This is a genomic window from Ruegeria sp. YTSC004, from assembly GCF_059609805.1.
Genome location: NZ_JBXWMJ010000001.1, coordinates 113533 through 339919 on the forward strand (window position 1 = coordinate 113533; position 226387 = coordinate 339919).

General features: G+C 57.9%; 225 protein-coding genes, 3 tRNA genes and 1 other RNA gene (2 of these 229 running past the window's edge). 89 read left to right on the forward strand and 140 right to left on the reverse strand.

The annotated features are described in order from the left end of the window. Positions 1-118: the final stretch of a DUF983 domain-containing protein gene (locus tag AC2FFP_RS00560; protein ID WP_113788484.1), read on the forward strand. 281 nt of this gene lie to the left of the window's left edge; 118 of the gene's 399 nt are visible here — the last part of the coding sequence; the start codon falls outside the window, past its left edge; it ends in the stop codon at positions 116-118. A 25-nt stretch (positions 119-143) separates the two neighbouring features. Further along, positions 144-845 (forward strand): NUDIX hydrolase, encoded by a 702-nt coding sequence (locus AC2FFP_RS00565; protein WP_496768067.1) that lies wholly within the window; start codon positions 144-146, stop codon positions 843-845. 22 nt (positions 846-867) lie between these two features. Here the strand turns inward: AC2FFP_RS00565 and AC2FFP_RS00570 are convergent, their stop codons facing one another. From AC2FFP_RS00570 to AC2FFP_RS00735, 34 genes are all read right to left on the reverse strand, one after another. Beyond that, positions 868-2535, reverse strand: coding sequence for a ribonuclease J (locus tag AC2FFP_RS00570; RefSeq protein WP_496768065.1), 1668 nt, complete (start codon positions 2533-2535; stop codon positions 868-870). Continuing rightward, positions 2532-3311 (reverse strand): type III pantothenate kinase, encoded by a 780-nt coding sequence (locus AC2FFP_RS00575; protein WP_058274409.1) that lies wholly within the window; start codon positions 3309-3311, stop codon positions 2532-2534. Before AC2FFP_RS00575 ends, AC2FFP_RS00570 begins: the two co-directional genes overlap by 4 nt. Before the next feature lie 11 nt (positions 3312-3322). After that, a complete protein-coding gene (locus tag AC2FFP_RS00580; protein ID WP_496768063.1) occupies positions 3323-4072 on the reverse strand; it encodes a biotin--[acetyl-CoA-carboxylase] ligase in 750 nt (249 codons plus the stop codon). 54 nt (positions 4073-4126) lie between these two features. Beyond that, entirely contained in the window at positions 4127-5569 is a 1443-nt protein-coding gene (nuoN, locus tag AC2FFP_RS00585) for an NADH-quinone oxidoreductase subunit NuoN (protein WP_496778115.1), read from the reverse strand. Between the two features lie 15 nt (positions 5570-5584). Beyond that, positions 5585-7129, reverse strand: a complete 1545-nt coding sequence (locus AC2FFP_RS00590) for an NADH-quinone oxidoreductase subunit M (protein WP_496768061.1) — start codon at positions 7127-7129, stop codon at positions 5585-5587. Beyond that, positions 7129-9267: an NADH-quinone oxidoreductase subunit L gene (nuoL, locus tag AC2FFP_RS00595; RefSeq protein WP_496880620.1), complete on the reverse strand. Its 2139-nt coding sequence runs from the start codon at positions 9265-9267 to the stop codon at positions 7129-7131. The genes AC2FFP_RS00590 and nuoL overlap by 1 nt, the downstream gene beginning before the upstream one ends. A 6-nt stretch (positions 9268-9273) precedes the next feature. Then, complete coding sequence (gene nuoK, locus AC2FFP_RS00600) at positions 9274-9579, reverse strand: NADH-quinone oxidoreductase subunit NuoK (RefSeq protein ID WP_005984024.1); 306 nt, start codon at positions 9577-9579, stop codon at positions 9274-9276. Positions 9580-10120: 541 nt separating this feature from the next. Further along, the gene (locus AC2FFP_RS00605; RefSeq protein WP_281994868.1) at positions 10121-10723 is read right to left on the reverse strand and encodes an NADH-quinone oxidoreductase subunit J; all 603 of its coding nucleotides are present in this window, start codon (positions 10721-10723) and stop codon (positions 10121-10123) included. Beyond that, positions 10720-11130 carry a carboxymuconolactone decarboxylase family protein gene (locus AC2FFP_RS00610; protein ID WP_281994869.1) on the reverse strand — a complete coding sequence of 137 codons (411 nt, stop codon included), beginning with the start codon at positions 11128-11130 and terminating at the stop codon, positions 10720-10722. Before AC2FFP_RS00610 ends, AC2FFP_RS00605 begins: the two co-directional genes overlap by 4 nt. Further along, positions 11127-11621, reverse strand: a complete 495-nt coding sequence (gene nuoI, locus AC2FFP_RS00615) for an NADH-quinone oxidoreductase subunit NuoI (protein WP_496843522.1) — start codon at positions 11619-11621, stop codon at positions 11127-11129. The genes AC2FFP_RS00610 and nuoI overlap by 4 nt, the downstream gene beginning before the upstream one ends. 3 nt (positions 11622-11624) lie before the next feature. Beyond that, positions 11625-12248, reverse strand: coding sequence for a hypothetical protein (locus AC2FFP_RS00620; RefSeq protein WP_496768056.1), 624 nt, complete (start codon positions 12246-12248; stop codon positions 11625-11627). Then, positions 12245-13282 (reverse strand): NADH-quinone oxidoreductase subunit NuoH, encoded by a 1038-nt coding sequence (gene nuoH / locus AC2FFP_RS00625; RefSeq protein ID WP_496768054.1) that lies wholly within the window; start codon positions 13280-13282, stop codon positions 12245-12247. Before nuoH ends, AC2FFP_RS00620 begins: the two co-directional genes overlap by 4 nt. Next, positions 13275-13493 carry a hypothetical protein gene (locus tag AC2FFP_RS00630; RefSeq protein ID WP_496880621.1) on the reverse strand — a complete coding sequence of 73 codons (219 nt, stop codon included), beginning with the start codon at positions 13491-13493 and terminating at the stop codon, positions 13275-13277. Before AC2FFP_RS00630 ends, nuoH begins: the two co-directional genes overlap by 8 nt. Next, positions 13490-15511, reverse strand: a complete 2022-nt coding sequence (gene nuoG, locus AC2FFP_RS00635) for an NADH-quinone oxidoreductase subunit NuoG (protein ID WP_496768051.1) — start codon at positions 15509-15511, stop codon at positions 13490-13492. The genes AC2FFP_RS00630 and nuoG overlap by 4 nt, the downstream gene beginning before the upstream one ends. Before the next feature lie 3 nt (positions 15512-15514). Beyond that, positions 15515-16021, reverse strand: coding sequence for a DUF5333 domain-containing protein (locus AC2FFP_RS00640; protein WP_496778105.1), 507 nt, complete (start codon positions 16019-16021; stop codon positions 15515-15517). Next, on the reverse strand, positions 16018-16407 hold the full coding sequence (locus AC2FFP_RS00645) for a hypothetical protein (RefSeq protein ID WP_496843524.1): 390 nt from the start codon (positions 16405-16407) through the stop codon (positions 16018-16020). Before AC2FFP_RS00645 ends, AC2FFP_RS00640 begins: the two co-directional genes overlap by 4 nt. Further along, on the reverse strand, positions 16407-16823 hold the full coding sequence (locus AC2FFP_RS00650; protein WP_496843525.1) for an MAPEG family protein: 417 nt from the start codon (positions 16821-16823) through the stop codon (positions 16407-16409). The genes AC2FFP_RS00645 and AC2FFP_RS00650 overlap by 1 nt, the downstream gene beginning before the upstream one ends. Positions 16824-16881: 58 nt before the next feature. Next, positions 16882-18180, reverse strand: coding sequence for an NADH-quinone oxidoreductase subunit NuoF (gene nuoF / locus AC2FFP_RS00655; RefSeq protein ID WP_496880727.1), 1299 nt, complete (start codon positions 18178-18180; stop codon positions 16882-16884). A 12-nt stretch (positions 18181-18192) separates the two neighbouring features. Next, positions 18193-18414, reverse strand: a complete 222-nt coding sequence (locus tag AC2FFP_RS00660) for a DUF5337 domain-containing protein (protein ID WP_496843526.1) — start codon at positions 18412-18414, stop codon at positions 18193-18195. A gap of 34 nt (positions 18415-18448) precedes the next feature. After that, on the reverse strand, positions 18449-19555 hold the full coding sequence (nuoE, locus tag AC2FFP_RS00665) for an NADH-quinone oxidoreductase subunit NuoE (RefSeq protein ID WP_496843527.1): 1107 nt from the start codon (positions 19553-19555) through the stop codon (positions 18449-18451). After that, positions 19555-20031, reverse strand: a complete 477-nt coding sequence (locus tag AC2FFP_RS00670; RefSeq protein WP_496768039.1) for a hypothetical protein — start codon at positions 20029-20031, stop codon at positions 19555-19557. Before AC2FFP_RS00670 ends, nuoE begins: the two co-directional genes overlap by 1 nt. Next, the gene (locus AC2FFP_RS00675) at positions 20028-21251 is read right to left on the reverse strand and encodes an NADH-quinone oxidoreductase subunit D (protein WP_496768037.1); all 1224 of its coding nucleotides are present in this window, start codon (positions 21249-21251) and stop codon (positions 20028-20030) included. Before AC2FFP_RS00675 ends, AC2FFP_RS00670 begins: the two co-directional genes overlap by 4 nt. Beyond that, the gene (locus AC2FFP_RS00680) at positions 21251-21382 is read right to left on the reverse strand and encodes a hypothetical protein (RefSeq protein ID WP_255415356.1); all 132 of its coding nucleotides are present in this window, start codon (positions 21380-21382) and stop codon (positions 21251-21253) included. Before AC2FFP_RS00680 ends, AC2FFP_RS00675 begins: the two co-directional genes overlap by 1 nt. Position 21383: 1 nt before the next feature. Further along, the gene (locus AC2FFP_RS00685; protein ID WP_058274391.1) at positions 21384-21557 is read right to left on the reverse strand and encodes a hypothetical protein; all 174 of its coding nucleotides are present in this window, start codon (positions 21555-21557) and stop codon (positions 21384-21386) included. Further along, the gene (locus AC2FFP_RS00690; RefSeq protein ID WP_496843529.1) at positions 21557-22162 is read right to left on the reverse strand and encodes an NADH-quinone oxidoreductase subunit C; all 606 of its coding nucleotides are present in this window, start codon (positions 22160-22162) and stop codon (positions 21557-21559) included. The genes AC2FFP_RS00685 and AC2FFP_RS00690 overlap by 1 nt, the downstream gene beginning before the upstream one ends. Positions 22163-22173: 11 nt before the next feature. Continuing rightward, complete coding sequence (locus tag AC2FFP_RS00695) at positions 22174-22707, reverse strand: NuoB/complex I 20 kDa subunit family protein (RefSeq protein ID WP_037307875.1); 534 nt, start codon at positions 22705-22707, stop codon at positions 22174-22176. Continuing rightward, a complete protein-coding gene (locus tag AC2FFP_RS00700; protein ID WP_058274389.1) occupies positions 22698-23063 on the reverse strand; it encodes an NADH-quinone oxidoreductase subunit A in 366 nt (121 codons plus the stop codon). Before AC2FFP_RS00700 ends, AC2FFP_RS00695 begins: the two co-directional genes overlap by 10 nt. 188 nt (positions 23064-23251) lie before the next feature. Continuing rightward, a complete protein-coding gene (locus tag AC2FFP_RS00705) occupies positions 23252-24040 on the reverse strand; it encodes a crotonase/enoyl-CoA hydratase family protein (RefSeq protein ID WP_496768033.1) in 789 nt (262 codons plus the stop codon). A 9-nt stretch (positions 24041-24049) separates the two neighbouring features. Then, positions 24050-24904 (reverse strand): hydroxymethylglutaryl-CoA lyase, encoded by an 855-nt coding sequence (locus AC2FFP_RS00710; protein ID WP_496768031.1) that lies wholly within the window; start codon positions 24902-24904, stop codon positions 24050-24052. 66 nt (positions 24905-24970) lie between these two features. Next, positions 24971-26899, reverse strand: a complete 1929-nt coding sequence (locus tag AC2FFP_RS00715; RefSeq protein ID WP_496843530.1) for an acetyl/propionyl/methylcrotonyl-CoA carboxylase subunit alpha — start codon at positions 26897-26899, stop codon at positions 24971-24973. 3 nt (positions 26900-26902) lie between these two features. Continuing rightward, complete coding sequence (locus tag AC2FFP_RS00720; protein WP_496768027.1) at positions 26903-27328, reverse strand: ASCH domain-containing protein; 426 nt, start codon at positions 27326-27328, stop codon at positions 26903-26905. A 1-nt stretch (position 27329) separates the two neighbouring features. Beyond that, a complete protein-coding gene (locus tag AC2FFP_RS00725; RefSeq protein WP_496738001.1) occupies positions 27330-28934 on the reverse strand; it encodes a carboxyl transferase domain-containing protein in 1605 nt (534 codons plus the stop codon). Further along, positions 28931-29731: a hypothetical protein gene (locus tag AC2FFP_RS00730; protein WP_496768025.1), complete on the reverse strand. Its 801-nt coding sequence runs from the start codon at positions 29729-29731 to the stop codon at positions 28931-28933. The genes AC2FFP_RS00725 and AC2FFP_RS00730 overlap by 4 nt, the downstream gene beginning before the upstream one ends. Next, positions 29721-31184: an AMP-binding protein gene (locus tag AC2FFP_RS00735; protein WP_496778170.1), complete on the reverse strand. Its 1464-nt coding sequence runs from the start codon at positions 31182-31184 to the stop codon at positions 29721-29723. The genes AC2FFP_RS00730 and AC2FFP_RS00735 overlap by 11 nt, the downstream gene beginning before the upstream one ends. A 205-nt stretch (positions 31185-31389) precedes the next feature. Between AC2FFP_RS00735 and AC2FFP_RS00740 the strand changes: the two genes are divergently transcribed. Further along, positions 31390-31995 (forward strand): OmpW/AlkL family protein, encoded by a 606-nt coding sequence (locus AC2FFP_RS00740; protein WP_496768024.1) that lies wholly within the window; start codon positions 31390-31392, stop codon positions 31993-31995. A 54-nt stretch (positions 31996-32049) separates the two neighbouring features. Here the strand turns inward: AC2FFP_RS00740 and AC2FFP_RS00745 are convergent, their stop codons facing one another. From AC2FFP_RS00745 to AC2FFP_RS00755, 3 genes are all read right to left on the reverse strand, one after another. Beyond that, positions 32050-33213 carry an isovaleryl-CoA dehydrogenase gene (locus AC2FFP_RS00745; protein WP_496768021.1) on the reverse strand — a complete coding sequence of 388 codons (1164 nt, stop codon included), beginning with the start codon at positions 33211-33213 and terminating at the stop codon, positions 32050-32052. A 156-nt stretch (positions 33214-33369) separates the two neighbouring features. Continuing rightward, positions 33370-34560 carry a DegT/DnrJ/EryC1/StrS family aminotransferase gene (locus tag AC2FFP_RS00750; RefSeq protein ID WP_496768020.1) on the reverse strand — a complete coding sequence of 397 codons (1191 nt, stop codon included), beginning with the start codon at positions 34558-34560 and terminating at the stop codon, positions 33370-33372. A 39-nt stretch (positions 34561-34599) separates the two neighbouring features. Further along, the gene (locus AC2FFP_RS00755; protein WP_109310446.1) at positions 34600-35271 is read right to left on the reverse strand and encodes an HAD-IA family hydrolase; all 672 of its coding nucleotides are present in this window, start codon (positions 35269-35271) and stop codon (positions 34600-34602) included. Positions 35272-35404: 133 nt separating this feature from the next. On the opposite strand from AC2FFP_RS00755, the gene glmU reads away from it, so the two are divergent. The 4 genes from glmU to AC2FFP_RS00775 are packed head-to-tail and all read left to right on the forward strand — an operon-like array spanning position 35405 to position 39828. Next, the gene (glmU, locus tag AC2FFP_RS00760) at positions 35405-36760 is read left to right on the forward strand and encodes a bifunctional UDP-N-acetylglucosamine diphosphorylase/glucosamine-1-phosphate N-acetyltransferase GlmU (protein WP_496768018.1); all 1356 of its coding nucleotides are present in this window, start codon (positions 35405-35407) and stop codon (positions 36758-36760) included. Positions 36761-36763: 3 nt separating this feature from the next. Continuing rightward, positions 36764-38587: a glutamine--fructose-6-phosphate transaminase (isomerizing) gene (gene glmS, locus AC2FFP_RS00765; protein WP_496754938.1), complete on the forward strand. Its 1824-nt coding sequence runs from the start codon at positions 36764-36766 to the stop codon at positions 38585-38587. 3 nt (positions 38588-38590) lie between these two features. Next, positions 38591-39133, forward strand: a complete 543-nt coding sequence (locus AC2FFP_RS00770; protein ID WP_496724457.1) for a pyridoxamine 5'-phosphate oxidase family protein — start codon at positions 38591-38593, stop codon at positions 39131-39133. Positions 39134-39141: 8 nt separating this feature from the next. Next, entirely contained in the window at positions 39142-39828 is a 687-nt protein-coding gene (locus tag AC2FFP_RS00775) for a DNA alkylation repair protein (protein WP_496768015.1), read from the forward strand. Here the strand turns inward: AC2FFP_RS00775 and AC2FFP_RS00780 are convergent. Continuing rightward, on the reverse strand, positions 39816-40232 hold the full coding sequence (locus AC2FFP_RS00780) for a hypothetical protein (RefSeq protein WP_496738010.1): 417 nt from the start codon (positions 40230-40232) through the stop codon (positions 39816-39818). The genes AC2FFP_RS00775 and AC2FFP_RS00780 overlap by 13 nt on opposite strands. Before the next feature lie 90 nt (positions 40233-40322). Between AC2FFP_RS00780 and moaA the strand changes: the two genes are divergently transcribed. Both moaA and AC2FFP_RS00790 read left to right on the forward strand, forming a co-directional pair. After that, a complete protein-coding gene (moaA, locus tag AC2FFP_RS00785; protein ID WP_109310462.1) occupies positions 40323-41330 on the forward strand; it encodes a GTP 3',8-cyclase MoaA in 1008 nt (335 codons plus the stop codon). A 1-nt stretch (position 41331) separates the two neighbouring features. After that, positions 41332-42630: a 3-deoxy-D-manno-octulosonic acid transferase gene (locus tag AC2FFP_RS00790; RefSeq protein WP_496768013.1), complete on the forward strand. Its 1299-nt coding sequence runs from the start codon at positions 41332-41334 to the stop codon at positions 42628-42630. Positions 42631-42709: 79 nt separating this feature from the next. Here the strand turns inward: AC2FFP_RS00790 and AC2FFP_RS00795 are convergent, their stop codons facing one another. The 7 genes from AC2FFP_RS00795 to AC2FFP_RS00825 all read right to left on the reverse strand — a co-directional run bounded on the left by AC2FFP_RS00795 (position 42710) and on the right by AC2FFP_RS00825 (position 50590). After that, positions 42710-43873 (reverse strand): M20 aminoacylase family protein, encoded by a 1164-nt coding sequence (locus AC2FFP_RS00795; RefSeq protein WP_496768011.1) that lies wholly within the window; start codon positions 43871-43873, stop codon positions 42710-42712. 59 nt (positions 43874-43932) lie between these two features. Further along, a complete protein-coding gene (locus AC2FFP_RS00800) occupies positions 43933-45036 on the reverse strand; it encodes an MFS transporter (protein ID WP_496843532.1) in 1104 nt (367 codons plus the stop codon). A 109-nt stretch (positions 45037-45145) separates the two neighbouring features. Then, positions 45146-46423: a DUF3422 family protein gene (locus AC2FFP_RS00805; protein WP_496768006.1), complete on the reverse strand. Its 1278-nt coding sequence runs from the start codon at positions 46421-46423 to the stop codon at positions 45146-45148. 107 nt (positions 46424-46530) lie between these two features. Then, positions 46531-46887: a VOC family protein gene (locus AC2FFP_RS00810; RefSeq protein ID WP_496768004.1), complete on the reverse strand. Its 357-nt coding sequence runs from the start codon at positions 46885-46887 to the stop codon at positions 46531-46533. An 86-nt stretch (positions 46888-46973) separates the two neighbouring features. Then, positions 46974-48428, reverse strand: coding sequence for an NAD(P)(+) transhydrogenase (Re/Si-specific) subunit beta (locus AC2FFP_RS00815; protein WP_108862192.1), 1455 nt, complete (start codon positions 48426-48428; stop codon positions 46974-46976). A 13-nt stretch (positions 48429-48441) separates the two neighbouring features. Further along, entirely contained in the window at positions 48442-50013 is a 1572-nt protein-coding gene (locus AC2FFP_RS00820; RefSeq protein WP_496768002.1) for a Re/Si-specific NAD(P)(+) transhydrogenase subunit alpha, read from the reverse strand. A gap of 127 nt (positions 50014-50140) precedes the next feature. After that, positions 50141-50590: a methyltransferase family protein gene (locus AC2FFP_RS00825; protein ID WP_496768000.1), complete on the reverse strand. Its 450-nt coding sequence runs from the start codon at positions 50588-50590 to the stop codon at positions 50141-50143. Positions 50591-50807: 217 nt separating this feature from the next. Here AC2FFP_RS00825 and kynU point away from each other — a divergent pair, with 217 nt between their 5' ends. Beyond that, the gene (kynU, locus tag AC2FFP_RS00830; RefSeq protein WP_496767998.1) at positions 50808-52001 is read left to right on the forward strand and encodes a kynureninase; all 1194 of its coding nucleotides are present in this window, start codon (positions 50808-50810) and stop codon (positions 51999-52001) included. Here kynU and AC2FFP_RS00835 read toward each other — a convergent pair. Then, positions 51994-52572 carry a TetR/AcrR family transcriptional regulator gene (locus tag AC2FFP_RS00835; protein WP_496767996.1) on the reverse strand — a complete coding sequence of 193 codons (579 nt, stop codon included), beginning with the start codon at positions 52570-52572 and terminating at the stop codon, positions 51994-51996. The genes kynU and AC2FFP_RS00835 overlap by 8 nt on opposite strands. Positions 52573-52671: 99 nt before the next feature. Here AC2FFP_RS00835 and AC2FFP_RS00840 point away from each other — a divergent pair, with 99 nt between their 5' ends. Beyond that, positions 52672-53136: a (2Fe-2S)-binding protein gene (locus AC2FFP_RS00840; protein WP_480793332.1), complete on the forward strand. Its 465-nt coding sequence runs from the start codon at positions 52672-52674 to the stop codon at positions 53134-53136. A 3-nt stretch (positions 53137-53139) separates the two neighbouring features. Next, the gene (locus tag AC2FFP_RS00845; RefSeq protein ID WP_496880622.1) at positions 53140-55380 is read left to right on the forward strand and encodes a xanthine dehydrogenase family protein molybdopterin-binding subunit; all 2241 of its coding nucleotides are present in this window, start codon (positions 53140-53142) and stop codon (positions 55378-55380) included. 46 nt (positions 55381-55426) lie between these two features. Here AC2FFP_RS00845 and AC2FFP_RS00850 read toward each other — a convergent pair whose 3' ends face one another. The 3 genes from AC2FFP_RS00850 to AC2FFP_RS00860 all read right to left on the reverse strand — a co-directional run bounded on the left by AC2FFP_RS00850 (position 55427) and on the right by AC2FFP_RS00860 (position 59015). Beyond that, positions 55427-56206 (reverse strand): gamma-glutamyl-gamma-aminobutyrate hydrolase family protein, encoded by a 780-nt coding sequence (locus AC2FFP_RS00850; RefSeq protein ID WP_496704586.1) that lies wholly within the window; start codon positions 56204-56206, stop codon positions 55427-55429. Between the two features lie 225 nt (positions 56207-56431). Beyond that, positions 56432-56857, reverse strand: a complete 426-nt coding sequence (locus tag AC2FFP_RS00855; RefSeq protein ID WP_496778072.1) for a GlcG/HbpS family heme-binding protein — start codon at positions 56855-56857, stop codon at positions 56432-56434. Between the two features lie 25 nt (positions 56858-56882). Continuing rightward, positions 56883-59015 carry a malate synthase G gene (locus tag AC2FFP_RS00860; RefSeq protein ID WP_496767989.1) on the reverse strand — a complete coding sequence of 711 codons (2133 nt, stop codon included), beginning with the start codon at positions 59013-59015 and terminating at the stop codon, positions 56883-56885. Positions 59016-59220: 205 nt separating this feature from the next. Between AC2FFP_RS00860 and pepN the strand changes: the two genes are divergently transcribed. The 5 genes from pepN to AC2FFP_RS00885 all read left to right on the forward strand — a co-directional run bounded on the left by pepN (position 59221) and on the right by AC2FFP_RS00885 (position 65756). Continuing rightward, positions 59221-61773: an aminopeptidase N gene (gene pepN / locus AC2FFP_RS00865; RefSeq protein ID WP_496843534.1), complete on the forward strand. Its 2553-nt coding sequence runs from the start codon at positions 59221-59223 to the stop codon at positions 61771-61773. Further along, positions 61770-62198, forward strand: coding sequence for a hypothetical protein (locus tag AC2FFP_RS00870; protein WP_496778067.1), 429 nt, complete (start codon positions 61770-61772; stop codon positions 62196-62198). Before pepN ends, AC2FFP_RS00870 begins: the two co-directional genes overlap by 4 nt. 130 nt (positions 62199-62328) lie before the next feature. Next, positions 62329-63591, forward strand: coding sequence for a hypothetical protein (locus AC2FFP_RS00875; RefSeq protein ID WP_496738025.1), 1263 nt, complete (start codon positions 62329-62331; stop codon positions 63589-63591). Positions 63592-63661: 70 nt separating this feature from the next. Then, positions 63662-65173: an Asp-tRNA(Asn)/Glu-tRNA(Gln) amidotransferase subunit GatB gene (gatB, locus tag AC2FFP_RS00880; RefSeq protein ID WP_496738026.1), complete on the forward strand. Its 1512-nt coding sequence runs from the start codon at positions 63662-63664 to the stop codon at positions 65171-65173. Between the two features lie 172 nt (positions 65174-65345). Continuing rightward, entirely contained in the window at positions 65346-65756 is a 411-nt protein-coding gene (locus AC2FFP_RS00885; RefSeq protein WP_496767983.1) for a DUF4177 domain-containing protein, read from the forward strand. A 37-nt stretch (positions 65757-65793) separates the two neighbouring features. Here AC2FFP_RS00885 and AC2FFP_RS00890 read toward each other — a convergent pair whose 3' ends face one another. Next, complete coding sequence (locus tag AC2FFP_RS00890; RefSeq protein WP_058274355.1) at positions 65794-66183, reverse strand: VOC family protein; 390 nt, start codon at positions 66181-66183, stop codon at positions 65794-65796. Between the two features lie 40 nt (positions 66184-66223). Here AC2FFP_RS00890 and AC2FFP_RS00895 point away from each other — a divergent pair, with 40 nt between their 5' ends. Continuing rightward, positions 66224-66760 carry a winged helix-turn-helix transcriptional regulator gene (locus AC2FFP_RS00895; RefSeq protein ID WP_496880623.1) on the forward strand — a complete coding sequence of 179 codons (537 nt, stop codon included), beginning with the start codon at positions 66224-66226 and terminating at the stop codon, positions 66758-66760. A 20-nt stretch (positions 66761-66780) separates the two neighbouring features. Here the strand turns inward: AC2FFP_RS00895 and AC2FFP_RS00900 are convergent, their stop codons facing one another. Beyond that, complete coding sequence (locus tag AC2FFP_RS00900; protein ID WP_058279592.1) at positions 66781-67035, reverse strand: BolA family protein; 255 nt, start codon at positions 67033-67035, stop codon at positions 66781-66783. Positions 67036-67143: 108 nt separating this feature from the next. Between AC2FFP_RS00900 and AC2FFP_RS00905 the strand changes: the two genes are divergently transcribed. Next, a complete protein-coding gene (locus AC2FFP_RS00905; protein WP_058274352.1) occupies positions 67144-67770 on the forward strand; it encodes a J domain-containing protein in 627 nt (208 codons plus the stop codon). Between the two features lie 5 nt (positions 67771-67775). Here the strand turns inward: AC2FFP_RS00905 and AC2FFP_RS00910 are convergent, their stop codons facing one another. Then, the gene (locus AC2FFP_RS00910) at positions 67776-68684 is read right to left on the reverse strand and encodes a Hint domain-containing protein (RefSeq protein ID WP_496767979.1); all 909 of its coding nucleotides are present in this window, start codon (positions 68682-68684) and stop codon (positions 67776-67778) included. Positions 68685-69003: 319 nt separating this feature from the next. On the opposite strand from AC2FFP_RS00910, the gene cobS reads away from it, so the two are divergent. The 4 genes from cobS to AC2FFP_RS00930 all read left to right on the forward strand — a co-directional run bounded on the left by cobS (position 69004) and on the right by AC2FFP_RS00930 (position 74319). Continuing rightward, entirely contained in the window at positions 69004-69990 is a 987-nt protein-coding gene (gene cobS, locus AC2FFP_RS00915) for a cobaltochelatase subunit CobS (protein WP_058274350.1), read from the forward strand. Positions 69991-70170: 180 nt separating this feature from the next. Next, positions 70171-72048: a cobaltochelatase subunit CobT gene (cobT, locus tag AC2FFP_RS00920; RefSeq protein ID WP_496767977.1), complete on the forward strand. Its 1878-nt coding sequence runs from the start codon at positions 70171-70173 to the stop codon at positions 72046-72048. A 73-nt stretch (positions 72049-72121) separates the two neighbouring features. Further along, on the forward strand, positions 72122-73912 hold the full coding sequence (locus AC2FFP_RS00925) for an aminopeptidase P family protein (RefSeq protein WP_496767976.1): 1791 nt from the start codon (positions 72122-72124) through the stop codon (positions 73910-73912). A gap of 65 nt (positions 73913-73977) precedes the next feature. Continuing rightward, positions 73978-74319, forward strand: coding sequence for a DUF427 domain-containing protein (locus AC2FFP_RS00930; protein ID WP_058274347.1), 342 nt, complete (start codon positions 73978-73980; stop codon positions 74317-74319). 5 nt (positions 74320-74324) lie between these two features. On the opposite strand, the gene AC2FFP_RS00935 is transcribed toward AC2FFP_RS00930, so the two are convergent. Continuing rightward, positions 74325-74468: a hypothetical protein gene (locus tag AC2FFP_RS00935; protein ID WP_496767974.1), complete on the reverse strand. Its 144-nt coding sequence runs from the start codon at positions 74466-74468 to the stop codon at positions 74325-74327. Positions 74469-74715: 247 nt separating this feature from the next. Between AC2FFP_RS00935 and AC2FFP_RS00940 the strand changes: the two genes are divergently transcribed. Then, positions 74716-76083, forward strand: coding sequence for a DUF3179 domain-containing protein (locus tag AC2FFP_RS00940; RefSeq protein WP_496767972.1), 1368 nt, complete (start codon positions 74716-74718; stop codon positions 76081-76083). On the opposite strand, the gene AC2FFP_RS00945 is transcribed toward AC2FFP_RS00940, so the two are convergent. From AC2FFP_RS00945 to AC2FFP_RS01020, 16 genes are all read right to left on the reverse strand, one after another. Next, entirely contained in the window at positions 76080-77765 is a 1686-nt protein-coding gene (locus AC2FFP_RS00945) for a chloride channel protein (RefSeq protein WP_496767970.1), read from the reverse strand. The genes AC2FFP_RS00940 and AC2FFP_RS00945 overlap by 4 nt on opposite strands. Before the next feature lie 100 nt (positions 77766-77865). Further along, positions 77866-79515 (reverse strand): DNA repair protein RecN, encoded by a 1650-nt coding sequence (recN, locus tag AC2FFP_RS00950; protein ID WP_496724416.1) that lies wholly within the window; start codon positions 79513-79515, stop codon positions 77866-77868. Between the two features lie 35 nt (positions 79516-79550). Beyond that, entirely contained in the window at positions 79551-80393 is an 843-nt protein-coding gene (locus AC2FFP_RS00955) for an outer membrane protein assembly factor BamD (RefSeq protein ID WP_496724414.1), read from the reverse strand. Positions 80394-80520: 127 nt separating this feature from the next. After that, positions 80521-81441 (reverse strand): UDP-3-O-acyl-N-acetylglucosamine deacetylase, encoded by a 921-nt coding sequence (gene lpxC, locus AC2FFP_RS00960; RefSeq protein ID WP_496724412.1) that lies wholly within the window; start codon positions 81439-81441, stop codon positions 80521-80523. Positions 81442-81654: 213 nt separating this feature from the next. Continuing rightward, on the reverse strand, positions 81655-83274 hold the full coding sequence (gene ftsZ, locus AC2FFP_RS00965; RefSeq protein ID WP_496880624.1) for a cell division protein FtsZ: 1620 nt from the start codon (positions 83272-83274) through the stop codon (positions 81655-81657). Between the two features lie 349 nt (positions 83275-83623). Beyond that, positions 83624-84037 carry a hypothetical protein gene (locus AC2FFP_RS00970; protein ID WP_496880625.1) on the reverse strand — a complete coding sequence of 138 codons (414 nt, stop codon included), beginning with the start codon at positions 84035-84037 and terminating at the stop codon, positions 83624-83626. Then, positions 84024-85358 (reverse strand): cell division protein FtsA, encoded by a 1335-nt coding sequence (gene ftsA / locus AC2FFP_RS00975; protein WP_058279582.1) that lies wholly within the window; start codon positions 85356-85358, stop codon positions 84024-84026. The genes AC2FFP_RS00970 and ftsA overlap by 14 nt, the downstream gene beginning before the upstream one ends. Before the next feature lie 8 nt (positions 85359-85366). Next, positions 85367-86362, reverse strand: coding sequence for a cell division protein FtsQ/DivIB (locus AC2FFP_RS00980; protein WP_496767966.1), 996 nt, complete (start codon positions 86360-86362; stop codon positions 85367-85369). Beyond that, on the reverse strand, positions 86350-87273 hold the full coding sequence (locus tag AC2FFP_RS00985; RefSeq protein ID WP_496734171.1) for a D-alanine--D-alanine ligase: 924 nt from the start codon (positions 87271-87273) through the stop codon (positions 86350-86352). Before AC2FFP_RS00985 ends, AC2FFP_RS00980 begins: the two co-directional genes overlap by 13 nt. 102 nt (positions 87274-87375) lie before the next feature. Next, the gene (murB, locus tag AC2FFP_RS00990) at positions 87376-88305 is read right to left on the reverse strand and encodes a UDP-N-acetylmuramate dehydrogenase (protein WP_496843541.1); all 930 of its coding nucleotides are present in this window, start codon (positions 88303-88305) and stop codon (positions 87376-87378) included. Between the two features lie 368 nt (positions 88306-88673). Further along, positions 88674-88922, reverse strand: a complete 249-nt coding sequence (locus AC2FFP_RS00995) for a DUF2484 family protein (RefSeq protein WP_496724400.1) — start codon at positions 88920-88922, stop codon at positions 88674-88676. Further along, entirely contained in the window at positions 88919-89155 is a 237-nt protein-coding gene (locus AC2FFP_RS01000) for a DUF2484 family protein (protein ID WP_496880728.1), read from the reverse strand. The genes AC2FFP_RS00995 and AC2FFP_RS01000 overlap by 4 nt, the downstream gene beginning before the upstream one ends. A gap of 88 nt (positions 89156-89243) precedes the next feature. Next, on the reverse strand, positions 89244-90653 hold the full coding sequence (gene murC, locus AC2FFP_RS01005) for a UDP-N-acetylmuramate--L-alanine ligase (RefSeq protein WP_496724396.1): 1410 nt from the start codon (positions 90651-90653) through the stop codon (positions 89244-89246). Further along, positions 90650-91747: a UDP-N-acetylglucosamine--N-acetylmuramyl-(pentapeptide) pyrophosphoryl-undecaprenol N-acetylglucosamine transferase gene (locus AC2FFP_RS01010; RefSeq protein WP_496767964.1), complete on the reverse strand. Its 1098-nt coding sequence runs from the start codon at positions 91745-91747 to the stop codon at positions 90650-90652. Before AC2FFP_RS01010 ends, murC begins: the two co-directional genes overlap by 4 nt. After that, positions 91747-92910 (reverse strand): putative lipid II flippase FtsW, encoded by a 1164-nt coding sequence (gene ftsW, locus AC2FFP_RS01015; RefSeq protein ID WP_058279575.1) that lies wholly within the window; start codon positions 92908-92910, stop codon positions 91747-91749. The genes AC2FFP_RS01010 and ftsW overlap by 1 nt, the downstream gene beginning before the upstream one ends. A 169-nt stretch (positions 92911-93079) precedes the next feature. After that, positions 93080-93373, reverse strand: coding sequence for an antibiotic biosynthesis monooxygenase family protein (locus AC2FFP_RS01020; RefSeq protein ID WP_496767962.1), 294 nt, complete (start codon positions 93371-93373; stop codon positions 93080-93082). 219 nt (positions 93374-93592) lie between these two features. Between AC2FFP_RS01020 and AC2FFP_RS01025 the strand changes: the two genes are divergently transcribed. Then, positions 93593-94774, forward strand: a complete 1182-nt coding sequence (locus tag AC2FFP_RS01025) for a BaiN/RdsA family NAD(P)/FAD-dependent oxidoreductase (RefSeq protein WP_496880626.1) — start codon at positions 93593-93595, stop codon at positions 94772-94774. On the opposite strand, the gene AC2FFP_RS01030 is transcribed toward AC2FFP_RS01025, so the two are convergent. The 9 genes from AC2FFP_RS01030 to mraZ form a co-directional block, all read right to left on the reverse strand. Then, positions 94771-95151 (reverse strand): glycine zipper family protein, encoded by a 381-nt coding sequence (locus tag AC2FFP_RS01030; protein WP_058274332.1) that lies wholly within the window; start codon positions 95149-95151, stop codon positions 94771-94773. The genes AC2FFP_RS01025 and AC2FFP_RS01030 overlap by 4 nt on opposite strands. Positions 95152-95250: 99 nt before the next feature. Continuing rightward, positions 95251-96651 (reverse strand): UDP-N-acetylmuramoyl-L-alanine--D-glutamate ligase, encoded by a 1401-nt coding sequence (gene murD / locus AC2FFP_RS01035; protein WP_496880627.1) that lies wholly within the window; start codon positions 96649-96651, stop codon positions 95251-95253. A 149-nt stretch (positions 96652-96800) separates the two neighbouring features. Further along, entirely contained in the window at positions 96801-97883 is a 1083-nt protein-coding gene (mraY, locus tag AC2FFP_RS01040) for a phospho-N-acetylmuramoyl-pentapeptide-transferase (protein WP_108859445.1), read from the reverse strand. 39 nt (positions 97884-97922) lie between these two features. Then, a complete protein-coding gene (locus AC2FFP_RS01045; RefSeq protein WP_496767956.1) occupies positions 97923-99314 on the reverse strand; it encodes a UDP-N-acetylmuramoyl-tripeptide--D-alanyl-D-alanine ligase in 1392 nt (463 codons plus the stop codon). Then, positions 99311-100792: a UDP-N-acetylmuramoyl-L-alanyl-D-glutamate--2,6-diaminopimelate ligase gene (locus AC2FFP_RS01050; protein ID WP_496767955.1), complete on the reverse strand. Its 1482-nt coding sequence runs from the start codon at positions 100790-100792 to the stop codon at positions 99311-99313. The genes AC2FFP_RS01045 and AC2FFP_RS01050 overlap by 4 nt, the downstream gene beginning before the upstream one ends. Before the next feature lie 21 nt (positions 100793-100813). Beyond that, the gene (locus tag AC2FFP_RS01055; protein WP_058274327.1) at positions 100814-102601 is read right to left on the reverse strand and encodes a peptidoglycan D,D-transpeptidase FtsI family protein; all 1788 of its coding nucleotides are present in this window, start codon (positions 102599-102601) and stop codon (positions 100814-100816) included. Continuing rightward, positions 102598-102966 (reverse strand): cell division protein FtsL, encoded by a 369-nt coding sequence (ftsL, locus tag AC2FFP_RS01060; protein ID WP_058274326.1) that lies wholly within the window; start codon positions 102964-102966, stop codon positions 102598-102600. The genes AC2FFP_RS01055 and ftsL overlap by 4 nt, the downstream gene beginning before the upstream one ends. Beyond that, positions 102963-103955: a 16S rRNA (cytosine(1402)-N(4))-methyltransferase RsmH gene (gene rsmH / locus AC2FFP_RS01065; RefSeq protein WP_496767953.1), complete on the reverse strand. Its 993-nt coding sequence runs from the start codon at positions 103953-103955 to the stop codon at positions 102963-102965. Before rsmH ends, ftsL begins: the two co-directional genes overlap by 4 nt. 4 nt (positions 103956-103959) lie before the next feature. Beyond that, positions 103960-104427 (reverse strand): division/cell wall cluster transcriptional repressor MraZ, encoded by a 468-nt coding sequence (gene mraZ / locus AC2FFP_RS01070; RefSeq protein ID WP_496843545.1) that lies wholly within the window; start codon positions 104425-104427, stop codon positions 103960-103962. A gap of 944 nt (positions 104428-105371) precedes the next feature. On the opposite strand from mraZ, the gene AC2FFP_RS01075 reads away from it, so the two are divergent. Together AC2FFP_RS01075 and AC2FFP_RS01080 are read left to right on the forward strand one after the other, a co-directional pair. After that, positions 105372-105596: a DUF1127 domain-containing protein gene (locus tag AC2FFP_RS01075; RefSeq protein ID WP_108859440.1), complete on the forward strand. Its 225-nt coding sequence runs from the start codon at positions 105372-105374 to the stop codon at positions 105594-105596. 374 nt (positions 105597-105970) lie between these two features. Then, on the forward strand, positions 105971-106261 hold the full coding sequence (locus tag AC2FFP_RS01080) for a DUF1330 domain-containing protein (RefSeq protein WP_496734148.1): 291 nt from the start codon (positions 105971-105973) through the stop codon (positions 106259-106261). Positions 106262-106264: 3 nt separating this feature from the next. On the opposite strand, the gene AC2FFP_RS01085 is transcribed toward AC2FFP_RS01080, so the two are convergent. Further along, entirely contained in the window at positions 106265-108661 is a 2397-nt protein-coding gene (locus tag AC2FFP_RS01085) for an ATP-dependent helicase (RefSeq protein ID WP_496843546.1), read from the reverse strand. A 181-nt stretch (positions 108662-108842) separates the two neighbouring features. On the opposite strand from AC2FFP_RS01085, the gene AC2FFP_RS01090 reads away from it, so the two are divergent. The 4 genes from AC2FFP_RS01090 (at position 108843) to AC2FFP_RS01105 (ending at position 115846) form a co-directional block, all read left to right on the forward strand. Then, positions 108843-110627: a sensor domain-containing diguanylate cyclase gene (locus AC2FFP_RS01090; protein WP_496880729.1), complete on the forward strand. Its 1785-nt coding sequence runs from the start codon at positions 108843-108845 to the stop codon at positions 110625-110627. A 39-nt stretch (positions 110628-110666) separates the two neighbouring features. Next, on the forward strand, positions 110667-111824 hold the full coding sequence (locus AC2FFP_RS01095) for an alpha-hydroxy acid oxidase (protein ID WP_496843547.1): 1158 nt from the start codon (positions 110667-110669) through the stop codon (positions 111822-111824). A gap of 124 nt (positions 111825-111948) precedes the next feature. Further along, the gene (locus tag AC2FFP_RS01100) at positions 111949-115386 is read left to right on the forward strand and encodes a pyruvate carboxylase (protein WP_496880628.1); all 3438 of its coding nucleotides are present in this window, start codon (positions 111949-111951) and stop codon (positions 115384-115386) included. Positions 115387-115462: 76 nt separating this feature from the next. Beyond that, positions 115463-115846 carry an MAPEG family protein gene (locus AC2FFP_RS01105; RefSeq protein ID WP_496724367.1) on the forward strand — a complete coding sequence of 128 codons (384 nt, stop codon included), beginning with the start codon at positions 115463-115465 and terminating at the stop codon, positions 115844-115846. Positions 115847-115861: 15 nt separating this feature from the next. Here the strand turns inward: AC2FFP_RS01105 and AC2FFP_RS01110 are convergent, their stop codons facing one another. Further along, the gene (locus AC2FFP_RS01110) at positions 115862-116014 is read right to left on the reverse strand and encodes a hypothetical protein (protein ID WP_496767942.1); all 153 of its coding nucleotides are present in this window, start codon (positions 116012-116014) and stop codon (positions 115862-115864) included. Between the two features lie 149 nt (positions 116015-116163). Here AC2FFP_RS01110 and AC2FFP_RS01115 point away from each other — a divergent pair. The 4 genes from AC2FFP_RS01115 to AC2FFP_RS01130 all read left to right on the forward strand — a co-directional run bounded on the left by AC2FFP_RS01115 (position 116164) and on the right by AC2FFP_RS01130 (position 117958). After that, positions 116164-116238, forward strand: a tRNA-Gly gene (locus AC2FFP_RS01115). Positions 116239-116273: 35 nt separating this feature from the next. Continuing rightward, positions 116274-116348 (forward strand) — tRNA-Gly (locus tag AC2FFP_RS01120). Positions 116349-116433: 85 nt separating this feature from the next. Then, on the forward strand, positions 116434-117300 hold the full coding sequence (locus AC2FFP_RS01125) for a GNAT family N-acetyltransferase (protein ID WP_496738051.1): 867 nt from the start codon (positions 116434-116436) through the stop codon (positions 117298-117300). A gap of 55 nt (positions 117301-117355) precedes the next feature. Further along, the gene (locus AC2FFP_RS01130) at positions 117356-117958 is read left to right on the forward strand and encodes a hypothetical protein (RefSeq protein WP_496767941.1); all 603 of its coding nucleotides are present in this window, start codon (positions 117356-117358) and stop codon (positions 117956-117958) included. Between the two features lies 1 nt (position 117959). Here AC2FFP_RS01130 and AC2FFP_RS01135 read toward each other — a convergent pair whose 3' ends face one another. Continuing rightward, positions 117960-118199, reverse strand: a complete 240-nt coding sequence (locus AC2FFP_RS01135; RefSeq protein ID WP_496767940.1) for an Lrp/AsnC family transcriptional regulator — start codon at positions 118197-118199, stop codon at positions 117960-117962. A 153-nt stretch (positions 118200-118352) separates the two neighbouring features. Between AC2FFP_RS01135 and hisB the strand changes: the two genes are divergently transcribed. Together hisB and hisH are read left to right on the forward strand one after the other, a co-directional pair. Then, the gene (gene hisB / locus AC2FFP_RS01140) at positions 118353-118940 is read left to right on the forward strand and encodes an imidazoleglycerol-phosphate dehydratase HisB (RefSeq protein WP_496738054.1); all 588 of its coding nucleotides are present in this window, start codon (positions 118353-118355) and stop codon (positions 118938-118940) included. Beyond that, entirely contained in the window at positions 118941-119579 is a 639-nt protein-coding gene (gene hisH / locus AC2FFP_RS01145; protein ID WP_496767938.1) for an imidazole glycerol phosphate synthase subunit HisH, read from the forward strand. A gap of 4 nt (positions 119580-119583) precedes the next feature. Here hisH and AC2FFP_RS01150 read toward each other — a convergent pair whose 3' ends face one another. Then, a complete protein-coding gene (locus tag AC2FFP_RS01150; RefSeq protein ID WP_058274317.1) occupies positions 119584-119985 on the reverse strand; it encodes a DUF2147 domain-containing protein in 402 nt (133 codons plus the stop codon). 134 nt (positions 119986-120119) lie between these two features. Here AC2FFP_RS01150 and hisA point away from each other — a divergent pair, with 134 nt between their 5' ends. Further along, positions 120120-120839, forward strand: coding sequence for a 1-(5-phosphoribosyl)-5-[(5-phosphoribosylamino)methylideneamino]imidazole-4-carboxamide isomerase (gene hisA, locus AC2FFP_RS01155; RefSeq protein ID WP_496880629.1), 720 nt, complete (start codon positions 120120-120122; stop codon positions 120837-120839). Here the strand turns inward: hisA and AC2FFP_RS01160 are convergent, their stop codons facing one another. Beyond that, positions 120840-121286, reverse strand: coding sequence for a DUF302 domain-containing protein (locus tag AC2FFP_RS01160; protein WP_496724353.1), 447 nt, complete (start codon positions 121284-121286; stop codon positions 120840-120842). A 417-nt stretch (positions 121287-121703) separates the two neighbouring features. Here AC2FFP_RS01160 and AC2FFP_RS01165 point away from each other — a divergent pair, with 417 nt between their 5' ends. From AC2FFP_RS01165 to AC2FFP_RS01180, 4 genes are all read left to right on the forward strand, one after another. Next, entirely contained in the window at positions 121704-123743 is a 2040-nt protein-coding gene (locus tag AC2FFP_RS01165) for a spermidine synthase (protein ID WP_496880630.1), read from the forward strand. A 156-nt stretch (positions 123744-123899) separates the two neighbouring features. Continuing rightward, a complete protein-coding gene (hisF, locus tag AC2FFP_RS01170) occupies positions 123900-124661 on the forward strand; it encodes an imidazole glycerol phosphate synthase subunit HisF (protein ID WP_170383233.1) in 762 nt (253 codons plus the stop codon). Continuing rightward, a complete protein-coding gene (locus AC2FFP_RS01175) occupies positions 124658-124975 on the forward strand; it encodes a phosphoribosyl-ATP diphosphatase (RefSeq protein ID WP_496767932.1) in 318 nt (105 codons plus the stop codon). Before hisF ends, AC2FFP_RS01175 begins: the two co-directional genes overlap by 4 nt. Before the next feature lie 72 nt (positions 124976-125047). Then, complete coding sequence (locus AC2FFP_RS01180; RefSeq protein WP_496767930.1) at positions 125048-125623, forward strand: hypothetical protein; 576 nt, start codon at positions 125048-125050, stop codon at positions 125621-125623. 3 nt (positions 125624-125626) lie between these two features. Here the strand turns inward: AC2FFP_RS01180 and AC2FFP_RS01185 are convergent, their stop codons facing one another. The 4 genes from AC2FFP_RS01185 to rlmB all read right to left on the reverse strand — a co-directional run bounded on the left by AC2FFP_RS01185 (position 125627) and on the right by rlmB (position 127921). Continuing rightward, the gene (locus AC2FFP_RS01185; RefSeq protein WP_496767929.1) at positions 125627-126097 is read right to left on the reverse strand and encodes a CoA-binding protein; all 471 of its coding nucleotides are present in this window, start codon (positions 126095-126097) and stop codon (positions 125627-125629) included. 198 nt (positions 126098-126295) lie between these two features. Continuing rightward, positions 126296-126748: a YHS domain-containing (seleno)protein gene (locus tag AC2FFP_RS01190; RefSeq protein ID WP_282151636.1), complete on the reverse strand. Its 453-nt coding sequence runs from the start codon at positions 126746-126748 to the stop codon at positions 126296-126298. A gap of 104 nt (positions 126749-126852) precedes the next feature. After that, positions 126853-127167, reverse strand: a complete 315-nt coding sequence (locus AC2FFP_RS01195) for a hypothetical protein (RefSeq protein ID WP_496768104.1) — start codon at positions 127165-127167, stop codon at positions 126853-126855. Beyond that, positions 127148-127921, reverse strand: coding sequence for a 23S rRNA (guanosine(2251)-2'-O)-methyltransferase RlmB (rlmB, locus tag AC2FFP_RS01200; RefSeq protein WP_496767927.1), 774 nt, complete (start codon positions 127919-127921; stop codon positions 127148-127150). Before rlmB ends, AC2FFP_RS01195 begins: the two co-directional genes overlap by 20 nt. A gap of 116 nt (positions 127922-128037) precedes the next feature. On the opposite strand from rlmB, the gene AC2FFP_RS01205 reads away from it, so the two are divergent. Both AC2FFP_RS01205 and AC2FFP_RS01210 read left to right on the forward strand, forming a co-directional pair. Continuing rightward, positions 128038-128121: transfer RNA gene (locus AC2FFP_RS01205), tRNA-Tyr, on the forward strand. A 227-nt stretch (positions 128122-128348) separates the two neighbouring features. After that, complete coding sequence (locus AC2FFP_RS01210; RefSeq protein WP_496880631.1) at positions 128349-129830, forward strand: hypothetical protein; 1482 nt, start codon at positions 128349-128351, stop codon at positions 129828-129830. 7 nt (positions 129831-129837) lie between these two features. Here AC2FFP_RS01210 and AC2FFP_RS01215 read toward each other — a convergent pair whose 3' ends face one another. From AC2FFP_RS01215 to AC2FFP_RS01245, 7 genes are all read right to left on the reverse strand, one after another. Then, positions 129838-130959 (reverse strand): alanine racemase, encoded by a 1122-nt coding sequence (locus tag AC2FFP_RS01215; RefSeq protein WP_496880632.1) that lies wholly within the window; start codon positions 130957-130959, stop codon positions 129838-129840. Continuing rightward, the gene (locus AC2FFP_RS01220) at positions 130956-132203 is read right to left on the reverse strand and encodes a D-arabinono-1,4-lactone oxidase (RefSeq protein ID WP_496843556.1); all 1248 of its coding nucleotides are present in this window, start codon (positions 132201-132203) and stop codon (positions 130956-130958) included. The genes AC2FFP_RS01215 and AC2FFP_RS01220 overlap by 4 nt, the downstream gene beginning before the upstream one ends. Before the next feature lie 86 nt (positions 132204-132289). Continuing rightward, on the reverse strand, positions 132290-132811 hold the full coding sequence (locus AC2FFP_RS01225; protein ID WP_496767920.1) for a DUF2478 domain-containing protein: 522 nt from the start codon (positions 132809-132811) through the stop codon (positions 132290-132292). Between the two features lie 72 nt (positions 132812-132883). Then, the gene (locus AC2FFP_RS01230) at positions 132884-133549 is read right to left on the reverse strand and encodes an NnrU family protein (protein ID WP_496724334.1); all 666 of its coding nucleotides are present in this window, start codon (positions 133547-133549) and stop codon (positions 132884-132886) included. Positions 133550-133657: 108 nt separating this feature from the next. Continuing rightward, positions 133658-135724 (reverse strand): ABC transporter permease, encoded by a 2067-nt coding sequence (locus AC2FFP_RS01235; RefSeq protein WP_496880633.1) that lies wholly within the window; start codon positions 135722-135724, stop codon positions 133658-133660. Continuing rightward, positions 135721-136770 (reverse strand): quaternary amine ABC transporter ATP-binding protein, encoded by a 1050-nt coding sequence (locus AC2FFP_RS01240; RefSeq protein ID WP_496880634.1) that lies wholly within the window; start codon positions 136768-136770, stop codon positions 135721-135723. The genes AC2FFP_RS01235 and AC2FFP_RS01240 overlap by 4 nt, the downstream gene beginning before the upstream one ends. Positions 136771-136780: 10 nt before the next feature. Further along, on the reverse strand, positions 136781-137731 hold the full coding sequence (locus AC2FFP_RS01245) for an ABC transporter substrate-binding protein (RefSeq protein WP_058275748.1): 951 nt from the start codon (positions 137729-137731) through the stop codon (positions 136781-136783). Positions 137732-138146: 415 nt separating this feature from the next. Between AC2FFP_RS01245 and AC2FFP_RS01250 the strand changes: the two genes are divergently transcribed. Then, positions 138147-138809, forward strand: coding sequence for a DNA-3-methyladenine glycosylase I (locus tag AC2FFP_RS01250; protein ID WP_496880635.1), 663 nt, complete (start codon positions 138147-138149; stop codon positions 138807-138809). A gap of 59 nt (positions 138810-138868) precedes the next feature. After that, positions 138869-139543 carry a hypothetical protein gene (locus tag AC2FFP_RS01255; RefSeq protein ID WP_496880636.1) on the forward strand — a complete coding sequence of 225 codons (675 nt, stop codon included), beginning with the start codon at positions 138869-138871 and terminating at the stop codon, positions 139541-139543. Positions 139544-139546: 3 nt separating this feature from the next. Here AC2FFP_RS01255 and AC2FFP_RS01260 read toward each other — a convergent pair whose 3' ends face one another. Further along, positions 139547-139945 carry a c-type cytochrome gene (locus AC2FFP_RS01260; RefSeq protein ID WP_496767907.1) on the reverse strand — a complete coding sequence of 133 codons (399 nt, stop codon included), beginning with the start codon at positions 139943-139945 and terminating at the stop codon, positions 139547-139549. Between the two features lie 92 nt (positions 139946-140037). Here AC2FFP_RS01260 and AC2FFP_RS01265 point away from each other — a divergent pair, with 92 nt between their 5' ends. Continuing rightward, positions 140038-140475: a DMT family transporter gene (locus tag AC2FFP_RS01265; protein WP_496880637.1), complete on the forward strand. Its 438-nt coding sequence runs from the start codon at positions 140038-140040 to the stop codon at positions 140473-140475. Here AC2FFP_RS01265 and AC2FFP_RS01270 read toward each other — a convergent pair. The 3 genes from AC2FFP_RS01270 to AC2FFP_RS01280 form a co-directional block, all read right to left on the reverse strand. Then, positions 140459-141145 carry an ABC transporter ATP-binding protein gene (locus AC2FFP_RS01270; RefSeq protein WP_496767904.1) on the reverse strand — a complete coding sequence of 229 codons (687 nt, stop codon included), beginning with the start codon at positions 141143-141145 and terminating at the stop codon, positions 140459-140461. The two genes, AC2FFP_RS01265 and AC2FFP_RS01270, sit on opposite strands and share 17 nt — an antisense overlap. Further along, positions 141138-142433: a lipoprotein-releasing ABC transporter permease subunit gene (locus AC2FFP_RS01275; protein ID WP_496767902.1), complete on the reverse strand. Its 1296-nt coding sequence runs from the start codon at positions 142431-142433 to the stop codon at positions 141138-141140. Before AC2FFP_RS01275 ends, AC2FFP_RS01270 begins: the two co-directional genes overlap by 8 nt. A 64-nt stretch (positions 142434-142497) precedes the next feature. Next, positions 142498-143484, reverse strand: coding sequence for a DUF6492 family protein (locus tag AC2FFP_RS01280; protein ID WP_496767899.1), 987 nt, complete (start codon positions 143482-143484; stop codon positions 142498-142500). A gap of 337 nt (positions 143485-143821) precedes the next feature. On the opposite strand from AC2FFP_RS01280, the gene AC2FFP_RS01285 reads away from it, so the two are divergent. After that, entirely contained in the window at positions 143822-144172 is a 351-nt protein-coding gene (locus tag AC2FFP_RS01285) for a hypothetical protein (RefSeq protein WP_496767896.1), read from the forward strand. 5 nt (positions 144173-144177) lie between these two features. Here the strand turns inward: AC2FFP_RS01285 and AC2FFP_RS01290 are convergent, their stop codons facing one another. Beyond that, positions 144178-145071, reverse strand: coding sequence for a glycosyltransferase family 2 protein (locus AC2FFP_RS01290; RefSeq protein ID WP_496767894.1), 894 nt, complete (start codon positions 145069-145071; stop codon positions 144178-144180). Further along, entirely contained in the window at positions 145055-146395 is a 1341-nt protein-coding gene (gene proS, locus AC2FFP_RS01295) for a proline--tRNA ligase (RefSeq protein ID WP_496767892.1), read from the reverse strand. Before proS ends, AC2FFP_RS01290 begins: the two co-directional genes overlap by 17 nt. 167 nt (positions 146396-146562) lie before the next feature. Between proS and AC2FFP_RS01300 the strand changes: the two genes are divergently transcribed. The 5 genes from AC2FFP_RS01300 to AC2FFP_RS01320 all read left to right on the forward strand — a co-directional run bounded on the left by AC2FFP_RS01300 (position 146563) and on the right by AC2FFP_RS01320 (position 152350). Further along, complete coding sequence (locus AC2FFP_RS01300) at positions 146563-147927, forward strand: FAD-dependent oxidoreductase (protein WP_496767889.1); 1365 nt, start codon at positions 146563-146565, stop codon at positions 147925-147927. After that, entirely contained in the window at positions 147927-148901 is a 975-nt protein-coding gene (locus tag AC2FFP_RS01305) for an isopenicillin N synthase family dioxygenase (RefSeq protein WP_496767887.1), read from the forward strand. Before AC2FFP_RS01300 ends, AC2FFP_RS01305 begins: the two co-directional genes overlap by 1 nt. 90 nt (positions 148902-148991) lie before the next feature. Next, positions 148992-150065: an AI-2E family transporter gene (locus tag AC2FFP_RS01310; RefSeq protein WP_496767885.1), complete on the forward strand. Its 1074-nt coding sequence runs from the start codon at positions 148992-148994 to the stop codon at positions 150063-150065. A gap of 1 nt (position 150066) precedes the next feature. Further along, on the forward strand, positions 150067-150756 hold the full coding sequence (locus AC2FFP_RS01315; protein ID WP_496767883.1) for an HdaA/DnaA family protein: 690 nt from the start codon (positions 150067-150069) through the stop codon (positions 150754-150756). 49 nt (positions 150757-150805) lie between these two features. Beyond that, a complete protein-coding gene (locus tag AC2FFP_RS01320) occupies positions 150806-152350 on the forward strand; it encodes a Ppx/GppA family phosphatase (RefSeq protein ID WP_058276844.1) in 1545 nt (514 codons plus the stop codon). Positions 152351-152353: 3 nt separating this feature from the next. Here AC2FFP_RS01320 and AC2FFP_RS01325 read toward each other — a convergent pair whose 3' ends face one another. From AC2FFP_RS01325 to scpA, 6 genes are all read right to left on the reverse strand, one after another. Beyond that, on the reverse strand, positions 152354-152728 hold the full coding sequence (locus AC2FFP_RS01325; RefSeq protein ID WP_496724303.1) for a hypothetical protein: 375 nt from the start codon (positions 152726-152728) through the stop codon (positions 152354-152356). Positions 152729-152765: 37 nt separating this feature from the next. After that, the gene (locus AC2FFP_RS01330) at positions 152766-153761 is read right to left on the reverse strand and encodes an endonuclease/exonuclease/phosphatase family protein (RefSeq protein ID WP_496724301.1); all 996 of its coding nucleotides are present in this window, start codon (positions 153759-153761) and stop codon (positions 152766-152768) included. Positions 153762-153764: 3 nt separating this feature from the next. After that, a complete protein-coding gene (locus AC2FFP_RS01335; RefSeq protein ID WP_496724299.1) occupies positions 153765-154445 on the reverse strand; it encodes a TerB family tellurite resistance protein in 681 nt (226 codons plus the stop codon). Positions 154446-154454: 9 nt separating this feature from the next. Further along, positions 154455-154979 (reverse strand): GNAT family N-acetyltransferase, encoded by a 525-nt coding sequence (locus tag AC2FFP_RS01340; protein ID WP_496767870.1) that lies wholly within the window; start codon positions 154977-154979, stop codon positions 154455-154457. Next, positions 154976-155578: a VOC family protein gene (locus tag AC2FFP_RS01345; protein WP_496767868.1), complete on the reverse strand. Its 603-nt coding sequence runs from the start codon at positions 155576-155578 to the stop codon at positions 154976-154978. Before AC2FFP_RS01345 ends, AC2FFP_RS01340 begins: the two co-directional genes overlap by 4 nt. A gap of 104 nt (positions 155579-155682) precedes the next feature. Continuing rightward, complete coding sequence (gene scpA, locus AC2FFP_RS01350; RefSeq protein ID WP_496843564.1) at positions 155683-157809, reverse strand: methylmalonyl-CoA mutase; 2127 nt, start codon at positions 157807-157809, stop codon at positions 155683-155685. A gap of 168 nt (positions 157810-157977) precedes the next feature. Here scpA and AC2FFP_RS01355 point away from each other — a divergent pair, with 168 nt between their 5' ends. Beyond that, positions 157978-158424: a DUF4174 domain-containing protein gene (locus AC2FFP_RS01355; protein WP_496767865.1), complete on the forward strand. Its 447-nt coding sequence runs from the start codon at positions 157978-157980 to the stop codon at positions 158422-158424. A gap of 76 nt (positions 158425-158500) precedes the next feature. Here AC2FFP_RS01355 and AC2FFP_RS01360 read toward each other — a convergent pair whose 3' ends face one another. Further along, positions 158501-160546, reverse strand: a complete 2046-nt coding sequence (locus tag AC2FFP_RS01360; protein WP_496843565.1) for an ATP-binding protein — start codon at positions 160544-160546, stop codon at positions 158501-158503. 117 nt (positions 160547-160663) lie between these two features. Beyond that, positions 160664-160867 carry a hypothetical protein gene (locus tag AC2FFP_RS01365; RefSeq protein ID WP_058275656.1) on the reverse strand — a complete coding sequence of 68 codons (204 nt, stop codon included), beginning with the start codon at positions 160865-160867 and terminating at the stop codon, positions 160664-160666. 650 nt (positions 160868-161517) lie between these two features. Between AC2FFP_RS01365 and AC2FFP_RS01370 the strand changes: the two genes are divergently transcribed. Beyond that, positions 161518-162675 (forward strand): DcaP family trimeric outer membrane transporter, encoded by a 1158-nt coding sequence (locus tag AC2FFP_RS01370; protein ID WP_496767860.1) that lies wholly within the window; start codon positions 161518-161520, stop codon positions 162673-162675. A gap of 86 nt (positions 162676-162761) precedes the next feature. Here AC2FFP_RS01370 and AC2FFP_RS01375 read toward each other — a convergent pair whose 3' ends face one another. The 3 genes from AC2FFP_RS01375 to AC2FFP_RS01385 all read right to left on the reverse strand — a co-directional run bounded on the left by AC2FFP_RS01375 (position 162762) and on the right by AC2FFP_RS01385 (position 165380). Then, positions 162762-163115, reverse strand: a complete 354-nt coding sequence (locus tag AC2FFP_RS01375) for a hypothetical protein (RefSeq protein ID WP_058276835.1) — start codon at positions 163113-163115, stop codon at positions 162762-162764. A 136-nt stretch (positions 163116-163251) separates the two neighbouring features. After that, on the reverse strand, positions 163252-163737 hold the full coding sequence (locus tag AC2FFP_RS01380) for a DUF6497 family protein (RefSeq protein ID WP_496880638.1): 486 nt from the start codon (positions 163735-163737) through the stop codon (positions 163252-163254). 110 nt (positions 163738-163847) lie between these two features. Further along, positions 163848-165380 carry an acyl-CoA carboxylase subunit beta gene (locus AC2FFP_RS01385; RefSeq protein WP_109313344.1) on the reverse strand — a complete coding sequence of 511 codons (1533 nt, stop codon included), beginning with the start codon at positions 165378-165380 and terminating at the stop codon, positions 163848-163850. A 183-nt stretch (positions 165381-165563) separates the two neighbouring features. On the opposite strand from AC2FFP_RS01385, the gene AC2FFP_RS01390 reads away from it, so the two are divergent. Beyond that, on the forward strand, positions 165564-166769 hold the full coding sequence (locus AC2FFP_RS01390) for a multidrug effflux MFS transporter (RefSeq protein ID WP_496843567.1): 1206 nt from the start codon (positions 165564-165566) through the stop codon (positions 166767-166769). A gap of 65 nt (positions 166770-166834) precedes the next feature. Then, the gene (locus tag AC2FFP_RS01395; RefSeq protein ID WP_496843568.1) at positions 166835-168235 is read left to right on the forward strand and encodes a helix-turn-helix domain-containing protein; all 1401 of its coding nucleotides are present in this window, start codon (positions 166835-166837) and stop codon (positions 168233-168235) included. A 66-nt stretch (positions 168236-168301) separates the two neighbouring features. Here AC2FFP_RS01395 and AC2FFP_RS01400 read toward each other — a convergent pair whose 3' ends face one another. The 6 genes from AC2FFP_RS01400 to AC2FFP_RS01425 form a co-directional block, all read right to left on the reverse strand. After that, on the reverse strand, positions 168302-168541 hold the full coding sequence (locus tag AC2FFP_RS01400) for an HP1242/YdcH family protein (RefSeq protein WP_496724279.1): 240 nt from the start codon (positions 168539-168541) through the stop codon (positions 168302-168304). 91 nt (positions 168542-168632) lie between these two features. Beyond that, entirely contained in the window at positions 168633-170291 is a 1659-nt protein-coding gene (betA, locus tag AC2FFP_RS01405) for a choline dehydrogenase (protein WP_496777953.1), read from the reverse strand. Between the two features lie 73 nt (positions 170292-170364). Beyond that, positions 170365-171873: a choline-sulfatase gene (betC, locus tag AC2FFP_RS01410; RefSeq protein WP_496777949.1), complete on the reverse strand. Its 1509-nt coding sequence runs from the start codon at positions 171871-171873 to the stop codon at positions 170365-170367. Then, a complete protein-coding gene (betI, locus tag AC2FFP_RS01415; RefSeq protein WP_496777947.1) occupies positions 171870-172442 on the reverse strand; it encodes a choline-binding transcriptional repressor BetI in 573 nt (190 codons plus the stop codon). The genes betC and betI overlap by 4 nt, the downstream gene beginning before the upstream one ends. A gap of 87 nt (positions 172443-172529) precedes the next feature. After that, positions 172530-173438 (reverse strand): DMT family transporter, encoded by a 909-nt coding sequence (locus AC2FFP_RS01420; RefSeq protein WP_496843569.1) that lies wholly within the window; start codon positions 173436-173438, stop codon positions 172530-172532. A 40-nt stretch (positions 173439-173478) separates the two neighbouring features. After that, positions 173479-174078: a LysE/ArgO family amino acid transporter gene (locus AC2FFP_RS01425; RefSeq protein ID WP_496843570.1), complete on the reverse strand. Its 600-nt coding sequence runs from the start codon at positions 174076-174078 to the stop codon at positions 173479-173481. A gap of 86 nt (positions 174079-174164) precedes the next feature. Between AC2FFP_RS01425 and AC2FFP_RS01430 the strand changes: the two genes are divergently transcribed. Beyond that, positions 174165-175061, forward strand: a complete 897-nt coding sequence (locus AC2FFP_RS01430; RefSeq protein ID WP_496843571.1) for a LysR family transcriptional regulator ArgP — start codon at positions 174165-174167, stop codon at positions 175059-175061. Here the strand turns inward: AC2FFP_RS01430 and AC2FFP_RS01435 are convergent. Together AC2FFP_RS01435 and AC2FFP_RS01440 are read right to left on the reverse strand one after the other, a co-directional pair. After that, positions 175058-176329 (reverse strand): MFS transporter, encoded by a 1272-nt coding sequence (locus AC2FFP_RS01435; protein WP_496843572.1) that lies wholly within the window; start codon positions 176327-176329, stop codon positions 175058-175060. The genes AC2FFP_RS01430 and AC2FFP_RS01435 overlap by 4 nt on opposite strands. A 156-nt stretch (positions 176330-176485) precedes the next feature. Continuing rightward, the gene (locus AC2FFP_RS01440) at positions 176486-177226 is read right to left on the reverse strand and encodes a YebC/PmpR family DNA-binding transcriptional regulator (RefSeq protein ID WP_496777937.1); all 741 of its coding nucleotides are present in this window, start codon (positions 177224-177226) and stop codon (positions 176486-176488) included. Positions 177227-177336: 110 nt separating this feature from the next. Here AC2FFP_RS01440 and AC2FFP_RS01445 point away from each other — a divergent pair, with 110 nt between their 5' ends. The 4 genes from AC2FFP_RS01445 to AC2FFP_RS01460 all read left to right on the forward strand — a co-directional run bounded on the left by AC2FFP_RS01445 (position 177337) and on the right by AC2FFP_RS01460 (position 182463). Continuing rightward, a complete protein-coding gene (locus tag AC2FFP_RS01445) occupies positions 177337-179109 on the forward strand; it encodes an SLC13 family permease (RefSeq protein WP_496843573.1) in 1773 nt (590 codons plus the stop codon). A 16-nt stretch (positions 179110-179125) separates the two neighbouring features. Beyond that, entirely contained in the window at positions 179126-179860 is a 735-nt protein-coding gene (locus tag AC2FFP_RS01450) for a glutamine amidotransferase (RefSeq protein ID WP_496843575.1), read from the forward strand. 72 nt (positions 179861-179932) lie between these two features. Continuing rightward, positions 179933-180790, forward strand: a complete 858-nt coding sequence (locus tag AC2FFP_RS01455) for a bile acid:sodium symporter family protein (protein ID WP_496767837.1) — start codon at positions 179933-179935, stop codon at positions 180788-180790. An 11-nt stretch (positions 180791-180801) separates the two neighbouring features. After that, positions 180802-182463, forward strand: a complete 1662-nt coding sequence (locus AC2FFP_RS01460) for an FAD-binding dehydrogenase (protein ID WP_496880639.1) — start codon at positions 180802-180804, stop codon at positions 182461-182463. A 14-nt stretch (positions 182464-182477) separates the two neighbouring features. Here the strand turns inward: AC2FFP_RS01460 and AC2FFP_RS01465 are convergent, their stop codons facing one another. The 3 genes from AC2FFP_RS01465 to AC2FFP_RS01475 all read right to left on the reverse strand — a co-directional run bounded on the left by AC2FFP_RS01465 (position 182478) and on the right by AC2FFP_RS01475 (position 186001). After that, a complete protein-coding gene (locus tag AC2FFP_RS01465; protein ID WP_496767833.1) occupies positions 182478-183218 on the reverse strand; it encodes a YbaY family lipoprotein in 741 nt (246 codons plus the stop codon). Between the two features lie 98 nt (positions 183219-183316). Beyond that, positions 183317-185095, reverse strand: a complete 1779-nt coding sequence (locus tag AC2FFP_RS01470) for an SLC13 family permease (protein WP_496767831.1) — start codon at positions 185093-185095, stop codon at positions 183317-183319. A gap of 90 nt (positions 185096-185185) precedes the next feature. Further along, positions 185186-186001, reverse strand: coding sequence for a TIGR00282 family metallophosphoesterase (locus AC2FFP_RS01475; protein WP_496767829.1), 816 nt, complete (start codon positions 185999-186001; stop codon positions 185186-185188). Positions 186002-186090: 89 nt separating this feature from the next. Between AC2FFP_RS01475 and AC2FFP_RS01480 the strand changes: the two genes are divergently transcribed. After that, entirely contained in the window at positions 186091-186324 is a 234-nt protein-coding gene (locus AC2FFP_RS01480; protein ID WP_058275635.1) for a putative hemolysin, read from the forward strand. A 5-nt stretch (positions 186325-186329) separates the two neighbouring features. On the opposite strand, the gene AC2FFP_RS01485 is transcribed toward AC2FFP_RS01480, so the two are convergent. Both AC2FFP_RS01485 and mgtE read right to left on the reverse strand, forming a co-directional pair. After that, positions 186330-186893 carry a 5-formyltetrahydrofolate cyclo-ligase gene (locus AC2FFP_RS01485; protein ID WP_496767827.1) on the reverse strand — a complete coding sequence of 188 codons (564 nt, stop codon included), beginning with the start codon at positions 186891-186893 and terminating at the stop codon, positions 186330-186332. Continuing rightward, a complete protein-coding gene (mgtE, locus tag AC2FFP_RS01490) occupies positions 186890-188284 on the reverse strand; it encodes a magnesium transporter (RefSeq protein WP_496767825.1) in 1395 nt (464 codons plus the stop codon). The genes AC2FFP_RS01485 and mgtE overlap by 4 nt, the downstream gene beginning before the upstream one ends. A 140-nt stretch (positions 188285-188424) precedes the next feature. Between mgtE and guaD the strand changes: the two genes are divergently transcribed. Next, positions 188425-189714 (forward strand): guanine deaminase, encoded by a 1290-nt coding sequence (gene guaD / locus AC2FFP_RS01495; RefSeq protein ID WP_496767822.1) that lies wholly within the window; start codon positions 188425-188427, stop codon positions 189712-189714. Here guaD and AC2FFP_RS01500 read toward each other — a convergent pair. The 3 genes from AC2FFP_RS01500 to AC2FFP_RS01510 all read right to left on the reverse strand — a co-directional run bounded on the left by AC2FFP_RS01500 (position 189711) and on the right by AC2FFP_RS01510 (position 192367). Further along, a complete protein-coding gene (locus AC2FFP_RS01500) occupies positions 189711-191045 on the reverse strand; it encodes an 8-oxoguanine deaminase (RefSeq protein ID WP_496767820.1) in 1335 nt (444 codons plus the stop codon). The genes guaD and AC2FFP_RS01500 overlap by 4 nt on opposite strands. Positions 191046-191159: 114 nt before the next feature. Further along, a complete protein-coding gene (gene hisN / locus AC2FFP_RS01505; protein WP_496767818.1) occupies positions 191160-191951 on the reverse strand; it encodes a histidinol-phosphatase in 792 nt (263 codons plus the stop codon). 44 nt (positions 191952-191995) lie between these two features. Further along, positions 191996-192367, reverse strand: a complete 372-nt coding sequence (locus AC2FFP_RS01510) for a helix-turn-helix domain-containing protein (protein ID WP_109313179.1) — start codon at positions 192365-192367, stop codon at positions 191996-191998. A 310-nt stretch (positions 192368-192677) separates the two neighbouring features. Here AC2FFP_RS01510 and AC2FFP_RS01515 point away from each other — a divergent pair, with 310 nt between their 5' ends. Continuing rightward, a complete protein-coding gene (locus tag AC2FFP_RS01515) occupies positions 192678-193634 on the forward strand; it encodes an NADPH:quinone oxidoreductase family protein (protein WP_496724243.1) in 957 nt (318 codons plus the stop codon). 7 nt (positions 193635-193641) lie between these two features. Here AC2FFP_RS01515 and AC2FFP_RS01520 read toward each other — a convergent pair whose 3' ends face one another. Continuing rightward, positions 193642-194523, reverse strand: coding sequence for a LysR family transcriptional regulator (locus AC2FFP_RS01520; protein ID WP_496738107.1), 882 nt, complete (start codon positions 194521-194523; stop codon positions 193642-193644). A 127-nt stretch (positions 194524-194650) separates the two neighbouring features. Between AC2FFP_RS01520 and AC2FFP_RS01525 the strand changes: the two genes are divergently transcribed. Together AC2FFP_RS01525 and AC2FFP_RS01530 are read left to right on the forward strand one after the other, a co-directional pair. Next, the gene (locus tag AC2FFP_RS01525) at positions 194651-194860 is read left to right on the forward strand and encodes a DUF1127 domain-containing protein (RefSeq protein ID WP_496880640.1); all 210 of its coding nucleotides are present in this window, start codon (positions 194651-194653) and stop codon (positions 194858-194860) included. A gap of 181 nt (positions 194861-195041) precedes the next feature. Further along, positions 195042-195818: a Bax inhibitor-1/YccA family protein gene (locus AC2FFP_RS01530; protein ID WP_058275627.1), complete on the forward strand. Its 777-nt coding sequence runs from the start codon at positions 195042-195044 to the stop codon at positions 195816-195818. Between the two features lie 173 nt (positions 195819-195991). Here the strand turns inward: AC2FFP_RS01530 and AC2FFP_RS01535 are convergent, their stop codons facing one another. The 3 genes from AC2FFP_RS01535 to AC2FFP_RS01545 all read right to left on the reverse strand — a co-directional run bounded on the left by AC2FFP_RS01535 (position 195992) and on the right by AC2FFP_RS01545 (position 197706). Continuing rightward, positions 195992-196498 carry a hypothetical protein gene (locus tag AC2FFP_RS01535; protein ID WP_496767814.1) on the reverse strand — a complete coding sequence of 169 codons (507 nt, stop codon included), beginning with the start codon at positions 196496-196498 and terminating at the stop codon, positions 195992-195994. Positions 196499-196707: 209 nt separating this feature from the next. Beyond that, positions 196708-196875 (reverse strand): 50S ribosomal protein L33, encoded by a 168-nt coding sequence (gene rpmG, locus AC2FFP_RS01540; RefSeq protein WP_007799108.1) that lies wholly within the window; start codon positions 196873-196875, stop codon positions 196708-196710. A 126-nt stretch (positions 196876-197001) separates the two neighbouring features. Further along, positions 197002-197706 (reverse strand): DUF533 domain-containing protein, encoded by a 705-nt coding sequence (locus AC2FFP_RS01545; RefSeq protein ID WP_496767812.1) that lies wholly within the window; start codon positions 197704-197706, stop codon positions 197002-197004. A 316-nt stretch (positions 197707-198022) separates the two neighbouring features. Between AC2FFP_RS01545 and AC2FFP_RS01550 the strand changes: the two genes are divergently transcribed. From AC2FFP_RS01550 to AC2FFP_RS01560, 3 genes are all read left to right on the forward strand, one after another. Beyond that, positions 198023-198658 carry a DUF1326 domain-containing protein gene (locus AC2FFP_RS01550; protein ID WP_108859367.1) on the forward strand — a complete coding sequence of 212 codons (636 nt, stop codon included), beginning with the start codon at positions 198023-198025 and terminating at the stop codon, positions 198656-198658. A gap of 13 nt (positions 198659-198671) precedes the next feature. Continuing rightward, on the forward strand, positions 198672-199514 hold the full coding sequence (locus AC2FFP_RS01555; protein WP_496767810.1) for a DUF2182 domain-containing protein: 843 nt from the start codon (positions 198672-198674) through the stop codon (positions 199512-199514). 68 nt (positions 199515-199582) lie between these two features. Beyond that, positions 199583-199915, forward strand: a complete 333-nt coding sequence (locus AC2FFP_RS01560; protein ID WP_058275623.1) for a GYD domain-containing protein — start codon at positions 199583-199585, stop codon at positions 199913-199915. 8 nt (positions 199916-199923) lie between these two features. Here AC2FFP_RS01560 and rnpB read toward each other — a convergent pair. The 5 genes from rnpB to gatC all read right to left on the reverse strand — a co-directional run bounded on the left by rnpB (position 199924) and on the right by gatC (position 203624). Beyond that, positions 199924-200323: RNase P RNA component class A (gene rnpB / locus AC2FFP_RS01565), an RNA gene on the reverse strand. A 122-nt stretch (positions 200324-200445) separates the two neighbouring features. Further along, complete coding sequence (locus tag AC2FFP_RS01570) at positions 200446-201150, reverse strand: N-acetylmuramoyl-L-alanine amidase (protein ID WP_496767808.1); 705 nt, start codon at positions 201148-201150, stop codon at positions 200446-200448. Next, positions 201107-201805 (reverse strand): hypothetical protein, encoded by a 699-nt coding sequence (locus tag AC2FFP_RS01575; protein ID WP_496767806.1) that lies wholly within the window; start codon positions 201803-201805, stop codon positions 201107-201109. The genes AC2FFP_RS01570 and AC2FFP_RS01575 overlap by 44 nt, the downstream gene beginning before the upstream one ends. A gap of 40 nt (positions 201806-201845) precedes the next feature. After that, a complete protein-coding gene (gene gatA / locus AC2FFP_RS01580; RefSeq protein ID WP_496767804.1) occupies positions 201846-203333 on the reverse strand; it encodes an Asp-tRNA(Asn)/Glu-tRNA(Gln) amidotransferase subunit GatA in 1488 nt (495 codons plus the stop codon). 3 nt (positions 203334-203336) lie between these two features. Continuing rightward, complete coding sequence (gene gatC, locus AC2FFP_RS01585) at positions 203337-203624, reverse strand: Asp-tRNA(Asn)/Glu-tRNA(Gln) amidotransferase subunit GatC (protein WP_058275619.1); 288 nt, start codon at positions 203622-203624, stop codon at positions 203337-203339. Positions 203625-203861: 237 nt separating this feature from the next. Between gatC and AC2FFP_RS01590 the strand changes: the two genes are divergently transcribed. Further along, positions 203862-204026 carry a hypothetical protein gene (locus AC2FFP_RS01590; RefSeq protein WP_186437502.1) on the forward strand — a complete coding sequence of 55 codons (165 nt, stop codon included), beginning with the start codon at positions 203862-203864 and terminating at the stop codon, positions 204024-204026. Between the two features lie 139 nt (positions 204027-204165). Continuing rightward, on the forward strand, positions 204166-204729 hold the full coding sequence (locus AC2FFP_RS01595) for a DUF4202 domain-containing protein (protein ID WP_496880641.1): 564 nt from the start codon (positions 204166-204168) through the stop codon (positions 204727-204729). Here the strand turns inward: AC2FFP_RS01595 and AC2FFP_RS01600 are convergent. Beyond that, positions 204720-205376, reverse strand: a complete 657-nt coding sequence (locus AC2FFP_RS01600; protein ID WP_496880642.1) for a ceramidase domain-containing protein — start codon at positions 205374-205376, stop codon at positions 204720-204722. The two genes, AC2FFP_RS01595 and AC2FFP_RS01600, sit on opposite strands and share 10 nt — an antisense overlap. A gap of 60 nt (positions 205377-205436) precedes the next feature. Between AC2FFP_RS01600 and AC2FFP_RS01605 the strand changes: the two genes are divergently transcribed. Continuing rightward, a complete protein-coding gene (locus AC2FFP_RS01605) occupies positions 205437-206129 on the forward strand; it encodes a metal-dependent hydrolase (RefSeq protein WP_496843582.1) in 693 nt (230 codons plus the stop codon). A 2-nt stretch (positions 206130-206131) separates the two neighbouring features. Here AC2FFP_RS01605 and AC2FFP_RS01610 read toward each other — a convergent pair whose 3' ends face one another. Beyond that, complete coding sequence (locus tag AC2FFP_RS01610; protein WP_496880643.1) at positions 206132-206581, reverse strand: nucleoside deaminase; 450 nt, start codon at positions 206579-206581, stop codon at positions 206132-206134. Between the two features lie 61 nt (positions 206582-206642). On the opposite strand from AC2FFP_RS01610, the gene AC2FFP_RS01615 reads away from it, so the two are divergent. The 16 genes from AC2FFP_RS01615 (at position 206643) to AC2FFP_RS01690 (ending at position 224041) form a co-directional block, all read left to right on the forward strand. Further along, entirely contained in the window at positions 206643-207452 is an 810-nt protein-coding gene (locus AC2FFP_RS01615) for a pseudouridine synthase (protein WP_496843584.1), read from the forward strand. A 174-nt stretch (positions 207453-207626) separates the two neighbouring features. Further along, positions 207627-208541 carry a 5-bromo-4-chloroindolyl phosphate hydrolysis family protein gene (locus tag AC2FFP_RS01620; RefSeq protein ID WP_496880644.1) on the forward strand — a complete coding sequence of 305 codons (915 nt, stop codon included), beginning with the start codon at positions 207627-207629 and terminating at the stop codon, positions 208539-208541. Between the two features lie 30 nt (positions 208542-208571). Next, on the forward strand, positions 208572-209762 hold the full coding sequence (locus AC2FFP_RS01625) for a toxic anion resistance protein (protein WP_058275612.1): 1191 nt from the start codon (positions 208572-208574) through the stop codon (positions 209760-209762). 49 nt (positions 209763-209811) lie between these two features. After that, on the forward strand, positions 209812-210732 hold the full coding sequence (locus tag AC2FFP_RS01630) for a DUF2927 domain-containing protein (RefSeq protein WP_282119213.1): 921 nt from the start codon (positions 209812-209814) through the stop codon (positions 210730-210732). A 21-nt stretch (positions 210733-210753) separates the two neighbouring features. Then, complete coding sequence (locus AC2FFP_RS01635; RefSeq protein WP_496767790.1) at positions 210754-211902, forward strand: SPFH domain-containing protein; 1149 nt, start codon at positions 210754-210756, stop codon at positions 211900-211902. A gap of 64 nt (positions 211903-211966) precedes the next feature. Continuing rightward, positions 211967-212449, forward strand: coding sequence for a hypothetical protein (locus tag AC2FFP_RS01640; protein WP_496767788.1), 483 nt, complete (start codon positions 211967-211969; stop codon positions 212447-212449). Beyond that, a complete protein-coding gene (locus tag AC2FFP_RS01645) occupies positions 212446-213534 on the forward strand; it encodes a TFIIB-type zinc finger domain-containing protein (protein ID WP_496767786.1) in 1089 nt (362 codons plus the stop codon). Before AC2FFP_RS01640 ends, AC2FFP_RS01645 begins: the two co-directional genes overlap by 4 nt. Before the next feature lie 100 nt (positions 213535-213634). Further along, positions 213635-214303 (forward strand): nitroreductase, encoded by a 669-nt coding sequence (locus AC2FFP_RS01650; RefSeq protein ID WP_496843586.1) that lies wholly within the window; start codon positions 213635-213637, stop codon positions 214301-214303. 25 nt (positions 214304-214328) lie between these two features. Further along, entirely contained in the window at positions 214329-214766 is a 438-nt protein-coding gene (gene dtd / locus AC2FFP_RS01655) for a D-aminoacyl-tRNA deacylase (RefSeq protein ID WP_496738122.1), read from the forward strand. Continuing rightward, entirely contained in the window at positions 214766-215869 is a 1104-nt protein-coding gene (locus AC2FFP_RS01660; protein ID WP_496843588.1) for a glycerate kinase type-2 family protein, read from the forward strand. Before dtd ends, AC2FFP_RS01660 begins: the two co-directional genes overlap by 1 nt. A 51-nt stretch (positions 215870-215920) precedes the next feature. After that, positions 215921-217915, forward strand: coding sequence for a CocE/NonD family hydrolase (locus AC2FFP_RS01665; RefSeq protein ID WP_496767777.1), 1995 nt, complete (start codon positions 215921-215923; stop codon positions 217913-217915). Between the two features lie 124 nt (positions 217916-218039). Next, positions 218040-219626: an ABC transporter substrate-binding protein gene (locus AC2FFP_RS01670; protein WP_108859350.1), complete on the forward strand. Its 1587-nt coding sequence runs from the start codon at positions 218040-218042 to the stop codon at positions 219624-219626. A 15-nt stretch (positions 219627-219641) separates the two neighbouring features. Then, positions 219642-220598 (forward strand): ABC transporter permease, encoded by a 957-nt coding sequence (locus AC2FFP_RS01675; protein WP_058276793.1) that lies wholly within the window; start codon positions 219642-219644, stop codon positions 220596-220598. Continuing rightward, entirely contained in the window at positions 220598-221413 is an 816-nt protein-coding gene (locus tag AC2FFP_RS01680; protein ID WP_108859503.1) for an ABC transporter permease, read from the forward strand. Before AC2FFP_RS01675 ends, AC2FFP_RS01680 begins: the two co-directional genes overlap by 1 nt. Further along, entirely contained in the window at positions 221410-223047 is a 1638-nt protein-coding gene (locus AC2FFP_RS01685) for an ABC transporter ATP-binding protein (RefSeq protein ID WP_496767775.1), read from the forward strand. The genes AC2FFP_RS01680 and AC2FFP_RS01685 overlap by 4 nt, the downstream gene beginning before the upstream one ends. 157 nt (positions 223048-223204) lie before the next feature. Further along, a complete protein-coding gene (locus tag AC2FFP_RS01690) occupies positions 223205-224041 on the forward strand; it encodes an alkaline phosphatase family protein (protein ID WP_496880645.1) in 837 nt (278 codons plus the stop codon). A gap of 4 nt (positions 224042-224045) precedes the next feature. Here the strand turns inward: AC2FFP_RS01690 and AC2FFP_RS01695 are convergent, their stop codons facing one another. Further along, on the reverse strand, positions 224046-224969 hold the full coding sequence (locus AC2FFP_RS01695) for an alpha/beta hydrolase (protein WP_496880646.1): 924 nt from the start codon (positions 224967-224969) through the stop codon (positions 224046-224048). Between the two features lie 12 nt (positions 224970-224981). Next, positions 224982-226387: the 3' portion of an acyl-CoA synthetase gene (locus tag AC2FFP_RS01700; protein ID WP_496880647.1), read on the reverse strand. Its footprint extends 484 nt past the window's final position; the window shows 1406 of its 1890 coding nt (coding positions 485-1890); its start codon lies beyond the right edge, outside the window — the gene reads right to left on this strand; it ends in the stop codon at positions 224982-224984.

Below are 226387 nucleotides of genomic sequence, written 5' to 3' on the forward strand. Positions count from 1 at the left end.
CTTGGTTTTAGCATTTGGCTGTACTGCCCTGTCACTATTCCTGCTGCCACGATTGAAAGGGGCCGTTGTCGCCTATCAATGGGCTCGTCGCATGCACGGCTTTGGCCAGTCCGCGTGATCTTGGACCACAAGTTGAGCGACGGATGACGGTGGACAAAACAGCCATACGCGACGCGGCGACAGTCATTGTCCTACGGGATCGTCTGACCAATCCATCCATCCTGATGGGGCAACGCGGCGCAAAAGCCGCGTTCATGCCCAACAAGTTTGTCTTCCCAGGCGGCGCTGTCGATACATCTGATGCAGATGTTGCACTGTCAACAGATCTGCCCGCTGTGTGCTGTGATCGCCTTGCGGAGCGGTCACAAGCCGGGCTGCAAAATGCCTTGGCGGCGGCGGCGATCCGAGAGCTTTGGGAAGAAACCGGACTGATTTTGGGCCAACCAGGTGATTGGGCGGGCCCGCGGACCGAAGATTGGGCGACATTTGCGCAGATGGGATACCGCCCATCGGCACAAGCACTTCAGTTCGTTTTTCGTGCCGTCACCCCGCCTGGGCGACCCCGCCGGTTCGATGCACGCTTTTTCCTGGTGGACGCCGCCGCAATACAGGGCGATCTGGATGATTTCAGCCACGCCTCGGACGAGCTGTCACATCTGCAATGGGTGCCGCTGGATCGGGCGCGCGAATTCGACCTGCCGTTCATTACAGAAGTCGTGCTGGCCGAAATCGCTGCTCGGGTGACAGACCCAACGCCCCCTGAAACTGTTCCGTTCTTTCTGAACAGTGAGGAGGAAAGCCTTTTCCTCAAGCTTCGCGGTTATCCCATGCCAGAAGCAGACTGAGGGCCGGTGGCCCTCAGACACGTTATTTCATGCGGCTGATTACCGTGGTGACTTCGGGCTTTTTCCCAATCTCGGTCTTTGCTGTTTGGCGAACGATCCGGCGTATTGCCTCTTCCAGTTTGTCATCATCGCGCAGGGTCTTGGCATCGGCCCGCATCAGGAACTGATTCAGGTCTTCTTCTAGAACTTCAACCAATGCAGCCCGGGACGATCCAATCTCGGACAGACCCATCGTATCGCACCACGGCTCGCCCAGTGGTTCGTCCTCTTCGTCCAGAATGACCGTGACAGTGACGTGCCCGTTCAGCGCCATGCGAATCCGGTCACGCACCACCCCATCCAGGGCGCCAACTTTGACCGTGCCGTCCAGGTAGGTCCGACCGGTTTCGACATAGTCGACAACTCGCGGCGCATTCCCTGTCAGATCCAGCATGGTTCCGTTTACGGCCAGAATACCAGTACGCCCACCAGCTTCCGCCAGTTTGGCATGCTCGCGCAGGTGACGATGTTCACCGTGCATCGGAATAATCATCTGCGGATCGACCAGCCCGTGTACTTTCTCAAGATCCGGACGGTTGGCGTGACCGGACACATGGTACAGGCCCGCACTGTCATCGACCACATCCACGCCCTTTTCACTGAGCTGGTTCATGATGAAAATCACGCCGCGCTCGTTGCCTGGGATGGTTTTGGACGAGAAGAGAAACAGATCGCCCTCTTTCAGTTCCAAACCGCGGTATTTGCCCCGCGCAAGCTGCGCGCTGGCCGCGCGGCGTTCTCCCTGGCTGCCGGTGACGATCAGCATCAGGTTCTGGCGCGGCATCTCCACAGCCTCTTCGGCGCTGACGACGCGTGGAAAGCTGGTCAGAATGCCCGTTTCGGTCGCGGCTTCGATCATCCGGCGCATCGCGCGACCCAGCAGAACGACCGAGCGCCCCGCCCGTTCACCCGCCTCGGCCAGCGTCTTAACCCGTGCGACATTCGACGCAAATGTGGTGGCGACAACCATACCGCTAGCTTCTTCAACCAGCCTGGTGATCTCGGGACCGACCTCGGACTCCGAGCGGCCCGCATGGGGGGAAAACACGTTCGTGCTGTCACACACCAGCGCTTTGACGCCAGACTTGGCAACCTCAGCCCAGAGATTGGGGTCAAAAGGTTCACCAACGATCGGATTTTCATCCAGCTTGAAGTCGCCGGTATGGACGATCCGCCCCTCGGGCGTGTCGATCACCAGGGCAGCGCTTTCGGGGATCGAATGCGAGACCGGCAGGAAACCTACCTTGAACGGACCAACGGAAATCTGTTCGGGCCAGGCCGATGCAGTATGTACGGCATCCTCGGGGTGTCCGTGCTCTTCCATCTTGCGGCGCGCGATGTTGGCGGTGAAGGCCCGTGCGTAGACAGGCGCACCCAGCGCCTCATAGCAATGCGCCACAGCGCCCACGTGGTCCTCGTGTGCGTGGGTGACGAACACGGCCTCCAGCCTGTCGGCACGTTCGCGCAGCCACGAGATGTCGGCATGAATCAGGTCAACGCCTGGGGTGGTGTCCATGTCGGGAAATGTCACGCCCAGATCCACAAGGATCAGCCGTTCCTGTCCGGGCTTGCCATAGCCGTAGACATAGGCATTCATGCCAATTTCGCCGGCACCACCCAGCGGTAGGTAGATCAATCTTTCGCTGCTCATGTCGAGCCATTGTCCTTGTTATAGCGATGAATCACGGTAAGCCCGTGCATCGTCAGATCATCTTCGATTGCGTCAAACCCCACGTCCGCCTGATCGAACAGCGGCGCGAGCCCACCGGTTCCAACGACTTTCATCGGCATTCCGTATTCCGCCTTGATCCGGGAAATCAGCCCCTCGATCAATCCGGAATAGCCCCAATACACGCCGGATTGGATACAGCCAACCGTATTCGTGCCAATCACATTTTCAGGGCGGGTGATATCAATATGCGGCAGGGCAGCCGCGCCCTGGTGCAACGCCTCGAGGCTGAGGTTTACGCCCGGCGCAATGATCCCGCCGACATAGGCCCCATCCGCCGCAACCACATCAAAGTTCGTCGCCGTGCCAAAATCCACAACAACCACGTTGCCGCCATGCCGGTCAAACGCAGCCACCGCGTTGGCCAGTCGATCCGGGCCGGGTACTGTCCCCTCGTCAACACGCGGATTCATCGGCAACAGACAATCGGGCTTGCCCACGACAAGCGGCCGACATCCAAAGAACCGATCAGCAAAGACCCGCAGGTTGAACACAACCCGAGGCACGGTCGAGGCGATGATCACATCAGTAATTTCAGCCTCGATCCCATAGTGTTTCACCAGCGTCGAATACCACGTGAAATAGGCATCCGCCGTGCGCGCATGGTGGGTCGATGTGCGCAGGGTGCAAAGAAACCTTTCACCGTCCCAGATCGAGAACACAGTATTCGTGTTACCGCAGTCGATAGCCAGAAGCATCTGAGCCTCCTTCAGAAAAACACATCCGCCGCCGGAATACTGACGCGGCCTTTGGCGGTGTTTAGGACAAGGTTGCCCCTTGCGTCCACCGTTTCAAAGGTTCCAACCGTTTCCGACGCTGCGGTACGGGCGGTGATGACCTCACCCAACTTGGCGGCCCGGGCCAACCACGCGGTCCGAATCGGTTCAAACCCGTAAGTCACGAATTGGTTCTCGTATCTGGCATAGGCGACAGCAAGTTCTGTCAGGAAATCCTCAGGCGTTACGTTGGCTCCGGCCTCCGATAATAGGGAAACCGGTCGGACGGCGCCGGGTTCTACCTGATCTGCTCCGGGTGCCTCTGACAGGTTCACGCCGATGCCGATGGACAAGTGCGAGACGCCGTGCCCCTGCCCTGTGCTTTCCAGCAGGATACCAGCCAGTTTGCCGCCGTTCAGCAATACATCGTTGGGCCATTTTAGGGACAAACCCGTCGCCCGTCCGGTCACTGCAACGCAGGCGTCAAACAGCGCCAGCGCAGCCACAAAGCTGCGCAGTGCGGCCTGTTCCGGATTTCCCTGTGGCCGCATCAAAAGGGTCGCGGCCAGATTTCCCTTGGGATTGGCCCACGCCCGACCCCGTCGCCCACGCGCCGCCGTCTGGTGATGCGCCATGATCCAAACCGGACCGGTCGTGGTCGGGGCCATGCGGGTGGCCTCGTTCAATGTGCTGTCGACCTCTTGCAGCACATGCAGGCCGTATCCCTGTGGCCAGTCTGTCATGTCAAAAAGGCCCGGTCCGCTGACCGAGCCCCCAAATTTGATGTGTTAAGTGGATCAATTGACAAGAGTAGCCGCCGCAGCTGCAGCCGCGCCTTCAATACCGAACTGATAGAACACACCCACCAGCATCAACGCGGCCGAGCCCATTAGAGCAACCCACAGAACCGGCGAAGAATGCGTTTCGATCGGGTCGTCGTTTTCAGCTCCGAAATACATGTAGAACACGATCCGCAGATAGTAAAAGGCACCAATAACAGACGCGATGGCTGAGGCGATCACCAGCCCGGTCAGGCCCGCGCTTACGCCGGCCTGCCAGACACCGAATTTGGCGAAAAAGCCCAGCATTGGTGGGACGCCCGCCAGGCTGAACATCAGGATCAGCACCGCCAGCGCCTTGCCCGGTTCGCGTTTGGAATATTGGCGCAGGGCGTCGATGTCCGTGACCGGTTTACCGTCCCGCTCCATCATCAGAATGAAAGCGAAAGTGCCGATATTCATCGTCACATAGATGGCCAGATACATCAGCATAGCCTTGATGCCCAACTCGGTCCCCGCAGCCAGTCCGATCAGCGCATAGCCCATATGGGCAATCGACGAAAACGCCATCAGCCGCTTGATGTCACGCTGGCCAATCGCTGCAACCGCACCCAGCAGCATCGACAGAACAGAAAGCAAGACAATCACCTGTTGCCAGTCCTTGATCACGCCTCCAAAAGCGTCGTGCATAACGCGTGCGAACAGAGCCATGGCAGCCACTTTCGGCGCTGTGGCAAAGAATGCGGTGATAGGCGTGGGCGAGCCTTCGTACACATCCGGCGTCCACATGTGGAATGGCACGGCGGACACTTTGAACGCCAGTCCCGAGATCAGGAACACCAGACCAAACAGCAGGCCAACCGAAATCTCACCATCCTGAACCGTTTGGATGATACCCGAGAACAGCGTGGTGCCTGTAAACCCATAAACCAGCGAGGCACCGTACAGCAGCAAGCCCGAGCTCAGCGCACCAAGCACGAAGTACTTCAAACCGGCCTCGGTCGATTTGGCACTATCCCGGCGCAGCGCGGCCACGACGTACAGCGACAGTGACTGCAGTTCCAGCCCCATATAAAGCGACATCAGATCGCCCGCGCTGACCATCATCATCATACCGACAGCGGCCAGCGCAACCAACAGAGGGAATTCGAACCGCAACAGATCGCGACGCGCCATATATTCTTGGCTCATCACCAGAATGGCCGCCGCGGACAGCAGGATCGCCACCTTCGAGAACCTGGCAAACCCGTCATCGACAAACATGCCATTGAACGCGACATTGGTACCATCGCCGTTGGTCGCGATCCAAATCGCCAGTAGTGCCATCAACCCAGCGGTTGTCCAGACCAGCAAAGGTGCCACCCCGTCTTTCGTCGTGTAGACAGCCGCCAACAGCGCCGCCATCGCATATACGGCCAGAACAATCTCTGGCAGGATTATCGTCAGATCAGCCTGGATCATGTCTCCAAAGCCCCCTTAATGCGATGCGGCTGACTGGGTCGCGGCCTCAGCCGCGGCCAGAGCCATGTCATAGTTCGAAATCAACGCGGCGGTCGAGTTGCCGATCACATCGGTCACCAGCGACGGGTAGACGCCCAGCAGGATGGTCATCACGATCAGCGGCGCAAAGATCAGCCGCTCGCGCGAGCTCATATCCGTCATCGCCTTGAGGCTTTCCTTGATCAAATCGCCAAAGACCACTCGGCGATACAGCCATAGCGCATAAGCTGCCGAGAAGATCACGCCAGAAGCCGCCAAAGCCGTCACCCATGTGTTGACCTGGAAGGTTCCCATCAGTGTCAGGAATTCTCCGATGAATCCACTGGTGCCCGGCAGACCTACATTGGCCATGGTGAACAACATGAAGACCAATGCATAGGCTGGCATGCGAATGACCAAACCACCATAAGCCTCGATGTCACGAGTATGCATACGGTCATAGATCACGCCAACACACAGGAAGAGCGCGGCTGAGATGAACCCGTGGCTGAGCATCTGGAAGATCGCACCGTCAATGCCTTGCTGGTTCGCAGCAAAGATGCCCATGGTCACAAAGCCCATATGCGCGACCGAAGAATACGCGATTAGCTTTTTCATATCTTCCTGCACCAGCGCCACCAGCGAGGTGTAGACAACGGCAATCGCTGACATCCACAACACCAGATCGGTCATTACTGCCGAACCCACCGGGAACATCGGCAGGCTGAACCGCAAGAAGCCATAGCCGCCCATCTTCAACAGGATCGCCGCAAGAACGACCGACCCGGCGGTCGGCGCCTGAACGTGCGCATCCGGCAGCCAGGTGTGTACCGGCCACATTGGCATCTTCACCGCGAAGGATGCAAAGAACGCCAGGAACATCAGTGTCTGCATACCGCCGACAACATAGATGCCCAGCACGCTGAACCCTTCGGACGAGAAGTGATGGCTCATCAGTGCTTCGATATCGGTAGTGCCCGCGTCCGCATACATCGCGACCATTGCCACCAGCATCAGCACTGATCCAAGGAAGGTATAGAGGAAGAACTTGAAGCTGGCGTAGATGCGTTCTTTGCCGCCCCAGATGCCGATGATCAGGAACATCGGGATCAGACCTGCCTCGAAGAAAAGATAGAACAGGACCAGATCCAGCGCCATGAACACGCCCAGCATCAGCGTCTCCAGAAGCAGGAAGGCGATCATGTATTCCTTGACGCGGTCCGTGACGTGCCAGCTGGCCAGAATGGTCAGGGGCATGATGAAGGTGGTCAACAAGACAAACAGAACGCTGATACCGTCCACGCCCATCTTGTATTTCAGACCCAGCAGCCATTCGCCTTCTTCCACCATCTGGAAGCCGGTGTTGGACGGATCAAACCCCGTATAGATGCCGATCGAGACCAGGAACGTCACCGTGGTTGCCACCAGTGCGACCCATTTGGCATTGCGCTGTGCGGCCGCGTCCTCGCCATGCAGGAACAGGGCCAGAATGCCTGCTGCCACAGCGGGGATGAAGGTGACGATGGAGAGGATATTATCCATTAGTGTGCGCCTCCGCCGATCGAAATCCAAGTGACAAGGGCAGCGATACCCAGAACCATCCAGAAGGCGTAAGTAAAGATGTAGCCCGTCTGCGCCTTGCCAGCGAGGCGGGTAAAGAAGGGTACAACACCCATGGCCACGCCGTTGAGGAAACCGTCAATGGTGTTGCCGTCACCCCGTTTCCACAGGAATCGGCCAAGGGCGACGGTGGGTTTGACGAAGACCGCATCGTAGATTTCGTCAAAGTACCACTTGTTCAGAAGGAACAGGTACAGAGGACGTTGGTTCTGCGCCAAACGCGCCGGCAGCGACGTGTTCACGATGTAGAACCAATAGGCCACGATAAAGCCCAAAGCCATAGCAACAAAGGGCGAAACCTTGACCCACTTGGGGGCAGCATGCGCATCGTCCAGAACATGGTTGTCCGGCGCGATGTAAATCGCGCCCTCGCCCGGCTCACCCGCGAAGACGTAATGGTGGTCGTCACCGTGAGCCGCTTTTTCTTCGTGTCCGGCGTCATCACCATGGCTTTCATCCGCATGCGTATCGTCACCATGGGTTGTATCGGTTGTACCGTGATCACTGGCCTCGGCATGCTCGGACGCCTCAGCCACCGGTATACCGTAGAACTTGCCGACCTTGTCTGTGTGACCAAAGAAGTTGCCATACCAGATCATCCCGGCAAACACCGCGCCCAAGGACAGAACACCCAGCGGCACCAGCATGGTCATCGGACTTTCATGCGCGTGCTCATGCGTATGCTTGTCGCCACGCTCTTCGCCATAAAAGGTCAGGAAAATCAGACGCCAGCTGTAGAATGACGTGAACGCCGCCGCGATCACCAGCATCCAGAAGGCATATCCGGTGCCGCCGGCAAAAGCGCTTTCGATGATGGCATCCTTGGACAGGAACCCGGCGAACCCAATTTGGGTCAGCGGGATGCCGACGCCTGTAATCGCAAGGGTGCCGATCATCATCGCCCAGAATGTATAGGGGATCTTCTTCCGCAGGCCGCCGTATTCGGTCATTTCCTGCTCGTGATGCATCGCGTGGATCACCGAACCTGCGCCAAGGAACAACAGCGCCTTGAAGAAGGCGTGCGTCAGCAAGTGGAACATCGCTGCCGAATACATACCAACACCCGCGGCCACGAACATGTAGCCCAACTGAGAACAGGTCGAGTAGGCAATGACGCGCTTGATGTCGGTCTGAACCAGGCCAACGGTCGCGGCGAAAAACGCGGTCGAGGCCCCAAGGAAGGTGATGAACCCGGTGGCACCCGGCGCAAATTCCATCAATGGCGACATTCGGCAGATCAGGAACACACCCGCCGTCACCATGGTTGCAGCGTGGATCAGCGCCGACACAGGTGTCGGGCCTTCCATCGCGTCCGGCAACCAGGTGTGCAGGATCAGCTGCGCCGATTTGCCCATCGCGCCGATAAACAGCAGGACGCAGATCACCTCGATTGCGGTCCACTCACCCCACAGGAAGTGCAACTTCTCTTCGGCCAGCGCAGGGGCCGAGGCAAAAATATCCGAGAAGTTGATGCTGTCCGTCAGGAAGAACAGCGCAAAAATACCCAGTGCAAAGCCAAAATCCCCGACCCGGTTTACAACAAAGGCCTTGATCGCCGCCGCGTTAGCCGAAGGCTTGCGATAATAAAACCCGATCAACAGGTAGGACGCGACCCCCACGCCTTCCCAGCCAAAGAACATCTGTACAAGATTGTCCGCTGTCACCAGCATCAGCATGGCGAAGGTGAAAAAGGACAGATAGGCAAAGAAACGCGGCTTATAGCTCTCGCCCTCGCGCCACTGTGGATCGTGATCCATGTAGCCGAAGGAATAGAGGTGCACGAGCGCCGAGACGGTCGTCACCACGATCAGCATGATCGCGGTCAGACGATCCAGTCGAACGGCCCAGCTTGTCGACAGCGAACCGCTTTCGATCCAGCGCATGATCTCGATCTGCTGGGTCACACCGTCGAACGAGAAGAACACGATCCAGGACAGCAGACAGGCCAGGAACAGCAGGCCAGTGGCGGTCCACATGGCGGCTTTCTCGCCAATGAACTTCCAGCCGAACCCGCAGAGCAGCGCGCCCACCAGCGGGGCAAAGAGGATGGTGGTTTCCATATTCTCTTACCCCTTCATCATATTGACGTCTTCAACCGCGATGGTGCCACGGTTGCGGAAGAAGCAAACCAAAATGGCCAGCCCGATCGCCGCCTCGGCCGCCGCCACGGTCAGTACAAACAGCGTGAACACCTGCCCGACCAGATCGCCGAGGAAACTGGAAAACGCCACGAGGTTGATATTCACCGCCAGCAGCATCAGTTCGATGCTCATCAGCAGGATGATGACGTTCTTGCGGTTCAGGAAGAGACCGAAGATGCCGATGACGAACAGCGTCGCCGCGACCGTAAGATAGTGTTCAAGTCCGATCATAGCTTCGCTCCTGGCGAGTCGGGGTAGTAGAGTTTGCAGCCGCAATTTGCTTTTGGTCTGCGATTAATGGGGAAATCCTCGAACTGCTCAGAAATAGTCTCAGATCTGAATTGAACTCCATTTCGTTCAGCAGATTCAGCCAATTGTGACAAAGTCGAAGACTGAGACATTTGCAGTAGGCCATCCGTACGATCAAAACACTCGACGGTGCTGAAAGGGATTGTCAGAATCGGGCCACCACAAGTCGTTCCAAAAAAAGTAACTAATTCCCCTGTCTCACAATCAGAGACCCGAATTTCCTCATCTTTGCCACACCCGAAGGTGGTAAGCTTTTGGGCAACGAGTGAACCCCCAAACGCGGTAACTGGCCCGCCTTCCGTAGTCCATCTCCAATTGCCCGCATTTTCGAACCGGCATTGATCGCCGGTTGTCATAGGAGCGCGGCCTAACGCGTCTCTAAACCAGTTTGGAAGTCCGCACTCAGCTATTGCGCTTCCGGTCCAAAGCATCAACGCAAACCCAGATATTAAAGATCTTCTGATCACAACCCCTGCCCCGGTTTCACGTCCTTCAACTCCATCGCCTTGGCCGGGTCGCGCATCATCTGGCCGACGATGTCCTGACGCTTGATGTCCTTTCGGTGGCGCAACGTCAAAACAATGGCGCCTATCATGGCCACCAGCAGGATCAGGCCCGCCAGTTGGAACAGAAGGAAGTATTGATCATAAAGGATAACACCTAGGGCCTCGGTGTTGTGCCGGTCCACCGGGATCGGCTGTGCCAGATTGGCCGCTGCACCCTGCGCGCTGTCCCATGCCCCAAAGGCCATGACGAACTGCATCAGGATGACCAGACCGATCAACAGGGCCAGCGGCATATAGCGCGCCATCTCGGCCTTGAGCTCGGCAAAGTCCACGTCCAGCATCATCACCACGAACAGGAACAGCACCGCGACCGCGCCGACATAGACGATGATCAGCAGCATCGCTACGAACTCGGCACCCAGCAACACAAACAGCCCCGCCGAAGACAGGAAGGACAGGATCAGCCACAGCACCGAATGCACCGGCTGACGGCTGATCACCGTAAACAGCCCGCCGGTGATGGCGCTGATGGCAAACAGGTAGAAGGCAAAGACGGTCATTGATCCTCATCCTCGTTGTCGCCCAGGACCTCTTGCGCCAATTCCAGCGCGCGGGTCATGGCCGGGATGCCGGCAAAGACCGACATCTGACCGATCGTTTCCACGATCTCTTGTTTCTTGGCACCGGCCTCCAGCGCATGGCGCACGGTCTGACGCACCGCCGCATCCGCCTGCGCGCCCTGACAAGTCAGTCCGGCCAGCGTCAGCAGCAGGCGGGTCTTGGCATCCAGTCCGTCCTTGTTGACGGTGTTGCCGAACATCATTTCCATGACCTCTTTGGGCATGGTCGGCCACAGCGCCTCGAACCCCTTGGGCGAGAAATTCTCCATCGCCGGGTTCATCGCCTTGGCCATGTCCTGCGCCTGCTTCATCATCAGGTCGAACGGATTTTGGGGCGTGTCACTCATCTGTACGGCGCGTCCATTTCCAGATTGCGGGCAATCTCGGCTTCCCAGCGTTCGCCGTTATCCAGCAGTTTTTCCTTGTCGTAGAACAACTCTTCGCGGGTTTCTGTCGCGAATTCAAAGTTCGGACCTTCGACGATGGCATCGACCGGACAGGCCTCCTGGCAAAAACCGCAATAGATGCACTTGGTCATGTCGATGTCATACCGCGTGGTACGGCGGCTGCCGTCTTCGCGCGGTTCGGCGTCGATGGTGATGGCTTGCGCCGGGCAGATCGCCTCGCAGAGTTTGCAGGCGATGCAGCGTTCCTCGCCGTTCGAGTAACGTCTCAGGGCATGCTCACCACGAAAGCGTGGGGAGAGAGGGCCTTTTTCGTGCGGGTAGTTGATGGTGGCTTTGGGGGCGAAGAAATACTTCAGTCCCAGTTTCATGCCGACCCAGAAGTCTTGCAGAAGGAAGTATTTGGCGGCACGAGTGTAATCGATTTGGGTCATGGCTTAGGAATCCTTCTCGCAGCGTCCAATTGTGTCTTCTGCAATCGCCGACATCTGATCCACGATATCTGGCGTATCAGGATCGAGCGCTAATGTGCGACGGTCAAACTCTCTCATACGCGTGCATTCCGACATATCTGTCGCGCTCAGCAACTGATCCACCTTCATATCGCTCGGAAACTCACCGTTTTCGATTCCCCAATTGACGAACTCTTCCAAGTGAGCACGGTCTTCCTGTGTGATCCAAAGGCAATCAACCAGACCCAACAAAGCGATAGATTTGTTGTGCATCCCCTCTGAAATCGGATCACCATTGGCTAGGTGGCTCCGATAAACCGCCATGTCGCCAACCTGGATCGCGTTAACAAGGGCACCAATGGCAAACTTATCGAAGGCAGAATGCTGGTCCACATCAACCCTCGGGTCCAACCCACCTGTGTTATTTGCGAGAATGCCTAGAACCTTATCGTCGATAGCGGATACAGCGTCAATTTCGGATCCACAGAACCCGCGTGCCAAATCAAGCATGTTCCGCAGCTCCAATGGCTCAGCTTTATCAGCCGCGACAGGACCGCTTCCAGCAGCCACCGTGCAAGCCACCAACAGATTTAGAAGACTTATCCTCATCCGCCTACGCTCCAACGGGCAAACGCGCCCCAGAACCAGTCGAACCTCGCCGCGAAGGCCACAAAGACCACCCAGGCTAGCGAGAACGGCAGGAAGACTTTCCAGCCCAACCGCATCAGCTGGTCATAGCGGTAGCGGGGCGTGATCGCCTTGACCATCGCGAAGAGGAAGAAGAAGAACGCCATTTTGGCTACCATCCACAGCACGCCGTCCGGTAGACCTGGGATCGGGGACAGCCAGCCGCCGAAGAACAGCAGCGTGGTCAGCGCACACATCAGGAAGATAGCGATGTATTCACCCGCCATGAACAGCAGGAAGGGTGTCGCCGAGTACTCGACCTGGTAACCGGCGACCAGTTCCGATTCCGCTTCGGGCAGGTCGAAAGGTGGCCGGTTGGTTTCGGCCAACGCCGAGATGAAGAACAGAAAGACCATCGGGAAATGCGGCAGCCAGTACCAGCTGAAGAAACCGAACCGACCGTCCTGCGCCTCGACAATGTGGCCGAAATTCATCGAACCGGTCGAGATGATTACGCCGATAATGATCAAACCGATGGAGACTTCATAAGAAATCATCTGCGCGGCAGAGCGCAGTGATCCGAGGAACGGGTACTTTGAGTTCGATGCCCAACCACCCATAATTACGCCATAAACTTCCAACGAGGATACGGCGAAGACGTACAGGATGGCGACGTTGATATCCGACAGCACCCAACCATCGTTGAACGGGATCACAGCCCAGGCGATCATCGCCAATACGAATGAGGTCAGCGGAGCAAGTATGAACACTGTGCGGTCGGCCCCGGCGGGAATGACCACCTCCTTGACCACGTATTTCAGAGCGTCGGCCACAGATTGCAGCAGGCCATAGACACCAACCACGTTAGGGCCGCGGCGCATCTGAACAGCCGCCCATATCTTGCGGTCGCCGTAGACAAGGAACAACAGCGAGATCATCACAAAGGCAACAACGGCAATCACTTGCGCCAGAATGGTGATGGCTATTCCGCCTGGGGTGTTAAAGAAATCAGCCATTGGTCCTCACACCGTGGGTATTCCGTTTTCCGCGCGTGATGTTCAGGCCAAGTGCCTGCGCATATTGCGGTTTGGTCGGCGCGTAGGTGTAAATAGCATCTACAGTCTTCGCGCTACCTTTTTCATTGCGTTTCATGCGCAATTCCCTGATCCCCACACCGCAGGCGGCGGTGTTGGCTTCTGAAAGCGATATGAAACGTGCTGTATTCATTCCGCCGCGATCTTCCCGGCGTTCCGTGCCTGCGCCTGAGCGGACAGCTCGGCCATCAGTTGCGACGCCCGTGCAATCGGGTTGGTCAGGTAGAAGTCTCTAACCGCAGCGCGGAACGTAGCCTGACCCAGAGGACCGACATCCAGTGGCTGGACCTCATTCTCAATCACTTGGTCGATCTGGGCCAGATGTGGAACGGCTTCGATCAAAGCAGTACGCAGTTGCGCAAGTGAGTCGAAGGGCAGTGTTGCGCCCAATTCCGCTGACAAAGCCCGCAGGATGGCCCAGTTTTCCTTGGCCTCACCGGGGGCAAATCCAGCCCGCATCGCCAGTTGTGGTCGGCCTTCGGTATTCACGAACAGCCCGTTTTCCTCGGTGTATGCGGCACCCGGCAGGATCACGTCGGCACGATGCGCGCCGCGATCACCGTGGCTGCCCTGATAGATCACAAAGGCCCCTTCGCCGATTTCGATCTCATCCGCGCCGAGGTTGTAGATCACGTCAGCCGCACTTACGGCATCCATGCCATTTTCGTTGGTGGCATCCACATCCATCGCACCCACGCGAGAGGCCGCGGTATGCAGAACAAGCAGTCCACTTTCGGTATTGGCCGCAATGGCTTGCGCTGCGGCCAGGACAGCTGCACCATCCGCCTCAAGCAAAGCACCCTGCCCGACGATGACCAGCGAGGCTTTGCCCTTGATCTCATCATCGCCGCCCATGTCGAGGACCTTCTGCAATGCTGCGCGGTCTTCTCCCATATGGTGATACGCGTAAGTCAGATCGGCTGCAGGCCCGACCAAAGCCACCTCGGCGCCATGTGCCCAGGCCTTGCGGATACGCGCGTTCAGAACCGGAGCTTCGTCGCGTGGGTTCGTTCCGATCAGTAGAATACGTTCTGCCGCATCGATATCCTCGATCGTTGCCGTCCCGGCATAGGCCCCGCGATTGCCTGCAGGCAGTTTGGCCCCATCAGTCCGGCATTCAACAACACCGCCCTGCCCTTCGATCACCTGCTTCAGCGCAAAAGCAGCCTCGACCGGAGCCAGATCACCGATAAGTCCGGCCGGCTTTTTAGCCCCTTTCAGCGCCTCGGCCGCCTTGGTCAACGCCTCGGGCCACGAAGCCGGTCGCAGCTTGCCGTTTTCACGTACGTAAGGCTTATCCAAACGCTGGCGACGCAGGCCATCCCAGACAAACCGGGTCTTGTCGCTGATCCATTCCTCGTTCACGCCGTCATGGTTGCGCGGCAGAAAACGCATCACTTCGCGCCCTTTGGTATCGACCCGGATGTTCGAACCCACGGCGTCCATGACATCGATGCTCTCGGTCTTGGTCAGTTCCCACGGGCGCGCTGTGAACGCATAAGGCTTCGAGGTCAGAGCTCCAACTGGGCACAGGTCAATTATGTTTCCCTGCAAGTTCGAATCCAGCGTCTGGTTCAGGTACGAGGTGATCTCGGCATCTTCCCCGCGCCCGGTCTGACCCATCTGTGTGATCCCGGCGACCTCGGTCGTAAAGCGCACGCAACGGGTGCAGCTGATGCAGCGGGTCATCGCGGTTCCGACCAGCGGCCCCAGATCCAGATCGTCTACGGCGCGCTTGGCTTCCTTGAAGCGCGAGCCCGACACACCATACGCCATCGCCTGATCCTGCAGATCGCACTCGCCACCCTGATCGCAGATCGGGCAGTCCAGCGGGTGGTTGATTAGCAGGAACTCCATCACCCCTTCACGGGCTTTCTTGACCATGGGCGAGTTCGTCTTGACCTCGGGCGCCTGTCCTTCCGGCCCTGGGCGTAGATCGCGTACCTGCATCGCACACGACGCTGCAGGTTTGGGCGGGCCGCCGACAACTTCGACCAGACACATCCGGCAATTCCCGGCAATCGACAGACGCTCGTGATAGCAAAAGCGCGGCACCTCGACCCCGGCCTGTTCACAGGCCTGGATCAGCGTCATCGCACCATCGACTTCGATTTCCTGCCCGTCGATATTCACTTTGCGGAGGTCAGACATGGTCTAGTTCGCCCTCAAATACACGCCAATGGCGCTGTTTCTTTCAATCTCTGACTGCCCCAGCGTGCAGAAAGATTTGGGATTGTCATAAGACACACCGTTCGCGGCCAGATACGTCTCGCCTTTGGCACGCATCCGGTCCTTTTCGGCATCCGATTCCACGTAAGCGCGGATTTCGCCGTCCGAATACCCCAGACTGTTCGCTTTGGACTTGAGCCCCCACATCACGCCAATCGCCTTCAACCTGCGCCCGCTGATCGACGGGCAGTAATCCGAAATCTCGTTTGCGATAGCGATGTAATAGAGTTCGTCGTCAATCTCTTTGACTTCGCGCAAGGGCGGTTTGGCCTCGACCGCGACAGGGAACGTCAGAACAGACAACGCAATAAGCAGTTTCACACCAGACATGACAAATCCTTTTGTTTTGGACAGGCCAAAACGATCCGGTGCCGGAGTGCTATTCAATAACACGTCCTGCGTCATGGGCTGATATGCAAAAAACCGCATCATGGTCGCTGGCAGGTTCCTGCAAAGGTCAATTTATTGTCGGTAATGCGCAGGTTTTGCGGCTCGGTGTCGGGTCCGACTTTCCAGTTGATTTTTGAAGTCCCAAAGGCGTCGATACAGAATTTGGTTCCTTCATGCCTTCCCGCTTCGCGCGCGCCATCCAAAGACGCGGACACGCCGTTCACCACAACAGTGAAATCCGTGGGCGCGTTCTTCTTGTCGACAGCTTTCGCTTTGGCCCGGAAGGCTTTGCCATCAAAGAGGATTCGGTCACTGGACGACGTGCCGCAGGCCGCGACAAAAACTGCAGCACCCAAGGCGGCGGTCAGCACCACACGTCCCATCCTGAATTTTGATCCAGTCAACGGATAAGTACCTTTCTTTTCCATTAGAACGCCGCCACCAATGCCATGAAGCCCATCACAACCATGCAGGCCCATCCGACAACGTAGGATACGGACCGAACGCCGCTGTGCGGTTGTCCAATACCATGCATGTGAATAACCAGCATGACGATGCGCGCAATCAGAGCGACCGATGCCAATAGGTTCACCCAAAACGGGCTGACCCCAAGCAACATGGCCGCGACCGTGACAGCGACATAGGCCGGCAACGTCTCGGTCCCGTTCAGATACGCCCGGTTCAGACGATACGCCTTGTCGGAATAGTCCTGTTCAGGCGTCGCCCCGGGAGCCAAGCCCTTGCTCTGTTTGGCCAGCGCTGAAAAAGGCGCAAGCGCCAGAATGATCAACGTAAAGACCACGAGGGATGCGATTGCATGTGAATACTCAGCAAAAGTTTCCATTAGTTCAACTCCCTGATCTCAACTTGGTTTGGGTTTGATCCGATATCCCGCAACTTGATCACTCCGCCGCCATCGCGCCCATACGGCCCGATTTCTGGGCCTTGATACGGTCTTCAATCTCTTCGCGGAAGTTGCGGATCAGGCCCTGGATCGGCCAGGCTGCCGCATCGCCCAAAGCACAGATTGTGTGGCCTTCGACCTGCTTGGTCACGTCAAACAACATGTCGATCTCTTCCAGTTCGGCCTCACCCCGCACCAGACGGTCCATCACGCGCATCATCCAGCCGGTGCCTTCGCGGCAAGGAGTACACTGACCACAGCTTTCATGTTTGTAGAACTTCGACAGCCGCCAGATCGCTTTGATGATGTCCGTGGATTTGTCCATCACGATCACCGCCGCCGTCCCAAGGCCCGAGCCCAGATCATTGCGCAGGTGGTCGAAATCCATGATGGCGTCGCGCATGTCTTCACCGCGCACACAAGGCACTGAAGAACCACCGGGGATCACCGCCAGCAGGTTGTCCCATCCACCGCGAATGCCGCCGCAATGCGTTTCGATCAGTTGCTCAAACGGGATCGACATCGCCTCTTCTACTACGCAGGGATTGTTTACGTGGCCCGATATTGCAAACAGTTTGGTGCCCGCGTTGTTTTGGCGGCCAAAACCGGCAAACCAGTCGGCACCACGCCGTAAGATGGTCGGCACAACGGCGATAGACTCCACATTGTTCACGGTGGTCGGACAGCCATAGAGGCCCGCCCCCGCCGGGAACGGAGGTTTCATACGCGGCATGCCCTTCTTGCCCTCAAGGCTTTCGATCAGGGCTGTTTCCTCACCGCATATATACGCCCCGGCCCCGTGATGCAGAAACAGGTCGAAATCCCAACCCGACCCAGCAGCGTTCTTGCCCAGCAATCCCGCATCATATGCCTCATCAATTGCGGCCTGCAGCGCCTCCCGCTCGCGGATGTATTCACCGCGAAGATAGATGTAGCAGGTATGCGCATTCATCGCGAAAGACGCGATCAAACAACCTTCGATCAACGTATGCGGATCGTGGCGCATGATCTCACGGTCCTTGCAGGTACCGGGCTCGGATTCGTCCGCGTTCACAACCAGATAGGCTGGGCGACCGTCGCTTTCTTTGGGCATGAACGACCATTTCAAGCCGGTGGGAAAACCAGCACCGCCGCGACCGCGAAGCCCTGAGTCCTTCATCTTCTGGATGATCCAGTCACGCCCGTTTCCGATCAGGCCAGCTGTGCCGTCCCAATGCCCGCGGGTCTGCGCGCCTTTCAGCGTACGCTCATGCATCCCGTAGATATTGGTAAAGATCCTGTCCTGATCCTTCAGCATCATGTCTTACCTTCAGCTGTCCTGACGCATGCGCCAGAGTTGAAAAATGTTCACGCCCGCATAGATAAAAGCCGCCAAAGCGGCGAAATCAAACAGCAGCGCATAGCGCCCGGGCAATCCCAGTGCCGGGCCGATGAACAACGAAATGGCAAGCCACAACAGCATGGTCACCGCGATGACCACCCCGATATGTCGGCCCTTGCGGGCCATGGCCTGTTCTTTTTCTTTGTCCATCTCACCTTGATGCCCTGAACGGGCACCGTCCTATTCAGTCTTTGTAGGTGCCGTCTTCTTTGGCACGTTTTGCAAATTCGGTTTCTTCGCCTGTCGCCAGTTGGGCTGCTTGTTCGATCCAACCGTCCCGCTCGATCCGACCCTTGAATTTTAGCCGCGCATCTACCCAGGCCACCTGTTCCGGCGTCCATGCTGCGATCTGGTCAAAGTGGAAAAAGCCAAGTTCGTTCAGCGTCTGTTCAAGCTTGGGGCCAACACCTTTCAGCATCTTGAGGTCATCCGCTTTCCCCTCCCGCGCGGCGGTCAAAGTTTCGGGCTGATCCTCTTTGATCAGCGCCTTCTTTGCCTCTTCCGCCTGCTTCACGGCGGGTTTGGCGGGTGCCGGCGCCTTTGGTGGCTTTGGAGCGGCCTTGGTCGCCGCAGCCTTGCCGTCTTTGCCCAGCCATGGCGTCAGGATCGGAACCTCGGTCCCGTCGATGCGCTTGACCGTATCACCAAGTTCTTCGGCCAGTTCAACACTGGCATTGTACTGCGGTTTTCCGGCATCGTAGTCCGTGAGGCTGGTCAGACCGCTCAGCGGTTCTGCCGCGTATCTGCCATTCTGCGGACCCGGTGTCGGCACCTTGCCTGCGGCCAGATCGTCAATGATCTTGCCAAAACTGTCAGCGGTCAGATCTTCGTAATAGTCCTTGCCGATCTGCGCCATCGGCGCATTGGTGCAGGACCCAAGGCATTCCACCTCTTCCCAACTCAATTTACCATCAACTGAAAGCTCATGCGGTTTGGCGGCGATCTTTTCCTGGCAGACCGCGATCAGGTCTTCGGACCCGCAGATCAAGCAGGAGGTCGTTCCGCAGACCTGAATATGCGCGACAGATCCAACCGGTTGCAACTGAAACATGAAGTAGAACGACGCAACCTCGAGCACCCGGATGTAGGCCATGCCCAGCATGTCGGCAACGGATTCAATCGCCGGACGGCTAAGCCAACCCTCTTGTTCCTGCGCGCGCCACAAAAGCGGAATGACCGCGCTGGCCTGACGGCCATCGGGGTATTTAGTGATCTGTGCTGTGGCCCACTGCTGGTTGGCTGCGGTGAAGGCAAAGCTTTCAGGTTGTTCGGGGTGCAGACGGCGCAGCATTAGCAGGCATCTCCGATAACGATAATATAGGGGTCTTCCTGATGCGCGCGACCTTGATCGACAAGGCGGGCAATCAGGTCAGACGTTTCGGCCTGTGTGAAACCAGCGGGGCGCAATTTGATCTGGGCCTCTTCTTCGACCATGCGGCACCCGTTCAGACGTACAAAATCATAAAGCGCATCGGCACGGCCCGCCGCATCCTCGGAAGCCAGCCCGTGCGCACCGCAAATCGCAGGCGCGATCTCGAATACAGAACCGTCCAGCCCGGCCAACCCCTGTTCAGCCCAGGAGTTTATCACAGCGCTGACATCTTCTGGTCGCAAGTCATGGGCAGAAAAGGCTTCCTCGGCGCGCGATACATCCAGCCGGCAGCCGTTTTCGCGCATCACTTCAAGCACTTTTGCCGTCGAATGGGTCGAGGCGGCCTGCAACGGTGTGGCGGCTGCAAGCGCCAGGATCAAAACAAGGCGTCTCACCGGTCAATCTCTCCGAACACGACATCCATGGTGCCGATGATCGCGGCGACGTCGGCTAGTTGGTGCCCCCCGGCAATATGGTCCATGGCTTGCAGGTGCAAGAAGCCTGGCGCGCGCAGCTTGGCGCGGTAGGGTTTGTTGGTGCCGTCTGCAACCAGATAGACTCCGAACTCACCCTTTGGGGCTTCGACGGCGGCATAAACCTCACCTGCAGGGACGTGGAAACCTTCGGTGTAAAGCTTGAAGTGGTGGATCAGGCTTTCCATCGAGGTTTTCATGTCCGAACGTTTCGGCGGAGTGATCTTGCCGCGTGCCAGGACGTCACCGGGGCAGTCACGGATTTTGACAATGGCCTGCTGGATGATCGACAGCGATTGACGCATCTCTTCCATTCGGACCAGGTAACGGTCATAGCAGTCACCGTTTTTGCCGACGGGGATCTGAAACTCGAACTCGTCATAGCATTCATAGGGCTGCGCGCGTCGCAGGTCCCATGCCAGACCCGATCCACGCACCATCACGCCCGAGAAGCCGTATTTCTGGATGTCATCCTCGGTCACGACACCAATATCGGCATTGCGCTGCTTGAAGATGCGGTTTTCGGTCAACAGACCATCGATATCATTCAGAACAGAGGGGAACTCGTGGCTCCACGTCTCGATATCGTCCAGCAGTTCCGGCGGCAGGTCCTGATGGACACCGCCGGGTCGGAAATAGGCCGCGTGCAGGCGGGCACCGCAGGCACGCTCGTAGAACACCATCAGCTTTTCACGCTCTTCAAAGCCCCACAGCGGCGGAGTCAACGCGCCAACGTCCATCGCCTGTGTCGTCACGTTCAGGAGGTGGTTCAGAATACGCCCGATCTCGGAATACAAAACCCGGATCAACGAGCCGCGACGCGGCACCTCGACGCCGGTCAGCTTTTCGATGGCCAGACACCAGGCGTGCTCCTGGTTCATTGGCGCCACATAATCCAGACGGTCGAAATACGGCAGGTTTTGCAGATACGTTCGGCTTTCCATCAGCTTTTCGGTGCCACGGTGAAGCAGGCCGATATGCGGGTCACAGCGTTCAACGATCTCGCCGTCCAGCTCGAGCACAAGACGCAAAACCCCGTGCGCCGCAGGGTGTTGCGGGCCGAAGTTGATGTTGAAATTGCGGATCTTCTGTTCTCCGCTCAGCGCGTCAGTGCTGCCGTCATCGTATCTTGAGCCGTCCATCAACGCCCCCGTTTCTTTTTCGCATCAGCCCGAACCCGGACCTTTTCCGCTTCGACAGCCTTGGCCGCAGCCCCTGCCAGCAAGACCCCCAGCGCACCCAAAGCGATCAGTTCCCCCAGCAGCATCAGCATCTTATCGGCGCTCCAACTCTTGTAGTTTCAGCCCGACCCACCACAGCAACGCGATCGTGCCGAATGGAACCAGACAAAGAAGGCACCAGAATTTATTGATCCCGAAAAACGGCAATATCTTCACCATCGGGATGATGGTCAGCGCAGACAGGATCAGCCACCAAATGCCACCCATTATTCAGCATCCTGCTTTTCATCACCCGGCAGTATGTAATTCGCGCCCTCCCACGGGGACATGAAATCGAACTGACGGTATTCCTGGACTAGCGACACCGGCTCATACACAACCCGCTTTTGGGCCTCGTCATATCGAACTTCGGTGTATCCTGTGGTTGGGAAATCCTTGCGCAGCGGATAGCCACGGAATCCATAGTCGGTCAGGATGCGCCGCAGATCCGGGTGGCCTGAGAACAAGATGCCGAACATGTCGAACACTTCGCGCTCAAACCAGTTGGCCGATGGATGTACGTCCACGATTGAGGGCACCATGTCCTCTTCGCGGATCGAGACCCGCAGGCGGATGCGCTGGTTCTGATACATCGACAGGAAGTGATAAACCACGTCAAAACGCTTGGCCCGTTCCGGGTAGTCGACGCCGGTGATATCGACGAGCGTGGAAAACTGGCAGCTGCGGTCAGACTTCAGGAATTCAATGAACTCCACAACGTTCGACAGCGCCACATCTACAGTCAACTCACCATGGGTTACGTCCCAGGACAGAACACAATCAGTTCGCTTCAACTCCAGCTGGGTGCCGAGTTCTTTGAGTGCTTCGCTCATCAACCCCCTCCTCAGCGCACGATGGTGCCGGTACGGCGGATTTTGCGTTGCAACTGCATCAGACCGTACAACAGCGCCTCAGCGGTCGGTGGGCAGCCGGGGACGTAGATGTCCACTGGAACAATACGGTCGCAGCCACGCACGACTGAATAGGAGTAGTGGTAATAGCCGCCGCCATTGGCGCATGAGCCCATTGAGATCACATAGCGCGGCTCGGGCATCTGGTCATAGACCTTGCGCAGTGCCGGTGCCATTTTGTTGGTCAGGGTGCCTGCCACGATCATCACGTCTGACTGACGGGGGGAAGCACGGGGCGCGATGCCAAACCGTTCCGCGTCGTAACGCGGCATCGAGGTGTGCATCATCTCAACCGCGCAGCAGGCCAGACCGAAAGTCATCCAGTGCAACGATCCGGTGCGGGCCCAGTTGATGATGTCCTCGGTCGAGGTCAGCAGAAACCCTTTGTCCTGCAGCTCGGCATTCAGGGCCTGGGTGGCGACTTCTTTGTCGACGCCGGCGGTGTTTGCACCCGTCATCACTCCCATTCCAGGGCCCCCTTCTTCCATTCATAGGCAAAGCCGATGGTCAGAACGCCCAGGAACACGATCATGGACCAGAAGCCAACATCGCTGATGTCCTTGAAGCCGACAGCCCAGGGGAACAGAAACGCGATTTCCAGGTCGAATATGATGAACAGAATCGCGACCAGATAGAACCGGACGTCAAACTTCATCCGCGCATCATCGAACGCGTTGAAACCACATTCATATGCGCTGACTTTCTCGGGGTCGGGATTGCGGACCGCCAGAACGACTGCCGCCAGAATCAAAACGATTCCAAGGCCCACAGCTACGGCCAGAAACACCAGAATCGGGAGATACTCCCGCAATAGGTCTTCCACGTACAGCTCCTTTCCTGCGCATACCCTTAAAGGGAGCGCCGTCAATTGGCGTGTTGACTGGACATTCTCTATCCCTGCGGGGTCAGAGGGTCAACCGAACACAAACGCACAGGGGGTTAATATTCGACTTATCGAAGCTCTGTCACGGAAGGCCACCCACACAATCGCGTCCACTTCACAAGTGGCGCCTAAACCTTACTAATCCATGCAGGTTTTCTTTTTTCAAAGAATGCGCCGATTCCCTCCTTGGCCTCTTCGGTTTCCCACCTGTCAACCAGCTCGCGGATCGTGTGGTCGATCACGGCATCGTCAATGCGCGGCCCCAGCTGGCGAACCAATTGCTTGGCCGATGCCACCGCGCCGGGTGCACAGGTAAGATAGGGCAGGACTTCGGCCTCAACCGCATCATTCAGATCGGCAGCGGGCACAATTCTGGCCAGCAGGCCCAGCTCTACAGCTTCTGCGGCTTCGAAGACCCGGGCCGACATGAACACGCGCCGCGCGCGGGCTTCGCCCATGCGGGCGATGACATAGGGGCCAATCGTGGCCGGGATCAGCCCCAGCTTGGTCTCTGTCAGCCCCATTTTGACCGTTTCCACTCCGATCGCTACGTCACAAACCGACGCCAATCCCACACCGCCGCCAAAGGCATTGCCGTGGATCGCGCCGATTAGCGGTTTGGGCAACGTGTTCAGCGCCTGCAACATTTCGGCCAGCTTACGCGCCTCGACAAACCGGGTCTCGGATTCTGCCGCCATCTGAGATTGCATCCACCCAAGATCACCGCCAGCACAAAAGCTTTTGCCCGCACCGGTCAGTACAACAACACGCACGGCGTCGTCGGTTCCAAGCTGGTGCGCGGCTTGCGTAAGATCGGTGATCATCTGGGCCGACATGGCGTTGTGCTTGTCGGCACGGTTCAGGGTCAGAGTGGCCACACCACGCGCGTCCGTGGTCACCGCAATCGTTTCAAACATGTCTGCTCCTTACTGGGATCGCATGGCGCGTGCCATCTGCGCGGCCTCTTCGATGACCGCAAGGTCGAGGCCAGTCTGATATCCAAGCCGCTCCAAATGAGCCACAACAGCTTCGGTGGCGACGTTTCCGGCAGCGCCCGGCGCGTAAGGACACCCACCCAAACCTCCAACGGCGCTGTCGAACACCCGAACGCCCAGCGCCAGCGCAGCGTCGATATTGTCGATGGCCCGTCCGTTGGTGTCGTGGAAATGCCCCGCCAGCCGCGTCATCGGAACGCGTTCGCGCACGGCCAGCAGCATATGGGCAATGGTGTCGGGCGTGCCCTGCCCGATCGTGTCCCCCAGCGATACTTCGTAACATCCCAACGAGAACAGCCGGTCCGCAACTTCAGCCACTTTCTCAGGCGGCGTTGGTCCGTCATAGGGGCAATCAGTCACGCAGGACACATACCCACGTACCGGCAGGTCGATGTGGCGCGCAGCTTCAAGAATCGGGGCAAAGCGGTCGATGGATTCTTCAATAGTCGCGTTGATATTGGCTTTTGAGAACCCTTCCGAAGCCGAAGCGAATACCGCGATCTCATCCGCCTTTGCGGCCAAAGCGTCTTCGTATCCCTGCATATTTGGTGTCAGCGCTCCATACCGGACGCCGTCGGCCCGTTTGATCCCGGCCAACACGTCCGCGCTGCCCGCCATTTGCGGCACCCATTTTGGCGAGACAAAACTGGCCACTTCGATGCGGTTGAAACCAGCCTTGCTCAGGCAATCGACCAGCGCCACTTTTTCCGCCACGGCAATTTCGCGCTTTTCGTTTTGCAGACCGTCGCGCGGACCCACTTCGAAGATTTCGACCCGTTCACCCATTGCTGTGTCCTTCTCTTATTGCCGCATTCGATCCGACTGTGCCACGTTGTTCGAAAAGGGGACAGTTCATTCCTCCTCCAGCCGGACCAACGCGGCCCCAGCCTCGACCTGCGCCCCGGCATCCGCCAGCACTTCGGCAACGATACCGTCACGGGCGGCCAGCAGGGAATGTTCCATTTTCATGGCCTCAAGGATTGCCAGCCGGTCGCCTTCCTGCACGGCTTGACCCACCTGCGCAAAGACTGCTTTGACCAGACCCGGCATCGGGGCCTCAATCACATTGGTGTCGCCAGCGGCATCAGCATCGCGGTCCAATGGATCAACAATTTCCAGGACTTGACCATAGTTTTCAAAAACTGTGATCTGCGAACCCGAGACAGACACGCGCGGCATAGGGGCTCCGCCGATCATCCAACCGCCCGGACCGCGCTGGGCAAGGATCGTGTGTTCTCCGACCTGCCAGACCTGACGGTTCTGACCTTCTACCTGAACGTCCAGATCAATATCATCACCTGCCCGCAACTGGACCGCGCGATGCAATGGGGCCCATAGCGAAAACCCGGTTTCCTCATCGGTATCCACCAGCTCCAAAGCTGTCATCGCGGCCGCGACGATCGAAGACGCCGGGATCGGCACTGCACCGGCCAGCGCGTCCAGATCGCGACCAATCAGGCCAGTATCAACATCACCGGCCGCAAAGCCAGGATGCCGTGTCAGTGCGCCCAGAAAGCCAAGGTTCGTGACCGTCCCAGCAACCTCGGTGCCTTTAAGGGCGCGGTGCAGCTGTTCCAATGCGACAGCGCGTGTGGGGCCGTGCACGATCACCTTCGCGATCATCGGATCGTACCAGGGGCTGATTGTGTCACCCGCGCGCACGCCGCTATCGGCGCGGCATGCTGCCGGGAAGCGCAGATGGGTCAGTGTACCGGTCGCCGGCAGAAAGCCCTTTGGCACGTCCTCAGCGTACAGCCGTGCCTCGAATGCGTGGCCCAGGATCGACAGGTCACTCTGTTTCTTAGGCAAGCTCTCGCCCGCTGCAACACGCAACTGCCATTCGACGAGGTCGACGCCGGTGATCGCCTCGGTCACCGGGTGTTCAACCTGCAAACGCGTGTTCATCTCCATGAACCAGAACCGGTCCGGACGCAGCCCGTCCGAGGCATCCACGATGAATTCAACCGTCCCCGCGCCTTTGTAACCGATGGCCTCGGCGGCACGCACGCCCGCCTGGCCCATCGCGTCGCGCATCTCAACGGTCATGCCCGGGGCCGGCGCTTCTTCAATCACTTTCTGGTGCCGCCGTTGCAGCGAGCAGTCGCGTTCAAACAGATGCACCGCATGGGTACCGTCGCCAAACACCTGAACCTCGATATGGCGGGGCTTGGAGACGAATTTCTCGACCAGAACAGCATCATTGCCAAAGGCGGTGCGGGCCTCACCCCGGGCGCTGTCCAATGCCTCGGTAAAATCTGCGGGCCGCTCGACCAGCCGCATACCTTTGCCACCGCCACCTGCGACGGCCTTGATCAGGACCGGATAGCCAATCGTGTCGGCCGCACCCGCCAGATGCTCGGGGTCCTGATTGTCGCCGTGATACCCCGGAACAACCGGCACGCCCGCCTGCTCCATCAATACCTTGGCCGCGTCTTTGAGACCCATCTTGCGGATCGCATCCGCCGAAGGGCCAATGAAGGTCAGGCCAGCCGCCGCGACCGCATCCACGAAATCGGGGTTTTCCGAGAGAAATCCATAACCCGGATGGATCGCCTGCGCCCCGGTATCGAGCGCGGCTTGAATGATCACGTCGCCCTTGAGATAGCTCTCAGCCGGCGCCGCACCACCAATATGAACAGCCTCGTCCGCCATCTGCACATGCCTGGCCGACGCATCGGCATCAGAATACACAGACACGCAAGTTACGCCCATTTTCTGAGCGGTTTCCATCACCCGGCAAGCAATCTCGCCCCGGTTGGCAATCAGGATTTTATTGAACATAGTTTAGCCCTTATCCACCAGGTCTTCGATCAGGCGGAACCGTTCGCAAAGCAATTCCATCTCGGGATCAAACCCGCCGTTACGCTCAAAGTAACGCCGGTGATCCTCGCGCCACCCGTCTAACGTTTCGTTTTCACCTTCGGCCAAGGCGAAGTCTTCGGTCATGTCGCAATAGCGGCAGATCGAAACCTCGATCGTCTCAATCACCAACGCTGGGCGATCATCCCATTCAAGAGCAATGTCGCGCCGCCCAACAACCGGGGTATCAAGGCTGCCTTCGGGATAATCGCGCAGAGCGCCGCAGGTTGCCGTTTTTTGCCCTGCCCGAACCAGCGCTAAAAGCTCGGCACTCAGGATTGCACTGTCGCCGAATTTGAACGTCTGTGCATCGGGGTAACGCGCTTTTATTATTTCCAGGTCGGTGCTCATCTTACATCCTGAACACGCCAAAGCGTGTCTCCTCAATCGGCGCATTCAGTGCCGCGTTCAACGACAAGGCCAGCACGTCCCGGCTTTTGCGCGGGTCGATAATTCCGTCGTCCCACAGTCGAGCCGAGGCATAGAGCGGGTGGGATTGTTCTTCGAACATCTCCAGCGTGGGGCGCTTGAATTCGGCCTCTTCTTCCGCCGACCAAGTTCCGCCCTGACGTTCAATCCCGTCGCGTTTTACAGTGGCCAGAACACCTGCCGCCTGCTCTCCACCCATCACGGAAATGCGCGAGTTTGGCCATGTCCACAGGAACCGCGGTTGGTAGGCGCGGCCTGACATGCCGTAATTCCCTGCTCCGAACGAGCCACCCACGAGCATCGTAATTTTGGGCACATTGGTCGTCGCGACCGCAGTCACCATCTTGGCCCCGTGCCGCGCAATACCTTCGTTTTCGTATTTGCGACCCACCATGAATCCGGTGATGTTCTGTAGGAATACCAACGGGATTTTGCGCTGCGAACACAGCTCGACAAAATGCGCGCCCTTCTGTGCGGCCTCGGAAAACAGCACGCCGTTATTGGCGATGATCCCGACCGGGCAGCCTTTGACATGAGCGAAACCGGTCACCAGCGTTTCACCAAAGCGCGGCTTGAATTCGTCAAAGCGCGAGCCATCGACCAACCGCGCGATCACCTCGCGAATGTCATAGGGCGTGCGCAGATCGGCGGGGACGACGCCCAGAATTTCTTCGGGGTCATAGGCCGGATCCTCGGGGTTGGCCCAATCCACCGTCTGTGGCTTGCGCCGGTTCAGCGATCCGACAGCCCGCCGCGCCAAAGCCAGCGCGTGGGCGTCATCCTCGGCCAGATAATCAGCCACCCCGGACAGGCGCGTATGGACATCTCCGCCCCCCAGATCTTCGGCGCTGACCACCTCACCCGTCGCGGCCTTAACCAAAGGTGGTCCGGCCAAAAAGATGGTGCCCTGTTCCCGGACAATTATCGTTACATCCGACATCGCGGGCACATAAGCTCCACCTGCCGTACACGACCCCATCACCACAGCGATTTGCGGGATGCCCTTCGCGCTCATCCGCGCCTGATTATAGAAGATGCGGCCAAAGTGATCGCGATCGGGGAACACCTCATCCTGATTGGGCAGGTTCGCGCCGCCACTGTCGACCAGATAAATGCACGGCAGTTGGTTTTCTTCAGCAATCTCTTGCGCGCGCAGGTGCTTTTTGACTGACATCGGATAATAGGTGCCGCCCTTCACGGTGGCATCGTTGCACACCACCATGACCTCTTGCCCCTGCACCCGGCCAATCCCTGCAATGACCCCGGCACAGGGCGCAGCGTCGCCATACATCCCGTGCGCCGCCGTCGCGCCGATCTCAAGGAACGGCGACCCCGGGTCCAGCAAGTTCGCCACCCTACGCCGCGGCAGCATCTTGCCCCGCGATTCATGCCGTGCGCGGGATTTCTCGCCTCCGCCCATGCGTGCGACGTCGGCGGCGTCGGCGATTTGCGCCAACGCGTCGAGATGAGCCGCGCGGTTTTGTTGAAAACCTTGAGACGAAGGCAGAGCAGCAGATTGCAGCTTCATTCAGAGTACTCTCTTATCAAGTCGCGAAATGGATTCTCACCCGAGCCAAGTTCCTGCAAAAGCTCGCCATAGCCTCGGGATACGTTTTGAGGGCAGACAGCGTTCAGCTTTTCGATCTCTGGATCCTCAGAAATCGTGTCAACGCCCATCAGCGGGTAAATCAGGTAATAGTCGAACGGCAGCATCTCAGCAGCACGTTCAATAGAGGCTTGCGCACTTGCCTGGTCACCGCGACACAAATAGGCAAGCGCAAGAGTATGGAACGCACTTTCCAGCCCCTCAAAGTCGCTCTCGACTTCGTACTGATGCACCGCGAGGTTAAGCCGCCCGATGACCTGGGCATCAAAGAATGCATCGTCTCCGCGGGCCTCCGGCAGGAACATCGAGACGTATGCGAGGTATTCATCATGCCAACCGTCGGTCTGCATTTCGGTACTGAATACATCTTTAAGCAACCGGATTTCCGGTTCGTATTTCAAGGTGTTATCTGACTGTGCAACCGCGTCCAAATAGTTGTCATAAAATGCAATTTTGCGTTTGTTGCCGCCTTCAAGACCGGAAATTCTATCGCTGATCAGCTTGAGTTCTGAGATGGCCTCGTCCGGATAGCCATAATAAACCAGAAGGTCAGCCAGTTGCAGTTGCTCAAGTATGACAACCTTGTTTTCGACCGCGTTATCGATCGTGTCCTGCATCCAGTTTTCGAAATACGCCTTGCCTGCCCATACAGCGCCAATGACCGCAATTGCGGTGGCGCTAAATTCAATTCCCGTTCTGACGCTGGATTTATCCGGCATGACATTCCTCCTCAGACGCGCGACGTTTCAATTCCTTTCGGATTACTTTTCCGGTCACGGTCAAAGGCAACTCTTGCACAAAAGCCACTTCACGAGGGTAAGAATAATGCGCAAGGCGAGATTTAACCCAGTCTTGCAACTCTCGTTCCTCAGCCTCAGCATTCGGTTTCAACACCACATATGCCTTGACGATCTCGGTCCGCAGCTTGTCAGGTTTTCCGACCACACCGACCGTCGCCACCGCCGGGTGGGTCAGCAGGCAATCCTCGATCTCTGCCGGGCCGATACGATAACCGGACGAGGTGATGACATCATCGTCGCGCCCTACGAAACGCAGGTACTCACCCTCCCAAACGCCACGGTCGCCGGTGATCAGCCAGTCGCCACGAAACTTCTCAGCCGTTGCCTCGGGTCGGTTCCAATATTCCAAAAGCATTGAGGCCGAGCCTCGCCGGATGGCCACGTCACCCTCATCAGCGGTCCGGTTACCGTCCTCGTCGATCACCGCAATTTCGTGGCCCGGGACCGGTTTGCCTATGCAGCCGGGCCGCACCGGGAAGTCATCTGAGCAGGAAGAGACAACCATGTTGCATTCGGTCTGCCCGTAGAATTCGTTGATCGTCAGACCAAACGCCTGTTGCCCCCAGGCTAACATCTCGGCCCCCAGCGGCTCCCCTCCCGACGCTACAGAGCGTAGCCCGGAAATCGCCTGATCTGAGGCCTTGAGCATCCGAAGGGCCGTTGGGGGAAAGAACACGTTCCGCACACTGCCGCGCGCGATCACATTGGTGCAGGCTTCGGGGGTGAACTTGTCCAGCCGGGCCGCCACAACCGGAACGCCCAGCGCAAGACCAGGCATCAGCACATCGAACAACCCACCGATCCAGGCCCAATCGGCCGGTGTCCAGAGGCAGTCGCCCTCTTGCAGGTTGTTATGGCTAATCGAAACCCCCGGCAGGTGGCCGGTCAGCACCCGGTGGCCATGCAACGCGCCTTTCGGGCTGCCCGTGGTCCCGGACGTGTAGATCAACACCGCCGGATCCTCTGGCCCGGTGTCGGCAAAAGGCACAACGCCCCCGTCTTCACCAATCTGGTCCGCCATGAGCGGTTCTGCCAAGTTGCCTACCAGCGTCGCGCCGTCCGGGTCGGTCAGCACAACCTGCGCCCCGGCATCACCCACTCGGGATCGCAAAGCATCCTGCTTGAACAGTTTGAACAAGGGAACCGAGATGGCGCCGATCTTCCAGATCGCCAGATGCGCCGCCGCACACCACGGTGACTGGCTGAGCAGCACGCCCACGCGATCCCCCGGCTGCACTTTCTTCGACAGTGCGCGCGCGATGCCGTCTGTCATTTCAGCAAGCTGCCCGTAGGTGACGCGCCGCTCTTCGATTCCGGTCAAGTCGATCACTGCAACCTGATCCGGTGCGTGATCAAGACACTGGCGCGCCATGTTCAAACGAGATGGCACGTCCCAGCCCCCCGCTGAACGCAAACCCGGTATGCGATTAGCTTCTGGCACGCTGCAATTCCCTTATTTTCAAGGGCCTTACCGGAGAAGCCTCCGATGACCCCGTCACACAAACTTGATGCAGATCAGAGTGCGCGGACCGCGCGGCTGTCAATTCGATCTCATCAACTGAACCAAAGGCAAGACCATGACCAACAAACTCGCCGCTTTGACACTTTCCACCGCGCTGGTGGCGCTTGCCGCCCCCGCCTTTGCCCAATCGCAGGGGGATTGGACCGTCGGTGTCGGTGTCGGTTACCTCAACCCCAAATCCGACAATGGCACGTTGGCCGGACAAAAGGCCGAGATCGACTCGGACACCCGCCCGATCTTCACCGCCGAGTATTTCATCCGTGACAATCTGGGCATCGAACTGCTGGCCGCGACACCGTTCAAGCACACTGTGACCTTGGGCGGAAGCGCCGAGGCCGGAACCGTCAAGCACCTGCCGCCCACCTTGTCGCTGAACTATCACTTCCCGACCAACAGCGCATGGAAGCCCTATGTCGGCGCCGGTCTGAACTACACCATCTTCTTCGACGAGAAATCCGCACTGGGCGATCTGAAGGTTGATGACTCTTTCGGTGTCTCGCTGCAGGCCGGTCTGGACTACATGGTCTCGGACAATGGTGCTGTCCGTCTGAACGTACGTTGGTTTGATATCGATACTGACGTCAAACTGAACGGAACCAAGATCGGCAAAGCCGATATCGATCCCTTCCTTGTCGGTGTATCCTACGTTCATAAGTTCTGATCCTTACAAGGAAAGCGCTTCGCAGTTCACTCGTCTGCGAAGCGTTTTCTTCTCTCAGCGCATCTCGTTCATCAGTTCACGCCCGATCAACATCCGGCGGATTTCGCTGGTGCCCGCGCCAATCTCCATCAGCTTTGCGTCGCGGAAGATTCGGCTGACCGCCGAGTCGGACAGAAAGCCCGCCCCGCCCATCGCCTGAACGGCCTGGTGCGCCTGCGACATGCCCTGTTCTGAAGCATAAAGACAGCACGCCGCCGCATCCTGACGGGTTACATCCCCCCGGTCACAAGCCTTGGCAACCTCATAGACATAGGCCCGCGCCGAGTTCATCGCGGTGTACATATCGGCGATCTTGCCCTGCATCAGTTGAAAGCTGCCGATCGGTTTGCCGAACTGCTTACGCTCGGCCAAGTAGGGCATGATCTCATCCAGACAGGCCGCCATGATGCCGGTCCCGATCCCGGCCAGAACCACACGTTCGTAGTCCAGCCCGGACATCAAAACCGCAACGCCTTTGCCCTCTTCGCCCAAAACGTTTTCGAACGGCACCTCGACATCTTCAAAGATCAGCTCGGCCGTGTTCGACCCGCGCATCCCCAGCTTGTCGAAATGAGGCGAGGTCGAGAAGCCCTTCATCTCTTTTTCAATCAGAAACGCGGTGATGCCCTTCGATCCGGCCTCCGGGTTGGTCTTGGCATATACGACCAGCGTATCCGCGTCCGGCCCGTTGGTGATCCAGTATTTGTTGCCGTTCAACCGGTAGTGATCATTGCGTTTTTCAGCACGCAACTTCATCGACACAACGTCGGATCCGGCGGAAGCCTCGGACATGGCCAACGCACCAACATGTTCGCCCGAGATCAGGCGCGGCAGGTATTTCGCCTTTTGCTCGTCACTACCGTTCAGCTTGATCTGATTGACGCACAGGTTCGAATGCGCGCCGTAAGACAGAGAGACCGAGGCTGACGCACGCGCAACCTCTTCCACCGCAACGGTGTGGGCCAGATAGGACATCCCTGCCCCACCGTATTCCTCGGACACAGTGATGCCGAGCAAACCCAGATCGCCCATCTCTTTCCAAAGCTCGTTTGGAAATGCGTTCGCGGCATCGATGTCAGCCGCCATCGGCTTGACCCGCTCCTGCGCCCAACGGTGCACCATTTCGCGCAGGGCATTCACGTCCTCGCCCAGATCAAATTGCATGGCCGCCGTGAACATAAGCGATCTCCTCTTTCGCATTAATGAACAGTTGTTCAATAAATAGCAGCGAATCTGAATTGGGTCAACGACGGCGTCCCAAAAACAAACCGCCGCCCTGATCGGGGCGGCGGTTTCATACAAATAAAGCGTGCGCGTCGCGCGCACTCGATTGGATTACGACTGAAAGACAGCGCTGACTTCGGACCGAATAATCCGTGCGATCAGCACACAATCCTCAAGCGAAAAGGTCAGCGGAACACGCATGTCGACGATCCCGGCGAGGATTCGATCACTTTTGGGCATAGGCGCGCTGTCGGCATATCGCCAGCTGTCATAGCGCGACGTAAAACCGCTCGGCTCAGCCCCGCCGAACCACTTAAGTTCGACCCCGCGTGCCGCGCATCGCTGGATAACCTCGTTTACCCGCTCTGCCGACCAATCGAGCAGCAGGAACTGGATCGAGGAACCGACAAACGTCTCGGCCTCTGGCCGGTCAACAACGCTCAGACCCGGCGTATCGCGCAGGCCTTTTTCGATTTCAAAATAGCGCTCGTTCCAGCGTTCGATCTGCCGATCCAGATCGCGCAATTGCGGGCGAAGGATTGCGGCCCGCAGATTGTCCATCCGACCCGAGACATTCGGGGTGTGATATTTGATCCGCTCGAACACCTCGGGGTCTGGTGCCGCCAAGTGCCGTTCGTAGAGCATATATGACCCTGATAACATCGTCGCCTTCGCCGCCAGCTCCTCGTCATCGGTGACCAGCAATCCGCCCTCGCCCGAGTTGACGTGTTTGTAAGTCTGGCAGGAATAGCAGCCAATCGCGCCTTGCCGGCCCGAAACCTGCCCACGCCATGCAGCGCCCATTGTGTGGGCGCAATCCTCGATCACCGTGACACCTGCGGCATCGCACATCTGCATCAGCCGATCCATGTCACACAGATGGCCACGCATATGGCTCAGCATCAAAACGCGGGCCTGATCCAGTTTGGTTTCGAGATCGTCCAGATCAATCGTAAGGTCTTCGGTCACGCCCACAAAAACCGGGCGCGCACTGACCGAAGCAATAGATCCGGGCACAGGTGCCAGAGTGAACGTGTTCGTCAGCACCGGGTCCCCCGGTTTGACCCCCACGGCCCGCAGCGCCGTTGCCATCGCATAGCCGCCCGAGGACACGGCCAGACAGTATTTGGCACCTGTCTGGCCGGCAAATTCCTGTTCCAGCAAGGCGGTTTCGCCCAATTCGCCAGGTACGACGTTATAACGATGCAGACGCCCGTGGCGCAGTACGGCCAGAGCGGCCTCAACCGCCTCTTCTGGGATGGGTTCCTGCTGGGTGAAACTGCCAGTGAATATCTCGGTCATAAGAGTGTTCTGGTCCTGCAAAACGTTCGGGTCAAGGGATTACGCGGCCAAGCCAATCAACTCTGCAACCAATTCTGGCAAATCATGGAAATGGTGCAGCAGAGCTTCGGGTTCCAGCGCGGCCATATCATCGCCGGACGGGCCGAAGGTAACCAATACCGACGGCACACCCGCGGCACGGGCCGTGTTTCGGTCAGTGTCGGAATCGCCTATCAGAACACATAAATCAGGATGACCACCCGCCCGGCGTGCAGCTTCGCGCAACGGCTCCGGATCAGGCTTGCGCACCGACAGCGTGTCTGCACCAACTAAAGAGGCAAACAGGTCACGCACTCCCATCTGCGTGAGCAACTGATGGGCCAAGGCTTCAGGCTTATTGGTACAGATGCCAACCCCGTAACCTGCGGACTTCAACTTTTCCACTGCGTCCAGCGCGCCAGGGTAGAAATGGGTATGCGTGTCGATATCGTCGGAATACGCTTCAAGCAGCATCGGGTAGTAGTCTTGAACCGTTGCATCGTCATAAGCGCCCACCCGTTTCAACCCATGGGTCAGCATCATTCGGCCACCGCGCAGCGCAACGCCCGCATCTTCGCCGTGAACCAACACATCCCCATGCCCCATATGCCGAAAACAGTGGTTGGCGGCGGCCAGCAAATCGCCCGATGTATCGGCCAAGGTCCCGTCCAGATCGAAGATAACCGTACGCATTTTGCCCCCTAATTCGGCGAGACTTCGCCATAAGTGTTGCAAACGGCAATCTTGTTTGATGCCCGAACCGCTTGCGACTTTGAACTCAGCGGATAAAACGGGCCGCAACAAAACACAAAGAGAAATCGTTTTTATGACCATCGCCCTTGTTATCCTTGCCGCCGGAAAAGGCACCAGGATGAATTCGGATACCCCGAAAGTTTTGCACCCGATTGCCCAAACGCCGATGTTGGTGCACGCGATGCGCGCCGGTGCGGTGCTGTCACCCGAACGAACCGTTATTGTCACTGGTCACGGCTCTGAGGAGGTTGCTAGGACCGCCACTTCCGAGGATGAAGCCGCGCAGATTGTCGTTCAGAAAGAACAGCTTGGAACAGCGCATGCAGTTGCGCAGGCGCGGGATGCACTGGCCGATTTCGATGGCGATGTGATCATCCTTTACGGCGACACGCCCTTTATCGACCCCAGAACACTGGAGCGTATGATTGAGGCGCGCGCATCCTTTGATCTGGTCATGCTGGGCTTTGATATTGCCGAAGTTCAGCCCCGCTATGGCCGATTAATCATGGATGGCGAAAAACTGGTCGAAATCGTCGAGTACAAAGACGCAACCGAAGAACAGCGCACCATACGCTTTACCAACAGTGGATTACTGGCCTGCAACGCAAAAGTACTGTTCGAATTGATTGACGCGGTCGGCAACGATAACGCCTCGGGTGAATACTACCTGACCGAAATCGTGGCACTGGCAAATGCGCGCGGTCTGTCGGCAACTGCCATCAAATGCGATGAGGCTGAAACGCTGGGCGTGGACTCTCGTGCTGATCTGGCTGCGGCCGATGCCGAGTTTCAGACCCGTGCGCGCAATGAGTTGTTGGCTTTGGGCGTGACGCTGATGGCCCCCGAAACGGTTTATCTGTCCGCTGACACGATCGTAGGTCGAGACACGGTGATCGAACCCAACGTCGTCTTCGGCCCCGGCGTTACCGTCGAAAGCGGCGCGACGATCCGTGCATTCTCACATCTGGAAGGCTGCCATGTTAGCCGCGGCGCCATCGTCGGCCCCTACGCGCGCCTGCGCCCAGGTACAGAACTGGCCGAAAACACCCGTATCGGCAATTTCGTTGAGACAAAGAATGCCCAGATCGCTGAAGGCGCTAAGGTCAACCACCTCAGCTATGTCGGCGACGCCTCTGTTGGAGCGTCGACCAATATCGGCGCGGGGACGATCACCTGTAACTATGACGGCGTGATGAAGCACCAGACGACCATCGGAGAGAACGTCTTTATCGGCTCCAACACTATGCTAGTTGCCCCCGTTTCTGTCGGTGACGGCGCGATGACCGCAACAGGTACAGTCGTCACGCGGGATGTAGAACCCGACGCGCTGGCCGTGGCACGTGCCAAGCAGGACAACAAGCCCGGCTATGCGCGCAAATTGATTGAGATGTTGAAGGCGAAGAAGGCTCGCCGCAACAAGGGAGCCTGAGTTATGTGTGGAATTGTAGGTGTACTGGGTGAGCATGAGGCCGCGCCAACTTTGGTCGAGGCGCTAAAACGTCTTGAATATCGTGGCTATGACAGCGCCGGAATTGCCACGGTCAATGGTGGTACGCTTGGACGTCGTCGGGCGGTCGGCAAGCTGGTCAACCTAAGCGATCTGCTGGTGCACGACCCGCTGCCCGGTAAATCCGGTATTGGTCATACCCGTTGGGCTACCCATGGCGTACCGTCGGTGACCAACGCGCACCCGCATCAGGCCGGCCCTGTGGCGGTTGTTCATAATGGTATCGTCGAAAACTATCGTGAGTTGCGGGCAGAACTGGCCGAACATGGCATCGGTTTCGCGACCGAGACGGACACCGAAACCGTCGCCCTGATGACGGAGTATTACCTGAAGACAGGCCTGTCGCCGGTTGAGGCCGCCTTCAAGACCATCGATCAGCTCGTTGGTGCGTTTGCGCTGGCCTTTCTGTTCGACGGTCAGGACGATCTGATCGTCGCCGCGCGCAAGGGATCACCTTTGGCTATCGGTCACGGAGATGGTGAGATGTACGTGGGCTCAGACGCCATTGCGCTGGCCCCGCTTACGGATCGCATCACCTATCTTGAGGAAGGCGACCGGGCTGTTCTGACCCGAACCTCTCTGGAAATCCGCAACGAAGCCGGTGAATTGGCTAATCGCGAGACTCGCCAGATCAAACTGGACCACACACAGACCGAAAAGAACGGCCATAAACACTTCATGGCCAAGGAAATTGCCGAACAACCCATCGTGATTGCCGACGCGATCCGGTCATACCTGCCAAGTGGTGGTGATCAGGTAGTTCTGCCTGGCGCCGATCTGGATTTCACCAAACTGGATCGTTTGACCATGGTGGCCTGCGGTACCGCATTTTACGCCTGCCTGACGGCGAAGTACTGGTTCGAGCAATTGGCCCAAATGCCCGTCGAGGTCGATATCGCCAGCGAGTTCCGCTATCGCGAACCTCCGATCACGGGGCGCACGATGGCGCTGTTCGTCAGTCAGTCGGGTGAAACTGCCGACACTCTGGCGGCACTGCGCTATTGCGAAGGCAAGGCGGACAAAATCGTCTCGGTCGTCAACGTCCCCGAAAGTTCGATCGCCCGCGAAAGCGATATCGCCCTGCCCATCCATGCAGGCGTTGAGATCGGCGTGGCTTCGACCAAGGCGTTCACGTGTCAACTGAGCGTTCTGCTGATGATGGCGCTCAAGGCGGCTGCGGATCGTGGTACGCTGACCGACGACGAGCTGGCCGACCACTATGCTGCGCTACGCGGCCTGCCAACGGTGATGAATGCAGCGCTGGATCAGAATCCGGCCATCAAGACGTCCGCACAACGCCTGTCCGAAGCCCGCGACGTTCTGTTCCTGGGTCGCGGCCTGATGTATCCGCTGGCGATGGAGGGGGCGCTGAAGCTCAAGGAAATCAGCTATATCCACGCCGAAGGTTATGCTTCGGGTGAGCTGAAGCACGGACCGATCGCCCTGATCGACAAGAATATGCCTGTGGTGGTCATGGCCCCGCGCGACGCCGTGTTCGACAAAACGGTGTCGAACATGCAAGAGGTGATGGCGCGCAAGGGCAAGGTCATTCTGGTCTCGGACGATGACGGGATTGCCGAGGCTGAAGATGGCGTCTGGAGCATCATCCGGATGCCGCATGTCCACCCCAGCCTGGCGCCGATCCTCTACTCGGTCCCGGCGCAACTGCTGGCCTATCACACGGCGGTGGCCAAAGGCACGGATGTAGACCAGCCGCGCAACCTGGCAAAATCGGTTACAGTGGAGTGAGACATGGCCAAGCAATTTCCGGAACTGGACGACGGGCAGCGTAAATTCATCGAAGAACAGCACATGTTCTTCGTCGGCACTGCGGCACCCAACGGACGGGTCAACATCTCGCCCAAGGGCATGGATTCGCTGCGCGTTCTTGGCCCGAACCGGATTGCCTGGATGAACCTGACCGGCAGCGGCAACGAAACCGCCGGTCATCTGCTTGAAGCGAACCGCATGACGCTGATGTGGTGTTCGTTCACGACCCGCCCCATGATCCTGAGAACGTATGGCACCGCGCGCACGCTGCATGTGGGGGATGAGGGCTGGGATGAATTGGCTGGCCTGTTCCCCGATCACCGTAGTGCGCGTCAGATCTATGATCTGGATATCGATGTGGTCCAGACTTCGTGCGGCTATGCCGTGCCGTTCATGGAATATCAGTCCGAACGCGACACGATGCAGAAATGGGTCGATGGCAAGTCCGACGAGCAGATCCAATCCTACTGGGTTGAAAAGAACCATCAGACCATTGATGGCAAACCCACGCGCACCCGACCCTGAGTTTATTGATGATTGAAGCCTATCTGGACCAGATCAAAGCCCATTCCGATCCCGAGCGCGCCGAACAAATGGCGGCCTACCACAAGGCCGACCGCCCCCATCTGGGCGTGGCAAACCCGATCCTGAATGATCTGACCAAAACCTGGCGACAGGAGTTGGATTTGGCAGCGCGCGTCGAACTCGCAGATGCGCTGTGGCAAACCAATATTCACGAAGGACGTCTTGCCGCCGCAAAACTGCTGACACAGGCGCGCATCCGACCGGATGATACCGTTTGGGACCTGCTGCAAAGCTGGTTGCCGGATTTTGATGCCTGGGCCGTGGCGGATCACGCCTGCATGGCGATGCAAAAGCGCCTGTCAGCCGACCCTTCGCGGCTGGATCAGGTGGAAAGCTGGACAAAATCGGACCACATGTGGACCAGGCGCGCGGCGCTGGTGGCGACCCTGCCCTGGACCAAACAGAACCACCCCAAACCGGAAGACCTGCAACGCCGAGACCGCATTCTGGGCTGGGCTGCAGGCTATGTGCCCGACCGCGACTGGTTCATCCAAAAAGCCGTCGCTTGGTGGCTGCGCGAATTGTCCAAGCACGACCCGGACCGGGTCATCGCCTTTTTGAAAACACGCGGCGACGCGATGAAGCCATTTGCGCGAAAAGAGGCCGGCAAGTATTTGAAAGGTCAGTTGGAATAAACTTCCAGCTCAACCAGTTCATCAAATGGCAGCAGCAGGGCCCGCATCGCATCCAGCGAAAGGCGGCTGCCGCCCCCGGTTGGCCCGGATGCCGGAATCAGCGTGATATAGGCCTGCGCGCCCGTCCGCGGTACAACCACGCGCCCGGTGAATTCAGTCTCCACTAAAGACGTTTCCAGCCAACGGCCGGGTGTTGTGGGGTCTCCCAGACCGGCAATCGTGGTTTTTGGACCAACCCAACCAGTGGCGGCTACCGCGACAGGCTGCGGCTCGACCACCTCTTCTACAACGGCGGGTTCTGCCTCTTCAGGGGGCTTGTCACCACCAAAGACACGATCGGTGGTCGACCGCACGGTGTCACATCCCGCTACCAGAACACAAAAAGCCAAAAGCGCATATCTCATGACGCAAACCTAACCCCCTGCGTGCATCTGTTCCAGCGCAAAGCGCAGTTCGCCCTTGTCGGAGGGCGGTTGCAGCTTTACCTATGTCGCATGACAGCTCCGCTTATCGACCCGTTCGCACGTGCCATCACCTATCTCCGCGTTTCCGTTACGGATCGCTGCGATTTCCGCTGTGTCTATTGCATGTCCGAGGACATGACCTTTCTGCCAAAGAAAGACCTGCTGACACTGGAAGAACTTGACCGCATGTGCTCGACCTTTGTGAACATGGGCGTGGAAAAGCTGCGCATTACTGGCGGCGAGCCACTGGTGCGCCGCAATATCATGACGTTTTTCAATTCGATGACCCGTCATCTAGACAGCGGCGCCCTGAAAGAGCTGACGCTGACCACCAATGGCTCGCAACTGCACAGATTTGCCGATGATCTCTACGCTGCCGGTGTTCGTCGCGTGAACGTATCGCTGGATACGCTGGACGAAGACAAATTTGCCAAGGTCACCCGTTGGGGACGCCTCAAGCAGGTGCTGAACGGGATCGACGCCGCGCAGAAAGCGGGTCTGCGGGTAAAGATCAATGCGGTCGCCTTGAAAGGGTTCAATGAACCCGAATTGCCAAAGATCACCGAATGGTGTGCCGAGCGTGACATGGATCTGACCTGGATTGAGGTCATGCCCATGGGTGATATAGGAAACGAAGACCGCCTGGACCAATACTGGTCTCTCGAAGATGTGCGCAAGGAATATGAAAACCACTATTCCGTGACGGATCTGGCCGAACGTACCGGTGGACCTGCGCGTTATGTACGGCTTGAGGATACGGGCCAGAAAATCGGCTTTATCACACCGCTGTCGCATAACTTCTGCGAAAGCTGCAACCGCGTGCGCCTGACCTGCACCGGTGAGCTGTACATGTGCCTTGGGCAAGAGGATATGGCCGACCTGCGCGCGCCGCTGCGCGATCATCCCGACAGTGATAAATCATTGGAAGAGGCAATCAGGTCCGCGATCACCCTCAAGCCCAAAGGGCATGATTTCGACTATTCCCGTCAGGCGGTCGACGGCCAGATGAGCCGCCACATGAGCCACACGGGCGGCTAAAGTGCCAAACAACCCCGACCAGCCAACGCTGCTGTACAAGCTGTATTGCGGCCTGACTTCCGTTGCCGCCCCGCTGGCATGGCGCACGGTTCGCAACAAGCTGCGGGCGGCGGGCGTTCCGGAAACGCGCCAGCAGGAACGCCTTGGCCACGCCACGCAAACCCGCCCGGATGGGCAGCTGATCTGGTTCCACGCCGCCAGCGTTGGCGAAACTCTGTCGGTCATCAGTCTCATCAAGCGTCTGGGCGAACGCCTGCCCAAGGCTGAGTTTCTGATTACCTCCGGAACCCCAACTTCGGCCGCGCTGATCGAAAAACGAATGCCACCGCGCGCACGCCACCAATACCCACCACTGGACACAGCCGGACCGGTGAAGCGGTTTTTGGATCACTGGCACCCGGACGCCGGTGTCTTCGTCGAAAGTGAAATCTGGCCGCGCCTAATTGTCGAAGCATCCCGGCGCGAGGTTCCGCTGGCGCTGCTCAACGCGCGCCTTTCGGATCGCTCGGTCGATGGGTGGAAGAAGCGACCCCAAACCGCGCGATTTATTCTGGACCATTTTACACTGTTCCTAACCCAGAATGACAAGACGGCAGCAAATCTAGTCGACATGGGCGCACGCTCCGATCGGGTACAGCCCGGCACCAACCTCAAGGCGATGTCGGACCCGCTGCCGGTCGATCAGACAACGCTGGGCGATATCCGCGCTCAGATCGCCGACCGCCCGGTCTGGATCGCCAGTTCGACCCATGCAGGTGAGGAGGAAACGGTTCTGGACGCGCATGCCAAGCTGTTGCAGCGCTGGCCCGATCTGCTGCTCCTGCTGATCCCCCGGCATCCCGAACGACGGTCAGAGGTTGCAAGTCTGCTGGAGTCCGCCGGACAGTCCGCTGCTTTCCGAACCAAGGGCAACAAGATCGCGCCTCAGACTCAAGTTTACGTCGCTGACACACTGGGCGAAACCGGCACATGGTACGCATTGTGCCCTATTGTGTTCCTGGGCGGCTCGCTCAAGGAAATCGGCGGTCACAACCCGTTTGAGCCCGCACAGGCCGGTGCCGCTGTGATCACTGGTCCGGGGTACTTCAATTTTTCTGAAACCTTCGCGCCACTAATCGAAAGCGGTGGCGCGGCCGAGGTCAACTCCGCCCCGCAACTCGCGGATGCCGTTGCAAATTTGTTGTCAGACGACACCGCGCTGGACAAAGCGCAGGCTGGTGCGAAATCCTGCGTAAATCTCCAGAAATCCGCGTTGGACGATGTGATCAACACCTTGTGCGAGACACTCAACCTCGCCTGACGCAGTAAGGGTCCACCTTCAAGCCAAAAATAACCCGGTGAGCGCGAGGGGCTGGTCCCTCGCGCTCACCACCTCTTTATCAGGCCGCGGGCATCCGTTGTTCCACGATCCCGGCCCACCAACTGCATCCAGCCGGAATAGCTTCGTCGTTAAAATTGTATTCAGGATGATGCACAGCAGCTGTGTCGCCGTTGCCAACCAGGATGTACGCTCCGGGCCGTTCTTCCAGCATAAAGGCAAAATCCTCACCGCCCATGATCAAGGGCGCTTCGTCACAGTTTCCAGACACCGAGCGCGCGACATCCGCGGCAAAATCGGTCTGCTCGTCGCTGTTCACCATCACCGGATAGCCTCGATAATAGGTCACCTCGGCCTGACCACCAAAAGTGGTGGCGATACCTGCGCAGATTTCCTGAACGCGCTTTTCAGCCAAGTCGCGCATTTCCTTGCTCATCGTGCGCACGGTCCCTTTGATCTTCACCGATTGGGGGATCACATTGAACGCGTTTGACGATGTCTCAAACGACGTGACCGAGACCACAAGACGATCAATCGGGTCAGCATTGCGCGATGCAATGGTCTGCAGCGCCAAGACAGCCTGAGCCGCCATCACAGTGGTGTCGACCGTTTCATGAGGCTTGGCGGCGTGCCCGCCTTTGCCTTCGAAAGTGATGTCGAACTGATCTGTAGCCGCAAAAAAGGCCCCAGGCCGAATGGCGAAACTGCCCACCGGGCGGCCGGGCCAATTGTGCATGCCGTAGACCTCTTGAATGCCCCAGCGGTCCATCATGCCGTCTTCGCACATCTCACGCCCGCCACCGCCGCCTTCTTCAGCGGGCTGGAAGATCACAACCACGGTGCCGTCAAAATTGCGCGTCTCGGACAGGTATTTCGCGGCCCCCAACAGCATGGCCGTATGCCCGTCATGCCCACAGGCATGCATCGCGCCATCGGTTTTTGAGGCATAGTCCAGCCCGGTCGCCTCGTGGATCGGCAGCGCATCCATATCCGCCCGTAGCCCGATCACCTTGCCGCTTGTGTCCGTCTTGCCCTTGATCACGCCGACAACTCCGGTTCGGCCGATACCTGTCACCACTTCATCACAGCCAAAGTCCCGCAACCTGTCGGTGACCAGGGCACTGGTGCGGTGGGTTTCAAACAGGATTTCCGGGTTTTCATGAATATCGCGTCGCCACTCGGTGATTTCACCCTGCAACTCGGCGAACCGGTTTTTGATCGGCATGTTGGTCTCCTAACTGTTGGTTTTCCGGCCTGCTGCTCTGCTATGGCTCCGCCATGACTTCAATCTGTTTCGGCGGGTCGCAACGAACCCGCCAACAGGACAATGAATACGGCCAGCGGCAACAGCGCCGTGAATGCTATGCGCAATGTAAGCATCTCTGCGAGAAACCCAATAAGCGGTGGGCCAATCAACAGGCCTCCGTACCCCAGCGTGGCGACGCTGGCGATCGCCTGCCCCGGCGGTACGCTGGGATCACTTGCCGCCCGGCTGAACGCCAACGGCATGATCACCGCGTACCCGATCCCCATCATCGCAAAACCTACCAATGCCAACCCTGCCTCGGCAGCGGACACAACACAGAACACACCCAAAGCGGCGCAAGCCCCGCCAAATCGCGCTGTCACGACCGGTCCAAAGCGCGCAATGACAAACCCGCCTGCCAAGCGGAAAGCAACCATGGCCACGGAGAATACCGCATAACCCAGGGCCGCAATGCTTTCGGCGGCGTCGGTCACATCCCGTAGGAAAATCGCACTCCAATCCGCCACAGCACCTTCCCCCAAAGCTCCGCACAAAGCGGTGAAGCCCACAAGGATCAATACGCCTGAAGGTAATGCAAAAACCTTGCCTCCGGACACAGCCGCGCGGCGCGATTCCCACCGCACCCAAGCCAGTGCCAATGCCAGCCCAACGACGATCCCGCCTGCCAGTAGAAAATGTTGGATCACCGTCAGCCCCACTTGCACCGCAGCAAATCCGCTGAGGGCGCCCAACCCTGCCCCAAGGCTCCACATCGCGTGGAAGGATGACATCACGGGTTTCGTGTACGCCTGCTCAACCTCCGCCGCCCAGGCGTTCATCGCTACATCCATCGAGCCATGGAAAGCCCCGAATACAAATAAAAAAGCCGCAAGCGACCAGAAGCCACCCGCGAGGGCCAGAAGGATCAAGGAAACCGTGTAAAAAACGGCAATGTACCGCGTCAGGACCACCGCTCCGAACCTGTCGGTCAGCCGGCCCGTGATCGGAAAAGAACACACAGCGCCCGCCGCCATGAACAAAAGGCCATATCCCAGCGTCTCATGCGTCAGGTCCAGTTTGTCCCGAACCGCTGGAATTCGCGATGCCCAGATGCCGAACAATGCGCCATTCAATATGAACATGGCGGCCACTGCCCGCCACGCCGACACGATTCCAATCACAGAGAATTCCCCGACCCAGGTGTCAAACGCGTTTGTTGTACAGCGCGCGGGTCCAAAGGCAAATACGGATCTACCCCAACCGCTTTCGAATCCTGCGAACGGCAAACCATACCGCCAGGACAACCGGAATCGTCACCGCTGCGCTTAACATCCCTTTACTGATCCCGACACCTGTCAGGGGGTAGAGCAGATAGCTGACCAGCGATACGGCGTAATAGCTGATCGCGACCACGGAAAGCCCCTCGACCGTGTGCTGCAGACGCAGCGCCAGATCGGCGCGGCGATCCATGCTTTCCAACAGGGCCTGGTTCTGCGCGCTGCGCTCAACATCGACACGGGTTCGCAGCAATTCCCCTGCACGGATGGCCCGATCAGACAGGGCTTGCAGGCGACGTTCCGTGGATTTCACCGTGCGGATCGCCGGGTCGTATCGGCGCATCATGAAGTCCGCAAAATTCTGACCGCCTTCAAAACGCTCTTCGCGCAGGACCTCAATCCGCTGATTTACGATGGCCTCATAGGCACCCGTGGCTCCGAACCGAAACGAACACTGCGCGGCCAGAGTTTCCAGTTCGATCGAGGTCGACAGCAAATCCTGAAGCAATTCGTCGGGCTGGGCAGAATTGTCGGTCATCTGCCCCATCAGTCGAGTCAGCTTTTCATCCAGCTTTCCGATGCGAGGCATCAGTTGTTTGACCCGCGCAAAACCCAGCATGGACATTGCCTTGTAGGTCTCGATCTCACACAACCGCTGGACGATCCGTCCCGTCCTGCGCCGACCGGTGCCATTCGCGACAAACAGCGCAAACCGCATGTGCCCTGCCGGATCGATACGAAAATCACTTGCGCAAACAGCTGCGTCATCCAGCACCCGAGCAACAGCCAGGCTTTCTGGTTCGAACCAATCCAGCAGCTTGGATTTGATCACCTCGTCGCCTTCGCGTTCGACAACACGCACCATGGCCGACGTGACCCTCTGACCGGGGCTGGCCATCAACCAGTCGGGGGGAAAAACCTCAAAATCAGCCGGGTTGAACGCACGCTCGCTGACGTTCTGGGCGATGGCCGTATAGGTCACGAACTCGGTATGTTGTTCCCACTTCAACCAATGGCGGCCGATTTGTCCGGCATAGTGCGTGGCGTCCGGCTGCGGATGCTGTGCACCGTGGCGGTCGAGAAGATCGATCAGGTGGTCCAGATCTTCGCGGCGATCCCGTGCGACGGCGGCGACAGATTTCTTGATCGCAAGAAAGACCACAGTACAGGGCATTGCCGCCACCGGAAACGGACGGGCGTGCAATTCATTGGCCAGCGCATAGCGCAGCGGATGGTCATCTATCGGCGTCATCTTGGGCTCCGTTTCGTCCGAGGCACTATACGACACCTATAAAATTCATCAATTCTCTTTTTATTTCATATACTTACAAGGATACTACGGTATACAAACCCGCTATCTCATTGATTTGGCTGCCACAGCTCGATCGGGTTGCCCTCAGGGTCATGGATGCGCGCGAACTTGCCAACCTCACTGTCCCACTCTGCGTTAGTTTCAACCTTGATCCCTGCGGCTTCAAGCTGTGCAATCATGGTGGCCAGATCATCGACACGAAAATTGATCATCCACTGCTGCTCGGATCTTCCGAAGTACGCGGTGTCCTGCGCAAAGGGGGCGAAGACTGTGTAACCCTCGCGCTGTTTCCATGGCTCTGGGACATAGTGATTTACGCCCAGGTGCTTTTCGTACCACGCGCTCAAGGCCTCGGGATCACGAGCGCGAAAGAACACGCCGCCTATGCCGTTCACTTTTTCCATCGGGCACCTCCTTTTCAATTCAGGATACACCAAAAACAGAAAAGGCGCCCACTGGGGCGCCTTTCCGATAGTTATCCTGACCCGGCTTATTCGATCATAGGCAGTAGTTTGTCGAGGCTTGCCTTTGCATCGCCATAGAACATGCGGGTGTTTTCTTTGAAGAACAGCGGGTTTTCGATGCCCGAGTACCCGGTGCCCTGGCCGCGTTTGGACACGAAGACCTGCTTGGCCTTCCAGCATTCCAGAACCGGCATGCCGGCGATGGGGCTGTTCGGGTCTTCCTGCGCCGCTGGGTTCACGATGTCGTTCGAGCCGATGACGATGGCCACATCCGTTTCGGGGAAGTCGTCGTTGATCTCGTCCATTTCCAGCACGATGTCGTATGGCACCTTTGCCTCGGCCAGCAGCACGTTCATGTGGCCAGGCAGACGACCCGCAACCGGGTGGATCGCAAAGCGCACATTCTTGCCCTGTGCCCGCAGCTTGCGGACCAGTTCGCTGACCGATTGCTGTGCCTGCGCCACCGCCATGCCGTAGCCGGGGATGATGACAACGCTGTCAGCGTCGTTCAAGGCCGCAGCCACACCGTCGGCTTCGATGGCGATCTGCTCGCCCTCAACCGCCATCTGTTCACCCTGTGGGCCGCCAAAGCCGCCCAGGATCACACTGACAAAGTGACGGTTCATCGCCTTGCACATGATGTAGGACAGGATCGCACCCGACGAGCCCACCAGCGCGCCAACCACGATCAGCAGGTCGTTGCCGAGGCTGAAGCCGATTGCCGCAGCTGCCCAGCCCGAGTAGCTGTTCAGCATCGACACAACCACCGGCATGTCGGCGCCGCCGATGCCCATGATCAGGTGATAGCCGATGAACAGCGCTGCCAGCGTCATCAGGAACAGCGGGAAGAAGCCGCCCGATGCAGTGTACCAGATCAGACAGATCAACGAGAGACCCGCCGCTGCCGCGTTCAACGCATGACCGCCTGGCAGCTTGGTTGCCGCAGACGTCACCTTGCCCGCCAGCTTGCCATAAGCCACGACCGAGCCGGTAAAGGTGATCGCACCGATGAAGACGCCCAGGAACAGTTCGACATGCAGGATCGACAATTCCGCCGGGGTTTTCTTGGCGATCAGTTTGGCAAATCCTCCGAGACCCGTGTACAGAACTTCTTTCGATGCATCCGAGACCGCCATCACCTCGGCGACGTTCAGAACTTCAAAATGCGCGTTGTATCCGACGAACACAGCCGCCAGACCGACCAGCGAGTGCATCGCGGCCACCAGCTGCGGCATCTCGGTCATCTGCACGCGCTGTGCGACGTACTGACCGATCAGACCACCGCCCGCGATCAACAGCAGCGACAGCAGCCACAGACCGGAACCGGGGCCGACCAGCGTGGCGAAGACCGCCAGCGCCATACCGACGATGCCATACCAGACCGCGCGCTTGGCGCTTTCCTGGTTCGACAGGCCGCCGAGCGAAAGGATGAACAGAACAGCCGCAACAACGTAGGCGGCAGTAGTGAAGCCAAATTCCATGTGCCCGGCCTCCTTAAGATTTCTGGAACATGGCGAGCATGCGCCGGGTTACGAGGAAGCCGCCGAAGATGTTGATCCCGGCCATGAAGATGGACAGCGCCGCCAGCAGAATGACCAGGATCGACCCCGATCCGATCTGCATCACAGCCCCAACGATGATGATCGACGAGATCGCGTTGGTGATCGCCATCAGCGGTGTGTGCAGGCTGTGCGCGACGCCCCAGATCACCTGGAAGCCCACAAAAATGGCCAGCACAAAGACGATGAAGTGCTGCATGAAGCTGGCCGGAGCGATCAGCCCCACCAGCAGCATCAGCGCGCCACCGACACCCAGCAGGGTGAACTGCTGCTTGGTCTGCGCCTTGAAGGCCGCAATTTCCTGCGCCTTTTTCTCTTCCGGGGTCAGTTCCTTGACTTCCGGTTTCTTCTGAGCCGCGATCGCCTGCACTTTAGGCGGCGGCGGCGGGAAGGTGATGTCGCCTTCAAATGTCACAGTCGCACCGCGGATCACGTCATCTTCCATGTCGTGATTGATCTGACCGTCCTTTTCAGGCGTCAGGTCGGTCATCATGTGACGGATATTGGTCGCGTACAAAGACGAGGACTGCGCCGCCATCCGGCTGGGGAAGTCGGTATAGCCGATGATGGTCACGCCATTGTCGGTCACGATCTTCTCATCCGCCACGGTCAGCTTGCAGTTGCCGCCCTTTTCCGCCGCAAGGTCAACAATGACCGAGCCCGGCTTCATCGCCTCAACCATATCCTTGGTCCAAAGCTCGGGCGCTTCGCGGTTCGGGATCAGCGCGGTGGTGATCACGATGTCTATCTCGGGTGCCAGCTCGCGGAACTTGGCCAGCTGCGCCTCGCGGAATTCCTCGGATTGAACGCTGGCATAACCGCCGGTGGCGGCACCGTCCTGCTGATCCTCACTGAAATCCAGATAGACGAACTCGGCCCCCATCGATTCGACCTGTTCGGCCACTTCGGGGCGCACGTCGAACGCGTAAGTGATCGCGCCCAGAGAGGTCGAGGTGCCGATGGCCGCCAGGCCAGCCACACCGGCCCCAACGATCAGCACCTTCGCAGGCGGAACCTTACCGGCAGCCGTCACCTGACCGGTGAAAAAACGGCCAAAGTTGTTGCCCGCCTCGATCACCGCGCGGTAACCGGCGATATTGGCCATCGACGACAGCGCGTCCATCTTCTGCGCGCGGCTGATCCGCGGCACCATTTCCATGGCGATGACATTGGCACCCTTGGCCTTGGCCGCTTCCATCCCCTCTTCGTTCCCCGCAGGGTTGAAGAAGGAAATCAACGTCTTACCCTTGGTCAGACGCTTCAGCTCAGCCTCGTTCGGTTGACGCACCTTGGCAACAATGTCGGCCTGCTTCCACAGCGACGCAGCCGTCTTGACGACCTCAACCCCCGCTGCCTCATACGACGCATCCGAAAACCCGGCCGCAGCACCAGCACCCTTCTCAATCAGACACTCATAGCCCAATTTCTGAAGCTGCAACGCTGACTCCGGCGTCATCCCAACACGGTTCTCACCGTCATAATTCTCTCTCGGTGTGCCTATCTTCACTGGCAGTCCCCCTAATTTTCACTCTGACCGAGCGGGTGGTCGGTATTGTTTGTTAAGCAAAGGTGTATCCTGCGCAACATTATTTCGCAAGCGCAGCATATTTACGTTGTGTCATTACCACATCACTTCATATCCATCGGCGGGTTTGGCGTTCATATCGGGCAAAGTCGGCGCGAAAAGTTCTGCGTAAACGGTCCTCTTCGGGCATGATGAAACGACGTTCCAAAAGCCACACGAAAATCGGAATCAGAACCAGTGATGCAACCGCATCAAACCTTAGTATCAGGCCGGACAAGATCAGCACATCGCCAACGTATATGGGGTTTCGGCTACGCTTAAATATCCCCGATTGCACCAGCGATGTCGGCGTTTCATGCGGGATAATCGTGGTGCGATGACGGCGAAATTCGGCTGCGGCCAGAACGATCATGATGACACCGCCACCGATCAGCACGCCGCTGAGCAAATCAACAAACCCATTGTCGAGCGACAGCCCCATCGGCATATGCCGCGCCTGCAGCCATGCCAGCACCGCAAAGCCCAGCAACCACACCGGAGGGACGTCGATTTTTCGCATGTCAGGCAGTCTTTCATATCCGGGCGGGACAAAATGTCGCTTTTGTCCGATGACCTACCGCTTTTCGCTGGAAAAAGCAAAATCACAGTTGGTCGCAGCCGTGCAATCGGCTCGCGTCCGGACATGGTTGCAGAGAGGTCCTTCGATGATGGACAGCTGCTTTTGGATCAGATAGCCATTTTGCATCAACAATTGCCCACACAATGATGAGAAAACGATGACCGACTTTGCCGCGACCAAAGCCATGTTCAACCTTCCCCAAGGCGTCGTTTATTTGGACGGCAACTCGCTTGGACCGCTTCCCCGAGCGGCCGGAGTTCGGGTTAATGACATGATGGTTCAGGAATGGGGGCAGATGCTGATCACCGGCTGGAACAAGGCCGGTTGGATGGCGTTGCCGACCAGTTTGGGTGATCGTGTCGGGCGGCTTATTGGCGCTGAACCCGGTAGTGTCGTTACCGGCGACACTCTGTCGATCAAAGTCTATCAGGCCGTCGCCTCGGCGCTGGAACTGTGCCCGGATCGCAAGGTCGTTCTGTCAGACAGCGGTAATTTCCCATCCGATTTATATATGGTGGATGGCCTGCTGCGCTCGCTCGGGCCGGAATATGAATTGCGCGTTGTCGCGCCAGAAGATGTCGCGGCCAATGTGACCGAAGATGTCGCCGTTCTGATGCTGACCGAGGTAGATTATCGCTCGGGCCGGATGCATGACATGAAGGCACTGACGGAACTGGCCCATGCAAACGGCACTATTACGGTTTGGGACCTGGCCCATTCAGCTGGTGGAATTCCCGTCGATCTGGCGGGGTGTAATGCAGATTTCGCGGTTGGCTGTACCTACAAATACCTGAATGGTGGCCCCGGAGCGCCCGCATTCATCTATGTCTCCCCACGTCTGACGGATCAGGTACGCCCCGCATTGTCTGGGTGGTTGGGCCACGAAGCGCCTTTTGCCTTTGATCTGGATTACCGCGCCGGAAATGGCATCGAGAGAATGCGCGTCGGAACCCCTCCTATCCTTCAGATGACTGCCTTGTCGGCTGCGATGGACATTTGGGATATGGCCGACATACGGGACGTCCGAGCCAAGTCAACTGAGCTAACAGAGCTGTTCATCAAACGGGTCGAAGCCACCTGCCCCGACCTGCAACTGGCAAGCCCACGCAATCCCGCCCAGCGCGGCAGTCAGGTGTCTTTCCGATTTGCCGATGGCTATGCCGCTATGCAGGCCCTGATTGCGCGCGGCGTGATCGGGGACTTCCGGGCGCCTGACATCATGCGGTTTGGCTTTACGCCGCTATACATAGATGAACAGGATGTGGAAAACGCGGCCGAAATCCTGACCGATATCATGCAGAACCGGCTGTGGGACGCGCCAGAATACAAGGTGCGCCAGCATGTTACCTGACCTCTAACCCAGCTCCTATCAGTGCGGCAAACTGGGCAACACGCGTTTCGTATTCCTCTGCGCCAATGGCGCTTGCCTTCAGCCCCTTAAGAGTAGCCGTTATCGTTTTGCCCGTCTCGTCGGCATCCGCCAGTAATCTGACGCGCCCGGCTTTATGTTCGCGTGTCAACCACTCGGAATACAGTCGGGCCAATTCAGCCTCGCCTTGCGAAATGATATCTGACGACATGGACTTGGTCGCATCCAGCATTTCAAGCCCGTGGGGCGATGCAAGGATCATTGCCATCCCCTCGGTTTGCGCTTGAACGGCATCCTTCAACACGTCCGAAACCGAACCCGACACAGTCAGCGCCGCAGCGACGGCGGCGATCTTCTCGGCATAGTAATGCTCGGTCAGGCTGGTGACGATCGCTTCTTTGTTCTTGAAATGCAGATAAACGGCCGGCCGGGACATCCTCGCGCCCCGCGCTATGTCATCCATTGAGGTTTTTCGGAATCCATAGGTGGCGAAGGCCTGAAAGGCTGAGTTCAGGATCGCCTGCTGCCGTGAGTCTTCTGCTGCATCTGCCATTCTTAAACTCGTGACATTTTCTGTTTATTTTGTCAATTGACATACTGACATTTTCCACCAATTATGTCAGAAACCAGCCACAGCTACGAGAGGTGCGCCATGGCGACCGACTTGAAGATCAACGGAAACCAACACCAAATCGACCTTCCCGATGACGTACCCCTTCTTTGGGTTCTGCGTGATGAAGTCGGACTGACGGGCACCAAATTCGGCTGCGGCGTTGCTGCCTGCGGGGCGTGCACAGTGCACATTGATGGCGAAGCAGTTCGGTCATGCCAGGTTGCGCTGTCAGATGTCTGGGGGGATGTTACCACGATTGAAGGGATTGGCACGCCGGACGCGATGGCTGCAATTCAACAGGCCTGGGTGGATCATCAGGTAGCGCAATGTGGTTACTGCCAGTCAGGCCAGATCATGCAGGCTGCCGCTCTGTTGGCAGAAAACCCTGCACCTTCAGACACAGAAATCGATGATGCCATGCAAGGCAACCTGTGTCGCTGTGGCACCTACCCCCGCATCCGCGCAGCTATCCACGACGCTGCATCCAAGCTGAAGGAGGCATAAACGATGGCATCCGTTGGAAAAATCCTCCGTCGTACTTTCTTGATCGGCTCAGCAGCGATTGTCGGGGGCGTGGCCTTTGGCGCTTACTACGTCAGCCGCCCGGCCGCCAATCCGCTGAAACCAGCAGAGGGCGAAACCGCACTCAGCCCCTTTGTTCTAATCGACCAGCAAGGCGTCACTCTATTCGCCCCGCGAGCCGAGATGGGACAGGGCGTGATGACCACGTGGGCGGCATTGATCGCCGAAGAGCTGGACGTGGAACTGGACCAGATCCGCGTTTTACATGGGCCAGCGGCTGCGGCCTACTATAACTCGGCACTTGTTGGTGAAGGGTTGCCGAACAAGGGCTATGACATCTCTGACTTCCAGCACAATCTCGGTGAGGCTCTGGGCGTTCTTGGCCGAACGCTGAGCTTGCAGGTCACTGGCGGGTCGACTTCGATGAAGGACGGGTTCGAGCGTATGCGCGAGGCCGGAGCGACCGCACGCGAAACGTTGAAGCAGGCGGCAGCCGATCGGCTGGGCGTGGATCGTTCCGAACTGAAAACCGAAAAAGGCGCAGTGATTGCGCCTGATGGAACTCGCATTCCGTACACCGAACTGGCGGAAGCCGCGGGTCAGATCGAACCTCCGCAGGTCGAGCTGCGTGATCCGTCCAACTGGCGTTTGCTCGGGCGGAACCTGCCGCGCGTTGATGTGGTCGGAAAATCCACCGGAACAGCCGAATTCGGCATTGATGTGCGCCCCGAGGGTCTGAAATTTGCCTCGGTCCGCATCAATCCCAAACTGGGCGGCGAGATGAAGGGCTTTGATGCCAGCGCAGCCGAGCAGATGTCGGGCGTGGAAAAGGTGGTTGATCTGGGCAATGGCGTGGCTGTGATTGCCAGCAACACGTGGCTGGCCATTCAGGCGGTCGAGGCAATTGACGTGGACTGGGGCGATGCGCCCTACCCACCGGAAACCGACGCTGTATTTGCGGAAATCGCGAAGGCTTTCGACGCGTCACCCAATTCGACAATGCGTGATGATGGGGATGTGGACACCCTGCCCGACGGTGCCACCGAGGTCACGGCTGAATACACGGTGCCCTATCTGGCCCACGCAACAATGGAGCCGATGAACGCCACCGCGCTTTTCACAGGCTCGGCGCTGGAGTTGTGGTGCGGCAACCAGGCACCGACACTTATTCAGATACGCGCGGCCAATACCGCCAACCTGGATAAAGAGGCCGTTCAGATCCACACCACCTATCTGGGCGGAGGGTTTGGCCGCCGGGGCGAGCTGGACTTCGGCGAGATCGCCACAAAGGTCGCAATGGCCATGCCCGGCGTCCCCGTCCAGACCACCTGGAGCCGTGAAGAGGATATGCGCCACGACTATTACCGCCCTGGCGCGATGGCCCGCATGCGCGGCGCAGTGAAAGACGGTCAGGCCGTTCTGATTGACGGCAAGGTCGCGGCGCAATCCTGCACGCAACAAGCGGTTCAGCGCTATACCGGCCTGCCGGCTGGCGGCCCTGACAAAGTGCTGGTCGAAGGGTTTTTTAACCAACCTTACGCGGTGCCAAACTACCGCATGAGCGGGCACATCGCAGATCTGGATATTCCGGTCGGTTTCTGGCGCTCGGTCGGGAACAGCCACAATGGCTTCTTCCACGAGACCTTCATGGATGAGATGGCCCATGCCGCAGGACGAGATCCGCTGGAGTTCCGTTTGGAATTGGCCAAGGCCGAGCACGCTCCATCGGCAGGCTGCCTACAAGCCGTGAAAGAGATGTCCGGCTGGACCGGAGAAACCCCTGATGGTGTCGGGCGCGGTGTGGCGATGACCTACAGCTTTGGCACCCCTGTTGCACAAGTGATTGAGGTCGTCGATGAGGACGGCACTATCCGTATCGCCAAGGCATGGATCGCCTGTGACGTGGGTCTGGCCCTGGACCCCGGCACAGTCGAGGCGCAGATGTTCGGTGGCATGATCTATGGCTTGTCGGCAGCCGTGATGGGTGAGATCACATTTTCGGACGGAGAGGTCAAACAGTACAATTTCCCCGACTACGACGCTCTGCGGATCCACAATGCTCCGGTGACCCAGGTGGAAATTCTGGAAACCAACCACCGCATGGGTGGCGTTGGCGAACCGGGGACACCCCCGTCCATGCCCGCGCTCGGCAATGCCCTGTTCGACTTGACGGGTGAGCGCGCGCGCACCCTGCCTTTGATCAATCAGTTCAATCTGCTGGTTTGATCGCGCTGCGCCGGTCCGGACCCTCTCTCTCGGATCGGCGCAGGAGTTACGCGGATTGTTGGACCAACGCCCTATCCGAACCGGTTGCCCATGCATGTACAGCAGCACCGAACGCCTTGAATAAAGGGCGGGACACGGGATCATTTTCAGCATCCCATTCCGGGTGCCATTGCACTGACAACGTGAATCCGGGCGCGTCCTGAATGTATATCGCCTCGGGCGTTCCATCGGGGGCTTGACCATCAATCACAACCCGACGCCCAACCGATTTGATCCCCTGCCCGTGCAACGTGTTTGTCATCACTTCGGTCGCGCCCATCAGGCGGTGGAATACACCGCCCTCGTTTAGCGCAACGACATGACGCAGGGCAAATTTCTCTTCCAGGGTCCCATCGGGCGGCATGCGGTGGTTCATCCGACCCGGCAGCTCGCGGATTTCCGGGTACAGTGTCCCGCCCATCGCCACGTTGACTTCTTGGAACCCTCGGCAGATGCCAAAGAAGGGCTGGCCACGCTCCACACAGGCGCGCACCAGCGGCAATGTGATCGCGTCGCGCGCCCGGTCAAATTCACCATGGGCCTCAGTTGCGGGCTCGCCGTATTCTTCAGGGTGAACGTTCGGGCGCCCGCCGGTCAGCAGAAATCCGTCACAGACCTCTAGCAGCTCATCAACCGAGACATAGCGCGGATCGGCTGGGATCAGCAGCGGCAGACAGTCCGACACATTGGCAACCGCGTCCGAGTTCATCGTCCCACCGGCATGGGTCGGATATTGATCATTCATCAAATACGAGTTGCCGATGATACCGACGACGGGTCGAGACATGCTGCGTTCCTGCGTTTTCTGTTTGTTTTCCAAAAACTATCGACGGCAAGAACAGCGCGCAATAGCACAGGCCCTGCGTGTCAGCGCAAGCTCTTGTTCAACTGTGCACATGATGGAATATGAACGCGCTTTGTCTGGTACTTTGGCCATTGCCCGTTTTTGTGGCGTTGCACGAACATCGCATTGGGTCAGAGAGCCCAAAAGGCTCTCCGCCAGTCATCAGGTTCAGATCTCGCCAATCAAGCCAGCGGTTTCGATCCCGGCCAATGCCGCTGCGGCATCATTGTCAGACGTATCGCCGGTTACGCCGACCGCACCGATCACCGCGCCCTTTTTGTCGCGCAGCAACACACCACCCGGAACCGGCACGACCTGCCCACCATAGACGCCATTCACCGCTGCCATGAAATAGGCCTGCGCTTCGGCCCGCTGCATCTGCGCGGTGCCCGCCATGCCCAGCATCACTGCGCCATAGGCCTTGCCATGCGCAATCGCGAACCGACCCGGGGCCGCGTCGTCTTCGCGTTCGAAAGCGATCACATGACCGCCTGCATCAAGAACGACGACAGAAAGGGGTTTCAGCTCCAATTCGTGCCCCTTCTCAAGGGTCTTTCGGATGATGGTGCGGGCTTTGCGGAGGGAAACTCCCATGTCGTGTCCTATCGTTCCTGATCGTTTAAAGGCTGGCTTTCAGTTCCAGACGGCGAGCATGCAGGACCGGCTCGGTATAGCCCGAGGGTTGCACACGCCCCTTGAAGACCAGATCACAGGCCGCTTGGAAAGCAATTCCGTCGAAACCGGGTGCCAACGGGCGATAGTCTGCGTCGTTTTCGTTCTGGCGATCCACCACTGCGGCCATTTTTTGCATAGCAGCCATGACCTGCCCTTCCGAGGCAACTTCATGGTGCAACCAGTTGGCCAGCGCCTGAGATGAAATCCGGCATGTCGCGCGATCCTCCATCAGGCCGACATCGTTGATATCCGGCACCTTCGAACAGCCAACCCCCTGATCAACCCAACGCACCACGTATCCAAGAATGCCCTGCGCGTTGTTCTCGATCTCGCGGGTGATCTCGTTCTCGCTGAGGTTTCGACCGCCCAGCAACGGAATGGTCAGCAAATCCCCCAGCGTCCCCCGCGCGCCACCGGCAGCCAGTTCATCCTGGCGGGCCAGCACGTCAACCTTGTGATAATGCGTCGCGTGCAATGTCGCAGCTGTCGGCGACGGCACCCAGGCGCACGTCGCGCCGGATTTCGGGTGGCCGATCTTCTGCTCCAGCATATCACCCATCCGGTCGGGCATCGCCCACATGCCCTTACCAATCTGCGCCTTGCCCTTCAGACCGCAGGCCAAACCAGTATCTACGTTGCGATCTTCATAAGACGCAATCCACGGCGTGTTCTTGATGTCGCCCTTGGGCAGCATTGGCCCAGCTTCGATCGAGGTGTGAATCTCATCCCCAGTCCGGTCAAGAAAACCGGTGTTGATGAAAGCCACCCGCGATTTCGCAGCGCGGATGCATTCCTTGAGGTTGACCGACGTGCGGCGCTCTTCATCCATGATGCCCAGCTTCACGGTATTGCGCGGCAGGCCAAGGATGTCTTCGACCATGTCAAAAATCTCGACCGAGAACGCGACTTCTGCCGGTCCGTGCATCTTGGGCTTGACCACATAGACCGAGCCTTGGACCGAATTTCCGCCGTCTCGCTTGAGATCGTGCATGGCGATCAGCGTCGTGCAGAGCGCATCCATCAACCCTTCGCCGATCTCATTGCCCTGTTCATCCAACACAGCAGGGTTTGTCATCAAATGCCCGACGTTGCGGATCAGCATCAGCGAACGACCCTTCAGGCTGGCTGCCCCACCGGATGCTGCAGTAAAGCTCAGGTCCTGGGCCAGTTTACGGGTAAAGGTCTTGCCACCTTTCGCGACCTCTTCTGTCAGGTCGCCCTTCATCAGACCCAGCCAATTGCCATAGGCAACAACCTTGTCCTCGGCATCGACACACGCAACCGAGTCCTCGCAATCCATGATCGTGGACAGGGCGGATTCCAGATAAACATCGGAAATGCCAGCAGGATCCGCCGCCCCGATGTTGCTGGACGGGTCGATCACGATCTTGATGTGCAGACCGTTGTTTTTCAGCAGCACAAAATCGGGGTTCTCAGTCGAACCGCCATAGCCAACAAATCGCGAAGCGTCCGTCAGTGCGGGCACCAATGCCCCCTCTTCAACCCGCAGTTCAGGCGCATTCGCCCACGAGCCATTTGCCAATGGAACGGCGTCATCCAGAAACCCCTTTGCCCAGGCAATCACCCGCGCGCCGCGCGCCGCGTCGTAGTCGCCAGCCGCAGGCAAATCACCCATAGCGTCCGTTCCATAAAGCGCGTCATACAGGCTGCCCCAACGTGCATTGGCTGCGTTCAGTGCAAATCGCGCATTGGTAATCGGAACAACAAGCTGCGGTCCGGGGATCGAGGCGATCTCGGGGTCGACATTGACGGTTTCAATCTGGAAATCTGCACCTTCTTCGACCAAATAATCGATCTCGCGCAGGAAAGCCTGATAGGCCTCGGCGTCGTGGTCCTGCCCTTGACGCTCAAGATGCCATGCATCGATCTTGCCCTGAATGTCCTGCCGCTTGGCCAGAAAGGCGCGATTCTTGGGGCCCAGTTCGGCGACCATGCGCGCAAGACCATCCCAGAATGCGTCGGCTGTGACACCTGTACCCGGCAGGGCTTCGCCTTCAATGAACTCGGCCAGAACCGTATCCACCTGCAATCCGCTGCGCGCCTGTCTGCTGCTCATTTTGTTTCTCCCGGGAATGTGCACGACTGTATGCCGTCAGCATTTAGGGCGAAAGTTTCCGATAGGCAACGTGCGTCGCAGCGTCGCGGTCAAAAAGACTTACCAAAATCAGACTTGAGGCATTCCGGCGCGCGGATCGCACCGCTTGCAGCCAACCGCCACAGCCCATACGTTCGCGCAAACACAAAATCACGCGAGGCCCCTGATGCGCGACGCTGCCCCCACGACGATCTATCTGAAAGACTACACGCCCTTTGGCTATCTGGTGGACAGCGTGCACCTGACGTTCGATTTGGCCGCCCACGCAACCCGCGTCACCTCTCGCATCGCATTTCGCCCGAACCCGGAGGCCAGCGACAAGACGTTCTTCCTGCACGGTGAGGACCTCAAGCTGATCCGCGCATCCATTGATGGTGCGGAAATCACCCCCGAGATTACCGACAAGGGCCTGACCGTTGCTGCCCCCGACGCGCCGTTTATCTGGGAAGCCGAGGTTGAGATCGATCCCGGCAATAACACGGCGCTCGAAGGCCTGTATATGTCGAACGGCATGTACTGCACCCAGTGTGAGGCTGAAGGGTTCCGCAAGATAACCTATTACCCCGACCGCCCGGACGTAATGTCCACCTTTACCGTGCGCATCAACGGCGACCTTCCTGTACTGCTGTCCAACGGCAACCCTTCGGGCCAAGGCGAAGGCTGGGCCGAATGGACCGATCCGTGGCCTAAACCCGCTTACCTGTTCGCGCTGGTCGCGGGCGAGCTGATCGCCCATCCCGGCCAGTTCACCACCATGTCGGGTCGCGATGTGGAGCTGAACCTCTGGGTCCGTCCCGGTGACGAAGGCAAATGCGATTTCGGTATGGAAGCCCTGAAGAAATCCATGAAGTGGGACGAAGACGTCTATGGTCGGGAATACGACCTAGACGTGTTCAACATCGTGGCCGTAGACGATTTCAACATGGGTGCGATGGAGAACAAGGGGCTGAACATCTTCAACTCATCTGCTGTTCTGGCCAGCCCTGAAACCTCGACCGACGCCAATTTTGAACGGATCGAAGCGATCATCGCGCATGAGTATTTCCACAACTGGACCGGCAACCGGATCACCTGCCGTGACTGGTTCCAACTGTGCCTGAAAGAAGGGCTGACCGTTTTCCGGGATGCGCAGTTCACCTCGGACATGCGCTCGGCCCCAGTAAAGCGGATTGAGGACGCCATCGACCTGCGCGCGCGGCAGTTCCCCGAGGATAACGGGCCCTTGTCGCATCCCGTCCGGCCTGAGAGTTTTCAGGAAATCAACAACTTCTACACCGCCACCGTCTACGAAAAAGGTGCCGAGATCATCGGTATGCTGAAACGTCTGGTTGGTGATGAGGCCTACACCAAGGCTTTGGATTTGTATTTCGATCGTCACGATGGGCAAGCCTGCACCATTGAAGACTGGATCAAGGTGTTTGAGGACACCACCGGCCGCGACCTGAGCCAGTTCAAGCGCTGGTACAGCCAATCCGGCACGCCGCGCGTAACAGTGAGCGAAGATTGGAATGACGGCACATATACGCTGACACTGGCGCAGCACACCGAAGAAACACCTGGGCAGTCCGAAAAGCTGCCGCAAGTGATCCCAGTCGCTGTAGGTCTGCTTGGCCAAAACGGGGACGAGGTGCGCGCAACCGAGGTTCTGGAACTGACCGAAGCGCAACAAAGATTCCAATTCACCGGGCTGGCGGCAAAACCTGTGGCCTCGATCCTGCGAGATTTCTCGGCCCCTGTGATCCTTGAGCACGATCACACCGACGCCGAACGCGCCTTCCTTCTGGCCCACGACACCGATCCTTTCAATCGGTGGCAGGCGGGACGGTCTTTGGCGCAGGACACGCTGTTGCGCATGATCCTGGAAGACGCAACGCCGGGTGCGGATTACCTGGACGGGGTGTTGGCCGTTCTCCGCGACGGCGATTTGGACCCGGCGTATCGCGCCCTGATGCTGGGTCTGCCTTCGCAATCCGAGCTGGCGGCCGCGTTGTCCGACCGGGGCGAAACACCTGACCCGATGGCGATCTGGACAGCGGTAGAGACACTGCGACAGGCAACAGCCCAGCACGTCCAGGACCTGCTACCGCGTTTGCACAGCGAAACCTTGATCGAGGCAACATACAGTCCCGATGCAGACCAAGCCGGCAAACGTTCGCTTGGCAATGCCGCACTGGCCCTAACATCCCGGCTTGATGGTGCGGCAATGGCGGCCGAGCAATACGCGGCGGCTGGCAACATGACACAGCAGCTAAGCGCGCTGTCCTGCCTGCTGCGCGCAGGCAAAGGCGAGGCCGAACTTTCTGCGTTCTACGAACAATGGCAGCACGACCGCCTGGTGATGGACAAATGGTTTGCCCTTCAGGTCGGGATGGCCTCGCCGGCGGCCACGGCAGACATCGCCCGCACCCTGACCGAGCACGCCGATTTCAACTGGAAAAACCCCAACCGGTTCCGGGCGGTGATGGGTGCGCTGGCGATGAACCACGCCGGTTTCCACCGCGCAGATGGTGCGGGTTATGCGTTGCTGGCCGACTGGCTGATCAAACTGGACCCTGTCAACCCGCAGACCACGGCGCGGATGTGTTCGGCCTTCCAGACCTGGAAACGCTATGACGCGGACCGTCAGGACCTGATCCGCGCACAGCTGACCCGCATCGCAGAAACGCCTGACCTGTCACGCGACACGACCGAAATGGTCTCACGCATTCTCAACGCATGACGGAATTTGAATTTACGCGTCAGAACCGGGCACCGCGCACTGTTGGTGTTCTGATCTGCGTCTATGCGGCCTTGTTGGCACTTGTAATCCTGTTCGACGCGGCATGGTGGCTGGTGGTGCTGTTGGCGTTGCCTACGTTACCGGCCATTTGGGATATTACTCAGAACACCAGCGCAGGGCTGGTTCTTGATCAGAACAAACTGAGCTGGTTTACCGGCACCCGTGAGGCCGAAATTGATCGTTCGGACATTGATTATATCCGCTTCGACACGCGTTGGGATTTCTCGGTGCGCGTTTCATTGGTTCTGACATCCGGCAAGCGGATTCGGCTGCCTGATGAGTCGTCTCCACACCACAGGGACTTCGAACAGGTCCTGCAACAGGCTGGTTTTCGAATTGAACGTCATCACTTCGTCGCATTTTGAAACAATAGGTTCATTTTTGAAAAATTAGAGGCAAATATTAACCAGTCCCCTTCAAAGACCTTGAATTTGACACCGATTGCGGCAAAGCTCTTACCCTCAAGTTTCTGGTTTGTTTGTTTCGAGTGCCGCCATGTTCTGGTTTTTGAGGGACCGTTGGTCCCGTTCCCGATCTTCTACTACTCATCCCGCTGCATCCGGCGCGTATTTCGCTGACCCGGCTGTTTCGCCCGTGTTGCCGGACCAAGGGCAACTGAACATACCATTGGCTGATGTTCAGGCCCAGGATGAGATTGGGCGCAGCTCGATAGAAAAAGGCCGTTTCCTGGCCAGGCAGGATCGCTGGGCAGAATTGTCCGACCTGATGCGCAAAGCAGACGACGCACGGGACACTGCACCCGACGGAATGCCCGTCGCCGAATTGCTGGCGTTTGGGGCACGAGCCGATGTGGTTCTGGCCGCAGAGCACGCGCTGTCTGACGCCAAAGCGCTATCAGAATTTGATGTCATGAACGGCATTTCCGAATTGGAAGACGAGATGCGCGCGCACTCGGGCGACCCGATGATCGCCTTGGTTGTCGCTTTGGCCCACATTGACATGGCATGGGCATGGCGCGGGACAACGAACGAAGCAACCCTTCCCTCGCTGCACCAATCCCGCTGCGCCGCCCATTTCGATCGGGCAGCTGCAATCCTTCCCGATTGTCGCGAGGCCGCAGCGGAGAGCCCCATTGTCGCCTCGGCTGGCTGCGCAATTTTGGCGGGTCAGCGTAGAGCAAACACACGGGTAGCGGATGAATACGAGCGGTTGATCAAGCTCGACCCGATGAACCATCGACACATGCGCGCGATGGGCACTCACCTGCTGCCGCGCTGGTTCGGAAGCTATGGCGAGCTTGAGGTCCAGGCGCTTCGTATGGCGGCCCAGACCCGGGACATCTGGGGGGCCGGAGGCTATACTTGGGTTCAGTTCGATGCAATTGCTCTGGACGAAGAGGCCTGCGCGCGTCTGGATGTCGATTTCTTCCTGGAAGGCATGCACGATATTCTGCGCCTTCGCCCTGACCAGCAAACCGTCAACATGCTGTCGGCATACTGTGCCATCACGATCCAGAACGGCGCTGGCCAGTGCGACAAGGCTGATCTGGTGCGCAGCCAGATACACCAGGCTGCAAACTGGCTGATCCGCGACCACCTGACCGAATTGCACCCGTTGATTTGGGCCCATGCAGCAAATGGGTTCAACAACAGTGTTCGGATCAATTCACCTGAACGGTTTGCGGCTCGCGGGCAACGCGATGCTCTGCGTGCAATTGGCGATCTGTTCCGTGATGAGCTGCGCAGCGGATTGGATGTGACCTTTACTCCGACGGGTTTGCGCCTATCCGGGCACTGATTCCCCCTTGCCCCTAGGCCGTGCCGGGCCTAATACGCAGGCTTAGACTTCTGCGGAAATGAGGCGCGCCATGCTCGACCTGACATACGAAATGCCCAAACCCAAAACCATTGCCGGGGCCAAGCACGATTGGGAACTGGTCATCGGGATGGAGGTGCATGCGCAGGTCTCGTCCAATGCCAAGCTGTTCTCGGGCGCATCGACCCAATTCGGGGCTGAGCCGAACTCGAATGTTGCATTCGTGGACGCCGCGATGCCGGGAATGCTGCCGGTGATCAATGAATATTGTGTTGAACAGGCGGTACGAACCGGTCTGGGCCTGAAGGCGGATATCAACCTGGTATCGGCCTTTGACCGCAAGAATTATTTCTATCCCGACCTGCCGCAGGGTTACCAGATTTCTCAGCTGTACCAGCCCATCGTGGGCGAAGGTGAAGTGCTGGTGGAAATGGGCGACGGCACAGCACGCATGGTGCGGATTGAACGCATCCACATGGAACAGGACGCAGGCAAATCGATCCATGACATGGACCCGCATATGTCCTTTGTCGACCTAAACCGGACCGGTGTTTGCCTGATGGAGATCGTCAGCCGCCCCGATATTCGCGGCCCCGAAGAGGCGGCAGCCTACATCGCCAAGATGCGCCAGATTCTGCGTTATCTGGGCACCTGCGATGGCAACATGCAAAACGGCAACTTGCGGGCGGACGTCAATGTTTCGATCTGTCTACCCGGTGCCTATGAAAAGTATCAGGAAACGCAGGACTTCTCGCATCTGGGCACCCGTTGCGAAATCAAGAATATGAACTCGATGCGCTTTATTCAGCAAGCGATCGAAGTCGAAGCGCGTCGTCAGATTGCCATCGTTGAAGGTGGCGGCAAGGTCGATCAGGAAACCCGGCTATATGACCCGGACAAGGGCGAAACACGGTCGATGCGGTCCAAGGAAGAGGCGCATGACTATCGCTACTTCCCTGACCCAGATCTGCTGCCGTTGGAGATTGAGCAGGCATGGGTGGACGACATCGCCGCCAAACTGCCCGAACTGCCCGACGACAAGAAGGCGCGGTTTATCAGCGAGTTCGGCCTGACGGATTATGACGCATCTGTTCTGACAGCCGAGGTGGAATCGGCTGCCTATTTCGAAGAGGTCGCCAAAGGCCGCAACGGCAAGTTGGCCGCAAACTGGGTCATCAACGAACTGTTTGGTCGCCTGAAGAAAGAAGACCACAGCATCACCGACTCGCCGGTTTCGCCTGCGCAGTTGGGCGGGATCATCGATCTGATCGCCTCAGACGCCATTTCTGGCAAGATCGCCAAGGATCTGTTCGAGATTGTCTACACCGAAGGCGGCGACCCGGCACAGATCGTTGAAGAACGCGGCATGAAACAGGTCACCGACACCGGTGCCATCGAAACTGCGCTGGACGAAATCATCGCGGCCAACCCATCGCAGGTCGAAAAAGCCAAGGTGAACCCCAAACTGGCAGGCTGGTTTGTTGGTCAGGTCATGAAGGCAACTGGCGGCAAGGCGAACCCCAAAGCCGTCAATGAGTTGGTCAGCAAAAAGCTGAGCTCGTAAACCTTTCGGTTCAAGAAACTGCAACGGAGTGGTCCGTGCATCTGGCGCGGACCACTCCGGCCCCGCGCGCGGGGCGCAACAGACAAAACAGAATTTGCCCAATGGGCGATGATGACTGTTCGAAACCCGACAACATGTTAGATTGCCAGGGATCGGCAACCAGGAAAATCTGATGCAGCGCTACGAATACAAAGTTGTCCCCGCCCCGCTGAAAGGCACCAAGGCCAAGGGCGTCAAAACTGCCGAAGGGCGGTTTGCAGTGTCGATCGAACAGATCCTGAATCAGATGGGGCAGGATGGCTGGGAATACCAGCGTGCGGAACTTCTGCCCAGCGAGGAACGCGCTGGCCTGACCAGTTCCACCGTGAACTGGCGCAACGTTCTGGTGTTTCGGCGTGAGATTGCAGCTGAATTTTCTTCGGAGCGTGAGGCGGTTGAGGACAGCGACGATGCCCCCGTGGCTCAGCCGGTGCCTGGACCAGAAGAAGTGCAGGCCCCTGCACCGATTTCAGAAGAGGTCAAAGATCCGCCATTGACCCTGAAGCCAACAGACCTGTCCGAAAAGGACAAAGAGCAGACCTAAGCGGTCTGCTCGGGTTTTCATAGCCTGCAGCTGAATTTTACTCGGCAGCGCTTGCTGCTTGGCTCAGATCCTGCGCCAGCATCAGTGCATTTCCGTCCGGGTCGTAGAACGTTGCGGTGCTGACCATGCCCTCGATCGTTTCAGTCGCCCCATCGAACCTGACGCCCGAGGATTCGAGCGCCTGACGCGCCGTCGCAATATCCGACACCCCGAACACCGGCACCGTATTGCCAGGCGCAGGCTCGGCCTGTTCACCCAGGCCCAAGGTCACACCGTCGGTTTTGGTCTTCATCTCGCTCCAACCGGCCTCGTCAATATGGTGGATCAGCTCAAACCCCAGCTTGGCCTGATACCATTCGGCACTGACATGCCTGTCTTGCACGGACATGGCGAGCGTGATCGTGTTTTCCAGTGAAACGAGTGGCATTAAACTATCCTTTTGGCGAAAATTAAAGTAACTATACTTTATGGACATAACGATTCTTGTCAAGCTTACATCCCGCGCCTGGTCCCTGAACATTCTGGCGTTGATGCATGAAGGCACGCCGGGACGACAGGCACCGCTACTGGCTGCGACAAGCGCCGGCAGAACCGCTTTTGCACAAAGCCTTGACCATTTGATTCAATTGGGTTTTCTGGAACGGAATCCCGGCCACGGTCATCCGTTGCGTCCCGAGTTTCGATTGACCCAAACGGGTGAAACTGCGGCCGAAATCGCCAGCCGAATCGTGAATGCCGTGCCAGATGACGCTGATTTCGCGTTACTCAGACGCAGTTGGACGGCACCTATTCTGGCGTTGACCGACAGGCCCCAACGGTTCTCGACCCTCAAATCCGGTCTGATCACGATTTCCGATCGCGCACTTTCGACGTCGCTTCATCGCCTGGAAAAGCAAGAGTGGATACAGCGAGACATTGATGCGACGCACCGGCTGCCTTTTCCCACCTATCGCGCGGTGAATCAGGGAATCGCGGTTAACAGGGCCATTACTCTGGTCGCCTAGGCACCGACCAAAGGGCCTGTTCAGGTATCAATATCCAGCGCCAGCGCATGAATGCGGGGCACGATGTCACCCAGTGCCTTATGTACGGCCCGGTGGCGGGCGACGCGGGATTGACCCTGAAAAGCGCTGGCACGAATACGGACGTTGAAATGGCTTTCGCCGCCCTCTTGAAACCCGGCGTGTCCTCGGTGGCTTTCGCTGTCATCCACGACTTCCAGCTCACGCGGTTCAAAGGCTGCCATCAGGCAGGTTCGGATCTCGTCGGTAACAGTCATTTTTTTGCTCACGGGCGAAAATTTTACCGCCCCCCCTCTTCTACTTTCGGCTGCTTAGACTAAACTGCTGCCTCCGAGTCGAAAAGATGCGTTCTTAAGGATGAGCACATGGTGAAGTCAGACCCCTTCGGATTTGATATGTCCGTATCCACTTCGAAGAAAAAGAACCCGCGCGGGCGTCGCGGAATGTCGGGCGCGTCTGAAACCTCGACGCGTATCTGCGATCACGAAGGTTGCGAAGAACCGGGCAAGTTCCGTGCACCCAAGGCCCCTGACGTTCTGGACGACTTTTTCTGGTTCTGCCAGCAGCACGTTCGCGAATACAACAACAAATGGAACTTCTTTGACGGCACCACCGAGGCCGAGCTGAACGCCCAGCGCTCCAAGGACAAAGTGTGGGAGCGCGAAACAAAGCCAATGGGCGATCCCGAAGCGCGCGCATGGGCGCGTCTGGGCATCGAAGACCCGCATCAGGTACTTGGCGCAAACAGCACCCAAAACAAAGGGCGCACGTCAGGTGGTGGCGGTCGTCGCCTGCCCCCCACGGAACGCCGCGCGATCGAAATTCTGGAAGCCAACGACAGCTGGACCAAGGCCGAGGTGCGCAAAGCGTACAAAAAGCTGATCAAGGTGCTGCACCCTGACATGAACGGCGGCGACCGTTCCCAGGAAGAGCAGTTGCAAGAGGTCGTCTGGGCGTGGGATCAGATCAAGGACAGCCGGAACTTTAGGTAGTCGTCTTATCGACGACCGTACATGCGCAAAAGCGCCTCTGTTTCGGGGCGCTTTAGGCACCGCACGCGAGTTTGTTCCAAAGTGGGTTTAAGGCTGAAACGATCCGGGAATAGCATACCAAGCTCCTCGACATCTTCGCGATCGAATGACAAAAGCGCCATGTCGCCCAGAAACAAGCTTTCTGTCGGCAAACCATGCGAAATCAGTATCGCATGGCGATCACAGGCAACGTGGAAATACGTCACGGCCTCATCGGGCCGCACTTGTCGAATTGTTTTGTCATTGACCAAATGAATTGCCGCAGCAAAAACTCTGGGCTCTCCAAACAGCAATTCGGCGCGCCACCCTTCGAGAACAATCCTATGCTGTGGGGACACGTATAAATCACGATCAGGCAAACCGTCCCCGATTGCCCCTTTCTGGATGCAAACAGGGCGCAATCGCGGGTTTCGCTGCAACGCTTCCGCGCTCATGGTCTTTTTGCCAATCCAAAGGATAGGCAACAGCGCACCGCTGGAAACGCGAACTTTGTCCCCAACCGACAGTTCTTCGACAGGGCGAGGGCCTTTTTCGGTTTCTATCAAAGTGCCCTTTACGAAACATGGCACTGTTCCGGCAGGAAGGTCGACTGTCACACTGAGAGAGGCATTGTTACCATTTCCCGGATTTCCCGTCGTCGCGCGTATTAGAACCGTGAGTTGCGTATTCGGGGGAATGTCTGCCCCCTCAGTAAGCTCAACGGTCAGAACTCCGCTCGGTGAAATCGAAACAGTGTAGTCGGAAGGATCCAATCCACCATTGCCAGTTACGGTCACGCTCCACGTCACAGCTTTGGTCGCGGTATACTGCTCCGCAACCGAGCTCGACCCACTGGGGATGGAGATAGAAGTCGGACCTGAGATTACTAACGACATTTTTACCTACACTCTTAAAAACAAAATCGGGAACCGCTTTTGCACAATCATATATGCATATTTAACTCATCATATCTTACTATTGCAATGTTAATGCTTCACGGGACTGCGTGGCGGCGTTCTGGACCCAAAATTCGTGCTGTCCAAGATTTGAAAGATTAGCTCGAGACATTGGACGCAACGTCGATAAGGCCAGTTTCAAAGAAACATCCGCCTAAGTACCTACCAGCACGGCTTTCCCTTGCCCTTGCCCGCAATATGTTGCACCACACACGAGTTCAAACCCGGCAACGCGGGGCAAAGGATAAGGACAAGGCGAATGGCTGACGGATCGATCGACGTAAACGCAAAACCCACCGAAGAAATTTCGGTCCGTGACGTGTTCGGTATTGAAACCGACATGGCGATCAAGGGCTTTGCTGACCGCAGTGACCGCGTACCCGCGATCGACCCGACCTACAAGTTTGACCCGGAAACCACACTGGCCATTCTGGCAGGCTTTTCCCACAATCGTCGTGTGATGATCCAAGGCTATCACGGCACGGGCAAATCGACCCATATCGAACAGGTCGCAGCCCGCCTGAACTGGCCCGCCGTGCGTGTGAACCTCGACAGCCACATCAGCCGGATCGACCTGATCGGCAAGGACGCCATCAAACTGCGTGACGGCAAACAGGTCACCGAGTTCCACGAGGGTATCCTGCCCTGGGCGTTGCGCAATCCTGTCGCCATCGTGTTCGATGAATACGACGCGGGCCGTGCCGACGTGATGTTCGTGATCCAACGTGTGCTGGAACACGACGGCAAGTTGACCCTGCTGGACCAGAACGAGATCATCACGCCGAATCCCAATTTCCGCCTGTTCGCCACGGCAAACACTGTGGGCCTGGGCGATACAACTGGCCTCTATCACGGCACGCAACAGATTAACCAGGCTCAGATGGACCGCTGGTCGCTGGTCTCGACGCTGAACTACCTCAGCCATGATGCCGAAACGATGATCGTTCTGTCCAAGGCGCCGCACTACAATACCGAGAAAGGCCGCAAGACCGTCAGCCAGATGGTCACTGTTGCCGACCTGACCCGGACCGCCTTCATGAACGGTGACCTGTCCACAGTTATGAGCCCTCGGACCGTTATCAACTGGGCCCAAAACGCCGAGATTTTCCGTGATGTGGGTTACGCTTTCCGCCTGTCCTTCCTGAACAAGTGTGATGAGCTTGAGCGCCAGACCGTGGCCGAGTTCTATCAACGTTGTTTTGATGAGGAACTGCCGGAAAGTGCAGCGAGCGTAAGCTTGGGGTGAAAGCCTTTTTTGTCATAGCATCGATCTGGGTCGTTTTTGATTCATTTTGGCTATTTGACAAAGTAGGTTGGAAAAAGTCGGCGCCTTCAGACATGACGGCGTCGCAATATGTTCACCTGATACGGCTGCGTTGGGAGTACGCAATACTTTTCCTAGCAGCAATGATCTGGAGTACGTTCATTGTCTAAACCTAACGACAACCCCGCCGATCCGTTCAAGAAGGCCTTGGCCGAGGCCACCAAGGTTATGGCCGACGATCCAGAGCTGTCTGTAAGCTATACGGTCGACCCCTCGGGGCTGTCGGGCGAGTCGATGCGTTTGCCGCAGGTTTCTCGGCGGATGACTCGCGAAGAGGTTTTGCTGGCGCGCGGTACGGCGGATGCTTTGGCGCTGCAGCGCCGATATCATGACGATGCGACCCATAATCGCTATGCACCTCCGGGTGATATGGCGCGGGATCTTTATGAGGCCATGGAAGTTGCCCGGTGTGAAGCGATGGGCGCGCGGGATATGCCCGGCACCGCATCAAACATCGATGTCAAGATCGGGCATGAGGCGCTGCGCCGTGGGTACGACCAGTGCAAGCAACCCGCAGATGCCCCCTTGTCGGTGGCCGCGGGTTATCTGATCCGCCACTTGGCAACCGGACGCGACCTGCCGCCTGCGGCCGAGAACATCATGAACCTCTGGCGTGGCTTCATCGAAGAGCAGGCTGGTGGCACGCTGGAAAACTTGCAGGACATCCTTTCGGATCAGGCCGAGTTTGCCAAATTTGCCCGCCAGATGATCAAGGATCTGGGGTATGGCGACCAGTTGGGCGAAGACCCGGACGAACTGGACGAAGATCAGGAAGATCAGGCTGAGGACGACGCCGAAGAACAGCCCGATCCCGACAGCACCGGTCAGGATGATCAGGACGAACAGGACGCCGACGCGACCCCTGAGCAAACTCAGGAAGAGCAGCAGGATCAGTCCCAGGCCCAGGTCTCGATGGACGAGATGGCCGAGGATGAGATGGGCGAAGAGGCCGAGATGCCCGAGGGCGAGGCACCGTTGGAGCCACCTGCCCCACCGCCAGCGTCCGAGGCCGACCCGGATTATAAGGTTTACCTTGGAACCTTTGACGAAGAGATCGCAGCCGAAGACCTGGCCGAGCCTGCCGAATTGGAACGGCTGCGCGCCTATCTGGATCAGCAGCTTGAGCCGCTTAAGGGTGCCGTCAGCCGTCTGGCGAACAAACTGCAGCGCCGTTTGCAGGCGCAACAGAACCGCTCTTGGGAGTTTGACCGCGAAGAAGGTATTCTAGATGCCGGGCGACTGGCGCGTGTTGTGGCCAACCCGACCACGCCGCTGAGTTTCAAGGTCGAAAAAGACACTGAGTTCCGCGATACGGTGGTGACACTGCTGCTGGATAACTCGGGCTCGATGCGCGGTCGTCCGATCTCGATCGCGGCGATCTGTGCCGATGTTCTGGCCCGGACGTTGGAACGTTGCAACGTGAAGGTCGAAATCCTTGGCTTTACTACGCGCGCTTGGAAAGGTGGCCAGGCACGTGAGGCATGGCTGAATGACGGTCGCCCGCAACAGCCGGGGCGTCTGAACGATCTGCGCCACATCATCTATAAAGGCGCGGATGCCCCGTGGCGTCGCGCGCGACCCAACTTGGGTTTGATGATGAAAGAAGGCCTGCTGAAAGAGAACATCGATGGTGAGGCGCTGGAGTGGGCGCATCGCCGGATGCTGGCGCGACGCGAACAGCGTAAGATCCTGATGGTGATCTCGGACGGCGCGCCGGTTGATGATTCAACGCTCAGCGTTAACCCCGCGAATTACTTGGAAAAACACTTACGCGACGTGATCGGAATGGTCGAAAAACGTAAGATGGTCGAGCTTTTGGCCATTGGTATCGGCCACGATGTAACCCGATACTACGACCGCGCGGTAACGATCACGGATGTCGAACAGCTGGCAGGTGCGATGACTGAACAGCTGGCGGCATTGTTCGACAGCGATCCTCGGGCACGTGCACGCGTGATGGGGATGAAGAGGGCCAGCTGACGCTGGCCCTGCCTCCGGCAGAAGTATTTTTCAAAAGATGAAGGGGCAGCCCCCCGTTTGCGAGAGGTGTCACATGTTTCAATCCTTTGCAGTCACTGCGCGTCCGGAACAGGGACCGCCCAGGCTGGCCGCTTTGCGATCCCAGATGGCACAGGATGGGTTGGACGGTTTTCTGATCCCACGCGCAGATGCGCATCAGGGCGAGTATGTGGCCCCACGCGATGAACGTCTGGCATGGCTGACGGGTTTCACCGGGTCGGCCGGTTTCTGCGCAGTGCTGTCCGATATTGCCGGCGTTTTCATCGATGGCCGGTATCGCACGCAGGTCAAGGCTCAGGTTGCGGCGGATTTCACGCCTGTGCCCTGGCCTGAAACCAGTTTGGGCGTGTGGCTTAAAGAACAGCTGCCCAACGGCGGCAAGGTTGGTTTTGATCCTTGGCTGCATGCAGCAGGGCAGATTACCAGTCTGAAGAAAGAGTTGAACGCAAGCGGCGTCGAACTTGTTCGTAGCGACAATCTGGTGGACAGGGTGTGGTCGGATCAACCGGACGCCCCGATGAACCCGGTCAAGGCGCACCCGATTGAGTTTGCAGGGGAAACAGCCACAAGCAAAATTGCGCGGGTGGCGGAGGATCTAAAACAGAACGGGTGTGATGCGGCCATCATTACATTGCCGGATTCGATCATGTGGCTGCTTAACATTCGTGGATCAGATATCGGGTATAACCCGGTAGCGCATGGGTTTGCCATTCTACACGTCGATGGTCGGGTTGATCTGTTCATGTCGGCGCAAAAACTGGCCGGGGTGTTAGATCACCTTGTCGAGCAAGTTCAGGTTCACGACCCTCGGTTTTTTCTGGATGCGGCCGCGGATTTGGGCGGCGCGGTTCAAGTCGATTTGGGAACCCTGCCGCAGGCAGTTGCGGATGTGCTGGGTGACAAAATGATGGATGCAGGTGATCCCTGTGCCCTGCCCAAAGCTCGCAAGAACGCCGCCGAAATCGCAGGCAGCGCCGAGGCGCATCTTCGTGACGCGGTTGCTGTTATTGAAACCCTGTGCTGGTTGGACGCACAGACCCCGGGCACAGTGGCGGAAACGCAGGTGGTCACGCAGCTTGAGGAAAACCGCCGCCGGGATAACGCGCTACAGGATATCTCGTTCGACACGATTGCGGGCACCGGTCCCAACGGCGCGATCATGCATTACCGGGTGACCGAAGAAACCGACAGCCGGCTGGAGAATGGTCACTTGTTGGTTTTGGATAGCGGAGGTCAGTATCTGGATGGCACAACCGACATCACCCGCACCATTGCAATCGGAGAAGTGGGCGTTGAGGAAAAAGCCTGCTTTACCCGCGTGCTGAAAGGGATGATCGATCTGTCCATGCTGCGCTGGCCCGCCGGGCTGGCCGGACGAGACATTGAATGCATCGCACGCGCCCCCTTGTGGGCAGCGGGGCAGGATTTCAATCACGGGGTCGGCCACGGGGTCGGCGCATACCTGAGCGTCCACGAAGGGCCGCAGCGCTTGTCGAAGGTCAGCCATGTTCCGCTTGAGCCGGGGATGATCCTGTCAAACGAGCCGGGATATTACCGCGAAGGCGCATTCGGCATTCGCATCGAGAACCTTGTTGTGGTTCAAGATGCCCCTTCCTTGCCCACGGCGGACACCGAGCGTGCGATGCTGAACTGGCGGACGCTCACATACGTTCCAATTGACCGGCGGCTGATTGTAGTCGATATGCTTACGACAGAAGAACGCGCGTGGCTTAACGCATACCACCGCGACGTTGCGGAAAAAGTTCGTCCAAGGCTGGGCGACAACGCTCAACTGTGGTTGGATGCCGCAAGTGCGCCGATCTGACACTGGACTGTCACATAAACCGGGCAGAGGAGTGATCCGTACTAAAGACGAGGGAAGAAGCAGAGATGACAGACATAACGATCCGCAAAGCAGCTGGTAAATGGAGCGTTCGTTCCGGGGGCGCCGTTCTCGGAGAGAGCATGAATGCGCTGGAGCTGCTGGAAGGTGATCTGGAGCCGGTGATCTATTTCCCTCGCGCCGATATCGGAATGGCATTTCTGGACCGTACAGAAAAAGTTACGCACTGCCCGCACAAAGGCGATGCGACGCATTTCTCAATTGTCAATAAATCATCCGTGACCGAAAACGCAGCGTGGAGCTATGAGGACCCGGTCGCCGCAATGGCCGAGATCAAGGGTTATGTCGCGTTTTACCGCGTCGATTCCGTTAAGGTCGAACAGATTTAAATCCCTCAGATGGCCTCTCTGACCCGCTCGGTCGCGGCCATGTCGTGACGCACACGCCCATAGGCCTGTGCCATGGATGCCAGTGATCTTAGGTGGGCTGCTGCCGTTCGTACGCGACCAAGAAATCCCTGGCCGGGCCTCCCTGGCATGGCCAGAATTTCGAACCCATTGCAAAATTTATCGTTTTTGGCATCGTGACAAAAAATATCTGTGAATTTTTTTGGATACGACTAACCGGCAAATTTCACGATAACATGCAAGCATATAGTCTTCGCAGGTAGCTCAACAGCGCGCTCGCAACTGACAAGGCTTGATCACGATCCAATCACGGGGCTGTTGCATGCATTTGAGGCATCAAGCGTGCACAATGCCACCAAACACCGCCCAGAGGATGCCATGTCACTTACCCGTCGCAGTTTCGCTGGATCATTGGGGGCCGCGCTCTTGTTGCCTAGCGCGTTGTCCGCGCAACAAGACCCCGTGCTTGATGCTGTGCGTTCCACACTGTTTGGAAGCAACGCAGAGTTTGAGCAAGGCATGGCCTTTCTCGTACAACGCGGCAACCCGGATGTGGTGCCTGCTTTGCTGACCGGTATGCGATACGCCAGACGTCGCAGCAGCGACATCGTGAAAGTCATGCAGACCCTGACTGGTGAGAATACCGGTCAAGACTGGTTTGAGTGGATGCTCTGGCAGGAAAAGAACCCGCAAATCGTGCCACACCCCTCGCTCATCCCGTTCAAGCGCGAGGTTCTTTTGGGAATTGATACGAATTTCGATGACTTCCTGAAACCAAAGTATTTGCAGCGCGACAAGATGAAGATCCGGCTTGAAGAGATCGCGTGGGGTGGTGTGAACAAGGACGGTATCCCATCGCTGGACAATCCGGCTCTGATCCCTGCCGCGCGTGCAGATTACCTTAAGGACGATGACCTGGTCTTTGGCGTTTCGATCAACGGGGACGAACGAGCTTACCCGCTGCGGATCATGGGCTGGCATGAAATGTTCAACGAGGTGATTGGCGGAGTTCCGGTGGCCTTAGCCTACTGTACACTGTGCGGATCCGGAATTCTGTTTGAAACGCAAGTGCCGGGTCGCAGCAAACCCCTGATCTTCGGCTCATCGGGGTTTCTGTACAGATCGAACAAACTGATGTTCGATCGTCAGACGCATTCCCTGTGGAACCAATACACCGGCAAGCCAGTCGTCGGCGCGCTTGTCGGCAGCGGTATCGAATTGAAACAACGCCCGGTGGTCATCACCACATGGCAAAGCTGGAAAACATCTCACCCCAAGACGAAGGTCCTTTCAATGAACACCGGTCACCGGCGGAATTATGGATCGGGTGTCGTGTATCGGGAGTATTTCGCTTCGTCCGAATTGATGTTTCCGGCGCTGGTCGATCAGTCCAGTCACAGACAGAAAGATTATGTTTTTGCCATCCGGCAATTTGGCGCGGCGCGAGCATGGCCCCTGGACGCGTTCGGCAAGAGCCGAGTAATCAACGACGCCATCGCCAACCGGCCGCTGGTGCTTATCGGAAACGACGAAAAGCGCGCAGTGCGCGCCTATGAACGCGCATCCCACAAGTTCGCTGCGTCTGGCGGCGATTTGGTGGACGAAACGGGTCAGAAGTGGACCATGACCGAAGAGGCGCTGGTTGGACCGGGAGGCGCGGAGTTGCCCCGGGTCGCAGGCCATATTTCGTACTGGTTTGCTTGGGACAACTACCTGGGCGATACCGCGACCGTGTATAAACGCTAAGAGTGCTCTTCAGCCGCAGTGGCAGCCAAGGCGCGGTTATACGCCTTCAGTGCATCGACGTGGTAAAGCGCTCCGACCGGGTTTTCACTACCATCCTCTTCGACAATCACCACCGGAATACAGGGGATGTCATCCCTGTCGAAATAGGGCATCGCTGCCTCTAGTGTAGCGCTAGCCTGAACACAAAGCCCCTGTTCGATCAATTCGACCGCCTGTTCTTTCGTGATCGAGCGCGGGTCGCCCAAGGGGCGCATGACTGCCCCGGTCCGCAGCATCGCCAGCAGATAGGCTTGCGGGCCGGCGGCCAGATGCACGTTGCGACGTTCCAGCTGGGTCAAGAAGAAGGACCGATCCACAAGACGCGAGGCCAGCGCTGTCGACATCGACACCGAAACCATCACAGCCAGGCCGATTTGCCAATCTCCGGTCAGTTCAAAGACGATCATCGTTGTCGAAATCGGCGCGCCCAGAACCGCGGCAGCAACGGCCCCCATTCCGGCAAAGGCATAAAGCGTATGCGTGCCCGACACATCCGGCAGCAGCCCGGTTGCGATCAGGCCAAAGGCCAGCCCGGTCAACGCCCCAATCATCAGCGATGGGGAAAACACCCCGCCGCCCATACGCCCGCCCATGGTGATCGCCACGGCAACCGTCTTGATCACCGCAAACAGGATGGCAAAACTCAGGGTCAGGTCACCTGCCAAAGCGCGGATCGTCGTTTCATACCCGACGCCGATGATATGCGGGAACCAGATCGCCAGCAGCCCCAGCATCGCACCTGAAACAGCTGGGCGCAGCCAGCCAGGCAAGGCAAGCCGGTTCTGGATATGGTTGCCGATATCTTCGGCAAAAAAGATCGACCGCATGAGCAGAAGCGAAACCAGGCCGCAGATCAGGCCAAGTAGCAGAAAGGCAGGCAGTTCCACGTAGAATTGCAGGGAACCGGGTGTATCCAGAACAAACTCGGTCACATCGCCATATTCCAGCCGGTTGATTACTGTCCCGGCAACCGAAGCAATCACGATTGGCGCAAATGCATGCACTGCAAAGTGACGCAGCACGACCTCAAGCGCGAACAGCGCACCTGCGATCGGTGAGTTAAAACTGGCCGAGACGGCGGCGGCGACAGCGCATCCCAACAGGTCGCGCCCGGTGATGCCATCAGCATGGATGCGGTTACTGACCCAGGTTGAGATCACACCAGCCATGTGCACGACCGGCCCCTCTCGGCCCGTGGACCCGCCTGTGCTGAGCGTGACGAGCGAGGCAAAGAAAGACGCGATACCCGCCTTGCTTTCCACGCGACCATCGGTCACCGCGGCCCCTTCGATGACGTCAGCGACGGATCGCACGCGTCCGTCGTCGGTGAACTTATTCAGGATCACGCCCACGATAAGCCCGCCGATGATGGGAATGATCAGGATCAGAAACCAAGGCAGCTTTTCCGCGTGGCTGTGCAAAAGCAAAATGTCATCCGTATCATAGACATAGGCCTGCAGCGACCGGATCGCCTTGCGAAATCCCAATGCCATGAAACCTGCCGCGATCCCGATCGCCAGCGCGATGAACCAGAATTGAATCTGGCTGGGCCCACGCCGCCGCATCACCCGCCAGGCGTCCTTTATCGCGGCCAGAGCCTGATTGAGCTGGTTGCGCAGAACGGTGCGGGTTGATTGGGTCATTTGCCCTCGGGGATCACGTCTTTCCCCTTAGTAAGCCACGGAGCGCCCTTATAAAAGTGGGATCGCGACGGATTGAACACAGGAAAGCGGCAGAATTACCTCAGGCCTGCAAAAGGGCTCGGGCCGCAGCGCGGGCCTCGTCCGTTATTGTGTCACCTGCGACCATACGGGCGATTTCATCCACGCGGTCGGGTTCGGCCAGCGGCACAACGGTCGACAGGGTATGCCCGTCGGTGACGTGTTTTTGAACCCGCCAGTGATGCGCCGCGCGGGCCGCCACCTGCGGAGAGTGGGTCACAACCAGCACCTGACCGCCATGCGCTAACGACGCAAGGCGCCGCCCGACAGCATCAGCGGTCGCGCCGCCGACACCTCGGTCGATTTCGTCGAAAATCATCGTGCGCGCGCTGTCATCACCGGCCAGACAGACCTTGAGCGCCAAAAGAAAACGACTGAGTTCACCGCCTGAGGCGATCTTGTTCAGCGGTCCCGAAGGCGCGCCGGGGTTGGTGGCAACCGTGAACGCCACAGCGTCAATCCCCTCGGGGCCCGGGTCTGCCACCGTGATTTCGGTTTGGAACACAGCGCGTTCCATCTTCAACGGGGCGAGTTCGGTCATCACGGCGGCATCGAGTTGCCCGGCGGCCTTTTGCCGCGCAGCACTCAGTTTGGCCGCTGCGTCGTCATAAGCCGCCTGTGCCGCGTCTACCGCCGCCCTCTGATCGGCCAGATCCGCATCGCCCGCGTCAAGCCGGTTCAGGCGGTCGCGCAAAGTGTCGGCGAAGGTGCCCAGATCATCTGGCACGACGTCATGTTTACGAGCCAGCGCACGAATAGCGAACAAGCGTTCTTCGGCCTGCTCCAACTCAGACGGGTTAAAGTCCAGTTTTTGCAGGCAGGCATCGACACCATCCTGCGCCTCACCCAACTCGATCAAGGCGCGTCCCAATGCGGCGATCGGCTCTTCCAATTGGCCGCCCGCACTATCCGACACCCCTTCGAGCCAGCGCACGGCGTCAGCCATCGCCCCCTCGGCCCCGTCCCCACCCAGCAGAGCGAAGGCACGGGCAACGTCATCGCGGATACGCTCGGCCCCCTGCATCATGCGACGACGGGCGTCGAGCTCGGCGTCCTCGCCCGGCTGCGGGTCCAGCTGATCCAGTTCGGATACCGAATGCCGCAAGAATTCCTCTTCTGCACGCATGGCTGCTAGGGCCGATTCCGTCTGCGCAAGAGCTTTGCGCGCACGTGACATCTCGGACCATGCTGACCGCACCTTTACTAGATAGGATTCTGCTCCGGCGTAATCATCCAGCATTGCCCGGTGACCTCGCGGGTTCAACAGGCCGCGATCATCGTGTTGGCCATGCAGTTCGATCAGGGTCTCGGACAATGCCCGCAGCACCTCGCCCGAACAACGACGATCATTGACCCACGCGGTCTTACGCCCCTCGGCCGTATTCACCCGCCGCAGGATCAGCTCTTCTCCGTCGGGCAGGCCCGCTTCGGCCAGAATTGCATGTGCGGCGTGATCTTCGTTCAATTCGAACTCGGCCACGACTTCACCCTGAGCGGCGCCCTGACGGACCAGTTCTGCCCGACCACGCCAGCCCAGAACAAATCCCAGCGAATCCAGAAGAATCGACTTGCCCGCACCGGTTTCACCGGTCAACGCATTCAGGCCCGGCTGAAACGTCAGTTCCAGCCGATCGATGATCAGCATGTCACGGATATCGAGGGCGCGCAGCATCGGGTCTTAGCGTCCCACCCCATTGGCCATGGCGATTACAACCACTCACCTTTGACAGTCTGACGGTAGATCGTGCTGAGCCAGTTGTTGCCACGGCTCTTGAGATCCAATCCGCGTGACGTCAGCAGCGAATAGCCCGCATCGTACCATTCGGACGACTGATAGTTGTACCCCAGAATGGCCCCCGCCGACTGTGCCTCATCCACAAGACCCAGTGCCAGATAGGCTTCAATCAAGCGGTACAGAGCTTCGGCGGTGTGAGATGTGGTCTGGAAGTCTTCAACCACCACACGGAACCGGTTGATGGCTGCAGTATAATGGTCCTGGCGCAGATAATAGCGTCCAATTTCCATCTCTTTGCCAGCCAGGTGGTCAAAGGCCAGATCGAATTTCAGCACCGCAGAGGTCGCGTATTCGCTATCCGGGTAGACCTCGATCACGGTGCGCAGCGATTGCAACGCCTGAAAAGTCAGGCCCTGATCGCGCCCGACCTCGTCAATCTGGTCATAATAGCTGAGCGCCAGAAGATATTGGGCATAAGCCGCATCTTCGTCCGTCGGGTAAAAGTCGATGTACCGTTGTGCGGCGCCTCGGCTTTCTTCGTAGTTTTTGTCCGAGTGGTATGAGAATGCCTGCATGATCAGCGCACGCTTGGCCCAATCGGAATACGGATACAGACGTTCAACTTCTGAAAAATACCACGCCGCATCATCCGAACGATTCTGCGACAGCTCATATTCGCCGCGCGTGAATATCTGTTCAGGAGTGAACCCTTCCAGGTTCTGATTGCGGTCTGCGCCTTTTCCAGCGCATGCCGTCAAAACTGCTGTCAGAAGAATCGCGCTTGCGAACCTGACTGCCGCTTTGGTGCCAACCATTCCGCCTATCCTTGTCGTATTACTTGACGGGGTTAAGCCCCGATTTAGGCCAAGGTCTAGCACATAAAATTCCGGTGCAAAACGCCTTATGCGCCCGTTCGCAGAATTGTCGGAAGAGTTGATCCAATCAAGCGACTTCCGGGATTTCGTCCCGGACCAGGCCCTGCCCCGGAAGGCGGGCTGCCTGTTCAGGCGTGCACAGGATCGGACGGACCGCACCCGGCGTCTCGAACAGCTTGCGCAGCAGAGTATTGGTCATTGAATGGCCGGATTTGTCACCGGTAAAGTGACCAAAGATCGGACCGCCTGCCAAATACAGGTCACCAAGGGCATCCAGCATCTTGTGGCGCACGGCCTCGTCCGCGCGGCGGAAACCACCCGGCGTAAGGACTTCGTCACCCTGAACAACGACGGCATTTTCCAGCGTGCCGCCCAAAGCCAGCCCGTTTTCGCGCATCGCCTCAACATCAGTACGGCGGCAGAACGTCCGGCAGTCACACAGCTCACGTGCGAACGAACCGTTGCGCATATCCAAGGTCTTGGTCTGGTTGCCAATGGCACCGTCTTCGAAGTCGATATGAAAGTCGATGATCAGACCGTTTGCAGGCGCAATCGAAGCGCTAGCACCTTCGCGCACAGCGGTCACCGGCTTAAGAACCTCATAGGCCAGAACCGGGCTGGCTTGGCGACGCACGCCCTTCGCCATGATACCGCGAACGAAATCAATCGAAGACCCATCCATGATCGGAACTTCGGGACCATCAATCTCGATCAGCGCGTTATGTATTCCGCAACCGGCCAACGCGGCCATGATGTGCTCGACCGTGGACACAGACACACCCGCGTCGTTGATCAGGCGGGTGCACAGCGGGGTGCGCTCGACCACATCATAGATCGCAGGGACAAGGGCATTGCCCAGCTCAATATCCGTCCGTTTGAACCAGATGCCGTGACCGGCGGCTGCCGGTTTCAGGACCATCGTCGCAGGCTTACCGCTATGCAGTCCGACGCCTGTAAACGTGACCGGAGATTTGAGCGTATGTTGCAAGGTGAACCTCGAAGAGTGGTGTCCGGCCTCGGTTGGCCGTGTTGGACACTCAGTTAAGGAAGGCGGCGTCAAGGCTCAACTCACTCTTTGCAACCGAATGAAACATGTATGTGACAGATCGGCAAATCCCTGCTTACACCCCATTAAGCATCTGTAAAACAAAAGAAAAGGGCCGCCATTTGGCGACCCTCTGCATTCATTTTGTTACCGCGATCAGTTGGCCTGGCGCCGCAAAAAGGCGGGAATTTCGATCCGGTCCTGTTCGGGATCGATCTCATCCCTTGCAGGTGCCGTAGCGTCAGATTGGCGCATAACGGGCTGCTGGCGCGGTGGTTGCGCCGGAGTATCTGCCGCGTGACCGGTCATCCGATCGATCAATCGGTTAAAGCCAAACCGGGGACGATCATGCGCTTCTTCCTGCGGCGCAGGGGTCGGCTGTGGGGTCGCAGGGCGAGCCATCGAAGGGCTCCGCTCGGACGGCGGAACGTTCTGGACTGCGGCCTGCAAGCGCTGCAGCGCCTCGGGCGACGGTGTTCCCGCTGCCGGTTGAGGCTGCGGCGCGACATAGTTTTCGGACGCAGGCTCAACCGGTTCGGGGGTCGGCTCGAATTCGGCAACGCGCGGCTGATAGGCCGGCGGAGGCAAACCATCATCATCCTGCCGGGCACGCGACTGGAACTGCGGCTGGGCAGGCTCTTCCGGCGCTTCAAACAGCGAGGGTTCGCGGATCATATCTTGCTGCGGCGCTTCCTCAGCGACTTGCGCAGCAACCGGGACCTCTTCCTGCACCGACTCTTCTGCCGAAACGGTGCGGGTCAGCGGTGCCGACATAGAGCGGCGCGCGACAGGGACATCTTCCTGCTTTTCACTGGCATCGATACCGGTCGCGACAACCGATACGCGCATGCCGCCTTCCATCACGGTATCCAGTGTCGAACCAACGATGATGTTCGCCTCGGGATCCACTTCTTCGCGGATGCGGTTGGCGGCTTCGTCCAGTTCGAACAGGGTCAGGTCGTGCGAGCCGGTGATGTTGATCAGAACGCCCTTGGCACCCTTGAGGCTGATTTCGTCCAGCAGCGGGTTGGCGATCGCCTTCTCGGCGGCCTGAACCGCGCGATCTTCGCCGGTGGCCTCGCCGGTTCCCATCATCGCTTTGCCCATCTCATCCATCACGGCGCGAACATCTGCAAAGTCGAGGTTGATCAGGCCCGGACGGACCATCAGATCGGTCACGCCTTTGACGCCCTGATAGAGAACATCGTCCGCCATCGAGAACGCCTCGGTAAAGGTGGTCTTTTCGTTGGCCAGACGGAACAGGTTCTGGTTCGGGATGATGATCAGAGTGTCGACGACCTTTTGCAGCATCTCAACGCCGTCTTCGGCCTGACGCATCCGCTTGGCACCCTCAAACTGGAAGGGCTTGGTCACAACACCAACAGTCAGAACGCCCAATTCCCGTGCAGCTTGCGCGATGATCGGGGCCGCGCCTGTACCGGTGCCACCGCCCATTCCGGCGGTGATAAAGCACATATGCGCGCCGGCCAGGTGATCAACGATCTGTTCAATGCTTTCTTCGGCTGCTGCCGCACCCACGGTCGGACGGGCCCCTGCCCCCAGACCTTCGGTGACTTTCACGCCCAGTTGAACCCGTGCCGAGGACTGGCTTTGTTGCAGTGCCTGCGCATCGGTGTTGGCGACCACAAAATCGACGCCGTCCAGCTGTTTCTCAATCATGTTGTTGACAGCGTTTCCGCCTGCACCACCAACGCCAAATACTGTGATCCGAGGCTTCAGTTCGTCGTGCCCGGGCATCGAAAGATTCAATGTCATGCTCTGTCCGCCTGTTTTTTTGTTCCCGCCAAAGCGGTGTTTTTCTTACCTATCCACTAACAATCCTACCGTTTGAAACGGCAAACGTCACGCCAAAAATCGCGCAATTCCACAAAATATGGAGGAAATAAGGCGCTGACCGGCAGTATTTCGCAAATACCGCCAGATGTTGCGTAAAGAACTCAATGTAGCACAAAACAGGCGATTTGCGCGCGGCACTCAACCGACGCATCACCAAAGGGACTCATAAACTGTCAAACTGCGGAAAACTGCTCAGGTCCTGCCGCGGGCCTCTGTCGGGCCTTGTGGATATCTTGCGGGATAAACGAGTCAGCTGCAACCCATTTCTTTAGCTGATCGGGGCACTTGGACAATTCAAACCGTCCTCGGTGATGCTGCGCACCTCCTGGATTTCGCTGTCCGCAAAAGTGGCCAGTCGCACCACCAACCTGCCCTTATATTCGAAAGGCCACCAACACACGGCTGGCCCTTCGACTTCATCATCATAGAGAAAACAGATTTGCCCGTTCGGCGTTGTGATATGCCCATAAACGCACCCTCTTCCTTCTCGGCGCCAAACCGACACGGTGGAGCTGAGAAATTCTTCGGTGCCAACAAGGTCGCCGCTGCGAAAGTCATGAAAGTCGACGGTTTTGCCAAGAACCGCATCCAGAAATGCCTCAGGGGTGATCCGGGTTTGCGCCTGAGTGGTCAGCGGTGTCAGGGCCAGCAGCGCTGCGACCCCTAGCTTACCAATTGTCACGGAACCAACGCACGGCCCGCTTGAACGGGCGCGCGGCATAGGTGTCGACAGGGATTTCAAAGTCCCACCATTCGTCCTGTGGGTGCGCTGCAAACAGGCTAAGCCCCACTGCGGAGGAGAACCCCGGCCCGGTCGCCGATTGCGGTAGACCATGCACACGCAGCGGCCGGCCAAGGCGGACGCGCTGCCCAAGGATGCGGGTGGCCAGTCCGTCCAGTCCCATGATCTGGCTGCCGCCGCCGGTCAGGACGATCTGCTGGCTCGGCATGTGCTCGAACCCGGCGGCATCCAGACGAACACGCACCTCTTCAAGGATCTCTTCCACACGGGGACGCATAATCCCGATCAGTTCAGCACGGCTGACGGTGCGGCGATCATGTTCCCAGTCGCCAGTATCCCCACCGATGTCGATCAGGTCCCGATCATCCGCGCCAGTTGCGTGAACCCCGCCGTTAAAGGTTTTAATCCGCTCAGCCACCGAGGCCGGGATACCCAACCCCATCGAAATGTCCGAGGTTACGTGATCGCCACCCATGCGCACGCAATCGGCATAGATCATGTGCTTTTTCATAAAGATCGACACGCTGGTCGTGCCGCCACCCATGTCGATACAGGCCGCGCCCAGTTCCTGCTCATCCTCGACTAAGGCGGAAACACCAGACACATAGGCCGAGTTTGCAATTCCGGCCAATTCCAGATCGCAGCGTTTGATGCAGCGCACGATGTTTTGGATCGCAGTTGCGTCGACGGTCAGCATGTGCATGTCGACGGCAAGGCTCTGCCCCATTTGGCCGCGCGGGTCGATCAGACCTGAGCGGTTGTCCAAAGCGAAGTTTACCGGTTGGGCATGCAACACCTCGCGCCCTGCCCCGTAGTCCGGCACATCACAGGCGTTCAGGACACGGCCAACCTCTGCCTCGGTCACGACCTGACCCTCAAGATCGACCTGCGCGTCCAACCCGTAAGAGCGCGGGTTCGCACCCGAGAAACTCGCGATCACGTGATCGACCCGGATATCAGCCATCTTTTGCGCCGCTTGCAACGCGGTCCGGATCGCCCGTTCCGTTTCCTGCATGGCGGTGACTTCGCCGAACTGTACACCCCGCGACCGAGTGGTTGCAGCACCGATCACACGAAAGCCGGTCTGCCCGGCCATCGACCCGATGGTGTTGTCCTCGCTCAGGCGGCCGGTCCCGTCAAAGCGCAGTACAAGACAGGCAATCTTGGAGCTGCCAACATCGAGAATGGCGACAACACCGCGTTGCATGGCTTGTCTGCGCATCTGCCGCATGGCGCGCTGGGACTGATAAAGATCGGTCATCATGGTCGTTACTGCTCGCTACCCACTGTCACTTTTGTATTCCACCAGTCTTCGCTGGCAGCTTTGGTCATTCTTATTGTCGGACGTTGCCCAAGGCGCATGTCGACCACCGCGACGTCGCGTTCCAAAAGGTCCTGCACCTCATTCACGGCCAGAACGCGTTCCAACGCGCGTACGGGGCGTTCGGTTGGCAACATGATGCGCTGGCCGCGGTCCATAACCAGGTCCCAGCGACGTTCACCAATCCGGACCAGCCCGCGCACACGACCGCCGAGGCTGCGGGCGGTTGTCAGCAATTCAAGCGCCTCACCTACGTGACCGTCTGCACCTTTGCCCGCGATCAGAGGTAAATTAGAGTGATCCTTGCGCGACGCGATGCGTTCCACATGCGCGCCGGTCTCATCCAGCAATTCGATCCCACGGCGCGTACGCCAGACGATGACGGGCTGACGCTCGACAACATCCACCTGCAGAATGCCGCCCGGGCGCACCCGTACCGTGGCGGATTTGACCGGATTCAGCCCGGTAATCGTGTCGCGGATTTGCTCAACATCCAGATCCCATGAGCTGACAGGGAAATCCAGCGGTACGACCTCACGAATATCCTCGGACAGGTTGGTCCCTGCCCCGTCAATGGCCATCAGATTGACCATGAACTCTGGCCGTTGCTGGATCGAAGTCTTGATGTCGATGACATAGGCCACTACCGCATCGCGACGCTCTTGCGAACCGAAATAGATGCCAACTGCGGCGCAAACGGCAAACACCGGCAGGCCAATCTTTAGGCTGCGCCGAACGCCCCGCGTCAGCATCCAGCGCTGCAGGCGGTAGCTGAGACGAGACGGGGCCGGGTCGAGGCGATCGCCCTTGCCACCAAACATACCACGCAGCCGCAATTTGGGTTCGACTCCGGTATGTGCGCCGGATTCGAAATCAGCATCGGGACCGGTCAGTTGTTTGGGCCGGTGAACCACAGGCGCTCGGGTGGCTCTTAGCGGTCGCATGATGCGTCCTCCACCATCCAGGCGCATAGCTGCCCGAAACTCATCCCCAGATGTGCGGCCTGTTCAGGCACCAGGGACGTCGGCGTCATGCCGGGCTGAGTGTTGGTCTCGAGAAGGAAAAGCCCATCGGCACCCATACTGTCATCCCAGCGGAAATCCGTACGGCTTACGCCCTTGCATCCCAGCGCAGAATGAGCGCGCAATGCGTAGTCCATGCACAGGGCGAAAATTTCGGTCGGTACGTCAGCGGGCAAAACATGCCACGATCCGCCGGGCTTGTACTTGGCGTCATAATCGTACCAACCGCCATCGGTCATGATCTCGGTAACCGTTACGGCCTTGTCGTTCATCACCGTTACAGTCAACTCGCGTCCGGCAATGTATTTCTCGACCATAACCTGATCGGGCATTTCATGCGACAGCTGCGGAGGGCCATTAGACCCTTCATGCACGATGTAGATCCCAACGCTGGAGCCTTCGTTGTTGGGCTTGGCCACGTAAGGAGGCTCCATCACATGAACCTTAACTACCTCAATCTTTGGTACGATCACGCTGGCAACAACGGGTAGGCCTTCGGCCTCAAACACTTCTTTGCTGCGCTGCTTGTCCATCGCCAGCGCCGAGGCCAGAACACCAGAGTGCGTGTACGGAATGCGCATCCATTCCAGCAGACCCTGAACGCAGCCATCCTCACCCCAGCGGCCATGCAGGGCGTTGAACACAACGTCTGGTTTGATTTCCAAAAGGCGCGCATAGAGGTCAGGACCTGCGTCCAGCTCAACTACTTCAAAGCCTTCTCCCACAAGGGCGGCCGCGCATTCGCGCCCAGAGCTGAGAGACACCTCGCGTTCCTTCGAGGGTCCACCCATCAATACCGCCACTTTGGGGTTTGTCCTGCTCGACATACCCAACGTGCGCCTCAATGTCCCCGGACCTTATGTGGTGGTCCGTACTGCGTTTATCTCCTTGATCCGTCGCCTTAATTTGCCTGTTATGGTCTGACGGTCAGGGCTTTATTCTGTCAACGGATCACCGACCCGCATGATTTCCCACTCTAGCGTGATGCCGCTTGTTTCGTAAACCTTTTTTCGCACCTCTTCGCCCAGACCTTCGAGGTCCGCGGCAGAGGCATCACCGGTATTGATCAGGAAATTCGAGTGCTTTTCGCTCATCTGTGCTCCGCCGCGCGTCGCGCCGCGCATGCCCGCATCGTCAATGACCTTCCATGCCTTAAGGTCGTGTACATCATCCGCCCGCCCGGTCGAAGAAAACCCTGCCGGGTTGCGGAAGGTTGACCCGGCGCAACGGTCTTTGGTCGGCTGGGTTTCGTCGCGTTTTTGCAACTGCGCGGACATCCGGGCGTACAGCTCTTCCGGATCGCCGGATGGACCTTCGAAAGTGGCCGAGATTAGTACCGCGCCTTCGGGCAGATCGGACTGGCGATAACGAAAATTCAGGTCTTCCGGAGTCAGTTCCACAAGCTCTCCCTGCCGGGTGACAATGGTCGCCTTGCGCAGCACGTCTGCCGTGTAGCTGCCATAACACCCTGCGTTCATCCGCACCGCACCGCCGATTGAGCCCGGGATGGTGCGCAAAAAGGTCAGGTCCACACCCTCATCCGCCACCTTGCGCGCCACATGCGCATCCAACGCGGCAGCTCCGGCGGTGACGATGTTTCCCTCAACCGAGATAGCATTGAACCCCCGCCCCAATCGGATCACAACTGCGCGCAAGCCGCCATCGCGAACGATCAGGTTTGACCCGACGCCCATGGGAAAGACCGAGACGTCGCCGGACAGATCACGGAGAAAATCCTGCAAATCCTCGGTGTCAGCAGGTTGAAACAAATAGTCAGCCGGGCCGCCAACACGCAGCCAAGTCAAGTCATTAAGAGCCCGTTTTTTCGAGAGTTTGCCGCGTGGCTTGGGAAGCAATTGATCCATGGTGCTCTGGTAATCTGCTTGAACGGTTTTGTCACCCAATTGCTTAGAATTGTTCTTCCACCGCGCCAGAACGCGGTGCAGTCCCCCGGTGACAAACCCAACGCATAAGGCGGCAATCAACGGAATGGAGACCGCAAGCACGTAGATCACAATCCAAGCGTCTATCGTTGCGGTTTGTTTATCGATAGATACTGGCTCGAAATGTATACGGGTAACAAAGCCGTAAAGTCCCGACGCGATCAAAAACAAAATCAAAATGAGTGGGCCGCGAAGTTTGCCTGCTTTCGTACGTAGATGCGAATACATCGCGACCATAACAGAAACTAAGGTAAGCCCGCAGAGAAACGCGAATATTCTGGGGTCCAATTCTATTCTCCGACCATACGCCGCACCCACCGCCCCAGATAGATCACAGGCCAACGCAGTACCGACATACCCGCCGCCAGAACGATCAGCCCGATCCACGGGCCGTTCTGCAAAGTGACGTAACCCAGTATTGGAATCCCCACAGCGATCAGGACATAAGCGCGGGTCCAATGGTTGTCCTTGCTGGGGATCATCGCCAGCACATTTGCGGCGATCCCCCACAGAGCGGCAAGGGCGATCGACCAGTTCACTCCTCGACCTCCTGCCCGGTCCAGCGGCGCCAGTAATAGCGAATGGGATTGCGGAACATGGATGCAAAAGCAGCAAAGGCCAGCAACGAGAAAAACCAGCCAAAGTCATGACCCAGCCAGACGATCAGCGCAGGAGCGGAAACGAACAGCACAATGCCCGGCGGAAATTGCAGGCGCATTGGCAGCATGGCGACGATCGTTGAGGCCAAAACCCACAAGCCAGCAAAAAGCACCGAATATACCAACTGCCCCTCCGAGGACGATTATTGCTGCAACTGCAAAATCACACTTTAAAGTTGCAGTGCTAGAGAGTCCATTCCATCAAACGGCTTGTTTTTGTCGCAGCCTTTCAGGCAACCCATTGGCCCAGGCGCTAATTGTACCGGCGCCAAGGCAAACAACCATGTCACCGGGACGGGCCTGTTCGCGAACAAGGCGCTCCAGATCGTTTTCGTTCAGCAATGCACGCGCGTGGCGGTGACCGTGACGGATCAGGCCTTGCACCAGATCATCTCGGCTGGCTCCTTCGATCGGGTCCTCTCCGGCAGAGAAAACATCAGCGATGGCTACAACGTCCGCGTCATTGAAGCAGGTGCAGAAATCGTCAAACAGATTGGACAGGCGCGAGTACCGGTGCGGTTGGTGCACGGCGATCACGCGCCCATCGGTGGCCTGGCGCGCAGCTTTAAGAACGGCTGCAATCTCTACCGGATGGTGGCCGTAATCGTCGATAATGGTGACGCCATCGACCTCGCCGACCTTAGTGAAGCGGCGGTTGACGCCGCCAAAATTAGCCAGCGCATCACGGATTTCCGAGGCCTTCATACCCAGATGGCGGGCGACGGCCACTGCAGACAGCGCGTTTGAGACATTGTGGTCGCCGGGCATCGGCAATGTGCAGCCCTCGATCATCTTATCTTCGTACTGAAGGTGGATGTCGAAATGCGCCACGCCGCCCCTGTAGGTCAGGTTCAACGCACGAACATCAGCCTGCGCATTGAACCCATAGGTCCGGACCCGGCGGTCGGTGATACGTCCAACCAACGTCTGCACCTCTGCATGGTCCGTGCAGCACACAGCCAGACCGTAGAATGGCAGGTTCGAGACGAACTCGTAGAACCCGTCGCGCAGTTGGTCGAAGTCACCCCAATGCTCCATATGCTCGGGGTCGATATTCGTAACAATGGCAATGGTCGCGGGCAGTCGGTTGAACGAACCGTCGGATTCGTCGGCCTCGACCACCATCCATTCACCCTGCCCCATCCGTGCGTTCGAACCGTAGGCATGGATGATGCCGCCATTGATGACGGTCGGATCGAAATCGCCGGCCACCATCAGCTCGGCCATCATGGTGGTCGTGGTGGTCTTGCCGTGGGTTCCGGCAATGGCGATGTTGGATTTCAGGCGCATCAGCTCGGCCAGCATGTCGGCGCGACGAACAACCGGCAGGCCTTGCGCCCGGGCGCCGTCCAGCTCGGGGTTGCCAGGCTTGATCGCGGTCGACACCACAACAACGGCCGCGTTTTCAAGGTTTTCGGCACGCTGGCCGACAAATATCTCAGCCCCAAGGCTCGCCAGACGATCAGTGATCTTGGACGCCTTCAGGTCGGACCCCTGCACGCGGTAACCGAGGTTCAGCAAAACCTCGGCAATGCCCGACATCCCAATTCCGCCGATCCCCACAAAGTGAATCGACCCTACGTCTTGCGGCAGTTTGGTTGCAGGATTCATGTGGTCTCCTTCTGCGCCAGTTGTTCGACAAGGGCCGTCAGACGTTCAGTTGCGTCGGGGGCACCGGTCGAGAGGGCGGCATGGGCCATCTTTTGGGCGGCTTCGGGGTTGGTAAGAACGGCGGTGATTTGCTCTGTCAGCGAGGGAACGTCAAGTGCGTTTTCCGGGATCATAATCGCGCCGCCTGCCTGAACCAATCCTCGCGCGTTCGCAGTTTGATGGTCGCCTGCGGCTGCGGCGAACGGGATCAGGATCGATGGACGTCCGATGACCGAGATATCCGCCACGCTGGATGCGCCGGACCGGCTGATGACAAGTTGTGCATCCGACATGCGACGCGGAACGTCGTCAAAGAAAGGTTTGACCTCGGCCCGGATACCATGTTCGGCATAGAACGCCGTAACACGTTCCCCATCCTCGTCGCGGGCCTGATGTGCAACACGGATATGGCTGCGCAAGTCGTCAGGCAAGGCAGCAATCGCGCCAGGGACAATATCGCTGAGAATGCGCGCACCCTGACTGCCGCCCATAACCAGAATAGACATAGGATAGTCGCCCGGTGGGATGTAACCTGCGGCCTCGCGCTCAAGCACGGCGGCGCGGACCGGGTTTCCGGTGTGGATTCCATTGGCCCCTTCGGGCAGATCGGTTGGCCAGACACCACAGGCGACGTTGGCAACACGCGTGGCAAACAATTGGTTCACGCGCCCCAGAACCCCATTCTGTTCGTGGATCATGCGCGGAACTTTCAGCATCGTCGCGGCCCCCAAAGCCGGGATCGACGGGTATCCGCCAAAGCCCACGACAACGTCCGGTTTGTCCCGCATCATCTGGAACGCCATGCTGCTGACGCCGCCCGCAATCCTGGGGCCGACCAATGCCTTAGCGGCCAGCCCGCCGCGCGCGAAAGTGGCAGAGGCGACCTCGACAATCTCAACCGTTTGCGGAAAGGCGCCTGTGTAGCGCGCGCCACGCTCATCCGTGGACAGGCGCACGCGCCAGCCTTTATTCAGCATCGCTTCGGCCAGCGCCTGCGCCGGGAACATATGGCCCCCGGTGCCGCCAGCCGCAATCAACAGGTAAGGTTTCCCCATTATCCTCTTCCGCGCAGAATATCGCCAAGTTCGCCCTGTGGGCGGCTTCTGGTGAAGGCCAGCAGCATGCCAACAGCGATGCCACCTGCAATCAGCGACGACCCACCATAGCTGACAAAGGGCAGCGTCATGCCCTTGGCGGGCAGCAGGCGCACGGCCACACCCATGTTGATCATGGCCTGAACGCCAAACATGCAGGCCAGACCGGTCCCGGCCAGGCGGATGAACATATCGCGCTCGCGCATCAGCCGAAGCAGTGAGCGTACAACGATCAGTGAATACAGCGCGATGATGATCAGCACCAGGATCAGCCCGTATTCCTCGGCCGCAACGGCGATGATGAAATCCGTATGGGCATCGGGCAAGGACCATTTCACCTGCCCCTCACCCACGCCGACACCGAACAGACCGCCTTCGCGGATGGCGTTCGTGGCATAGCCAAGCTGGGTGGTCGGGTCGACCTCCTGGTTCAGGAAGCCATCAATACGGCGGGCAAAGTGTTCCGAATTCGAATAGGCGAACATACCCCCCAGGACAACGACGCCCGCCATGCCAACCAGCAGCAGCATCGGCGCGCCGGCCACAAAGTACATCACACCCCATCCAAACAGGATCAGGCAGGCCTGACCGAAGTCAGGTTGCAAAACCAGCATCGCCACAATTGCAATGCACAACGCAAATGACCACAACCGACCCGGAGGGCCGTTGATCTGTTGCGACGCAGCCAGCAGCCACGCGGCCACGACGACAAATCCGGGTTTCAGAAATTCCGACGGCTGCAAAGATGCAAAGCCCAGCGAGTACCAGCGCACTGCCCCTTTTCCGAAATCCGTTCCGAAGACGGGCAGAAAGGCCAGCGCCACAAACGAGGCAAGGAACCCAAGTACTGCCAAACGGCGCACCAGTGTCGGCGACATCATCGACGTCAGCAGCATCGCAATCAGCGCCAGTCCGCCGAACAGTGCCTGCCGTTCGACATAGTGGAACGGATCAAACCCGTTGCGCCCTGCCAGCGGTGGTGATGAGGCCAGCCCCAGCAACAATCCGATGACAAACAGGATCAGAACGCAGGACATCGTCCAGCGATCAATTGTCCGCCACCATTTCGGAAGAATCGGTTCTCCGCGCTGGTCCTGGACCGCGCCATACACCATCTCAGTCATGAGATACCGCCACTATCTGCCTCGTTAACGTCCCGTTTTTCAGGATCTGACTGAGAGTCTACAGGCATTTTTGCGTTTGGGCTAGCGGAATGACACGGCAACAGGGGAAATTGACACCTTCAAGCCGGTGATCCGACCCGGGCTTTCCCTTCCAAGATGTACGGATCACCTAGGTTACAAGATCGTAGTGCTTTATCGTTCTGGATTCGACCAACTCGGCCTCTGCCGGATCGATATGTGGACTTTGGTAATCGTCACCAACAAAAGCTACTAATGCGTCCAGGCTGCTCCAAATCATAACAAAACTGAACTCACGCGGTGAATCCGAACGCGGAGCACCCGGCAGGACCTGAACAATGCCTTCGGTGCTTTGCATCAAAGGGATCGCAGTCTCGTGGAAGAACTTTGAAAATTCCGCCTCTTTGCCCGGTCGAACTGTGACTTGGAAAATGCGCATGATCATTGAACCGCCCTCCTGTGCTGTGCATCAAGATGAGTTTTCTTTCCGCGAGCATTCTAACACATAATATCGCGGCCAAATTCGCAAAGGCCTCAGCGACCGCTTTAAATCCCTTTCCCAGAACTGGCAAAAAGGACAAGGACTCACCACCAAACAGACTTACACGACTTGTGTTTTCGTCTAGCCCTTGCCTTCCCAATTAATCCAAGCCATGCGCAGCACATGACTTATGACACGATCATCCTTGGTGCCGGTGCAGCCGGTATGATGTGCGCCGCCTATTGCGGCGGGCGCGTTTTGGTGATCGACCACGCCAAAGCTGCCGGAGAGAAAATCCGCATCTCAGGAGGTGGGCGCTGCAACTTCACCAATATGTACGCGGGACCGGGAAATTTCCTGTCGCAGAATCCGCATTTCTGCAAATCCGCGCTGGCGCGGTACACGCAGTGGGATTTCATTGATCTGGTCGACCGACACGGCATCGCGTGGCATGAGAAAACGCTGGGGCAACTGTTCTGCGACGGATCGTCAAAACAGATCATTCAGATGTTGCTGGATGAGATCGAGCGTGCCGGGGCCGAATTGTGGATTCGGACCGACGTAAAAGACCTGCGCAAGACCGATGGCGGATTTGCTGTGGACCTCGAACGTGAAGGGCAGCGGCTTAGCCTAAGCTGCACCAACCTCGTGCTGGCTACTGGCGGCAAGTCGATCCCCAAGATGGGCGCGACCGGGCTGGCCTATGAGATTGCGCGCCAGTTCGGATTAACGATAACCGAAACGCGGGCCGCGCTCGTGCCGTTTACGTTTTCGGATGGTAAATTCAAGGACCTGTCTGGCGTATCCTTGCCTGCGCGGCTGTCGAATGACCGGACCAGCTTTGACGAGGCCCTGTTGTTCACCCATCGCGGGCTTAGCGGACCATCGGTTCTGCAATTGTCTTCCTATTGGCGCGAAGGCGAGGCGATCCGCGTAAACCTGATCCCGGATCTGCCGCTGTTTGATTTGCTGCGGGATCAGCGGCAAAGCAGCGGACGCAAGGCGCTGACCACGGAACTCGCGCGCCACCTGCCCGGGCGTCTGGTCGAGTACCTGAGCCATCATATCCCCATGCCAGGCAATCTGGCCGATCAGTCGGACGCCGCGCTGTCCGAACTGGTCGCAGCACTGTCCGACTGGCAGCTTACCCCCTCGGGCACCGAAGGGTATCGTACAGCCGAGGTGACGCTGGGTGGGATCGACACTGATAGCCTGTCGTCAAAAACGATGGAGGCCAGGGATGTCCCCGGCCTCTATACGATTGGCGAAGCAGTGGATGTCACCGGCTGGCTAGGCGGCTACAACTTCCAATGGGCGTGGTCCTCGGGCCACGCCGCAGGAATTGCAATCGCCGGGCAGAGTTAGCCGACGACGTTGTAGCCACGTCCGCGCATGCAGTTGCGCACGATTACTTCTTTGTTCTGGTTTTTGTTGATCACGTCAGCGCCGGCGCCAACAAGCGCACCGGCAACTGCCGCACGGCCCAGATTGTCGCTGCTGTCCTGAACAATCCCGGTTACAGCCGCCGCACCTGCCGCGCCTATCGCTGCATTTCCTGCGGTAGAGCCATCAACGCTGGCTTGTGATGCCGCCAGTTGTTGGCACTGCTGAAGGTCTACGTTGTAGTTCGGGCCGATCGGGCCGTCGACGATTGGTTGATAATTGGCACCTGTGTTGGTGCAGGCACCGGCAACGAGAATGGCAGGCAGGATCAGAGAAAACTTACGAAATGGCATAGTCATAACCTCGTGTTGAATTTGCAGGCAAGCAAAACCAATAATGATGGCGCGTCAAGCTGATAGCATCGCAGCTTGGCCCAACCGGCGGTCTATTGCAAATGGCTATTCCGGAAGCCGTTGCCTGACTTCCGCTACAAAGTCCTCTCCGCGCTGCTCGAAATTGTCATATTGATCGAAACTGGCCGCGGCTGGCGCAAGCAGGACTGTCTCGCCGGGTTGGGCATCCTTCATGGCTTGCTCAACAGCCTCGGACATGGTGGTGCAAACCAGCGCATCGGCCTTAAGTTGCATGGCGAAATTCGCGGCCTCGCGACCAATGACATATGCCTTGACCACCTGGTCAGCGGCTGCGTTCAGAGCGGCGACACCGCCTTCCTTCTCAAGCCCCCCACAGACCCAGCGGACCTTCCTGAAGGCGCTCAACGCCTTGAGAGCGCTGTCCACATTGGTGGCTTTTGAGTCATTCACATAAGTAATACCGCCTACCTCGGCGATGATCTGACTGCGATGCGGCAGGCCCGGATAGCTGTGCAGCGCGTCTTCGATCACGCGCGGTGCCAGTCCCAGCACGCGACAAGCGGCATAGGCCGAACAGGCGTTTTGGTGGTTATGCGCGCCGGGAAGGCCCGTGATTCCGCGCAGGTCAATCGAACCCGCTTGCCGTCCCTTGCGGTATTCCGACAGGAACCCTTTGCGGGCAAACACCTGCCATCCGGGTCCCGTCAGTTTGCGCGCAACAGACACGCGGATGACCCTATCATCAGCGCGGCCCTCTGCCAGTTGACCGGCCAAAAACGCGCCCTCTTTCTCGTCAATGCCAATCACGGCGCGGTCCGGGCCACCTTCAGCGAACAACCGACGCTTGGCGGCAAAATAGCCCCCCATCCCGCCGTGGCGGTCAAGATGGTCGGGCGACAGGTTGGTGAAAACGGCCACGTCCGGGGTCAGGGCACGGGCCAGTTCTGTTTGATAGCTGGACAGCTCCAGCACAACGACCGAACCGTCACCACCCGGATCAATATCCAGCACACCACGCCCGATATTACCCGCCAGCTGTACCTCGTGCCCGGCTTCGGTCAGGATATGGTGGATCAAAGCCGCGGTGGTCGATTTCCCGTTCGACCCGGTCACCGCGATCACACGCGGCGGAGAGTCATAATTGTTCCACTCAGGCCCTGCAAAGGATCGAAAAAACAGCCCGATGTCGTTATCGACCGGGACACCGGCCTCAAGCGCCGCAGCCACAATTGGATTGGGGTCAGGATAGAGATGAGGAATACCGGGCGAAACGATCAGCGTGGCGATATCGTCAAAAGCGCCATGACGGCGCAGATCGACGCAGACGAACCCCTCGGCCTTGGCCTTTTCCTGGGCGGCAGGATTGTCATCCCAACACACAGGCTCAGTTTTGCCTGCCTGCAGGGCACGCGCCGTGGCCAGCCCCGACCGGCCTAGCCCCAGAACCGCAACCTTCTGCCCTGAAAACCCTTTGACCGGGATCATACTGCCCACCTTTTTTGACGTAAATTTAGCCGCCACACTGCACCGAAGAAATCACTGATGGCAAGGGTGGCAAAAGGCTCGCGCGTCAGCGCGAGCCGGGCCCAACAGGTGGCAGGCGGACCGCAGGTCCGCTGAACCTGGCGGGAGCTTTACCGGATCTTCAGCGTTGCCAGACCGATCATCGCCAGGATCAGCGAGATGATCCAGAACCGGATCACGATCGTCGGCTCAGCCCATCCCTTTTTCTCATAGTGATGATGGATCGGCGCCATCAGGAACACGCGCCGCCCGGTGCGTTTGAAGTACAGCACCTGGATGATCACGCTCAACGCTTCGACCACGAACAAACCGCCGACGACTGCCAGCACCAGCTCATGTTTGGTGGCCACCGCAATGGCACCCAAAGCACCGCCTAACGCAAGCGACCCGGTGTCGCCCATGAACACCGCAGCCGGAGGTGCGTTGTACCAAAGGAACCCAAGGCCCGCGCCAAACAAAGCCGAGGTAAAAATGAAAATCTCACCGGTTCCCGGCACGTAATGAACGTCCAGATATTCGGTAAAGTCGACCCGTCCCACGGCGTAGGCAATCACGCCTAGCGTCGAGGCCGCGATCATCGCCGGCATGATGGCCAGACCATCCAGACCATCGGTCAGGTTCACCGCATTGGCCGCGCCAACGATCACGATGATCGAGAAGGGAATGTAGAATATGCCTAGATTGATCAGTGTATCCTTGAAAATCGGCAAAGCCAGCTGGTTTTGCAGCGCCTCGGGATGATGCAGCGTAGCCCAGGCCGAGGCCAAAACTGCGATTATCACCCCTAGCGCCATACGCATTTTGCCCGAAACGCCCTTAGTGTTCTGCTTCGATACCTTTGCATAGTCATCTGCAAACCCGATCGCCGCATAGGCCAGTGTTACAAATAAGACCATCCAGACGTAAGGGTTGTCCCACCGAGCCCAGACCAGGGTCGATGTCACCAGCGCGCCTACGATCAAAAGCCCGCCCATTGTCGGTGTGCCCGCCTTCGAAAAATGCCCCTCTGGGCCGTCATCCCGAATAGGTTGGCCTTTGCCCTGTTTTTTGCGCAGTACATTGATCAGCGGCTTCCCGAAAAGAAAACCAAAGATCAACGCAGTCAAAAAGGCGCCGCCAGCGCGGAACGTGATGTATCGGAAGAGGTTAAAAAAATCCCCTCCGTCCGACAGGGCGGTCAACCAATAGAGCATTACAAAACCTTTCTCACACTGAGGTCGCGGGCGCGGTCATCAATCAAGCGCGCCCCCTTGCCCCATTTTACGCAAACCGTCAACAATCTGTGCCAATGCCATGCTCAGCGATCCCTTGGCCAACACAGTGTCACCGGTCTGAACAAGCTCTGACATATGCACGGCCATCTCGGTGCTGGTCTCGAACCAAAGCCCGCGTTTGTCCGCCGAAAGTGCATCGTGCAGCGCCTTCATCAGCGGACCAACGCAATGCACTTTGTCCACGCGTTGCATGGCCGAAACATCCGCCATCGCCGCATGCATGGCAATTTCCTCCGGCCCCAACTCCTTCATATCCCCAAGAAAAGCGATACGACGCTGACCTTGCGCGGCGGCCAGAACGTCCAGTGCGGCCTCCATCGACGTCGGGTTAGCGTTATAGCTGTCATCCAGCAATTCGATCCGACCGCCATCGGTCAAAGCGATCTGTTCGCGCACCCCGCGCCCCTTGACCGGCGACCATCCGCTGAGACCTGCAATGGCTTGATCCAGATCGACGCCCATTTCGACACATGCAGCCAATGCCCCCAGTGCGTTCATGGCGAAATGCGTGCCGGCTGACTGCACGTCAAACGCAAACGGGCGCCCTGCGACTGTTGCCTTTGCATGAACCGAGTCAGCCTCTTGGATTACATCGGTCAATGTGTAGTCGGAGCCATTGCGGCCGAAATCCACCGTTTTCGCGCCTAAATCTCGCGCACAGTCGCGCAGGATGTCCACATGCTCGATATCTGCGTTCAGGATGGCCGCACCGTCCTCCGTCAGACCGTCAAAAATTGCGGCCTTCTCATGTGCAATACCGGCCACCGATTCAAACGCTTCGAGGTGTACTGCCGCCACAGTCGTGACCAGCGCCACATGCGGGCGGGCTTGCTGCGCCAGCGGCGAAATCTCTCCGGGGTGGTTCATACCGATTTCGATCACAGCAAACTCAGTATCGCGCGGCATCCGCGCCAATGTCAGGGGAACCCCCCAATGATTGTTGTAGCTGGCAACGCTGGCATGGGTTTTCCCCTGCGTTTCCAATATGGTGGCCAGCATTTCCTTGGTTGACGTCTTGCCAACGCTGCCTGTGACGCCCAGCACACGCGCTTCGGTTCGGGCACGACCCGCCCGACCCAGCGCTTCCAGCCCGGTCTGGACATCTTCGACCACCAACAAGGGCGCGTCTTCAGCCACGCCTTCGGGAATGCGGGATACCAAAGCCGCACCTGCGCCTTTCTCCAAAGCTTGCGCTACAAAATCATGCCCGTCCCGCGCAGCCTTTAGCGCAACGAAAAGATCGCCGGGCTGGATGGTGCGCGTGTCGATCGACACACCATTGACCGCCCAATCCGAAGTGACGCGTCCACCGGTTGCCTCGGCGGCCTCGGCTGCAGTCCACAATGTCATGCCACCCTCCCGTCCAGTGCGGCCACGCTGATGCTGGCCTGTTCGACATCATCAAATGGCAGAACCTGATCGCCAACGATCTGGCCGGTTTCATGCCCTTTGCCCGCAATCAAAAGCGCATCCCCGGGTTGCAGCGCGTCTATCCCGCGCAAGATGGCCTCGGCCCGATCGCCGACCTCGGTGGCCTCAGGCGCCCCACCCATCACGGCGGCGCGTATCGTGGCCGGATCTTCACTGCGCGGGTTGTCGTCGGTGACGAAAACAACATCTGCGTGGTTGGCGGCGGCTTGCCCCATCAGCGGGCGCTTGGTCGCGTCGCGATCACCACCCGCGCCGACAATAGCTATCAGGCGGCCCATCACATGCGGGCGCAGTGCCTTGAGCGCGGTCGCCACTGCGTCAGGTGTATGAGCGTAATCTACAAAAACCGCTGCCCCATTCTCTCGCGTCGCGGCCAGCTGCATGCGTCCACGAACCGTCGTGAGATGCGGCAGGGTTTCGAAAACGTGTTCAGGCTCTTCCCCTGCAGCAATAACCAAACCGCAGGCCAACAAGATATTTTCAGCCTGAAAACCGCCGATCAGATTCAAACGGGTTTGGAATATCTTGCCCTGCCAAGAGAACCGCAGGTCCTGACCTGTTGCGTCAAACCGCTGATTCATCAGGCACAGGTCTGCTTCCCCAAGCCCAACGGTCAAAACCTTCTGCCCCCGGTCTTTGGCAATCCGGAGGACCTGAGCCCCCTTGGGATCGCTCATGTTGACGACAACGGTGCCGTCTTGCGGCAGGACCCGATCAAACAGACCTGCCTTGGCGTTGAAATACGCTTCGAACGTTTCGTGGTAGTCCAGATGGTCCTGAGTGAAGTTCGAAAACCCCGCCGCAGCCAGCTGTACCCCATCCAAGCGACGCTGTTCCAACCCGTGCGAGGATGCCTCCATCGCAGCATGAGTCACTCCGTTCTCTGCAGCCTTGGACAGGCAACGATGCAAAGTGATTGGTTCGGGCGTTGTATGGGCTAGTGGTGCGGTCCATGCGCCCTCGACCCCTGTCGTCCCGAGGTTCACCGCGGCGTGACCAAGTTCAGTCCAGATCTGGCGAACAAATGTCGCGACCGAGGTTTTGCCATTGGTGCCGGTAACCGCAACGATGGTCTTAGGCTGCGCTCCGAACCACAGCGCGGCGCACCCGGCCAACGCCTGACGCGGGTCCTCGACCACGATCAGCGCCGCATCTGATGCGGCCAGTTCGTCGGTTGCGATCTCTGCCCCTTCAGCATCCGTCAGGATGGCCGCGGCCCCCATACGCAAAGCGTATTGAATGAACTCACCGCCATGAACACGTGTACCGGGAAGTGCCGCAAAGAGGAAACCGTCTTTGACTTCGCGGCTGTCGACCGCCAGCCCTGTGACATCAGGATTGGTGCCACCTCGGGCGGTCAGGGCCAGTTGGCTCAGTTTCTTTGTCCTTGCGCCCATGACCCACCTCGTTTGGACAGCCTAATTTGAGGTCAGCGTTATAGCAGCGCCGGCCTCAGGCTCAACCCGAGGACGCAGGCCCAGCAATGGTGCAATGCGCCCGATCAATTCTGCGGCCACAGGAACCGCTGTCCAGCCTGCCGTACGGCGCTTTTCGCCATAAGCAAGGATGGATGGTTCGTCCAATGTTACGATCAGGACGTATTTTGGGTCATAAGCGGGAAAGAACGTCGCAAAGGTCGCAATCACCTTGTCGTCGTAATAACCACCACGCGGCTTGGGCTTATCCGCGGTGCCGGTCTTACCGGCCACATCATAGCCTGCCACATCGCCAAAACTGGCGGTGCCATCTGTTACCACCCGGCGCAACATGTTCTGCGCCTGGTTTGCCGCGTTGTCAGACATCACCCGAGGACCGTATTGTGGCCCATTTTTGCGCAGGATCGTCGGGCTTACATAGTGCCCGCCATTGGCAATCGCCGCATACCCCGCCGCCAGGTGCATGGGGCTGGTCGACAGACCATGACCGTATGAGATGGTCACCGTGCTCAGTTCGCCCCATTTTTTGGGCTTCAGCGGTTCACCACCCTTGGCTTCGACGATTTCGAACGGGGTGGGATCGAACATACCAAGAGATTCCAGGAAATCCTGCTGCCGTTGCGCGCCGATCTGCAGCGCCAGTCGCCCGGTGCCCCGGTTCGAGCTGTGGACGATCACATCCGCGACGCTGATCTTACCGTAATTCTTGCCGTTGAACTCACCAATCGGGAAACGGCCGATCTTCATTGGCCCTGAGGTATCGATGATCGTATTTGAATTCACCAAACCCAGCTGAACCGCCTGCGCAGCGGTGAAAATCTTAAACACAGATCCCAGTTCATAAACGCCCTGAACATAGCGATTGAACAGTGGGCTGTCTGAGGGATCGAACCCCGAGGTCGGTGGGCGTGGGCGATCATTGGGATCGAAGGACGGCAATGAGGCCGCCGAGATCACCTCGCCCGTATGCGCGTTCATAAGAACCGCCGACGCCCCCTTGGCGTTCATGATCTTCATGCCGCCAAACAGCACCTGCTCAACCGCGGCCTGAACGGTCAGGTCCAGCGAGAGCTGCAGCGGCTTAGTCCCATTCGCGGGATCACGCAGATAGTCGTCGAATTGTTTTTCAACACCGGCCACACCGATCACTTCGGCAGCACTGACACCTTCGCGCCCAAAGCTTGACCCGCCTAGGATATGCGCCGCCAGACGGCCATTCGGGTACAACCGCATCTCACGCGGGCCGAATAGAATGCCCGGGTCACCGATATCGTGCACGGCTTGTTTCTGCTCGGGCGAGATACGCTTTTTGATCCACAGGAATTTGCGATTCCCAGTGAAATCCTTGACTAGGCGTTCTTTTTCCAGATCGGGGAAGATCGCGACAAGCTGATCAGCGGCAGCAATCGGGTCGATCATCAGCGGCGGCTGCGCATATACAGAATAAGTATCCAGATTGGTCGCAAGAATGCGTCCTTCCCGGTCGACGATGTTGGCCCGCTGCATCGCAATGGCTGCACCCGGGGCCGAGGCCACAGGTTCTTGCGCTTCGGACGTGGCCAACATGCCCATCCGGACGCCTACGACCGAAAAAGCGCAGAAAAAGAACAGACCCAGCACCAACAAGCGGCCTTCAGCACGAGTGCGGCTGCGGTCTTTCATGTCTTCGTGACGCTTGCGGATATTTTCGCGCTCAATGGCTTTGGGATTCTCGCCCCGCGAACGCGCGTCAAGGATTCGGGCCAGAGGGCGCAGTGGCGTGCGGGTCATGGGATCTGCACCTCACCCAGCGCCTGAATATTGGTGATGGCCTGCAGCTCGATCGGATCGACGATTGGCAGGTCAGGATCTTCCGCATAGGCAATCTGATCGGCGCGACCGAACTGCTCGGCCCGCAGGGGCAAAAGGCCCAGCCGTTCAAAGTTCAGATCAGCAAGCTCACGCAACCTGTCGGGGCGGTTCAGATAGGCCCATTCGGCGTTCAAAACCGCCAGCTTCACCTGCGCCATACCAATTTCGCGCTGCAGCTTCTGCGTTTCCTTCACCACCTGCTGCGTGCGATAGTTTTCCTGATACGCCCACAGCGCCAGTCCGAACACGGACAGAGCAGTCAACACATACAAAACACTCTTCATTTTGCTCTTCCCCCTAGTTGCGGCATACCAACGGCGCGGGCATCAATTTCCCCCGACGGCGCATCCGTTCGAATTGCAACGCGCAGCTTTGCCGAGCGTGAACGCGGATTTTCCTGCAGCTCCTGATCATCCGGCCCCACGGCTTTACGAGTCTTGAGCGTGAACTGCGGCAGCTCCTGTTCAATCTCGGGCGCATACCGATTGGCCCGGCCCGTCTTGCCCGCACGAGACTGAAAGAACCGTTTGACCATCCGGTCTTCGATCGAATGAAACGTCACGACTGCCAGTTGCCCGCCCGGCTTCAACGCACGTTCCGCAGCCATCAGTCCTTGATACAGCTCTTCATATTCAGCATTCACTGCGATCCGCAGACCCTGAAAACTCCGCGTTGCAGGGTGGGACTGCCCGGGCTTGGGTCGCGGCAAACAGGATTCGATGACCTGGACGAGGCGCAGAGTCGTTGTAATCGGCTCTTCCGCACGCGCTTTGGCGATGGCCTTGGCAATGCGGCGGCTGGCACGTTCCTCGCCATAATGATACAGGATATCGGCAAGTTGTTCCTCGGTCGCGGTGTTGACCAAATCAGCCGCGCTTTCGCCTTCCTGACTCATTCGCATGTCGAGCGGGCCGTCTTTCATGAAAGAAAAGCCGCGTTCCGCCAGATCCAGCTGCATCGACGACACGCCCAGATCCAGAACGACACCATCCAGATCCTGTGCGTATTCGTCCATGCGTGAGAATACACCTTGCTGCATCACAAGCCGGTCGCCATAATCTCCGACCCAATCCGCCGCCATTTCAAACGCCAACGGATCACGGTCCACGCCGATGACCTTATCTGCACCAGCCTCCAGCAGGCCCCGTGTATATCCGCCTGCTCCAAACGTTCCGTCCAGCCAGACACCTGACACGGGCGCCACAGCTGCCAGCAATGGACGCAGCAGAACGGGAATATGAGGTTTATCGGAAGGGATGTTAGCGCCGGCCATGCCGTTACGCATCCCCGGTGCCGTCAAGGAACTCCAAAGGATCGAAATCCTCGGGCTGTTCGTCCAACCACTCTTCGGCTGCAGCGAGTTCTTCGGATTCGTAAGTTTCCGGCTTCCAAATCTGGAACGTGTCACCCGCGGCGATAAAGAATGCCTCACCTTCAAGGCCAATCTTGTTACGCAGCTTTGCCGGCAGCACCAGTCGGCCGGTTTCATCCACTGTGGTCGGGAAGGATTGACCGTGGAACATGCGCTGCAACATCTTCCGCTGCATAGATCCGCGCGGCAGCGCGTCGATCTTGGCATCGACCTCTTCGATCGCTTGCATGGTATAGCATTCCAGGAATTTGCGACGGTGGTCGCCGTAGACAATTACAAGCTCAGGTGTGTCGCCGGGCTGCCAGTTCGGGTCCGAGGATTCAAGCACACGGCGAAACGAAGCCGGGATCGATACCCTGCCCTTCGTATCCACCTTATGGTGGCTTTCACCTCTAAACCTGCGCGCCAAGACGACTGTCCCTTCCGCTTGCGCCCCACTTAAAATTCACTCCCCCAGATGAAAAACGGCGGGTTGATCTGCTGCCACTGATCAACCCGCCGCATTGACCCGCTGTGCGGGATGTCCAGCTGCGCGCGCCACCTGGGGGGATGTCTGCTCGCCCGCGCGCCGGATCTCTTGATTGATGAAAGCGAGATGCCTGTATGAAACCTGATTTTTGTTGTTTCGGGGTCGTTTGGTGCCCCATGTGCCTCGTCCTCATCGGATGAATTAGGGATGACATGGGAATTCATGGAAATCAACAAAAAATTTGCAGATCTTATGTTCAGACTTGCAGTTTAGCCAACGCGATTGAGAAAGAAAACCACCCTGTGGACACCAATTGTAGATAATTGCGGCAATGGCTGCACTAAATAAGCCAATTTTGAACCCACTCCAACTATTCCCATAATTTCCCAGATATTTCTTCAAAGGGTGAAGGTTTATGATGAGCGTAGCGAAAATGGGCCACTTGATTAGCGAATCACTCCAGCTTTAAACCTCAACCACATGTGGATTCTTCGCCGCTCCAGCTGACGCCCATGAATTCCCACGAACCGAAATCAACATGTCAGCCGCCGCGCGCCTGGCCCATCCAATACACAAAGCGCACAAGAATTGACAAACTCCGCTCAAAAGACGCGCAAACACGAAAATCCAGAAAATCTTGTTGCAACCTTCCTTTGGGGAAGCATCATCTGAAGGCCTTATTTTACTGGCCCTTCCCAACCCTCATCGACAACCAGTTGATATCTATGCACTTGCTGCATAGCAGCATTGACGTTGTCGGGTATTGTGCAATTGCAGCATTTGCTTATTTTCAGTCTCAAGCAAGCGCCGGACAACACCGGCAACAACGAATACATCGAGTAAAGCAAATGGCTGCAGCAACACATAACACCGCGCTCAAAGGCGCACCGGCAACTAGCCTGGCTTCGCTATTCGAGGCGGCAAAGACCCGGTTCATCCAATATCGCGTCTATCGCCAGACAGTTCACGAACTGTCTGATCTGTCGAACCGCGAACTGGCTGATCTGGGGCTTCACCGCTCGATGATCCGCCGCCTGGCTCAGCAAGCGGCCGAAGAACACGTCGCACGTTAAGCGACACAGAAACACCGAGATCAGGTCCTTCCTCCTCCCTTTTGGACCTGTATTTCAGCGGCGGCATCTCTCCTCCTCCCTGATGTCGCCGCCCCTAATACCGGCCCTGATCGCCGGAAGCAGACACACCGGGTACTCCTCCTCCCTTTCCCGGTGTTGAAAGCGCGCGGCGACGTCTCTCCTCCTCCCTGACGTCGCCGCGTCTTCCTCATACCGGGATCAAACCCGGGTTCGGATACATCGGGGCTCTCCTCCTCCCTGCCCTGATGTTGAAAAGAACGGCGGTTCCCTCTCCTCCTCCCTGCGAACCGCCGTTTTTGTTTTTCGTACCGAGATGTAAACTGAAGCCCTGACCAGAATTTCAGGAGTTTCCGATGGCCGCATATTTCATCGCCCAGATTTCCATTCACGACCCTGACGGGTACCAGAAATACCTTGAAGGTTTCATGCCGATCTTTGACCGGCACGGAGGTCGCCTGCTGACGATATCCTCCAAGCCCGTGGAACTGGTCGAGGGCGTATGGCCCGAAGACGGAATTGTGTTGATGGAGTTCCCATCTCTTGCTGCGGCCAAGGCGTGGAAAGACGACCCAGACTATATCAAGCTGGCGGAAATTCGGCACAAAACCGCGACGGCGAACATGGTACTGGTTGAAGGGCTATAGCGTTTAGAACGGCACATCATCCTTGGCGGACAGAAAGCGAGAAACCACTTTTTTCAATCCAGCTTTTTCGAAATCGACCTCAACCTTGTCACCTTCGATGCCGATCACCGCGCCATAGCCGAATTTCTGATGAAACACGCGCTCGCCAAGGGTGAAACTGGCAACAGCAGTCGTGTCGATCACCGTATTGCGGCTTTCGCGGGGTTGGGACGTTCCATACTGCCCCTGCCGGGCCTGCAACCGCCGCCAACCGGGCGAGTTATAGACATTGGCCTCGGCCGCACGGGTTTCGATACCGGCAGTCGGCTGACCACCCCCGTACAGCCCTGGCGGCGTCAGAACTTCGACATGATCTTCAGGCAACTCGTCAATGAACCGCGACGGCATCGCGTTTTGCCATTGACCAAACACCCGACGATTGGCCGCAAAGGAGATCGTACAGATCTCTTCCGCGCGGGTGATGCCCACATAGGCCAATCGCCGTTCTTCTTCGAGGCCCTTGATCCCGGATTCGTCCATTGATCTCTGTGACGGGAACAGCCCGTCTTCCCACCCCGGCAAGAACACGGCCGGAAACTCAAGCCCCTTTGCCGCGTGCAGCGTCATGATGGAAACCTTGGCCCCGTCACCCTCTTGCTCATTGTCCATGACCAGGCTGACATGCTCAAGAAACCCTTGCAGATTCTCAAAGTTGTCCAGCTGATTGACCAATTCCTTGAGGTTTTCCAACCGACCCGGAGCTTCGGGTGTTTTTTCGTTCTGCCAGTGTGCCGTGTAGCCGGATTCGTCCAATATGATCTGTGCCAGTTCGATATGTGAGACCTCGGGCTCACCAAACCGCATCGGAGCGGAGCCGTCATCAATCACAGAATCATCGTCGACTTCGATCCGGGGCCCGCGCGTCATCGCGTTCCAACGCGCCAACCCGTCGATCAACTCGCGTAGTGCTTTGCCGCCTTTGCCTTTGATCAGCCCATTATCGACAGCGATCCGGGCGCCATCGACCAGCGACACGCCATTTTCCCGCGCCGTCATCTGAATCGTCTGCTGCGCCTTGTCACCCAGCCCGCGTTTCGGAGTATTCACGATCCGCTCGAATGCCAGATCGTCACCGGGGCTGACCACCAGCCGGAAATAGGCCATCGCGTCGCGGATCTCCATCCGCTCATAGAATCGTGGGCCGCCTATGACCTTGTAGGGCAGACCGATGGTCAGAAAACGGTCCTCAAACGCGCGCATCTGATGGCTGGCCCGCACGAGAATCGCAATTTCATCCAGATTAAAGGGCCGCGCACCACGCGTTCCCCCCTGCATCGCGTCGATCTCTTCACCGATCCAGCGCGCCTCTTCCTCGCCATCCCAATGACCGATCAGGCGGACCTTTTCACCGTCCTGCGCATCGGTCCACAATTCCTTACCCAGCCGACTCTCATTGCCACGGATGACATTGGACGCAGCCGCCAAAATATGGGGGGTCGAGCGATAGTTCTGCTCTAACCGAACGACATAAGCCCCTGGAAAATCCTTTTCAAACCGCAGGATGTTGCCCACTTCGGCCCCGCGCCAGCCATAAATTGACTGATCGTCATCTCCCACACAACAAATGTTCTTGTGCGCCCCAGCCAGCAACCTCAACCACAGATATTGGGCAACGTTGGTATCCTGGTATTCGTCCACAAGGATGTAGCGGAACCAACGTTGATATCGCTCCAACACATCCGGATGGGTCTGGAAGATCGTGACCATGTGCAACAGCAGGTCGCCAAAATCCACCGCGTTCAGCTCGCGCAGCCGGGTTTGGTACTGAGCGTAGATCTCAATTCCCTTGTGGTTATAGGCGCCGGCATCGGCAGCAGGCACCTTGTCGGGCGTAAGCGCCCGGTTCTTCCAGTCATCAATGATTCCGGCCAACATGCGCGCAGGCCAGCGTTTGTCATCGATATTGGCCGCCTGAATCAGCTGTTTGAGCAGCCGCAACTGATCATCCGTATCCAGAATGGTGAAATTCGATTTCAGATCGACCAGTTCCGCGTGACGCCGCAGCAACTTGACGCAGATCGAGTGGAACGTGCCCAGCCAAGGCATCCCCTCGGCTGGTTGCCCCAACAAACGGCCCACGCGGTTCTTCATCTCGCGCGCGGCTTTGTTGGTGAAAGTCACCGACAATATCTCGTTCGGACGCGCCCGCCCGGTACTAAGCAGATGCGCGATACGCGCGGTCAGTGCCTTGGTTTTGCCCGTACCTGCGCCTGCCAGCATCAGGACAGGCCCATCCAGTCGCTCGACCGCGTCACGTTGCGCCGGGTTCAGCTCGTCCAGATAAGGCATAGGGCGCGCGGCCATGGCGCGCGCGGACAGGGATGCGCCCTCAAAGGCGTCCATTTCGTCGAAACTGCTCATCTTTCCAAACTACGCTGGATGTTGACCGAGGGAAAGGGTTTGTTCACGCCTTGTTCGCACAGTTTTTGATGCTCTGTTACGATCAATTCTAATCAAGCGACTTGGACTGAGAACGATTTCATTAACCATCTGTAAAACACCCGCCGCGATGATCAGTAAATTGCTGTGGGAGCGCGAAGGTATGACTCAGGATAATCGGGGGGCCGTAAATCACCGGCTGAAATGGATCGGTGTCAGCATGTTGCTGATTTTTCTGACAATTGGATGCGGCTGGGGAATTTACAAATTACCTGCGCCGCTGGTCGACAGGATGCTAAAGGTCGACATTCTCAAGCAGGCCGAACTGTGGAAGCGCCGCGTAGTATTGCATCTAGAAGACCCCGAGACCGCGCTTAAGACGGGCGTGATTGATGCGCATGACGCCGAATTTCTGGCCGCGATGCCCGAAGCTTCTGATGTTTACCGCTTCAAATTGCTCGACTCGAATGGGCGTGTCACTTGGTCGACTCGTCCGACAGAGGTAGGCAGTGTTGAAACCCGTGATTTCTTTCGCAGCGACGTTGCCAGAGGAATGATTCACTATATTCAGGAAGTAGTTCCACTGTCCGAGATCGACGGGCTTGATCTGCATACCGACAATATCCTGAACGCAACGCAGCACCATGTTGCCGAAGTCTTTATGCCGGTGGCCAAGAATGGGCGTTTCATCGGTGCCATTGAATTCTTTACTGATATCTCCGACTTGCGCACCACGTTCATCTCGCGGCTCAGGATTTCTTTGACCGTTCTAAGCGTCATCGCCTTGCTTGCGCTTGTTGCTGTGTCCTTTGCCAGCTACAGGGCGAACCGCTTGCAATTGCAGGCCCTGCAAAAACAATCCGCCAAAGAACGTGATCTGATGGAAGATCAACTGCGCCTGGCCCGCGAAGTCCGATTGCTGGGCGAATTGAACGAGTGGTTGCAATCCAGCCGGTCCTTGGACGAGCTGTTCGATATGGTCTCGCGCTTCATGACCCATATCCTACCCGAGGCTGAGGGCAGCGTTTACGTATATTCCAACTCGCGCGACGTCCTGGATGGCTGTGCCAGTTGGAATGGCGGGACCCATAAGGCGCACATCCATCCCGAAGGGTGTTGGGGGCTTCGGCGTGGCCGAACCTATGAATACGGCGCGTCCGAGATCGACTTTGTCTGTGAACACGCCGAACCACACGACGGGCGACCTTATTTCTGCTTTCCGATACTGGCGCATGGGGAAACGGTCGGCCTTCTACACCTCCGCGCCCTTGAGGGTACAGATGAGGCGTTTCACACGAGTAAAAAGCTGGCACAGCTCAGCGCCGAACAGATCAGCATGGCGATTGCCAATGTACGGATGCGCGATCAGTTGCATGACCAGTCCGTCCGGGACCCGTTGACCGGGCTGTTCAACCGGCGGCATATGCTTGAAACCCTGCGCAAATCCATCAATCGCAGTCAGCAAACCGGAGCGCCGCTCAGCCTGATTGCCGTGGATATCGATCATTTCAAGAAATTCAACGACACCCATGGGCATGATGCCGGTGACATGGTGTTGCGTGCAGTTGGTGCCGCTTTGGAACAGGGCTGCGACCGGGATGAAGTTGCCTGCCGCATTGGTGGTGAAGAATTTATGCTGATCCTGCCCGACAATACCTCGGACGACGCAATCACCCGCGCCGAACAATTGCGGCAAGCGATCGAGGCCGTCTCGGTGCGCTACGGTGAGAAATCCCTGCCCCGTATCACGATCTCGGTTGGGGTTTCGCATTATCCGGCACATGGCACCATGCCGCAGGATCTGATGCGCGCTGCCGATGATGCGTTGTATGCGGCAAAGGACAAAGGTCGCAATCAAGTGCAGGTCGCCGGCAGCGGAAGTGACTCACAGCAGATTTCCCAGCTCAAAAAGCCGGTAAAAGCCATTGGTGGGAAATCAACGGCTTAAAATCCTTGCCGAATCGCGCCTTTGGTCCGATCAATCCCCATGGACCTTCATAGTCGCTTTCCCGGCATCGCCGATCTGAAACACCGCGCCCAGCGCAGGATTCCTCACTTTGTCTGGGAGTATCTGGACAGCGGAACCGGGGTTGAAGCCACGCTGCGCCGCAATCGCGAGGGATTGGACCGCGTCGGTTTCCTGCCGTCTATCCTGCACGGACCATTGGAATTTGACACTTCGACCGAGTTCCTGGGTCAGACCTACCCATTACCGTTCGGCGTTGCCCCGATCGGTATGGCCGGCCTGATTTGGCCTGATGCCGAAGCTCATCTTGCCCGCGCTGCCGCAAGCGCCGGTCTGCCGTTTACCCTATCCAACGTTGCCTGCCTAAGCCCCGAGGACGTCGCGCCGCATCTGGGTGACAACGCGTGGTTTCAGCTTTATCCGCCAAAGGACCCGGACATTCGCAAGGACTTGCTGGATCGGGTTCGGAACGCTGGTTTTACGACGCTGGTGATGACGGCAGACGTCCCGGTTGCATCCCGGCGCGAGCGCCAAACACGCTCGGGTCTGACCAATCCACCGCGGTTGACGCCACGCCTTCTGGCCCAGATCGCGATGCGGCCGGAATGGGCGCTCGGAATAGCGCGCAGCGGGCCGCCGCGGATGCGGACACTGGACAAGTATACGGACAACTCCAGCAACCTGCCCCCGACAGCCCATGTTGGGTACCTGCTGCGGACGTCCCCGGATATGGAATATGTGCACTGGCTGCGCGATGCCTGGGATGGCCCGCTGATCGTGAAAGGCGTCCAGCGTCCTGAAGATGCCGAACCGTTGCAGCAAGCGGGAGTGGACGCTCTCTGGCTTTCGAATCACGGCGGTCGGCAATTTGATGGTGCCCCGGCCAGCATCGAAGCCCTGCCCACCATCCGTGCGGCTACGGACTTGCCCCTTATCTTCGACAGTGGGGTCGAAGGTGGTTTGGACATATTGCGTGCTAAGGCCCTTGGCGCCGATTTCGTGATGATGGGGCGCGGCTTCATGTATGCCCTCGCCGCCCTGGGTGCCAAAGGCCCTGCCCACCTCATCGACATTTTGCGGCAGGACATGCACGCAAACATGGGCCAATTGGGCGCCGAGTCGCTGAATCACCTTCCGCCCACTACACCGCTTGTTCATGCCGCGATGCAGCGCTATTAGAAAGATAGCGCTAACAGGGGGCGTTTGCGAGCGTTAACATGCCGGTTCTACCCAGAACGACTGATATACGTACGCGTATTGTCCGCCTATCAACACGGCCAAACAAGTAGGACCGGGACCCGACATGACTGATTTCAACAAGATCCTGATCGCCAACCGCGGCGAAATTGCCATCCGCGTGATGCGCGCCGCCAATGAGATGGGCAAACGCACCGTTGCCGTCTTTGCCGAAGAGGACAAGCTGGGCTTGCATCGGTTCAAAGCGGACGAAGCCTATCGCATTGGCGAAGGGATGGGGCCTGTTGCGGCCTACCTGAGCATCGATGAGATCATCCGCGTCGCTAAAGAATGTGGGGCAGATGCGATCCATCCCGGCTATGGCCTGCTGTCCGAGAACCCGGACTTTGTCGATGCCTGCGTGCAGAACGGCATCACCTTTATTGGCCCGAAGGCGGAAACCATGCGCGCCTTGGGTGACAAGGCCAGCGCGCGCCGCGTGGCCGTCGCGGCGGGTGTGCCTGTGATTCCGGCGACTGAGGTTCTGGGCGATGACATGGATGCGATCCGGGCCGAGGCAAAAGAAATCGGTTATCCCCTGATGCTCAAGGCGTCGTGGGGCGGTGGCGGGCGCGGTATGCGCCCGATCCTATCCGAGGATGAACTGGAAGAGATGGTTCTGGAAGGCCGTCGCGAGGCCGAGGCCGCGTTCGGCAATGGCGAGGGTTATCTGGAAAAGATGATCATCCGCGCCCGCCATGTCGAGGTGCAGATTCTGGGCGACAAGCATGGTGAGATCTATCACCTGTATGAACGCGACTGCTCGGTCCAGAGACGGAACCAGAAGGTGGTCGAGCGCGCCCCTGCCCCGTATCTGTCCGAAGAGCAGCGTGCCGAGATCTGCGAACTGGGCCGCAAAATCTGCGCCCATGTGAATTATGAATGCGCCGGCACTGTTGAATTCCTTATGGATATGGAAACCGGCAAGTTCTACTTCATCGAAGTGAACCCACGTGTTCAGGTGGAACACACCGTCACCGAAGAAGTCACCGGTATCGACATCGTTCAGGCGCAAATCCTGATTGCCGAAGGCAAAACTCTGGCCGAGGCCACCGGCGCAAACAGCCAGTCGGATGTGCACCTGACCGGCCACGCGCTGCAAACCCGGATCACCACCGAGGACCCGCAAAACAACTTCATTCCCGACTACGGTCGTATCACTGCCTATCGCTCGGCCACTGGCATGGGCATCCGTCTGGATGGCGGCACCGCTTATGCGGGGGGTGTGATCACGCGCTATTACGACTCGCTGTTGACCAAAGTGACTGCCAAGGCGCCGACACCCGAGGCTGCGATTGCCCGGATGGACCGCGCTTTGCGTGAATTCCGAATTCGCGGCGTCAGCACCAATATCGACTTTGTCATCAACCTGCTCAAACACCCGACTTTCTTGTCGAATGAATATACGACCAAATTCATCGACACGACGCCGGATCTGTTCTCCTTTAAACGCCGCCGCGACCGGGGCACCAAGGTTCTGACCTACATCGCCGACATCACGGTGAACGGGCATCCCGAGACCAAGGACCGCCCCGAACCTCGCGCTGATCTGAAAGACGCAAAGCCCCCGGCACCGAACTCCGAGCCGCAGATGGGCGCTCGCAACCTGCTGGAACAAAAAGGTCCGCAAGCCGTTGCTGATTGGATGAAGGCGCAGCGCCAGCTTCTGATCACCGACACAACCATGCGTGACGGGCATCAGTCTCTGCTGGCGACCCGGATGCGTTCGATCGACATGATCAAAGTGGCACCAACCTATGCAGCGAACTTGCCCCAGCTATTCTCGATCGAGTGCTGGGGGGGCGCGACCTTTGACGTGGCCTATCGTTTCTTGCAGGAATGCCCGTGGCAGCGCCTGCGCGACCTGCGCGAGGCGATGCCGAACCTGATGACCCAGATGCTGCTGCGCGGCGCGAACGGGGTCGGTTACACCAATTACCCTGACAACGTTGTGCAGGAGTTCGTGCGTCAAGCATCGCAGAACATCGATGTGTTCCGTGTGTTCGACTCGTTGAACTGGGTTGAGAATATGCGCGTCGCGATGGACGCCGTGGTTGAGAACGGCAAAATCTGTGAGGGCACCGTCTGTTACACCGGTGATATTCTGGACCCGGACCGCGCCAAGTATGACCTGAAATACTATGTCGGCATGGCGAAAGAACTGCGCGATGCGGGTGCTCATATTCTTGGCCTCAAGGACATGGCGGGGCTATTGAAACCAGCCTCGGCGCGCATCTTGATCCGTGCACTGAAGGAGGAGGTTGGGCTACCGATCCACTTCCACACACACGACACAGCCGGCATCGCCAGCGCGACCATCCTGGCCGCATCCGAGGCAGGTGTGGACGCGGTGGATTGCGCGATGGACAGCTTTAGTGGCAACACATCACAGGCGACTTTGGGCACAGTGGTCGAAGCGCTGCGGCATACCGAGCGTGACACCGGGCTGGACATCAAATCCATCCGCGAGATCAGCGATTATTTTGAGGCGGTCCGCGGGCAATATGCGGCCTTCGAATCCAGCCTGCAGGCTCCGGCTTCTGAGGTCTACTTGCACGAGATGCCCGGCGGTCAGTTCACCAACCTCAAGGCGCAGGCGCGTTCGCTGGGGCTGGAAGAACGTTGGCACGAGGTCGCTCAGATGTATGCTGACGTGAACCGGATGTTCGGTGACATCGTGAAGGTGACACCGTCATCCAAGGTGGTCGGTGACATGGCGCTGATGATGGTCAGCCAGAACATGACCCGTGAACAGGTCGAAGACCCGAATACAGATGTGGCCTTCCCCGACTCGGTGGTCGACATGATGCGCGGCAATCTGGGTCAACCTCCGGGCGGTTTCCCCGACACCATCGTCAAGAAGGTGCTCAAGGATGAAGCCCCTAACACCAATCGCCCCGGCAAAGACGTCCCAGCAGTCGACTTGGAGGCGACCCGGGCGGACTTGTCCAAACAGCTTGAGGGCAAAGAAGTCGATGATGAGGATCTGAACGGCTATCTGATGTATCCCAAGGTGTTCCTTGACTACATGGGGCGTCACCGGGCTTACGGACCTGTACGCACACTTCCCACGCGCACCTTCTTCTATGGCATGGAACCGGGCGAAGAGATCACGGCTGAGATAGACCCCGGAAAAACGCTGGAAATCCGCTGTCAGGCCATCGGTGAGACCGATGAAAAGGGCGAGGTCAAAGTGTTCTTTGAGCTCAACGGCCAACCGCGCGTGATCCGGGTTCCAAACCGTCTGGTGACCTCAACCACGCAGTCCCGTCCCAAAGCCGAGGCGGGCAACCCCAACCACATCGGCGCGCCGATGCCCGGCGTGGTGGCCACCGTTGCCGTGACCGCGGGCCAGGAGGTCAAGGAAGGCGACATGCTGCTGACCATCGAAGCGATGAAGATGGAAACCGGCATCCACGCCGAGCGCGATGCGACGGTCAAGGCCGTGCACGTTCAGCCGGGCAGCCAGATTGACGCAAAGGACCTACTGGTCGAACTGGAATAAACGACCTAACCTTTTCGGGAACAAGGGCCGTTCGGGGAACCGGGCGGCCCTTTTTTGATCCTGAAAGGAGCAGACCATGCTGTCCATCACCCCAGTCTATGCCGCATTGCTGGCACTTCTCTATGTCGCGCTCAGTGTGCGGGTCATCCTGCAGCGCCGCGGCGACAAGATTTCTTACGGCGACGGCGGCAACACCGACATGCTCAAAGTGATGCGCACGCATTCCAACTTTGCCGAATATGCACCGTTTGCCCTGTTACTAATCGCTATGGTCGAGCTGCAGGGCGCCGGTGGCTGGCTGGTCAATCTGTTGGGCCTTGGCATTCTGGCCGGGCGCGTGCTGCATGCCTATGGGTTCGGCCGCAAACCGCAGATTGTGATTCTGCGCCAGATCGGCATGTTGCTGACCTTTGCCGTGATTGTGGTTGCGGCGATAGCCAGCCTTTTGATGGCGCTGTGAACGGGATGGCGGGGATTACCCCGCCAAAATCCGCGTTTCGATTCGAGGGGATCCCGTAAAAATTGATTCGACATCGCCCTTTCGATTCTCACCTTTGCCAGACACCGCGATAGCCAGCAAAATCATCGCCGCCAGGGCCGCCATCTTCAGGTCCTTAATATACGCCATTATTGTCACCTCCACCGTTCTTATTCTTGGATGCTCTGGTTCTTGAACGGTTAAGAGGCGGGCTTCCGTCGCAAAGAATTTTCCTATTTTTTGCTTTTTCCGCTTGCAGGCATGCGTGGGAATTTATACATCCCTCCTCACTCAACGGCGCGGGCGTAGCTCAGGGGTAGAGCATAACCTTGCCAAGGTTAGGGTCGGGCGTTCGAATCGCCTCGCCCGCTCCATTGAGAGACCGAAAGGTCGAAAATATGTATCTGATGCGGGCGTAGCTCAGGGGTAGAGCATAACCTTGCCAAGGTTAGGGTCGGGCGTTCGAATCGCCTCGCCCGCTCCAGATACAAACCTCTCTGAACATGCTGGTTCTTTGTCTGGTGTTGCGGCATTCTCGAATGGCACGCAATCACGACAGAGGTCCGCCGATGCCCGAATATGTTATTCGCGCTTTGACAGAAAACGAAGTTCAAACCGCCGTCGACTGGGCCGGTCAGGAGGGGTGGAACCCGGGCCTGCACGATGCGGTTTGTTTCCGCAGTTCGGACCCAGAAGGATTCAAGGGTGGATTTCTGGATGGGCAGATGATCGCCTCTGCGTCCGCTGTGAATTACGACGATAACTACTCGTTTTTAGGCTTCTATATCGTGCAACCCGAGTATCGCGGATCGGGATATGGGTTACAGGTTGCCGAGGCGGTCAAGGCGCATTGCCAGCACCGGAACATGGGCATGGATGGCGTTGTCGAACAGCAAGACAATTATCGCAAATTCGGGTTCGAGCTGGCCTATGACAATTATCGTTTTTCGGGCACGGTCGGTGAGATTCTAAACCAATTGGGCCGGTCCCTTCACGATCAGATCACACCCCTACGCGCCCTGACGGATCAACTGAAAACGTATGACCGGGGCTTGTTCCCTGCCCCGCGCGACACGTTTCTTCACGCTTGGTTCGGCGCGCCCAGCCACGTCTCTCACGTCTTCGAAGAAGATGGTCAGATCAAGGGCTATGCAACCCTGCGGCGGTGTTTGAGCGGGTACAAGGTGGGCCCCCTGTTTGCGAACAATCCCGAGATCGCAGAGGCCCTTTTGGTGTCGCTGCTGGCGACACTTCCCGCCGATCAGATGGATGCAGAGGTCTTCATCGACATGCCCAACCCCAACGCGCATGCTATGGCAATGGCGCAACAGTTGGGTTTGACCAAAGTGTTTGAAACTGGCCGCATGTATTCCAGCCACGCACCGGACATTGATCTGGACCGGATTTACGGCATCACTACATTCGAATTGGGGTAATTTCATCCCACACTCGACATTCCAAAAGCGCAATTGCAAAAAGGAAATCTACTGAATGCCCAGCGATACCCAAAAGCGATTGCTGCTTGAGATGTTTGAGAATCTGCCGGGCGTGGTTTTCATGCTTTTGTTTCGGGCCACGGATGATATGCGATTGGCTGGGTGGGTCGGCACGGTTCTGGCTGCCTCAGTTTGTGTTACCTATGTCAGGAAAACACTGCCTCCACAGCCAATTTTACTTGGCATCAATCTCTTTATGGTGGCGATCACGCCACTGATCGAATGCCTGATTTTGCTTGGCTATCGCGACACGGCGACGATTTTGACCGGGAACATCGCGACCCTCGTTCTTATGAGCGTGTTTTTGACGGGTGTCATTTTGACGGTTCTTAGAACGAACGGTTTTCTGAACTATCAGACCAACGGCGCGAAACAGAGAAACACACACTCTGCCGTTTTGCTGATTGTCTGCACAATCGGTGTGGTTTGGTCGCAAGTGGCCGGAGACAACTATCTGGTCACGCTTGGTGTTCCGCTGATGGTATTGTTCGGTGTACATCAGTTGCTCCGGGCAGGAACAACTGATCAGCAGGCGCGTAACGGCGCGATTTTGGCATGTGCCGCGCCGCAAGGTTCGGTGTCCGACGTTTCGGCCTGACTCAGAACGCCTTGAAGGTCATAGTGGTCAGCGATCGCTCGATATTCGGGATCACAAGCAGGTTTTCATTGATGAAATGACCGACATCGTCGGGTTCGGGAATGTAGAGCTTGAGCAGCAGGTCATATTCGCCGCTGGTCGAGTAAAGCTCGGAGTGAATCTCGCGCAGCGCGATCTCTTCGGCGACTTTGTAGGTGGTGCCGGGTGTGCAGCGGATTTGAATGAAAACGCAGGTGGACATGATTTGGACCTGTTGGTTGAGTTTCCGGCAGGCTGGCATGGCACGTTACCGGGCGCAATCCCCTGCAACAGATTGCAGTGAAAGCAACGCTTGGTCTGGATAAGCCGACCAATCCCCGTCTATAAGCGCGCCTGTAGCAAAAGGAATTCGCCCATGCGCAGCGCAAAGATCAGCCGTCAAACCGCCGAGACCGAGATTTCGGTCGAGGTCAATCTTGACGGCACCGGCACCTATGACAATCAGACCGGCGTCGGGTTCTTCGATCACATGCTGGACCAACTTGCGCGCCATTCGCTGATCGACATGACGATCAGCGCCAAGGGCGATTATCATATCGACGACCACCACACTGTCGAAGATACCGGTATTGCACTGGGCCAGGCGTTGACGCAGGCCTTGGGCGACAAGAAAGGCATCCGTCGCTATGGCGAGTGCCACTTGCCCATGGATGACGCGCAAGTACGCTGCGCGCTGGATTTATCGGGCCGTCCGTTCCTGATCTGGAACGTGGACCTTCCGACCCCAAAGATCGGCAATTTCGACACCGAACTGGTGCGCGAGTTCTTTCAGGCACTCAGCACCCATGGCGGCATCACCTTGCACATTGACCAAGTGCACGGATTCAACAGCCACCACATTGCCGAGGCTGCCTTCAAGGCCGTCGCGCGCGCATTGCGTCTGGCCGTTGAGACAGACCCGCGCAAAGCTGATGCGATTCCGTCGACCAAGGGCGCGCTGTAAATGCTAACCGCCATTATCGACTACGAAAGCGGCAACCTGCATTCGGCCGAAAAGGCGTTTCAGCGCATGGCGCGCGAGATGGACGCGGGTGAGGTTGTCGTGACCTCAGACGCCGACGTCGTTGCGCGGGCCGACCGACTGGTTTTGCCCGGTGACGGCGCTTTTCCTGCCTGCGCGGCTGAGCTGCGCGGCCACAAAGGCATCTACGACGCGATGGTCGAGGCAGTCGAGCAGAAAGGTCGCCCATTTCTGGGCATCTGCGTCGGCATGCAACTGATGGCCTCTAAAGGCCATGAATACTCCCAGACCGACGGTCTGGGCTGGGTTGCAGGCGATGTGGTGCGGATCGAACCATCGGACAGCGCGCTGAAAGTGCCCCATATGGGCTGGAACGATCTGGTTTTGGAAAGCGACCACCCGGTCTTTGCTGGAGTGCAGTCAGGCGATCACGCCTATTTCGTGCACTCCTACCATTTCCGTGTTATCGATCCGGCACAGCGTTTGGCTTATGTTGAGTATGGGCAGGAGGTCACGGCCGTGATCGGCCGCGACACAATGGTTGGGATGCAGTTTCACCCTGAGAAAAGTCAGGATGTGGGCCTGCGCATGATCGGGAACTTCCTGACCTGGACGCCCTGAGCGGTTACTGAACCCGCGTCCAGTCTTGCCCGCGACACACGAGACCGCCCACAGCACAGCCTTTGACGGTCAGCTTGTTCTGGCTGTCCAGCGTCATTTTCGAGCTGTAGGTCTTGTCCCGGTCCGGGGCCCAAATCTTGCCGCCGCTATAGCTGCCGCCGCCATCGGGCACCATATCCCAGATGATCTGCTTGCCAAGGTTTTCATACGCCAGCTGCTCATTACCGTCTTTGTCAAAGGCGGTGTCGATGGTGCCACAAATCGCGCTGCCGCATTCCGAAATCGAAACGTGTAGATACCCACCGGTATCCCCGGGCTGAGTCTTCCAAAGACCGTCAACCGGATCGGCTGCAAAAGCAGCGCTGGCCAATACCGCAAACCCGGCTGCAAGTGTGAATGTTTTCATGATTTCCTCCCTTATTTCTGCTCAGTCTGGCCCGGCTGGGCAATTCCGGCAAGATTGACTTGGCGTCGCGTTGCATCCCCTGCCCCGCATGTGCGATATCCCGCGCGAACAAATCAGATATAGGGCCGCCTGACATGATCCTCTACCCCGCCATCGACCTCAAAGACGGACAGGCCGTGCGCCTGTTGCGTGGTGAAATGGATAAGGCAACCGTGTTCAACGACGACCCTGCAGCGCAGGCACGGGCTTTTGTCGAGGCAGGGTGCGAATGGCTGCACTTGGTCGACCTGAACGGCGCGTTTGCTGGTGAACCCGTCAACGCCGTCCCGGTCGAGGCCATCCTGAAGGAATGCAACGTGCCCGCGCAGTTAGGTGGTGGCATTCGCGACATGTCCACGATCGAGACATGGATCGACAAAGGTCTGGCGCGCGTGATTCTGGGCACCGTGGCCGTCGAAAACCCCGATCTGGTGCGTGAAGCTGCCAAGGAATTTCCGGGCAAAGTTGCTGTCGGCATCGATGCGCGCGACGGCATGGTGGCCACCAAGGGCTGGGCCGAAGAGACCAACGTGAAGGTCACCGATCTGGCCCGCAGTTTCGAGGACGCAGGCGTTGCGGCCATCATCTATACCGACATTAATCGCGACGGAGCGATGCAGGGGCCGAACATCCGGGCAACGGCAGATTTGGCCCGCTCGGTGTCAATCCCGGTCATCGCCTCGGGTGGGGTCAGTTCGCTGGATGATCTGATCGCCCTGCGTGATTGTGGCGTGGCATTGGACGGCGCGATCTCGGGCCGGGCGCTTTATGATGGCGCGATTGACCTTTCCGAGGCCATTCGCGCCTTAAGCTGATCACTCGGCCGCAACCGAAGTCAGCTTGGCAAGCGCACCGCGCATCTTTTCGATGACAGGTGATTTCTCGACTTCGTCGAGCTCATCCATCGTCTCTTTCGGGTCCTCATAGGCCAGCCAGACCTGCCCGGTCTCGTCTTCGTATGCCTGCACTTTGAGCGGCAGGAAAAGCCCGGCACGTGGATCAATCTGCATCGCGGGTGTACCCAGTGCCGGGTTGCCAAAGATCAGAACCTGATTGGCGGGAATGGTTAGGCCAACCTTTTCCGCACCCGCCGCATGATCGACGCGGGCAAAGACGGTCGCGCCCGCATTGCCAACGGCAGCTTCCAGGGCGTCCATCGCCTCTTGCACCGATTTGTTCGAATTTACCTTGATGATGTCGTCAGCCATGGCAGACATCGCCCCTCCAAAAGTCAAAATTGTTGCCAGTATCAGATTTCGCATATCGGGTTTCCTTTTGTAAATTTCATCCAAATTGTCTCAGCTTTTCGCGAACTTGCAATCACATCTCCGGCATCGGCGAAGCCTTGCCGCGCACCCGAATCTCACAGCTTAGCAACCTGCGCAGACCGTCCCGCATTTGAGAACAATAGCCCATTCTGACAGATATTTTACCAAGCTTGGCCCAAACTTGGTCTTATTTCGCCTGTAGCAGTTTGAAAAATAACTCGAGCAGGGATTGCCACCGTGATTATTACGAGCACAGAATATTCGAACAATTCTTGGTTCAGAATTGCGATCATATTCAGTTTTTGCGTCACAATTTTTGTCAGCGCATCTCTTCTGTTTTTTGTCCAGCCCCTGTTTGCCAAGCTGGTCCTACCGCAAATCGGTGGCGCTCCTGCGGTTTGGACGACCGCGATGCTGTTCTTCCAAGTGGTTTTAATCTTGGGCTACATTTACGCCCATGTGCTGACGAAATGGATACCTCTGCGCTGGCAGCTTGTTACTCACCTGGTACTTTGGGCGGCTGCGCTGACGTATCTGCCGCTCTCAATAAACGAGGGCTGGAGCTATGACGCATCCAGCTCGACCGCACTGCAAACCCTTAAGTTGTTTGCCTTGGGTGTCGGCCTGCCATTTGCGGTTCTTTCTGCGAATGCGCCGTTGCTTCAAGCGTGGTACTCACGGTCCGGCGGGCCGTCGGCAGACGACCCCTATTTCCTGTACAGCGCCAGTAATGTGGGATCACTACTGGCTCTTTTGGCTTTTCCTTTGCTGGCAGACCCTCTTCTGGGTGCCAGTGCGACCAGCAAAATTTGGTCCGTCGGTTTTGTCATTTTTGGTGGGTTGATGGCGATAAGTGGCCTTATTGCGCTACGCGGATCGAACAGTGACCTTGCGCCGATCGCGAGTGAATTCGCGAGCAGCACCCCAAAGCTGAAGCAGATTGCAAAATGGATTGTGATCGCTTTTGTACCCTCATCCCTGATGCTTTCCTTTACCACGAAAGCCAGTACGGATCTGGGTTCAATCCCGCTTATCTGGGTTGTGCCCCTTGCGACCTACCTTCTTTCCTTCATATTCGCCTTTGCGAAACTGAATTGGCTTAGTGTCAAATCCTTACACATCCCGATGATTTTGGCGCTGGCGATTGGTGTCGTCCTATTTTCCAACCTGATCGACCATCACACGAACCCCATCGTCTTTTTGTTGTACGTTCCCATTCTATTCGTAATCGCCTTGTATGCACATAGGTTGCTTTATGAAATGAGACCGCCGGCAGAGCAATTGACAGTGTTCTACATCGCACTGTCGATAGGCGGTGCTTTTGGCGGATTGTTCAATTCCGTCATTGCGCCTTTCGCATTTGCCCTAGAAGTCGAGGCGCAAATGACGCTTATTTTGGCTGGCGGGTTGCTCTTGATCGGGAAAGGCGCAGTTACACCTAGGAATCTGGCATTTGGCCTGCTTGTCAGCTACCCGATCCTTTTGTGCTTCGGCATGATCGATGGCATAAACCCTCTTGGAGATGGAGCCTTGCGTGCGGTTGTCGCAACCGCAATGCTGTTGGTTGCACTGATCCTGTTCCGTAATCAACCTGCGCGTATCATAGCCATCATCGCGGCACTTATGCTGCCGGTACTTTGGCCGCAAAAGGACTCGTTGCTTCAGGATCGAAGCTTCTTTGGAACTCACAGGGTATACTCAGAGGCAGGCCTCAGAATGTATCAAAACGGGACCACACTGCACGGTTTGCAGTTGGAATCAGAAATTGGTCAAAAACCTACGCCGAAGTCTTACTACTATCCCAAAGGGCCAATGGCACAGGTCATAACGTCTGAGTTTGGACGAGAAGCCGACAGCATCGGTATTGTCGGCCTCGGAGTCGGTGCTCTTTCCTGCTACAAGCTTCCATCTCAGAAATGGGCATTCTTTGAAATCGACGCCATGGTTGACCAAGTGGCGCGCAAACCTTCCCTTTTCACCTACATCTCGGAATGCGCACCAGATTCGCCAACACACCTTGGTGACGCACGCATTGTCCTGGCGCACACAGATTATTCCTTCGATATTCTCGTCCTGGACGCATACAGCTCTGATGCTATTCCTGTGCATCTGATCACTGAAGAAGCGGTGCGGATGTATACAGAGCGACTGGCTGATGACGGAATAATGGTCTTTCACGTCAGCAACCGGTACTACGATCTGGTCGACCCGCTTGCGCGCATTGCAGACAAACTTGGGTTCCACGCGGCCAAACAGTTCCATCGGGTTGAGCCGGGCGCAAACGAACTAGGCGCATCGGATTCCCAAGTGGTGATTGTCAGCCCAGATCAGAGAAGAGTCGACGGTTTTGTCCAAAATGGAAAATGGCAGTCCGTGGTTTCTGATGGGGGTGAGCCGTGGACGGACGATAAGGCAAACTTGCTGTCCGCGCTCATATTGCTCAAAGACTAGTAGCAAACGCACTAATGTGAGACAGCGTTTTCTTCCAACCGGCAGAAATTCCGCTTTTAAGGTTCAAATGACCCCGCCGTTTTCCTCAAGGTGCCTTTACGGCACTGGAAAAGGCGGCGTTTTGCCGATACAGGTGCGCCAACAAAGGACGCCGGTATGCTGAAAACCCGTATCATTCCCTGTCTGGATGTCGCCGATGGCCGTGTTGTCAAAGGTGTCAATTTCGTTGGCCTGCGTGACGCGGGCGATCCTGTAGAGTCGGCCAAAGCCTATGACGCAGCAGGCGCGGATGAGATCTGTTTTCTGGACATTCACGCCACCCATGAAAACCGTGGCACCATGTTTGATGTGGTTCAACGCACGGCTGAACAGTGTTTTGTTCCGCTGACTGTCGGTGGAGGCGTCCGCACCAAAGACGACGTGCGTGCGCTGCTGTTGGCTGGTGCCGACAAGGTCAGCTTCAACTCGGCCGCTGTCGCCAACCCCGATGTCATCGCCGAAGCTGCAGATCAATTCGGTAGCCAGTGTATTGTCTGCGCCATCGACGCCAAAACCGTCAGCCCGGGCAAATGGGAGATTTTCACCCATGGGGGTCGCAAACCGACCGGCATCGACGCAGTTGAGTTCGCCAAAACCGTTGTCGCCAAAGGGGCCGGCGAGATTCTGTTGACCTCGATGGACCGCGACGGCACCAAAGCCGGGTTCAATCTGCCCCTGACCCGCGCGATCTCAGACGCGGTGGACGTGCCGGTGATTGCCTCGGGCGGCGTAGGCAACCTGGATCATCTGGTCGAAGGTGTGACAGAGGGCGGGGCCAGTGCCGTACTGGCGGCCTCAATCTTCCACTTTGGCGAATACACCATCCGCGAGGCCAAGGAACACATGGCTGCTGCTGGCATCCCCATGAGGCTGACATGAACATCCTGCACGATCTGGCCGCGACGATTGAAGCCCGCAAGGGGGCCGAGCCCGACTCCAGCTGGACCGCAAAGCTACTGGCCAAGGGGCCTGAGAAATGTGCCGAGAAATTCGGGGAAGAGGCTGTTGAGGCCATCATCGAAGCCGTCAAGGGTGACAAAGGTAAACTGACGGCCGAGGCTGCGGATGTCCTCTATCACCTGTTGGTCATGCTGGCCGCGCGGGACGTGGCGCTGGATGACGTTTTGGCCGAGTTGGCCCGACGCCAGGGCACAAGCGGAATCGCGGAAAAGGCATCACGCCCAAAGACCTAAGCGCGGGTTCCGTCCTGCCGCCCTGCCCTGTATAGTCAGGGATCAGTGTGGGACCGACCGAGGAACGCAGGAATGACCAGGGCTCTGGCCAGTGTAATGGCTTTGCTTTCGCTTGTGATGATTACCGCGTGTTCGGCGCCGCCGCGCACGACCGGTGATGAAGTTCAAAGACTGGCAATGGAAATCCGCAGCCTTGGTCCCGACATCGACCCCGAAGAAGCCGACCGCGCAGCCAGCATCGCCTATTCCTATACCGCGCAGTTGGTTCAGGAATACGAAATTACTGACCCGCCGCTGATCCACAATGCCAAGGTCAACAAGGGTCTACGCCCGCGTGGGCTGTGTTGGCATTGGGCCGAGGATATCGAACGTCGACTGAAGCAAGAGAACTTCCAGACCTTGGAATTGCACCGCGCGATAGCAAATGCGGACAATCAGTTCAGAATCGACCACAGCACGGCCATCATCAGCCGCAAGGGTGAGACGATGTATGACGGCGTGGTGCTGGACCCATGGCGGTACGGCGGTGTTCTGTTCTGGTCGCCCTTGGTGGAAGACACCAAGTATGAGTGGGTGCCGCGCAGCGTTGTTCTGGAAAAGCGCCGCCAGGAACAATACGGGGAATTGCTGCCGTATGTCGGCGGCTAACCTTCACAGTCTGGAAGAAATCACTCCGGTCGCGAATCCACCCATGCGCAGCTCACCAAACAGGCGCTGATATTCGATTTTAGGGCAGCGATTCATCACCACATCCACGCCGCGCGCCTGTGCTTTGGCTGCGGCTTCGGGGTGTTCAACGCCGATCTGCATCCAGATCGTGCGTAGGTCGGGAAAAGAAGACAGTGCTTCGTCGACTATTGGCGGAACAGCTTCGGAACGGCGAAAGATGTCAACCATATCGACCGGCTGAGTAATCTCGGACAATGACGCGCGAACGGTCTGCCCGAAAAGTACTTTCCCGGCATGACCTGGGTTCACCGGGATCACCGTGTATCCCTTAAGTGAAAGATACCGCGCGACATAATAGCTGGGCCGCACCGGGTTCATCGAAACGCCCACGACAGCAATCACCTTGGTGCGACGCAGGATGTCTTTCAGGAATGGGTCTGTGTAATTCGGCATGCGGGCACCCTAGACTTGGCGCAGCAAAGAAAAAAGCGCTCAGGTCAAACCTGAGCGCCAGTTGTTGGAACGAGGGACAGTGAAATGACCCGCGGCAGTTCCGTTCCGCGGTCACTGTGACATTTAGGCATAAGTTCAGAGAAAAAAAGAGGGGCGTCGCATTTTTGTGATGACAGCCCGAAGAAGGCGGAAATTCGCCTAGTCTTGATACAGCACCACAGGCCAGTTTTCCTCGGCCATGTGAATGTATTCTGCACGATCTCCGCGCCAGAGCTGCTCAATCTCAGGTGAGTGGGTCAGGTACAGCCGGCCTTCCACCATATCCCAAAGCATCGGATCGGTGCTTTTTAAGATACCTTGCGCCATGGCATAGGCGCAGTAGCCCCCGAACTGAGGGGAAAAGGCGCGAGGATTGCTTTCAAACAGATCGCGATTCTCGGCCGAGGCGAAATGCCACTCGGCCCCTTTCCAGATCACAGAATATTCTGGCAATCCGCGGACCGGCGTTTCCTCAAGAAAATATGAGACAGGGTCGTAGCCGGCCATGACGGCACCGTCCGCCTCATAGAAGACGGGCATGTCCTGTGCTTGGGCGGCAGAAAGAAGGGCAACGGCGGCTATCGCGCCAAGTATGAAACGTTTGATTGGCATCACATGCTCAGGATTACAAATTCAGGGTATCAAAATGCAATCTTTTGTCGCGCGAAACACCCCTATTAACGCGGTTGTGAACGCTCGTGTCGTATTATCCCACGTCAGTCAAAGATATCCTCGACCACATCCCATGCTTCATCAATGACGCGCGCAAAAATCCCCTTTTTCTTCTTTTTCTTTTTGGACTTGTATGCGGTAGCGGTTTTGTAGCTGTCGCGCTTTGGCTTGTCATTGCACAGCTTGCGCTTGGGAACCATCTTGAGGTCATGCAAAGGGGCCCCACAGCTAGAGCAGCTGAGTTCGTGGCGTTGCTTCCCTTTCAGAACCAACGCAGCGCGCGTTCCGCAGTAACAGCAAGTAGCGATTTTGGTCGGGCTGGTAATGGCTCTCTCCTGTCTATCGATGCCTTGAAGCATATAAGGCAATTGCGGCAGCATTTGAGACGTTAAGAGAACCAAACCCACCGGCTGCGTCGATTTTCACCAGTTGATTGACAGTTTCCTTGGTCTTTTGCCGCAGGCCGGGTCCTTCGGCCCCCAGCACCAACGCGACAGGTTGGTCCAGTTTGCCGCCCAACGCCGTCTCGATGGTTTGTTCGGCCTCACCGTCCAGACCCAATACCTGAAAGCCCATGTTCTGCAGCTCGACAATAGTATCCGCCAGATTGCGCACGCGCAGATAGGGCTGACGCTCCAGTGCTCCACTCGCGGTTTTGGCCAGCGCGCCCGTCTCCGGCGCCGAATGGTGCCGCGTACCGATCACGGCACTGGCTCCAAGCACTTCGGCCGAGCGAAGAATCGCCCCGACATTGTGCGGGTCAGTCACGCGGTCCAACAAAATGACTCTCGGATGTTCACGCCCGATGCAGTTTTCGGCCAACCCGCCCCAATCCAGCGGCTTGACCTCAAGCGCAGCCCCCTGATGAACCGAACCGGGATCAATGGGCGCGTTGAACTTGCGCGGGTCGACCATTTCGGCCTCAATCCCTGCAAATTCAATCGCTTCGGCCAGTTTGTCCCGCGCGTTTCGCGTCACGATCAGTTTCAGTTTCTGCCGGTTCGGGTTCATCAAAGCATCCCGAACGGCATGCAAACCGAACAGCCAAACGGTTTCAGACGCCGCAGCTTTGCGCGCCTGTTCCTTTTCAACGACCCACTTGGGTTTCTTCATTTCTTGGGCCTCCGGGCCGGGAATTCGGTTTCCTGCGTCAAAGCCAAATTTTCCTGTTGACGCTTCTTCAAGGCGCTAGTAATCACGCCTCCACGTCAGGTGCAACGCCTGACAGTGGGCGACAGGCCGCAAGGTGTGGCAGGGGACTGTAACTCCCTCGCGGAGACGCACGCCTGGTTCGATTCCAGGGTCGCCCACCACTTTCCAATCACATGCAGATCACTCAATCCAAGCACTTTCGTTTGCGCTGGCCTTCGATTGCGCGGCTCTGTTGCAAATTGTTGACATCGGCGGGACGCTGCGCGACGGATCAGCGGTCTTGCCACTGGAAGTGCAAATCGCCTCCGGTTAATCTGATCGCAAACAACGAACAGCAGGATACCCAGCGAAGTCAGGGCTTTGCGGATCCATCCGATGTGGAGAGCAAATGCTACAGGCAATACGTGAAGCGCAGGAAATCGGCATTCCGTTCGATGATGTTTTTCCCCATCAATACGCAGTCAGATCGGACAATGTGGCAGCGCCCGAAGGTTGGAATACAGTTGAGTTCGCCCCGTTCAAAATTCATCACAGTCCTCGGCTAAACGTTGCGCAACCCGATTGCGCCGACGCCAGCCTACAGCTGTTGATTCTGGGGATCGCGGTCGACACCGGAACGGTTATAGCAGACGATACACAGGTCGATCTTGGTGCCAGCCCGACTTGGCGCGATCTGGAAGACTGGCTTGAAAACCTGGCAGGGCGCTTTGTCATATTCAGCAGGCTCGGGCGCGAACAAAGGCTATATTTCGATCCCACACTGGAATTGTCCTGTTTCTATGACCCGAAGACGGGCCTAATCGGCTCATCACCTTTCATGGCGCTGGACCGACCCATTGAACCAGGTCGGTATATCCGGGTCGAGGACGTCATGTCTGGGGCAACCAACTTTTCACTGGGCATCACTGGTGATCGCGATTTGCGGCTGGCGCGGCCAAATCACGCTCTTACCCTTGCCCGGTATCAGCAATACCGCCATTGGCCCCGGTCGGACGCACCGTTTACCGCAGATGTAGATATTGACACTGTTGCATCAGAAATAGTGACGCGTCTCGGGGCGACAGTTGGTGCGCTTGCGGGATCCTTTCGGGCCGCCATTCCGATTACAGGTGGGTATGACAGCCGGGCACTGGTCGCGTCGGCCAAGGAGCACCTTGAACATGTCAGTGCGTTTTATACGCACCGGATTAACTATCTGTCATCTCTGGATTGTCTGCTTGCCCAGAAAATTGGACAGAAACTTGGATTCGAACCCGATTTGATTGACGGCATGAAGTTGACCGAAAAACGTGACCCCTCGGATGCACCCAGCTTAGAGGAGAAACTATTCGGCCTACGCACGGGCGGGCACACGTCGACGATGGGGTATCGTGAACTGGCGGCACACGAATTCCTGCCTGATGCCGAGATTTCGATGCGTGGAAATGTCATGGACATGAACCGTGCAAATCAGTGGAAAGGGCAGGATGCGTTTCGATTTCCACATCTGGTGCGGCGCCTGCGCTTAAGGGCGCTTGAAGGCATTCCACCCGCTGTCTATTGGCAACGTGAGGTGATGACTTGGCTTGACACACTGCCACCGGAAACGCACCGCTACGCGTTTGACCTATCATTTCTTGAGAACATCCTTCCAAACACAATGGGTGCCGGGCTGAATGGGATGCCGCGTCACTTTACGCTCAATCCGTTCAATGACAGATATCTAATCTCACGCAGTATGAGCATTACTCCTGCCCTGCGCAGGAACGGAGATTTGAACGCGGCGATCTTGCGTCAGTCGGTGCCCGAACTGGCCGAGCTTCCTTACAACCAAGAAATCAAACGCGACCCCGAGGCGCGCCGTGCCGCCGAAGCCCTGTTTGCAGATTAACCGACGCCTAGTTAGGCAGGCATGGCCATTCACTAACCACCTGCCCGCCTCGGACGGCCAGAATGGTGCCGAACTGATTCAGCACAGCCTCGCTTTGATCAGGGCGCAGCAGTGCGATGTCGCCCGGCGATACGTCTGCCGAACGTGGACCTGTCCACACTTCCTGATTGCTTGAACGGCCAAAGACCGCTGAGTAGCCAAACGCTGCTGGGAAAACCGGCTGGGCAAGGAAGTGGCCGCCAAAGATCGCAATATCCGTTTTTTGTCGCGGCAAGAACTCCAGACCCGGCAATGCGTTTCCCGGCATTACTTTCAGAACTGGTGTCGCAATGAACGCGGCTGGGTCAAACGCCTGCGTCGTGGCGTGGTCAAAATCGCCGGGCTTTACCAGGACCGAGCCGAATGCCACCTCATTCGCAGAACCCTCGGCAAGGTAGGATTGAAAGGTCAGGCTGCCGCCTGTGTTCAGACACAACCCATCCTCGTCACGCGGCAAAGCGGCGATGGCTGTGTTGAACGCATCTGCACTGGCCCGAACCGCTCGGTTGCGCAGAATGCCGGGCAGTTTCGCCAAATGCGCCTCGTACCCCATGACCCCGGCAAGCTGCCCGTATGGGTGCGCCATTATTTGTTGGGCAAGTTCTGGGACATTCTGAGAATTTAGCCCGCCACGGTGCAGGCCGATATCCAGTTCCAAAGACAAACGCAGTGATGTCTGGCGATCTGAAGCCAACGCCAAATATTCCCCAAGCCGAGCTGGTGTGTCGATCAACCATTGAACGCGCCTTGCCGCGTCGTGATTGGTGGTCAGAAGCCTTGCAGCCGTACTGACAGGCAGGGGCTTCCCGATCAGATGGTCCGTATCGGGCTCGGCCGTCAAAAGCGCCTGCAACATCGGTTCGGAAAACGTCATCAGGCCAGAGGTCGAGATGCGCTCGCGAATGAAATCCAACAAAGGAAGGCAGGGCAGAGACTTGGCGACCAGCCTGCGGGCCAGCCCAGCGTCAGCAGCCCTTTTCGCGACAACACAATTGGCGTCCAACAAGTCTAAGTCCACTACGACGACGGGCTTGTCGACCCCGTGTGATCGCAGAACATCTGACAGGGCTTTCAGGGCTGCTGCATTCATGGTCGAAACAACCGAGCAAGCGCGGGGGTCAAAAACTTACCCTGTGGATCGAGCCGTTCGCGCAGCGCACAAAACCGATCAAAATCCGGATACATTGCGGACAGGTCTTTGTAAGCCAAATTGTGCATCTTACCCCAATGAGGGCGGCCCCCTGCTTCGACAAATAGCGGCTCAATGGCTTCGAAATACCGTTTATGATCCTCGGCTGCGTCGGCGTGAATAGCGATGGAAATGCGCGGCCCACCCTGGAACGGAGACAGACAGGCCGTGTCGCCAGCAGTCTGGCGCACTTCGATCGGAAAGTAGATGTCCTTGTGGTCGCGATGTAGGCGCGTCAGAACCTCTTGCAGAACATCCCCAGCCACATCTGGCGGCAGATGGAATTCCATTTCCTTGAAACGAATATGCCGGTCGCTACACAAAACCCGCCAGCTTTCGCCGATATAATCCTCGTCCGACTGCGCAAGCGTCAGTAGCTTGAGTATCGCACTGCGCAACCCTTCGCTGATCCGCCCCGCGCTGCGCGCAAGTTTCAGTACCTTTACAGCAATCATATCCAAATCGCGCGGTGCTTTGCTTTCGGCTGCATCCGTGATGGCGTGACGAAGTTCGACAGTCTTTCCGGTAAACGGGATGCAGAAGAATTCGAAATTCCGGTTCTCTGCCCATTTCTCGTGCATCGTGGCCAGACTTTCCTCGACCGAGGCAAGCTGAACCTGACGACGTAAGTTGTACTTTGGCACGACCGAAATCTGCGCTTCGGTCAGAACGCCTAGCATCCCCAAACTGACCTGTACCATCTCAAGCGGGATATCATCCGTGGTCAGAATATCGCCGCTTGCCCCGACCATTCGGGCCGCCGTGACTTCTGCCGCAAGGCACGGCAAGTCCCGCCCGGTCCCATGGGTCGCCGTCGACACCGCGCCGGCCAGTGATTGTGCGTTGATATCTCCAAGGTTACGGAACGCCAGCCCCCTGTCCGCCAGCGTCGGTGACAAATCTCGCAACCGCGCATTGGCGTTGACCCACACCCGATCCTGCCGGGCATCGCCAGGTGTTGATAGATCCAAATCAGACAAGTCCACGATCCGGTCACCACCGGCTACGATTGGCGTAAAGGAATGCCCCGCACCCAAGACCCGCAGGCTTTGGGGTCGCGCGATCTCATTTTGCAGTTCAGCAATCGACGTCGGGCGCGCTATTGGCGTATCCGTGCGCTGGTTTCCGGCCCAGTTGGTCCACATGCACTGTCTCCTCCGAGAGAAAGGATTGCAGCACATGCGACACGAAACAAGTCAGGAAAACAGAAGCTTACCCAACGGGAGCTTTGTCAGGCCGCGGCCTCACGTTGCGCAGTGACTCGGTCGAACCATGCGATGATGCTTTCAGAATCAGGTTCGATCTGTTCAGCAGCACCACCTGTGAACGCGTCGAATTTTTCCTTGTTCAGACCATTCACACCGACAAGGACGGGAACATCCTGCGCCAGTGCTTCGGCGATCACCGGGCGGAATCCGCGCCCGTCAGCCTCATGTTTTCCGAACTTGTTGATGATCAGCAATTGCGGCGCGTCGGCCAGCGTAGAGGTCACATATCCGACGGCCTGTTCCAGCGCGGCAGGATCCAGACGACAACCACGTGACTGCTCACCAAGGGATTGCGAGATACGGATCGTCTCACCCTCGGGCAGAACGCGAACATCCATGTCACATTTGCTGCTATCCGCGCATTCGGTGTTGGTTTGAACCACACCCGCAAGGCTCGCGCCTTTGGCGAGCAGGTGTTCGGCAACCGCACTTAACAGGCGGTCGGTTGCGCCGCGGTCGGTGGTAGTAACATAGGCCAGATGCATCCAAGGACCCCTTAGTACAGATTTGTAACGTTCCAGATAGCACGCAAGGTCCTGCGCGACCACTCTCTTGGATCACGGTAATGGCGATAATCCGATCACAGGCGCGTGCAAATGAAGCAATGCCATGAAGATCGCAATTGCAACCAGCCAGACCCAAGGGCGCGGCCACGGTTGTGGTACGCGCAGCGACAGGCGGGCCGTGTTGCGGGACAACCGGGTCCATTCCATACCCAAGTCGCGTTGTTTGCGGCGGTCGATCAGTGCCATGCCGAATGTCGAAAAGCCTGCAAAAAGCCCGAACAGGATCACGTGTGACAGGCTGCCATTGGCCAGCAGATGAGCCCCCGCCCACAGCATCAAAGCCGCAAGAACAGGGTGGCGAGTGGACCGCAAGATGCCCGGTTTTTCGGGATCGAATGTACAATGCCCCATCCCGCCAAATGAGAACGGGTTTTGGATCGATATGCCCGCGACAGCCAGCCAGCACACGATTGGCATCACCAAGAGTGGCGCCCAGCGAAAGATGACAAGCGGCGGGATGACCTCAACATATGGCGCTTGCGCTGCGGCGACGATCAGCCATGCCAGCACCAGAAGGGAAAGTGCGGAATATGCCGCAAAATAACCCTTGCGCCCTAGTGTTTCGATCAGTCGACTGCGAACACCCGGCCTCACCGGGATGGCGTGGCTGAGAAGAAAGGTGATCAGTGCTGCAAGAAAGAAGGCCCAACTGGTCATAGTATTCTCCGAACGTGTTACGCGCGGTCTACGCCCCGAACGCTGTCCGGTCTTTGTCCAAGATCAAACGCGGGGTAGAAGGGGCGGACGCGCCGCCCCTGCCCCAATTTACAGCCCCAGCGCTTTGCGCCGTTCTTCGGCAAAGCCCTGTACGATACGGTCGGCAACAAGCGCCAGAATCGCCATAGCAGCACCGGCCGAGATGCCCAGACCCACATCCGCTTGCCCCAGTGCAAGATAGATCGACTGCCCCAGACCGGTGGTCCCGATCAGTGCCGCGATCACCAGCATTGCAAAGGCATAAAGGATGGTCTGGTTCAACCCCAGCAGGATCGTCGGCGCAGCATACGGCGCGCGCACGTCGCGCATGATCTGCCACTCGGTCGCACCGCTCGAGATTGCGGCCTCCATCATCTCTTCTGGAGTGTTGACCAGCCCGTGACGCGTGTAGCGGATCATCGGGACGATGGCGTAAGCACAGATGGCCAGAAAGGCCGAGAACTCGCCAATCTGGAACACCATCAGCACGGGGATCAGGAACACGAATAGCGGGATCGTCTGCAGCATGTCGCAAATTGGACGAACAACCTTCCAGACCGGCGCCCATACCGCACTGGCCAGTCCGATCAAGCCGCCTGCCACGGCGCAGGAAAACACCGCAGCACCGCTGAGGTAAAGCGACAGCAAGGCGCGCTCCCAAAGACCGGAGACAAGGATGGTACACAGCAACCCCACCGAAAGCGCCGCCAGACGCCAGCCGCCCGCGACATAGCTGAGCGCGGCAGCGCCAGTAAGAACGAAAGGCCATGGCAGGTTTGCAATACCAGTTTCCAACATTCCGATCAGGATCAGCACGATCAAACCGCCTGTCAGGTGACCGCGCCATGCCATCAGTGCGGCGATGACACCCCCAACGATAAACAGGCGTTCGCTCATTTCAGGCGTCCATTGGAACCCCCATGTGAAGGGCAAAACCGCCTGATCAAGACCGATCCGCAGTGGCAACAGAACATAGAACAATGAGTTGTTCTTGAGCGCATCCAGCCAAGGACCATTTGCCTGCGTGAACGCGGTCAGACCGCTATCGACAGCCTCGGCCATAGGATCCAGCAAGGTCAGTTCGGACGGGTTCGGCAGCCATGCCCAGAAGGCGACGGTGAAAAGGGCCGTAAAGCCCAAGACCGCCCAGACAACGCGTGGATCATAGCGCTTACGCTCGGTCGCCAGCGTGCCGCTCATCCGGTCGATCACCACAGCAAAGACCACGATGACGAGACCGGCCATCAGCGACTCACCAAACTGAGCCTTGCGCATGGTCAGAAGAACTTCCCAGCCGATGTCGTTGAACCCGCCGATAACGGCAGCGATGATGACCATTGAAAGGGCAGCCATCAGGCATTGGTTTACGCCCACCATGATCTGCGTCGCCGCTGCGGGGATTTCGACCTGAAATAACTGCTGAAACCGCGTGCCGCCGGACATAATGGCGGCCTCTTTGATTTCGGGTTCGACCCGTTCCAGACCCAGCATCACGTTGCGCGCCATTGGCGGGGCCGCATAGATGGCCGAGGCAATCAGACCTACAACCGGGCCAAAGCCGAATAGCAGCAATAGCGGGGTCAAATAGGCAAATGTCGGAACCGTTTGCATCACGTCCAAAACCGCCTGAACAAAGGACCTGACGCGCGGCACCTCGTTGGCAAGGATGCCGATGGCACCGCCCACGATCAGCGCGACAGGAACCGAAACAGCGACCAGAGCCAGCGTATTCATACTCTCGGCCCAGTAGCCTGAGGCCAGCACAAAACTCAGGCCAAAGAATCCCAGCGCCGCCATCGGCAAACCGCCCAGAAACCAACCCAGCGCCGTTACCAGACCGATGAGAATGGGCCATGGTGTATTACCTAATACGAAATTGGCCCCGTTCATGGGATATGCCATCAGGTCGGAGAACAACCGCATCGCCGGTTTGATACCGTTCAGAAACCAGTCCAGAAACGCGCCGACCCATTGCGTGGCGGGCAGTTCCCAAGTGGCGGGCCACTTGACCAACCAAGGCGCAACGCCCTCTAACGCAAGACAAATCGCACCAACGATAGCAGTGATCAAAGCCGCCTTTGCGCCTACCGAAAGACGCAATGCGTGTTGCCTCGGAGTATCCGTGACGGCGGTCATGTTTCTTCCACCTGCAAGGCGGCGGCCAGATCCGAGGGGTGGACTGTCCCGACAATGTTGCCGTTTTCATCTCGCACAGGAACGGGCTCATAAAGCTCCATGCAATGCGCCAACGCGGCGTCTAGCGTCATCGAGGTTGTCAGGCCAGGATCATCCGGGCCACGTTCAGACTCGTCCCGCATGACCGAGGCAACTTTGGCGTGCTGACCCTTGGCCACGTCTTTCGAGAATTCGCGCACGTAATCATCGACAGGGCGCAATACGATATCCGTCGGCGTTCCAATCTGGACGATCTTGCCATCGCGCATGATGGCGATGCGGTCGGCCAGTTTCAGTGCTTCTTGGATATCGTGAGTAATAAACACGATGGATTTCTTCAGCGTCGCCTGAATGCGCAGGAATTCGTCCTGCAGCTGACGGCGGATCAATGGATCAAGGGCCGAGAACGGCTCGTCCAGAAACCAGATGTCCGGGTTCACCGCCAAAGACCGTGCAATTCCCACGCGCTGACGCTGACCACCGGAAAGCTGACGCGGGTAGCTGTCCTCGCGGCCCTCCAGCCCGACCAAAGTGATGACCTCTTGTGCGCGAGCCATTCGTTCCTTTTTGCCGACGCCCGATACGCGCAGTGGATAGGCCACGTTGTCCGCAACGGTCATGTGTGGAAACAGGCCAAAATGCTGGAACACCATGCCCAACTTCTTGCGCCGCAATTCGGTCAGCGCTTTCTTCGACGCACCGATGACGTTTTCGCCGTCGACACGGATTTCGCCCCCCGTGCCCGGCAACAATTGCGAGATACAGCGGATCAGTGTGGACTTGCCCGACCCAGACAGGCCCATGATGACGAACAGCTCGCCCTCTTTGACTTCAAAATTTGCGTCCTGAACGGCCGGGATGAACCCGTGTTCGCGCAGATCGGCGGCGGCTTGGTCTGCATCATTCCCTGACCGAGACAGCGCGTCGGTCAGGGCTTTGTCTGCGCCTTGACCAAAAACCTGCCAGAGATTCTGGCAGGTAATGGCTGGCGTATTCGCGTCAGTCACTTATGCGAACTCACTGCGTTGCCGCGTCAACAACCGGACGCCATTTGTCTTCGTTCGCAGCCATCCATTCGGCGACAACTTCTTCGACTTTACCGCCGTCAACGTCGATCGCGCCCATCATCGGCTGCTGGTCCTCGACCGCCAATTGATAGTTGGACAGGATTTCATAGGCCGCGGGCCATTTTTCTTCCATCCCGTTCCAGCTGGCTTTGAAGATGCGCGAGGGCGAGAAATCGCAGTCGTTCACGGCGTTCGGGTTCGGTCCCCATGCCGGATCGTTAAAGCAGGCTTCTTCACCGGCAGGCAATTCAACGAACTGAACGTCATAGGCCGACATCGCCCAATGCGGCTGCCAGAAAGTGATCAGCAGCGGCGACTTGCGCTCGGTCGAGGCGCGCAATTCTGCGATCAGAGCACCTTCGGAACCGGCAGGCACAGCTTTGAACGGCAGTTCAAGACCGGTCATACGGTCGGCGCCGGGCGTACCCCAATCAGCAGGATAGTCGACCAGACGACCACCGGGCAGAGTTTCAGCGGTCGCGAAGACCTGCGCGCAATCCTTCAGCGCTTCCCATGCCGGCAGACCGGGGCACAGATCGGCCACGTGTGCCGGATAAGCGATGCCTTCCTTGGCATCCAGACCCAGATCGCCGATCTCGACGACGGTGCCTTCGTCAATTTTCTTAGCATATTCGTCCGAGACGTTGGACGACCAGATTTCCAGCGTCGCAGTGATGTCGCCATCCGCGATTGCTTGGAATTGGTTCATCATACCAGCGGTCACATATTCGACGTTGTAACCCGCGGCTTTCAGCATCTCACCCGCCACTTGGGTCGTTACGTGCTGACCGGTCCATTCGTTGATCGCCAGTTTAATCGGCTCGTCCACAGCCCCCATATCGGCGGCGTAAGCGGAACCGGCTACCATCATAGCCAACAGGCTGACACTGAGTTTTTTCATCGACATTCTCCCTGTCTTTTTTTGTTTTTCGTCCACCTCAGCGCACAGGTGCGCGCCGGAAGGTTGAACAGACGACAATACCATGTCGCAACATGCACAAAATTAGCCGCAAAAGGGAAGTGAACACTTTGAACAAAGGCGGAATTTTTCGCCTTGTACTAAGCTGCAAGTCCCCACCCGCTGCGTTGTACTGATCGCGCGCGTTTTTGCTTAACACAAATATTTGGCGCAGGTCTTTGATTGACGAGTCAATCACAAACCCGAATCCCCTGTTTTGTCGAGTATTTCTTTTCCCGATGTTCGATTTTTCTGCATTTTTCGATTTCAGACGCACCAAATGTCCAAAATTTCACTCTCTTTGAGACCTTGCAACGAAGCGATCAACAAGCAACTTTATCGGTGGAGGACATGATTGATGCATCATTTCGATGAAATTTTTGTAATGGCTACCAATCGCCATGGTGGCCCGGATGCGTTGAATGAAAAGTTGAGCAAACCCAAAAGTCTGGCCGAGCTTGCTGAGATTCCCGAAGATCGCTGGCTTTCGATTATCACCAAATCCATCTTTCAGGCAGGGTTCAACTGGAAGGTCATCGAAAACAAGTGGGACGGGTTTGAAATCGCCTTTGACGGTTTCGATGTCGGACGCTGCGCCTTCATGGACGATGAGAAATTCGACGCCTTGCTGCAGGATACCCGCATTGTGCGCAACGGAACCAAGATCGCGACTGTTCGTGACAATGCCGCATTTTTGCTGGAGCTTCGTGACGAAGGCGGTGCGGGTCAGGTTCTTGGGGGTTGGCCATCGGACGACTTTGTCGGGCTGCTAGCGATGCTGGGCAAGCGAGGGTCGCGTCTGGGTGGGGCTTCGGCGCAATACGCCATGCGATTTGCAGGGCGCGACAGCTTTATCCTCTCGCAAGACGTCACCGCGCGATTGATTGCCGAAGGCGTGGTCGACAAGGCCCCAACATCAAAAAAGGCGATGGCTGCGGTGCAAGAGGCCTTTAATACATGGATGAAACAATCCGGCCGATCGCTGTCCGAAATCAGCAGGGTTTTGGCAATGAGCCTGTGAAAACGGGTTGCAGCGCGGGCACTTCGCATTAGGCTTTGATTATGGCCTTTCGTATTTTGATGACGCTATTAATTTTGCTTGCTGCCTGTGGTCGCCCTTTGACGGATCAGGAACGCGCATTTGCAAGTGTCGTTCAAGGCGACACGCTGGATTTGGATCGCGTGCGACTTGTCGAAGGTGCGCCGGTAACGCCGATCACGTTTTACCGCAAGGACCGGCCGCGCTTGGCCTGTCGGGAACGTATCCTGCCACCAACCGAAGAAGGTGTCGTCACCGCGAAACCCGCCGCTGTTGCGTTGTTCAATAAGGTCTATTTTAACAAGGACTGGTACCTTGAGGACTATATGTCCGATTTCCCGGAACAGATGGACCTTATTGCCGGGATGTTGCTTGCACACGAACTGACCCACGTCTGGCAATGGCAGAACCGCCAGTCCACTGGTTACCACCCCCTGCGAGCCGCCGCCGAACATGGCGGAAGCAAGGACCCGTACTTGTTCGACCTGCAGACATCGCCTGATTTTTTATCCTATGGATTCGAACAACAGGGGGCGATCGTCGAGGAATACGTCTGCTGCCGGGCATTGGACCCTACCGCACCGCGGACCCAGCGCCTGCATGACATGTTGGGCGCGCATTTCGACTTGTCACCGCTGCCTGGCGCGCAACGCGAGCGTGCCGTTGTCATTCCGTGGAGCGGAGCGAAGGTCGAAGGGATCTGCCGCGAAGGCTAAGCCTTATTGCAGCGTCTCCAGATATGCCACCAGATCCACAATCGGCTGACTGGTCAGGATAGGCTGACCGTCTGGGGTTTTCATCGTGGTATCCTGCCCGTCGAAATAGGGACCGTAAACCGGCATCGGGCTGCCATGACTTACCAAGGGATCACGCCCGTCGATACGCGCCACAACGCTGGCTGTTGGGAACATTCCATCCCCGGATGCCAGCTGTGTCAGATCAGTCGGCTGGATCACCAACACACCAGCCATTGGCCCCTGCCCGGTCGCATCGATCCCATGACAAGTCGCACAATAATGCTGATAGAGTTCGGCACCGGTTTCAACGTTCTGCGCTATGGCCTGAGACGCCAACGCAGCAACACTCGCGCAAACGGCCCTGAACATCGGTCTGATCATCGCATCCTCCTGTCACGATTGACATTTGCAGGCTTGCCCGCCGGGCGGCTTGGCGCAATGATCCAGATCAACGAAGCGGGAGGATACGGGCAATGACACAATACGCAGCCATTATGCTGGCGGCCGGGATCGGCGTTCCGATTCTGGCGGCTTTGAATGCCGCACTGGGCAAGCTGATCGGGTCCCCGACAACCGCCGGCGTAGTCCTGTTTGCCATCGCGTTCCTGGCGTCAGCCCTGGTCATGCTGCTGTTTCCAGGAATGGAAGCGCTATCCAAGGTGGCCCAAGCCCCGAAATACCTGTTGTTGGCCGGTGTTTTGATTGCGTTTTATGTTTTGTCGATCACGCATGTTGCCCCCCATTTCGGGGTCGGTAACGCAGTGTTCTTTGTTCTGCTTGGACAGCTGATCAGCACGGCGGCCATCGATCATTTTGGCCTGTTTGGTGCTCAGGTCACGCCGCTGACATGGATAAGGGCCGGGGGTATCGCCGTGATGGCGGCCGGTGTCGCCATCACTCAACTGGCTTAAGAACACCCGCCTCCAGCCGCAGTTTTCGGTCCATCCGCGCGGCCAGATCCATGTTATGCGTGACAATCAACGCTGAAAGCCCTTCATCCCGGACCAGCGACATCAAAGCACCAAATACCTGATCCGAGGTTTCGGGATCCAGGTTACCGGTCGGTTCATCCGCCAGCAAAACGCGTGGCTTGTTCGCCAGGGCCCGGCAAAACGCAACACGCTGCTGCTCGCCCCCTGACAGGGCGGCGGGGCGGTGTTTGGCACGTGCCGCCACTCCAACGCGGTCCAGCAAGGCCATCGCCCTGTCCAGTGCAGCCTTCTCGGATACACCGTTAGCCAGTTGCGGCAGGGTGATGTTTTCCAGCGCAGTAAACTCGGGCAACAAATGATGGAACTGGTACACGAACCCAACGTCCTGCCGTCTAAGCGCTGTACGGGTTCGATCCCCCCTGCCCGCTACATTCTGGCCCGCGATCTCAACTGATCCTTCATCTGGTTTGTCCAGTAGCCCAGCAATGTGCAACAGTGTCGATTTGCCTGCCCCGGATGGCGCGACCAAAGCCACAGCCTCACCTGCGCGCAATTCCAGATCGACCCCACGCAACACCTGCACCTCACCTGGAGTGCCCTTGAGGTAGGTCTTGGTCAAACCGTTCAGCCGCATCGTCAGATCATTCATAGCGCAGCGCCTCAACCGGGTTCAGCCGCGCCGCGCGGCGGGCCGGGAAATAGGTGACGATGAATGACAGCCCCAACGACAGCCCAATCGCCTTGAGAACATCTGAAAGGTGCAACTCGGCGGGTAAGGAGTAGATGCCGCGAATGGACGGATCCCAGACGCCGCCGCCCATGACGTAGTTCACGAATGAGAATATCGGGTCGATATAGATGGCAAACAGGCAGCCGAGGATCACGCCCATGACGGTGCCAATGATGCCTGTGAATGCACCGCAGATGAAAAAGACCCGCAGGATCGACCCTTCGCTCAGGCCAATGGTGCGCAGGATACCGATATCGCGCCCCTTGTTTTTCACCAGCATGATCAGGCCCGACACGATGTTCATTGCTGCGATCAGGACGAGGATCGACAGGATGATAAACATCACGTTGTCCTCAACCTCAAGCGCACGCAGAAATCCGCCCGACGCATCCTGCCAAGTCCAGATCTGGCTGCGCCCGCCTGCGGCCTCGAGGATGGGAATCAGAACCGGGGTCATTTCCTCGGGCCGTTCGACCATCACTTCGATCTCGTCGGCCACACCGTCGCGGTTGAAAAAGCTCTGAGCTTGCGTGAACGGCATATAAACGCGGGTGCGGTCGATGTCATACCGCCCGGCCGAGAACACATAGACCACCTGATAAGCGTTCACGCGCGGAGACGTCCCAAAGGCGGTTTTCACCCCATTGGGTGAGGTCAGTTTGACCGTGTCACCAACCGCCGCTCCGATGCTGCGCGCCACACCGGACCCAATGGCAATCACATCCTCTCCGTCTTGAAACTGGGTCAGATCACCGACGGCTTGTTCGCTTTGCGCGACGCCCGGCAGATCGCGCAAGTCGTCGGGGCGGATACCAAAGACCTCGACCCCGCTGCTGCGATCGCGATTGGTAATCAGGACCTGCCCTTTGACCAGCGGGGCCGCGCGTTCCACGCCCGGAACCTGCGCGATCCGGCTGGTCATCTCTTCATATTCCGCGATTGTGCGGTCAACGCGCCCCTGCGCATCAAACTCTCCGGCGGAGTACACAGTCACATGGGCGTTTGCGCCCAGAATAGTGCCGACGAATTCGGACCGAAATCCAGAACGGACGGCCAGAGTGGCAATCAGGGCAAAGACGGCCAGCGTGATCCCGATCAGGGAAATCCACGTCATAACGCTCACGCCACCTTCGGCACGGCGCGCGCGCAGGTAACGCCACGCGATTTTCCACTCAAATGGGGCAAAGGGCGGGGGTGTTCTGGCCATGCCTGCTCCGGTTATTTTGTTGTCGCGACCCTTTCGGCATTTCACCGGATGGTCAAGCCGGTTGTCAGCCGGTCAGCGTTGCCGCGCGGTTTAGCACCTCTTCGGCGCGCGGTCGGGTACAAATACCCCTGTCTTCCAACTCGGAAAACACACGATCCCGCAGATCGCCGGGCAACAGCGACAAGGCGCGGTTATGCAGACCCAACGTCAATGCAGCGGGATCATCCAGCATCGCCAACTGCGATGCCATTTCCTCGGGCGAATAGGTCGGCCAGAGCCCGATATTGCATTGCGCGTGGTCCTCGAACCACTGTGCATAGCCATCAGGCGACTTGAGGCAGAACGCATTCAGCAGCATGAACTCGGACGGCCGCCTGCGCGATCCAAACAACGCCTGCACCGAGCCATACCGATCGTTGATCTCGTCCAACAGCGCCAAGGCCAAGGATCGGCGCATCGCGAAAGGGGTCGCAAATGTCGTGGTCCTTAACCCGTTGAGGTCGGTACCTGACGCGCCCAGTGCATCATGGCTCTCGACCAGCCAATTGCGGTGGTAATCGCTTTGGACGTCGATGAAAGCGATACGCGCCGCACCATTGTCAGCAAAGAACTCAGTCGGATCAAAGCTGCGCAGAAAGACGTTCTTGGTGTCCAGGACAACCATGTTCTCGGACGCCGCAACGCGCGCGGCGCCCAGCTTCAGAACTTGCTGACTGCGATACCCGTTGGACCCGCGCCACCCCTGCCTGCGAATGCCGGGAATACGAAACCGATTTTCGATCATGATCCGATCCGACAAGGATCGCCGCGCGTACTGACCGGGCTGCAACAACAGGTCATCGCCGCCCAGGACCTGAACCTTGGATCGCAGTGGGCCGTATGAAGCCAAAAGGGGTTCGATTTTTGCCCTGAGCGTATCTTCGTCGCAGTCATTCATGATCACGTGAATCGACGAAACCATGTCCGGATCGACAAAACGGGCAAAAGACAGCGCCTGAAGTTCAAGCAGGGGAAAGTCCTTGGAATACACGACGGTCGCGAAACTCAGCACAGCGCGGGCCCTTTCATCGTTTTGCCCGGTTTATCAGCAATTTCGGCGCGGTCAAATTCGCTCTCAAAGCCCCGAAATTGCGAATCAGCAACGCCACCGGTCAAACGGACACTCGAACTAAAGGAGATCATCCGCCATTAAAATATACCGCCGGTTGTGACGCTCTTCACAGACAGCCCGGTATTGTTTCAGGTATGAAGTTAATGTGAGCATGGCGAGGCAAACTGACCTCAAAATGCAACATTATTAGCGCAATTTTATTTCGCGTTTTGCTTATTTTTGGAAACTTTGTCACCCTGACTATGGGGGAATTCATTTTACAGAGCGGGGGTCGCTCATGAGTATTCGAATTGAAACTGAACAACCGGACGCATTTTCGGTCCGACAAACATCAACCGAACTGGATTGTGAATCCGCAGTTCTTCTGCGCGCAACCATCCTTCCGGTCTTTGCCAGCGCGGCAAGCTGGGCTGGTCTGACCGACATCCTGAACGACAAGGGATATTGTCTGGCGTTCCGGGATGGACGGATGTGCATCACCGATCAAACCACCGGAGACCGGGTTTGCGGTCTGCGTTTCCTGGGCCTTGAATTCAGGGATCTGGTGCGACAGCTGGGCCGTCCGATCGTCGTGGCACGGGGCCATGAGGCCAACGGAGATGTTCTGACTGCCCGACCGACGGCCTGACGCGCCTAAAAGCTGCGCCAGAACTGAACGGATCGGCGTGTGGTCTTCCACAGACTGTGGCGCGCGGCGGCTTTGATGGCATCCGACGTGCCGGGCTTTAACATTCGCTCAAGGATCAGTGCCGCGGGCATGTGACCACGTTGGTAATACCGAACGAAATCGGATTGTGTCAGACTATCGGTCGACCTGTAACCGCCGTAGTAATTCATCCAGACACGGGCGTAGTCTTCCGCTGTTGCGACATCGTCGCTCGTGGCACCCCTGCCCCAGAACATGGATATCGGGTCGTCAATGCGCTCGCCCTGATACCCTTCGGTCAAAAGGCGTAACATCAGATCGTAATCGGCCGCGACGCTAAATTGAGTGGCATGTCCGCCCAGCGCCAAAAACACATCCCGCTTCAGCAACACCGAGTTATGGCAGAACGGCATCCGCTGCAGAATCGCTGTCAGCGACATCCGTTTCTCTCGGCTTTCTGATCCATCCTCGAACCGGCGCAACGTCGAACCGAACAGGAAATCCGGCTGTGTCGCTTCAAGCCGATCAGCGACGATGTTCAAAATGTCGTCGGATGCCAGCGAGTCATCCGAGTTCAGGAACAACAGATATTCCCCACGCGCGGCCTTCGCGCCCTTGTTCATTGCGTCATACAAACCGGTATCCGGTTCGCTGAACAGCCGGGTGCGCGGTGCGTCCGCAGTCAGGTCCTGTAGAAACTCGACCGTGCCATCACTCGACGCCCCATCTTGAATGATATGCTCAGCCCGGCCGCAATTCTGACGGGCCATGCAATCGATCACCTCGCGAAAACTGTCCTGCCGCCCTTGCGACAGCAGGTCATAAGTCGCGGTGATGACCGAGATCAGCGGCGCGTCAGAGGTATCAGGCGATGCGCTCATAGATCTCGGCGATCTTGGTAACGGCGGCCTCGGGGGGCAACTCCTCGCTTTCGCCTGTGCGGCGGCAGGTCAGTTCAACCACTCCGTTTTTCAGACCGCGCGGGCCAACGGTGATGCGCCACGGCAGACCGATCAAGTCCATGGTGGCGAACTTGCCCCCTGCCCGTTCCTTACGGTCATCATACAATGGGTCGAGGCCCAGCGCAGTCAGCGCGCCGTAAATCTTGTTACACGCGGCGTCGGCCTCGCCATCACCCTGTTTCAGGTTGACGATACCGCAATGGAACGGCGTCACGCCTTCGGGCCAGATGATGCCCTTGTCGTCATGGCTGGCCTCGATGATTGCACCGATCAAGCGGCTGACGCCGATACCGTGGCTGCCCATGTGAACAGGAACCGGCTTTCCGTCGGGGCCTTGAACAGTTGCACCCATGGCTTCGGAATACTTGGTGCCGAAGTAGAAGATCTGGCCAACCTCGATCCCACGCGCCACGCGGCGACGCTCCTCGGGGACCTGATTGAACAGCGCCTCGTCATGGGTCTCATCGGTGCGGGCGTATTTCGAGGTGAACTCCTCAAGAATGGCCTGGCACTGCTCGGGGCTGTCGTAGTCGATCTGACGGTCACCAAAGGTCAGGTCGGTGACTGCGCTGTCATAGAACACCTCAGATTCACCGGTATCAGCCAGAACGAGGAACTCGTGCGTGTTGTCGCCACCGATGGGGCCGGAATCGGCGCGCATCGGGATGGCTTGCAGGCCCATGCGCTCATAGGTGCGCAGATAGGTGACCAGATGGCGATTGTAGGAGTGCAGCGAATCCTCTTTGGTCAGGTCGAAATTGTAGCCGTCCTTCATGTAGAATTCGCGCCCACGCATCACGCCGAAACGGGGGCGGATCTCATCGCGGAACTTCCACTGGATTTGGTACAGCGTCAGCGGCAGGTCTTTGTAGCTGCTCACATGACCGCGGAAGATGTCGGTGACCAGTTCCTCGGCAGTCGGCGTGAACAGCATATCCCGGTCATGCCGGTCCTTCATGCGCAGCATTTCCTGACCGTAGTCATCATACCGCCCGGATTCGCGCCACAGGTCAGCCGATTGGATGATGGGCATCTGGATCGCGATGTGGCCAGCGCGCGCCTGCTCTTCGTGGATGATGTTTTCCAGCTTGCGCAGCACTTTGAAGCCCAGCGGCAGCCAGGAGTAAATTCCGGCTGAAGCTTGCTTGATCATCCCGGCGCGCAGCATCAGCCGGTGGCTGACGATCTGGGCCTCGGAGGGGTTTTCCTTGAGAACGGGCAGAAAGTAACGGCTGAGGCGCATTGGTGAACCTTTAAAGGTGAATTTGGACTTCAAAGTTGCTTATGCCAAAGCCCCGCCGGGGGCAATCATGCATTGGTTATTTTGCGACCTCGGGTCAGTCGGTTTTTTGATTGACCCGCCAGTCAGAGACTTCGATTGTGACGGAAATGTAATTCCAAGGGGCACCCATGCAGACCATTCAGGAACCCGCTCGTAAGATTCCCGTGGTACACCAAACGGACGTTCTTATTGTTGGATCAGGCCCAGCCGGACTGGCCGCCGCGCTGGCTGCGGCGCGCGCCGGTGTTGAGGTTTCGTTGGTCGACCGCTTTGGCTGTATGGGTGGCAATATCACCGCCGTGGGTGTTGAGGGCTTTGCCTGGTACCGCCACGAACAGACGGTCGAGGCTGGTGGCATCGGCATGGAGTTCGAGACCCGTGCTAAGGACATGGGCGCCGCGGTGCCCGAAAGCCAGTCGCTGAGCTATGAATTGGACAGCGAGGGTTTTAAGCTAGTGGCCGACAAGCTGGTTGAAGAGGCAGGCGTTCATCCGATGCTGCACCGGCAATTCGTCGCTCCGATCATGGAAGGTGACCGGATCACCGGCATCATTACTGAATCCAAAGCGGGGCGCGAGGCGATCCTGGCCAAGGTTGTGATCGACGCCACCGGCGACGCCGATGTTGCCCACCGCGCAGGCGCGCCGACGCACAAGACCGCCCGCGAAGATATGATGGCCGCCTCGGTCATGTTTCATCTGGCTGGTGTCGACAAACGCGCTTTTATGGAGGGCGTCAAGGCAGATCCCCAGACCTACAAGGATTGGGGCGGCGGCGGTGAGTGGAACATCGAAACTTCGGGCAAAGAAGACGACATGTTCTCTCCCTTCGTGCACAAGCCGTTCCAGCAGGCCATCGATCAGGGCCTGATCCCGCCGCATCTGAACACCATCGCGGGCACATGGGGTGCAATGCACGACACGGGCGAGCTGACCTATATGAACCTCATCCACCTGGCCGAGATCGACGGCACGGACCCCGACAGTTTGACACGTGGCGAGATTGAGGGCCGCCGCCAGTCGATGCTTGCCATTGAGGCGCTGCGCCGGTTCATGCCCGGTTGTGAAAACGCACGGCTGCGGAACTTTGGGATGACCATCGGCATTCGCGACACGCGGAAGATCGATGCGGTCTATAACATGACTGAAGATGACGCCCGCCATCAGGGCCGGTTCGAGGATACAATCGGTATCTATCCCGAATTCATCGATGGCTATGGCATATTGATCCTGCCGACCACGGGGCGATATTTGCAGGTTCCCTATCGCTCGATGCTACCCAAGGGCATCAAAGGCTTGCTGGTCGCGGGCCGTTCGCACGGTGCGGACAAGGTGGCCCACGCCGCAACGCGCAACATGGCCTGTTGCGCGGTCATGGGACAGGGTGCAGGAATTGCCGCGGCCTTGTCGCTGAAAGGCAACCAGGACCTACACGCGATGAACCTTGCCCCTGTTCACGCGGAACTGGACCGGCAGGGCGTGAGGGTTCACTGATGCAGTCAATCCCCACGATCGACATCTCTCCGCTGCAAGACACGGCCCATCCGGACCATGACGCAACCGTTCAGCGGATATTGAACGCCTGCACTGACATCGGCTTTCTCTCCATCACAGGCACTGGGGTTTCGCCTGACACCGTTAATCAGGTCCGTGCCAAGACGCGCGCGATCTTTGACATCGATGAACAGAGCAAGTGGGATCAGGCCATCACCCGCAACAATTATCGCGGATATATCCCCATGGGTTTCTTCACGCCCAATGATGGCTCGGGCAAGGCGGACAAATACGAAGGTTACAAGCTTCATTTCGAAGTTTCCGAGGACCACCCGGTTCGTGATGACTGTGCGCTTTATGGCCCGAACCTCTGGCCAGCTGAAGTACAGGGCGCGCAGGAAGTGATATTGGAGTATTGGTCGCAACTGGACCACGTGGCCGAACTGCTTCTGGGCGCGCTTGAAATCGGTCTGGCTCTGAAGCCCAACGTCCTGAAAGAGGCCTTTGCCACCCCCATGACAAACATGACGCTGTTGCACTATCCGCCGCAGGCACCGGATGAGGAAGGCTTTGGCATTCATCCCCACAAGGACACGGATGCCCTGACGATTATCGCCCCCGACCCCGTTGGCGGGCTAGAAGTGCAGACCCGCGATGGCGGATGGATCACCCCGGATTGCCCACCCGGCGGCTTTATCGTGAATATCGGCGACATGCTTGAGCTGTGGTCGGGTGGACGGTTGAAATCAACGCCGCATCGGGTGGTCAACAAATCTGGCAAAGAACGCTATTCCTTCCCTTATTTCGCGGTTCCGCGTCACGAAGTGATCGTCGAGCCACTGTTACCGCCGCTGCCCGGCTTTGATCGCCCTGCGGTTCACTGCGGGCTTTGGTCGGCCGAAATCTGGCGCACAAACTGGCCCGATGAAACCGCCACGGCTGATACGCCCGAGCTCGGAACGCTGGACTCATAATTCCTGGAAATCCCCAAGGCATGAACCGCTTGCATCGCGGGACCGGTTAAGCCAAGAACACCGGTAAGAGCCAAAAACAAGGGGACAAGCATGGCCTTGCCGGTAAAGGATCAACTCAGGTATTGGGGCGTCGCGGCTGCCATTTTTGTGCTTTGCCTATGGGCACTTGGAGACGTTTTGCTACCCTTTGTGATTGGCGGTGCAATCGCCTATTTCCTTGACCCGATTGCAGATCGTCTTGAAAATCTGGGCCTGTCGCGCATGGCAGCCACTGCGATCATCACAGTTGTTGGCATTCTGGGCTTTGCTCTGGCAATCCTGATGGTTGTTCCCGCGCTGATTACCCAGTTGATCGAGTTGGTCGAAGTTATGCCAAGCCTGTTCCAACAGCTGCGCAGCTTCATCGAACAACAGTTCCCGTCCCTTCTGGACCGCGAATCCAATTCGCACCAATTCCTCGTCTCACTGGGTGAAACGCTGAAATCCAAAACAGGCGATGTCTTGCAATCCGTCGCTGCCTCATTGGGTTCGGCGATCAACGTCGTCGTTCTGTTGGTCATTGTTCCGGTTGTGGCCGTCTACATGCTGTTGGACTGGGACCGCATGATCGCCCGGATCGGTGATCTACTGCCCCGCGATCACGCCCCGACGATCAAACGACTGGCCGGTGAAATTGACGCCGTTCTGGCCTCATTCGTGCGCGGCATGGGCACGGTCTGCCTGATCCTTGGCACCTATTACGCCGTGGCACTGATGGCGGTCGGCCTGCAGTTCGGACTGATCGTCGGTTTCATCGCGGGTCTGGTCACATTCATTCCCTACCTCGGCGCGCTTATCGGCGGCACGCTGGCCATCGGTCTGGCGCTGTTCCAGTTCTGGGGGGATTGGGCGCATATCGGTCTGGTTGCCGGGATCTTTGCGCTGGGCCAGGTAACCGAAGGCAATTTCCTGACGCCAAAGCTGGTAGGTAGCTCAGTGGGTTTGCACCCAGTGTGGTTGCTACTGGCTCTGTCAGTTTTCGGTGCCTTGTTCGGCTTTGTCGGGATGCTGATCGCGGTGCCCGTTGCCGCAGCGCTGGGAGTGCTGGCGCGGTATGCAACATCGGTCTATTTGGGCAGCCGCCTGTATACCGGCCTCGAAAGCGCGGATCAGGAAGACCTGTAGTATGGCCCTTCAGCTAAGCTTTGATCTTCCGGCGAAAACTGCGCTGGGGCGTGAGGATTTTTTCGTCTCTCCCGCGAATGCACTTGCGGTTGCCATGATCTCGGCCACGTCCTGGCCGGGCAACAAACTGGTTCTGAGCGGCCCTGCGGGTGCAGGTAAAACCCATCTGGCACATGTCTGGGCGGCGGAAACCGGTGGTCGGATCATTCAGGCCACGGATGTGCGTCACGAAGACGTGCCGGATCTGGCACGCGCGCCTGTCGCGGTTGAAGACGTCCCGATGATCGCGGACGACTTAGAACAACAGAAAACACTGTTTCACTTGCACAATCTTGTGTTGGCCGAAGGCAACGCCCTTCTCATGACTGGGCGGCTGGCCCCTAATTTCTGGCAACTTCCGTTGCCCGATCTCCAAAGCCGGATCGAGGGCGCGCATCACGTAGCGCTTGACCCGCCGGATGACGCATTGCTGGGCGCGGTTCTGGCCAAGCTGTTCGTGGACCGGCAATTGAACCCCAGCCCTGAGGTCATCGCCTATTTGGTCAAACATATGGACCGGCGCTTTGAAACTGCCGCCAGTGTTGTGGCGCAACTGGACCAGCTTGCCCTATCGGAAAAGCGCGACATTACCCGCGCCTTGGCGGTGCGTGTTTTGAGCGCAGATTTAGATGATATCCAATCTGGGAATTGACCCACGCCGGGTCATCTCGCATTCTGCACGCGGAATATCTGGAAGAGACATGGATCAAACTGTCGTTACCGAAATCCCTGACTGGGGTCCGTTCGGAAAACCCCTCTTTGATGACCCCCAAGCCCGAGCTCTGTCACGCGTGGGCGTGGTTGACGTCGGATCAAACTCAGTCCGGATGGTGATCTTTGACGGTGCCGCGCGCTCACCGGCTTATTTCTACAATGAAAAAGTGATGTGCGAGCTCGGCGCGGGCCTTTCAGACACGGGGCGGCTTAACCCAACGGGTCGCAAACGCGCCTTGGCCGCTTTGGGCCGGTTTGCCCAACTCTCCGATGACCTTGGCCTGCCCGGCCTGCATGTCGTCGCCACCGCAGCCGTGCGTGAGGCCGAAGACGGCCCCGAGTTTTGTGCCGAAGTCAAAGCCGAAACCGGCCTGACCGTATCGGTCATCAACGGCGATGAAGAGGCACGCCTGTCCGCGCAGGGTGTCCTGCTGGGATGGCCAGGTGCGTATGGGCTGATTTGCGATATTGGCGGGTCCTCAATGGAATTGGCCGAGATCGGAGACGGCGGTGTCGGTCGGCGCCTGACCTCGGCGCTGGGGCCGCTGAAACTGCGGGACATCAAAGGTGGGCGGCGTGCGCGCAAGGCACACATCAAGGTCACGATGGAGGATCTGCGCGACCAGATGGGGCCGCAACGAGATCGCCTGTTCCTAGTGGGCGGAAGCTGGCGAGCATTTGCGCGTCTGGACATGCTGCGTCGGGGTTATCCCCTGAACGTGCTGCATGAATATCGCATGACCACCAAGCAGGTGCGCGAGACCATTAAATTCATCGAAAAAGGTGACCCGGAAAAGCTGCGCAGCAAAGCCGGTGTGTCGGGATCACGGATGGCACTGATCCCCTATGCGATGGATGTGCTGGCACGCTTGATCCGCACGTTCAAACCCAAGGATATCGCCATTTCCAGCTATGGTATCCGCGAGGGTCTGCTTTACGAGCAGATGCCACAAAACCTCCGAGACCGCGATCCGTTGATCGAGGCGAGCCGTTTTTCCGAAGCCAAGGACGCCCGCCTGCCCGGTTTCGGAAAACATCTGCTCGATTTCGTGATGCCGCTGTTCAAATCAGCCCCACCCGCGCGCATCCGCCTGATAAAGGCGGCCTGTCTGTTGCACGACGTCAGCTGGCGCGCACATCCTGACTATCGCGCCGAGGTCTGTTTCGACTACGTCACACGTGCCAATCTGGGCGGCTTGAAGCACTCGGAGCGAGTTTATATCGGGCTGGCCCTGCAACACCGGTATCGCAACAAACGCGAGGGCAACCGGTTCACCGCACTGTACGAACTCCTAGACGAGAAAGACCAGAAACAGGCCGAGATTTTGGGAAAGGCCATGCGGTTTGGTGCTATGCTGTGGATGCAGAACGATGCGCCGATGGCGACTTTGAAATTTTACCCCAAGAAGCAACAACTGGACCTGTTCTTGCCAACTGCAGCACGCCCCCTGTTCAACGAAGTGGCCGAGGCACGGCTAAAGTCACTCGGCAACGCTTTGAAATCCGAGACTCGCGTCATCATCCGGGGCTAGATATCAAATCTCGGTTTCGCCCTCGGGCGGGCCTTCAGGGATCTCTGGCTGTATCTCTGGGTCCTGCGGCGGCTTTTTGCGGATAATTATATCGCCGTTAGGCAGGATCTCGGGTGCTTCATAGGCGCTCCAATCCTCAATCTCATCTGCCATCTCGGCCAAGGCGGGCCCCATTTCCGCAATAAATGACTGCATTGCAGGGCCAAACTGTTCGGCCAGGCCCAGCAGTTCATCCAATGCAGGCTCCATCTCCTGGCGCAAGCCTTCAAAGAACAGCTCTGCCCCCTGCTCTATCAGGGATTTGTTCCCCTCTTCCTCGGCAAAAGCCGGAAGGGCCATAGTGACGGTCAACGCGCAGATTGGAATGAAACGTTTCATATCGAAAATATAGGGCAACTGAAACGCGGTTGAAAGATCACAGCTCGATATCCAGAGTGACAGGGAAATGGTCAGACGCGGTTAGCAACGCTGCATGTAGATCCTGCGCATCACGGCAAGCCGGATCGCGAAACGGATGCCATATGCGCCAGTCCGGGCGACGATCCTTTAACCCATCGCTGATCATAATATAGTCCAGCAACGCCTCAAGATACCCGCGATCTTGGGGCCGATAAAAGCGCGCGGTCGACGGGCGTTCACCCGGTTCTGACCCAAAGGCCGTATCCGCGTGGGGGTCGAACAACCCCGATTGCAGCAGGATTTCAACCGATGAGCGACCAAACAAGTTTTCGAATTCGTCCAGCCCCGGACCATCGTTCAGATCGCCCATTAAGATCAACTGTTCATCAGCCGCCAGATGCGCCTTGATCCGCCTGCTCAGCCAGATCGCCTGAGCCAGCTGTTTCCGACGATTGGCGATCGAGATGCGGATCGCCGCATCGCGGGTTTCCGCCCCATGAGGCGCCTTTGACTTCAGATGCGCGCCAATAAGACGGAACCGTTCGCCTGCCTTGGTTTCAACTGCCAATTCCATAGGCGGCTTGGAAAACTGCACCTGATCCTCGGTTGCGTCGATATCGAGGTCGATGTGAAACACCTGATCGAAACGCGGAGCCCGTTGCCCTCCGTCTTTTGGATCATGTCGCACCGTCAGAACGCGCGGGTCGTACAACAAGGCCAGTTCTTGGTGCGTATCGTTGGCAAATCCCATCACGGCTTCGCTGGCGCGCAGATCGAATGTCTCGGCAAAGTTTTGTAGCGCGCGGACCGTGTTCTGAGATTTCCCTGTGTTTGGTGCTTCGACAACCAGCACAGCATCCGCATCGATCGCCGTCAGAACCTTGGCGATAGCCTCGATCTGCTGCGCTTTCGTGACATCATGGCGACCTGACCAACTGTCATCAGCGACCAGTTCGTCATGACGATCAAACAGATTAGCGAACCACTCGATGTTATAGGTCGCGAGGCGCATGCCTCAGGCCTGCGCGCCGTTGATTTCGTCCCAGGCGCGGTTGATGTCGATCATCTTCTTTTCAGCCAAACGTACGGCCTCTTCTGGGACACCACGTGCCAACATCGCATCGGGATGTGTTTCGCGCACAAGTTGCCGCCAGACCTTACGAATATCGGGTAACGGCATGTCCCGTGGCACCCCAAGAACCGTGTAGGGATCATTGGGCGCATCAGGCACAAAACGGGCACGCAAGGCCATGAACTGCGCATCGGTCTGGCCGAAAATATGACTGACCTCTTCCAGAAACTCGTTTTCGTTGGGGTGATAGAACCCGTCCGCCATGGCGATGTGGAACAACCCCTCCATCAAATCGCACAGCGTGTTGCTGTCTTCGGAAAACATGCGCGCGATCTTACGGGCGTAATCCTGATAACCCGCAACATCCGTGCGGGCCATGTTGAACACGCGCGCCGCGCCTTCCTCGTCATCGCGGGCAATCTGGAACACGTCGCGAAACGCCGTAACTTCATCTCGCGTCACTTGCCCGTCAGCCTTGGCCATTTTCGCGCCCAATGCGATCACGGCGATGGTGAAGGCCACCGACCGTTCTGGCGGCGAGCGCAGCTTTTCAAAGACTGCGGTAAGGCTTTCACCCTGGGCAAGCGCGCTTAGCGCATCGGATATACGGATCCAGATCGACATGAGCGCACCCTAGCGTCCCAAATCGGGACTGTCAGGTGCAACCAAACCGTCTGTGGCAAGAATTTTCTGCATCAGCACAAGGTCCAGGCGTTTCCCCCACTTGAACCCAACCTCGGGCATGCGTCCGACTTCGACAAAGCCCACGGCCGCGTGAAAAGAAACTGCCGCCGGATTTGCCGAAGAAATTCCCGCAACCAGTGCATGAGTTCCTTCTGCCCGGGCGGCGGCCTCAAGCGACCGCATCAAAACGCGCCCCGTACCTTGTTCACGCGCATCAGTGGCCAGTTGGATCGTTAGCTCTCGGCACTGCGCGTATCCCGGACCGGATCGAAACGGACCATAGGTGGCAAACCCAAGAATCTGGTCGTCCTGTTCAGCCACAAGATAGGCCGGACCGCGCGCTTCGATGTCACGCGCAATGCTGTCTACACTGCGTTCGTCGGTTGTGAATGTTACCAGCGTGTCGCGGATGATTGCGTTGGTGATCGCAGCTATCTCTTTGGCATCCGCAGCTTTGGCTTGTCTGATTTTCATTCCAAAACGCGTTTCCCATGCGGTGTTTCGAACTCTGCCCGCAATGCGGCCGGGCCAGTGTCGAAAACCACAGCGTCCATTTCGCCTAGCAGCCTGGCTAGCTCCAGCGCGTCCGGGTGAAAAACCACCAACCGACGCAAGCAACATCCGCTATCCTGCAGCATATTTGCCGGATGCAAATCTCCGTGCCACTGAATAAGCGCCGGGAACAGATTGTCGAAGGGCAGACGCCCGTTTGGCGGAACCGCCATTTGCCATCTCAATGCGCCACGGGCCAGGTCGATCGGGTGGCCCACCCCATCCGGAAACACGGTCAACGAGGCTGAAATGTCCGGCACCCGGCATATCCAGTTGGTAAGGCGCGGCACGCCCTTGAACCGGTCCAGATCGAACCATCTGGTTCTATGCGGATTCGGTGCCTGTGGGTCAATCGCGATGGCCTCAAGATACAAGCCGTCTCGCAATCCTAACAGGCGGTTATATGTGCCAAACCTTTCATGCTTGCCGCCGTCCTGCAGCGGTACTCCCAATGCCTGTTCGACATGGGCAGACGCTTCTTCGAGCGTTTCGCCCGCAACCGCCAGATGATCCAGTAACACGCAGCGCCTCCTATGAAAAACGACCAAACCCTATCGGATCTGGTCGCATGTTTTCCTTAAAGGCGGTGGATCACAAGATTTTTCGACGAAAATCTTTGAAACCCTCAGCCTTTCGCTTCACCGATCAGGCGCAGGATGTCCTGAGCGGCTTCGGGGATGTTGGTGCCCGGGCCAAAGATCGCTTTGACGCCGTGATCATAGAGGAATCGATAATCCTGCTGCGGGATCACCCCGCCGCAGATTACAAGAATGTCCTCGGCACCGGCTTTCTTCAGCTCTTCTACTAGCTGCGGTGCCAGTGTTTTGTGCCCCGCTGCCTGCGACGAAATACCGATGACGTGCACGTCGTTGTCCACGGCGTCCTGCGCGGCCTCAGCCGGGGTTTGGAACAGCGGGCCTACATCCACGTCAAACCCGATATCCGCAAAGGCGGTTGCGATCACCTTGGCACCGCGGTCATGCCCGTCTTGCCCCATCTTGACCACAAGCAGGCGTGGACGGCGGCCTTCGGCCTCGGCAAACTCTTCGATGGATTTCTGGATCGCAGCAAAGCCTTCATCGCCTTCATATGCCGCGCCATAGACACCGGCCAACGTTTTCACTTCGGCGCGGTGGCGACCGAATTCTTTTTCCATTGCCATGCTGATCTCTCCTACGGATGCACGGGCGCGGGCGGCCTCAACGGCAGCAGCCAGCAGGTTTCCACCCTCGCGGGCGGTCTTGGTCAGAGCATCCAGTGCCGTTTGACAGGCGGCTTCGTCACGGGTTGCACGGATACGTTCCAATCGCGCGACCTGAGCTTCGCGCACGGCCACATTGTCGACGTCCAGAATGTCGATCGGGTCTTCCTGTTCCTTGCGGTACTTGTTGACGCCGACGATCACCTCGTCACCCCGGTCAATCATGGCCTGACGGCGGGCGGCGCTTTCCTCGATCCGCAGCTTGGGCATACCGCTGGCAACGGCCTTGGTCATGCCGCCCATTTCCTCGACCTCTTCCATCAAGGCCCAGGCTTTTTCGATCAACTCGTTGGTCAGGCTTTCGATGTAATACGAACCGGCCAGCGGATCGACCACATCGGTCACACCGGTTTCCTCTTGCAGAACTAGCTGCGTGTTCCGCGCGATACGGGCCGAGAAATCAGTGGGCAGCGCAATCGCCTCGTCCAGCGCGTTTGTGTGCAGAGACTGGGTACCGCCTAGAACCGCGCTCATCGCCTCATAGGCGGTGCGGATCACGTTGTTATACGGGTCCTGTTCCTGCAGCGACACGCCCGAAGTCTGGCAATGAGTTCGTAGCATTTTGGAGCGTTCGGATTTCGCGCCAAAATCCGTCATCACCCGGTGCCACAGAGTACGTGCGGCGCGCAATTTGGCGATTTCCATAAAGAAATTCATGCCGATAGCAAAGAAGAAGGACAAACGCCCAGCGAACTTGTCGACATCCATGCCAGCCTGCGTGGCGGCACGGACGTATTCACGCCCGTCGGCCAGCGTATAGGCCAGTTCCTGCACCAGGTTCGCCCCGGCCTCTTGCATGTGATAGCCCGAGATCGAGATCGAGTTGAATTTCGGCATCTCGTTCGATGTGAATTCAATGATGTCCGAGATGATCTTCATCGAAGGCTCAGGCGGGTAAATATAGGTGTTTCGGACCATGAACTCTTTCAGAATGTCATTCTGAATGGTGCCGGACAGGACGGATTTGTCATGCCCCTGCTCTTCGCCTGCAACGATGAAACTTGCCAGGATCGGGATCACCGCGCCGTTCATGGTCATCGAGACCGAGACCTTATCCAACGGAATACCGTCGAACAGGATCTTCATGTCCTCGACGCTGTCGATTGCCACACCGGCCTTGCCCACGTCACCGACAACGCGCGGATGGTCACTGTCATAGCCGCGGTGCGTCGCCAGATCGAAAGCGACCGACACACCCTGCTGACCGGCCGCCAGATTGCGGCGATAGAACGCGTTTGATTCTTCAGCGGTCGAGAAACCCGCATATTGGCGGATCGTCCAAGGGCGGCCCGCATACATGGTCGCCTTCACACCGCGCGTAAAAGGACCGAACCCAGGCAGCGACCCCATATGCGGCAGCTCAGCGGTGTCTTCCTGCGTGTAAAGAGGTTTGACGTCGATACCTTCCAAAGTCTCTTTGGTCAGGTCGTCCAACGGGCGTCCGCGCAGCTCTTTCTCGGCCAGCGCCTGCCAGTCTATCGTATCGGTCATTGCGTATTCCTTTTCTCAATTCGGGTCGCGAACAGGCTTGGCCTGCGCGTTTTAACGTTCGGTGCCGCGCGTCGCGGCAGGTGTAAACGCGATATTTTGAAGCCTGCGTGCATTTCGCCGGTCGCATTCACCGGCGCAGAGGCTATATTCAAACGAACAGGAGGCCCTATGACACGAACGCTTGCCCTTGTTTTCTCGGCACTATTCCCGCTGGTCGCGATGGCGGCAGATGGGTCTGCGCCCGCCGATGAAGATTTTGTCCGCCCCGCTGGTGATAGCGAGCTGAGCGAATACTTATGGGTCAACCGGCCCATCGTCGTCTTTGCCGATACCCCAGCCGACCCGCGTTTCCGGCAGCAAATCGACATGCTTCTGGAAGGCGAAGAGGCCATGCGCGACCGGGATGTGGTCGTGCTGACCGATACCGATCCGTCCGCCCGATCTCCGATCCGGTCACAATTGCGCCCGCGCGGCTTCCAGATGGTGTTCGTCGACAAGGACGGCGTGGTCAAACTGCGCAAACCTTCGCCGTGGAGCACACGTGAAATCGGCCGTTCCATCGACAAAACGCCCCTGCGCGAACGTGAAATCCGCGAACGACGCGACGGCGGCTGAGCGCTTTCGCCACGCCCAAAGCTCCCGGCGCGAACCGCCGGGAAACCACGGAGATATGGTGAAAACGCGATCATGATCACTCGAACTCGATGATCACGTCGTCCACGGCCAGGTTGTCGCCGGGGCCTGCGTTGACTTTGGACACGACACCTTTCTTCTCGGCGCGCAGGATGTTTTCCATCTTCATCGCCTCAACAGTGCACAGCGCCTGACCTTCCTGCACTTCCTGCCCTACTTCGACATCGATCTTCACGATCAGGCCGGGCATCGGGCACAGCAGCATTTTCGAAGTATCCGGCGGCAGCTTTTCGGGCATCATACGCGCCAGCTCGGCCTGACGCGTCGTGCGGACATGGACCTTGAGGTCTGCGCCCCGGTTGCGAATACGGAACCCGCCCGAGATTTTTCCGACTTTCAGAACCAGCGGGCTGCCATCGACGTCCAGCACCGCCAAGTGATCGCCCGGCGTCCAGTCCGAAGTGACCCGCACGGTGGTACCGTCTGAAAACGTCACGGATGACCCATCGCGATCCGCATCAATCTCAACTGCATATTCCTGCCCTTGCAGTGTGACGACCCAATCAGAGCCGACCTTGCGTTCGTGATTGTCCATCCGGCCAGAAACGCGGGTGCGGCGAATCTCGGCCACGCGGTGCATGGCTGCGCAGGAAGCCGCGATGCGGCGCAAGTCGGCCTCGGACAGTTCAACGCCTTCGAAACCGTCGGGATATTCCTCGGCGATAAAGGCCGTGGTCATGTCCCCGCTGACGAATTTCGGATGGTCCATCACAGCCGACAGGAATGGCAGGTTGTGGCCGATGCCTTCGACCTCAAAGCTGTCCAGCGCTACGCGCATCGCCTCAATCGCCGCCTCGCGGGTCGGGGCCCAGGTGCACAGTTTGGCGATCATCGGGTCATAGTACATGCTGATCTCGCCGCCTTCATAGACGCCGGTGTCGTTGCGCACGGCGGCTTCACCTTCGGGCGCTTCACCTTGCCATTTATCGTTCACCAACAGCGGACCAGAGGCAATCTCTTGCGGCGGACGATAGCGGGTCAGACGACCAATCGACGGTAGGAAGCCGCGATACGGATCTTCGGCATACAGGCGGTTTTCGATGGCCCAGCCGGTCAGGGTCACGTCGTCCTGTGTGATCGACAGCTTTTCACCCGCCGCCACTCGGATCATCTGCTCAACCAGATCGACACCGGTGATCAGTTCGGTGACCGGGTGTTCCACCTGAAGACGCGTGTTCATTTCCAGGAAATAGAAGTTCTTTTCGCCATCGACGATGAATTCAACCGTACCGGCGCTGGCATAGTCCACGGCCTTGGCCAGTGCCACGGCCTGTTCGCCCATCGCCTTACGGGTCGCCTCGTCCAGGAACGGCGACGGTGCCTCTTCGACCACTTTCTGGTTCCGACGCTGGATCGAGCATTCACGTTCGCCCAGATAAATGCCGTTGCCATGGCTGTCGCAAAGGACCTGAATTTCGATGTGACGCGGCTGGGTCACGAATTTTTCAATAAAGATACGGTCATCACCGAACGAGTTTGCCGCCTCGTTCTTAGACGACTGGAAGCCTTCGCGCGCCTCTTCATCATTCCAAGCGATCCGCATACCTTTGCCGCCGCCGCCGGCGCTGGCCTTGATCATGACAGGATAGCCGATTTCGTTGGAAATCTTAACGGCCTCTTCGGCGTCTTCGATCAGGCCCATGTAACCGGGAACGGTCGAAACGCCGGCTTCTTGCGCGATCTTTTTCGAAGTGATCTTGTCACCCATGCTTTCAATCGCTCCAACCGGGGGGCCGACAAAGGCCACGCCTTCCGCCTCAAGCGCCTCGGCGAATTTGGAGTTTTCCGATAAAAAGCCGTAACCGGGGTGAACCGCCTGCGCGCCACTTTGGCGGATGGCCTCCATGACCTTATCGATAACGATGTAGGATTGGTTCGCAGGCGGCGGGCCGATATGCACCGATTCATCCGCCATCGACACATGCAAGGCGTTCTTGTCTGCGTCCGAATAAATAGCAACGGTGCCGATACCCATCTTGCGGGCTGTCTTGATGACCCGGCAGGCGATCTCGCCCCGGTTGGCGATCAGGATCTTGTTAAACATGGAACGTCCTTTGTCTTGATGTTCTGAGAACGCAAAACGCCGCCGCAGGGAACGTTCCCCACGACGGCGTGATGCGCGATGACGGTCGGGGCGACGCGCGCCCCGAAAAACCCGGTTTTACCTACAGTTGTTTTGTGTCTTGCAGTACAGGACATTGCCCGCCGCGCCGACAACCGCGCCGAACAGCGGGTCGGCGCTGACAACAGCCGCCCCGACGGCGCCTGCGCCGCCGCCAAGCAGCGCCTGTTCGCCCGTCGTGTCACCACAGGCGGCAAGGCCTGCGCAGGTCGCCATTGCAAGAACGAGTTTCGAGATTCGCATGATATCTGCCCCTTTGGAATTCTTGATGCGTTCCGGGGCAGATGTCCGATTTCGACCTTGTTATTCAATAACAGGCCGTCCTGAACAGAGTTTTGCGCAGATTTGTGCCGCTTTACGCTTGGATATTGCGCAAAGAAAAACGCGGGCAGGACTTTGTGAACATCACAAGCCTGCCCGCGGAAGGAAGGGGTACGGAATAGTAGGTGCTTGTGCGACGCAGGCAAAGTAGAGCCGCACGGCTTAGTCAGGTTGCTTGGCACAATCAAATGCGTAAACAAAGTATTGTTTCCGGTCAGGATTCCGGCTGGAAATCGCCCATTGGGCGAATGCGCGCGCAGATTCGCGCCGAGATCGGATGCAGTTTTGGGGGTGAAACGCGAGGCCAATGCCGTCACGTTGCTGTTACTTTTCCTCAGCAATTGGTCTGTTTCTGCGCCTGCAACATCACGGGTTGCGAAAAAGGGCGCCTGAATTTGTCTTTTCAAACGCAAAGGGTTAACCGATCTGTTCACCTTAGGGTGAAAACGGCCCGATAATTTTGCACGTTTCCTTGAGAAACTAGGAGATTCCCATCCCGTTCTCGTGATTTCCCTCAAGTTCTCTTGCGTGGAACGGTACCCGTGCACACTCGCACACAAGGAAATATCCACATGATTGCAAAGAGAAAAACGGCGTTGCTGCTTGCCGTGTCCGCGCTTGGCATGTCCGGCGCGGCTGCTTTCGCCCAAGACGCCCAGACGCAAACGGAACTTGATGCCCTGCGTGCCCGCGTCGAGGCCCTCGAGGGAGCAAAACCCGGCGCTGGCACTGGCGATCTTCGAATCGGAAACACCACGCTTGATGTTTATGGGTACGTTAAGGCTGATTTCTTCTACGACACCGACTTTGAACTGGGCGACCTTGCCGATGCGACCCGAATTGGCGAGCCAGCAAACGCCACCAGCGGCACCTTTGGGGCCACCGTGCGCCAATCGCGCATCGGGCTTCGGACCAATACGCCGTCTGCCATCGGCGATATTGCGGGCCAGCTGGAACTGGACCTGTTTTCCGGCGGGACGGATGGGCCTGCTGAACTGCGCCTGCGCCACGCCAATATCCGCATTGGCGACAACTGGTTGATCGGTCAATACTGGACCAACTTCCAGCCGCTCGACACCTATCCCACGACCGTCGAATTCAACGGCCCCGTTGGCATTCCTTTCGCTCGCGTTCCTCAAGTGCGCTATACGAACACGCTGGGCTCTGACACAACCTTTGCGGTGGCGATCGAGGAGAACGTTGGCGGCTCGGATTCGAATGATCCCGTCCTGACCGGCTCCATCGAATACAACAACGGCACCTACCTGGCCCGCGCCTCGGCTTTGTACGGTAAGGCACAATCCGGCGCGGTCGAAGTGGATCAGACCGGCTATACCCTCTCGGCTGGCATCCGGCCCTGGCAAGGCGGTCTGTTTCAGGTCAACTATGTCGACGGCGAGGCTTTGGGCCCCTACCTGATCGCTGCCGGTGACGCCATCGTCAACGGACAGGCCAACGACGTGGACGGATTCACTGTGGAATTCCGCCAGGAACTGAGCCCCAAATGGAATGTCGGCATCGCCTACGGGCAAGAAAACTATGATCTGCCGACCTCGACCGGGACCCTGTCCTTTACCGAAGTTGAAACGATCCACGTGAACGCCTTCTACAAGGCGACCGACAATCTGACCCTTAGCGCCGAATTTTTCTACGGCGAACGAAACGACGCACCGACCGGGCGCACATTTGACAGCAATCGCATTCAACTGGCAGCCCAGTTGAACTTCTGACCGCACATTCCGGCCCTGCCCCGATGTGGGCAGGGTTCCGGGCTCTGACGGCACCACGAAGGTATGTGCGACAGCGGTTTGCACGATCAGCGCACCCCGTCGAAAATTTCGGGGAAGGAAATCCGGCCCACATTCGGATCAATTACCAAAAGCGCATCATAACTAGCCGGATCAAACGGATCTTCGGCCGGAATGACCTCGCGTTCGAAAAGCCAGCAAAGACGACCGGCATCCAAATTGCCCCGCTCAAACGGTTGGTCGCCAAAATGCGCCCACAGGGCTTCCATAAAGGCTGCATCCGCGCGCTTATCCGCGGGTTTACGATCTCGAAACCGCTCGCGGCGGGTCAGGGGCGTCACGCCTTTGGGATTGGCCCGACGAATGATGAACTGAAAGTCAGTACCCGGCAGGCGCCCGGGAAATCCGCGATGTTTCAGCATGGTTCCACCTCAGTTGCACAAGGGGTCATGGGGATCAGATATTCACATCCGTCACAGGATGATGTCATGGTGCGCACCTCCAAAGCCGCGTAGCTGTTCAGAAATGCCCTGACGGGATGAATAGCGCGATTCATGGTCAAAGCCCCTCCCAGATACACCGGGACTGTTCCAGCCGGTAGGCTTCAAAGAACTGCGTGGCGTCAGGGGATGTACGGCCGAATTCGATAGGTCGGTCAGACAGGGAAATGACCACCCGGGCAGCGTCCAATTCGTACTTGGCGACATAGGTAACCGCCAGCGTCTGGCACAGATGCTCCATATCGACCGAGGCGACATCGTACCCGATTCGGCCAATATCCGAACCGATCTTGGGCGCAATAAAGCGAAACCGCACCCAAAGCTCACCGGGGTTATTGTCCAGCAGTACGTCGCTCAGGTGCACTGGCTGTCCGGACGGGACCGGCAACAGGTTTTCGGTATCAGCCAGAACGGGGACCGCAAAAATAGACAGCACCACAGCTAAGGCGCGATCCCGGACCCGCCTCAGGCGAGCTCCTCTCTCCGGGATCGCGCGCGCCTGGCTTTCGGCCCGCGCTGTTCTATGTCTGATTGGGCAACTCATTAGCAGTTGTGGCCTCAAAGTCAATTTTGCACCCAAGTAATCTGCCCTGACCGTTTGTCAGAGACGCTGTCCAAACCGTTTTGGCCGGGCAGATTTCCTTGCACATCCCCTCAAAGAGGGATGTTGTCGTGCTTTTTCCACGGGTTTTTCACGTGCTTGTTCCGCAAGCTGGCAAAGGCCCGCGAAACGCGACGGCGGGTCGATTGAGGCATGATCACCTCATCGATAAAGCCACGCTCGGCCGCGACAAACGGGTTCGCAAACCTGTCCTCATAATCCTGCGTGTGCTGCACAATTTTCTCGGCATCGCCCAGATCGGCACGGTGAATGATCTCGGTCGCGCCCTTTGCGCCCATCACCGCGATTTCGGCTGTAGGCCAGGCATAGTTGAAGTCACCGCGCAGGTGCTTGGACGCCATAACATCATAGGCACCACCATAAGCCTTACGGGTGATGACGGTAACTTTTGGCACCGTGGCTTCACCGTAGGCAAACAACAGCTTGGCGCCGTGCTTGATCACTCCGCCATATTCCTGCGACGTCCCCGGCAGGAATCCAGGTACGTCCACCAGCGTCAGGATCGGAATTTCGAAGCAATCGCAGAACCGCACAAACCGCGCGGCCTTGCGCGAGCTGTCGATGTCCAGACAACCGGCCAGAATCATCGGCTGATTGGCTACAACGCCCACTGTCTGCCCTTCAAGCCGGATGAACCCGGTGATGATGTTTTTGGCAAAATCCTCCTGAATTTCGTAGAAATCACCCTCATCCGCCACTTTGGTGATGAGTTCCTTCATGTCGTACGGCGTATTAGGGTTGTCGGGGATCAATGTATCCAGCGAGGTTTCCAGACGGTCGGGTTCGTCAAAGAACGGGCGCACTGGCGGCTTTTCGCGGTTGTTGAGCGGCAGGAAATCAACCAAACGGCGCACCTCGGCCAGTGCTTCAACGTCGTTCTCAAACGCTCCGTCAGCAACCGAGGATTTCTTGGTATGGGTCGACGCCCCACCCAGTTCCTCAGCGGTAACCACTTCGTTTGTGACCGTCTTGACCACGTCGGGGCCGGTCACAAACATGTACGAGGTGTCTTTGACCATGAAGATAAAGTCTGTCATCGCCGGGCTGTAGACTGCGCCACCAGCACAAGGCCCCATGATCACGCTGATCTGCGGAACCACGCCTGACGCCATGATGTTGCGCTGGAACACCTCGGCATAACCAGCCAGCGACGCCACGCCTTCCTGAATTCGCGCCCCGCCCGAGTCGTTAATGCCAATCACCGGTGCACCGTTCTGAACGGCCATATCCATGATCTTGCAGATCTTCTGAGCATGGGTTTCCGAAAGTGAGCCGCCAAAGACTGTAAAGTCCTGGCTGAACACATAAACCATGCGGCCATTGATCGTACCCCAGCCAGTAACGACACCGTCACCCGCTGGCCTTTGCTTCTCCATCCCGAAATCGGTGCACCGATGGCTGACAAACATGTCAAATTCTTCAAAGCTGCCTTCATCCAGCAACAGTTCGACCCGTTCCCGCGCAGTCAGTTTGCCGCGCGAGTGCTGTGCGTCGATGCGCTTTTGTCCACCACCCAGCCGCGCGTTGTCGCGACGGTCTTCAAGTTCGGAAAGGATGTCTTTCATAACGATGATCCCCTGTAAAATCTGGCCGGACACTATACGTAGATGCCGCAAGACCAAAGTATCTTTCGGCAAATTTGCAAATCTTTTCCAATCACCTTGGTGAATATTGTAAACTTGCTAATTTTCACTCACAAAACGCGTGATGGATGGCATTCTTATCCGTGGTGACTATACACGTGAACTATGCAGTTTAGTTCTTCGTCGGCGCATCGCTCGCCTCCTAAAATTACCACTCTGGTTTTGCTGTCCGGATTGTCCGCGCTCAGCCTCAATCTGTTTTTGCCGAGCCTGCCCAATATGGCACTGCACTTTAAGGCCGACTACAAGGTCATGCAGCTGTCGATTGCCCTGTACCTGCTGGTCAATGCGGTGCTTCAGATCCTGATCGGACCAATTGCCGACAAGGCGGGGCGCCGTCCCGTTCTACTTTGGGGGTTGGTCCTTTTTTTAGTGGCTACGTTGGGCTGCATCTATGCACCCAACGTCCAGGTTTTTCTTGTTTTCAGAATGTGTCAGGCAATCATCGTGGTCGGCATGGTTCTTAGCCGTGCGGCGGTTCGGGACCTATATGATCAGGACCAGGCGGCGTCGATGATCGGTTATGTAACGATGGGCATGGCCATTGTCCCCATGATCGGACCCGCGATCGGAGGCCTGTTGGAGGAGAGCTTTGGCTGGAAAGCCAACTTCTGGCTGCCCTTCGTTCTTGGCGTAATGACGCTGGTGCTAACTTACTTAGATTTTGGCGAAACCTCAGCCAAGAGCGGCAAAACACTGGTTCAACAATTCCGGGAATACCCCGAACTGCTGGGTTCCCCGCGATTTTGGGGCTATTCGCTGTCATCCGCGCTGTCGTCTGGCGCCTTCTTTGCCTATCTGGGCGGCGCTCCCTTTATCGGCACCGAACTATTCGGCCTCAGCGCCGCCGAGGTCGGCATCTACTTTGGCGCCCCAGCTGTAGGGTACTTTTTTGGTAACTTCTTCAGCGGTCGCTATTCCGTTCACTTCGGCGTCAATCGAATGGTACTTTGGGGCTGCTGGCTGAACGCAGCAGGCGTTGCAATGTCCGCCATCTTGTTTCTGGCCGGCTTCGGAACAGCGCTCAGCTTTTTTGGATTCATGACCTTCGTCGGCATTGGAAACGGCATGACGATTCCCAACGCGACATCCGGCGCGCTTTCGGTGCGACCGCATCTGGCCGCCACAGCATCCGGACTGAGTGGAGCGATCATGCTGGGCGGCGGCGCGGGCCTCAGCGCCCTTGCAGGAGCTTTGCTAACGCACGAAACCGGTGCAATGCCCTTGCTCTGGCTAATGCTGACAACCTCGGTCCTGGCGGTCTGCGCAATTTTGTCTGTCATTCGACGCGAACGGCAACTAGGCCTTTGACACGGCTTGCCTATGACGGTTTGCAAAGTTAGCTTACCGATTTAGGAAAGTTGCAAAGGCTCATCATGGCGACTCAGAAACTTTATGCAGGTGCAAAGCTGCGTGAAATGCGTACGCGCTTGTCACTTACCCAAAAGGAATTTGCCGCTAAACTGGGTGTTTCCCTGCCCTATCTGAACCAGATGGAGAACAACAACCGTCCGATTTCGACTACGGTCGTTCTGGCGCTGGCGCAAGAATTCGGAATGGATGTCACCGAGTTGAGCACCGGCGACAGTGAGCGTCTGGTCTCGGACATGCGCGAAGCATTGGCCGATCCGGTCTTTGACGACGCTGTTCCACCGCTCGCCGATCTCCGCCTCACGGCTTCAAACGCACCCGCTCTGGCACGGGCCTTCATTGCCCTGCACCGCACCTATCGTCAGACGCATGAACGCCTGGCCTCCCTTGACGAAGCATTGGGGCGCGAAGACGCACAAATCCAGGCTAGCCCATGGGAGGAAGTGCGGGACTTCTTCCACTATTGCGACAACTACATCGACGCGGTGGACCGCGCGGCTGAACGATTTGCCGGGCGCGCCGGGGATGCAGGCGGCATACGTGCGGCAGCCCTGGACAGCCTCGCAGAGCGTGGCATCCGGGCACAATTCCCGGACATCGATGAAACCCGAAAGTACGACGCAGAGAACAAAACTCTGCAGCTTTCGTCCAGAACCGCACCACAAACTCAGGTGTTTCAGTTGTTGTTGCAGGTTGCACTGATCAGCCAGGACAAACTTCTTGAAGCAACGCTGGATTTTGCCAAATTTCACAGCGATGAAGCCCGCGCCATTGCCAAGATCGGGCTGGCAAACTATTTCGCCGGCGCATCATTGATGCCTTATGCCAAATTTCTGGCCACAGCGCAGGAATATCGTCACGATCTTGAACTGCTTAGCAACCGGTTTGGGGCATCAATCGAACAGGTGGCGCACAGGCTTTCAACCCTGCAACGGCCCGGCGCAAAAGGCATCCCGTTCTTTTTCGTGCGCGTCGATCAGGCTGGTACGATCACCAAAAGACACTCGGCCACGCGTCTGCAATTTGCGCGGTTCGGCGGCGCCTGCCCCCTATGGAACGTCCATCGCGCTTTCGAAACGCCCGGCCACTTCCTACGACAGCTTGCAGAAACACCCGATGGTGTTCAGTATATATCTTTAGCTCGGGACGTGTCGAAATCGGGCGGCTCATACGGCGCACCTGTGCGCCGTTATGCGATTGCACTAGGTTGCGAGGTGCGCCACGCCGAGGCGCTGGTTTATGCCGACAATCTGGATTTCAACAACGCCAGCGCTTACGAGCCAATTGGCATATCCTGCCGTATCTGCGAGCGGCCGAATTGTCATCAGCGATCGGTCCCGCCATTGGAAAGACGTCTGACAATCGACGCCCATACCCGCGGCACCTTGCCCTATGAAGTCACCTGATCTTCACCTGACCTAAAATATCCCGCGGAAGGCGTGCCGCGACGGGGGCAGAGCCCCCGCTGTTTTTCAGGGCTTGGACAAGATCGCCCAGATCTCGTCTTTCAGAACCGCACGTCTTTTACGCAGATCTGTCTCAGCGATATCATCCATCGGTTCTACATTGGTTTCGGCACGATGAACCTCGCGGTTGATCTCATGATACTCGTCCGCCAGCCGTGAAAAATGAGCGTCTGTTTGCTTAAGCTGGCTCATCAGCTCAACCTTGTCCGGAAACTCTTCGGCCAGTTCGTGCGGGGTATGGGACATTCCTGTTCGCTCCTCAAAATATGTTGTTGCGATTCAAGTCTATTCGTCCGGTCCCCGTCAATCTTTGACGCGGATCAAATCATGCTTTCGATCATCGCTGCGCAACCGCCCATTGGGGATTAATCCAAGGTTGGTCATTGGCTGCTGGCAGGGCATCCTTACCCAGCAGATGATCGGACATCTTCTCACCCACCATGATAGACGGCGCGTTTAGATTGCCATTGGTAATCTGTGGGAAGATTGAACTGTCGGCAACGCGCAGACCGTCCACGCCAATAACGCGTCCCTCGGGATCGACCACAGCGTTTTTGTCATCTGCCCGACCCATCCGGCAGGTTCCACAAGGGTGATACGCGCTTTCGGCATGTTCCGCGATAAAGGCATTGAGCGCTTCGTCAGACTGCACGTCCGCACCCGGCTGGATTTCTTTTCCCGAATAAGGTTTGAACGCATCCTGCCCGAAAATCTCACGCGTCAGGCGAATACAGGTGCGGAAATCCGCCCAATCCTCTTCATGGCTCATGTAGTTGAAGCGGATCACCGGCGCGTCTTCGACCTTGGCCGACCGCAGCGTCACCGCCCCGCGCGACGGCGAGCGCATCGGCCCGACATGCGCCTGGAAACCATGACCTTCGGCTGCGGCCTGGCCATCATAGCGAACGGCAATTGGCAGGAAGTGATATTGAATATCCGGATATTCTACGCCCGGCTTGGAGCGAATAAACGCCGCACTTTCGAATTGGTTGGATGCACCCAGACCGGTCTTTGTGAACAGCCACTGCGCCCCGATCAGACCTTTGCTGATCAGGTTCCAATGTTTGTACAGCGTGATCGGCTGCAAGGACGCTTGCTGAATGTAAAGCTCCAGATGGTCCTGAAGGTTCGCACCCACACCCGGGCGATCTGCGACAACGTCTATCCCGTGTTCAGCCAAGTGCGCCGCCGGACCGATGCCAGACAGCATCAGCAGCTTGGGAGAGTTGATGGAGGACGCGGCAAGAACCACTTCGCGCCGCGCACGGATGACCTCAGTCTTGCCACCTCGGATCAATTCCACTCCAATTGCGCAGCCATTTTCCATAACCACCCTTGAGGCCAGTCCGCGCACGATATCGCAGTTATCGCGCTTGAGCGCGGGTTTCAGATACGCATTCGCCGCCGACCAACGCCGTCCTTTCCAGACGGTTTGCTCCATCGGGCCGAAGCCTTCCTGCTTTTCACCGTTATAGTCGCCGGTAACTTCGTATCCCGCCTGCTGTCCCGCATCGACGAAAGCCTGAAACAGAGGGTTCTCACGCGGTCCGCGCGAAACATGCAGCGGGCCATCGGTGCCACGCCATGTCGGATCACCACCATGCCCACCGTCATGCCAGGTCTCCATGCGTTTGTAATAGGGCAGCACATCCGCATAGGACCAGCCATCGGCGCCCATCTCGGCCCAAGTGTCAAAATCACGCGCGTGGCCACGTACGTAAACCATGCCGTTGATCGATGACGATCCACCAATAACCTTGCCGCGCGGACAAGCCAGTTCGCGGTTATTCAGGTGCGGCTCGGGCTCGGATTTGTAACCCCAATCGTACATCGGCATGTTCATCGGATAGCTCAATGCCGCTGGCATCTGGATGAACGGACCAGCATCAGTCCCGCCGTGTTCGATCACCAATACCGAGGCCCCGGCCTCGCTCAGGCGATACGCCATTGCGCAGCCTGCCGATCCTGCGCCAACGATGACGAAATCTGCTTCCATTTTCAGGTCTCCATATCCCGCCGAACCAAATTTCTGATCGTCCGGCAGGCGTATTTTCGAAAAGGTGAAGAGGTTACTCGCCGCGCGGGAAGCGGGCGTTTTCCTCTACGACATTCAGATCCATGTGATTGCGCATGTAGCGCTCAGATGCCTTCTGCAGTGGCTGGTAGTCCCACGGGTAATACCCACCCTGCCGCAACGCCTCATAGACAACCCAGCGGCGCGCCTGACTGGCACGGACGTCGGCATCGAACTGGTCCAGATCCCAGCGTGCCTCAGATTTCGCGCGCAAAGTTTCCAGCGTGCCTGCGTGTTCTGGGTGTTCCGCGAGGTTTTCCAATTCATGCGGATCATTTTCCAGATCGTACAGTTGATCGGGGTCCAGCGCGCAGCGATTGTATTTCCACTTACCATAGCGCAGCGAAACCAGCGGCGCATACGAGGCTTCGGCCGCATATTCCATCTTCACCGGGGCAGTTCGTTCGGTGCCATTGGCCAGAGGCACAAGGTCTTCGCCATCGGTCCACGGCGCGATCTCGGCCATATCTACGCCCGCCAGTGCGCCTAGGGTTGGCGTGACGTCGATTGTCGAAACCGGCGTGTCGATACGGCCTGCCGGTATATCCGGCGCGGCAATCATCAACGGCACGCGTGCCGATCCCTCGTAAAAGTTCATTTTGAACCACAGGCCCCGCTCACCCAGCATGTCGCCGTGATCCGAGACAAACATGATGATCGCCTCTTGCCGGGTTGTTTCCAGCACCTCGAGGATTTCACCGATCTTGTCGTCCAGATATGAGATATTGGAAAAGTACGCGCGGCGCGACTTGCGGATGTCTTCTTCTGTGATGTCGAAACTGCGCCAATCATTGGCGTCAAATATGCGCTTAGAGTGCGGGTCCTGATTGTCATAGCCAATGTCCGCAATCTCGGGCTGCAGGTGTTCGCAATCTTCGTAGAGGTCCCAGTATTTGCGACGCGCCACATAGGGATCATGGGGGTGCGTAAAGCTGACGGTGACGCACCATGGGCGGTCATCCTTGCCACGCGCAAGATCATAGAGCTTGGCCTTGGCATTATAGGCGACCTCGTCGTCATACTCCATCTGGTTGGAAATCTCGGCCACGCCTGCGCCGGTCACCGAACCCATATTGTGGTACCACCAGTCGATCCGCTCGCCGGGTTTGCGGTAGTCGGGGGTCCAGCCAAAATCGGCGGGATAGATATCGGTTGTCAGGCGGTCCTCAAACCCGTGCATCTGATCTGGGCCGACAAAGTGCATCTTGCCGGACAGGCAGGTGTAGTAGCCCGCGCGGCGCAGATGGTGTGCATAGGTCGGGATGTCGCTGCGGAATTCTGCGGCGTTGTCATAAACACCCGTGCGCGAAGGCAGCTGACCGGACATGAAGCTGGCCCGCCCCGGCGCGCAAAGCGGCGAAGCCGTATAAGCATTGGCAAACCGGGTCGAGCGTTCCGCCAGTTTCTTCAGGTTCGGAGCGTGAAGCCAGTCAGCGGGACCGTCTGGAAAGAGGGTCCCGTTCAGCTGATCCACCATCAGGATCAGAATGTTCGGTTTTGTCATTTTTCAGCCTCGAGCAGAGTATTGAGGACACGCATCGCGTGATTGACCGCCAGCTGCGGTTCTTCCGGCGCGCTGAGTGCGGCGCGGATATATAGCCCGTCGATAAGGGCGATCATGTTTTCGGCCGCTTCGGCCGGATCGTTCAACAACGGGCGCAGGGCGTGGGTCAGGTTCGACCGGATACGCGCCTGATAGATTTGCCACAGGCGCAAGGCGTCATCATTGGTTTGGGCCAACACGTAAAATGTCATCCACGCAGCGATGACATCCGGTGTGAAACATGATGGTGCAAAACAGGCCCGGATAATGGCCTGCGCTCGTTTCTGCGGAACAGCATTCTTCAGCTCCTGTCTAGCCTCGTCGGCAAAGTCCGACAGGATGCGGCGCATGGCAGCCAGAAATATCTGATCTTTGCCACCGAAATAATGATGCGCCAGCGCGCTGGACATACCTGCCCGTTTGGCAATCTGGCTGACAGTCACATCAAGGGATTTCTTCGACCCGAGTTCGGCAATTGTTGCCTTGACGATCGCGTCACGGCGGATTGGCTCCATTCCGAGTTTCGGCATCACTATCCCTCACTAAGTATAGTGAGAAAACGCTAAGGGCTTTTTATTGACTCGTCAATCAATAACGTTTCACGCGACCGCCAATGATCAGAGTTTGGGTGCGATGCTGGGGGTCGTCAAGCTGCCGCGGTTCAAAACCGCTTCGCGCCAGGCAATGAAACTGACCGCTAGCAGAATCACCGTTCCACCCGCGACAACCCAAATGTCGATGCTTTCGTTGAAGACCAGCGCGCCCAACAAGGTGGCCCAGATCAACTGCAGGAACGTAACCGGCTGTGTGACCGCTACCGGGGCCGCCTTAAGTGCGATCGTCATGAAATAGTGGCCCGCCGTGGCAAAACTGGCCACCAGAAACAGCACGCCGAGGTCGCGCAAGCTGGGCGTGGTCCAAACCGCAATTGCAAAAGGGATCAAAGCTATGGTCACCCAGATCGACATATGCGCCACAACAACTGACGGCGGCAGATCACGCACAAGCACTTTGGCGATCAGATAGGATCCGCCCAAGGTCAGGGCCGTGCCCAGCATGGTGATATGACCCAGTGAAATCTCACGAAAACCCGGCCTTAAGATGATCAGAACGCCAACCAGTGCCACGACAATCGCGGCGATCCGACGGATGGCCAGCTTCTCGCCCAGAAACAGCGCGGCCCCCAGCGTTACATAGACCGGCGTCATGTAGTTCATCGCCGTGACCTCAGCCAGCGGGATCTGTGTCATCGAGAAGAACCACAGCATCACTGCAAATGCGTGGACGACACCGCGTGTCCCCAGCAACACGATGTGGCTGCGTGTAAGGTGGGTTTTCAACACCAGGCGCAACGCCGGCAACAGAAAGATCAAGCCGAAGGCAAACCGCAGGAACGCAGCCTGCGTAGGGTCCATCGTTGGGCCCAGCGACTTTACCAATGCGGTCATGACCACAAACGACAAGCCTGCCGAAAACATCCAGAGCATGCCAGCCACGGGGCGGTGTTGGGCGGTTAAAGTTGACATGTTAACGGTTGAACACCGAATACTTGGCAGAGGCAACCCGTCACATCAATACAAGCTTTGCAGCAATTGCCAGCATGACCACGCCGATTATTAAATCCAGCACCTGCCACGCCCGTGGTCTTGCAAAAATCGGGGACAGCATCCCTGCCCCGTAGCCCAGCGAAAAGAAGAACACAAAGCTGGCCGTCATTGCCCCAAGCGCAAAGGCCAGCCGATCATCATACTGCGCCGAGATTGAACCAATCAGCACAACTGTATCCAGATAGACATGCGGGTTCAGCCATGTGAACGCAAGAACGGTCAGCAAAACAGATTTCAGGCTGACGCGCTTCCCCTCGCCGATCTCCATCACCGCTCCGCCGCGCCATGCCGAACCCAGGCTGCGCAAACCGTACCATATCAGAAAGATCGCCCCGCCATACCGCATGACGGTCTCGAACCAGGGCAACGCGTGCGCCAATGTTCCGAAACCCGCAACGCCCGCGGCTATGAGAATGGCATCAGACACCGCGCAAGTCAGGCACAGTGGGAACACATGCTCGCGCCGCAACCCCTGGCGCAGGACAAAGGCGTTTTGCGCGCCAATGGCGAGGATCAGGCTGAAGCCAAGCACAAAGCCTGAAATCAAGGATGTGGACATGAAACCTCCGATAGTCTGAGGCGTTGACTACCTGCTTACCAAGCACCTATCAAATTAAAGAAACTGACCTGAATTAAGTCTGGCTAATGCTACTGGATCCAAACCATCTGTCCGCGCTGTCTGCCATCCTGCGTCATGGCAGCTTTGACGCGGCCGCCTCAGAACTTGCGGTTACGCCTTCCGCGGTTTCACAGCGGATCAAGGCGCTGGAAGACCTTGTCGGCGCAACACTGATCAATCGGGGAACGCCCTGCACGGGCACTCCGATGGGTTTGCGTATCGCTCAACACGCCGAGGATATCGGGTTACTTGAGACGCATCTGGCCCGCGAACTGACACTTGATCAAACCAACGGCCCCGCGCGCGTGCGCGTCGCCGTGCCAGCCGACGTTCTCGCGACGTGGTTCATCAATGTCATGTCTCAGGTCGACGGCCTGCTGTTCGATCTGGTCGTTGACGATCAGGATCATTCAGCGGAATGGTTGAGGCGCGGAGAGGTCAGCGCCGCCATAACGGTCGGAGGTGATACAGTCCCAGGCAGCGACGCCGTGGCCCTTGGCGCCTTGCGGTACATCCCCACGGCCAGCCCGGATTTCATGCGCAAATGGTTCACGAACGGTGTAAATATCGACACATTGTCCCGCGCCACCTGTTTGACATTCAACCGCAAGGATGGGCTGCAAAAAGCTTGGATTACCCGGCAGACAGGTCAACGGCTATCACCCCCCTCGCATTTCCTGCCCTCCTCTCAGGGGTTTGTAGAAGCGGCCATTGCGGGGATTGGTTGGGGAATGAATCCGGAAAGTCTTGCGCGCCCAGCGCTGGAAGATGGCCGGTTATGCCCTTTGGTACCGGGCGCGCGGCTTGACGTAGGGCTGACCTGGCAGGTGGGTCGTGTGCTCTCCACGGCGTTGGCCCCGCTAACTGACGCAGTCAAGCGCACCGCCAATGGTGCCCTGCTTCCAGTTGACAGGGCAGACTAGGACTGAACCGCTTTTTTCTCGCTGGGTACAACCACACGGTAACAGGCGACCGCCGCGAAAACGCTTGTGGCGACGATGAAGGCGATTGCCCAGGCGACCTCGTGCAAATGCGCAACGCCTGCCAACGCGGCCGAGAGCAATACGCCAGAGATCCGGCAAATGCTCTTGATCGCTGCGGCACCTTTGACCCTCTGATCTTTTGGGGCAACGTCCAGGAAGTACAACTTGCGGGCACTGCAGATCCCTGTCACCGCAACAGTGACAACGAACAAGGCAATGGCGTGTAAGTGAACGTCATGGTCCATGCCCAGAAAGTGCACGGACAAAAGCGCACCGCCCGTCAGTGCCACCATTAGGTTCCCGGTGACCATCACGGCGCGATGCGATTTCATGTTCACCAATTGCCACAGTGGGGCAGATACAAGATACCCCGACGCCGACGACACGATCATCGCCGTCAGCCCCTTGGCCGAGGCGTGGTGCGCTTCGGCAGCGATCAACGCAAAGAACGGTACCGACAGGGATACCACGACAAGCGGCATGCGCATGACCATATAACGGCGGAACCAGCGCTGATCAAACATTGCGGCGATATCGGTGAAGTTATCGAGGAACTTTCGCTTCTTGTCCCCTTGCGTGTCCTTTTTGTCGGTGGGACCAGCGGTTTCGGACATCATAAGAATTGACAAGCCAGACAACACAAAGAATGCCACAGACACGGCAATCACCGCGGAATGGCGCGAAAAAGGTGAGTTTTCTTTGGTGATCTCGTGAACCAGCAACGCTAAGCCGATTGCGCCCAATCCACCCACCCCAAGTTGCAGGTAGTGCATGATCATCCGCGATTTGGAGCGCACCTGATCGCCCAGCAGATCAGTATACATCAGCGACTGAATTTCTTCGATCAAACCGATCATAAAAAACGCAGCGACAAACGCCACTCCGATGACCGGTACCACACCTGTTGAGGCCACCAACAAAGCCAAAATCAGGCAGGCACCGATTGCGACCTCAGTCATCGCGATTGCACGTTTCTTGCGGTCACGCGCTGCGATGGGATACGCGAGGAAAACATCCGAGATCATGCTGCCAACCATCCGCACCGACACCAGCGCGCCGGCTATGAACATCGGAAGCTCAAGCGACACGGCCAGAAATGGCAAGACCACGGATGGGCTGCCTAGGGTCCACGCCACCTGAGACAGAATGCTTTGCCCAGCCAGGACCGGAACGTTTCTTTTCGATGTGTCCAGTGACTTGTCAGTCATTTGCGCGCTTGGGTTCCTCGGCTCGCAAAAGGGCGTGCCACTTGGGTTTGACCAATCCATGGTACTCAGTTCCACGCAACCGGCCAAGAACCCCCTGTGTCAAAAATGAAAAACCCGGCCAAAGACCGGGTTTTCTTTCTTCTTTTTTGACTTGGATCAGAGCTGAGCCATGACCTCGTCCGTGGCTTCGAAATTCGTCGTCACACGCTGAACGTCATCGTCGTCTTCCAGCGCATCGACCAGTTTCATCAGTTTTTGCATGTCTTCCAGACCCAGCTCGGTTGTGGTCGTGGGCTTCCAGACCAACTTGGTGGAATCGGTTTCCCCCAGCGCAGCTTCAAGGGCGCTCGACACTTCGTTCAGGTCGGTATCGGCACACCAGATGATATGCCCTTCTTCCGAGCTTTCGACATCTTCGGCACCGGCTTCGATTGCGGCTTCGAACACGGTGTCCGCGTCGCCAACGGAACCCGGGTAAACCACTTCGCCCTTGCGTTCGAACATGAAGCCAACTGAACCGGTTTCGCCCAGGTTGCCGCCGTTCTTGGAAAAGGTCGAGCGCACAGTCGATGCTGTGCGATTGCGGTTGTCGGTCATCGTCTCGACGATCACCGCCACACCGTTCGGGCCATAGCCCTCATACCGGATCTCTTCGTATTCATCGCCTTCGCCCGCCGTCGATTTCTTGATCGCGCGGTCGATGACATCTTTTGGAACCGACTGTGACTTGGCTTCTTTCACGGCCAAACGCAGCCGTGGGTTTTTTTCAGGATCCGGGTCGCCCATCTTGGCAGCGACGGTGATCTCTTTCGACAGTTTGGAAAACAGTTTGGACCGCGCGGCGTCCTGACGCCCCTTGCGGTGCTGGATGTTGGCCCATTTGGAATGGCCTGCCATATTGCGTCCTCGTCATCGTGATTGCGTATTCGGCGCTCATATAGACGTTTGCGGGGCCAAGGATCAAGAGAGCGGCTTGCGACAGTCGCCGCGAAGGGTATGGTGGCCGCATGACGACAGACCAGATTATTCTTTTTTCCCTTTTCGCCACTGTGTTTGGAATGCTGCTTTGGGGGAAGTTTCGATACGACCTTGTGGCCTTCACCGCGCTATTGATCGGAGTTACGCTGGGTGTTGTGCCGGTCGATGACGCCTTTGCCGGGTTCGGACACCCCGCTACGATCATCGTCGCTTTGGTATTGGTTGTCTCGGCCGGGTTGGTGCGTTCGGGCGCTGTTTTCCTGATCACCCGCACACTGGTCGATGCGTCGCGCGGGCTTGGCGCGCACATCGCGCTGATGGGCGGGATTGGCGCTGTTCTGTCGGCCTTTATGAACAACGTGGCCGCGCTGGCGCTGCTGATGCCGGTCGATATCCAGACCGCGCGCAAGGCAGGGCGGCCGGTCGGACTGACGCTGATGCCGCTGAGCTTTGCCACCATTCTGGGCGGCATGGCCACGTTGATTGGAACGCCCCCTAACATCATCATCGCATCGATCCGGGCTGAGACATTGGGTGAACCGTTCCGAATGTTCGATTTCGCCCCCGTCGGTGGATTGGCAGCGATTGCCGGGCTGGCATTTGTCGCGCTGGTCGGATGGCGGTTGATTCCCAATCGCGGAACACAGGAAGAGGCCTCGGAAACCCTTGCCGAATACATCGCGGAACTGACGGTCCCGTCAGAATCGCCGCAAATTGGGAAGCGTGTCAGCGAGCTTTATGAGGCCGCCGAGAAATCCGACGTGGCCATCATCGGCCTTATTCGAGACGGCAAACGGCGCTATGGCCGGTCGGCCCATGCTACAATCAAACCGGGCGACGCATTGGTGTTAGAGGCCCGCCCCGAGGCGCTAGACGAATTTCGCACCGCGCTGAACCTCGATTTCTCGGATACCCGCCGTCAGGAATTGCTGACCGCCGAAGGGGACGGTCTTGAAGTGATTGAGGTAGTTGTGCCACTAAACGCACGCGTCACCGGTCGCACCGCGCAGGGCCTGGGATTGGCCTGGCGTCAAAGCACAGTTCTGATGGGAATTTCACGTCAAGGCCGCCGCATAACCGAACAGGTCCGCAAAACTCAGATTGAGGCGGGCGACATTCTGTTGCTGCTTTGCCCACGTGACCGCAGTGCCGATGTGACCGAATGGCTGGGTTGTTTGCCACTTGCTGAACGCGGTCTGAACGTCACCGCCAACGAAAAGGCGTGGCTTGCCATTGGCTTGTTTGGCGCAGCTGTTCTGGCGGCCAGTGTCGGGTTGATCTACCTGCCTATCGCCCTGGGGCTGGTCGTCGTCGCTTATGTGCTGACCAAGATCATGCCGATTGCAGATATCTACAATCATATCGAATGGCCTGTTGTCGTGCTGCTGGGCTCGATGATCCCGCTCGGCAGCGCATTGGAGACTTCCGGCGGTACAGAACTGATTGCGAATGCTTTGATTCAATTGACCGACGGGCTGCCGGCCTGGGCCATTCTGACCGTTTTGATGGTGGTTACCATGACCCTGTCAGACGTGCTGAACAACACGGCCACGGCCATTGTTGCGGCTCCGGTCGGTATCCAGATGGCCCGCACGCTTGAGGTTTCACCCGACCCATTTCTGATGACTGTCGCCGTCGCAGCCTCGGCCGCGTTCTTGACGCCGATTGGGCATAAGAACAATACGCTTGTCCTAGGACCCGGAGGGTATCAGTTTGGCGACTATTGGCGCATGGGCCTGCCACTGGAAATTCTGATCATTGCGGTTTCCATCCCCGCTATCCTTGTGTTTTGGCCATTGTGACGGGTAAAGGCCTTTCATGAAACGATTTCTGATCCTGCAATTGCGCCCGGAAACCGATGCTTCGGATGCGGAGTACGCGTCGATTCTGGACAAAACCGGTCTGTCACCGGACCAGACCCATCGTATCCGATTGGATTGCGAGGCTTTGCCCGACGATTTGAATGTCACTGACTATGCTGGGGTGATTGTTGGTGGTGGACCGGGATGCGTCAGTGACGACCCCGCAACCAAATCCGAAGCCGACGCGCGCATTGAAGGCGCCATTATGGGATTGATGCCGCAGATCATCGCACAGGATCATCCCTTCATGGGCTGTTGTTATGGGCTGGGCATTCTGGCCGCTCATCTTGGCGGTGACGTCAGCAAAGACAAGTACGGCGAACCTGTCGGGCCTTCGACCTGCCACCTGACTGCAGACGGAGCACAAGACCCGCTGACGGCAGGGCTGACCGGAACATTTGACGCCTTCGTGGGTCATAAAGAGGCCGTGCAGGCGCTGCCGGAAGGGTGCGTCCACCTGCTGGCCTCGGACCCCTGCCCATTCCAGATGATCCGCTGGGGGCAGAATGTTTATGCCACGCAGTTCCACCCCGAGGCGGACGCGCGCGATTTTGAGCAGCGCATCAATATCTACAAGAACCACGGCTATTTTCCGCCCGAAGACGCCCAGCGCCTGATCGACATTTGTCACGCAGCGGATGTTACACAACCGGCCGAAATCCTCCGCAGGTTCGCCGAACGCTATGGGTGACCCAACGGCGTTATTGCCTGATCCACGACCGCTCGCTTAGGGTGGCCCGAACGGCTTTGGGAGGAGTTGTTCTTGGATCTTCTAATAAATGTCGGCCTGCCGCTGTCGCTGGCCATTATCATGCTGTCTCTGGGCGTTGGGCTCGAAGTCGCTGATTTCCGCCGCGTGCTCAGCCGGCGCTATCCTTTCGCCATCGGTGCGTTGTGCCAGGTTGTACTGCTGCCGGTCGCGGCTTTTGTCACGGTCACACTTTTTGCGTTGCCACCCGAGATCGCGGTCGGCTTCATGATCCTCAGTTTTTGCCCTGGCGGTGTGACCAGCAACATCCTGTCGAAACTGGCAAAGGGTGATGTCGCCCTTTCGGTCAGTTTGACGGCCGTCATCAGCCTGCTTTCGATGGTAACCGTGCCATTTCTTGCTGCGTGGTCAGTGAACTATTTCATGGGTGATGCCGCACCCGAGGTTTCCATCACGGGATTGGCCATTGCGATGTTCCTGATCACTACGTTGCCCGTGGCGCTTGGCGTCATACTGCGCGGCTTTGCAACTGACTTTGCAAAGCTGCTTGAGCCTGTGCTGTCCAAGATTGCAACTGTCCTCTTCATGCTGATCGTTCTGGCGGCGCTGGCTGGTAACTGGCAGCTTTTTGTCGATAACCTGGGAGTTATGGGCGCGGGTTTGATCTCATTGAACATCGCATTGTTGCTGATCGGTTTGGGGCTGGCGCGCGCAGCAAACCTGACGTGGGACGAAAGCAAGACGGTCTCCATCGAAACCGGAATACAAAACTCGACACTTGGGATTACACTGGCTGCATTGATCACGGCGACGGAAAGCGGGTTCAGCCCGTTGGCTCTGCCGTCGGCTGTGTACGGAATAACGATGTATGTTGTGGCCTTGCCCTTCATCCTTTGGTTCCGCAGCCGCTGAAAGGATAACACATGACGAATAACTCTGCCGATGCAATCGTCGTGGGCGCTGGGCTGGCCGGGTTGGCCGCCGCGGCCGAACTGGGCGACCGGGGCAAAAAGGTGATCGTGGTCGATCAGGAACCCGCGCATTTCCTGGGCGGTCAGGCATTCTGGAGCCTTGGCGGGCTCTTTATGGTCGACACGCCGGAACAGCGGCGCATGGGCATCAAGGACAGCTACGACCTTGCCTTGCGAGACTGGATGGGCAGCGCGCAGTTCGACCGCGACGAAGACGCATGGCCCCGCAAATGGGCCGAGGCCTATGTCGAATTCGCCGCCGGCGAGATGCGCCCTTGGCTGCATGACATGGGCCTGCGCTGGTTTCCGATTGTCGGCTGGGCCGAACGCGGTGGATCATATGCGGATGGTCACGGCAATTCTGTGCCCCGCTTTCATATCACCTGGGGCACCGGCCCCGGTGTTCTGGAACATTTCAAACGCCGCGTGCGTGACCATGTCAGCAACGGGTTGATCGAGCTTAAATTCCGCCATCAAGTCAGCCACATCATCATGCAGAACGGCTCTGCCAAAGGCGTCTCGGGCGAGGTTCTGGCAGACGACACCGCACCCCACGGCGCCAAGACCAACCGCGATGAAGTGGGCGAGTTCGAATTTTACGCCCCAGCCGTCATCGTCACGTCCGGCGGCATCGGAGGCAACTTTGAAATGGTGCGCAAAAGCTGGCCGCGCGACCGTCTGGGCGAGCCGCCAAAAGACATGGTCGCTGGCGTGCCATTCCACGTCGATGGACGCATGATCGGTATCAGCGAAAAGGCTGGCGGTCATGTCATCAACGGCGACCGGATGTGGCATTATACCGAGGGCGTTCGTAACTGGAATCCGATCTGGCCATCGCACGGCATTCGCATTCTGCCCGGCCCAAGCTCGATGTGGTTCGACGCCGAAGGCAACCGGTTGAAGCCGCCATGCCTGCCGGGTTTTGATACGTTAGGAACGTTAAAGGAAATCCTGAAGACCGGCCATGAATACAGCTGGTTCGTTCTGACCCAGAAGGTGATCAAAAAGGAATTCGCCCTATCCGGGTCTGAACAGAACCCCGACATGACGGACGGTGGTTGGAAAGAAGTTCTGTTCCAACGCATTCTGACAGGCTCCAAGGCCACTGCTCCGGTCGAGGCGTTCAAGGAGCACGGCGAAGACTTCATCGTCGCCAATACCTTGACCGAGCTTGTTAACGGGATGAACCATCTGGGCGGAGGCCTGATCGACGAGGCGCACCTGCGCGCCCAGATCGAGGCGCGCGATTCCCAGATCGACAACCCGTTCACCAAGGATGCGCAGATGGCCGCTATTCTGGCCGCGCGCAACTACCGTGGTGACAAACTGATCCGAACCGCCAAGCCGCACAAGTTCCTTGATCCGGCCAATGGCCCGCTGATCGCGGTGAAACTGCACGTGCTGACGCGCAAGACGCTGGGTGGGCTTCAGACCAATCTGGACAGTCAGATGGTGGGCGCAGACGGTCAGGTCGTTCCTGGCCTGTTCGCAGCCGGAGAGGTCGCGGGTTTCGGCGGCGGTGGCTATCACGGCTACAACGCGCTCGAAGGTTCATTCCTGGGCGGCTGCATTTTCTCCGGCCGCAATGCAGGGCGCTCAAGGGCCGTCGCGTGACAGCCCCTCAAACCCTACTGTTCCCGGGCAAACTGCACGACGGATTGCCCGGCGTTGTCCAGCAACACCAGCGTATCACCTTTGAAGGCATATGCTGTCACCTCCTGAAGGGCTTTGAAGAACTGCCGCTCAACTTCATCCAGTGGCGGCGGGCAGGCCATCAGGGTGGCGGCCATGTTGTCGGGGAATTCAATATTGTTGCCTGCAATCTCGGCTTGGCCGGAAAACCGGTTGCATCCACCGCTGCCAGAAAACGCGCCATCATTGGCGAATGAAAGCGCGGGGCGCCTTTCGGTCTCAAATGCTGCGCCATTCAGGCCGGTTGCGGTCCAATTGGTGTTTTCCAGGACGGCTGCTCCGGGCGGTTGTACTTTGACCAGCATCAGATCGGTCGTGTTGCCGGCCCCATTCGTCAGAACGGGGTAGGCAGTATCGGTTGTGAACAACAGCTTGTCGCCCTGAAAGATCGAACCACGCACCACGTAGCGCATCCCCTCTTGAATAAGGGCGTCGTCATAGCTCAGCTCGAATTGTGCTGGCACTCCGGTCAGCGCATAGCGCTTTGCCGACAGGGTCACCGACGGTGCGTCCGCGCGCGAGACGTCCTGCAATTGCACGTAAAGCGTCGCATCCGGTGGTACGGCGATACGCTCGCGATATGCTGCAGTGCCTTCGATCGTTCCGCCGATGGCCGCGCTGCTCAGCATGGCTGATGTGGCCGCAACCGTAAGCGCAGTATATCCGGTGTTGAGCATTGGCGTGCTCCTTTTCGCAAAATCACTTATTCAAAACATTGTATGAGGTTTTGATTTTACAAGGACTTCGCCGGAAAACCAGCGGTTCCGTGCCGAACTCAAAGCGGCCAGATCAGAGGGATCAACAGCGAAGCCAGCAAACCCACAGTCAGATTCAGCGGCACGCCAACTTTCAGAAAATCTGTGAACCTGTACCCACCGGGGCCGTAAACCATCATGTTGGTCTGATATCCGATCGGCGTCGCAAATGAAGCCGAGGCCGCCACCATGACTGCCACGACCAGCGGGCGCGGATCAACGCCCACTGCCTGCGCCAAACCAATGGCAATCGGCGTCACCACAACTGCCACGGCGTTATTCGACACCAGCTCTGTAAGCACAGAGGTCAGCAAATAGACCGCCCAGATGATCAGGAATGGTGGCAGGGCACCAAGACCCGGCGCCACGGCTTCGACAATTAAGGAAACTGCACCGGATTTATCCAAGGCCGCGCCTATGGCCAGCATTGAGAAGATGAGGGCCAGCAATCTTCCTTCGACAAAGGAAAACGCCTCATCCGCGTCGATGCAGCGCGTAATCAAAACTACCGCAACAGCCAGGATCGACAGCAGCAGGATGGGCGCAACGCCCAGCGCGGCCAGCACAACGATCCCGGTCAGCGCCCCGATGGCAATCGGCGCGTGGCTGCGGCGGAATGCGCGGGCCGAAGGTTGGGTCACATCGACCATATCCATATCAGCAGCCAGTTTCCGGATATCTGCAGGTGATCCCTCCAGTAGCAGCGTGTCACCGACCCGCACGACCAGATCATCCAATTGCCGCCCAATATTCTGGTTTCTTCGATGCACCGCCAGCACATAGACGCCATAACGGCGGCGTAAACGCATCGCGCCCAACGTCCGCCCGACCATGCGGCAACCCGGAGTGATCAGCACTTCGACCGTTTTGGTTTCGACCGCCGAGACCTGGTCGACACGCTTGAGTTCCTTGTTGGTTTGCAGGCTCAGCAACTCTGTCATCTCAGTCCGAAGAACGACACGGTCGCCAACTTTCAAAGCGACGCCCTTGAGGTTGCGCCGCAACGACTCGTCGCCGCGCACGACGTCGATCAGGCGCACGCCCGGGCGTTTGAATAGCTGCACGCCTGTCACCTCACGCCCGATCAGGTTGCTGTCGGGGGGAATGACAGCCTCGGTAAAGAACTTCATCTTCGACCGGTCGCTGAGCATGGATGCCATGCTGTCGCGATCCGGCAAAAGGCGCGGCGCGACAAAGCGAAGGTAGAACATGCCGTAAATCACCAGTGCAATACCCAGTGGGGTCACCTCGAAAATCGAAAACGGGGTCATCCCCTGCGCCCGCGCGACACCATCAACCAACAGGTTGGTCGAGGTCCCGATCAGGGTCAGCGTACCACCCAGAATGGCCGCATAACTAAGCGGGATCAGCAGTTTCGAGGCCGACACGTTCAGCGTCCGCGCGATCTGAACGAATACCGGGATCATCACGACCACCACGGGCGTGTTTGAAACCACCGCCGAGGCAAAGACAACAAAGGCCATCAACGTCGCGATTGCGACTTTGGGACTTACCTGTGCCTGTTTTTGCGCTGTCGATGTGAATGCGTCCAGTGCTCCGGTACGCACCAATGCTCCCATGATGATGAACATCGCGGCAATCGTCCAAGGGGCCGGATTTGACAGAACGGCAAGTGCGCTTTGATAGGGCAGAATGCCCGTCACCAGCATCACGGCCACGCCACCGATTGCGACCACTTCAGTCGGATAGGATTCGCGCAGGAACATGATGAACATGCCTGCAACGACCAACAGCGCCAGTATCGCGCTTCCCATTTCTGTCAGCTGAAGGAATTGCATTCTTGGTATTCTGTCCGAACCCTGGCCTGGCTTACGCGCCCGTCAGGCAGTTTCACGCATTGCGCGCGACAGAGCAAGCCTGACGTGCCCTTACTGTGGGCCAGCTTGCTGTAGCCGCCCACCAACGCGCACCATTTGAACAGATTTCGCCTGACCGTCACGGTCGTCGGTTTCAACGAACACTCCGCTCAGCGTGGCCTCACCATTAGCCGGAGTGAACCGGGCCTTGGGCATACCGGTGATGAACCGGCGCATCGGTTCCAGCTTATCCATGCCGATGACCGAGTCATAATCGCCGCACATGCCCGCATCCGTCAGATAGGCCGTGCCACCCGGCAGGATTTGCGCGTCCGCGGTTGGCACATGTGTATGCGTGCCCACAACAAGGCTGGCGCGTTTGTCGCAATAGTGACCCATGGCCATCTTTTCGGAAGTCGCTTCACAATGCATATCGACGATGATCGCCTGCGCTTGCCCGCCACGCGGGTGCGACTTCAGGATTGGTTCAACAGCAGAGAACGGATCATCAAAGGGGCGTTTCATGAAGACTTGCCCCAACACCTGAACAACCAGAACCTTGCGCCCGCCCGGCGCGGTGTACAACCGGTGGCCCCTGCCCGGCGCGCCCTTGGCAAAGTTCACCGGGCGCACGATACGGGGTTCACTTTCGATGAATTGCAACATGTCTTTCTGGTCGAACGCGTGATCGCCCAGTGTCAGGCAATCGGCCCCGGAATCCAGCAGCAGCTTGGCGTGATCCCCGGTCAGACCCATCCCGTTTGATGCGTTCTCGCCATTGACCACGACAAAATCCAACCGCCATTCGTCGCGCAGACGCGGCAAATGTTGCTGAATGGCCGCGCGTCCGGCGCGGCCCATCACGTCACCCAGAAAAAGTATCCTCATTCGAACTGTCCTAAGTGTGGTATCTCTCAAGCACAAGTGGTTAAGCTGGCAGAATAAACCGCCAAAGAACATAATGCAGGAGATTTCCCATGCGCCTTGCCCTTCTGACCGCCGCCAGTTTGACCGCGCTTTCAGCTTGCGACCAGCCTGCTTCAAACGACTCGTCCACCCAGCTGGCGAACCCGGCAGCAACCTTTTGCGTTGAAAGCGGCAATCGTTACGAAATCCGAGATGGCGAAGGCGGCCAGATCGGCATCTGCATCCTGCCCGACGGCACCGAAGTGGACGCGTGGGAGTACTTTCGCGAAAACAGCCCGACCTGAGGCGGTCAGGCCGAGAACGTCAGTACTCGGCTTTCAGTGATGACCATATCCAACGTCTGATCCGTGGGTTCCAACGGCAGCCCCTCGGCCTCTTGTGCGTCAAAGGCAAAGCCGATGGCCAGTGTGGGGCGCTTGGCGCGCAATCCCTCTAGCGTGCGGTCATAAAAGCCACCGCCATATCCCAGTCTTCCGCCTTGCGCGTCAAAAGCAACCAGCGGCACAACCAGAATCTCGGGGTCAAAATAATCGTCAATCTCGGGAACCTTGGCGCCGAACGGGCCGTCTTTCAACACGCCCTCGGGCGTCCAGCGCGAAAACCGCAACGCCTGTCCGGCGGCCTGAATGACTGGCACACCGACCGGACCATAAGCCGCGGCCTCGGCCATAGCAGGCAAAGGATCAATTTCGGTGCGGATCGGCATGTACCCCGACATCGGGACGCCGCGATGCCCCGCAAGCACTTCGGACAAACGTCCGGCTGCACCCGGCAAACGCGCATCGAATGCAACCTTCCGGCGCGCAAATGCCGCCTTACGGGCGATGGCCTTGATTTCAGTCAGATCGGTCACAGAAGCACCACGCTGGCAAGCCCAAGAAAGATGAAGAACCCCATGACATCCGTTGTGGTGGTCACGAAGGTCCCTGACGCCAGCGCCGGGTCAATGCCCAGACGATCCAGCACAACCGGTACTACCGTACCTGCGAAGCCTGCGATCGCCATATTCACGACCAAGGCCGAGCCGATCACGACACCCAGCAAGGGTGAATCGAACCACATCATGCCTACAGTCCCCAAAACGGTCGCGAAGCACAGACCATTGAGCACTCCCACAAGCAATTCTCGCCGGATAACGCGCGCCACGTTCGATCCGGTCAGGTCGCGCGTTGCAAGCGCCCGCACCGCAACCGTCAGTGACTGCGTCCCGGCATTCCCTCCCATCGAGGCAACGATCGGCATCAGGATTGCCAGTGCCACCAACTGATTGATCGCCGCTTCGAACTGCGAGATGACCAGTGACGCGCATATTGCGGTACACAGGTTGACGGCCAGCCACGGCAAGCGCCGCCTACTGGTTGCGGCGACACTGTCGGACAGCGAGCTTTCGTCGCTGACACCCGCAAGGCGTAACATGTCCTCTTCGTATTCTTCGTCCAGAACAACCATGGCGTCATCAATGGTAATCACGCCGACCAAACGCCCATCGGCATCAACCACCGGGGCGGAAATCAGGTGGTACTGGTTAAAGGCGTAGGCCACATCTTCTTCGTCCTGATCGACGGGGATGGTGTGAAATTCCTCTTCGGCGATGTCGTGCAACGGCACCTCGCGTCGGGTTGCCATCAGCTTGCCCAGCGTGACCTGTGCAACTGGTTTGAGCCGCGGATCAACCAGAACAACGTGGTAGAACTGTTCCGGCAAGTCATCATTGGCGCGCATGAAATCGATGGTCTGCCCCACGGTCCAATGCTCGGGCGACATGACCACCTCGCGCTGCATGAGGCGACCGGCCGAGTTTTCTGGATAAGACAGCGCCTGTTCCGCGGCGATCCGTTCGGAATCTTCCAATGCGCCCAGGATGGCTTCTTGCTGCGGCTCTTCAAGGTCTTCCAGCAGGTCGACAACGTCATCGCTTTCCATGTCCCGCACGGCGTCGGCCAGAACGTCGGGGCGCAGGACACTGATAACCTCTTCGCGGACGGACTCATCCAGTTCAGATAAGATATCGCCATCGAATTCCTTATCGTAAAGACGGATCAAACGGCCACGGTCATAGGGATTAATCTGTTCAAGGAGGTCGGCAATGTCCGCAGGGTGCAGCGGCTCCATCAGCTCGATCAGCCTGTCGCGATCTTCCACATCAACCGCATACAGGATCGCGGCAACCATCCGGCGATCCAGCGCATAGGCGTCATCGTCGCTTGCGGAGTCGATTACGGGTTCATCATAGCCTGTCGTCATGTCTGCCCCCGTTTGGTTCGCGCATTGACCCCTAATTAGAAGAAGCAGCTACCGGAAAACAATGACAATGCGCCGATTTACCGACAAGTTTCGCCCCACTATGCTGTTTCGCAGTCCCATACAGGCGGAGATGAACGGAAATGGCGCAAAAAACGCTGCTGAAAGGGCGTGTCCTGAGCTTCAACGGATCACCATTCGAAGGTGAACCGACAGAGGCTGTGACAATCAGCGAAGCGGTCTTGATCGAAGACGACCGCATATCTGCCGTCGGCGATGCCGACAGCTTGATATCCGCGAACCCCGATGCCGAAGTTGTAAACCACGGTCAGCACGTGATCATGGCTGGCTTTGTGGATGCGCATGTCCATTACCCACAGACCGCCATGATCGCCAGTTGGGGAAAGCGCCTGATCGACTGGCTGAACACATATACTTTCCCCGAGGAAATGAAGTTCGGGAATCCCGACTATGCAGCCGAGATCGCCAACCGTTATTTGGATCTGACGGCCTCGCATGGCACCACAACAATGTGCAGTTTCTGCACCATCCACCCCGAAAGCGTCGACGCATTCTTCACAGCCGCGCAGCAACGCCGGCAGCGTGTGGTGGCAGGCAAAACCTGCATGGATCGCAACGCGCCCGAAGGGCTGCGGGATACCCCGCAGACGGCCTATGATCAATCGCAGGCGCTGCTTGAGAAATGGCACGGTGTCGACCGGATATCCTACGCCATCACACCACGGTTCTCGCCCACATCCACGCCCGAGCAGCTTGAGGCGATGGGCGCACTGTGGGCCGAACACCCGCATTGCCTGATGCAAACACACCTGAGCGAGCAGACAGACGAAATCTCATGGGTTCGTGAGCTTTTCCCTGATGCGCGAGACTATCTGGATACCTATGAAAAGTTCGGGCTGCTGGGCTCGCATGGCGTTTACGGCCACGTTATCCACCTGGAATCGCGCGAACGTGACCGGCTGCGCGAGGTTGACGCCTCGCTGATCCATTGCCCGACCTCGAACACCTTTATCGGATCCGGCTTGTTCGACATGGACGGGCTGATGGGCGAAGGGCACCGGGTTGGTCTGGCAACAGATACTGGTGGCGGGTCGAGCTTTTCAATGCTGCACACGATGGCCTCGGCCTATGAAATCGGGCAGCTGCGCGGGTCGCCGCTGCACGCGGCACAACTGCTGTGGCTGGGCACGGTTGGCTCGGCCCGTACGCTGCGGATGGATGATTGCATTGGCAATGTCGCACCGGGGATGGAGGCTGATCTGGTCGTTCTTGACCTCGCCTCAACCCCCGCAATTGCCCAGCGTGAAGCCTGCGCCGATGATCTGTGGGAGGCGATCTTTCCTACGATCATGATGGGCGACGACCGGGCGATTGCTGAGGTTTGGATCGCCGGTCGCCGCGTGTCTTCCTAGGCCTGCAAAGCGCGGGCCAATTGGGTCTGCCGTTCGATCACGCGCGGCAGGTCCAACGTCGTGACATGCCCGTCGCGCACGATCTGGCGGCCTTCAACAAACAGGTGTTTCACCTTCATCGGTCCGGCCAAAAGCAATGCGGCCGGGTCCCAGCTGCCTGCACTTTCGATACCGCGCGTGTCCCATATGGCAATGTCGGCGCGCTTACCGGGCTCAAGCCGACCGCAATCGGGGCGGTTCAGCACATCTGCACCGCCACGCGTGGCAATCTCCAACGCTTCGCGTGACGACATTGCATCAGCGCCATTGGCAACGCGCTGCAGCAGCATGGCCTGTCGGGCCTCGAGGATCAGACTGCCGTTATCGTTGCTGGCCGAACCGTCGGCGCCCAGACCCACCGGAACTCCGTGATCACGCATGGTTCGAACCGGTGCGATACCGGACCCCAAGCGGCAGTTTGAGCACGGGCAATGCGCCACGCCCGTTTGGGTTCTGGCGAAAAGATCAATCTCGGCCCCGTCCAGTTTCACGCAATGCGCGTGCCAGACGTCTGATCCGGTCCAACCCAGATCTTCGGCATATTGACCAGGGCGGCACCCGAACTGCGCCTGCGAATACGCTATATCTTCATCATTTTCCGCCAGATGAGTGTGCAGCATCACACCTTTGTCGCGCGCAAGGATTGCTGTGTCGCGCATCAGGTCCCTGCTGACGGAAAACGGGGAGCAAGGTGCCAACCCTACCCGGCACATCGCCCCATCGGATGGATCATGAAACGCGTCAACCACGCGGATCATGTCGTCGAGGATATCGGATTCCACCTCGACCAATTCATCTGGCGGCAACCCGCCGTCGCTTTCCCCGATGCTCATTGCGCCGCGGGTCGGATGGAATCGCAGACCAATTTCGGCGGCGGCAGCGATCGTATCGTCCAGGCGCGCGCCGTTGGGGTAAAGGTAAAGGTGGTCAGAGCTGAGCGTACAGCCCGACAGAGCCAATTCAGCCAGACCAATCTGAGCCGACACAAACATCTCTTCAGGGCCGAAACGGGACCAGATCGGATAGAGTGTCTGCAACCATCCGAACAGCAATGCATCCTGCCCGCCCGGCACAGCCCGCGTCAGGGTTTGGTACAGATGGTGATGGGTATTCACCAGCCCGGGCGTCACAACACAACCCGCAGCATCGTGGATCTCACCGTCGGTTTGCAAGTTGTGGCCGATCTGCGCGATCTGCCCCTCCACGATCAGAATGTCTGCGCCCGACAACTCATGCCGCGCGTCATCCATCGTCAGAATGGTATCTGCATTTTTGATAAGGATTTCGGTCAATTCGCCCTCCTGCAACAGCCCGTCTCATGCAAGAAGTGCAAAGGCTGGCGGAAAACGGGCATAAGAACCAGCCGCGTAGAACCTACCCGACCGGCCAATTTGCAGCAACAAGTTTCAATAGTTGCGCAGGATTTCAAGTGCGACCGCGTGCAGTTCGGGATTCGCCGCCGCCAGAGCCCGCCCGCCATTATGGGCCGGACCGCCCCGCCAGTCAGTCACAACCCCACCAGCAGCCTCTATCACTGCAATGGGGGCCTGAATATCATAGGCGTTCAGGCTGGATTCGATCACCAGATCAACCTGACCCGCCGCCACCAGCGCATAGGCATAACAATCCATGCCATAACGGGTCAGCTTTGCTTGCCGGGCCACCGCTTCGAACCCTGCGCGGTCCTCAGGTGTGCCAACCTCTGGGAAGGTCGTAAAAACAACCGCCTGATCCAAGGCCGATGTCGAGCGTGTCTTCAACGATGCCGTTCCGGATGGGCCGGTGACCTGCGCGATATCCGCCGAACCCACAAACCGTTCGCCGATATAGGGCTGGTCGATCACCCCCATGATCGGGCCGTCAGCTGTGCTGAGCGCAATCAGAACCCCCCAGGTCGGAGTACCGCTGATGAACCCGCGGGTACCGTCGATGGGGTCCAGAACCCAGGTCCGGCCGCTTGAGCCTTCTTCGCGACCAAACTCTTCGCCAAAAATGCCATCTTCGGGCCGATGACGCGCCACAACCGCGCGCATCGCCGTTTCGGCGTTGCGGTCAGCAATGGTTACGGGGTCAAACCCATCTTCCAGTTTGTTCGTGGTGTCCAGATTGGTTTGCCGAAAATACGGAAGAATGGCCGCACGCGCCGCGTCGGCCATTTCTTCGGCAACTTCCAGATCGCTTAGAGAGGTCTCTTGCATGCGTAACCCGTGAGGTGCGCACGGTTTGGAGTCAACCCGCTAATTTATGCTACGTCGCTGAGAACCCGAGCAAGCTCGAACAGGCGGCGGCGCTGGTTTTCGGGAATCGCGTAATAGGACCGCACGAGGTCCAGCGCTTCCTTGTCCCCCATCAGATCGGCAGGAACCGACTTTTTGCCAGAGGTTTCCTTTTCGGCCTCTTCCAGACCTTCAAAGAAAAAGCTGACGGGAACGTCCAATGCTTCGGCAATGTCCCACAGGCGAGACGCGCTGATCCGGTTGGCCCCAGTTTCATACTTTTGAATTTGTTGAAACTTAATACCAACTTGTTCCGCCAGCTGCTGCTGGGTCATGCCAATCAGCCAGCGGCGATGCCGGACGCGCTTACCCACATGGACATCGACGTGATGGGTCATTGGTATTCTCCTCTTTTACACACAACTACCTGGGGCGCGCGTTGCTTTTTATCGCAACACTAGCGAGTCGCACTTAACCACTCCCTAATTTGGAACATACCCCCAAAACAGCACCATAGCGCAATATTGCCGCATTTGGGTAATTTTTCAAGAAGGTTGAATCTGTTTCGGGTCACAAAGATTTAGGGTTGTGTGTTTTTAATGCTGGGATAGTCCCCACGTGCACCTGAAAGGAACCGAATTGGCCGGGGAATAGATTGACAAACCCTGGCTGAAAAGAATCTATGCCCCAAAATTACGGAGCGCGATCATGCAGGCATTCACGATACAATCCCAGGGAAGCGCCGCCCAATTGGCTGATATTGACCTTCCCGAACCCGGCACCGGGCAAGTACGCATCGCGATCAAGGCCTGCGGATTGAATTTTGCCGACTTGCTGATGCAGAAGGGTACGTATCAGGACACGCCCGAGGCTCCGTTCACGCTGGGTATGGAAGTTGCGGGTGTTGTCGACAAGCTGGGTAACGGTGTTACGCGCTTGAATGTCGGGGACCGTGTGGCCGTTTATTCCGGTCAGGGCGGACTGGCGGAATATGGCGTTTTTGATGCGAGTCGCGCGATTCCCCTGCCCGATGCAATCAGCTTTGAAAGTGCCGCGGCCATTCAGATCGCTTACGGCACCAGCCACATCGCCCTTGATCATCGGGCGCATCTCCGGCCGGGCGAGACCCTTTTGGTGACCGGTGCCGCAGGTGGGGTTGGACTTACCGCCGTCGAAATCGGCAAGCTGATGGGCGCGACGGTAATTGCCCATGCGCGTGGGCAGGAAAAACTGGATGTGGCCCGCGCGGCTGGTGCGGATCACCTGATCGACGCCTCGGAAGACCTACGCGCACGCGTCAAGGATCTGGGCGGCGCGGATGTCGTCTATGACGCTGTCGGAGGGGATGTCTTCAAAGCCGCGTTCCGGGCAACCAACCCCGAAGGCCGTCTGTTGCCCATCGGGTTTGCGGGCGGCGACGTTCCCCAAATTCCGGCCAACCATCTGTTGGTAAAAAACCTGACTGTGATTGGGTTTTACATCGGCGGCTATCTGAGATTCCGACCGCAGATTGTACAGGACAGCTTTGACACGCTGTTCGGCTGGCTCGCCGAAGGGCGGATCAAGCCGCATATCAGCCACGTTCTTCCACTGGCCGAGGCCGACAAAGGCATGCAACTGCTGCGCGACCGCGTGGCCACCGGCAAAGTAGTTATTACCCCCTGACGGGCGCTTACCCCACCACAGCCTTGAGCGGGGCACTGCCCAGCATACGAAAATTCTGACGCACCAGCGCGGCCAGCGATTCGACGACAGCGCCGCGCCCGGTCTCGCCCCCATACAGATTGATCATGTGGGCCGGCAGTTCCGGCAAAGCCCCTCCGGTATCGATCTGTTCAAGATGTGCGGGTTCGGTCCCGTCCAGCATCGCGTGAACAGCCAGATCCGCGCTGACTGTCGCCTCGATCGTGCGGTCGTTTTCTGTTTCGACCGACAGTTCCCACGGGATACCTTCCGCATCGAGGGCCGAGATCATCTGGGGCCGGAACGCGCACCGCCGTCCGACGGCCAATGGAATCGGATTCTTACGCCATGCTGACCCGCCCGGCGCCCCAATCCACCGCAAGGGCAACTCAGCGACGGTCTCAGATCCATCACTGGCTGAGGCTTCGGTTGTCAGGATCAGATCGCACTCGCCGCGTTTGAACATTTCTTTCAGCTGAAGTGAATATGACGAAATCAGCTGCACCCGAACCCGCGGGAAGTCAGCATTGAAACGCTGCAAGACCCGCGGGATGGCCGGGTAGACGATGTCATGTGGAACGCCCAGAACGACCTCGCCTTCATAGGCCTGATCCGTGAGCTTTGAGATTACTTCGTCATTCAGCGCGATCATGCGCCGGGCATAGGCCAGCAGCTGTTCACCGGATGCAGTCAACGCAATTGTGCGCCCACTACGGTCCAACAATTCAAGGCCCAGCAGCTCTTCCAACCGCTTCAACTGCATCGACACGGCGGATTGCGTCAGATGCAGAAATCCGGCGGCCCTTGTGACGCCACCCTGGTCAGCAACGGCAACGAAGGAACGGAGCGTGGTGATATCCAGATTTCGCATGTTCACAAATCCTTATGTATCTCTTCATAAATATTCATTTTCAAAATGTGACATGTTGCGCCATATAAATCAAGGAAGTTGATGGAAAGACGGTTATCCATCATGAAACAGAGAAAGGACAATAAATATGACCCAAATTGCAATCAAACAGCACTGCAAACAGCAGCGTCGCTCTTTGTTGTCCTCGCTTCGGGATGCCCTCTCTCTTCTGCGTCAGCGTCAAACGCTTGCCAGACTTGATGATCGCGCTCTGGAAGACATCGGCGTCACCCGCCAACAGGCCGAAGCCGAGGCGTCACGATCCATTTGGGATGCGCCGGAGTTCTGGCAAAAGTGATTCGACACTGCACCTTTTCTCGGTGAATGGCAGCGCGAACCGTCGGGCTGCCATTTTTGTTGCGTGTTTTAGCCAGTTTCGGGCGTTAAACCCTTGAAACACAGCCCGCACTTGCCGATATTTGCGGGGAACGGGGCCAATTCCATTGGTCCGACAAGAAATATGCAAAGGGAGACCCTTAATGGCACAATTTGACACGATCCGGACGGCGACCGGTGCGCGCGCTGCCCAGATTGACGAGGGCCTACGCGCCCATATGAATAAAGTCTACGGCACGATGTCTGTGGGCATGCTGATTACATTCATGGCTGCCTGGGCCATTTCCGGACTTGCAACCACAACCGACCCATCGGCCGCAGCGGGGCAAATCAGCTCGGGCACCTATCTGACGTCGCTGGGTGCCGCGATCTATACCTCGCCGCTACGCTGGGTGATCATGTTTGCACCGCTGGCGTTCATCTTTGGCTTTAGCGCCGGTATCAACCGCTTGTCCGCCGCAGCTGCACAGCTGGTGTTCTATGCATTCGCAGCGGTGATGGGCCTGTCGATCAGCTGGATTTTCATTGCCTTTACCGGCATGTCGATCATTCAGGTGTTCCTGATCACGTCGATCGCTTTCGCAGGACTGTCCTTGTACGGCTACGTCACCAAGAAAGACCTGTCTGGAATGGGTACATTTCTGATCATGGGTCTTATTGGCCTGATCGTGGCGATGGTTGTAAACATCTTCCTGCAGTCACCCGCGATGATGTACGCGATCTCGGTGATCGGCGTTCTGATCTTTGCTGGTCTGACCGCCTATGACACTCAGAAGATCAAAACCACCTACCTGCAGATGGCCCATTCGGGCGACCAGGAGTGGTTGGGTAAAGCCGCAATCATGGGCGCGCTGAGCCTGTATCTGGACTTTATCAACATGTTCATGTTCCTTCTGCAGCTGTTCGGCAACCGCGAATAAGACAGACGGAATTCGATTTCAAAGGCGGGCCAGATTGGCCCGCCTTTTTTGTTTGCCTCGCTGCATGGCATCCCGAGATAGCAAACAGGCGGCGCAAACTTGTGACGTTAAGAACAAAGAAAGCCTCCACCCACACGGTGGAGGCTTTCTTTAGTTGTATCTTTTTGGTTCGATCAGCTGCAGTTCAGAGCAACCGCAAAACCCGAGCTGCGCGACGACGACCCCTTGCGGAACACGTCACCCGCAGGCAGGCACCCGGTAAACTGTTCGGCATTTTGGCCAAAGGCTGCGCCGACGTTGTTGTCCACGCGGGTGCTGTTGTTTTCGGTCCGAAGCACTCCGAACAAAGTGCCGTTCACGCTGACTGTGCTTAAGAACATGTTCATGTCCGAACCGGTCAGAACAACTGAGTTTGTGTCGCTGCGTCCGCCATTGTCGATCGCGACGCGGGCTACTTTTTCCGCCTCGGTCTGATCCGTTACGACCGGGATGGATGGCAACAAAGCCAATTCCGCCGGAATATTCGTGGCGTCGGGAAGGAACGAGACCGCACCCGGAACATCCGAGAGGGTCCGCGGCTCACCATCGATGCCCGTGAAGCCAACACCCGAGCGGTTATAGGGGTCTTCACAAGCCGCAAGGGCGAATACGGCAATTGTGGATAACAAGATTTTTTTCATGGCGACCAACATTTTGGAACGATTTGCTGAAGCGTATGGCCAAGGGGTTCCAAAAAGCAACCCGGCGCCCAACCGAATGGGCGTTACGCTGATGCGTCACTGCAACGGCCAATTCCCGATCCAGGACATTTCACCCAGCCGCATGCACAAAGAAAAAGGGTTCCGCATCAGCGAAACCCTTTTCCATTCTGTCCAAGTTGGACGGCAGATTACTTAATCTTGCCTTCCTTGTACTCGACATGTTTCCGAACAACCGGGTCGTATTTACGAACGGTCATTTTCTCGGTCATGGTGCGAGCGTTCTTTTTGGTCACGTAGAAGTGGCCCGTGCCCGCGGTCGAGTTCAGACGGATCTTGATTGTCGTCGGCTTCGCCATGGTTATCTCCTGCGTCCGAAAAGGCAGGGGCCTTTCGGTTGAATTCCTATGAGCGTGCGCTTTTACGCCTTGCACGGCTCGTGTCAAGGGCAATCAGGCACATGTCCTCCGGTTTGGGGATCAGGCTTAGGTCGAAAGGGTTGGCGCACCCATATACGTGTGTATCTGGTCGCGTTCAGCATCGGATAATCCCAGCGCAGTGGCCAGTTGCACGAGGTAAGATGCCTCGCGCTGATTATCCAGACGAATCGCCGCCAGAGACGTCGCATAGACCTGCGTTTTCAGTGGCGCGCCGGAATCAGCAGCCAATCCGATCACATCAATCGGGCCATTCAACTGATCCTGGACAAAGGCGCGTTCTTCATCGCTGATGTCATCACCCAATTCGCCCAGAATGGTTTCCTTCTCTTGCTCGTCTAGCTCTCCGTCCGCCTTGGCCGCCTGGATCATCGCGCGCAGCATCAGCTTGGCTTGCTCCTCCATCGCCGCGCCCCCGGGTGTGCCTTTGAACACCGTGTCCATCATGTCGACGGTCTGCTGGCTGCCTGACTTTGCTGCCCCCTGCATGGCATTCATCAGCCCACCAAGACCTGCGGCCCCTGCCGGATTGGCCATGCCAAGCTTTCCAATCATCTCTTGCAGCCCACCGGCACCCCCCGGCATCCCGAACTGTTCTGCCATCTTGCCCAGTTGATCCATGCCAAAGCCGCCCCCGGCGCCCTGCATCATATCTTGAAGACCGGCCATACCGCCCATTTGCTTGTACTTTTCCATGCCTTTTGCTGCAGCAAATCCAACTGCGACCGAAGCCAGTGCCTTCATGAAACTCATAACAATCCTCCCAATATTAAAAATGCGTTTTTGCAATATAGCAGATATCTGCGACTCAATAATCCACGGATTAAGCAGATGCCCTAACGCTAGCGCAAAGCTGACCAATGGTGGCTTCGTTTAAGCAAGTGAACATGTAACAGGCGTATTCCTATACAAGTGCATGTCTAATTTGTCAGAAATTCGAATTTGTGATAGTAACCGCGCCATCTACAATCCAAAGAAGCCAATTTCCGGCTCGATCTTCGAGGCACCATGAACAGGCAAGCAACCGTGCAAGCAGGGTTTGCACGATTGATTTTGTTTAGGGGGCATCATGACTGAATGGACTATTAAGGGCGAAGAGCTGGCCAACTGTAACTGCAACTTCGGTTGTCCTTGCCAGTTCAGCGTACTTCCAACACATGGCAATTGCGAAGCCGTCGTCGTATTCGACATCGAAAGCGGTCACTATGGGGACACCGACCTGGCGGGCGTAAGGGCGGCTGGGGTGTACTATTGGCCCGGCCCGATCCATGAGGGCAACGGTCAGATGCAACTGATCATAGATGCCAGCGCCAGCGCCGATCAGCGCGCGGCCCTGCAAGCCATAATGACCGGTGAAGATACTGATGAAATGGCAACCTTCTGGTATGTCTATAGCGCTATGGCTCCGACCAAACATGAAACGCTTTTCGTTCCGATTGAGCTGAACTGGGACCGCGACGAGCGCACCGGGTTTGCAAAGGTGAATGGCGTCTTCGATGTCGAGGTCAGCCCGATTCCGCATATCGTTTCGGGTGCGGCGCACCGGGCGTCAATTCAGCTGCCAAACGGGTTTGAATACCGGCACGCCGAAGCTGCCTCGGGCTCGGCCAAGACACATGGCGGCGAAATTAGCCTGACCTTTGACGCGACACATGCTCATCTGGCCCACCTGAACATTTCGGGCCACGGTGTCTTGGGCGCCTGATCCGGGGGTCATCATGACATCCCATCCCACACCGCCCCGCACTGGGCCGGTTGAGCGGCTTATGCGGCGTGAGCGGGTCATCGTGCTGTTCGGTGTGTCGCTGATTGTTTTGGCTGCAGCCTGGTACACCATCGCCGGGATCGGCATGAACATGACGGCCAGCGAAATGACCAATATGGCGGGTCCGATCGGAGAACCCATGCACATGGGCGAAGCGCCCAGTTGGGGTGTGCAATACGTAATCCTGATCTTTCTGATGTGGTGGGTCATGATGATCGCGATGATGACCCCCAGCGCTGCACCTGCGGTCTTGCTGTATTCGGCGATAAAGCGTGCGGGACCCGAACGTGACAAGGCAGCGCAGTTCAGTTTTTGCTTTCTCGCAGGCTACCTGATCGCCTGGGCTTTGTTCAGCCTTGCCGCGACGGGGTTGCAATGGGGTCTGGAAAACATCGGGCTGTCCGATGGTCCAATGATGACGATCCGGTCCAAAACATTTGCTGGCTGCGTCCTGATTGCGGCAGGCGCGTATCAGCTTTCGGACCTCAAGTCTGCCTGTCTGCGGCTTTGTCAAAGCCCTGCCCGGTTCATTGCCGTCCATCACAAACCTGGCGCGTTTGGTGCGTTCCGAACCGGTGCGTTGCATGGGCTGTATTGTCTGGGCTGTTGCTGGGCCTTGATGGCCCTGCTGTTCGTAGGCGGGATCATGAATCTGTACTGGATTGCCGGAATTGCCATTTACGTGGCTTTGGAAAAGCTGCTGCCGGGCGCACGCTGGTTGCCCACTTTGACCGGCTTGGCTCTGATTGCAGTGGGTTTCTGGGTCGCCTTGGACGCCATTGTGAGCATTTTTTAGATCCCGTTTCCAGGCCGCGGAACCGGTCAATTTCAGCGTTCCAGACCATTGAACCAAGGAGAAGACTTATGCCTATTTTCATCACTTATGCGACCTACTCCCAGGATGGCGTCAAAGGAATGCTGAAGAAGCCTGCAGACCGCACGGCGGCCGTCCGGGCGTTGCTGAAAAAAGTCGGCGGCAAGCTTTTGGCTTTTTACATGACGACCGGCGAAAATGACGTGGTGGTCGTAAGTGAAGTTCCGGATGGCACTGACGCAGTAGCCATTGGAATGGCCGTTGCGGCCTCGGGTGCAGTATCAAACGTTGAAACAGTACGCGCCTGGAAGGCGAAGGACTTTGCCGCCATTACCAAAAAGGCCGCCAAGCTGACCGGGGCTTACACGCCGCCCGGTAAGTGAACAGAGTTATGCGCGGAGGGCCTGTAAGCCGGATCTTGTTCCGGGGTTGCCCCCTTCGATGACCATTCCTCTAGGCCGTGCATTGCTGCGCGGCTCAAGCTGCCAACCCGGTCCCTCTTGGCCAGGACGTGCCTAGCGGCGGTTTCGGCTGACGCCGACCTGCCCGCGCGGGGACCCTATTTGGCATTGCTCCCGGTGGGGCTTGCCGTGCCGCCACTGTTGCCAGCGGCGCGGTGGGCTCTTACCCCACCGTTTCACCCTTACCTCGGACCTAAGTCCGGGGCGGTTTGATTTCTGTGGCGCTTTCCGTCGGGTTGCCCCGCCCGGGCGTTACCCGGCACCGTTGTCTTGTGGAGTCCGGACTTTCCTCTCGGGCCTTGCGACCCCAGCGGCCATCCGGCCCTCCGCGCAAGCGGTGGGTATGCCTTGTGCCAAGCCGCGTCAAGAGTGGAGAGCGTGCGAAGGGGCCAGCCCCTTCTGGGCCTGCGGCCAATTCAACCCCGGGATATTTTTGCCCGTTGAAGAGCGGATCAGGATTGTGGGGTCAAGGGCGCGAAGTCGGCTGGCCGCAATGGCCCTTTGCCCCAGGGGCGATATCGCAGACGAACGGCACTCAGGAGGGTTTCGTCGTCTACTTCAGCACTGAATCCGGCCGCTTGAGCTAGGGTACGAAATCGGTCCTGTGGGGCATCTTGTCGACCATCGCCTTGTTCGCGTGATGCGGCCAGCGCGTTGCGTTCCAGCCGCAGCCAGTCAAATCGTGGGCCCGGATCGAATTTTCGCCCGGGTGCCATGTCGGAATGGCCGATAACGCCGTTTGGCTGGATGGTCCAACGGTGCATGATCTTATGCAACAATTTCTCCAACCGTTGCATTTGCGGTTCTGAGAACGGGTGTATGCCGGTGTTGTCCAGTTCGATGCCGATCGAACGGGAGTTGATGTCGCTCTGACTGTGCCACTCGCCAGCCCCTGCGTGCCAGGCGCGGTCCCCTTCCCGCACCAACTGCCAGAGTGTTCCGTCACCACCTATCAGGTAGTGCGCCGAAACTTCGTGGACGGGATCGCATAGCCTGTCCAGCGCCTCTTGCGCGCTGTTCATTGCCGTATAGTGCAAAACGATCAGGGACGGCTTCAGCCCGTCCCTACGCGGCCCGAAGTTGGGCGATGGGTGCCAGATCGGCGCCAATGCGTCAGTTGTTGACGGCACTGCGGAAGGCACTGGGATCCCAGCCACAAGCGTATCCATCCCCATCGGGGTCCAGCCCGTTGCGGTCCCGCTGCGGGCCACCATTGGACAGAAACTCGATCTGAGCCTGGTCGGGCGACGGGAACTTGGCGCAGTTCCGTTGAGCCTTGGCTTCGAGGTTAAAGCCAGCGCGACTGTATAGCTGCGTGCCGACGGGATTTGAGGTGCTTAGAGCGTATTGCACGATATTGGGCTGGCCGTCCGATCCGCGCTGCGGAACAGCAGTTGGGGTGACGACTTCGTAGGTCTGGCGGTTCTGTTGAATCAGGGCCGCGTCGTTTTCGATCGTGCGACGTCCTGATACAGCCGCAAAATCCTGTTCGTCGGAGATCGCATTGTTACTGGCGGCGGACAGCGGGACTTGCGTCAACGTGCTTTGCCCCGAAGTGTTGGCCAATGCAGCCGCGGTTGCCGACGCGATATCTGCGTTGTCCCCGGTCGGCGCGGTGCCAGGAGCGCCAAGTTGCTGTTCTGAGACTTCAGCAGGCCCAACCAAAGGGTTTCCGGTGTAGCCCGGGCCAGCCAGCGCGGCCTCGCGCTGTGCCTGATATTGAGGCGTGTTAAATCCTGTACCCTGGACCGGGGCCACCGTGTTGCAGGCGGCCACAAGCCCGATTGCGGGGATCAGAAGCGTAAAGCGCATTCAGCTGCTCCGTCTTAGCTGGTCTTGCCTGATCCGAGGATTACCACCATTTACCCGGCTTGGCCACAAATCCAGCGGCGCTTTCCAACGCATAGGCCGTGTTCAGCAAATCGCCTTCTTCCCATGGACGGCCGATCAGTTGCAGACCCAAAGGCAAGCCCTGTTGGTCCAGACCTGCGGGAACCGAGATACCGGGCAAGCCGGCAAGGTTCACTGTCACGGTAAAGACGTCGTTGAGGTACATCTGCACCGGGTCCGCCTCGGTCATCTCGCCCAGACCGAAGGACGCCGACGGGGTAGCAGGCGTCAGAATCGCATCGATCCCTGCGGCAAAGACATCTTCGAAATCTTTCTTGATCAGCGTCCGCACCTTACGGGCGCGGTTATAGTAGGCATCATAGAACCCTGCCGACAGCACATAGGTGCCGATCATGACCCGGCGCTGAACTTCGTGGCCAAAGCCTTCGGCGCGGGTCTTTTCGTACATCTCGGTGATACCGTCGCCCTGTGCCAGCTGCGCGCGGCGACCATAACGGACACCGTCATAACGCGCGAGGTTCGAGGACGCTTCGGCAGGTGCAATCACGTAGTATGCGGGCAGCGCATACTTGGTGTGCGGCAGCGAAATGTCGACGATTTCAGCACCCGCTGCTTTCAACATCTCGGCGCCTTCGGCCCAGAGTTTTTCAATCTCAGCCGGCATCCCGTCCATGCGGTATTCTTTGGGGATACCGATTTTCTTGCCTTTGATATCGCCGGTTAGCATGGCCTCGAAGTTCGGAACTGCCAGTTCCGTACTGGTCGAATCCTTGGGGTCGTGACCACACATCGCCTCGAGCATGATGGCTGCATCGCGCACGTTTTTAGTCATCGGACCCGCCTGATCCAGCGAGGACGCAAAAGCCACGATGCCCCAGCGCGAGCAACGACCATAAGTCGGCTTGATACCAGTGATACCTACAAACGCTGCAGGTTGACGAATTGAACCGCCTGTATCGGTGCCGGTGGCGGCCAGGCACAGGTCTGCTGCCACAGCCGAGGCCGACCCGCCAGATGAGCCACCGGGTGTCAGTTGTGCGTCGTCATTGCCGCGACGCCAAGGGCTGACCGCGTTGCCGTAAACCGATGTCTCGTTTGACGAGCCCATGGCGAATTCGTCCATGTTCAGTTTGCCCAGCATGACTGCGCCAGAGTCGGCCAACTGCTGGGATACTGTGGATTCGTATTCAGGCTTGAAACCTTCAAGGATTTTCGATGCCGCCTGTGAAGGCACCCCTTTGGTGCAGAACAAGTCCTTAATGCCGATCGGCAGGCCGCACATAGAAGGTGCATCGCCGCCCTTGATCCGCTCGTCCGCCGCCTTGGCGCGCTCCAGCGCGATTTCTGGCGTTTTGTGAACAAAAGCGTTCAGCGCGTCGGCGTCATCGATCGCTTTCAGGCAGGACTCGGTCAACTCAACCGAGGTTACGTCACCGGCACGCAATGCGTCACGAGCTTCGGCCAGGCCCAGTTTGTTCAGATCGCTCATGTCTTACTCCACAACTTTGGGAACAGCGAAGAACCCTTCGCGCGCATCGGGGGCATTGGCCAGAACCTTGTCCTGCTGGTTCCCGTCGGTCACCACGTCCTCGCGACGTTTCAGGCGCATCGGTTCGACCGAAACCATCGGCTCGACACCTTCAACATCCACTTCATTGAGTTGTTCGATGAAGCCAAGGATGGTGTTGAATTCGGATGCCAGCGCAGGCAGCGCGTCATCCTCGACCTTGATCCGGGCCAGTTTGGCCACCTTGGCGGCGTTGCTTTGGTCAATCGACATCGGATATCCTCATATGCGTTAGGGGGCATTTACCTGTCTGGTCGCCGGGTCGCAAGACCGGCAAGGCGCTGATCCATCCTTGAGCGCATGGCAAAGGTCCATAAATCCTGTCCGATCATTCATTTCTGAATACCCCGAAGTAAAAAAGTGAACCGATTAGTTCACTTCACATCTTGAAATACTGAACTGAACTGTTCATTTCATATGACACGGCACAGCCTTATATGGAGAAAAACGATGAAAACGTTCATGACTGCCTTTGTACTGGCCACTACGGTTCTTGCTGCGCAAGCTCAGGCGGGCGCTTTTGGCCCAAGCATGGACACCCTGACCCGCAGCCTGATTTTCCCCGATCAGGTGTCGGAACCTGTCACCCAGGATCAGAACAAACCGGGCAAGTAATTTAGCCCGCAAAACCGGGTCGGGTCTAAATGCCCCGGCCCGACAATTGCCTGCTGCGTTCCGCGCGGCGTATCGCTACGGTGGTCCACAGTAACCCGCCGGCCTGCCCTGCAAACCCGGCAAGCCAACGGAGCGGAAGATGAACGCGCGCAAGCAAGCTGTTATGGACGCAATTGATGCGGCCAACTCACACGCCCCCAACCTCGAAGACGGCCAGCCCGCTGAACTGCTTTATGGTCAGCGCATGAGCGCTGAGTTGGACAGGTTGTTCCCCGACGCCTCTGACCCGTTGCAGATTGCAGCGCGGGGTCAGCATGTGGAACGATGGAAGCTCGCGCGTAGTGAATACCCGGAAGGTCGTGCCGGATATCTGGCTTGGCGCAAGGCGCAGGGCGTCCACCACGCCGAGATCGTGATGGGGCTTATGAAACAGAACGGCTACTCTGCCGAGGATATCGAATCTGCTGGCCGGATGCTGCGCAAACAGGGCATCAAGCGTGACGACGAGGTGCAGGCGCTGGAGGATGTCATCTGCTTTGTTTTCCTCAAATGGTATTTCGCTCCGTTTGCCAAAAAGCACTCAGCCGAGAAAATTCAAAGTATTGTCGAAAAAACCGCGCGCAAGATGTCGGATCAAGGCCGTGCACGCGTGCTGTCCGAATTTGACCTGCCCGCAGAACTGGCCGCAGCGTTTCAGGCCTGAGCCGCGCGGGTCAGGTGCCTACGATACACCTCGATCATCCAGCCCAGCATGAGGGCATTCAGGATGTGCCACATGAAATGCGTGCCAAACGGGATCTGCCCACATATGGGTTCGTCCAGCGTACGAAAGGTGATCGATGCGATCAGGATCATCGCCCCGATGGCCAGACCACGGGCGGTGTCCGGCACCCGGCGGCGCAAAAGGAACGCATAGATCAAGATCAGCAGCGGCACAGGGGCATAGGCTGCTGATCCACCCAATCCCGGCACAAGCTGGAACAAGGGCACCGTAGCTGTGGCATAGGGAACGAACAGCGCCGTCACGATCCCGGCCGTAAGCGGCCGCATGTGCCAGACGTCCCGGTTGATCGCGAAAATGTAGACCAAGATGTACAGCAAAATCGGCAGAACATCCGCCATGGCGGCCCAGACCTGCGCGTGCGTATGGAACAGGTAGCTGCCAAGCCCGATGGCCGTCAGAATGGCCACCAACAGCATCGCCAGCGGCATCCCCTGCCCGCGCACGCGTCGCCACATGACAAAAGCCGCAATCAGAAACGCCGCGTTTGTCACCGCGTTTATCGGCTCGGCCCAATAGGCGGGCGACAAGCGCTCGCAATAGCCATCAATTTCCTGAAACCAGTCCATGAACTTTTACATAGCCGATGCTAAGTTAATGCCAACAATTTGTTTTGGGAGGATGAATTCATGAACATCATTTGGCTGGGACACGGCAGTTTCCGCATCGAAACCGGCGGACAGGTTCTGCTGGTCGACCCCTGGCTGACGGGTAACCCAGTCTTGTCCGAGGAACAGCATGATGACGCGCTAAACGATGCGACTCATATCCTTCTGACGCATACACACTTCGATCACGTCGCCGATGTCGTATCGCTGGCCAAGCACCTGAACGTCCCCGTGGTCGGACAATACGACCTAATGGGGTATTGGAGCGAGTCCGAAGGCCTGGAAACCATCGGCTACAACAAGGGCGGCACCGTGAACCTGAACGGCGTCAAAGTGTCGATGGTGCCAGCCTCTCACAGCTCGACATTTTCAACACCTGACGGGCTGCGTACCGGCGGCAGCGAGGTTGGATTCATGATAGCCTCGGACGGGCACATGCTGTATGTCTCGGGCGATACCGACATCATGGCCGATATGGATTGGATGGGGGATTACTACAAACCCGATATCGGGATCCTGTCGGCAGGCGGTCACTTCACGATGGACATGAAGGGCGCGGCATATGCGGCCAAGCGGTATTTCAATTTCAAGACCGTGATTCCCTGCCACTACAAGACCTTCCCGATCCTCGAACAATCAGCTCAGGCGCTGGTCGACGGGTTGCCGGGGGTCGATGTCATCGAACCCGAAGTGATGAAGGCCATTACCATATAGGGTCAACGCCGTGCGGCGAAGAACTCTTTCAGAAGCTCGGCGGCCTCCTGCCCTCCGATACCGTCGTAAACCTCTGGCACGTGGTGTGCTTGTGTATGGGTGAAAACCCGCGCGCCATGAGCAACGCCACCTGATTTCGGATCGGCGGCCCCGTAATAGATGCGCCGGATACGCGCCGCTGCCAGAGCCGCCGCACACATCGCGCAAGGCTCTAACGTCACATAGAGATCGTGATCGGGCAGACGTTCGGATCCGGCTGCGGCGCATGCAGCACGCAGGGCCAGTATCTCGGCATGGGCGGTGGGATCGTTCAGTTCTCGTGTTCGGTTGCCCGCAGAGGCCACGATCGATCCATCGGGGCCGGCAATAACAGCGCCCACAGGCACCTCGCCGCGATCCGCCGCAGCGCGCGCTTCAACCAACGCCATATCCATATGTGATCTGAACGCCATGCCTCTGACTGCAACAGAAACCTGTCTTTCGCAAGCGGCTGGGATGCGCTATGGGCTGCGGATGACCAAAACCCCTCCTCCAGGCGACCGGATCGCCAAAGTCCTTGCCCGCGCAGGCGTTGCCTCGCGCCGTGAAGCCGAACGCATGATCGAAGCAGGTCGTGTGAGTGTAAACGGCAAGACAATCGACAGCCCCGCGCTGAACGTCACCGCCAAAGACAAGATCTTTGTCGACGGCAAACCGGTGTCGGAACCGGAACCTTCGCGCCTGTGGCTGTACCACAAACCTTCGGGTCTGGTGACAACGACACGTGACGAAAAAGGACGCGCGACCATTTTTGACAAACTGCCCGAGGATATGCCCCGGGTCATGAGCGTTGGGCGGTTGGACCTGAACTCGGAAGGGTTGCTGCTGTTGACCAATGATGGCGGCATCAAGCGCAAGTTGGAACTGCCCTCGACCGGATGGCTACGCAAGTACCGCGTGCGGGTGAATGGCCGCCCAAAGGATGAGGATTTTGCACCGCTTCGTAAAGGGCTTGTGATCGACGGGGAACGCTTTTTGCCGATGGACGTCACGCTGGACCGTCAACAAGGCGCAAATGCCTGGCTGACCATCGGTCTGCGCGAAGGCAAGAACCGTGAAATTCGGCGTGCGATAGAAGATATCGGTTTTGCGGTGAACCGGCTGCTGCGAGTGTCCTACGGCCCCTTCCAGCTGGGAAGCCTGAAACCCGGCGAAGTCGAAGAGATCCGCCGACGGGTCATGCGCGATCAACTGGGGTTGGAAGCCGAGCCCGAAGCACCGGCCAAACGACCCGCTCGCCCACAGCGAAATCGGCCCCTGGTCGGCAAGAAACCTCGCAAGTGACGCAGGTTAGGCAACCTTCCCCCTAGCGCCACGGCCTCTCATGGCCTAGATTTCCCCAAGGGACATTTTTGGGGGGCGCCATGTCCGGGACCGGAGTGCAAAAATTAGCCTATGTTGTGCTGTTGGCACTAATGCTTGGCGTGTGCACTGGCCTGCTAGGGGGCTTGTGAGCGCATGACCAAACGGTATGGCGGAAAATACAGCCCTCAAGGCGACTCGGCACAGCCAGACCAAAACCCGCGTGGCCAGTTTGACGGCGCACGCGTCGAACCTGCTGGCGCCCGCGCCAACCTTTTGTTCTTGCCCGCGATCCCTTTGGTGTTCCTGTCACTGAACGACGGCGCAGTTGGCATGACAATTGGGCTGATTGCAGCCGGCGTTTTGACCGGCGCGGCCTTCCTCTTGCGTGAAGGATTGCGGGCCGAGTCTGCCTATAATGCCCGGCGCACCGCCCGTCGCCCGGCGTTTCCCAGAAAAATATTCTCCAGTCTCCTGACCGGGCTTGGGATCGGGTTGGCCGCATACCGCACAGAATTTCTGGATGCGGCTACAGCGTCCGAGGCTAGCCTTATTGCGCCGATCCTGTTCGGCTTGGTAGCTGGTGCCCTCCACTCAGCCTCATTCGGAATTGATCCGATGAAAGACAAGGGTATGGAGGGCATCGATACCTTTCAGCAAGACCGCGTTGCCCGCGTAGTTGAAGACGCCGAAACGCACCTGTCCGAGATGACCGACGCCATCAAACGTGCGGGCGACCGCAGGATCGAGGCCCGCGTTGAACGGTTTCAGGATACCGCCCGCGAACTGTTCCGCACGGTCGAGGAAGACCCGCGCGATCTGGCCGGTGCGCGAAAATACCTGACCGTTTACTTAAAGGGCGCGCGTGACGCGACGGTCAAATTCGCCGACGTGTACGCCCGAACACGCGACACGCAGGCGCTGGAGGATTATTCGTCCCTCCTGGATGATCTTGAACAGAATTTTGCGGCGCGCACCCGCAAGTTGCTTTTGGACGACCGCAGTGATCTGACGGTTGAAATTGATGTGTTGCGCGAAAGGCTGCAACGCGAAGGCGTCCGGTTGGACTGACCGGCCACAATTTGAGAGAGGATTACCCCCATGTCCGATGACATCAAGAACAAGGCGGTCGAGGCTGAAACGCTGGTGCAGGAAGTGACCGCTGTCACCCTGCCCGACCCAACCGCCGAAATCGTCTTGCTTGAAGAGGCCGACGAACCTGTCAGCGCCGAAATCCGCAAGCGCATGGATGAGATCGACATGGATAATACCAATTCCATCGTCGCGTTCGGGTCGTCTGCCCAGGCGGAATTGCAGGAAATCAGCCAGGCCATGTTGGCGGATGTCCGCAACAAAGATGTCGGACCTGCCGGGGACAGTCTGCGCAATATCGTGACGACGATCCGCGGATTTTCAGTCAGCGAGTTGGACGTCCGGCGCGAACGCAGCTGGTGGGAAAAGCTGTTGGGCAAGGCTGCGCCTTTTGCCCAATTTACCGCCAAGTTTGAAGATGTTCAGGGGCAGATCGACAGGATCACCGACGACTTGCTGGGCCACGAACATACGCTACTGAAAGACATCAAGTCGCTGGACCTGTTGTACGAAAAAACGCTGGGCTTCTATGACGAGCTTGCGCTGTATATCGCAGCAGGTGAAGAAAAGCTGACCGAGCTGGACAGCCAGAACATCCCCGAAAAAGAAGCCGAAGTTCAGGCAGCTCCCGAAGACCAACAAGTCATGAAAGCGCAAGAGCTGCGTGACCTGCGCGCAGCGCGGGATGATCTGGAACGGCGTGTTCACGATCTGAAGCTGACGCGACAGGTAACGATGCAATCGCTGCCCTCGATCCGGTTGGTGCAGGAAAACGACAAGTCGCTGGTGACCAAGATCAACTCGACGCTCGTCAACACCGTGCCTCTGTGGGAAACGCAACTGGCGCAGGCCGTCACCATCCAGCGTAGCGCCGAGGCGGCCGCGGCCGTGCGTGATGCGAATGACCTGACGAATGAGCTGCTGACCTCGAACGCGGCGAACCTGCGTGAGTCGAACAAGATGATCCGCGAGGAAATGGAACGCGGTGTGTTTGATATCGAGGCGGTCAAGCAAGCCAATGCTGACCTGATCGGTACGATCAACGAAAGCCTTGCAATTGCTGACGAAGGCAAGGCCAAACGCGCCGCAGCCGAACAGGAGCTGCAGAAGATGGAGACCGAGCTACGCGACACCCTTGCCTCTGCCAAGGCGCGCAAAGACGGCGTCGGCGACAACGCTGGAACTGCGGTTTCGAGCTAAAGGCAGGCTGGGCGTGCAAGTGCCGGGATATCTGAAACCTCTGTTGGGTATGGTGGCGCTGTTGGCGCTGGCCAATTGCGATGAGGCGCTGACGTCGTCCGTCGTGCCGCAACCGCGCCCGGTTGCACCTGCACCGGCACCTAATGCTTATGTTCCCCCGTCTGCGGCAAGTCAAGATCTGGCCCGGTTCTATCAGCGGGTCGAACGAGACCTGCTGACCCGCGACATGTTGCGCGTGGATGGAGGTGGCCCCGACACACCCTATGATGCCGATGATCTGGCCCGTAATTTCGAGGCTATTGCCTTTTACAGCGAATACCCCGATCACGCTGTAACCACGCGCATTCGGCGAACGGACGGGCAGCTTAGCCGGTGGGCGGGACCTGTGCGAATTCAGACCGAGTTCGCCCCGTCTGTGGCACCCGAGATACGCGCAAAAGACTCCGCCGACGTCGAGGCATTTGCGGAACGGCTGAGCAAATTGACGGATCATCCAATCTCGGTCGTCAATCGCAAGGCCAATTTCCATGTCTTCTTTGCAGGCAAAGATGACAGCGCCTATGTGGTGAAACGCCTGAAACAGCTGATTCCCGGTATCAGCACGCCTTCACTGGATTTGGTAGCAAACCCGCGTGCCAATATTGACTGCCTTGTTTTTGCGTCTCCGACCAATACCTCACCGTATAAATTTGTGCGGGCTGTCACGCTCATCCGGGCTGAACTGCCAGACCTCACCCGGCGCAGCTGCATCCACGAGGAAATTGCGCAGGGGCTTGGATTGTCCAATGACAGCCCGGCGGCACGGCCTTCGATTTTCAATGACAATGACGAGTTTGCGCTGTTGACCAGCCATGACGAAAAACTTCTGACAATGCTTTATGATCCCCGACTTGAGCCCGGTGTGACAGCCGAGGACGCCCGCCCGGTGGTCCGGATTATTGCTCGCGAATTGATGGGCCAGCAGCTCTGAGCCCAAGGAAAGGAGACCCCAATGGGTATTTTCGATTTTCTGACCGGAGAGTTTATCGACGTCATTCACTGGGTCGACGACACCCGTGACACCATGGTCTGGCGGTTCGAGCGTGAAGGACATGCTATCAAGTACGGCGCCAAACTGACGGTGCGCGAAGGACAGGCAGCGGTATTCGTGCACGAGGGACAACTGGCAGACGTGTTTACGCCCGGTCTTTATATGCTTGAGACCAACAACATGCCGATCCTGACGACGCTGCAGCATTGGGATCATGGATTTCAATCACCCTTCAAGTCCGAGATCTATTTCGTCAACACGACGCGTTTCAATGATCTGAAATGGGGCACCAAGAACCCGATCATGCTGCGCGACCCGGAATTCGGACCGACCCGTATCCGCGCCTTTGGCACCTACACAGTCCGGGTCAAGGACCCGGCGAAGTTCCTGATTGAAATCGTTGGCACCGATGGTGAATTCACCATGGATGAGATCAGCTTTCAGATCCGTAACATCATCGTGCAGGAGTTCAGCCGCGTTATCGCAGGATCGGGCATTCCGGTGCTGGACATGGCCGCCAACACCGCCGATCTGGGCAAACTGATCGCGGCCGAGGTCTCGCCCGTGCTGGAAGGGTACGGGCTTGAAATGCCGGAGTTCTACATCGAGAACATCTCGCTACCGCCTGCGGTCGAGGCTGCGTTGGACAAGCGGACGTCGATGGGATTGGCAGGCGATCTGGGCAAGTTCACCCAGTATTCCGCCGCCGAGGCGATGACTGCAGCCGCCAACAACCCCGGACAAGGTGGAGGCATGGGTGCGGGTCTTGGCATGGGCATGGGCATGGCGATGGCCAACCAGATGGCAAACATGGCAGCGGGTCAACCAAGCGGCCCGTGGGGCGGTTCCGCCCCCGCTGCGCCGCAACCGGCGGCGCATGCGGCACCGCCACCTCCTCCGCCGGTCGAGCATGTCTGGCATATCGCGGTAGACGGGCAGACCACCGGGCCGTTTTCCAAGGCCAAGATGGGCCGCATGGCGACCGACGGTGATATCACCCGTGACACCCATGTCTGGACCGCCGGTCAGGACGGATGGAAAAAGGCCGGTGACGTGCAGGAACTGGCGCAACTGTTCACGATATTGCCACCACCACCGCCGGGAAGCTAACCTTGTGGCTGACGCCGGTAAGACAGCTCCTTATTCCCAACGCGATATCGCGTGCGCGGTCAAAATGTCCGCGCTTCTGGGATGGGCAGGAGTTATTGGCGTTCCGGTTTTCTCCTACGCGTATCGAAATGGATTTGATCTGAACTCGCTGTCCCTTGTTTTCTGGTACGCGTTGTTTGGCCTGCCAATTTCTCTTTTCATCTGTTGGCTAGTGGTCAAACCGTTTTTGCGCATCTTGATGCGGCGCACCGTTAGCTATGTCCGCGCTGCTTTCTGGGGCGCGGGAATTGGGTTTGGCCTTGTAGCCGTTTGGGTTGCCATAAGCCGCTACCGTGGTTGGCGAAAGTCACAGAACCCCGACACTAGGTTTGGGTTTGGCGACGCTAACGGAACAATCGAAGAAAACGGCATTTTGACTGATTATGGCTGGTGGCGGCTCGCCGAGAACTCTTTCCAATTTATTCTGATCTGCGTCCTCGCTGCGTTGATCGTGCGCCTGATTATCGGGCCCGGAAAATACCCCCCTCCAATCAAGGTTCACCCATGACAGACGAACACCGCTTTCCCTGCGAGCAATGCGGCTCGGACTATCGGTTCAATCCGGGCGACGGGACCCTGACCTGCGATCATTGCGGGCATTCGGAATCCATAGGTGCCGGACCGTGGGGCGGTGCCAGCCTGAAAGAGCTGGATTTCAACGCGGCGCTGGCGAACAAGCTGCCGGAAGCAGAAATCGAGGAAACGCGGGTTCTGTCCTGCCCGAACTGCGCAGCTCAGGTTGAGTTTGACCCGAACACCCATGCGGCCGAATGCCCGTTCTGTGCCACTCCGGTAGTCACGGAGACGGGAGTTAACCGGCATATCAAGCCAAAAGGCGTGTTGCCCTTTGCTCTGGATGAACGGTCGGCTCATAAGGCGATGTCGAGCTGGCTTGGCAAGTTGTGGTTCGCACCCAACGGGTTGAAGGACTATGCCCGCAAAGGCCGCAAGATGCAGGGGATTTACGTCCCCTACTGGACATTCGACGCAGATACCAAGTCAGCTTATCGCGGTGAACGCGGAACGGTGTACTACGAAACCCGGACCGTCATGCGTGACGGCAAGCGCGTGCAACAACAGGTCGCAAAAGTGCGTTGGTCCCCAAAATCCGGCCTGGTTGCTCGGTTCTTTGACGATGTTCTGGTGCTGGCGTCCCAGTCCTTGCCCAAAACGTATACTGACGCGCTTGAGCCTTGGGATCTACCGGCGCTTGAACCTTATCAGCCCGAGTATCTGGCCGGTTTCCGGGCAGAAGCATATACTGTCGAACTGCAGGATGGTTACACTGAAGCCCGCGCGCATATGGCCCGCGTGATCGAACGGGATGTTCGGTTCGATATCGGTGGCGACCGACAGCGCATTCACGCAATCGACACTGACGTGCGGAATGTGACCTTCAAGCACATATTACTGCCCGTCTGGCTGGCCGCGTACAAATACCGGGGGCAGACCTATCGTTTCGTTGTGAATGGCAGAACGGGGCGCGTTCAGGGTGAACGCCCGTGGTCAGCCATCAAGATCACGATCGCTGTTGTCCTGGGCCTGCTGGTCGCGGCGGGTGTCGGGTACATGATGGCAACGGGTCAGCAATAGAACCGCGTCGCGTTCATGTGCAATTTTGGCGGTTTAACCGCTTGAACATCGTTGATCCCGCCGCCATCCTGCGCCTCGTCTGCACGAAGGGGAGAGCAGTGTGACGCTATCCGATCTGGATCAACTACTGGCCGAGCGGCACTCTTGCCGGGCGTTCCGACCTGAACCCGTTCCCAAGGACCAGATCGAACAGATTCTGACCTGTGCGTCACGTGCCCCCAGCTGGTGCAATGCGCAGCCCTGGAACATCGTGATCACCAGTGGCGCCGAGACTGACGCGTTCCGAAAAGCACTGCAACACGAAGTCACAACCGGCGCACCGGAACCCGACCTGCCGTTCCCGACGGCGTATACCGGTATATATCAGGAACGCCGCCGTGAATGCGGCTGGGCATTGTACGAAGCCGTCGGCGTACAGCGCGGGGACCGTGCAGGTTCAGCCCAGCAAATGATGGAAAACTTTGCACTTTTCGGCGCGCCGCATTGCGCGATCATCTCAAGCCCTGCGGACCTTGGTCCTTACGGAGCGATGGACTGCGGTGGTTTTGTCATGGCCTTCACCCTCGGCGCCCAAGCGCTGGGGGTGGCCACAATCCCTCAGGCCGCGGTGGCCAGCTATGGTCAGTTCCTGCACCGGTACTTTGGTATCCCCGATGACCGCTTGATCTTGTGCGCAATCTCTTTCGGCTATTCCGATACAGACCACCCTGCAAACGGGTTTCGAACCAGCCGTGCCGGTCTGGACGAGATCGCACGCTGGGTTGAATAACCACGCCAACAAACGGAGAACGGATTTGCGCGCACTGCTACAAAGGGTTTCCCGGGCCAAGGTCTCGGTTGATGGACAAACGATCGGACAGTCTGGCCCTGGGTTGATGATCCTGGTCTGTGCGATGAAAGGCGATGATGAACAAAAGGCCGGGCAGCTTGCGGCCAAAGTATCAAAGTTGCGCATTTTCAAAGATGAAAACGGCAAGATGAACCGCTCTGTCGTTGATGTGGGTGGCTCGGCTCTGGTGATCAGCCAGTTTACGCTGGCCGCCGACACGTCGCGCGGGAACAGGCCAGGGTTTTCCGAGGCTGCGGCCCCGGATGAGGGGCAGCACCTGTATGAAGAGTTTGCGCGGCGGTTGCAGGCGCATGGTGTGGCCGTCGAAACCGGGCAATTCGGTGCCGACATGGCGGTAGAGCTGGTTAATGACGGACCAGTCACGATTTGGATGGAAAGCTGATGGATCAGAGGCAACAGGCAATTCGCATTTGGCAGGCTGGCGTTGATGCGGTTGACGGAATAAGGGCCACCAAAGCTGTTCTGGATGGGGTTCCAACGCCCGACCAGATCTTGGCAGTCGGCAAGGCAGCCGCAGCAATGGCCAGCGCGGCATTGGAACATTTCGGCCCGCGTCCAACGCTGGTTGTCACCAAGGATGATCACGGACGCGGTCTGCCGGAACATGTTCAGCTGATCGAGGCCTCACACCCCGTTCCGGACGCGCGCAGCCTTGAGGGCGGTCGCGCCCTGCGGGCCGCGATCGAGGCTATGGCACCCAATTCTCATGTGCTGCTTCTGGTTTCGGGCGGAGCCTCATCCCTGGCTGAGGATTTGCTGCCGGGAAACACTTTGAGTGATCTGGAGCAGCTGAACGGCAGGCTGCTGTCCGAAGGGATGGATATCACCGCAATGAATGCCGAGCGTCGCAAGCTGTCCCGGATAAAGGGCGGTGGGCTGCTGGCCCATTTCAAAGGGGCAAAAGCCACCGTTCTGGCAATCTCGGACGTTCCCGGGGATGATCCGAATGTCATCGGATCGGGGATCGGTGCCTTGCCCGAAACTTACGAATTTAACGCCGTGACCCAGATTGTTGCGTCGAACGCTCATGCGCGTTCTGCGGCAGCAGATTTGGCGCGTCGTGAAAGCCTGCAAGTATTGGCCAATGAAGAATGCCTGCACGACGACTTCTTGCACGTCGCTTCCCAACTGGGACAACGCCTGAGGGATATGCCCCCGGGTGTCATGGTGTTCGGCGGTGAGCCTACGGTTGTGTTACCAGATCAGCCGGGCCGCGGCGGGCGTAATCAGGCGCTGGCTCTGGCGCTGGCCCGTGAAATAACCGGGACCTCGGGTCTGACGCTGGTCGTTGGCGGAACAGATGGAACCGATGGCCCGACCAATGCCGCCGGAGCGGTGGTTGATGGCACGACCTGGGGCGACGGTGCTGAGCATGCCCTGCAGAATGCAGATAGCGGCAGTTTTCTGGACGCCGCCGGCGCTTTGTTGGTGACGGGTCCGACCGGAACAAACGTGATGGACCTTGTTGTCGCAATCAGGCGATGAATTGACGATTTTCAAACACCGGGAAACGCAAAAGACCGTGACACTTCCACAATGACGCGCTCGCTCAATTCGCTATGCGATATCGAAGACTTACCGGATGTCGGCATAGTGATGCCCGACGGGTGTCGCCTGTCAGCACGAGTCTGGCGTCCGGTAGATGCAGACAGCAACCCCGTTCCGGCCATTTTGGAGTTTCTTCCCTATCGCAAGCGTGACGGTACGGCGACGCGTGATGCCCTGACCCATCCTTGGTTTGCCAAACGCGGCTATGCTTGCATTCGTGTGGACATGCGCGGCAATGGAGACAGCGAAGGGTTGATGGAAGACGAATACACTCAGCAAGAGCTGGATGATGCCGTTTCCACAATTCAATGGCTGGCGGATCAGCCGTGGTGTTCGGGTACCGTTGGGATGATGGGAATCAGCTGGGGCGGGTTCAACGCGCTTCAGGTTGCCGCCCTTCAACCCGCGCCGCTGAAAGCAATTATCTCCCTGTGTTCAACCGCAGATCGTTACGCAGACGACATCCATTACAAGGGCGGATGCTTGCTAAATGAAAACCTGGGTTGGGGCGCGACCATGTGGTCGTACTCATCCCGCGCACCGGATCCTGCGCTGCGCCCCAACTGGCGCGAGTTGTGGCTTAAGCGTTTGGAAAACCAAACGTTCCTGCCCTCGACCTGGCTGCGCCACCAGACGCGCGACGCCTATTGGCAGCATGGCTCTGTCTGCGAGGATTTCAGCGCGATCCGCGCGGCGACTTTGGCCATAGGCGGTTGGGGGGACGCGTACAAGAATACCGTGCCGCTGCTGGTCGAACAGCTTAACGCTCCGGTCAAGGGAATCGTGGGGCCATGGGTGCACAAATACCCGCATTTCGCGGTGCCCGAACCGAGGATCGGTTTTCTTCAAGAGGCACTGCGTTGGTGGGATCATTGGCTGAAAGGTCTGGATAGCGGAGTTGAAACCGACCCCGACTACCGAGCGTATCTGATGGACGGGGTCCGTCCACATCGATGGTACAACGACAGACCGGGGCGCTGGATCAGCGAACAGACCGGCGCAACCTCACATCTGTCCAACCTGACCTTGAGCCTGTCCAACGCTGGACTTGGTCAAGATGAACCGTTGGATACCCGGGTTCGTTCGCCTCAAACCTGTGGCATGGACGGCGGTGAGTATTGCGCCATTTGGCTGGGCCCCGACATGCCCGGTGATCAGCGCACCGATGATGCGGTGTCCGCCTGTTTCGATGGGCCGCCTTTGTCGGAAGACCTGGATATAGTCGGTGCACCGCGCATTTGCCTGAATGTCAGCGCCGACCGCCCGCAAGCACAGATTGCCGTGCGGTTGAACCACATCCACCCGGACGGAGCTTCGACCCGGATTACGTATGGCGTTCTGAATCTGTCGCACCGTGACAGCCACGCGCAACCAACTCCGTTGACGCCCGGAGCGCCCTACGAAATCTCATTGGACCTGGATCACATCGCCTATCGCGTTCCCAAAGGACATCGCGTGCGGGTGGCTGTGTCCAGCGCGTATTGGCCGCTAATCTGGCCCTCACCCGAACCCGTCGAACTGCACCTGACAGGTGGTACGATTACGATCCCGATCCGGCCGACCGCAGGTGATGATGAACATGTGTTTCAACAACCCGACTCTGAAACCCCTATTGACGTGACGTTCCTGCGGGACAGCAGCAATTCTCGTCGGGTGGAAACTGACATGAATTCAGGTGAAACCAGCCTGATTATCGAAGATGATTTTGGTCGTGTGACCGACAATCACCACGGGCTAACGTATGGTGGCACAGCCGATGAACGCTGGACTATCCATCCCGACGACCCACTATCCGCGCACGGGCAGTGCCGCTGGTCACAAGAGATCAGTCGGGACGGGATAAACCTGCGGACCGAAACATCCTGCGAAATGTGGTCGGATCGCGAGAGCTTTTTTCTCAAGGCGCAGATAAGTGCCTTTGAAAACGAAACTTTGGTATTTTCGAAACAAACGGAGGACGCCGTTCCACGCAACCAGATGTGATATTTTGGCGACCAAAGGGCAGACATTTGTCCTTGCTCGGTAGACCGAAATGCGCCTAACTTGACTCATGCGTCAATAAAAAGCCCATCAAGGGCTGAAATCCATTCAACTGGGAGACCACTAAATGAACGAACAACTCACTCACATGGCCGGTCAGGTCACTGCGGGCAAACTGACCCGTCGCGAATTCATGGGGAAAGCGGCGGCTCTGGGTGTGTCGGCGGCGATGGCCAGCACCATGTTCGCTGACGCTGCGCGCGCGGCAGGACCAAAGAAGGGCGGCGACCTGAAATTTGGCCTGCAGGGCGGCGAATCCACCAATTCGCTGGATCCGGCGACCTATGCCAGCTCGGTGCCGTTCCAGAACGGCAAACAATTCGGCGACCAGCTTGTGGAAGTTGCGCCCGACGGGTCGATCGAGCCGCGCCTGGCTGAAGCCGTCGAAGGCAGCGCGGACGCCAAAGTTTGGACGTTCAAACTGCGTCAGGGCGTCGAATTCCACAACGGCAAGACCATGACCAGCGAAGACGTGCTGAAAACCATGGAGCGCCACTCGAACGAAGACTCCAAGTCCGGTGCCCTGGGTATCATGAAGGGCATCGAGTCAATGAAGGCCGATGGCGACAATTTCCAGGTCACACTGACCGAGCCAAATGCCGACTTGCCTTATCTGATGGCCGACTATCACCTGATCATTCAGCCTGATGGTGGAATGGAAAACCCAGGTGCGGGCATTGGCACCGGACCATACCAGTTGGAAGTCGACGAGCCCGGCGTACGCCACGTGTTCAAGAAGTTCGCCAACCACTGGAACCCCGATTTCGGCAATTTCGACAGCGTCGAAGTAATTGTCATCAACGATGCGACTGCCCGTACGGCTGCTCTGCAATCCGGTCAGGTTCATGCGATCAACCGCGTCGAACCAAAGGTTGCCGATCTGCTGGGCCGCGCCCCGAACTTGACGGTCCACTCGACCGCCGGCCGTGGACATTATGTGTTCATCATGCATTGCGACACCGCGCCGTTCGACAACAACGAACTGCGGCTGGCGCTGAAACACGCAATCAACCGTCAGGACTTGGTCGACAAGGTTCTGCGCGGCTACGGCACAATTGGCAACGACATGCCGATCAATGCGGCATACCCGCTGTTTGACGGCTCTATCCCGCAACGCGACTTCAGCCTTGAAAAGGCGGCAGAACACTATGCGAAGTCGGGCCATGACGGTTCGCCGATCATCCTGCGTGTTGCAGATGGCGCCTTCCCGGGTGCCGTTGACGCAGCGGCCCTGTTCCAGCAAAGCGCGGCTCAGGCCGGTATCCCGCTGGAAATCAAGCGCGAGCCCAACGATGGCTATTGGTCCGAGGTCTGGAACGTTCAGCCGTTCTGCGCATCCTATTGGGGTGGCCGTCCGGTGCAGGATCAGATGTACGCGACAGCGTATCTGTCGACTGCCGACTGGAACGACACCCGCTTCAAGGTGCCAGAGTTCGACGAAATGCTGTTTGCAGCACGGGCCGAACTGGACAACGACAAACGCAAGGACATCTACAGCAAAATGGGCATGATGGTCCGCGACCAGGGCGGTCTGATCTGCCCGATGTTCAACGATTTTGTCGAAGGCGTCACCAATCAGCTCGAAGGTTGGGAAAGCGACCCAACCCAAGAGATGATGAATGGCAACATGTCACGCAAGATGTGGTTCGCCTGATAGGGCCCACGGATAATGCATCCTATCATCAAACTGGTTTCCCAGCGCCTTGCGCTGGGACTCCTGCTTCTCTTCGGTGCATCGGCTCTGATTTTCGGCCTCACCGAAGCCCTGCCTGGGGACGCTGCGCAAGCGGTCCTTGGCCAATCCGCAACCCCCGAGGCGCTGGCAAACCTACGCGAGGAAATGGGCCTCAACCGTCCCGCTCTAACCCGATATTTCGAATGGCTGGGCGGCATCCTGCAGGGCGATCTGGGTCAGTCTTTGACCAACAAACTCGACATCGCAGAAAGCATCGGAAAGCGCTTGGGGAACACCCTGTTCCTGGCATGTGCTGCAGCCGTCGTTTCCGTGCCGCTTGCTATCTTTCTAGGCCTTCTGGCCGTTCGGTACCGCAACCGCTGGCCTGACAAACTGATTTCTGCAATCACCCTGACAACGGTTTCGATCCCGGAATTCCTGATCGGTTACGTGGTGATCTACTTCGTCTCGGTGAAACTGGGCTGGTTCTCCTCACTCGCAATGATCAACGATACAATGTCCTTCGGGCAAAAGCTCAATGCCATCGCCTTGCCTGCCTTCGTTCTGACACTGGTGGTTCTGGCGCAGATGATGCGAATGACCCGCGCTGCGATCTTGAACCTGATGCAGTCGGCCTATATCGAAACGGCTGAACTGAAAGGCCTCTCGAATTTTCAGGTCATTGCGCGCCACGCGTTTCCCAACGCGATTTCCCCTATTGTCAACGTTGTGATGCTGAACCTGGCCTATCTGGTTGTGGGCGTCGTCGTTGTCGAAGTGGTGTTCGTATATCCCGGCATGGGGCAATATCTGGTGGATTCGGTGACCAAGCGTGACGTGCCAGTCGTTCTGGCCTGCGGCGTCGTCTTTGCCGCGGTCTATATCGGGCTCAACATGGTTGCCGATATTGTGTCTATCCTTGCCAACCCAAGACTGAGGCATCCGAAATGATGAAAAACATTCCTATTTCGGCCGCCGTCGGTCTGTTTTTCACCGGACTGTACTTTTTCATAGCGATCGCAGCCCCACTGATCGCCCCTTACGGAATGGCCGAAGTGGTCGGTGATGTGTGGGAACCGTCAAGCGCCGAGCATCTGCTGGGCACGGACAATATCGGGCGCGATCTGCTGACACGTATGATCTATGGTGGTCGCACGACCATCTTTATCGCTGCGATGGCTACGATCCTCAGCTTTATCACTGGCACCTCGCTGGGCCTTTTGGCTGCGGTTCTGGGTGGTTGGGCTGACCAAGCGCTGAGCCGGACGGTTGACCTGATCATGTCGATCCCAACGCTGATCCTGGCACTGGTTATCCTGGCGATTGTTCCGGTTACCGTTCCGATCCTGATCCTTGTGATGGGGCTGTTGGACGCCACACGTCCTTACCGACTGTCTCGATCGGTCGCCGTGGACATCAACGTGATGGACTATGTCGAAGCCGCAAAGCTGCGCGGTGAAGGCCGGCGCTGGATCATCTTCCGGGAAATCCTGCCAAACGCTCTGTCGCCTCTGGTGGCTGAATTCGGGCTGCGGTTCATCTTCATGGTCCTGTTCATCTCGACCCTGTCGTTCCTGGGCCTGGGCGTCCAACCGCCGCTGGCGGACTGGGGCGGCATCGTGAAGGAAAACAAGGACGGAATCGTCTATGGCATCGGCGCGGCCCTGTACCCCGCTGTAGCCATCGCGACGCTCGCCATCTCGGTCAACCTTGTTGCTGACTGGGTTTTGAACCGTACCACATCGCTGAAAGGAGGCCGGGGATGAGTGATACCCTACTCAAGGTCCGCAACCTCAAGATTGGCGCGACCGTCTATCCGCCCGGCGAAAAGCCCCATGACATCGAAATCGTGCACGGGGTCAGCTTTGACCTCGAACGCGGCAAGGTGTTGGGGCTGATCGGTGAATCCGGTGCCGGTAAATCGACCATCGGTCTGGCGTCTATGGCTTATGGCCGCGGTGGCGTCGAACTGACCGGTGGCGAAGTCTGGGTCAACGGGCGCGACATTCTGAAATCTCCGCACAGCGATATCCGCAATCTGCGTGGTGGCGAGGTTGCCTATGTCTCGCAATCCGCGGCCGCGTCGTTTAACCCGGCCAAGAAGATCATGGATCAGGTGGTCGAAGCGGCGGTCGAACATAAGAAGTTTTCGCGTAAAGAGGCCGAAGGTCGTGCGCGTGAACTGTTCGCCAAGCTGGGGCTGCCCGATCCGGACAATATCGGTGATCGTTATCCTCACCAGGTCTCGGGTGGTCAGCTACAGCGTTGCATGACGGCGCTGGCGCTGTGCCCCGAGCCTGATCTGGTGGTGTTTGATGAACCGACCACTGCACTGGATGTGACCACTCAGATCGACGTTCTGATGGCGATCAAAGAGGCCATTCGCGATACTGGCGTTGCTGCGCTCTACATCACGCATGACCTCGCCGTTGTTGCTCAGGTCAGTGATGACATCATGGTTCTGCGGATGGGCAATACGGTCGAGTATGGCAATACCGACCAGATCATCAACAACCCGCAGGAAGAGTATACCAAGGCGCTGGTTTCGGTCCGCTCGATCGAGCACGAAGAGAAAAAACCCACACCGGAATCGGTATTGAGCGTCGAAGGTATTACCGCGCGCTACAAGGGTTTGAATTTTGACGTGCTACACAACGTCAATGTCGAGCTTCATCCGGGGCAGACACTGGCCGTCGTCGGTGAATCCGGTTCGGGCAAGTCGACACTGGCGCGGGTGATCACAGGCTTGCTGCCGCCGCGCGATGGTGAGATCACCTTTGCTGGCCGCAAGCTTAGTGGCGATCTGAAGGGCCGCAGCCGTGAAGACCTGCGCGAGCTGCAGATGATCTACCAGATGGCTGACGTGGCAATGAACCCACGCCAGACGGTTGGTACGATCATCGGACGCCCGCTGGAGTTCTACTTCAACATGCGCGGTGCCGAAAAACGCAAGCGGATCGTCGAACTGTTGGATGAGATCGAACTGGGCGAAAAGTACATGGACCGCTATCCGGCGGAACTGTCAGGTGGTCAGAAACAGCGTGTCTGTATCGCGCGGTCGCTGGCAGCCAAGCCCAAGATGATCATCTGTGACGAGGTCACCTCGGCACTTGATCCACTGGTTGCGGACGGCATCCTGAAACTGCTGCTGGACCTTCAGAAGATCGAGGATGTGGCGTACCTATTCATCACCCACGATCTGGCGACGGTGCGCGCGATCAGCGATAGCATCGCTGTGATGTATCAGGGCCGCGTGGTTCGCTATGGGTCGAAAAGGGAGGTGCTGAGCCCGCCGTTCGACGACTATACCGACCTGCTGCTCAGTTCCGTCCCCGAGATGCATCTGGGTTGGCTGGAAGAGGTCGTTGCCCACCGCAAAATGGAAAGCGCCGGAAACTGACCCCTGCCCTTTCCGTGACAGGTAAGTGAAAAATTGAAATCCCGGCGCTTGTTCGATGACAGGTGTCGGGATTTTGCTATTGGGGGCGCGAACGGGCAGACCCCTGATCGCGAATCCCCTAGGGTCGCCGGAAATATCTAGTCAAAAGGCCAATGACATGGACCGCAAACTACTCCTCATCATCCTGGACGGTGTTCCGTGGCGCAATTTCCGACGGTTGTTCGGTAACCTTGAAGGTTGGGTCGACAGCGGTGAGGCGCGGGTCTGGAAGCTACGCGCTGTTCTGCCATCCACGTCGGCCAGCTGCTATGCCTCGATCCATACTGGTGTGACACCGCAGGAACACGGCTGTACCGGCAACGGCAATGTCTTCCGCCTGAGCCACAAGGACGTTTTCAGCCAGGTACGAGATGCTGGTGGCGTAACCGGCGCTGTCACCCACAACTATTGGTCGCAGTTCTTCAACCGCCACCCGTTCGATTACGTCCGCGATATCGAATATGATGAGCCTGAGAGCAAAACGATCAACCACGGTCGCTTTCACACCATGACAGGCTATGGCAAAGCCAATCAGATGACCCCGTCCGACGTTGATCTCTATGCCACTCTGACCAATCTATGCCTGCGTCATGGGCTGGACTACGGCCTGCTGCATGCCTGCACATTGGACAGTATGGGGCACCGTTTTTACCACGATTGCGAAGAGATGGACCACGCTTGCTTCGTAGCTGACGAGATGCTGGCACCTTTCATCCCGCGTTGGCGACAACTGGGGTACGACGTGATTGTGACCGCTGATCACGGACAGGATGAGCGGGGACACCACGGCGGGCGCAGCCCGCTGCAACAGGAAACCGCGCTGTATTATTTTGGCGACGCCGAAGGCCCCGAGGTCGACACGGTGATCGACCAGCTGCAACTAGCGCCCACGATCCTGAACCGGATGGGTGCGCCCATTGCCGAAACGATGAAGGCGAAACCGTTCCTGAAGTGAGAGATCAGTCGTAGGGCCAGATCTGCTGGCCCAGCGCCTCGATCGCGACCGAAATCCTCTCAAAACTGTCTGCCGCGCGCTTCACACTTGTACGCGCGCGCAGATATCCGTGAACGAGGCCCGGCTCGTTGATCCAATGCGCCTGGCCTCCGGCGGCGGAAATCTTGTCGCAATAAGCGGCGCCATCATCCCGCAGCGGATCACAATCTGCAGTCGCCACCACGGTCGGCGGAAGACCCGAGAAATCTGTGTCTTGAAGCGGCGCGAAGGTCGGATCATCTTGCGGGACAGTGCCACCGCAACGTACCTTTTCGTAGAAAACGATCTCATCCAGCGTCAAAAGCGGCGCGTGGGCGTGTTCGATATACGACCCGTTCGCGCTGTCGCCGCCCAAACCTGGGTAGATCAGCACCTGCCCCAGCACATTCTCCAACCGCCCTCGCCCATATTGGGCGACCGCTGCCGCCAGATTGCCACCGGCACTGTCACCCGCAAGGACAATAGGATCGCCAAACTCCTGCACGGCCCAGTTCGTAGCGGTCCAGCCGTCCTGAAACTGCGCAGGATGTACGTGTTCGGGGCACAGGCTATAGTCGACGGCCACGACCCGATACCCGGTTTGCGCGCAAATCTCGGCGCAGACGTCGTCGTGGCTGTCCAATCCGCCAACAACAAAACCGCCACCATGAAAATAGATGACGGTTCGTGTCGGGTGACCGGCATTGTAAACGCGGACAGGCACACCATCGGCCTGCCTGTCCTGTGTTTCGACCCCTTGTGGGCGGGGTTGGCGAAAGTCGCGACACATCGTGTCGTAGACCCGGCGCTGATCCTCGATCGTAAGGTCGACCGCATCATCCGGATAGCTTTCAGCCGTTCGTTTTATGAACGCCCAAGTCTCTTCATCAATCAGACGTTCATAATCCATGTTTCCTCCCGGTCAGGCAGCCCACTCCCACGGCCGGGTGAACGATCCCAGCACTTTGCTGACATCGTCCTCTGCGGAACCCTTCGCGTCAAGCTGCGCAACGAGTCCACGTTTCTTATCGTCGATGACCGAAATGACCCGTGCCTCAAGACCAGCCTCTTCCAACGCGCCGTTATAGATACGCGTGATCGCCTGTTTGCGGAGCTCAGGCTTAAAGACCTTACCGACAGCAGTTTTGGGCAGCTCGTCCAGAATGGTCATGTGCTTGGGTTGTGCCGCACGTTCATGGACATGCACATTGCAATACTCCATCAGCTCTTTCTCGGTCACCGAGGCGCCATCGACCAGTTCGACAAAGGCGCATGGCACCTCGCCCGAATAGGCGTCAGGCTGCCCGATGGCACCGGCAAACGCGACAGCATCGTGCCCCAGCAGAGCTTCTTCGATCTCGGCCGGGTCAATGTTGTGACCGCCGCGAATGATCAGGTCCTTGGCACGACCTGTGATCCACAGGTAACCGTCCCCGTCAAAGCGTCCCAGATCGCCTGTGCGCAGGTACTTGTCGAAGTGGTACAGATCTACGTTCTTGTCCGCCTCGGTATAGGTGTTACCGGCGAAAACGCCCGGATTCGAAATGCAGATCTCACCAATTTCATCTGCGGCGCATTCCTTTGGTCCGTCCGGACCATCCTGCAGGATTTTCACATCCGTATAAGGGAACGGAATACCGATCGAGCCGATCTTCTTTTCCCCGTCCACCGGGTTGCAGGACACCAGACAGGTGGCTTCGGTCAGACCATAGCCTTCCACGATGGTCACGCCGGTTGCCTCTTCAAAGCGTCGGAACAATTCGACCGGCAGAGGCGCTGAGCCCGAAAATGCCGTTTTCACGCTTGAGATGTCCGCATCCACTGGGCGCTGCATTTTCGCGGCAATTGCAGTTGGGACGGTGATGATGAACGTCACTTTCCAGCGTTCGATCAGTTTCCAGAAATTGTCGAACACGCCGTCGCCGCGATATCCAGCAGGCGTCGGGAAAACCACATGCGCGCCGGATGAGACGGCAGCCATCATGATCACATGCACGGCAAAAACGTGGAACATGGGCAGCGGGCACATGATCACGTCTTCTTCGGAAAACAGCAGCGTGTTTCCAAGCCAACCGTTGTAGATCAGGCCCGAGTATTTGTGCTGTGCGACCTTCGGCATACCGGTCGTGCCGCCAGTGTGGAAATAGCAGGCAACGCGATCTTCCTTGCTGTCTTCAAAGGTCAGTGTCGTCGGTTGCTTGGACAGTTCCTTGTTGAAGTTCTTATAGTCCGCATGCGCCAATTTTTCCTTGTCGCCCATTTTGGGACGCAGGAACGGCACCAGCCAGGATTTCGGCGGCGTCAGATAACGGTTGAGGTCAATCTCAA

Excerpts from the sequence above, each read along its gene's own strand:
- AC2FFP_RS00565 (WP_496768067.1), top strand. The coding sequence starts at position 144 with ATGACGGTGGACAAAACAGCCATACGCGACGCGGCGACAGTCATTGTC.
- AC2FFP_RS00570 (WP_496768065.1), bottom strand. The coding sequence starts at position 2,535 with ATGAGCAGCGAAAGATTGATCTACCTACCGCTGGGTGGTGCCGGCGAA.
- AC2FFP_RS00575 (WP_058274409.1), bottom strand. The coding sequence starts at position 3,311 with ATGCTTCTGGCTATCGACTGCGGTAACACGAATACTGTGTTCTCGATC.
- AC2FFP_RS00580 (WP_496768063.1), bottom strand. The coding sequence starts at position 4,072 with ATGACAGACTGGCCACAGGGATACGGCCTGCATGTGCTGCAAGAGGTC.
- nuoN (WP_496778115.1), bottom strand. The coding sequence starts at position 5,569 with ATGATCCAGGCTGATCTGACGATAATCCTGCCAGAGATTGTTCTGGCC.
- AC2FFP_RS00590 (WP_496768061.1), bottom strand. The coding sequence starts at position 7,129 with ATGGATAATATCCTCTCCATCGTCACCTTCATCCCCGCTGTGGCAGCA.
- nuoL (WP_496880620.1), bottom strand. The coding sequence starts at position 9,267 with ATGGAAACCACCATCCTCTTTGCCCCGCTGGTGGGCGCGCTGCTCTGC.
- nuoK (WP_005984024.1), bottom strand. The coding sequence starts at position 9,579 with ATGATCGGACTTGAACACTATCTTACGGTCGCGGCGACGCTGTTCGTC.
- AC2FFP_RS00605 (WP_281994868.1), bottom strand. The coding sequence starts at position 10,723 with ATGACCGTCTTTGCCTTCTACCTGTTTGCCATCAGCGCCATCACCGGC.
- AC2FFP_RS00610 (WP_281994869.1), bottom strand. The coding sequence starts at position 11,130 with ATGAGTGACACGCCCCAAAATCCGTTCGACCTGATGATGAAGCAGGCG.
- nuoI (WP_496843522.1), bottom strand. The coding sequence starts at position 11,621 with ATGACCCAAATCGATTACACTCGTGCCGCCAAATACTTCCTTCTGCAA.
- AC2FFP_RS00620 (WP_496768056.1), bottom strand. The coding sequence starts at position 12,248 with ATGAGGATAAGTCTTCTAAATCTGTTGGTGGCTTGCACGGTGGCTGCT.
- nuoH (WP_496768054.1), bottom strand. The coding sequence starts at position 13,282 with ATGGCTGATTTCTTTAACACCCCAGGCGGAATAGCCATCACCATTCTG.
- AC2FFP_RS00630 (WP_496880621.1), bottom strand. The coding sequence starts at position 13,493 with ATGAATACAGCACGTTTCATATCGCTTTCAGAAGCCAACACCGCCGCC.
- nuoG (WP_496768051.1), bottom strand. The coding sequence starts at position 15,511 with ATGTCTGACCTCCGCAAAGTGAATATCGACGGGCAGGAAATCGAAGTC.
- AC2FFP_RS00640 (WP_496778105.1), bottom strand. The coding sequence starts at position 16,021 with ATGATGCGGTTTTTTGCATATCAGCCCATGACGCAGGACGTGTTATTG.
- AC2FFP_RS00645 (WP_496843524.1), bottom strand. The coding sequence starts at position 16,407 with ATGGAAAAGAAAGGTACTTATCCGTTGACTGGATCAAAATTCAGGATG.
- AC2FFP_RS00650 (WP_496843525.1), bottom strand. The coding sequence starts at position 16,823 with ATGGAAACTTTTGCTGAGTATTCACATGCAATCGCATCCCTCGTGGTC.
- nuoF (WP_496880727.1), bottom strand. The coding sequence starts at position 18,180 with ATGCTGAAGGATCAGGACAGGATCTTTACCAATATCTACGGGATGCAT.
- AC2FFP_RS00660 (WP_496843526.1), bottom strand. The coding sequence starts at position 18,414 with ATGGACAAAGAAAAAGAACAGGCCATGGCCCGCAAGGGCCGACATATC.
- nuoE (WP_496843527.1), bottom strand. The coding sequence starts at position 19,555 with ATGCTGCGCCGTCTGCACCCCGAACAACCTGAAAGCTTTGCCTTCACC.
- AC2FFP_RS00675 (WP_496768037.1), bottom strand. The coding sequence starts at position 21,251 with ATGGACGGCTCAAGATACGATGACGGCAGCACTGACGCGCTGAGCGGA.
- AC2FFP_RS00680 (WP_255415356.1), bottom strand. The coding sequence starts at position 21,382 with ATGCTGATGCTGCTGGGGGAACTGATCGCTTTGGGTGCGCTGGGGGTC.
- AC2FFP_RS00685 (WP_058274391.1), bottom strand. The coding sequence starts at position 21,557 with ATGGGTGGCATTTGGTGGCTGATCCTGTCTGCGCTGACCATCATCCCG.
- AC2FFP_RS00690 (WP_496843529.1), bottom strand. The coding sequence starts at position 22,162 with ATGAGCGAAGCACTCAAAGAACTCGGCACCCAGCTGGAGTTGAAGCGA.
- AC2FFP_RS00695 (WP_037307875.1), bottom strand. The coding sequence starts at position 22,707 with ATGGGAGTGATGACGGGTGCAAACACCGCCGGCGTCGACAAAGAAGTC.
- AC2FFP_RS00705 (WP_496768033.1), bottom strand. The coding sequence starts at position 24,040 with ATGTTTGAAACGATTGCGGTGACCACGGACGCGCGTGGTGTGGCCACT.
- AC2FFP_RS00710 (WP_496768031.1), bottom strand. The coding sequence starts at position 24,904 with ATGGGTGAACGGGTCGAAATCTTCGAAGTGGGTCCGCGCGACGGTCTG.
- AC2FFP_RS00715 (WP_496843530.1), bottom strand. The coding sequence starts at position 26,899 with ATGTTCAATAAAATCCTGATTGCCAACCGGGGCGAGATTGCTTGCCGG.
- AC2FFP_RS00720 (WP_496768027.1), bottom strand. The coding sequence starts at position 27,328 with ATGAGCACCGACCTGGAAATAATAAAAGCGCGTTACCCCGATGCACAG.
- AC2FFP_RS00725 (WP_496738001.1), bottom strand. The coding sequence starts at position 28,934 with ATGAAGCTGCAATCTGCTGCTCTGCCTTCGTCTCAAGGTTTTCAACAA.
- AC2FFP_RS00730 (WP_496768025.1), bottom strand. The coding sequence starts at position 29,731 with ATGCCGGATAAATCCAGCGTCAGAACGGGAATTGAATTTAGCGCCACC.
- AC2FFP_RS00735 (WP_496778170.1), bottom strand. The coding sequence starts at position 31,184 with ATGGCGCGCCAGTGTCTTGATCACGCACCGGATCAGGTTGCAGTGATC.
- AC2FFP_RS00740 (WP_496768024.1), top strand. The coding sequence starts at position 31,390 with ATGACCAACAAACTCGCCGCTTTGACACTTTCCACCGCGCTGGTGGCG.
- AC2FFP_RS00745 (WP_496768021.1), bottom strand. The coding sequence starts at position 33,213 with ATGTTCACGGCGGCCATGCAATTTGATCTGGGCGAGGACGTGAATGCC.
- AC2FFP_RS00750 (WP_496768020.1), bottom strand. The coding sequence starts at position 34,560 with ATGACCGAGATATTCACTGGCAGTTTCACCCAGCAGGAACCCATCCCA.
- AC2FFP_RS00755 (WP_109310446.1), bottom strand. The coding sequence starts at position 35,271 with ATGCGTACGGTTATCTTCGATCTGGACGGGACCTTGGCCGATACATCG.
- glmU (WP_496768018.1), top strand. The coding sequence starts at position 35,405 with ATGACCATCGCCCTTGTTATCCTTGCCGCCGGAAAAGGCACCAGGATG.
- glmS (WP_496754938.1), top strand. The coding sequence starts at position 36,764 with ATGTGTGGAATTGTAGGTGTACTGGGTGAGCATGAGGCCGCGCCAACT.
- AC2FFP_RS00770 (WP_496724457.1), top strand. The coding sequence starts at position 38,591 with ATGGCCAAGCAATTTCCGGAACTGGACGACGGGCAGCGTAAATTCATC.
- AC2FFP_RS00775 (WP_496768015.1), top strand. The coding sequence starts at position 39,142 with ATGATTGAAGCCTATCTGGACCAGATCAAAGCCCATTCCGATCCCGAG.
- AC2FFP_RS00780 (WP_496738010.1), bottom strand. The coding sequence starts at position 40,232 with ATGAGATATGCGCTTTTGGCTTTTTGTGTTCTGGTAGCGGGATGTGAC.
- moaA (WP_109310462.1), top strand. The coding sequence starts at position 40,323 with ATGACAGCTCCGCTTATCGACCCGTTCGCACGTGCCATCACCTATCTC.
- AC2FFP_RS00795 (WP_496768011.1), bottom strand. The coding sequence starts at position 43,873 with ATGCCGATCAAAAACCGGTTCGCCGAGTTGCAGGGTGAAATCACCGAG.
- AC2FFP_RS00800 (WP_496843532.1), bottom strand. The coding sequence starts at position 45,036 with ATGTTCATATTGAATGGCGCATTGTTCGGCATCTGGGCATCGCGAATT.
- AC2FFP_RS00805 (WP_496768006.1), bottom strand. The coding sequence starts at position 46,423 with ATGACGCCGATAGATGACCATCCGCTGCGCTATGCGCTGGCCAATGAA.
- AC2FFP_RS00810 (WP_496768004.1), bottom strand. The coding sequence starts at position 46,887 with ATGGAAAAAGTGAACGGCATAGGCGGCGTGTTCTTTCGCGCTCGTGAT.
- AC2FFP_RS00815 (WP_108862192.1), bottom strand. The coding sequence starts at position 48,428 with ATGGAATTTGGCTTCACTACTGCCGCCTACGTTGTTGCGGCTGTTCTG.
- AC2FFP_RS00825 (WP_496768000.1), bottom strand. The coding sequence starts at position 50,590 with ATGCGAAAAATCGACGTCCCTCCGGTGTGGTTGCTGGGCTTTGCGGTG.
- kynU (WP_496767998.1), top strand. The coding sequence starts at position 50,808 with ATGACCGACTTTGCCGCGACCAAAGCCATGTTCAACCTTCCCCAAGGC.
- AC2FFP_RS00835 (WP_496767996.1), bottom strand. The coding sequence starts at position 52,572 with ATGGCAGATGCAGCAGAAGACTCACGGCAGCAGGCGATCCTGAACTCA.
- AC2FFP_RS00840 (WP_480793332.1), top strand. The coding sequence starts at position 52,672 with ATGGCGACCGACTTGAAGATCAACGGAAACCAACACCAAATCGACCTT.
- AC2FFP_RS00845 (WP_496880622.1), top strand. The coding sequence starts at position 53,140 with ATGGCATCCGTTGGAAAAATCCTCCGTCGTACTTTCTTGATCGGCTCA.
- AC2FFP_RS00850 (WP_496704586.1), bottom strand. The coding sequence starts at position 56,206 with ATGTCTCGACCCGTCGTCGGTATCATCGGCAACTCGTATTTGATGAAT.
- AC2FFP_RS00855 (WP_496778072.1), bottom strand. The coding sequence starts at position 56,857 with ATGGGAGTTTCCCTCCGCAAAGCCCGCACCATCATCCGAAAGACCCTT.
- AC2FFP_RS00860 (WP_496767989.1), bottom strand. The coding sequence starts at position 59,015 with ATGAGCAGCAGACAGGCGCGCAGCGGATTGCAGGTGGATACGGTTCTG.
- pepN (WP_496843534.1), top strand. The coding sequence starts at position 59,221 with ATGCGCGACGCTGCCCCCACGACGATCTATCTGAAAGACTACACGCCC.
- AC2FFP_RS00870 (WP_496778067.1), top strand. The coding sequence starts at position 61,770 with ATGACGGAATTTGAATTTACGCGTCAGAACCGGGCACCGCGCACTGTT.
- AC2FFP_RS00875 (WP_496738025.1), top strand. The coding sequence starts at position 62,329 with ATGTTCTGGTTTTTGAGGGACCGTTGGTCCCGTTCCCGATCTTCTACT.
- gatB (WP_496738026.1), top strand. The coding sequence starts at position 63,662 with ATGCTCGACCTGACATACGAAATGCCCAAACCCAAAACCATTGCCGGG.
- AC2FFP_RS00885 (WP_496767983.1), top strand. The coding sequence starts at position 65,346 with ATGCAGCGCTACGAATACAAAGTTGTCCCCGCCCCGCTGAAAGGCACC.
- AC2FFP_RS00890 (WP_058274355.1), bottom strand. The coding sequence starts at position 66,183 with ATGCCACTCGTTTCACTGGAAAACACGATCACGCTCGCCATGTCCGTG.
- AC2FFP_RS00895 (WP_496880623.1), top strand. The coding sequence starts at position 66,224 with ATGGACATAACGATTCTTGTCAAGCTTACATCCCGCGCCTGGTCCCTG.
- AC2FFP_RS00900 (WP_058279592.1), bottom strand. The coding sequence starts at position 67,035 with ATGACTGTTACCGACGAGATCCGAACCTGCCTGATGGCAGCCTTTGAA.
- AC2FFP_RS00905 (WP_058274352.1), top strand. The coding sequence starts at position 67,144 with ATGGTGAAGTCAGACCCCTTCGGATTTGATATGTCCGTATCCACTTCG.
- AC2FFP_RS00910 (WP_496767979.1), bottom strand. The coding sequence starts at position 68,684 with ATGTCGTTAGTAATCTCAGGTCCGACTTCTATCTCCATCCCCAGTGGG.
- cobS (WP_058274350.1), top strand. The coding sequence starts at position 69,004 with ATGGCTGACGGATCGATCGACGTAAACGCAAAACCCACCGAAGAAATT.
- AC2FFP_RS00925 (WP_496767976.1), top strand. The coding sequence starts at position 72,122 with ATGTTTCAATCCTTTGCAGTCACTGCGCGTCCGGAACAGGGACCGCCC.
- AC2FFP_RS00930 (WP_058274347.1), top strand. The coding sequence starts at position 73,978 with ATGACAGACATAACGATCCGCAAAGCAGCTGGTAAATGGAGCGTTCGT.
- AC2FFP_RS00935 (WP_496767974.1), bottom strand. The coding sequence starts at position 74,468 with ATGCCAGGGAGGCCCGGCCAGGGATTTCTTGGTCGCGTACGAACGGCA.
- AC2FFP_RS00940 (WP_496767972.1), top strand. The coding sequence starts at position 74,716 with ATGTCACTTACCCGTCGCAGTTTCGCTGGATCATTGGGGGCCGCGCTC.
- AC2FFP_RS00945 (WP_496767970.1), bottom strand. The coding sequence starts at position 77,765 with ATGACCCAATCAACCCGCACCGTTCTGCGCAACCAGCTCAATCAGGCT.
- recN (WP_496724416.1), bottom strand. The coding sequence starts at position 79,515 with ATGCTGCGCGCCCTCGATATCCGTGACATGCTGATCATCGATCGGCTG.
- AC2FFP_RS00955 (WP_496724414.1), bottom strand. The coding sequence starts at position 80,393 with ATGGTTGGCACCAAAGCGGCAGTCAGGTTCGCAAGCGCGATTCTTCTG.
- ftsZ (WP_496880624.1), bottom strand. The coding sequence starts at position 83,274 with ATGACATTGAATCTTTCGATGCCCGGGCACGACGAACTGAAGCCTCGG.
- ftsA (WP_058279582.1), bottom strand. The coding sequence starts at position 85,358 with ATGACCGATCTTTATCAGTCCCAGCGCGCCATGCGGCAGATGCGCAGA.
- AC2FFP_RS00980 (WP_496767966.1), bottom strand. The coding sequence starts at position 86,362 with ATGCGACCGCTAAGAGCCACCCGAGCGCCTGTGGTTCACCGGCCCAAA.
- murB (WP_496843541.1), bottom strand. The coding sequence starts at position 88,305 with ATGGATCAATTGCTTCCCAAGCCACGCGGCAAACTCTCGAAAAAACGG.
- murC (WP_496724396.1), bottom strand. The coding sequence starts at position 90,653 with ATGAATCCTGCAACCAAACTGCCGCAAGACGTAGGGTCGATTCACTTT.
- AC2FFP_RS01010 (WP_496767964.1), bottom strand. The coding sequence starts at position 91,747 with ATGGGGAAACCTTACCTGTTGATTGCGGCTGGCGGCACCGGGGGCCAT.
- ftsW (WP_058279575.1), bottom strand. The coding sequence starts at position 92,910 with ATGACTGAGATGGTGTATGGCGCGGTCCAGGACCAGCGCGGAGAACCG.
- AC2FFP_RS01020 (WP_496767962.1), bottom strand. The coding sequence starts at position 93,373 with ATGATCATGCGCATTTTCCAAGTCACAGTTCGACCGGGCAAAGAGGCG.
- AC2FFP_RS01025 (WP_496880626.1), top strand. The coding sequence starts at position 93,593 with ATGACTTATGACACGATCATCCTTGGTGCCGGTGCAGCCGGTATGATG.
- AC2FFP_RS01030 (WP_058274332.1), bottom strand. The coding sequence starts at position 95,151 with ATGACTATGCCATTTCGTAAGTTTTCTCTGATCCTGCCTGCCATTCTC.
- murD (WP_496880627.1), bottom strand. The coding sequence starts at position 96,651 with ATGATCCCGGTCAAAGGGTTTTCAGGGCAGAAGGTTGCGGTTCTGGGG.
- mraY (WP_108859445.1), bottom strand. The coding sequence starts at position 97,883 with ATGCTCTATTGGTTGACCGCCCTGTCGGACGGAGGGGATTTTTTTAAC.
- AC2FFP_RS01045 (WP_496767956.1), bottom strand. The coding sequence starts at position 99,314 with ATGACATTGTGGACTGCAGCCGAGGCCGCCGAGGCAACCGGTGGACGC.
- AC2FFP_RS01050 (WP_496767955.1), bottom strand. The coding sequence starts at position 100,792 with ATGGGCGCAAGGACAAAGAAACTGAGCCAACTGGCCCTGACCGCCCGA.
- AC2FFP_RS01055 (WP_058274327.1), bottom strand. The coding sequence starts at position 102,601 with ATGACCCGCACGCCACTGCGCCCTCTGGCCCGAATCCTTGACGCGCGT.
- ftsL (WP_058274326.1), bottom strand. The coding sequence starts at position 102,966 with ATGAAGAGTGTTTTGTATGTGTTGACTGCTCTGTCCGTGTTCGGACTG.
- rsmH (WP_496767953.1), bottom strand. The coding sequence starts at position 103,955 with ATGGCCGGCGCTAACATCCCTTCCGATAAACCTCATATTCCCGTTCTG.
- AC2FFP_RS01075 (WP_108859440.1), top strand. The coding sequence starts at position 105,372 with ATGGCTGCAGCAACACATAACACCGCGCTCAAAGGCGCACCGGCAACT.
- AC2FFP_RS01080 (WP_496734148.1), top strand. The coding sequence starts at position 105,971 with ATGGCCGCATATTTCATCGCCCAGATTTCCATTCACGACCCTGACGGG.
- AC2FFP_RS01085 (WP_496843546.1), bottom strand. The coding sequence starts at position 108,661 with ATGAGCAGTTTCGACGAAATGGACGCCTTTGAGGGCGCATCCCTGTCC.
- AC2FFP_RS01090 (WP_496880729.1), top strand. The coding sequence starts at position 108,843 with ATGACTCAGGATAATCGGGGGGCCGTAAATCACCGGCTGAAATGGATC.
- AC2FFP_RS01095 (WP_496843547.1), top strand. The coding sequence starts at position 110,667 with ATGGACCTTCATAGTCGCTTTCCCGGCATCGCCGATCTGAAACACCGC.
- AC2FFP_RS01100 (WP_496880628.1), top strand. The coding sequence starts at position 111,949 with ATGACTGATTTCAACAAGATCCTGATCGCCAACCGCGGCGAAATTGCC.
- AC2FFP_RS01105 (WP_496724367.1), top strand. The coding sequence starts at position 115,463 with ATGCTGTCCATCACCCCAGTCTATGCCGCATTGCTGGCACTTCTCTAT.
- AC2FFP_RS01110 (WP_496767942.1), bottom strand. The coding sequence starts at position 116,014 with ATGGCGTATATTAAGGACCTGAAGATGGCGGCCCTGGCGGCGATGATT.
- AC2FFP_RS01125 (WP_496738051.1), top strand. The coding sequence starts at position 116,434 with ATGCCCGAATATGTTATTCGCGCTTTGACAGAAAACGAAGTTCAAACC.
- AC2FFP_RS01130 (WP_496767941.1), top strand. The coding sequence starts at position 117,356 with ATGCCCAGCGATACCCAAAAGCGATTGCTGCTTGAGATGTTTGAGAAT.
- AC2FFP_RS01135 (WP_496767940.1), bottom strand. The coding sequence starts at position 118,199 with ATGTCCACCTGCGTTTTCATTCAAATCCGCTGCACACCCGGCACCACC.
- hisB (WP_496738054.1), top strand. The coding sequence starts at position 118,353 with ATGCGCAGCGCAAAGATCAGCCGTCAAACCGCCGAGACCGAGATTTCG.
- hisH (WP_496767938.1), top strand. The coding sequence starts at position 118,941 with ATGCTAACCGCCATTATCGACTACGAAAGCGGCAACCTGCATTCGGCC.
- AC2FFP_RS01150 (WP_058274317.1), bottom strand. The coding sequence starts at position 119,985 with ATGAAAACATTCACACTTGCAGCCGGGTTTGCGGTATTGGCCAGCGCT.
- hisA (WP_496880629.1), top strand. The coding sequence starts at position 120,120 with ATGATCCTCTACCCCGCCATCGACCTCAAAGACGGACAGGCCGTGCGC.
- AC2FFP_RS01160 (WP_496724353.1), bottom strand. The coding sequence starts at position 121,286 with ATGCGAAATCTGATACTGGCAACAATTTTGACTTTTGGAGGGGCGATG.
- AC2FFP_RS01165 (WP_496880630.1), top strand. The coding sequence starts at position 121,704 with ATGCTGTTCTTCCAAGTGGTTTTAATCTTGGGCTACATTTACGCCCAT.
- hisF (WP_170383233.1), top strand. The coding sequence starts at position 123,900 with ATGCTGAAAACCCGTATCATTCCCTGTCTGGATGTCGCCGATGGCCGT.
- AC2FFP_RS01175 (WP_496767932.1), top strand. The coding sequence starts at position 124,658 with ATGAACATCCTGCACGATCTGGCCGCGACGATTGAAGCCCGCAAGGGG.
- AC2FFP_RS01180 (WP_496767930.1), top strand. The coding sequence starts at position 125,048 with ATGACCAGGGCTCTGGCCAGTGTAATGGCTTTGCTTTCGCTTGTGATG.
- AC2FFP_RS01185 (WP_496767929.1), bottom strand. The coding sequence starts at position 126,097 with ATGCCGAATTACACAGACCCATTCCTGAAAGACATCCTGCGTCGCACC.
- AC2FFP_RS01190 (WP_282151636.1), bottom strand. The coding sequence starts at position 126,748 with ATGCCAATCAAACGTTTCATACTTGGCGCGATAGCCGCCGTTGCCCTT.
- AC2FFP_RS01195 (WP_496768104.1), bottom strand. The coding sequence starts at position 127,167 with ATGCTTCAAGGCATCGATAGACAGGAGAGAGCCATTACCAGCCCGACC.
- rlmB (WP_496767927.1), bottom strand. The coding sequence starts at position 127,921 with ATGAAGAAACCCAAGTGGGTCGTTGAAAAGGAACAGGCGCGCAAAGCT.
- AC2FFP_RS01210 (WP_496880631.1), top strand. The coding sequence starts at position 128,349 with ATGCTACAGGCAATACGTGAAGCGCAGGAAATCGGCATTCCGTTCGAT.
- AC2FFP_RS01215 (WP_496880632.1), bottom strand. The coding sequence starts at position 130,959 with ATGAATGCAGCAGCCCTGAAAGCCCTGTCAGATGTTCTGCGATCACAC.
- AC2FFP_RS01220 (WP_496843556.1), bottom strand. The coding sequence starts at position 132,203 with ATGTGGACCAACTGGGCCGGAAACCAGCGCACGGATACGCCAATAGCG.
- AC2FFP_RS01225 (WP_496767920.1), bottom strand. The coding sequence starts at position 132,811 with ATGCATCTGGCCTATGTTACTACCACCGACCGCGGCGCAACCGACCGC.
- AC2FFP_RS01230 (WP_496724334.1), bottom strand. The coding sequence starts at position 133,549 with ATGACCAGTTGGGCCTTCTTTCTTGCAGCACTGATCACCTTTCTTCTC.
- AC2FFP_RS01235 (WP_496880633.1), bottom strand. The coding sequence starts at position 135,724 with ATGACCGCCGTCACGGATACTCCGAGGCAACACGCATTGCGTCTTTCG.
- AC2FFP_RS01245 (WP_058275748.1), bottom strand. The coding sequence starts at position 137,731 with ATGAAAAAACTCAGTGTCAGCCTGTTGGCTATGATGGTAGCCGGTTCC.
- AC2FFP_RS01250 (WP_496880635.1), top strand. The coding sequence starts at position 138,147 with ATGCATCATTTCGATGAAATTTTTGTAATGGCTACCAATCGCCATGGT.
- AC2FFP_RS01255 (WP_496880636.1), top strand. The coding sequence starts at position 138,869 with ATGACGCTATTAATTTTGCTTGCTGCCTGTGGTCGCCCTTTGACGGAT.
- AC2FFP_RS01260 (WP_496767907.1), bottom strand. The coding sequence starts at position 139,945 with ATGATCAGACCGATGTTCAGGGCCGTTTGCGCGAGTGTTGCTGCGTTG.
- AC2FFP_RS01265 (WP_496880637.1), top strand. The coding sequence starts at position 140,038 with ATGACACAATACGCAGCCATTATGCTGGCGGCCGGGATCGGCGTTCCG.
- AC2FFP_RS01270 (WP_496767904.1), bottom strand. The coding sequence starts at position 141,145 with ATGAATGATCTGACGATGCGGCTGAACGGTTTGACCAAGACCTACCTC.
- AC2FFP_RS01275 (WP_496767902.1), bottom strand. The coding sequence starts at position 142,433 with ATGGCCAGAACACCCCCGCCCTTTGCCCCATTTGAGTGGAAAATCGCG.
- AC2FFP_RS01285 (WP_496767896.1), top strand. The coding sequence starts at position 143,822 with ATGAGTATTCGAATTGAAACTGAACAACCGGACGCATTTTCGGTCCGA.
- AC2FFP_RS01290 (WP_496767894.1), bottom strand. The coding sequence starts at position 145,071 with ATGAGCGCATCGCCTGATACCTCTGACGCGCCGCTGATCTCGGTCATC.
- proS (WP_496767892.1), bottom strand. The coding sequence starts at position 146,395 with ATGCGCCTCAGCCGTTACTTTCTGCCCGTTCTCAAGGAAAACCCCTCC.
- AC2FFP_RS01300 (WP_496767889.1), top strand. The coding sequence starts at position 146,563 with ATGCAGACCATTCAGGAACCCGCTCGTAAGATTCCCGTGGTACACCAA.
- AC2FFP_RS01305 (WP_496767887.1), top strand. The coding sequence starts at position 147,927 with ATGCAGTCAATCCCCACGATCGACATCTCTCCGCTGCAAGACACGGCC.
- AC2FFP_RS01310 (WP_496767885.1), top strand. The coding sequence starts at position 148,992 with ATGGCCTTGCCGGTAAAGGATCAACTCAGGTATTGGGGCGTCGCGGCT.
- AC2FFP_RS01315 (WP_496767883.1), top strand. The coding sequence starts at position 150,067 with ATGGCCCTTCAGCTAAGCTTTGATCTTCCGGCGAAAACTGCGCTGGGG.
- AC2FFP_RS01320 (WP_058276844.1), top strand. The coding sequence starts at position 150,806 with ATGGATCAAACTGTCGTTACCGAAATCCCTGACTGGGGTCCGTTCGGA.
- AC2FFP_RS01325 (WP_496724303.1), bottom strand. The coding sequence starts at position 152,728 with ATGAAACGTTTCATTCCAATCTGCGCGTTGACCGTCACTATGGCCCTT.
- AC2FFP_RS01330 (WP_496724301.1), bottom strand. The coding sequence starts at position 153,761 with ATGCGCCTCGCGACCTATAACATCGAGTGGTTCGCTAATCTGTTTGAT.
- AC2FFP_RS01335 (WP_496724299.1), bottom strand. The coding sequence starts at position 154,445 with ATGTCGATCTGGATCCGTATATCCGATGCGCTAAGCGCGCTTGCCCAG.
- AC2FFP_RS01340 (WP_496767870.1), bottom strand. The coding sequence starts at position 154,979 with ATGAAAATCAGACAAGCCAAAGCTGCGGATGCCAAAGAGATAGCTGCG.
- scpA (WP_496843564.1), bottom strand. The coding sequence starts at position 157,809 with ATGACCGATACGATAGACTGGCAGGCGCTGGCCGAGAAAGAGCTGCGC.
- AC2FFP_RS01355 (WP_496767865.1), top strand. The coding sequence starts at position 157,978 with ATGACACGAACGCTTGCCCTTGTTTTCTCGGCACTATTCCCGCTGGTC.
- AC2FFP_RS01360 (WP_496843565.1), bottom strand. The coding sequence starts at position 160,546 with ATGTTTAACAAGATCCTGATCGCCAACCGGGGCGAGATCGCCTGCCGG.
- AC2FFP_RS01365 (WP_058275656.1), bottom strand. The coding sequence starts at position 160,867 with ATGCGAATCTCGAAACTCGTTCTTGCAATGGCGACCTGCGCAGGCCTT.
- AC2FFP_RS01370 (WP_496767860.1), top strand. The coding sequence starts at position 161,518 with ATGATTGCAAAGAGAAAAACGGCGTTGCTGCTTGCCGTGTCCGCGCTT.
- AC2FFP_RS01375 (WP_058276835.1), bottom strand. The coding sequence starts at position 163,115 with ATGCTGAAACATCGCGGATTTCCCGGGCGCCTGCCGGGTACTGACTTT.
- AC2FFP_RS01380 (WP_496880638.1), bottom strand. The coding sequence starts at position 163,737 with ATGAGTTGCCCAATCAGACATAGAACAGCGCGGGCCGAAAGCCAGGCG.
- AC2FFP_RS01385 (WP_109313344.1), bottom strand. The coding sequence starts at position 165,380 with ATGAAAGACATCCTTTCCGAACTTGAAGACCGTCGCGACAACGCGCGG.
- AC2FFP_RS01390 (WP_496843567.1), top strand. The coding sequence starts at position 165,564 with ATGCAGTTTAGTTCTTCGTCGGCGCATCGCTCGCCTCCTAAAATTACC.
- AC2FFP_RS01395 (WP_496843568.1), top strand. The coding sequence starts at position 166,835 with ATGGCGACTCAGAAACTTTATGCAGGTGCAAAGCTGCGTGAAATGCGT.
- AC2FFP_RS01400 (WP_496724279.1), bottom strand. The coding sequence starts at position 168,541 with ATGTCCCATACCCCGCACGAACTGGCCGAAGAGTTTCCGGACAAGGTT.
- betA (WP_496777953.1), bottom strand. The coding sequence starts at position 170,291 with ATGGAAGCAGATTTCGTCATCGTTGGCGCAGGATCGGCAGGCTGCGCA.
- betC (WP_496777949.1), bottom strand. The coding sequence starts at position 171,873 with ATGACAAAACCGAACATTCTGATCCTGATGGTGGATCAGCTGAACGGG.
- betI (WP_496777947.1), bottom strand. The coding sequence starts at position 172,442 with ATGCCGAAACTCGGAATGGAGCCAATCCGCCGTGACGCGATCGTCAAG.
- AC2FFP_RS01420 (WP_496843569.1), bottom strand. The coding sequence starts at position 173,438 with ATGTCAACTTTAACCGCCCAACACCGCCCCGTGGCTGGCATGCTCTGG.
- AC2FFP_RS01425 (WP_496843570.1), bottom strand. The coding sequence starts at position 174,078 with ATGTCCACATCCTTGATTTCAGGCTTTGTGCTTGGCTTCAGCCTGATC.
- AC2FFP_RS01430 (WP_496843571.1), top strand. The coding sequence starts at position 174,165 with ATGCTACTGGATCCAAACCATCTGTCCGCGCTGTCTGCCATCCTGCGT.
- AC2FFP_RS01435 (WP_496843572.1), bottom strand. The coding sequence starts at position 176,329 with ATGACTGACAAGTCACTGGACACATCGAAAAGAAACGTTCCGGTCCTG.
- AC2FFP_RS01440 (WP_496777937.1), bottom strand. The coding sequence starts at position 177,226 with ATGGCAGGCCATTCCAAATGGGCCAACATCCAGCACCGCAAGGGGCGT.
- AC2FFP_RS01445 (WP_496843573.1), top strand. The coding sequence starts at position 177,337 with ATGACGACAGACCAGATTATTCTTTTTTCCCTTTTCGCCACTGTGTTT.
- AC2FFP_RS01450 (WP_496843575.1), top strand. The coding sequence starts at position 179,126 with ATGAAACGATTTCTGATCCTGCAATTGCGCCCGGAAACCGATGCTTCG.
- AC2FFP_RS01460 (WP_496880639.1), top strand. The coding sequence starts at position 180,802 with ATGACGAATAACTCTGCCGATGCAATCGTCGTGGGCGCTGGGCTGGCC.
- AC2FFP_RS01465 (WP_496767833.1), bottom strand. The coding sequence starts at position 183,218 with ATGCTCAACACCGGATATACTGCGCTTACGGTTGCGGCCACATCAGCC.
- AC2FFP_RS01470 (WP_496767831.1), bottom strand. The coding sequence starts at position 185,095 with ATGCAATTCCTTCAGCTGACAGAAATGGGAAGCGCGATACTGGCGCTG.
- AC2FFP_RS01475 (WP_496767829.1), bottom strand. The coding sequence starts at position 186,001 with ATGAGGATACTTTTTCTGGGTGACGTGATGGGCCGCGCCGGACGCGCG.
- AC2FFP_RS01480 (WP_058275635.1), top strand. The coding sequence starts at position 186,091 with ATGCGCCTTGCCCTTCTGACCGCCGCCAGTTTGACCGCGCTTTCAGCT.
- mgtE (WP_496767825.1), bottom strand. The coding sequence starts at position 188,284 with ATGACGACAGGCTATGATGAACCCGTAATCGACTCCGCAAGCGACGAT.
- guaD (WP_496767822.1), top strand. The coding sequence starts at position 188,425 with ATGGCGCAAAAAACGCTGCTGAAAGGGCGTGTCCTGAGCTTCAACGGA.
- hisN (WP_496767818.1), bottom strand. The coding sequence starts at position 191,951 with ATGCAAGAGACCTCTCTAAGCGATCTGGAAGTTGCCGAAGAAATGGCC.
- AC2FFP_RS01510 (WP_109313179.1), bottom strand. The coding sequence starts at position 192,367 with ATGACCCATCACGTCGATGTCCATGTGGGTAAGCGCGTCCGGCATCGC.
- AC2FFP_RS01515 (WP_496724243.1), top strand. The coding sequence starts at position 192,678 with ATGCAGGCATTCACGATACAATCCCAGGGAAGCGCCGCCCAATTGGCT.
- AC2FFP_RS01520 (WP_496738107.1), bottom strand. The coding sequence starts at position 194,523 with ATGCGAAATCTGGATATCACCACGCTCCGTTCCTTCGTTGCCGTTGCT.
- AC2FFP_RS01525 (WP_496880640.1), top strand. The coding sequence starts at position 194,651 with ATGACCCAAATTGCAATCAAACAGCACTGCAAACAGCAGCGTCGCTCT.
- AC2FFP_RS01530 (WP_058275627.1), top strand. The coding sequence starts at position 195,042 with ATGGCACAATTTGACACGATCCGGACGGCGACCGGTGCGCGCGCTGCC.
- AC2FFP_RS01535 (WP_496767814.1), bottom strand. The coding sequence starts at position 196,498 with ATGAAAAAAATCTTGTTATCCACAATTGCCGTATTCGCCCTTGCGGCT.
- rpmG (WP_007799108.1), bottom strand. The coding sequence starts at position 196,875 with ATGGCGAAGCCGACGACAATCAAGATCCGTCTGAACTCGACCGCGGGC.
- AC2FFP_RS01545 (WP_496767812.1), bottom strand. The coding sequence starts at position 197,706 with ATGAGTTTCATGAAGGCACTGGCTTCGGTCGCAGTTGGATTTGCTGCA.
- AC2FFP_RS01550 (WP_108859367.1), top strand. The coding sequence starts at position 198,023 with ATGACTGAATGGACTATTAAGGGCGAAGAGCTGGCCAACTGTAACTGC.
- AC2FFP_RS01555 (WP_496767810.1), top strand. The coding sequence starts at position 198,672 with ATGACATCCCATCCCACACCGCCCCGCACTGGGCCGGTTGAGCGGCTT.
- AC2FFP_RS01560 (WP_058275623.1), top strand. The coding sequence starts at position 199,583 with ATGCCTATTTTCATCACTTATGCGACCTACTCCCAGGATGGCGTCAAA.
- AC2FFP_RS01575 (WP_496767806.1), bottom strand. The coding sequence starts at position 201,805 with ATGCGCTTTACGCTTCTGATCCCCGCAATCGGGCTTGTGGCCGCCTGC.
- gatA (WP_496767804.1), bottom strand. The coding sequence starts at position 203,333 with ATGAGCGATCTGAACAAACTGGGCCTGGCCGAAGCTCGTGACGCATTG.
- gatC (WP_058275619.1), bottom strand. The coding sequence starts at position 203,624 with ATGTCGATTGACCAAAGCAACGCCGCCAAGGTGGCCAAACTGGCCCGG.
- AC2FFP_RS01590 (WP_186437502.1), top strand. The coding sequence starts at position 203,862 with ATGAAAACGTTCATGACTGCCTTTGTACTGGCCACTACGGTTCTTGCT.
- AC2FFP_RS01595 (WP_496880641.1), top strand. The coding sequence starts at position 204,166 with ATGAACGCGCGCAAGCAAGCTGTTATGGACGCAATTGATGCGGCCAAC.
- AC2FFP_RS01600 (WP_496880642.1), bottom strand. The coding sequence starts at position 205,376 with ATGGACTGGTTTCAGGAAATTGATGGCTATTGCGAGCGCTTGTCGCCC.
- AC2FFP_RS01605 (WP_496843582.1), top strand. The coding sequence starts at position 205,437 with ATGAACATCATTTGGCTGGGACACGGCAGTTTCCGCATCGAAACCGGC.
- AC2FFP_RS01610 (WP_496880643.1), bottom strand. The coding sequence starts at position 206,581 with ATGGCGTTCAGATCACATATGGATATGGCGTTGGTTGAAGCGCGCGCT.
- AC2FFP_RS01615 (WP_496843584.1), top strand. The coding sequence starts at position 206,643 with ATGACCAAAACCCCTCCTCCAGGCGACCGGATCGCCAAAGTCCTTGCC.
- AC2FFP_RS01620 (WP_496880644.1), top strand. The coding sequence starts at position 207,627 with ATGACCAAACGGTATGGCGGAAAATACAGCCCTCAAGGCGACTCGGCA.
- AC2FFP_RS01625 (WP_058275612.1), top strand. The coding sequence starts at position 208,572 with ATGTCCGATGACATCAAGAACAAGGCGGTCGAGGCTGAAACGCTGGTG.
- AC2FFP_RS01630 (WP_282119213.1), top strand. The coding sequence starts at position 209,812 with ATGGTGGCGCTGTTGGCGCTGGCCAATTGCGATGAGGCGCTGACGTCG.
- AC2FFP_RS01635 (WP_496767790.1), top strand. The coding sequence starts at position 210,754 with ATGGGTATTTTCGATTTTCTGACCGGAGAGTTTATCGACGTCATTCAC.
- AC2FFP_RS01640 (WP_496767788.1), top strand. The coding sequence starts at position 211,967 with ATGTCCGCGCTTCTGGGATGGGCAGGAGTTATTGGCGTTCCGGTTTTC.
- AC2FFP_RS01645 (WP_496767786.1), top strand. The coding sequence starts at position 212,446 with ATGACAGACGAACACCGCTTTCCCTGCGAGCAATGCGGCTCGGACTAT.
- AC2FFP_RS01660 (WP_496843588.1), top strand. The coding sequence starts at position 214,766 with ATGGATCAGAGGCAACAGGCAATTCGCATTTGGCAGGCTGGCGTTGAT.
- AC2FFP_RS01665 (WP_496767777.1), top strand. The coding sequence starts at position 215,921 with ATGACGCGCTCGCTCAATTCGCTATGCGATATCGAAGACTTACCGGAT.
- AC2FFP_RS01670 (WP_108859350.1), top strand. The coding sequence starts at position 218,040 with ATGAACGAACAACTCACTCACATGGCCGGTCAGGTCACTGCGGGCAAA.
- AC2FFP_RS01675 (WP_058276793.1), top strand. The coding sequence starts at position 219,642 with ATGCATCCTATCATCAAACTGGTTTCCCAGCGCCTTGCGCTGGGACTC.
- AC2FFP_RS01680 (WP_108859503.1), top strand. The coding sequence starts at position 220,598 with ATGAAAAACATTCCTATTTCGGCCGCCGTCGGTCTGTTTTTCACCGGA.
- AC2FFP_RS01685 (WP_496767775.1), top strand. The coding sequence starts at position 221,410 with ATGAGTGATACCCTACTCAAGGTCCGCAACCTCAAGATTGGCGCGACC.
- AC2FFP_RS01690 (WP_496880645.1), top strand. The coding sequence starts at position 223,205 with ATGGACCGCAAACTACTCCTCATCATCCTGGACGGTGTTCCGTGGCGC.
- AC2FFP_RS01695 (WP_496880646.1), bottom strand. The coding sequence starts at position 224,969 with ATGGATTATGAACGTCTGATTGATGAAGAGACTTGGGCGTTCATAAAA.